This window comes from Tardiphaga sp. OK245 (assembly GCF_900108575.1).
Lineage (GTDB): Bacteria > Pseudomonadota > Alphaproteobacteria > Rhizobiales > Xanthobacteraceae > Tardiphaga > Tardiphaga robiniae.
Map to the genome: position 1 here is coordinate 1 of NZ_FNWZ01000002.1, position 229307 is coordinate 229307.

Here is a 229307-nt window from a genome sequence, read left to right on the forward strand (position 1 = left end):
GCCCGTTCGACTTGCATGTGTTAAGCCTGCCGCCAGCGTTCGCTCTGAGCCAGGATCAAACTCTCAAGTTGGACTTGAAACTTTAAACCGGCTGATCACAACGTATTGACGAGGTCCCACCATACTAAATCGACCAAACCGAAGTTCAGCCAATCTGCTGTCCGCGCTTCACAGCGCTAACAACGATGGTGTTAACCTTTGTTCAAAACGTGTACCGCCGAAGTCTTTCGTCCGGCCCCGCCTCAGGAAGCCGAAGCTTCCATCGAACGAGACCCGCAAGGACTCCGCCGTCCACGTTTCTCTTTCTTCAATTTAACTTGTCAAACAGCCCGACGCAGATGCGTCAATCTCCCCGAGAGGGAGAAAATCTTGTCACCCAATCACTCGACAACAGATCAGCAGCCGACACCTATCGGCTACTGAAACACTCTTCGCGGTGATGAGCTTCCGAGACACGAACAACCGCCCGGGCTGGTAGGCCCCGGCGCCGCTGCGCTCAGTGGCCGGGTTATAGGCCCCCTCACCCGAAACTGTCAACGCCATTCGTCAGAAAATCGTCACGTGCTGTGGAGGAGGCTCCAGGGCCCAAAAAGCGTAGGTTTTACAGGGGTGACGCCGTACAAGAGCCACATTCCTCCGACGTTCTGAGCATGCCTTGTGCAAAGATTCTGCGTCGCCTCTGAAACTTTTTGGGGGTGGCCGAACCGGATCTGGGCCCAACGGTCTCTCGAAAGAACGAGCTGCGTCATCGCAGTGCGCTTTTGGGCCAAAGAGAACACAGCGAAAGAGTTTGCAGCATTGACGTTCGTCCATTCGGCCAGCATTTTGGCGCGCACTGTTCGACCGTCGATGCGATGTGCTTGGGGAAGACTCTTCGCATGATGCTGGGAATTCGGGGGATGTCGGCTTGAATCACGGACTGTCACGCGGTGGCGCCTATAATCGTGAGACCGGGATGATTGATCTCGGCCACGAGCCGCCGCTATCCGTTGATGGCTCCGAAGCCGCAGTCATCGATCGTCGCCGCGTCTCGGTACAGTGGTTCAGTGGTACTATCCTCACAGGTCTCTGCGGCGCGGCTCTGATCGGCGGCGCCGTTTTTGCGTCGCTTGACGGCGAGATGACCTTTGCCAAGGTACCGGAGCGTGTCGAAGGCGCGCTACGCGGCGCCTTCAGTGCCACCGACAAACAAGCAAGCCTGCATAAGAGTGACCGCCTGCCGCCGCCGAGCGACTCTTCCGCCGCGCGCCAGGTACTCAAAGTCTCCACCGTCACCCGCGTCGGCAATCGCGACGTCATGCGCGTGCGGCCCTTCATCCGGATTTCCGGCAATCTGGCGATGGCGACCAGCGATCTCAGCGCCAAGATCCCGCCCTTCAATGCACAGCGCCTGCTGACCGATGTCGGCAGCCCCGCCCCGAACAGCGACGACGCCGCGGTCAATCCGAATGCCGTCGAACCTGATGCCGAAGTCTCCTTCGTCACCCGCGATCTCGGTCAGGTACTGCCGAAAGCCAAGATCGGCGCGAGTGTTGCCATCGATGAAGTCCTGATGCGCGTGCGTGACGCCTCCAACTGGCGCGGCAATACCGGCGTTCGCTACACGACCGTCGCCAGCGCCACCGGCGATATCGGCGGACAGCCCGACATGAAGATGGCCTATGCCGCCGAAGGTACCACAGCCGATCCTTATGCCGGCTTCGAAACCCGTATCGTGCCGGAAAACGTCACGCTGCTGGCCAAGACCAAGGATCAGGCGACCGGCGGCAACCCGAATGGCGAGCGTATCCATATCGTCAAGAAGGGCGACACCATCCTGACGATCCTGCGCGACCAGGGCGCGATGCCCGAGGAAGCCAAGGCCATTGCCACTACGCTGGGTGCCCGCGGCCGCGACGGCGGACTGAAGGAAGGCCAGAAAGTTCGCATCCTGATGTCGCCGGCCGGACCTGGCCAGCGCTTGCAGCCGTATCGCGTGATCGTCGCCAACGACTCCACCATCGAAGCTGTCGCCGCTCTCTCCGATCTCGGCAAATACGTCGCCGTCGACGTCTCCAGCATGAACACCGTCGCCGAAGCGCCAAGCGCATCGGATGATGACGAGGAGGATGACGGCACCGGCGTGCGGCTCTATCAGAGCATTTACGAGACGGCACTGCGCAACAAGGTCCCGGCCACCGTCATCGAGGACATGATCCGGATCTACTCCTACGACGTGGATTTCCAGCGCAAAGTACAGCCCGGCGACTCGTTCGACGTGTTCTTTGCCGGCGAAGACGAAGGCGCCACCATCACCGAAAAGACCGAAGTGTTGTTCGCTTCGCTTACGGTGGGCGGCGAAACCAAAAAATACTATCGTTTCCTGACCACCGACGACTCGGTCGTCGACTACTATGACGAGACCGGCAAGAGCGCGAAGAAGTTTCTGGTCCGCAAGCCCGTCAATAACGCCATCATGCGTTCGGGCTTCGGCGGACGCCGCCACCCGATCCTCGGCTACACCAAGATGCATACCGGCGTGGACTGGTCGACGCCCTACGGCACCCCGATTTTCGCATCCGGCAACGGCGTGATCGAAAAAGCCGCCTGGGAAGGCGGCTACGGCAAATATATCCGCATCAAGCACAACAACGGCTACGAGACCGCCTACGGTCATATGTCGGCCTTTGCCAAGGGCATGGAGCCCGGCAAGCGCGTGCGGCAGGGTCAGGTCATCGGTTTCGTCGGCTCCACAGGCATGTCCACAGGCGCCCACGTTCACTACGAAATTCTGGTCAACGGCCGCTTCGTCGATCCGATGCGCGTGAAACTGCCACGCGGCCGCTCGCTCGAAGGGCCGATCATGGCCGGCTTCGAGAAGGAACGTGACCGGATCGACGCCCAGATGACCATGCGAGGCCCCGGCGCCCGCGTTTCCGACGCAGGCGTGACCGGCGCGGTGCCACCAGCACGGCCGACGGCCAGCCGCTAAATTCGTGTTTTTCGCCTTGTTCTGCGCGTCAGCTGCGTGGGCTAGGAGACGCTCGGGACAATAGCAAAAGAGACGCTGAGGTCCGGCGATCAATCCGCGGCGAGCTCTGCAGACCCGATCAGGTGAACGCCAGGCGCGCCGGTCACGGCTGCCTCGATCAATGCATCGGCGATCTTGTCGGCGGGGCTGATCCGGTAGCTGCGCGGCAGAACCGGACCGAGGATACCGAGTATTGCTGCCGCGATGCGTTCGCCCAGCCGGAATTCGTCGCGGTCACCGCCGATCAAGCCCGGCCGCACAATCGTCAAAGACGGAAAGCCCATCGCCTTCAGCGCTTCCTCCACTTCGCCTTTGGTACGCGGATAGAGCAGCTTTGAGCGCGCATTGGCACCCACCGACGAATTGAGCGCGAAACGGCTAGCGCCGTGCCTGCGCGCCAGCCGGGCGACTTCAAGCGGGTAATCATAATCCACAACGCGAAATGCCTGATCCGAGCCGGCCTTGGCGTGCGTCGTGCCGAGTGCACAGATCACACCATCGACGTCCCACCAGTCGGCCTCGGCTGGTAACCGGTCGAAGTCGACCAGCGGGTTGTCGAGCTTCGCATGCGCCTCGAGCGGCCGCCGCGTCGACGCAACGATGCGCGTGATCCGACTGTCGGCGAGCGCTTTGGCGATGACATGGCGGCCGACAAGGCCGGTGGCGCCGACCACGAGAATGCGGGTCATGATCTTTCTCCAACGTGGAAACGGCCTGAACCGTGAGGTTCAGGCCGTTTCGTTGCGTTTAAACCCGTGCCGTCAGTTCAGCTGCCGCTTCGGCACCGGCGCCTCGAACTCGGCGATCTCCGCGGTCCGGGCCGGTTTGCCGTTGAAGGTCAGGACGTTGCCGGCGGCGCTTATGTCGACATGGTCACCGTCCTTGACGTCGCCGGCGAGGATCATCTCGGCCAGCGGATCCTGGACGTTGCGCTGGATCACGCGCTTGAGGGGACGGGCGCCGTAGGCGGGATCCCAGCCCTTGTCGGCGAGCCAGTCGCGGGCTTCGTCGTGCAGCACCAGCGTGATCTTGCGATCTTCGAGCAGCTTTGTAAGCCGCGCGAACTGGATCTCGACGATCCGGCCCATTTCGCTCTTCTGCAAGCGGTGGAACAGGATGATCTCATCGACGCGATTCAGAAATTCCGGCCGGAAATGGGCGCGGACATTGCCCATCACCAGGTCGCGCACCGCGGACGTATCCTCACCCTCGGGCTGGTTGACCAGGAATTCCGAACCGAGATTCGACGTCATGATGATCAGCGTGTTGCGGAAATCGACGGTGCGGCCCTGGCCATCGGTCAGACGGCCGTCGTCGAGCACCTGCAGCAGCACGTTGAACACGTCCGGATGCGCCTTCTCGACCTCGTCGAACAGCACAACCTGATAGGGCCGCCGCCGCACAGCTTCGGTCAGCGCGCCGCCCTCATCATAGCCGACATAGCCCGGAGGCGCACCGATCAGACGCGAGACCGAGTGCTTCTCCATGTATTCCGACATGTCGAGACGAACCATCGCGGTGTCATCGTCAAACAGATAGGACGCCAACGCCTTGGTCAGCTCGGTCTTGCCGACGCCGGTGGGGCCGAGGAACATGAACGAGCCGATCGGCCGGTTGGGATCCTGCAGGCCTGCCCGTGAACGACGGACGGCAGTTGCCACCGCACGCACAGCTTCGGCCTGGCCGACGACGCGCTCGCCGAGGCTCAGCTCCATCCGCAGCAGCTTGTCCTTCTCGCCTTCAAGCATCTTGTCGACCGGCACGCCGGTCCAGCGCGAAACAACCTGCGCGATGTGATTGGCGGTGACCGCCTCTTCCATCATCTCGGAATTCTCGTTGGCTTCGATATCGGCCAGACGCTTTTCAAGATCGGGAATCCGGCCATAGGCCAGTTCGCCGGCGCGCTGATATTCGCCGCGGCGTTGCGCTTCGGCGAGTTCAAGACGCAAGCCATCGAGCTCGCTCTTGAGCTTCTGCGCATTCGACAACTTGTTCTTCTCGGCCGACCAGCGCTGGGTGAGCGCTGCCGATTTCTCTTCGAGCTCGGCGAGTTCCTTCTTGAGCGTTTCGAGCCTGCTCTTCGAGCCTGCATCGGTTTCCTTGCCAAGCGCCTCCTGCTCGATCTTGAGCCGGATGATCTCGCGGTCCATCGAATCGAGTTCTTCGGGCTTGGAATCGACCTGCATCTTCAATCGCGCCGAAGCCTCGTCCATCAGGTCGATGGCTTTATCCGGCAAGAAGCGATCGGTGATGTAACGGTTCGACAGCGTTACGGCAGCGACCAGCGCGCTATCCGTGATGCGGACGCCGTGATGCTGTTCGTATTTGTCCTTGAGGCCGCGCAGGATCGAGACGGTGTCTTCCACCGTCGGCTCGGCCACGAAGATCGGCTGGAAGCGCCGCGCCAGCGCAGCGTCCTTCTCGACGTGCTTGCGATATTCGTCGAGCGTGGTGGCGCCGATGCAATGCAATTCGCCGCGGGCGAGCGCAGGCTTCAGCAGGTTGGACGCATCCATCGCGCCATCGCCCTTGCCGGCGCCGATCAGCTGATGCATTTCGTCGATGAACAGGATGATGCCGCCCTCGGCCGAGGTCACCTCGCCGAGCACCGCCTTCAGCCGCTCCTCGAACTCGCCGCGATATTTCGCGCCCGCGATGAGCGCACCGAGATCGAGCGACAGCAGGCTCTTGTCCTTCAGGCTCTCCGGCACGTCGCCATTGAGAATGCGCAGCGCGAGACCTTCGACGATGGCGGTCTTGCCGACGCCGGGTTCGCCGATCAGCACGGGATTGTTCTTGGTTCGCCGCGACAATACCTGAATCGTGCGGCGGATTTCCTCGTCGCGGCCGATCACCGGGTCGAGTTTGCCATCGCGCGCGGCCTGGGTCAGGTCACGGGCATATTTCTTCAACGCGTCATAGGCGTTTTCGGCCGTGGCGGAATCCGCCGTGCGGCCCTTGCGCAGCGCATTGATCGCCGCGTTGAGATTTTGCGGCGTGACACCGCCCTTGTTCAGCAGACTGCCGGCTTCGGAGTCCTTGTCGAGCGCCAGCGCAAGCAGCAGCCGCTCCACGGTGACGAAACTGTCGCCAGCCTTTTCGGCGGCCTTTTCGGCGGCATCGAAAGCGCGCGCGGTCGCCGGCGCCAGATAGACCTGCCCGGCCCCTGCGCCCGAGACCTTGGGCATCTTGCCCAGCTCGGTTTCCGTCGCCTTCAGGATGGCGCGGGAGTTGCCGCCGGCACGATCGATCAGGCCGCCGGCCAGCCCTTCGCTGTCGTCCAGCAGAACTTTCAGAATGTGCAGCGGCGAGAATTGCTGATGGCCCTCGCGCACGGCCAGTGACTGCGCCGACTGGATGAAGCCGCGCACCCGTTCGGTGTATTTCTCAATATTCATTGTGTGTTGTCCCTCGGCCTGCCCTGTCCGCCTCGAAAGCACGGATGGGGCATCTTCATTGGGTATCCGCAGGCCGCATTGATGGTGGTCAACCGGCTGCGGTCGTCGCTGGCGTCAAAACCAGCTTGATGCAAATGTGGGCAGCCAGTTCCCGAAACGGAAGGGGTCCGCATAAAATTCCAATCGGCCAGGCGATGGCGCCGCGGGCCCAAATCTCTTAAGACCGGAACCATGCCAGAACAGTCTTACGCCAGCGTTGCCAGCCTCTACCGCTATCCCGTGAAGGGCCTGACGCCCGAGTCTCTGGAAGAAGTCACGCTGAAGCCCGGCCAGACCCTGCCGGCCGACCGGCGCTTTGCCATCGAGAACGGCCCGATCGGGTTCGACCCGGCAGCACCGCAATATTTTCCCAAGACCCAGTTTCTGATGCTGATGCGCAACGAACGCCTGGCGGCGCTGCGCAGCCACTACGACGACGCCAGCCACACGCTGACGATCCGGCAGAACAATGTGGAGGCAGCGCGAGCCGATCTGCAGACGGCCGATGGACGTGCAGAGATCGAAGCGTTCTTCGCTGCAAATTTTGCCGATGAACTGCGCGGACCACCCAAGGTGCTGTTCGCGGACGGCCATAGCTTTTCGGACGTGCCGCGCAAGGTGGTGTCGATCATCAACCTAGCCAGCGTCAAAGATCTCGAAAAGGCCGTCGGGCAGACGGTGCATCCGCTCCGCTTTCGCGGCAACCTGCATGTGGCGGGCTGGCCGGCCTGGCATGAATTCGACTTGATCGACCGGACGCTCGCGATCGGCAGCACCCGGCTCAAGGTGGTGATGCGCATCGTCCGCTGTGCAGCGACCAATGTGGATCCGGATACGGCCGCGCGGGATCTGACGATTCCGAAAACGCTGCTGCAGACCTATGGTCATGCCGATTGCGGAATTTACGCTGAGGTCATCACCGGCGGCATGATCACCGCCGGCGACAAGATCGTCGTCGAAGAATAGACGAGCTCAGCTCGTCGGCATCACGTAGGCGTAAACGCGACCACGCGAATACACCGACTCGGCGACGCGGTTGCCGTGATTGCCGGAGACGATGATCGGGTTGCCCTTGGCATCGACGCCCGAGACGACGCCGACATGACCGCCGCGACGACCGCGCGACATCACGGCGATGGCGCCGACCTGCGGACCTGAGATGCGCTGGCCATAGCTCGAGAACGAGCGCGCCATATCAGACCCGGTGCCTTGATGGCCGGTGCGCTTCAATACGAGGTTCATGAACGCTGCGCACCACAAGCGACCGCGCGCCGTCGGATTGCCGCGGCCGATGAAGCTGCGCGCTGCGTCAACGATACCCGAACCGCCGAAGCCGCCGGATGGCTGGTTCATGCTTGCATTGGCGTTATTGAAATTTGTGGAGTCGCCGAACGAAGGCGCCTGCTGTTCGACTCGGGCACTGCGCCGTGCATACCGCGCGCGATGCCGGACGTGATGACGCGTGCTGTGTGTGTACTTGCCGACGTGGTGCGAATGACGCGAAGCGCCGTGATGAGGACGTGCCGACGCGGGAGAGACTGACGCGAGAACTGCCGCCGAACACACCGCAAGAGCCGAGATGCGAAGTGCACGGCGATACGCAAAGAACTGAACCATACCGAATTTTTCCTCTTAACACCCCCGAACCCCATCGACCCAAATACGCGGGCCAACAATCGGGACGGGCGTGGTAACGAAGTTGGTATGGCGATAACAAGACCTAGAACGGTTCAAGTGACGATTTTTTAACGGCGACATCGGAGTGAACCGCTTCAACTTCAACGGACGCCATACGTATAGACATAGCAGCCACCCATTCGATCGAATGCGCGCTTATATTACCTATTCAAATTAGCTTTTAAGCACATCTTTGGCGTGTATCGCAGGCCGACACACGGCGTGAAAAGCCGCATGGAATGCGGTATTTTTGCTTCCATCAGGCAGAAATTTACACGCGATCAGGGCTGCTGTGATTTGCTCGCACGGCTCAGCAGGAAAACGCCCTGCTCCCCGAACATGTTCCAGAACCACCACGGCGCATTGAGACGCAGCGGACGGCCATAGAGATCGAGCGCAACGGCGCGCTCCATCTTCACGTTGATCTCGTCGCACAGCTGCACGAAGTCCTTGATGGTACAGAAGTGAATGTTCGGCGTGTCGTACCACGTCGCCGGCAGATTCTCCGTACGTGGCATGCGGCCGCCGACAAGCAACTGCACGCGCATTTTCCAGAAGCCGAAATTCGGAAACGACACGATCGCGCTGCGGCCGATGCGCAGCAGATTTTCCAGCACCACCCGCGGCTGCCGCGTCGCCTGCAGCGTCTGCGACAGGATCACGTAGTCGAACGCATCGTCGGGATAGTTGATCAAGTCCGTATCGGCATCGCCCTGCACCACTGCGAGGCCTTTGCCGACACAGCGGTTGACGCCCTCGCGCGACAATTCGATGCCGCGGCCGTCGATGCCGCGGCTCTCCAGCAGCTGCAGCAGATCGCCATCGCCGCAGCCCACGTCGAGCACCTTCGAGCCCGGCTTGATCATCTCCGCGACCAGGAGGTGATCGCCGCGATAGTCCTGCGTACCGCGCGGCGCCGGCGTCGCCACCGCAGCATTCAGCGGCAAGGTCTGTTGTGGAAACGCCATCTCTATGTCCCCGTAACAGGCAGGCCGCGCACGGAGGCTGCGGAGTTCAGGAATGCATCGGCGATATCGAGAAACTCGGGCACGTCGAGCAGGAAGGCATCATGGCCCTTGTCGGTCTCGATCTCCGCAAAGGACACGCGGACGCCGCCGGCGTTCAGCGCATGCACGACGTCGCGCGATTCCGCCGTCGGGAACAGCCAGTCTGATGTGAACGACATCAGGCAGAAGCGCGTCTGCGTATCGCGAAACGCTTCCGCAAGCTTGCCGTTGTGGTCAGCTGCGATATCGAAATAGTCCATCGCACGCGTCAGATAGAGATAGGAGTTGGCATCGAAGCGCTCGACGAAGGACGAGCCCTGATAGCGCAGATAGCTCTCGACCTGAAAATCCGCATCGAAGGAGAATGTCGGCAACTCCCTGTCCTGCATGCGGCGGCCGAACTTGCGGTGCAGAGCGGCATCCGACAGATAGGTGATATGCGCGGCCATCCGCGCAACGCCGAGGCCGCGATGCGGATGCGTGCCTTCCTCGAAATAGCGCCCGCCGCGCCAATCGGGATCGGCCATCACGGCCTGACGCCCCAATTCGTGGAAGGCGATATTCTGCGCCGAGTGCCGCGTGCTGCAGGCGACCGCCAGCGCGGAGAACACGCGCTCCGGATAGGCCGCGGTCCATTGCAGCGTCTGCATGCCGCCCATGGAACCGCCGACCACGCAAAACAACTGACCGATACCGAGACTGTCGATCAGCATCGCCTGCGCACGCACCATGTCGGGAATGGTGATGACCGGAAAATCCAGTCCCCAGATCTTGCCGGTGGCGGGATTGGTCGAGGCCGGACCAGTCGAGCCCATGCAACCGCCGAGCACATTCGAACAGATGATGAAGTAGCGTTCGGTGTCGAGCGCCTTGCCGGGGCCGACCAGTGTCTGCCACCAGCCGGGCTTGCCGGTGATCGGATTGATATTGGCGACGTGCTGGTCACCGGTCAAAGCGTGGCAGACCAGGATCGCATTGGATTTGTCGGCGTTGAGCGTTCCGTAGGTCTGATAGGCGATCTGGAACGGGGCGAGGTCGACGCCGCAATCAAGCCGCAGCGGCTGATCCATGCCAAAACCCGCGACCAGCGAGGTCGGGTGATCGGCTTCATGTCCACGCTCATCGGGGCGGACAACCGGACTCTTCACCAGTTCGACATTTACCATCTTGATACCGGCCTCCTCAGGAGGTTCTCAAACCAAAACCGGAATCAGGCCATAAAAAACCCGGCCTGAACAAATAGCTCGGCCGGGATCAAACTGTCCCCGGCCTGTTTAGCGAGTTGTTTAACGTGGCTGCAAGCCGGCCGGCTCAAATGACCACGGAAGAGACCAGAAACTAGTCCCACACCCGCCTGCCGTCAATATGGGCATACCCCGGTCAAATTGCCCAACTGCCCTGCGGCCAAATCTTCCATGTTTTCTTTGCTTTCCGGCACCGTCTTACCTAATCAATGGCCGTGCCCGCCGGCTCCCCGGAGCCGGCCCGGCAAGCTCGACGGGACCTATCACGCCTCCCGTCCCGAAGGTTTTGAACATGTCGAAATTACCACCCGCCCCGCCCTCGCTGGATGAACTGCGCAAAGAGATCGACAGCATCGACGCGCAGGTTCACGCCCTGTTGATGCAGCGCGGCGACATCATCGACCGGCTGATTTCGGTGAAGCAGACCCAGGAGGTCGGCTCGGCCTTCCGGCCGGCGCGCGAGGCCGACATGATGCGCCGTCTGGTGCAGCGCCATCGCGGCATCCTGCCGATCGACACCGTCGAGAGCATCTGGCGGGTGATCATCTCGACTTTCACTTATGTTCAGGCGCCGTTCTCGGTGCATGCGGATCTGTCGCTCGGCGAGAGCGCGATGCGGGATTCCGCGCGCTTTCACTTCGGCTTCACGGTGCCTTACGTCGCGCATTTCAGCGCCGCCGCAGCGGTCGAGGCCGTGGCCAAGTCCAAGGGTGATCTCGCGCTGGTCTCGGCCACATCCAGCCGCACGCCATGGTGGATTCCACTGGAAGCCCAGGGCGCGCCGAAGATCATCGCACGCCTGCCGTTCATCGAACGCGCCGACCATCCGGCCGCATTGCCGGTGTTCGTGGTGTCGCGCGTTGCCGACAGCGCCATGGTGACCGAGGTCGAGATGTGGAGCGTGCGGGTGTCCGGCTGGAATGCCGAGACCGCGCGTGCGCTGTCGCCGCTGGCCGAAATCGTCGCCGTGCCGGATACCGCCTTTGACGGCGCGGCGCTGCTGATCTCGATCACGAGAGCCTCCAGCCTCGACAAGATCAAGTCGGCGCTGATCGAAGCCGGCGCCTCGGTGCGCTCCACGGCTCTCGTCGGCAGCCACGCAACCCGCTATACCGTGGCCGCCAGCGACGCACCGCGTTCGTAAGCCAATCTGACGTTCTGGAGTTGAAGATGTCCCGTCCTGTGCCGAAGCCCGGCATTCTCGATATCGCGCCCTACACCCCTGGCAAGAGCCCGGTGGTGGAGCCCGGCCGCAAGACCTACAAGCTGTCGGCCAACGAGACCCCGTTCGGTCCGTCGGCGCGCGCCAAGGACGCCTTCGCCACCGCTGTCGCGCATCTCGAGGATTATCCGGAAGGCACGTCGAAGGTGCTGCGCGAGGCGCTCGGCCACCGCTTCGGCCTCGATCCCGCGCAGATCATCTGCGGCGCCGGCTCCGACGAAATTCTCAACCTGATTGCGCATGTCTATCTCGGCCCCGGCGACGAGGCGATTTCGACCGCGCACGGCTTCCTGGTCTACCCGATCGCCACGCAGGCGAACGGCGCCACCAATGTGGTCGCTCCGGAAACCAACTTCACCTGCAACGTCGACGCGATCCTGAACTGCGTCACGCCGCGCACCAAGCTGGTGTGGCTGGCGAACCCGAACAACCCGACTGGCACTTATCTGCCGTCCTCCGAGATCAAGCGCCTGCGCGCCGGCCTGCCGGAGCACGTGCTGCTGGTGCTCGACGCCGCATACTGGGACTACGTGACCAAGGGCGACTACGACAACGGCCTGGAGCTGGCGAAGACCACCGAGAATACCGTCGCCACCTACACCTTCTCGAAGGTGCACGGCCTGGCCGCCTTGCGGATCGGCTGGATGTTCGGCCCTGCGCACATCGTCGATGCGATGAACCGGATTCGTGGGCCGTTCAACGTCTCGGCGCCGGCGATGATGGCCGCGGTGGGGGCGATCGAGGACACCGGCCATGTCGAGATGTCGCGCACATACACCGCCAAGTGGATCGGCATCCTGACCGAGGAAATTACCAAGCTCGGCATCGAGGTGACGCCAAGCGTGGCCAATTTCTTGCTGATGCATTTTCCGGCGACCGGCAAGACCGCAGCGGATGCCGATGCGTTCCTGACCAGGCGCGGGCTGGTGCTGCGCGCCGTGACCAATTACGGCCTGCCGAACTCGCTGCGCATGACCATCGGCACCGAGGAAGCCAACAGGCTGGTGATCGAGACGCTGCGTGAATTCATGGCATCGAATTCGGGGCAATGACGTGAGCGCCACGCCGCCCTTCAAACGTATCGCGCTGATCGGGCTTGGCCTGATCGGCTCGTCGCTGGCGCGCGGCATCCAGCAGCTCGGCCTTGCCGGTGAACTCGTTGCCACCGACAATTCGGCGGCCGTGCGTGCACGCGCCGTGGAAATCAAGCTCGCCGACCGCATCGCCGACGACAATGCCAGCGCCGTCAAGGTTGCCGATCTGGTCATCGCCTGCGTGCCCGTCGGCGTGGCGGGCGACGTGGCGAAAAGCATCGCGGCGCATCTCGCACCCGGCGCGATCGTGTCCGACGTCGGTTCGGTGAAAGCCTCCGTGCTGCGCGCGATGTCGGAATATCTGCCGGACAATATCCACTTCATTCCCGCGCATCCGGTCGCCGGCACGGAAAACTCCGGTCCGGATTCCGGCTTCGCCGAACTGTTCAGCAATCGCTGGTGCATTTTGACGCCGCCTGAGGGCGCGGATCCCGCGGCCGTCGAGAAGCTCACCGGCTTCTGGGCTGCGCTCGGCGCCAATGTCGAGATCATGCAGGCCGCGCATCACGATCTGGTGCTCGCGGTCACCAGCCATCTGCCGCATCTGATCGCTTATACAATCGTAGGCACGGCCGACGAGCTCGAAGACGTGACTCGTTCGGAAGTGCTGAAGTTCTCCGCGGGCGGTTTCCGCGATTTCACCCGTATCGCAGCATCAGACCCGACCATGTGGCGCGACGTGTTTCTCGCCAACAAGGACGCGGTGCTGGAAATGCTCGGCACCTTCCAGGAAGACCTGTCGAAACTGACCCGTGCGATCCGCCGCGATGACGGCGATGCGCTGTTCGAGCACTTCACCCGCACCCGCGCGATCCGCCGCGGCATCGTGAGTATCGGTCAGGATGAAGCGGCACCGGACTTCGGGCGCAAGCATCAGGCGCTGACGAAGAAGGATTGATCGCAGGACCAACAGCCGTCATTGCGAGCGAAGCGAAGCAATCCAGCCTTACTTGCTTTGCGGCTTCTGGATTGCCGCGTCGCTTCGCTCCTCGCAATGACGTGGAGAGGCCGGCGAACCTCACGCCTAAAACAGCGGCGGGATCTGCGCCACGCGCAGCGGCCCGAGGAACACCGCGCCATCGACAAATTTCAGCGGGAACGACCGCGCCGCTTTGCCTTCCAAGACAGCCGCAGTCCCGATCGAATTGACGCCGGCGGCAAGGCCGCTGCCGGCATTCTTGCGCACGACATTGCCGAGACCGGGGATCGCGCGATCCAGCGCACCGAGGATGTTGTTGACGTCCTGCGACTTCACGCCGGGCGCAATGCGGTCCAGCGCCTCCTGAGGCACGCCCATCTCCAGCAACTTGTCGATGCCGAGGGCGGCGATAGCCTTGTCCAGCCCCGCCACGGTCATCTGCAATTCGCCGTCGAGATTGCCCGCGGCGGTCAGACCGAGCGAGCCCGTCGCCAGCGAGATGATCTCCCCCTGCTGGACGCGCGACTGCACGATCTCGACGCGTCCACCTGCAGCCTGAAGCTCGCGGAAACGCTGCGGCCAGGGCTTGGGCGCGACATCCTTGAGTCCGCTGAGCAATGCGCGGATATCCGCATCGAAGGGCGCGGCGAGGATCGGATGAACATCGGCAATGCTGCCGCTCCTGATCTGCAGGGCCGTCTCGATCACCGGCTTGTCCGGCGTGGAGTTCGCTGCCGTGCGGCCATGCAATTCGACCTGTTTGGCACGTGCGGTCGGCGCCTGCACCGAGCCGGCGAAACGGTCGAGCGACACGTCGTCGAACACAATGTCGGCGCTGTCAGGCGTACCGGGCAGACCGGTGATGCTGCTGCGCGCGGAGCCCCAGTTCATCACCATTGCCGGCTGGCCGCGATCGGACAGGACGGCCGGCGCGGTGAATTCGGCGACCAGGAGCCGCGGCGTGTAGATCTGCGCAACCACGACGATCTCGCCGAGCTTCGCGGTGATCGGCACCTGCGTCGCATTCTGGGTGGCCGTTTGCGAGGTCAGCGAAACGCTGACACCGCTGCAGCGGACTTCGAGCCGGAACGGGAAGCCGGAGACCGAACGGTTGGCGCAATCATAGACGCGGCCAGCCGCGGCCTCGCGGGCGCGCCAGATATCGACGTTTTCGTCGACCTTGGACGCGGCATAGAACCAGAAGCCGCTCCACGCCGCCGCAAGGACGACGATGAGGACGGGCAGGATGAAAATCGGCCAGAGGCGGCGCTGGGTGGGCTGTGCATATTCGGACATGGCGGGACGTAGATCGCATGATTTTGTCAAATCGGCGATCCCTTTCATGGGGTTATCCTGTCGTCGCAGGGCCACATTGCAGGAAATCAAGATCGCCCGGGCCCAAGGTTTCTGCTAGGTCGGCAGGATGACCGCGAAAATCACCGCCGAGCCCGATTCCGACAGCGATCTCTGGGTGTTCGGCTATGGCTCGCTGATGTGGCGGCCAGGCTTCGAGTTCATCGAACAGGTCCCAGCCCGGCTGATCGGCGAACATCGGGCGCTCTGCGTCTATTCCTTCGACCACCGCGGCACGCCGGAAAAGCCCGGACTCGTGCTCGGCCTGGACCGCGGCGGCGCCTGCCGTGGCATTGCCTTTCGCGTGGCGGCCAAGCTGCGCCACGACACCATCGCCTATCTCAGGGAGCGCGAGCAGACCACCCATGTCTATCGCGAGGTCATGCGCTCCGTCTGGCTCGATGACGTCGAGCGTACCCGCGTCAGCGCGCTGGCCTATGTGGTCGACCGCGGTCATGTGCAATATGCAGGGCGCCTGAGCCTCAGCGAGCAATTGCACTTCGTGCGGCAGGGCCACGGTCGTTCCGGGCTGAACCGCGATTACGTGCTGTCGACCGTGAAGGCCATCGAGGCCGAAGGTTTTCGCGATGCACAGCTGCATCAGCTCGCAGCCATGCTGCACGAGTGATTTGCAGTCCGGATGTAACGAAGCATGATCTTGGGCCGGCCCTTTCACTGACCTCACGCTCAGCATTATGCTTCATGCCAGCTAACCGGAACGCGACCAATGCCTTTTACCTGCCCTGTTTGTGGCTACCCCGATTTAGAAGAAGAACCACATAACGCGGAGGGGGGTGGTTCTCACGAGATCTGCTGCTCATGCGGCACCCACTTCGGCTACGATGATGTAATGAGCGGAGATTGGATCAGGCGCCTCGAACGCCATAGAGAATTGCGCACTGCATGGATCGAGAAGGGAATGCAGTGGTGGTCATCTGGGACGGCTCGCCCCCTGCTATGGAATCCTTCGAACCAGCTCAGCGACCTCGAAGAAAAGGAGAAGCGCGCCATCACGAAAACTGAACACCAAGAATAGACGCCTTTACCCTTCCTTCACCGCCACATTCGGCACGCGCCCAAAAATTTGCGCCTGCTCCGCGCGCGCCTCGGCAACGATACGATCGGTGGCGGCCTCGATCGACGTGCTGATCGCCGCGATGAATTCCTTGCGTGGCAGGCCGGCCGGCAACGGATCGAGAAACTCCACCACCAGCGTGCCGGGATAGCGCAGGAAGGTGCGGCGCGGCCAGAAGAGGCCGGAATTCAGCGCCACCGGCAGACACGGCGCGCCGGATTTGGCGTAGATCTGCGCGACACCGGGTTTGTAATCCGGTGGTGCCTCGACAGGCCGACGCGTGCCTTCGGGAAAGATAATGAGCTGACGGCCGAGCTGGATTTCCTCGGTGGCGCGCTTGGCCATATCGATGAGCGAACGCGCACCGCCATCGCGATCGACGCCGATCATTTTCGACTTCTTCAGATACCAGCCAAAGAACGGAATCTGCCCGAGCTCGCGCTTGTAGATGAACAGCGGCCGGTCGAAGAACGGCATCAGCGCGAAGGTCTCCCACATCGATTGATGTTTCGAGGCCACCACCAGCGGCCCCGCCGGAATTTTCTCGAGTCCGCGATAATCGACCCTGGTGTTGCAGACGATACGCATCAGCCAGATGCTGCTGGTCGCCCACGCCTTCGCGATCGCCATGAAGGCGCGAGGCGGCATCACGAAGGTTGGAATCGCCACCAGTATCCAGAACACCAGCAGCACATAGAACAGCACGTTGTAGATCAACGAACGCACGAATATCGAAGTCATGGTGTTCCGATCAGCTCAATTGCAGTTCAATTCGCAGACGCCGTGGCCGGCCGGCGCTGCGGCGCGTCGCTCTGCTGGTCGCTGCCGGAATCCGGCATCAGATCAATACCGATATTCGCCAGCCGCACCCGCGCTTCGGCCGCGAGATATTTGACATATTCCGATAGCAGCAACCGCAGCGTCGGGCCACTGGTCCACCACGGCTCGTCACGCCATTTGTCGCCAATCACCGAGAACGGGATCAGCTCGATATCCGGCATCTCATGTGACATTTCGACGATCGCGCGCGGCATGTGATAATTCGAGGTCACCACGATCAGCGACTTGAAGCCGCGCTCATGGACCCAGCGTTTGGTCTCCACCGCGTTGCTGCGGGTGTTGACGGCGGAGCGATCGAGATCGACGCAGCAATCCAGCAGCCGCTGGCTGTCCGGCAGCGTGCGCGAGATATTGGCGGCGCCATTGGTCGGATGCACGCCGGAGATCAGCAACCGTTTGCCGAAACCGTTGGCGAGCAGTTCGAGCGCATCCGCGACGCGCGACGATCCGCCGGTCAGGACCACGATGCCGTCGGCATTCGCCGACGGCTTCAGCTCGCCGCTGCGCAGTTGCGCAAGAAACGCAACGAAACCGATGGCGCCGACCATGAAGGACAGTGCAAATGCGACCACGAGTGCCGCACGGATGACGCGCCGCCGCGGTGGCGCGGCAACGGGCATCTCCGTGGTGTTCTGGTCGTCGAGCAAGGTCATCGGTCTGGCGTTTGGTCCTTTGGCAGCAATCTTAGGTATTTTTCGGCGCCTTGGCGATGCCATCGCCTGTGCCTGGCGCGTTACTCGATGTCGTTCAGCGTCGAGAACAAAGTGCGGCGCGATGCCCAGGCGGTAATTCCTGCTATCAACAGCGCCTGCCCTGCCACCGCGAGATAGCCTGACGACCGCAGCGAGAACGTCCCCAGCAATGCGGCGAACTGGTCGCCCACCGGCGTGCCGGAAAACCAGCTCGCGATCGACTCCGAAAACCCGAACATCAGCATCGCGGCACCGCCGCCAATGATACCGCCCTGCAGGCCAAGCCGCAGAAAGTGGCGGAAGAAGCGATTGGCGATGTAGCGGTCGCCCGCGCCGACGAAATGCAGCACCTCGACGATCGGCCGGTTCGCCGCCATCGCGCCGCGCGTCGCAAAGGATACAGAGATAATGGTGGCGATAATAACGAGCGCAAGGATGCCGAGCCCGGCCAGCACCGTTGCCGATGTCATCGACCGCATCCGCTCGACCCAGGCGCGATGATCGTCAACGCTGGCCGAGGGCACGGCCTGCGTCACCCGCTTGCGCAAGCCAATGATATCGAGCGCCGTCCCCGGCGCGACACGTGCAATGATGACGCGCGGTACCGGCAGCTCGTCGAGCGACAGTCCCGTGCCGAGCCACGGCTCCAGCAACTGCGCCGATTGCTCCCTGCTATAGGGCTGCACCTCGACAATCCCCGGCTGCCCGCGAATGGCGTCGGTCACCGCCTGCGTATCGCGGTCGAGATCGCGGCCGCCCTGCGGCTTCACCTGGATGGTGATTTCGCTGGCGACTTCCGATTGCCACTCCGACGCCGAGGCGCTGATCAGCAGCACCGCGCCCGTCGTGATGGAGGCGAGGAACGTCATGATAGCGACGACGGCGACCAGCGCGCGGCCGGCGATCGAGCCGCGCGGCACGATCGGGGATGCATTGCGCGCCTTTGCCGGGACCTGCGGGCGATCGGTGCCGAGGTCCATCAGCGGGCCGTGTTCTTCGCCGATTCTACTCATAGATATGCAGCCGGCCTTGATGCAGCACCATGCGCCGCGCGTCGTATTGATCCATCAATGTAATATCGTGGGTCGCGATAATCACCGCGGTGCCGGACTTGTTGAGTTCGATGAACAGCCGCAGCAGACGCCGGCCCAGCGTCGGATCGACGTTACCCGTCGGCTCGTCCGCCAGCAGCAGCATGGGCCGTGCGATCACCGCGCGCGCAATGGCAGCGCGCTGCTTCTCGCCGCCCGACAGGATCGGCGGCAGCGCATCCATGCGATCGCCCAGACCCACCCATTTCAAGAGATCGATAACCTCGCGCCGATAGCTGGACTCCTCACGCCCCATCACCCGGAACGGCAGCGCGACATTCTCATAGGTCGTCATATGGTCGAGCAGACGGAAATCCTGCAGCACGATACCGATGCGCTTGCGCAGGTCGGCGATCTCGTCCTTGCCGAGCAGCGAGATATCCTGGCCGAACAGATTGACCAACCCGCGGGTCGGCCGCAGCGACAGGAACAGCAGGCGCAGCAGCGAGGTCTTGCCGGCGCCGGAGGGACCGGTCAGGAACTGGAACGAATGCGCAGGGATCTGGAAATTGAGGTCGCGCAGAATCTCCGGGCCAAGCCCGTAGCGCAAACCAACATTTTCGAACCGGACCACATTCAGCTCCGTTCGATGGGTTCAAAAAGCCTCAAAAAGACGGTCAATTGCTTGTGCGGCCGTTATGGTTTCCGATTCGTTAACGGTCGTCTTGTAGCCTGCCGGCCATGTCATCGGCTATCGGCTCCATGCATATCGTTTGCCCCAATTGCACGACGTCCTACGCCGTGAATCCGGCCACGTTCGGCGATGCCGGACGGACGGTGCGCTGCGCCCGCTGCAAGGAAGTCTGGCTGGCGCGGCCGGAGGACCTCTCCCGCGCCGAAGCCCGTGTTCCCGCCATGGCGGCGAAGGCCAGCGAGCCCGATCCGAACGAAGATATGAGCGCCTGGGGCGTGACCGAGGACGACGACGCCTCGGCGCCGAGCGTTCCGCTGGTCGAAAGCCCCTCGATTTCAGCCGACTGGCCGGTCGATGCCAATGATCGTACCGAGGAGGCCGACTGGGCCACGCTGGCGCAGCACGACGCGGTGGCCGCGATGCGGGCCACCCCGCCGTCGCGCTTCGCGGCGCTCCGCCGTTTCGTGCCGTCGCTGCCGCGCCTGTTCGTCATGCCGAGGCACAGCCTGCCGATCGCCACCGCGGCCATGGCGTCGCTGTTGCTCGCACTGGTGATCTGGCGCGTCGATCTGGTCAAGCTGATGCCGCAGACCGCGACTTTCTATCAGGCGGTCGGCCTCGACGTGAATGTGCGCGGCCTTGCCTTCAAGGACGTCAAGGTCACCACCGAGACCGTCGATGGCAAGTCGGTCTTGCTCATCGAAGGCCTGATCGTGTCAGAGACCCGCATCCCCACCGCATTGCCGCGCCTGCGTTTCGTGGTACGCGACGAGAAGGGGACTGAAATATATGGCTGGAACGCCGTGCTCGAGCAGCCCGGCCTCAATCCCGGCGACAAGACATGGTTTCGATCGCGGCTGGCCTCGCCGCCGGCCGAGGGCCGCAGTATCGATGTGCGCTTCTTCAACAAGCGCGACGTCGCCGGCGCGTAAGTCCAAGGAGTTGTCGTGGCGCGTATCCTGATTGCAGATGACGAAGAATCGATGCGGCTGCTGGTCGGCCGCGCCATCGCCATGGATGGCCACGAGATCGTCACGGCCGAAGACGGCGCCGAGGCGCTGGAGATCCTTACTGAGCAGGGCGGCGCATTCGACCTGCTGCTGACCGACATCAAGATGCCCATCATGGACGGCATCGCGCTGGCGCTCTCCGCTGCACGTGATTTCCCCGACCTCACGATCCTGCTGATGACCGGTTACGCCGACCAGCGCGAACGCGCGACGGGCCTGAATGCGATCGTGCACGATGTGGTGACGAAGCCGTTTTCGGTGGCGGATATCCGCACCGCGGTGGCGGACGCACTGGCGGTGAAGAACAAGGGATAGAGGGCTCTTTCTTATCCCTCCCCCAAGCGGCGGAGCCGCGCAGCGGGGAGGGTCGCTGGCCGAAGGCCAGACGGGTGGGGTCTCGCCCCACGTGAGAGCGCTGCTTGTGGCACCCCCACCCCGGCCTATCGGCCGACCCTCCCCGCAAGGGGGAGGGATATTACTGAGGTCGGCGCTTCAAAATTCCGCTCAATAATCCTTCAGCAGCCGCTCGATGTAATCGAGTTCGAGCTGCGGCCGCGTCGTGTCGCCGAGGCGACGACGCAGCTCTTCCAGGATTCTCCGCACGCGCTGCACGTCGATCTCGCCGGGAATCTTCACCGTGAGGTCGTCGCCAAGTTCGCGGCCACGCAGCGGACGCCCGAGCGGATCGCTTTGCCGGCCACCGCTCTGCTGGCGGCCAGGATTGTTGCCGGGGCCGTCGTTCTGGCCTTCACCCTCGCCCTGCTGCATGGCCTGTGCGAGCTTCTGGGCGCCCTTGCGGAGTGCATCGAGCGCCTTGCCCTGCGAACCCACCGCGCCGTCGGCATTGCCCTCGCCGAGCTGGCCGCCGGCATCGCCCATGGCGCTGTCGGCATCGCCAAGACCATCACCGTCGCCGTCACCATCGGCGTCCGCCTGATCGTCGCCGCCTTGACCTTGGCCCTGCCCTTGCTGGCCCTGCTGGCCTTTTTGCCCTTGCTGTCCTTTTTGACCCTTCTGACCCTGGCCCATGCCCTGCTTGGCGAGCTGGTCCTGTAGCTGCTTGAGGCGGTCGCGCAGGTTTTGCTGATCCTGCTGCAGATCGCCCATACCCTGCTCGCCCTGCTTGCCGCGGCGGCGCTCGTTGCGCTGGTCCTGGCCTTGCTTGAAGGTCTTGTCGCGCAACTGCTGCTGCTTGCGGATCATGTCCCCAAGCTCGTTCATCGCCTGATCCATCTCGCTGTCACCGGACTGGCCGGGCTGCGCCATCTGCAGGTTTTCCAGCATCTGCTGCATCTGTTCGAGCAACTGCTTGGCGGCATCCTTGTCGCCGGAGCGCGACAGCCGCTCCATGCGCTCGATCATGTTGTTGAGGTCCTGCTGCCGCATCACCTTGGTGTTCTTGTCGAGCGGACGCGCCAGCTGCTGCGGGTTCTGCTTCATCTGCTCGGCGAGCTGCTTCAGAAAGTTATCCAGCGCCGCACGCAGGTTCTCGGTGAGCTTCTTGATCTCCTCGTCACTGGCGCCGCGCTCCAGTGCCTGCTTCAGCGCGTCTTGTGCCGCCTTCAGCGCCTTGTCGACATCGGTGATGTCGCCGTCCTCGATGGTGACGGCGAGCGCCCACAGGCTGGCGACGACTTCCTTCAGGGCCGCGTCGGTGCGGGCGCGTTCGATCTGGGTGGCAACGCTGCGCAGCCCGAGATATTGACCGGCTTCCGGCGTGAAAGCTTCCGGAGCGATCATCAGGGCCTGCAGCGCGAAGGAGACCTGGCCGCGCTGATTGGCGTCGAGTGCCAGGATACGGCGCTGTTCGATCAGCGCGCGCGGCAGCGGCTTGGTGAACAGCCGCTCCGGCAGTCGCATGCTGAACGGCTCGCTCTTGCCCTCGTTGCCCGACTCATCCTTCGCGGTCAGCGTCAGCGTCACATCGGCGCCGGCATAGGGATCCTCGCTGAGATCCTTGACGGTCTGGCCGACGCCGTTGCGCGTGCGCGCATTTGGCAGCACCAGCGCAAATGACGGCGCATCGAACAGCGGCCGCGGCTTGGCGGCTTCCTTGATGCCATCCTTGGTCTCGGCAGGACGCGCCGCGAATAGCGCATGGGCTTCGGTAACGCCGTAGTCGTCCTCGAGCTTGTAGGACATCTGCAGCGAACCGCGCGCCTGACGCTCCGGGTCCTTGGCGAGCGCGATGGTCGGCGGGCGATCACCCGTTGCCGTGAACTTCCACTGCGGCTGGCCGGACGGCGCACGGACATGTGCCGTCCCGTCAGACGTGATGGTGAAATGCTTTTCGTTGGTGCCCTTCGGGGCTTCCGCCGTCGGCGCCACGTCAGCGACGCCGCCGGTGAGAACGACATCAAGCGCACCACCGCTGGAGCGCACGATCAGCGTCGAGCCCGACGGCACCGGCAATGCAGTGGCATCGGCCGTGGACGCATCCTTATTGGCGGCGGAAAGGATGATCGGCGGCTTGCCGGTGTAAGGCGGCGGCGTGATCCAGGCGTCGACGCGCACATTCGCCGGCGCCAGCACGCCGTGCCAGTCGAACGCCGCCATGATGCGTGCGCCGCGCTCGCCGCTGGCGGCAAACCAGGTGGCGAACAGCAGCACGATCACGATGGCGCGCAGCGCCCAGGGGTCATGGATCACGAGGCGCGGCGACGGCAGGCCAGCGCGGATTTTCTTGAGCGAGGCCAGCGTACGCTCGCGCTGAACCAGCCACAGCGCCCGGGCCATCGGGTCCTGCGACGACAGCGTGTCGGTCAGCGCCGTTGCGGGACGATGCGCAATGCCGGTGCCGCGATCGAGGCGCGACAAGCCCTCTTCACGCGACGGCCAGCGAAACTTCAGGAGAGGAACGAGCGTCGCCAGCGCAGCGATGACGAACAACGCAAGGCCGATGGCGCGCGCAGTGAAGGGAAGCGTCAGCCACAGACCAGCCCAGGACGCCACCAGAAACAAACCGACGACGCTGAGCAGCCGGGCCAGATGTGGCCACCCGCGCTCCCAGGCAATCGCCACCCGGGCACGCTGCAGCGCCTGCGCCAGCTGAAGCTGCGCCGCCGCCTGACGATCGGCATTTGGATCGTGTGGGGGTTGTGGTCGGTCGGGGGGCGCAGCGCTCAACGACGATCTCCGATGTTACCGCACGACACACTAGCACGGCGGCGGCAATGAGGCATGGCACGGGAGCCATCCGTGCACATGCAAAGCCTGAGCCTAAGTCGATTCGGAGCGATTGGGGTCACGAAGCCGTGAGGGGTCGTTGTAAGGGAACGCCGGCCGTGCGCTCCCTCGCCCCGCTCTTGCGGGGGGAGGGTGGGGTGAGGGGCTCTTCGAGATCCGCCTACCTGCGCTTGAGCTTGAAGCGAGTCCCGTGCCCCGCCCCTCACCCGCCGCGAAGGCGCGGCGACCTCTCCCCGCGCAGAGCGGGGAGAGGTAAAATCACCGCCTCACAACCAGGGCGCGGCCTTGTCCATGGCGATCAGCTGCTCGACCTCGATGCGCGGGCGAACCACCGCATACTGGTCGTCCTTCACCAGCACTTCCGGGACCAGCGCGCGGGTATTGTAGGTTCCCGCCTGCACGGCGCCATAGGCGCCGGCGGTCATGATCGCGAGCAGATCGCCGGACTTCAGCTCCGGCAGCTTGCGGTCGAGGGCGAGGTAATCGCCGGTCTCACAAACAGGGCCGACCACATCGACAGCCGCGAGCTTCGCACCGGGTGCGGGCGCCGCTACCGGCAGGATCTCGTGATAGGCCTCATACAGAGTCGGCCGGATCAGATCGTTCATGGCCGCATCGATGATGACGAAGGTCTTGCCGTCGCCATGCTTCACATGGATCACGCGCGCGACGAGAATGCCGGCATTGCCGACGATCATGCGGCCGGGCTCGAACATCAGCGTGCAGCCGAGATTGTGCGTCACACGCTTGACCATGGCCGCATAGGCCATCGGCTCCGGCGGTGCGGCGCGGTCCTCGTAATAGGGAATGCCGAGACCGCCGCCGAAATCGACATGCGAAATCGTGTGACCGTCGTTGCGCAGCACGGTGACGAAATCGGCCAGGATGCGAAATGCCTGTTCCATCGGGGCGAGATCGGTGATCTGGCTGCCGATATGCATGTCGACGCCGGTGACCTCAATCCCCGGCAGCTTCGCAGCACGGGCATAGACCTCGCGTGCCTTGCTGATGGGGATGCCGAACTTGTTTTCCGACTTGCCGGTGGAGATCTTGGCATGCGTGCCGGAGTCCACATCGGGATTCACGCGGATCGAGATCCGCGCCGTACGGCCGGTCTCGTTGGCGATCTCCGACAGCAATGCGAGTTCAGGCTCCGACTCGATATTGAGGCAGAGAATGTCCTCGTCGAGCGCCAACCGCAGTTCATCCGCCGTCTTGCCGACGCCGGAAAACACGATCTTCTTCGGCGGAATGCCGGCGGCGAGCGCGCGCTTCAATTCGCCGCCCGAGACAACATCGGCGCCCGCGCCGAGCTTCGCCAGCGTGCGCAGCACCGACTGGTTGGAATTCGCCTTCATGGCGTAGCAGACCAGCGCCTTGGTATCGGCAAAGGCCTCGGTAAAGACGCGGTAGTGCCGCTCCAGCGTCGCGGTCGAATAGCAATAGAATGGCGTGCCGACGGCATCCGCCATTTCGGCAATATCAACGCCTTCGGCGTGCAGCACGCCGTTGCGATAGTCGAAATGGCGCATGGCGAGTTAGTCCAGGATCGGATCGAGCAGGAACGGCTTCTTGCGACCACGGGTCGCCGCCGGCGGGCCCTCATCAACACCGTTCGAGGGCGCGAACACGTCCCTGCCCTTGTTGGCAGCCGACTGTGCATCGGGATCCGCCGCTGGAGCGCCGGTGCCCATCGGCTGCGCAGACGCCTGTGGCGGCAGATCGAGGCCGCCTTTACGGCCGCAGCCAGCCAGCGCCAAAGCAGAAGCGGTCAGAACGAGAATGGCCCATCGCGCGGACGCAGGGCGGGTCGGACGAGTCACAGCTAAATCCCCAAATGCGGGCGCACCATACAAAGATTGCCGCGCTCTGGCGAGACCCCGAAATCCATTGAATTTTCGCACGCCAAGCCCGATCAGCCCAATTTCCGCTCTTTTTCCAGTCGCTTGAGCCAGGCCTTCGCCTGCGACGTCACATTCTTCGGCGCCGTGCCGCCATAGCTGACCCGGCTCTTCACCGACGATTCCACCGACAGCACCTTCATCACTTCTGCCGTGATCTTCGGTTCCACCGCCTGCATCTCTTTCAGGTCGAGCTCGTGCAACGCCACGCCCTTCTTGGTGGCGATGCCGACGATCCGGCCGGTGACGTGATGCGCCTCGCGGAACGGCATTTTCAGCGTCCGTACCAGCCAGTCCGCCAGATCGGTGGCGGTGGCATAGCCCTCGCCGGCAGCAAGCTTCATGCGCTCCTCATTGGGCACGAGATCGCGGACCATGCCGGCAATCGCGCGGATCGCCAGCGATAGCGCCGAATAGGCCTCCATTGCGCCCGCTTTGTCCTCCTGCATGTCCTTCTGATAGGCCAGCGGCAGGCCCTTCATGACAATCAACAATCCGGTGAGCGAGCCGATCACGCGGCCGGTCTTGGCGCGGACCAGTTCGGCCGCATCCGGATTGCGCTTCTGCGGCATGATCGAGGAGCCGGTGGTGAACTTGTCGGAGAGCCTGACGAGACCGACCAGCGGCGAGGTCCAGATCACGATCTCCTCGGCGAAGCGCGACAGATGCACGGCCGCGATGGAAGCCGCCGACAGCGTCTCAAGCACAAAATCGCGGTCCGACACCGCATCGAGCGAATTCGCCATCGGGCGATCGAAGCCCAGCGCCTTGGCGGTGGCATGGCGGTCGATCGGGAATGAGGTGCCGGCCAGCGCGGCGGCGCCGAGCGGGCTTTCATTGAGGCGCTTGCGCGCATCGGCGAAGCGGCCGCGATCCCGCGACACCATTTCCACATAGGCCAGCAGATGATGACCGAAGGTCACCGGCTGCGCGGTCTGCAGATGGGTGAAGCCGGGCATGACCGTGTCGGCATGCTCCAGCGCACGATCGACCAGTGCCCGCTGCAGCGACGCAAAGGCCGCATCGATCTCGTCGATGGTATCGCGCACGAACAGACGGAAGTCGGTCGCGACCTGGTCGTTGCGCGAACGCGCGGTGTGCAAGCGGCCGGAGGCCGGGCCGATCAGCTCGCCCAGCCGGCTCTCCACATTCATGTGAATGTCTTCGAGCGCACGCTTGAATGTGAACGCCCCCTTGGTGATCTCTGACAGGATCGTGTCTAGACCGCCTGCGATATTTTTCGCATCTTTCGCGGTGATAATCCCTTGCCTGGCAAGCATCGCAGCATGGGCCTTGGACGCGGTAATGTCCTGGGCATAGAGGTGGCGATCGACGTCGATGGAGACATTGATTTCCTCCATGATGGCGTCGGGGCTTTCATCGAACAGCCCGCCCCACATCTTGTTGCTCACATTGGAGCCCTTACCGTCATTGCTGGACTTGCCGTTGCCCTTGCGCGAAGCCATGAATTGTCACTCATCTTTAACCGCAGCCGACGGATCGTCCGTCGCCAACCGTTGCATAGCCCTAACTGAGACCGAATGACAAACCCTATGCCCGACCAGCCTGCCCCCCGTCCGGCCAAACGCCGCCTGATCGTGCTTGGCGCGGTGCTCGTCGGCGCCGTGATCGGCTTTGCCGCGGTATCCAATATGGATCGGCTGCGGCAGCAGGCTGCGCCGGGCGATCCGACCTGCGCGCCGGCCATCGCACTGTCGAAGAAGATCGAGCCGCTGGCGCGCGGCGAAGTCGCCGGCCTGACCATGGCCAGGACGCCGCTGAAACTGCCGGACCTCGCTTTCAGGGATGCCGACGGCCAGGAGAAGAAGCTGTCCGACTGGCGCGGCCGGACGGTGCTGGTGAACCTGTGGGCCACCTGGTGCGTGCCCTGCCGCAAGGAAATGCCGGCGCTGAACAACCTCGAGACCAAGCTCGGCGGCCCGGATTTCCAGGTCGTTGCGATCAATATCGACACCCGCGACGCCGAGAAGCCGAAGGCCTTTCTGAAAGACGGCGGCCTCCACCGGCTGGATTATTTCACCGACACCTCGGCCAAGGTGTTCCAGGACCTCAAGGGCATCGGCCGTGCACTGGGTATGCCGACCTCGGTGCTGATCGACGGCAAGGGCTGCGAGATCGCGACCATCGCCGGCCCCGCCGAATGGGACAGCGAAGATGCCATCAAGCTGCTGAAGGCGGCGGTGAAGCCCGCCGCGGCAAGCTTCTGAGGTAGCGGCACAGACGACTGCGACATACGGCCGCCTGCGCGGATCGCAAAATTCTCCAGAATGCTGTCGGATGAACGCAATTGTGTTCGTCTTGAAAACAACCGGGCCACGCGCGCCCGGCGCCGACGCATGACAGCAGGGAGAAACGACCAATGGCCTATATCGACGGATTCCTCGTTCCGGTGCCGAAGAAGAAGCTGAAAGCCTATGCCGCCATCGCGCGAAAGGCCGGCAAAATCTGGCGCGAATACGGCGCACTCGACTATCAGGAATGTGTCGCCGATGACGTCAGCGTCGGCAAATGGACATCGTTCCCGCGCAGCGTGAAACTGAAACCCGACGAGACCGTTGTGTTTTCCTATATCATCTACAAGACGCGCAAAGATCGCGACCGCATCAACGCCAAAGTGATGAAGGATCCGCGCCTCGCCAAGATGATGGATCCGAAGGCGATGCCGTTCGATGCCAAGCGCATGATCTATGGTGGCTTCAAGACGCTGGTTTCAGTCTGACGCAACAACGGAGGACGCCATGACGCCGCACGGTCATTTCAACTGGAATGAATTCGTGACGCGCGATCCCGAGCGCGCGAAAGCCTTCTATCAGGAGACCATCGGCTGGACCTATCAGGCCAAGAAGCTGGCGGGCGGCGGCATCTACTGGATCGCAATGATGGACAATGTGCCGGTCGGCGGCATCTTCCACGCGGAAGGCCCGGGCTACGAGAATGTACCCGATGGCTGGATGCCGTATCTCGCGGTCGACGATGTCGATGCGCGTGTGAAGAAAGCCGTCGCGGCCGGCGCGACGCTGATGCGGCCGGTATTCGACATTCCCGATGTCGGCCGGCTCGCAATCCTGCTGCAGCCCGGCGGTGCCGGGATCGGCTGGATCACACCGGTCGCGTAAGAGAAGCCGGGAGGCAGCAGGCTGCTGCCTCCCTTCGCGCTTCAGGCCGGCACTTCGCCGCCGCTGCGCGACAGCAACACGAGCAGCGCGCCCGCCAGTGTCGCCGCTGCGAGATAACCAACGGCACCGAACGGGCCGAAACCGTCGACAAGAATGCCGCCAACGACAGCGCCGACCGTGATCGCGACCTGGAATGCTGAGACGAGCAGGCCGCCCGCAGATTCGGCTTCGTCAGATGCGACCCGCACCATCCATGTCTGGAAGCCAACCGGCAGCACGCCGAAGGCAAAACCCCAGAGACCAACCGCGATGCCCGCGACAAGGCCCGAAGCGCCAAAGACAAACAGCACCAGCGCGAGCACGGCGATCGCCGCAGATCCCGTGACGATCGCAAGTTTCGCACTGCGGGCGACAAGCACCCCGCCCGCGAAATTGCCGAAGAAACCACCAACGCCATAGGCCAGCAGGACGAGCGAGATCGCAGTGACCGGAAGCTGCGGCACTTGTTCGAGGAAATGCCGGACGTAAGTGAAGCCGGCGAAGTGGCCCGAGATGCTGACGGCAATCGCGATCATCACAAGCCGGACACTGGGCCGACGCATCAGCACGAACAGCGTGCGCACATCCGGTGATGTGAGCGGCGGCAAGCGCGGCAGCGTCAGCATCTGAAAGACGAGCACAACGGCGCCGACAGCGGCCGCCAGCAAAAACACGTTCCGCCAGCCCCAGAGATCGCCAAGATATGCACCGATCGGCGCGGCGCTGACGGTGGCGATCGAAACACCGCTGAAAATCAGCGAGATCGCGCGCGGCAGCGCCTCCGCCGGAACAAGCCGCATCGCTGTGGCAGTTGCCATTGCCCAAAAACCGCTGAGGCTGATGCCGAGCAGCACGCGGGCAAGCAACAGGATCGGCAGGTTGCTTGCGGTAGCTGACAGCAGATTGGACACGATCAGCAGCACCGTGAGCGACCACAGGACGACGCGGCGATCCATGGCGCGTGTCACAATGGCCGTCGCAAGCCCGGCGATGATCCCGACAAGGGAGGTTGCTGTCACCACCTGCCCGGCAGCGCCGACCGAGACGCCGAGATCGGTGGCGATCGGCGTGAGCAGGCTGGCCGGCAGGAATTCAGCCGTGACCTGGCTGAACGCGCCCAGCATCAGGGAGACAACAGCCGCCCAGGCTGCGTCCGTCCGCTCAGTGGTTACGGGAGAAACATCGGCATCAAGTGCAGCAGTGGCGGAATCAGTCATGGCAGTCTCCAGGAGGGACCCCGGAGATGGAGGTGACCTCTTGGAGTTTCCATGCTAGAAAACCCGCAATGCTTGATCATTCGTCCACAACTGTCGCCACTCACCCCCTGACCGAAATGCTCCGGGGCTTGAAGATTGAGGGCGTCGATTACGTCCGCTGCCGCATGACCGAACCGTGGGGGCTGGTATTCCCGGCACGGCCGAAGGCGCAATTCCACTTCGTCGCCGAGCGCGGCTGCTGGCTGCGAACTCTGGATAACGCGTGGGTCCGCCTTGAACCAGGCGATGCGGTCTTGCTGCCGCGCGGCGCGGAACATGCGCTGGCGAGTTCACCCGATGCCTTCCCGGCACCGGTCGAGAATTGCCAGTTCGAGCCGGTGTGCTGCGGCATCCTCGACACCTGCAGCGGCGGCAACAGAAATGGCGAAGAAACCGTGCTGTTCGGCGCCGGCATGACCTTCAACCTCGATAGCCAGCATCCGTTACTGCTGATGATGCCTGAGCTGATGCAGATGCACGAACTTGCCACCGACGAGCCCGCCATCCCGCATCTGCTTGAGGCCATGACGTCCGAACTGGCGCTGGATCGCGTCGGTGCCGGCGGCATGCTGACGCGGCTGGCCGATGTCGTCGCCGCTGCACTGATCCGCAACTGGGTGGAGAAGGGCTGCGGCTCTGCCGGTTGGGTCGCAGCAGCGCGCGATCCCGGTATCGGGCGGGTTCTCGCCGCGATCCATCGCGACCCGACCAGGGATTGGACCGTCGAGGCGCTGGCGAACGTCATGCATGCATCACGCTCGGCATTTGCGTTGCGCTTCGCCAATGTCGTCGGCCAAACACCGGCCCGTTACGTCGCGCAATTGCGGATGCAGGAAGCAAAGCAGTGGCTCGTTCGCGACCGCCTGAAGATCGCGGTCGTCGCACGCCGGCTTGGCTATGAATCGGAAGCAGCGTTCAGCCGTGCCTTCAAGCGCATCATTGGCGCGCCGCCCAGCCATTTTCGCGCGACACTGACTGCTGCCTCTAGCGGCGAGCGGCCAGCTTCGACAGCGCCTTAGGCGGCGATATCGACGTTGCCGCCGACGCCCGCGCCGAGATTGGCCTGCGATGCCTGCTGTGCGCCACCGAGCAGCGTGAGCACAGTGTTCTTTTCCATGTCGGCATTCGACTTCATGATCGAGGTCGAAATCTGCTGCTGCGTTCCCGCTGCCTTCATGGCAAGCGCGCTGGCAACCAAAGCCATATCCATCAGAAACACTCCGTAACGTCGTAGCGCCGGTATAGCGGTGCGGGGTTAACGAATGTTGACCTGGTGCAACAATCAGCCGGCATTCGCCCGAAATGCCGCACCCAGCGTGCGCAGCGCGCCGCGCGCCCGCGCATCGGTGAGGCTGGAATGCAGCATCGTCTCGGCATCCTGCAATTTCGGCAGACCGAGGCGCGGACCGAGATCGATGCTGCCGGCGGGAGCAACACGGCGGACTAGCGCACCAACAGCGAGACCGGCGGAGATCGCCGCGCCGATGGTCGCAACGCCGCCGCCAACGAAGGCTTCGGTCCACGGAATGCCAGCCCCATCGAGCGCCGCAATCGCCGCCGAACGGACCGTACATGGTGCGGACTGCGCCGCGAGTCGCAGCGGCTCACCGGGCGCGTGCCGAAAATCCAGTGTGCCCATCCAGCCAAATGGTTCTTCCATCAAGACCTCGCCGTCACCACGTCGCCTGTCGATCCGCAACACGATCGCCGCGTCGAGATCGCCAGCGTCATAGGCTGACAGCAGGACCCGCGATGACTCGATCCGCAATTCGATCACCAGGGACGGATCGGTCGCGCTCATGCGTTTCAATACGTCGGCAAGATCGGCGCCGACGAGATGATGGCTGATCCCCACCACGAGACGCCGCCGCTCCGCAGCGAATGAGCCAATGGCCGACTGATGCGCCGCGACGAGATTTCGCGCGGAGGCCAGAAAAGCCGCCCCCTCCGCCGACAGGCGCACCAACCGCGGCGTTCGCTCCAGCAGGCGCTTGCCCAGCCCGCTTTCCAGCCGCTTGATCTTCAGGCTGATCGCCGACTGCGTGCTTCCCATCGCCTCGGCGGCGCGGGTGAAGCTGGTGAGATCGGCCACCAGCACGAAGGCCTGCACGGCCTCGATATCGAGCGCTTTCATCGACCAATCATTTCAATATGACATCATTGAAATATTATTTCATACGATTTTCCAATGATCAATATGGGATTAGGTTTGCTGCATCGGATTTGAACGACAGGAGACCACCATGCCGCTGGTTCGCATTTCACTGAAGAAGGGCAAGCCCGCCGCCTATCGGGAGACAATCGCCGAAGGCGTCTATCAGGCGCTGCGCGAGACCTTCAACGTCCCGGAGGGCGACCGGTTCGTCACCATCTCGGAGCACGAGGATGGCACTTTCATCTATGATCCGAATTATCTCGGCATTCGCCGGACCGATGATCTGGTCATCATCCAGTTGACGGTGAGTAACACTCGTCCGCGTGAGCAGAAGCAGGCGCTCTACAAACGGATCGTCGAGAAGTTGACTGACAGACCGGGCCTGCGGCCCGAAGACGTCTTCATCAACCTCGTCGAAGTGCTGCCCGAGAACTGGTCGTTCGGCAACGGCGTGGCGCAGTACGTGACATGATTACGCAGCGCGAGACATTGATGGCGCATCTGTGCGGAGTCGGCATGGGCATGGCGATGATCGTCGGGATGCTGCCGGCGGTGACGAAGCTGATGCGGATGTTGATTTAACTTGGTCGCGAGGCCAACCACACACACCGTCGTCATCCTTCTTCCTTGCATGCGTAAAGGTGGATTGCCGGGTCAAGCCAGTCAATGACAGCGTTCTATCTTAAAAAAGACGAGCGCTTCGTCTTAGCGCGTCGGGATCGGCTTCTCGCCGCGATAGTCGTAGAAACCGCGCTGGGTCTTGCGACCGAGCCAGCCGGCTTCGACATATTTCACCAGCAGCGGGCACGGCCGATACTTGGAGTCGGCAAGGCCTTCATGCAGCACCTGCATGATCGACAGACACGTATCGAGGCCGATGAAATCGGCGAGTTCGAGCGGCCCCATCGGGTGATGCGCACCGAGCTTCATCGCCGCATCGATGGCTTCGACATTGCCGACGCCTTCATACAGCGTGTAGATCGCCTCGTTGATCATCGGCAAAAGAATACGATTGACGATGAAGGCCGGGAAATCTTCCGAGACGGCGATCTGCTTGCCGAGCCTCGTGACGAAGTCCTTGGACGCATCGAAGGTCGCGTCATCGGTGGCAATGCCGCGGATCAGTTCGACCAGCTCCATCAACGGCACCGGATTCATGAAGTGAATGCCGATGAATTTCTCGGGACGGTCGGTCGACGCGGCGAGGCGCGTGATCGAGATCGACGATGTGTTGGAGGCGATGATTGCCTCCGGCTTCAACACGGCGCAGAGATCGTGGAAGATCTTGCGTTTGATCTCTTCCTTCTCGACGGCAGATTCGATCACGAGATCGCAATCGGCAAGGCCGTCCATCGTGTCGGACGAGGTGATGCGATCCAGCGCGGCCTTGCGTGCATCCTCGGTGATGACCTTCTTCGACACCTGACGCGACAGGTTGCCGTTGATCGTCGCCATGGCGGACTTCAGGCGGTCGGCAGAGACATCGTTCAGCACAACTTCAAGGCCACCCAATGCAGCCACATGCGCAATGCCATTGCCCATCTGGCCCGAGCCGATCACGCCGACTTTCTTGATCATAACCGCCATCTTGCTTGTCATCTCTGGGAACACGCCGCCCGCGCATGCCGCGTTCGGAAAGCTATCTTTACATAAAATATCGGCCGGAGTCAGTCACTCCGGCCGATGTCGTTAATTGAGGCGCAAAGCCCTAATTCAGCAAGGCCTTATTTGCCAAATCCTTGCCTGCCGGGCCTCTACTTGCCGAGTGCTTCGGTCAGCTCCGGCACGGCCTGGTAGAGGTCGGCGACCAGGCCGTAATCGGCGACCTGGAAGATCGGCGCGTCTTCGTCCTTGTTGATCGCGACGATCACCTTGGAGTCCTTCATGCCGGCGAGATGCTGGATCGCGCCGGAAATGCCGATGGCGATATACAGCTCCGGAGCCACGACCTTGCCGGTCTGGCCGACCTGCCAGTCGTTCGGGGCATAACCGGCATCCACCGCGGCGCGCGAGGCGCCGACACCGGCGCCGAGCTTGTCGGCGAGCGGCTCGATGTATTTGGCAAAGTTCTCGCGGCTCTGCATGGCACGGCCACCGGACACGATGATCTTCGCCGAGGTCAGTTCCGGACGATCGCTCTTGGCCATGTCCTCGCCGACGAAGGTCGACAAACCCGGATTCTCGGCCGCCTTGACATCTTCCACCGCCGCGCTGCCGCCTTCACCGGCTGCACCGAAGGTCGAGGTACGCACCGTAATGACCTTCTTGGCGTCCTTGGACTTCACGGTCTGGATCGCGTTACCGGCGTAGATCGGACGCTCATAGGTGTCGGGCGCAATCACCTTGGTGATTTCCGACACCTGCATCACGTCGAGCAAGGCGGCGACGCGCGGCATCACGTTCTTCGAGCGCGTGGTCGCAGCGGCGATCAGCACGTCATAGGCAGGGGCCAGCGACACGATCAGCGCGGCCAGCGGCTCGGCGAGGTCGTGGGCATAGGACGCGTCGTCGGCGAGCAGTACCTTGGTGACGCCCTGCAGCTTGGCGGCAGCTTCCGCGGCCGGCTTCGCATTCTGGCCGGCAACGAGGATGTGCACCTCGCCGCCGATCTGGGTCGCAGCGGTGAGCGCCTTGTTGGTGGAATCCTTCAGGGTGGCGTTGTCGTGATCGGCAAGCAGCAATGTCGGCATTAGAGCACCCCGGCTTCAGTCTTGAGTTTCGATACCAGTTCGGCGACGTCCTTGACCTTGACGCCGGCCTTGCGGCCGCCCGGTTCGCTGGTCTTGATGATCTCGAGACGCGGAGAAATATCGACGCCGTAACCATCGGCGGTCTTCTCGTCGATCGGCTTCTTCTTCGCCTTCATGATGTTCGGCAGCGATGCGTAGCGCGGCTCGTTCAGACGAAGGTCGGTAGTCACGATCGCCGGTCCCTTGAGCTTGACGGTCTGCAGACCGCCATCGACTTCACGGGTCACGGTGACGTCGTCGCCCTCGATGACGAGCTTGTTGGCGAAGGTCGCCTGCGGCCAGCCGAGCAGCGCAGCCAGCATCTGGCCGGTCTGATTGGCGTCGTCGTCGATCGCCTGCTTGCCGAGGATCACCAGGCCGGGCTTTTCCTCATCGGCGACAGCCTTGAGGATCTTCGCCACGGCGAGCGGCTCGACGGTGCCGTCAACCTTGACGAGGATGCCACGGTCGGCGCCCATCGCGAGGCCGGTGCGGAGGGTTTCGGACGCCTGTGCGGGACCGATCGAGACCACGACCACCTCGGTTGCCTTGCCGGCCTCTTTCAGGCGCAGGGCTTCCTCGACGGCGATTTCGTCGAACGGATTCATCGACATCTTGACGTTGGACAGTTCGACGCCCGATCCGTCGCTCTTGACGCGAACCTTGACGTTGTAATCGACCACCCGTTTGACCGCGACCAGAACCTTCATCGATCCTCTTTCGTGTGAGTTTTATTGTTTCAGAGCTTGCTCGGAAGCTTGGGCGCGGAACCTAAAGCCCCTGCCACACGGGGTCAACGCGCCAGACCCTAAAATCGAATGTCTCTAGGCCAGCCGATTTAGCCGAAATTACCGGTTCTGGCCGGGCACCCAGAGCACATCGCCGGCACCATTGTCGTTCTGCGAGCGGCTGGCGACGAACAGGAAGTCCGACAGCCGGTTCATATACTGGATACCAGCATCCGAGACCGGCTCATCGGGCTGAGCGGCGAGTTCCACTATGATCCGTTCCGCACGGCGGCAGATCGTCCGGGCGACGTGAAGGTGAGCGGCGGCAGGAGTTCCGCCAGGCAAAACAAACGAGGTCAGATCGGCCAGCGGCGCGTTGAGCATGTCAATATCGTTCTCCAACCGCTCGACCTGACTCGCCAGCAGGCGCAGCCGCTCGGCCTTACCCTCGCGCTGCGGAACCGCGAGATCAGCCCCGAGATCGAACAGATCGTTCTGGATCAGCCCGAGCATCGCATCTAGGGACCGCGCATGGGCGAGATGCAGCCGCACCACGCCGATCGCCGCATTGGTCTCATCCACGGTTCCATAGGCGCTGACGCGGAGATCATATTTCGGCCGACGCTCGCCGGTGCCGAGAGCTGTCGTGCCGTCATCGCCGGTGCGGGTGTAGATGCGGTTGAGAACGACCATCGAATTGATCCAGCGCCAGTTAAGGAATTTGCGTCAGCGGCCCATCGCCCAGACGGTGGCCATGGTGAGGATAATGGCGACGAATTGTAGCACCACGCGCCACCGCATCAGCTTCTGTGAGCGATCCGGCGAGCCGCCGCGCATCATGTTGAACAGGCCAAGCAGCAGGACCAGCGCAACGGCGCCGACCGCGATGGGGAGGATAATGTTGCTGAGCGTTGACGTCATATCAGCTACATAACACTGCGCCACAGGCTGCGCTATCGCCGACCGTCAAAATGGCACAGCGGTTACGCGCGCGCCGCAATGCAACGATCTGGCTTTTTCGCGTTAGATATCAGAAGCTAACATGAGGGCCGGTGATTTGCCGGGCCGATCCCGAACCAGGTGGCACGTGGGGCAGATACGCACCGTCTACGATGTCGTGATGGACGCCTTCTATACGTTTCTTGCCGATGATGGCTGGGCGATCGCCAGCCATATCGCCCTCTCCACCCTGATGGCGCTGTTTCCGTTCCTGATCGTGCTGGCCTCGCTGGCCGGCTTTTTCGGCTCCAAGAACCTCGCCGATCAGGCCGTCGGCCTGCTGCTGGAGGTCTGGCCCGATCAGGTGGCCGGCGCCCTGTCCTCGCAGATCCACGACGTGCTGACCACCACCCGCGGTGATGCGCTGACCATCGGTCTCGTGCTCGCAGTGTATTTCGCCTCCAACGGCGTCGAGAGCCTGCGCGTTGCCCTGAACCGCGCATACTCGGTGATCGAGCTGCGGCGCTGGTACTGGCTGCGGCTGGAGTCGATCGGCTACACGCTGGTCGCTGCCGTCACCGCGCTCGCCATGGCGTTCCTGATCGTGCTCGGCCCGCTGATGCTGGAAATCGTGAGGCGCTATGTCCCGCTGATGGTCGAGAACAACGAGCGGCTGCTGACGGTGGCGCGTTACGGCATCACCATCGTCGCGATGGTGATCGCATTGTTCATCCTGCATGTGTGGCTGCCGGCAGGCCGCCGCACCTTCAGTCAGATCCTGCCGGGCATCATCTTCACGATGCTGGCGTCGCTGGCGTCGGGCATCGGCTTCGGCCTCTATCTCGCGCGCTTCGCCAACAACTATGTCACCATGTATGCCGGCCTGGCATCGGTGATCATCGCGCTGGTGTTTCTGTACTTCATTGCGGCGATCTTCGTGTTTGGCGGCGAACTGAATGCCGCCATCATCAAGTCGCGGCTGCCCCACGGCGTCTCGCTTCAAGCAGCGCAGTCGCTAGCGCCCGCGGAGACACCGGTTTGATCAGGAACGCGTCGGCGCCCGCCTGACGCGATGCGGCTTCGTCTTCACTGCGACCGGACACGCCAATGATCGCGACGCGGCCAGGCGGCGTCTTCAGCGCACGGATCTGCCGGATCGCCTCGACGCCATCGATACCCGGCAGCACCATGTCCATGAGCACCGCATCGAACGTGCCCTGCGCAACGCGCTCCGCCGCTGCTTCGCCACGACCGATGAACTCGGCCTGATGGCCGAGTTCGGTGAGAATGGCATTGAGCACGACACGACCGAACGGATTGTCCTCGACGCTCAAGACCCGCAGCGCTTCTCCCGGAGCAAAAGAAGCATCATCGGCGCTCGACATGATGGCGATCGGACCATTCGTCTTGTCGAGGCCGACCGTCAGCGTGAACACTGTCCCACCACCGCGGCTCTGCGCCACAGTGATGTCGCCACCCATGGCGCGAGCGAGTTGTTTGACTGACGACAGGCCAAGGCCCGCACCGCCAAAACGCGACGCGATCGAGACATTGGCCTGCGAGAACGGTTTGAACAGCCGCTTGATCTCGGCCAGCGTGAGGCCGATGCCACTATCGGAGACGGTGAAGGATACGCCGACCTTGCTCGCCATGCGCACAGGCGAGACCTTCAGCGCCACATTGCCCTGCTCGGTAAATTTCACCGCATTGTCGATCAGATTTTCCAGCGCCGCGCGCAGCCGCACGGGATCGCCGATCACGAACACCGGCAGTCTGTCGGAGATCACGACCCGCGACAGCAGTCCCTTGGCAGCCGCGCGGCCTGCGAGCGAGTCGCCAATGTTGCGGGCAAGCGCGCGCAGATCGAAGAAATCCTGCCGCAATTCGAATCTGGATTTGTTGCTGCGCGCCGCATCGACGAACAATGTCGCGAGACCCGCCAGATGTTCGGCGCCAGCCTTGATCGTCTCGACCCAGCGCCGCTCACGCTCGTCGAGATCGGAGGTGGCCAGCAGATCACTGACCGCAAGAATGCCGGTCAGCGGCGTGCGCACCTCATGGGCAAACACCGCCAGCGCGGTTTCCACCATCGTATCGGCACGCGGGGACCTGCGCTTGGCGCGCGGCTTCGATGCAGGCTTCTTCGCCGCACGCTTCTTTGCCACGCGCTTTTTCAGCGTTTGCTTGGTGCGCGTCCGCATCTTGCGCGGAGAGCGCGATGTCAGCGCCATATGTTGCCCACCTGTCCCGGCGGCACCATGCCACGGCGGGGCGCGCGGAGTCACGCCGCGGGCCTGGTCCGGCTTGCGAATTTCTTGCGGCTAACTTGCGGCAGACGGGTCAGGTAGCCCGACCATGCGGCGGATATCCGCTGGTGTAGTGCCCCCGGCTCGCAACTCACGCAGGCTGGTGGAGCCGGTCGACTTCGACAGTTTGGCACCGGTGCCATCGCGCACGAGCAAATGATGCCGATAGACCGGTTGCGACAGGCCGAGCAGTTGCTGCAGCAACCGGTGCACACTGGTCGACCAGAACAGATCCTGGCCGCGCACCACATGGGTCACGCCCTGCAACGCATCGTCGATGACGACCGAGAGATGATAGCTGGTCGGCGTTTCCTTGCGGGCCAGGATCACATCGCCCCACGCACCTGGCTGCGCGACAACGGCTCCGGTCTCGCCACTCGGGCCTGCGCCCTGCTCGGTCCACGTCAGCGAACCGCTGGCCGCAATGGCTTTGGTCATATCGAGCCGCAACGCCATCGGCGCATCCGCCTGTCTGAATTCGGCGACGACCTGCGGCGACAACGATCTGGCAATGCCTGGATAGAGAGGCGCACCGTCGGGATCGCGCGGCCATGAGCCTTTCGCTTCTTCGGCCGCGATCATGCGCGCGATCTCAGCGCGGCTCTCGAAGCTCGGATAGAGCAGTCCCATGGCGGCGAGCCGCTCGGTCGCGGCGCGGTAGTCGGCGAAATGCTGCGACTGTCGCCGTACCGGCATCTCCCAGGCGATGCCGAGCCAGGCAAGATCCTCGTAGATCGCCGCCTCGAATTCCGGCCGGCAGCGCGTGGCATCGATATCCTCGATCCGCAGCAACAACCGGCCACCGGCCTCGCGCGCCAGATCGAAATTCAGCAGCGCCGAAGCGGCGTGGCCGAGATGCAGATAACCATTGGGGCTGGGCGCGAAGCGAAAAACAGGAGCCATCGCAGGTTTCACTAAATGAGGTCGCGCGCAAAAGCACGCGTCAGCCAGTCCATGAACACGCGCACCCGCGGCGAGAGCTGGCGGTTGCGCGGATAGAGCAACGACACCGGCGACGGCGTCGGCGGATGTTGCGGCAATACCTCCACCAGCGTGCCACCGGCGAGTTCGCTCTTGACCCGATAACGCGGCACCTGCACCAGACCGAAGCCGAGTTTCGCCATCGCCGCGTAGTTATCGGCACTGTTCACCGTGATCGCAACCGGCAACGTGACATAACGCAACGCGCCGTCGTCCTGAAATTCAAGCGGCAGCACCGCGCCCGTCGCCGACGAGTGATAGCCGACCATGCGATGACCTTTGAGCGCATCAATGGACAAAGGCACGCCGGTGCGCGCGAGATAGGACGGCGCGGCGCAGGTGACTTCGTCCATCATGGTCAGCCGCCGCGCCACCATATCGCTGTCGCGAAGCTCGCCGACACGTACCACGCAGTCGATGCCTTCTCGGATCAGGTCGACCAACCGATCGCCCTCGCTGAGATAGAGCTGGATATCAGGATATTCGGCGAGAAAGTCCGGCAGATGCGGCAGCACGAAATTGCGCGCCAGCGTGCCATTCATATCCACCCGCAACGGCCCTTTCGGCTTGGCGCCGCAGAACGCGCTTTCGGCGTCTTCGAGATCGGCGATCAGCGTCAGGCAGCGCCGGTGATAGGCCTCGCCGTCCAGCGTCGGCCGCACCAGCCGCGTGGTGCGCTCAAGTAACCGCACGCCGAGCCGCGCCTCGATCTGCTTGACGGCATCGGTCACGGTCGAACGCGGCAGGCCGAGATCCGCCGCCGCCGCCGTAAAGCTGCGCCGCTCCACCACCCGGGTGAACACCCGCATCGTCTCGAAACGGTCCATCTATTTGTTCGTTAAATCCGAATTGTGATGCCAGATAATGCATCATTATCCGGAAAATGGAATGGCCTAGATTTCTCCTATCAGAGCGGCACCGCTGCTCACCACACCGAGGAGAACGAAAATGGCAAACGGAACCAATAAGGTAGCTATTATCACCGGCGCCTCACGCGGCATTGGCGCCGCCATCGCGGAGCGGCTGGGCCGCGACGGCTTCACGGTCATCGTCAATTATTCCGGCAATGCCGCGCCGGCCGAGGCGGTCGCGCAAAAGATCGAAGCCGCGGGCGGCCGCGCGCTGACCGCCAAGGCCGATGTCAGCGATCCCGCCGCTGTGCGCGGGATGTTCGATGCAGCGGAAGCAGCCTTCGGCGGCGTCGATGTACTGGTCAACAATGCCGGTATCATGAAGCTGGCGAAATTCGCCGATGCCGACGATGCGTCGTTCGACCAGCAGATCGCGGTCAATCTGAAAGGCACATTCAACACCATGCGCGAGGCGGCGAAGCGGCTGCGCGACGGGGGCAGGGTCGTGAACTTCTCCACGGGAGTCGTTGGCACCAAGCTCGAGAGCTACGGCATCTATGCCGCCACCAAGGCTGCGGTCGAAACCATGTCGGGTATCATGGCCAAGGAGATGCGGGGCCGCTCGATTACCGTGAACGCCATCGCACCCGGCCCGACCGCAACCGACCTGTTCCTCGATGGCAAGTCACCGGAACTGATCGAGCGTTTCGCCAAGGCGACACCAATGGAGCGTCTCGGCACCCCCGAAGACATCGCCAATGCCGTTGCTTTCCTGGTCGGCCCTGAAGGCGGCTGGATCAACGCCCAGGTGCTGCGCGCCAATGGCGGGCTTGTGTGAGATCGGAGCGGCTGCCGCGCGTCATTTCTTCTTCCAGGCGCGGTAGTCGCTCTCCACCAGTTCCAACATGGTCATGGCGGCTTTTCCGAGCCATCCCGGAGGGCGCTTCCTGAGATCGGCGCGCAGCGCTTTTGCGCCGATCTTGCTCGCGACATGAATGGCAGCGAGATCCTGCCCCATCGCGTTCAATAGCTGCGTGGTCAGTTTGGCCAGCTCGGCGCCCGGACTCTTGCCGAGTTCAATCTTGCGGGAATCCGGCGCCAGCCGGCGGATCACGAACTTGCCGTCAATGGCCAGAAACGGATCCGGCGCGCGATAGCGTCCAAATGCCAGAGCGTAAAGATGCGAGACTCTGGATTTTGACCCATGCGCCCACAGCCAAGCCGAAGGGACGAGCGCCTTTGCCTCCCTCAGGCAGAAACCCCCTTCCGCAGTGGCGACGGCCACGTATCGTGGCCGTCCGAGGCCGCCGGTGCCCGCGACACGGCTGCCAAATCTCTCGATCGTTGCGCCCTTCAGCGACTTTTTCAGTGCATGGACGACCTTTGCAGGCGGCTTGGCGGTCGGATACTTCTTCACCTCGTTCCAGAACTTCGCCGGCTTCTTGCGCACGCGAACGGCATAGGGCCGCATCCAGAATTCGCGTTGATCCAATAAAGCCGGATGGGGATCGGCCAGACCCTTGCGGTAGCCGGCGAGAATGGCACGCGAGATTGCCGCTCTCCCAAGTCTCATGCCCGGCGCAAGCAGCGCGCTGGTCGCAAGCCGAACGAGATCGAACAGATACGGCATCTTCGCCGCCTCATCGAAATCGTTGATGCCCCATACGAGACGCCCTTCGGCATCGCGCCAGGTCCCGTAATTCTCGAGATGCACGTCCCCGACGCAGAGGACATGCGGCGCGTCACATAAAGTCGGGCAGAGTTCTTCGATCTTCCTTGCCCACCGAAAATACGTGCCACGCAAAAAGACGAAGGAATCCTCCCGCATCAGCCTGTGTTTGAGCCTGAGGTCCTTTTCCACGACGTCGCACTGGCCACGCAGCCAACCCTCATACGCACTGTTATCTTCGCGGAAAGACATCTGGGCCTAGCGGTCGCTAAAAAAACAATCAAAAGATGTATTGAATTCAGGTTGCACCATAAGACGGTGCAACGAAACCGGCTACGGCAAAATTCGCAGCGCCGAACGCAAAACGCCGGGTATCAGAGACACCCGGCGTTTTGAATTCTCGGTCAAAGATGCGTCTCAGGACTCGGCGCGGCCGCTCTGGATCACCACCACGCGGCTGCCGATCTTCACGCGATTGTAGAGATCGACGACGTCCTGATTCATCAGCCGGATGCAGCCGCTGGAGACGGCATGGCCGATGGTCTCGGGCTCGGTGGTGCCGTGGATGCGGAACATGGTGTCGCGGTCGCCCTGATAGAGATACATCGCGCGCGGCCCGAGCGGATTATCGATGCCGCCCTCCATGCCGCCCGCCATCTTGCGATAGCGCGCGGGCTCGCGGTTCATCATGTTTTCCGTCGGGGTCCAATGCGGCCACTCGGCCTTGCGCTTGATCACGGCAGCGCCGGCGAAAGCGAGGCCGGCCTTGCCGACGCCGATGCCGTAGCGCATCGCCTTGCCATCGCCTTCCACGAGATAGAGATGCCGTGCGGCTGTATCGACCACGATGGTGCCGACGGGCTCCTTGGTGCGGTAAGCGACGCGCTGACGCAGCATCGCCGAATCGATTCCGGAGACGTCGATGGCCGGCAGCGTGTGCTCGCCGTCATTCAACTCGGCATAGCTGGCGGACGGACCGCCAAAGCCGGTGGACGACACCATCCCCCCGCTGCTTGCACACCCTGCCAGCACAGCGGGCAACATCAAAAGCGCCAGAAGGCGCAGCCCGCGTGATCCACCAAAACCTGTCATTCCCAACCCTTGCTGCAACGCGTCCAACGCGGACGACCCGCACCTCATACAGGGCTGAGCGATCAAATCAGGCTCAACAGCGTGTCATTTCGCTCATAGAACAGCTCTGCGCTGCACTTTGCGCCCCGCTGTGGTGATCGCGCCACAGCCGCGCAGGCTCACGAATAACCTCAGGTTGATCGATCGCCTTTGAGGGTCGGCCGGCGCGCAGCGCAAACCTGCCCATGGAACCGCCGCCGCCGCGATGCCCGCCGACGCGCGCCGAAGCGCTCCACCATGGTCCCTCCGGGCTTGTTGAGGCCGACGACATTGAGAACCGCGCCATGACGACACGATCCAGCACGATGTCGTCCCGCAACTATCAATGCGCGGACGACCGCTACAAATGCCACGCGCATGACGAGATCGATATCATGTCCATTGGGAGGACGACCTGCTCGACGAGTACACGCGCCTTATAATGCGAAGCACTTGCAGCTGGATTTCACGGCTTGCATCGTTGTGATCGGCATATTAGAGCACACAGCCGCGTGAGACTTCGCGTTACCCCAACGAGATTTTCAGATGACAAGCGTTCGCAGTCTTGCGCAAGGCAGCATTGCCGTTGGCCTGCTGGTCCTCGGTATGAAATACGCCGCCTATTATCTGACTGGCAGCGTCGCACTGCTGTCCGATGCGATTGAAAGCATCGTCAATGTCGTGACGGCCATCGTCGTTTTGCTTGCGACCACGCTGAGCGCGAAACCGGCAGACGACGATCATCCCTACGGGCACCACAAGGCTGAATATTTCTCGGCCGTGCTCGAAGGCGTGCTGATCGTGCTCGCCGCGATCCTGATCCTGCGCGAAGCCTATCAAAGCTATCTGACGCCGCGCCTCGTCGAAGCCCCCTGGTTCGGACTACTCGTCAACGCAGCGGCAAGCGTCATCAACGCAGGTTGGGCATGGGTGCTGATCAGGCAAGGTCGCATCCACCGCTCGCCTGCCCTGGCAGCAGACGGCCGCCATTTGCTGTCCGACGTGTATTCTTCAATCGGTGTTCTCGGCGGCGTCGGAGTAGCGGCACTGTCGGGCATCGCCATTCTCGATCCCATCCTTGCGGCGCTCGTCGCGCTCAACATCCTGTGGGCCGGCTGGGGCCTGATGAAGGAATCGCTCAGCGGATTGATGGACGAGGCAATTCCGCCAGCCATGCTCGCGAGTATCAAGCAGACCATATCGGCCCATGCCGACGGCGCGATCGAGGCGCATGACCTGCGCACCCGCCGCGCCGGCAGCATGACCTTTATCGATTTCCATCTGGTGGTGGCAGGATCGACCACCGTGAGCGCCGCGCACGACATTTGCGACAAGCTCGAGACCGCGATCCGTCAGGAGATCGGCGAAGCGCTGATCACCATCCATGTCGAACCCGACGACAAGGCCAAGCATTCCGGCATCGTCGTTCTCTAGATTTCGGGTAACTTCGCTCCACGAACGGCTTTGACAGGTTCCGCCCCCGTGTTAATCGGGAGGCGAGGATCGTTCCCGTGACACATGTTTCGCGCAAACGCTGGTTTGGGGCCGTGGCATCTTTAGCCGCTGCCTATGCGCTTGTGCTCAATGTCGTGCTGTCCAGCCTGTTGCTCGCTGCGATCTCGCCGACTGCGCAGGCCGCAGGCTTCGAGCTCTGCCTTACCCATCCCGACCTTGCCGCATCCCCTGATGACACCGGCAAGACGTCAGGCGCACCTGCGGTGCATTGCCCGGTCTGCGTCGGCACCCATGCGCCGGGTGCCCCGCCTGCCTCCGCCACTTTCCTCGTCTCGCGCATCGCCATCGCGATCGCTCCCGTGGCCGCCCTCGACGATCGCATCGTCGCGGAAGCCGCGACCTCCGACCACCGGGCCCGCGCGCCACCGCGCCTGAGCTGACGTTCCACGCCGTCAGACGCCGCGCATCAGCGCGCGCGTTGCTCAGTTCAATCCCGGTGGAGTTTTCCCCATGCTATCCGTTTCCATGCGGCTGCGCAGCGTCCTGCTCGCATCCGCGGCTGCGCTTGTTCCAGGCGCGGTGTCGGCCCAATCGGCCCTTTCAACATCGCTTCCGGCGGTCACCGTCGATGCGCCCGCGCAGCAGCGCGCCACTGCCGTGCGCAAGCCACGCAACGCGGCGCCAAACGCCCGTACGGCCCGCAACACCCCTGCGGCAACGCCAGCATCTGTCGGCGCGCAGGCCCCGACCGTCCCAGGGGCCCTTACGGTGCTCACCGCGCAGCAGGCACTCCGCGAGATCCAGCAGACGCCCGGCGGCGTCGCGCTGGTGACGGCGGATGCGTGGCGAACGTCGACGCCGTCGAACACCATCAAGGACATCCTCGATTATGTGCCGGGCGTGTTCGCGCAGCCGAAATGGGGCGACGACACCCGCCTGTCGATCCGCGGATCAAGCCTGTCGCGCAATTTCCATCTGCGCGGCGTGCAGCTCTATATGGACGGCATCCCGATCAACACCGCCGACGGCTATGGCGATTTCCAGGAGATCGACCCGACCGCCTATAAATATGTGGAGGTGTTCAAGGGCGGCAACGCATTGCGCTTCGGCGCCAATTCGCTCGGCGGCGCGATCAATTTCGTGACGCCCACTGGCCGCGATCCTTTTCCGAACGGCGCGTCGGTCGACATGGGCGCCTTCGGCTTCCGTCGCCTGCAGGCCAACACCGGCGGCGCCAATGGTCCGTGGGACGGTTTCATCACGGCCTCGACGCAATCCGCCGATGGCTTCCGCGATCACAGCAATGGCGAGGCCACGCGCGTCAGCGGCAATGTCGGCTACCAGTTCTCTCCGGATTTCGAGACCCGCTTCTATCTCAATGCCAACAGCGTGCGGCAGCGCATTCCCGGCTCGGTCAGCAAAGACAGCGCGCTGAATTCGCCAACCACCGCGGCGGCCAGCAACCTCACCGGTGATCAGCAGCGCAATATCGACACGGTGCGCCTCGCCAACAAAACCACCATCCGGCTCGACAATACCACGATCGACTTTGGCGTCTTCGGCGTCGACCGCCACCTGATGCATCCCATCTTCCAGTATCTGGATTACAGCTATCAGGACTATGGCGGCTTCGCGAAGGTCACCGACGACCGCAATATCGGCGGCTATCGGAACGTGTTCGTCGCCGGCGTGAATGTCATCAACGGCCGGATCGACAATAACCAGTATGTCAATGTCGCGGGCCAGAAGGGCGCGCTGACATTCTCGTCCATCGATCGATCGAAGAACACCTCGGTCTATGCTGAGAATTCGTTCTATTTCCTGCCGACTGTCGCTGTCATTGGTGGCACGCAATTCCTTTATGCGACGCGCGACAGACAGGATCGTTTGAAGCCCAATGGGGTCGACGGATCAGGCTCGACCGAATTCAACCTGTGGAGCCCTAAGGGCGGATTGCTCTGGAACATCGATCCGACATGGCAAGCCTATGCCAATGTCTCGCGCAGTGCCGAAGTCCCGAGCTTCGGCGAGAGCGTGTCTGGCAGGGACAGTTCGGGCGCGAACAATCCGATGATCCCCTTCACCAGCATCCGGCCACAGCGCGCAACGACCTATGAGATCGGCACCCGCGGTCGACGTCCTGACCTGACTTGGGAGTTAACTGGTTACCGGGCGGAAATCAGGGACGAGTTGCAGTGCATCTACAGCTCCAACGGCAGCTGCAACGTCTCGAATGCGGATCGTACCATCCATCAGGGCATAGAGGCCGGCCTTGGCATCGCCGTGTTCAAGGGCATGTTCGATGCGGGACCGCTGCCGGACAAGCTCTGGCTCAACATGGCCTACACCTTCAACGACTTCCGCTTCGACAATGACGCGACTTTCGGCAACAACCTGCTGCCGGGCGCGCCGCGGCACTATCTGCGCGCGGAATTGCTCTACAAACATGCCAACGGGTTCTATCTCGGCCCCAATCTCGAATGGGTGCCGGAAGCTTACTATGTCGACAGCGCCAATACGCTGAAGACCGAACCCTATGCGCTGCTCGGCCTGAAAGCCGGCGTCGACAATGGCGGCACATATTCGGGCTATATCGAAGCACGCAACGTACTCGACACCCGCTACATCGCCTCCGCCAGCATCCTCAATCAGGCCACGGCGACATCGCCGCTGTTCGAACCCGGCACCGGCCGCGCCATCTATGCCGGCGTCAAGGCGAGGTGGTGAAGATGACGAATTCCGCTATGCTTCAATCCACGAAAGGACGTTCCATGACCAACCGCTCCATGCTGTTGCTTCTCACTGCGCTGGGCGCAGTGGCATCGCCTGCTTATGCCCATGTCTTCGTGCAGAGCGGTCCGGCCACGGTCGGCGGCTCCTATCGCGCAGTGCTCGCCGTGCCGCATGGCTGCGGTGCCTCGCCGACGACGAAGATCACCGTGCAGATTCCAGAAGGGATGATCGCGGTGAAGCCGATGCCGAAGCCGGGCTGGACCGTCGCCGTGAAGAAAGGCGCCTATGCGCAGTCCTACGATTTCATGCACGGCATGAAGGCGTCGGAGGGCGTCAAGGAAATCACGTGGACCGGGAAGCTCGACAACGACTTCTATGACGAGTTCGTATTCTCGGCCTATCTGCCTGCCGCATTGAAGGCCGATGCACCGCTGTATGTGCCGACACTGCAGAGCTGCGAGCAGGGCTCGGAAGACTGGGCGCAGATCCCGGCCGCAGGACAGGATCCGCACAGCCTGAAATCACCGGCGCCAGCTATACGCCTTGCCGCGGCATCACCACATGATGCAATGGCGCAGATGGCCGGCATGGTCCATGCGGGCGACCTGATGATCATGACGCCCTGGACGCGTGCCACACCGCCCGCGGCCAAGGTGGCCGGCGGCTATCTCACCATCACCAACAACGGCAAGACCAGCGACAAGCTGCTCGGTGGCACATTCACCGGCGGCAGCCGCATCGAAGTGCATGAGATGAGCGTGACCGATGGCGTGATGAAGATGCGCCCACTCAATGACGGACTCGAGATCAAGCCCGGCGCCACCGTGAAGCTCGAGCCCGGCGGCTATCATCTGATGCTGATGGATCTCGCCAAGCCGTTCGCCAAGGGCGACAAGGTGAAAGTCCAGCTACAATTCGAGAAGGCCGGCAAGGTGGACATCGAACTCGACGTCAACGCCGTCGGCGCCTCGGCACCGGCCGGCGGCGGACACGCGCACTGATCACGTCGAGATACGGCGCACCGCACATGTTGCGGTGCGCCTGATGTCTACGACAAAGCCGCAATTACGTCGCGTGTATCCTGGCGTTAGTGCAGCCGGGGAGCTTTCAGCAGCTTGGAGCGGTCCGTCGATACCAATTCGACATCGAATGTATCGCCACCGCGATAGAGCGTCAGCGGCACGTCGACACCGGCCGGACCGAGCGCCCAGAGTGCGCGATAGAATTCGACGGAATCGGATACCTCCTCACCGTTGACGGCAAGAATCACGTCGCCGGTCTTGAGCTCGGCCCGAGCCGCGGGCCCCTTCCTGGCGATCCCGACCACGACGACCTTGTCCTCGACCTCGGCGGCATACAGCCCGAGCCACGGCCGCGGCGGCTTGTTGGCACGACCATAGGTCTTGAGATCGTCGAGGACCGGCTTCAGCAGGTCGATGGGCACGACCATGTTGAGATGTTCGTTCTTGCCGCCGTGCTCGCGCTCGATCTGCAGCGAGCCGATGCCGATCAACTCGCCCTTGGCGTTGATCAGGGCGGCACCGCCCCAGTTCGGATGCGCTGGATGCGTGAAAATCGCGTCGTCGAGCAGGTATTCCCAATAGCCGGCGAATTCCTGTGTCGCGGCGATCTTCCCGGCCACGGACCGCGTGCGTCCGCCGACGCCGCCGACCACCACGCGATCGCCAATCTTCGCGCTCGTCGACTCACCGAGCGGCAGCGGCGCAATGTCGATCTCGCCGAGCGCCTGCACGAGTCCGAAACCGCTTTCCTGATCGACGCCCAGCGCCGTGCCCTGCACCACGCGGCCGTCGCCGAGATGCACCCAGATCGTTTCGGCCTCGGTAATGAGATAGCCGATGGTGAGAATGAGGCCGTCACCGATCAGCACGCCATTGCCGGCGCGCTCGGTGCCGAGCGTATCTGCCGTGAAAGCATCTTCCGGGATGATGCAATGCAGCCCAACCACCGCCTCCAGCGCCTGTTCGAGGTCGAATCCGTAATCCTCAGCACGCGGCTGCACGCCCGGGGGCACTTTCCACTCGGTCAGTGAAGGCATGCAAAATCTCCTTTGTCCGGGATGGGTAGCCCCCGCCATATAAGAACCGATCGCGGACGTGGAAGTCCAGCCTGTGAACTTAGCGACCCTGCGGCGTTTGGTTACGCACCGGGACGTTGTGCGAGCCACGCCAGTAGCACCGCATTGACCTCGCGCGGATAGCAGTGGCTGAGATCGTCGATCTCGCGATAGGTGACGTCGGCGCCGGCGATCGTGAGCGCCTGCTGAGCCTCGCGCGCGGTCTGCACCGGAAACATCCAGTCGAGACGGCCATGGACGAGATGGATCGGCAGGCCGCGCAGGCGATCTGCATCGGCAAACTGCGCCATCAGTGGATGGAAGGTGGAGGCCACCGGCGCCAGATGGGTGAAGGGCGACTCGGCGCGGAGGCCGCTGACATAGCAGAAGGTGCCGCCATCGCTCATGCCGGTCAGCAGCAATTGCGCGGGATCGATATGCCAGCGCGACTGCACCAGATCGAGAATGCGCGAAAGATTCGGCGTATCGGCATCGTCGCCCATCAGCGCCCAGGTGCTGCCGATCGCCGTCGGCGCGATGAGTATCGCGCCAGAGCTGCGCGCATCGGCGAGCCAGCTCCACAAGAAAGCCCGGCCGTTGCCGCTGCCGCCATGCAGCGCCATCACCAGCGGCCAGACACGATCCGGCGTGTAGGTTTCCGGCACATACATCGAGAAACCGCCGCGACGTCCGGGCTCGCCATTATGAATGACGCCGGTGTTCTCTGCCGAAGGCAATGCCAGTCGTTCAAGCAGTGCCGTGTTCTCGCGCATGTCAGGCGGAAGAAAGAACGTACTCACAGGCGGCAGCCGCGCCACCGTGGCATAAAGCGATTCCTGCGCGCGCGTGGCGTGGCGCAATGCACGAAACACCATCGGCAGATCGCCGCCGGGCTGCTGGGCCGCGCGCAAGCCGGTAAAGGCTGTCAGCGCCGCGTCGCTCGCCGCATCGAGATGTGCCCGCAGATCGCTAAAATCATCCGGCCATGCGTTGAGCTCTGCGCGCACCGCCTTGAGCGCCTGATCAGGCTCGCCCACCGCTTCCATGACGGCACCGAAAGTCGGCGGATGCAGATTGCGCGCAACGAATTGCAGCGCCTCGAGCGACTGCAGCAGGGGCGGCAGCAGAACAACGATATCGTCGACGACTATGTCGCTCATCGGAAGCTCCGGGCAAATCGTTTGGCCCCATCAATCCAGGACCGAGCGAGAAGCCAGAGACCATACTGATACGACGGCAAAGCGGCCATCTCCGCGCCCGGCGAAAGATCTGTCAGCCCCAGTTACCGATCATCCAAGTCACTCACATTCGGTACAATCGCTGCGACGCAACATTGAAATACCGTGGACTTATCGATTTTGTATACATATACAAAATTCATGAGCATCAGCCCGATCGCCGCCAGGCCCTATCTGAGAGACGAAGTCTATACGGCCCTGAAAGTTCGACTGGGGGTGCGTGCGGCCGGCCTCACGGCCCCCTTGCGGCTTCGAGAAGAGGAGCTTGCGGCAGAGCTCGGGGTCAGCCGGACTCCCGTACGCGAGGCCATGCGCAGGCTCGAGCAGGAAGGGCTGATCACGTTTCGCCCGCGCCGCGGCGCACGGCTGATGCCGACATCGCTGCCGGAATATCTCGAATGGCTGTCGATCCGAGAAATGCTGGAAGGTCTGGCAGCACGCGAAGTGGCCCTCAACGGTGCGAATGATGTCGCGCCGCGCCTGCGGGCCGTGTTCGCCGATTTCGATGAAGCCGGCGCTCTGGCACGCCCCGCCGAATATGCCGCTGCCAACACCGCCTTTCATGCGCTGATGATCAAAGAAAGCGGCAACGCCCTGCTCGGCAAAACATGGGACTCATTCGGCCATCTGAAAATGGCGGGACTGCGCTTCATCGAGCGTCTCAATCGCGGCTCGCAATCGTTTCATGAGCACCACGACATCATCGACGCGATCGCACAGCGCGATCCCGACCGCGCGGAAACACTCGCGCGACGGCATGTCCGTTTGCTGCGCGATCAGGCAGCGGCATCGCTGAAAGAATTTGACCTCCCCGAACAGAATGAGACCACCACATGATCTTCCTGACTTTTGCAGCCGCAGACGGATCGCATCTCGGCCTCGTGATCGATGACAATGTTCTTGATCTGACGAAGGCGTGGCCGGATGGCCAGGCCTCCGCGCCGCGCCATGTCGGCGATCTCGCCGAAGCCGGCGAAGCGGGGCTCGCCATCGTGCGTGGTCTCGCATCGGCAGTGAATGCCGCGAACCTTGTTGCGCTGGCATCGCTGACGCTGATGGCGCCGATCCCGCGGCCGAAAAAGAACGTTTTCTGCGTCGGCCGCAATTACAAGGATCATATCGACGAAGGCATGCGCGCGCAGGGCAAGGCGCCCGCCCCGCTGCCAAGCGTGCCGGAGTTCTTCACCAAACCGCCGACCGCCGTGATCGCTTCAGGTGAAACCATTCCGCAGCATGCCAATGTCACCGAACAGCTCGATTACGAGGTCGAGCTCGCCGTCATCATCGGCAAGCCGGGCAGCAACATTTCCGCGCAGAACGCCTTCGATCATGTGTTCGGCTATTCGATCATCAACGATATCACCGGTCGCGACATGCAGCGCCGTTACGGCCAGTGGTTCAAAGGCAAGGGCCTCGATCGCTCCTGCCCGTTCGGGCCGGTTGTGGTCCATGCGTCCGCGCTGCCGAATGTTGCCGACATCAGGATCTTCAGCACGGTCAATGGCGAGGTCCGCCAGGACAGCCGCACCAGCCGCATGATCTTCGATATTCCAGCCATCATCGAACATCTGACGCGCGGTCTCACGCTGGAGCCCGGAGACGTGATCGCCACCGGAACTCCGTCCGGGGTCGGCTATGCGATGACGCCGCCGCGCTTCCTGCTCAAGGGGGATCGCGTCACAGCCGAGATCGAAGGCATCGGCATCCTGTCCAACAGCATCGTGACCTGACACGGCACCGCACGCGCCAAGAACAAGGAAAACAACATGAGCGACTCCCGGACATTCCGCGTGCAGCGTGCGACATCGGACTTTCGCTGGCCGAATGGTGCACGCATCGGCATCGTCTTCAACCTGGCCTACGAGGCCTGGTCGCCCGGCAAGGCACCGGGCATCGGGCCGATGGGCAACGTGTTGCAGCCCGGCTTTTTCGATACCAACGCACATTCCTGGGCAAGCTACGGCGCCGTGCGCGGCATCCAGCGCCTCACGCGCATCGCTGCCGCGAACGATGTGAAGACCAGCATCATGGTCAACGGCGTGCTGGCCGAAACCCACCCGACCGTGCTGAAGGAGCTTCATGCCGCTGGTCACGAGATCGTGGCGCATTCCTATGGCATGGATGTCATCCCGGTCTATTTCGACGAGGCCGGTGAGCGCGCCAATATCCGCCGCACCGGTGACCTCATCGCCGCCGTCACCGGCGAACGTCCGAAAGGATGGATCAGCCCACGTGGCACCGGAAGCCCGATTTCGCCAAAGCTGCTCGCTGAGGAAGGCTATGTCTGGTTCGGCGACTGCAATGACGACGACCTGCCCTCGATCATCACGCAGAAAGATGCGCCGGAACAACGCATCGTCGGCATTCCGCTGACGATGGACGTGAACGATCTGCCGCACAGCATCCGCTACGGCAATGCGCCGGCGACGCTGATCGATCAGTTCCGCGCCATCCTCGACAATGCAAACCAGGCCGACGCGGCACCGTTCATGCTCGATGTCACCGCGCATACCCATGTGTTCGGTCGGCCCGCAGGCGCGTGGGTTTACGACGCCATGATCAAGCTGGCGCGCAAGCGCGACGATGTCTGGATCGGCACGCGTATGGAGATAGCCGAATACGCGCTGGCGCAGGGCCGGTGGTTCAAGGACGAGGTGTTCTGAACCACACCCATTGAGGAGGCGCAAAAGCCTCCCGAAAAGACATCGAGGAGGAACATCATGACGCACTTCTTCAAGCGCGCATCCAGCGCGGTCGTCATCACCGCTGCGCTGCTGACGGCGATCGGTCCCGCCGTCGCCCAGCAGCCCTACCCGGCGCAGCCGGTGCGCCTGCTCGTCGCTTTCGCGCCGGGCGGCCCCGCCGATATCATCGCGCGCATTGTCGGACAGAAACTGAACGACCTGTGGCGCGAACCCGTCGTGATCGAGAATCGCGGTGGTGCCGGTGGCAATATCGCGGCTGCCGCGGCTGCAAGGGCTGAACCCAATGGCTATACCGTGCTGGTGACTACAAGCGCATTCGCCGTCAATCCGAGCCTGTCGGCAAAGGCCGGTTATTCGCCGGATGAATTCAAGACCGTGGTGGTCGCGGCGACCACGCCCAATCTGATCGTCGGCGCGCCTAGTCTCACAGCATCGACCCTGCGCGAGGTGATCGCCTCTGCCGCCAAGGAAAACTTCACCTATGGCACTGCCGGTGTCGGCACCACGCCGCATCTGTCGGCCGAAAAAATATTCAGGCTCAACGCCAAGGCCAACATCGTGCATGCGCCGTTCACGGGTGCAGGTCCCGCGCTAAATGCGGTGATGGGCGGTCACACGCCTCTGGCCAGTGTCGCCTTGCCCGCGGCGATGGAGCTGGTGAAGGGCAAACAGGTCAAGGCGCTGGCCGTGACGAGCCGCGAGCGCATGCCATCGCTTCCGGATGTCCCGACCGCGCGCGAGCTCGGACTGAGTGACGACGAGGATGCAACCTGGGTGGCATTCCTGGTGCCGGCCAAGACGCCGCAGGCAGTCATCGACAAGCTCAACGCCGACGTGAACAAGACGCTTGCAGATGCAAGTGTTCGCGAACAATTCGACCGCATCGGCTTCGCGGCCGTTGGCGGTTCGGTGACAGACTCTCAGACTTATGTGCGCGGAGAGATCGCCAAATGGGGCGATATCATCCGCAAGCTCGAGCTGAAGCAGGAATAGCGACCTAGGCGTAGCGCCAGACGCCCCTACGGATCCAGTTCCGTATCCCAGTAGAGATAGTCCAGCCAGCTGCCGTGCAGATAGTTCGGCGGAAACAGCCGGCCGTTGCGATGCAGCTGGTGCACCGTCGGCGCGAACGCCGTCTGGCGCGGGAACATGCGCGCCTGCTGAGTCGTCATATTGCCCTTGCGGAGATTGCAAGGAGAGCACGCCGCAACAACGTTCTCCCAAGTGGTCTGACCACCCTTGGAGCGTGGGATGATATGATCGAAGGTCAGATCGTCATGCGAGCCGCAATACTGACAGGAGAAGCGATCGCGCAGGAAAACGTTGAACCGGGTGAAGGCGGGATGCGTCGTCGGCTTCACGAACGACTTCAGCGACACCACGCTGGGCAGCTGAAATTCGAACGAAGGACTCCGCACCGCGTGATCGTAGTGCTCTACGATATTCACACGGTCGAGAAACACTGCCTTGATCGCGTCTTGCCACGACCACAGCGACAGTGGGTAGTAACTCAGCGGCCGGAAGTCCGCATTGAGAACCAGAACCGGCCAACCGCCTTGCGAGACATGTGCGTTCAAGTAACGCTCCTGACCCCCACATATGGCTGCGAAGCAACCTGTCTCCACATACTACAGGCAGCGTGACAGGGTTGTGAAGGGCATAGGGCAGACCTTATCCCCTCACAAAAGCGCCGCGTTGGGTCGCTTTTCTGGGAACTGCGGGTGGTCTGTCGCAGCGCCTGCCGCTAAACCCCGTGGCGCGCCCGGTTCGCGGCCGCAAATACCGGACGCTGCCCGATGGTCCCTTCCTCCCGCTATCTCGAGGCCCCGCAACGGCTGCGCGCCTTTGTCCGTGCGCATGAAACCAGCCTTGCGATTCTGGCAGCGCTGATCGGCGTGATCGGCGGTCTCGTGGTGGCCGCCATGAGCGCTGCGGTCAGTGTCCTTCACGCGGTGTTGTTCAATCTGGAATGGGGCCAGCGGCTCTCCAGCCAGTTCTGGATCGATCCGGTGCGCGCGATTCTGGTTCCCACCTTTGGCGGGCTGCTGCTGGGCGTCGCCTTCCTGTGGCTTTTGCGCTGGCGACCGGCCCGCGAGGTCGACCCCATCGAGGCCAACGCGCTCCATGGGGGGCGGATGTCGTTCCGCGGCAGCATCATCGTCGCGCTGCAAACCGTGTGGTCCAGCGGCGTCGGAGCCTCGGTCGGCCTCGAGGCCGGCTACACCCAGCTCGCCAGCGGGCTCGGTGCCTCGATCGGGCGCGCCTTCCACCTGCGTCGCGGCGACCAGCGCGTGATGGTCGGCTGCGGTGCGGCTGCCGCAATCGCCGGCGCATTCGGTGCGCCGCTGGCCGGCGCATTCTATGCCTTCGAACTGGTGATCGGCGGCTACACATCGGCGAGTCTGATGCCGGTCGGCATCGCCGCGGTGATTGGCTATTTCGTAGCCCATGCCTTCGATCCGTTGTCGCTTGGCGTCGTTGCCGGCCGGTTCGGCGACGTGCTCGGTCATGATCTCGCAGTGGCGGCCTTGCTCGGCGTGTTCGCCGCGACCTTCGGCATCGGCATCATGCGCGTCGTCGCCTGGACCGAAGCGCTGCTCACCAAAATCAAATTGTGGCCGCCGCTGCGTCCGGCGCTGGGCGGGCTGCTGGTCGGATTGATGGCGCTGCTGACGCCGCAAGTCATGGCATCCGGACACGGCGCGCTGCATTTCGGCGGCATGACGGCCTATCCGGTCGCATTGGTGGCCTTCGTGATGGCGCTGAAAACGCTCGCCTCGATTGTTTCGCTCGGCACCGGTTTTCGTGGCGGTCTGTTTTTTGCCACGCTGTTTCTCGGCGCGCTCGGCGGCCATCTGTTCGCGGTCGGCTTCAATGCGACCGGCATCGGCTTCACCATCGATCCCGCCGTCTACACCATCATCGGCATGAGCGCGCTGTCCGCCTCGGTGATCGGCGGCCCGCTCACCATGTCCTTCATCGCGCTCGAATCCACTGGCAATCTCTGGCTCACCACCGCGGTGCTGGTCGCCGTCATCATCTCCACCCAAATGACGCGCGAGCTGTTCGGCTACTCCTTCGCCACATGGCGTCTGCATCTGCGCGGCGAGACCATCCGCAGCGCCGCCGACGTGGGCTGGATCCGCGATCTCACCGTCAAGCGTCTACTGCGCCCGGACGTCCCGACCGTCGACTCCACCATGCCGCTCGACGAATTCCGCGAGAAGTTCCCGCTCGGCTCGAAGACCCAAGTCGTCGCCGTCGATCCCGAAGGCCGCTATGTCGGCCTCGCCATCGTCGCTGAAGCGCATTCGCCTGACGTGACAGCCTTTCGGCTCGACAGCCTGCTGCATTGTCGCGACGTCGTCCTGCATCCGGACATGAACATCCGCGACGCCATGGTGGTATTCGAGGGCGCCGAAGCGGAATCGCTGGCGGTGGTCGAGGCCGAAAGCCACCGCGTGCTCGGCACGCTCTCGGAGGCTCATGCGACACGGCGCTATGCCGAAGAGTCCGAGCAGCGCCGCCGCGAAGCCCTCGGCGAGATGTGATGGTTCGCCATTAGCCGTCCGCGAGCGACAGCATATGCCCCTGATCGGGCGGTACCCGGCCGGCCAGTGTAGCGCGATAGATATTCTCGACGGCGACAGGACCATGGCTCTCGGCAACCGTGAGCGACTGTTCCAGCAGCGGCAGGAATCCCGACCACGCCGCGTTGAAGCGTGTATCGATGCCGCCCGGTCCCCATTCCTTGGCGCGTTTGCGGATTTGGTCCGGCGCGAAGAACCATGCGGGCTTGGCGCCGGGAAGCTCTTCATCCACCGCTGCATCCTGATGGGTGAGCCCGACGCGCCCGCTATAAACGAGTTTGTGCTTGAGGTGCCGATGCAGCCGGCCGCGCAGGTCGGCATTCCCGGCCATATCGACGAAGGCCACCGGCTGATCGGCGGGCAGAGTATCGATATGATCGTAGAGCACGACATCGTCGTAGCAGCCGAGCGACCACACGAAATCGGCGTTGCCCGTTGATGTGAGTCCGATCACACGAACCGGCTTGCGCTTGCTGTGCAGCAGATGCGCGAGACCGAAGGCAGTCTTGCTGGAGGCACTGGAGAGAATGACAGTGCGTGCACCGAAGAATTCCTCCTCGGCGAGAAAATCATCGACCAGGAACGAGAGCATGAAGAGCGGCCGCAGCAGCGCTTGATAGTCGCCATTGCGTCCAGCAAAGGCCGGATCACCGGTCACCCGCGCATAGGCATTGTAGACCGGCGCCACGCCCTGCCGGTGCGCGGCGCCATCGCGCAAGCCACGCTTGCTGACATCCGCGGCCTCGATCACCAGATGCGAGGCCATCGGGAAATAGCCGAACAGCCGCTCGCCTTCGGCGATCTGCGGGTGCATCGACGCGATCACCCTGCCAAAACCCCAGACCGGAATGTTGCCGAAGCCGTCAGGCGCCTTGAACAACTGCCAGTATTTCATCCGATCACCCAGCATCGCATAAGTGATATTGTTGGCGGTGAAAGCGAAGCGTTCGACCTCAACCAGAAGGCAGTCGTCGGATAGTTCGTCGAGCCTCGGCAGCGACATCTGTCGAAGCGTCGTACTTTCAAAATCAGTTTTGGAAATATTGAATTGCGTATACGTGCTCATGTTCGAACTCCGCAGCGTTTTGCTGCTGCGATCATTCCTGCGCGCGATGTCTGTTTTGCGACAGCGCGGGTGTTTAAAACAACGTCCGTTTCAAACACTGTTCGACTACACCGTGGGAACCGTGCCGCCGTCGATCACGAATTCTGCACCGGTGATTGATGCCGCGCGCGGCGATGCCAGAAATGCCACGAGGTCCCCGACTTCGTGCGGCCTGGCCGGGCGTCCGAGCGGAATACCGCCGAGCGAATCCATCAGCATTCTCTGCGCGCCCTCATAATCGGTGCTGTTCTCGTCGGCGATCGTCTGCACCAGCCCGACGGCGGCCTCGGTTTCCACCCAGCCCGGCGAGACGCGCACCACGCGGATGCCTTTCGGGCTAACTTCCTTTGATAGCGCCTTGCTGTAATTTCCGAGCGCCGCTTTCGCTGCCGCGTAGGCCATCGTGGCATCGTGCAACGGCAGCACACGCTGGATCGAAGTGACATGAATGATCACGCCGGATTTCTGCTCCAGCATCGACGGCAACAGAGCGCGATCCAGTCGGACGGCAGCATAGAGATTCAGGTCCATTGCGCGCTGCCAAGCGGCGTCATCGAGCTTTGCGAAACCGCCCGCAGACGCGGACGACCCGCCAACGACGTGGACAATGATATCGATGCCGCCGAGGCGCTTCAGGACCGCGTCGGCGAGCGCCGTGCACCCGTCGGCGGTGGCAACGTCAGCAACGACGAAGCCTGCATGGTCCGGCATGCCGGCCGGCCTGTTGCGCGCTGTCGTGAGCACCACTGCACCCTGTGCCAGCAGGCACGCGACGACGGCAGCACCAATACCTTTGGTCCCACCGGTCACGAGCGCCCGCTTGCCAGCGAGTTCGCCGCCCGCCTGATGATTTGTCATCGTCCAGTTCCTCATTTTCACATCCGCACAGCGCGGCGCATTGTCTGCGAGGGAAATGCGGATATGTTTGCCGAATGACAAGAACGCACGAGAAAGTGGGGGGCTTACCTCCAGGTAAGGAGCCGTGGACTGCGACGACCGCATCGGACGGGATCGAGCAGTCGCTGAAGATGATCGGCGGACGCTGGAAGCTGGAAATCCTGTTTCGTCTGTTCGGCGGCCGAATTTTGCGCTTCTCCGAACTCGAACGCGCAATCCCTGCGGCCTCACAGAAGATGCTCGCGCAGCAATTGCGGCAGCTCGAGGCCGACGGCATCGTTCGACGCGTCGTGCATGCACAGGTGCCGCCGAAGGTTGAATATGCGCTAACGGATTGGGGCGAGTCTCTTTGCCCTTCGCTCGACGCACTGCTCACATGGTTCGTATGGAAGCCAGGGTCCGACGCCGCAGTATCTGCCATAGGGACATCCACCTCGCCTCCTGCCGAGGAATAGCCTGGCCCGCGCAGTCGATGCTGCGGCCCGCGACGTGTTCACTTCGCCGGTTTGCCGATCACGCCTTCGCGCTTCTTGATGGCGTGATAGTAAGCCCACCACAGATGCGCCGCCGCACCGCGCAGCGGACGCCATGGTTCTGCCAGCGGCGCCATCTGTTTCACGGTCGGACGCTCCTTGAGACCGAGCCCGACCTTGATGGATTCCTGAATGGCGACATCGCCCGCCGGCCATGCATCGCCATGGCCGAGACAAAACAGCAGATAGACGTCGGCCGTCCACGGACCGATGCCGTGCAATGCGACCAGCGTGTTATGCGCGGCGTCGGCGTCTTCCTCGGCAAGTACGTCGAGATTCAACCGCTCCTCGACGAGTTCACGCGCCAGCGCCTTCAACGTCTTGATTTTTGCCGCCGACAGGCCCAGCCGGCCCAGGCGATCGGTGCGCGCCTTGCGGATGGCATGATGATCGAATGGCGAGAAGGCGCCGGCGACGCGGCCCCAGATCGCCGAAGCCGATGCCACCGAGACCTGCTGCCCGCAGACGATCTGCGCAAGCCCTTCGAAGCCCGGCGCGCGTTGCCGCAGCGCCGGCATCCCGGCCATGGCCAGGATCGGTTTCAGACGCGGGTCGAGCTTCACCAGCTCCATAACGGCGTCGTCGAGCACGGATTGATCGGTAAGATGAACGGTCATGATTCCCAAGGATCACCACGGCGTGACCGCAAGATCAATGCTGCCAATGAATGCGCTGCGGCAATAGCGCACCATGCAACCGGGAACCAAAGCCCCGGACGTCGCGTTGTTTTGGTTCAATGGAGGCTACCGCTATGCGGACGTTTTTTGGAATGATCCTGGGTGCACTGATCCTGGGCATCGGCGTTTACATCTACGATTCGATGTCGACCTCGTCAGTGGCGAACGGCCAGACGGCGCAGGAGCGCCGGACGATCGTCAACTGGGATGTTGCTGCCAATGAGTGGGAAGCACTGAAGACGCGCACCAAGCAGGATTGGGCCAAGCTCACCTCGCAAGTGAAGTCGTAAGCACATCAGCAACGAGAAGACGGGTTCAGCCGATCAAAGATGCCCTCGCCGATGAGTGGGGGCATTTTTCTGTCTTGAACGTGCCGACTTTTACTTCTTCGCAGCCGCGGCCTTACGCGCATCGGCGATCGCGAGAACGAATTGTTCTTTGGTGATCGGGCCGGGAATGCGGAACTTGCCGACGATAAAGGATGGCGTGCCGTTGAAGCCGAAAGCCGTCGCCTGCTCATCGATCTGCTTCAGCTTGGCAACGATCGCATCCTGATTTTTCTGCAGATCGGCGACGGCGCGATCGACATCGATACCGGCTTTGGCGAGCCGATCACGCGCGATCGCCTCGGTCAGTTTGGTATCGAGGCTGATCAGCGCATCCTGCGCCTCGATGAACTTGTTCTGGTATCTTGCCGCCAGCACGAGGCGCGCCGCATAGACCGACACCGGCCCGAGGATCGGCCAATCCTTCGACACCAGGCGAACCTTGCCGTCTTCCTTCACCAAGGCGCGCAGGTCGGGGGCGATCTTGCGGCAATAGGGGCATTGGTAGTCGAAATATTCGACGATGGTGATGTCGCCCTTCGGGTTGCCGGCGGCCGGGATGTCCGGATCGCGGAGTACCGCGGCTTCGTTAAGGACGTCTTCGTCCTTGGCGGCACCAGATGCCGCGAGGACCTTGCCGGACGCGCCGAGCAGCATGGCGCCACCGAAAAGCCCGAGCGCAGCGCGGCGCGTCGTGGCGGTCTTCGAGGTCTCGCGGATTGCGGCGGTCATGATGTTCTCCGAAGACGCATCATGCGCCAGCGCTCAGGTGATGTAGATGTTGCGGGCCAACATATAGAGCGCCACGACGATAATGATAGACGCAAAAACGGTATTCAACGCGCCCCGCCGCAGCGACAGATGCCGCGCCAGGCTGGTTCCCAACAGTCCGCCGAGCAGACCACCCAGAATGAACACCAGCGCAAGTTTCCAGGAGATCAGCCCGGACCAGGCATAGCTCGATGCCGTGGTGAGACCGAATGCGGTGACCGCCACCAGCGATGACGAGATCGCACTCATGATCGACATGCCCGTGGCCGCCATCAGCGCCGGCACGATCAGAAAGCCGCCACCGATTCCGAAGAAGCCGGACAGCGCGCCGGTAACAAGACCCAGCGCAAGCAGCGAAGGCGTGTTCGACATGCTGATCTCGACGCGGTGCTCGCCGACTTGGGCGCGCGTCTTCAGCATCAGCACGGCGATCACCAGCATCAGGACCGCGAACAGCGCCAGCAAATTCTGCCCGTCCACCTGCTTGCCGAGAATCGAGCCTCCGAGCGCACCGGCGATTCCTGCAGCAGCAAACACTAGCGCGCAGGACCAGTGCACATTGCCGCCACGCGCATGATTGCCGAGATTGACCGCCGCATTGGCCGCGACCGCAATGGCGCTGGTGCCGATCGCGACATGGGGCTCGGGAACGCCGACAACATAGACCATCAGCGGCACAGCGAGGATCGAGCCGCCGCCACCGACCAGGCCGAGCGAGAAGCCGACCAGTGCGCCCGAAGCCAGGCCGAGCGCCCCCTGCATCACAGTCATCATGAACGGCTGATTCTCATCTTCTCATCTGAGCATGATCTTTCGAAAAAATCAGTGTCCACTTGTTCGGATCATGCGCGCAACGGCGTGACCATAGTGACCTTTCCGGCCCGGCTCCATGCAGCCGGCATCACAAATCCGCCTGCCGGGAAAACGCTGTCGTGAGCATCAGCGCACCAGCAGGGTGACGGCAAGCGGAACCAGTAGAGAGGTCACCAGCGCATTCAGGCTCATGGCAATGCCGGCGAAGACGCCGGCCACGGCATCCACCTGAAAGGCCCGTGCGGTGCCGATCCCATGCGACGCCAGCCCGACGGCAAAGCCACGGGCGCGATAGTCCGTGATGCCCATGCGGTTCATCATCGGCGTGACGATGATCGCCCCCATGATGCCCGTGAGCACCACGGCCACGGCGGTCAGCGATGCGTCGGCGCCGAGCGACTCGCTGATGCCCATGGCGACGCCGGCGGTGACCGACTTCGGCGCCAGCGACAGCACCACGTTGTTCGGCAGGCCGAAGGCCTTTGCCAGCAACACGACCGAGACGATCGCCGTGGCACAGCCGACCACCAGCGCGGCGAGCATCGGCACGATCGCTGCCGCCACGACCTTGCGATTCTCATAGAGTGGCACCGCGAGCGCCACCGTCGCCGGACCGAGCAGGAAGTGCACGAATTGCGCACCGCTGAAATAGGTCGTGTAGGACGTCCCGGTCAGCAGCAGGAACACGGCGATGATCCACATCGAGTGGAACACCGGATTGGCGAACGGATGCCGGCCGGTCGCCAGCGACAACGCATCCGCCGTCGCATAGACCAGCAGCGTCACGGTCAGCCAGAGCAGCGGCTGCTGCGAGAGATAAACCCAGAGCGAGAACGGATTGGCGGTCATCACGCGCTCCGCCCGCGTGTCATGACCCGGCTGATAATGAGGAACGTCGCCACCGTCACCAGTAGCGTGATCACGACCGAGATCGCCAGAACGCCGACGATGGCGGTGCCATGCTCGGCCAGCAGATCGAGCTTCTGCACCACGCCGACACCGGCGGGAATGAACATCAGCGACAGATGCGCGAGCAGGCCCTTCGCGGCATTCTCCACGCCGCCGCCCTGCAGCGGCCCTTGCGCGAACAGCATGGCGCGGTCACGCAGCAACAGCAGAACGAGTAGCAGCAACATGCCGAGCACCGGGCCGGGCACCGGCAATGCAAAAGCGCGCACGGCGATCTCGCCAGCGAGCTGGCACAGCAGGATCAGGGACAGACTGGCAATCATGGGGACTCCGCGGGTGACGGATCGTTATCGCCCGCGAAGCAAGTGATGTCGATCAACCCCAGCGCGCGGCTGATCCGATCAGGCGGCACCCTTCAGCTTCTTGGTGCATTCGCTGTAGTAGCCGCCGCCTTTTTCGATCCACTTCATGCCGCCATTGGCATTGGCGGCCTTGTTGGCATTGTACTGATCCACGCAGGTGTGCATCCGCGCCTTGCCAGCCGTCTCCTTGGCGTATTTCGGATCGACCGCCGACGGGAAGGTGGCAGGGCCTGCCGGAGCCGCGGCTGTCGTCGCTGCCGGCTTGGGGGCTGCTGCAGGTTTGGGAGCCGCTGCGGGCTTGGCTTCGGCAGGCTTGGCTTCGGCAGCCTTCGGCGCCGCGGTTGCAGCAGGCGCAGCGGCGGGCGTCGTCGCAGCGGCATCGGTCCCGCATTCGGCCTTGCGGAAGTCATTCCATTTCTGGCCGTTCAGCGTGCCGGCGGTCTTGGCCGCCTGATATTTTGCACTGCATTCAGTCGCGGTGAGTGCATGGGCCGGACTGAAGACGAGCAGAGCAAAACTGGACATTGCAATCGCGCAGGCGAATTTGACGGGCATCGTCATAACGTTCTCTCCCTTTGCTACACTAAGTAAAAGTAGACGGCGGCATCCTATCGCTACCACTGCATGTGGCAACGACATCGCAGCTCCCCGCGAAAAATTATCGTGATCGCAGCATCAGATATATTTCAACTCATTCACCTGCCGTTCAGCCCGGCGCGCCCACCCTGTCCTCCCTGTTCAATTCGAGGTGCTGCCATGATCCGATTCGCTTCCAGCCTAGCTACCGCTGCCGTCGCCTCCTTCCTCCTGGTCGGCGCGGCCACCGCTCAGACACCTGCGCCGGCGGCCACCAAGACTGCGCCCGCCAAGGCGGCCCCCGCCGAGAAGATGGCGCCTGCGGACAAGACAGCCGAGAAACCCCGCACCGCGGCGTCGCTTGAATGTTCGAAACAGGCCGATGCAAAGGGCCTGCATGGCACCGAGCGCCGCAAATTCCGCTCGGAATGCAAGAAGACCACGAAACCGAACTAAACTCTCGTCATCCGCCTGTCCCTCGCCCGGAAAGCGAGGGACAGGTAGACCACACTGCATTTGTCGACAGGTGCGGACTTTGCCATAAAGCGGGCTCCTTCAGCTTTCCGTGCAAATGGCCATCGCTCTTCCCAGCTCCCTTCAGATCCGCACCACCCTTGAGACCCTCGTCATCGGCACGACCGGCGGCGCGCTATTCTATTGGGCGGAATTGCCGGGCGGGCTGATCTCCGGCGCGATGATCGCGGTCGCGGCTTACGGCATCTTCGGCCGCCCGGTCGGCCTGCCGCAGCCGATGGCCCATGTCATCCTGATGACACTGGGCCTGTCGCTCGGCTCGATGGTGTCGCCGGAGATGGTGCACAATCTCAGCGCCTATCCGGTGACCATCGCCCTGCTGGCGCTGGCCACCTTCTGCGCCACCTTCGGCAGCAGTATCTATCTGCAGCGCGTCCATGGCTGGGACCGCACCTCCGCGCTGCTGGCCGGCAGCCCCGGTGCGCTGTCGCAGATCATCATGCTGGCCACCGAGCGCAATGCCGACGTGCCGGGCATCGCCGTGGTGCAGATCTTTCGCGTCATCATCCTCACCGCCATGGTCCCCTTGCTGCTCGCCGCCACCGGCCTGATGGGCCACGGCCCGCTGCCATCGCGCGGACCGGAAGCCTCGCCGCTCGCACTCGCCGAACTGGCAGCCGCGGCCGTTGCCGTCGCGCTGTTCATGCGCTGGATCAAGTTTCCGGCGAGCTGGATGTTCGGCGCGATGATGGCCTCGTCGGTCCTGCACGGCACCGGCTGGGTCCACGGCACGCTGCCGCAATGGGCCTACATCACCGCCCTCGTCGGCATCGGCAGCCTGATCGGCTCGCGCTTCGGCAAGATCAGCCCACGCACCATTCTCAGCCATGTCTGGGCCGCGCTCGGCTCATTCACGGTGGCCATCGCGATCTCGGCGGTGTTCGTGACGATCATTGCGCTCACCACGACTGTGAAGCTGAGCGATGTCGTCGTCGCCTTCGCGCCCGGCGCCATGGACGCCATGCTCGCACTGGCGCTGACGCTGCATATCGATCCGGTGTTCGTCGGCGCGCATCATCTGTCGCGCTTCATCTATGTCTCGATCGTCACGCCCGGCATCGTGCATCTGTTCGGCAAGGCGCAGGACGATATCGACGATTGATCTTCAGTCGTCGCAGACACCGATCGAAACAATGGAATAGATCTAACAAATATGAGCGCCTTGCAGTGATTGCAGACATTTGCGTCGCAAGGTCTAGACGTATTCTACCGCGCATCGTAGTGCGCCACGAAACCAATCAAGTTAGACGCTCGATCAAGCTGGCGTGACCAGCATCATCGAGGCGTTGAAATGAAATTGAGAACAAGAAAATCGACGAAGCAGACTGCACTGCTTTGCACCGTCAGTGTGATGGCATTGGCGACGGATCTTCCGCGTGACGCATTCGCGCAGGCCAGCCTGCCGCCAGTCACGGTGGATGCGCCGAAGCCCCAACAGCGCGCACGCAACACGACTGCAACGAGATCACAGACATCGGCACGCGCAACGCGACGCACACGCACGACGACGCCGCAGATTGCACCCGCGCAATCGCCCAATCAGCGCATCTATAGCGCCGACAACAACAGCTATGTCGCAGGTCAGGCCAGTTCGGCGTCGAAGACGAATACGCCGCTGATCGATACGCCGCGTTCGGTGAGCGTCATCGACCGCAAGGAACTCGATGATCGCGGCGTCACCAGCATTCCGGAGGCGGTTCGTTACACAGCCGGCGTCACCACCGGCGGCTTCGGCTACGATCCGCGTTTCGATCAGATCTATGTCCGCGGCTTCTCGACGACGACGCTCGGCGACTTCCGCGACGGACTGAAGCAGTTCCCCTCCGGCTTCACTACATTCCGGACCGAACCCTATCAGCTTAATAGCGTCGAGGTGATCAAGGGCCCGGCCGCCGTGCTCTATGGACAGTCCGTCCCCGGCGGCCTCGTCGATCGCCGGTCGAAATTCCCGGTCGAGAATCAGGTCAACGAGATTTCACTGGAAGGCGGCACCTATGGCCGCATGCAAACGGCGTTCGACATCGGCGGTGCCAGTTCCGACAAGTCGCTGCTGTACCGCCTGGTGGGCCTCGGCCGCGCCGGCGAGACCAATTACGATATCGCCGACGAGCGGCTGATGCTGGCGCCATCGATCACCTGGCGACCGACCATCGACACCACGCTGACCGCCTATGCCATCCTGCAGAAGGACGAAACTGACGCCAGCGTCGCCATGCTCAATCGCGACGGTCAGCTGGTGAACGTCAACGGCGCGACCATCAAGCTGCGATCGAGCGATCCGAAATACGACTATCTGCGGCAGCAGCAGGCGCAGGTTGGCTACAAGCTCGAGCACCGCTTCGACGACGTCTTCACGTTCCGCCAGCACACGCGGTTCGGCGTGCTGCATGCGGAATCGCGCTATGTCAGCGGCAGCTTCGCGACGCCAACATCGACCGTCTATGACCGCGGTGCCGTAGCCGTCGGCGATGACCAGACGAGCTGGCAAACCGACAATGCGCTGCAGGCCGACTTCGCCACCGGCCCGGTCGTCCACCGCACACTCTTCGGCGTGAATTACGATCACAATACCTGGGACTTCAAGCTCGGCCTGGGCGCGGTGAATCCCGGCTATGCGCTCAACATCCTCAATCCCGTCTACGGCATTACCGGCCCAACGCCGGGCTATACGTCCGGTTCGCGTTCGACGCAGGAGCAGGTCGGCGTCTATCTGCAGGACCAGATGCGACTCGGCAACTGGCACCTGTCGGTCAGCGGCCGTCAGGACTGGACCGATCGCACGCAAATCAATTCCTATACGGGCGCCGTCACAGGCGCGCGCAACGACAACGCGTTCTCCTACAGCGCCGGCCTGCTCTATCACTTCGAGAACGGCATCGCGCCCTATGTGAGCTATGCGACCTCATTCCAGCCGGAGACCTCACTCGGCCTCGACGGCATCGTGCTGGCGCCATCCGAAGGCGAACAAATCGAAGGCGGCGTGAAGTATCAGCCACGGCCCGATGTGCTGCTCACGGCGTCGATCTACGACCTCAAGGAGAAGAACGCCGCCAAGCTCGCCGGCTATGTCAACGGCATCGCCTATTACGCCTCGGTCGGCGAGATCCGCGTGCAGGGCTTCGAATTCGAGGCACGCGCCCGACTCACGCCGGAACTCGAAACGGTGACGGCCTACACTTATTCCGACGCGGAGATCACCAGGAGCTCGATCGCGTCGGAGCTCGGCAAGACCCCTGCGGTGACGCCGAAGCACACCGCGTCAAGCTGGATGAACTACACCTTCCTGAACGGTTCGCTTGAAGGCCTCGGTCTCGGTGCCGGTGTCCGCTATATCGACGCGACCTGGACGTCGAACGACAACACCTCACGCAACAACGGCTATACGCTGTTCGATCTGGCCGCGCGTTACGATTTCGCCAAGCTTGGACCGAAGTTTGCGGGCTATCAGGCCTCGATCAACGCCAACAACGTCGCCGACGAGCAGGTCGCGGTCTGCAATTCCGGCTACTGCTATTTGAGCCAGGGACGCACGGTGATCGGCACGCTGCGCTATCGCTGGTAGCGGTGCCCCAGCGGGCAGGACCGGCGGCGGATCAGCGCCGTGCGGTCTTGCCGGCGCCCCACAGTGCGATCGCCGCCATCAGCAGCGAGATCAGCACATTGTAGCCGGCCAGCGACAGGCCCAGGAAACGCCACTGCACCTCGTCGCAGCGAATCACCTTCACGGTGTCGAGGCGCTCCAGCAGGCTGCCGGCCTTGCCGAGATCGACCACCGGACCCGAACAGTCCGTTGGACCCTGCCAGAATGTCCATTCGACGCCGGCGTGATAACCGCCGAGCACCGCATTGGCGAGCGCCGCCAGCGCCAGCACAACGAGGCCGGTCACAACCAGGCCGCGCGGCGCGTCCCTGGCGGCCGCAATCGCCACCAGCACCGCCAGCGGAATCGCGAGATAATAGGCATAGCGCTGTTCGAGACAGAGCGGGCACGGCCGGATATCCAGCACCAGCTGGAAGAACCAGGCCCCCGCCAGCGTCGCCAATGCAATCAGACCGACCGCCAATGCAGCGACCAGCGCCGGGTTCGACGAGGCGGGCGTGGAGGTGTGTGCGGTCTGGGCAGTCACGATGCTCTCCGGAGTGGCTGCTGCGTCCTATCCCGGGGCACACACCCTGTCGAGGCGGCCCCGATCACACTGGAGTGTGCGCGGCGGCCAATCTGGCCAAACCGCAGGTTGACCCGCCCGGAGCGACCGCTATATTCCGCCCGCTTCGCGCCCCCGGTCTCCGGCCGGCGTCCGAAGGCCCCTGTGGCGGAATTGGTAGACGCGCTCGACTCAAAATCGAGTTCCGCAAGGAGTGCTGGTTCGATTCCGGCCAGGGGCACCAACAGTTCATCGGCGATGATCCGTTGACGACGGGCTATATTTCCGAGAAGCGCGTTACCCGCAAATGACGGCTGGAAGATTTGTCCTCACGCCGGCTGAGGGACGGGCTCGGCTTTCACGACCGGCATCGGCCTGAATGTCATTGCGATCAGGAAAGCGCCGAGCCCCATGATCCAGGAGCCGATATAGAGCCAAGCGTAGCTGGCGAACGCGTCGTAGATCAAACCTCCGGCGAGAGGTCCCGTCGCCATGCCAAGGCTGCCGGCCATGGCCGTTCCGCCGATCACTGTGCCCATCATCCGCAGCGGAAAGTTTTCACGTGCGAGAACGGCGTAGAGCGGCATGGTGCCGGCATAGATGAAGCCAAAGACCGCCGCCACGGTGTAGAACCCGCCGAGCTCACGCACGAAGACAAAGCCGAGCGCCCCGAACGCCTGGGCGAGCAAGCCAAGGACCAGCACACGCTTGGCGCCAAAACGGTCGCCGAACAGGCCGAAGGCGATACGGCCGCCCATCCCTGCCAGACCTTCGACGCTATAAATCGTGACCGCAGCGACAAGCGGTATGCCGCAGCTGATCGCGTAGCTCACAGTATGGATGATCGGCCCAGAATGCGTGGCGCAGCAGAAGAAATTCGTCAGCAGCAGGATGATGAACTGTGGCGAGCGTAGCGCCTGCGCGCGCGACATCTCTGCTTGCACCGGCTCGGCGGATGGAGCGGAAGGCGCGCCCTCCAGCGCCGGCGCGCGGCGCACCAGCAGCGAGACTGGAATCATGATCGCGGCCACGACGAGGGCCACGATCTGCATCGAGGTGCGCCAATCGTGGTTCGAAACGAGCCAGGCCGCCAGCGGCGACATGGTCATGGGCGCCATGCCCATCCCCGCCGAAACCAGCGACACGGCCAGGCTGCGATGCGTATCGAACCAGCCGGTGACCGTCGCCATCATCGGCGCAAAGATCGCAGCGGTGGCGCCGCCGACCATCAGCCCGAAGACAAATTGAAATGCGACCAGAGATGTCGCGAGGCTCGCCAGCACCAGGCTTGACGCGAGCACGACCGACCCGGTCAACACCACTGGGAGTGGCCCCAATCGGTCGGACAAGGTGCCCCAGATCATGCTGGTGACAGCCATCGCGAGGAAGCCAATTGTCATGGCGCTGGATATACCGGTAACCGACCAGCCGGTATCCCGCGCGATCGGCTGCAGGAACACCGGCAACGAAAACATGCCGCCGATCGCGACGCAGCCCAGAAGGCCGCCCGCGGCGACGATTACCCAGCGATAGTGAGAATTGGTCATTCCTGGTCTCCACGTTAGCGCTCTCTGAGTGGAAGACGCACGGGACGGGCCGGAGCCGACAGGCCGGGGGCCGTCGCAGCTCACGTTTTTGCGAGCGCGTACAGTGGTTCGTTGCCGCGATGACAGTGATCTTGCGGGCCAGCGGACCCCTTCGGTTGATCGCTGACGAGACATCTCTTGTCGATCGGCGGTTTATTAAGTCTAACAGGCTCAGACTGCCCCGAGGCGTCACTGGGGCTTCAAGCGTGCGAGATCGAAATGCCCGGCCTGAGCAGACGAGCCATCCTGATGGGAGGCGCGGCATCGATGATGCTGCGCTCCGATCCATTGGCTGCCCTGCCGCTTCCCGGCCCGTCGGACACCTTCACGGACAGTGTCGGCATCAACGTGCATATCAGCAGCGAGCCATATGCGAGTCATTTCGACCGCTTTCACGATCTGCTTGCGGCATCAGGCATTCGCCATCTGCGCGACGAGTTGCGACCTAGCAACGATCTCGATCGCTGGCGCGCGCTGAACAAACGCGCGAACATCCTGTTCAATGTTGTGGTGTCGCCGGCGACCAACACCGTGCCGGAGATGATGAGCTATCTCGCCGCACTGGGCATCGAGCGCGTCTCGGCGATGGAGGGCCAGAACGAGGGCAACAGCGACTGGTTTCTGTCGCTGCCGCTGGCGAAGCCGGGCTGGAGCAATGTCGTCGTGAACTATCAGCGCGAGGTGCACGCTGCGCTGCGCGCGCGATATGCGGCGGCGGAGTTGCCGCTGCTGTCGCCGAGCGTCATCAACTGGAAGCCCGCCGACGTGGCGCTGCTGCGCCCGGCCGCGCAGTTCAGCGATGCCGTCGCCATCCATTCCTATGTGCAGAAGGCGCAAGAGCCGGAAACAACCAACGACTATGCCGCCGTGTCCTGGTATCTGCACCATATGCGCGACGCGTTCAAACCCGGCGCACCCGCGCTGGCAACCGAATGCGGCTATTGCAATGTCGTGAAGCCCGGTACCTCCGGCGTCTCGGAAACGGCGGCGGCGCTCTATCTGCCGCGGCTGCTGCTCAACAACTTCCGCCTCGGCATTCTCCGAACATTCCTCTACGAATTCTTCGATGGCGGTACCGATCCCAACGACGGAGAGCATCATTGGGGTCTCGTCCGCAATGACGGCTCGCCGAAGCCCGGCTACCATGCGATCCGGAATCTCCTGTCAGCACTGCAAGGCGCACGCCGCGCCAAAAACGATCCGGCGCTACGCGTGGCATCCACGGCACCGGACCTGCGGCACATCGCGTTTCAGGATGCGCAGGGACAACCGCTGCTTGCGGTATGGCGCGCGGTGCGGTGCTGGAATGTGGAGAAGGCTGAAGACATCCCGGTGCCCACGGAGCCGATCGACATCGCCGTCGATGGCCCTGCCGCTTCGCTCTCCTTCAACCGTCCGAATGACGATGCCGAGTGGCGCCGCGTGCCGGTGACCGACGGGCACGCGACGATCCCGCTGGACGGGCGCGTGGCGATCGTCCGGCGTTCCAGCTGATCTGGTATGACCTGCTGTGGCTTGAACCGCCCCGCCGCGCTTTGTATCCTGAAACTGCGTACGAACTGACGGTGAGCAGCAAAGTCTTTCAGACAAGGTCTTTTAGACTCTGCGGTCCGGCCAAGCATGCGACAGCTTCGCCTTCTGCTCCAAAATATAACGGATTCTCCCCCATATGGACTATGCGCCTTCCGCTCCGGCTCTTGCGGCCGAGACGCACGCTTTTCAGGTTCTGCTCGAAGACGGCGCCACAGCCAGCATACGCGTTTATGGAACGGGTCCACGGATCATCTGCAGCCATGGCAATGGCCTCGCCATCGATGCTTTTCAAAGCTTCTGGCGCCTCTTCACGGATGACTATGAGACCGTGGTGTTCGACTTCCGTCATCACGGCCGGAGCAGTCCGTATCGCCAGCCCATCCCGCATGTCTGGCCGCAGCTCATCCGCGACTATGAGGCGATCATGCAAGGGATCACGCGCGAACTCGGTGCGGCGCCGAGCCTCGGCGCATTTCATTCGATGAGCGCCCTGACGACCCTGCTGCATGCCGCCGAATATGAGACGCCGTGGATCGGCATCGTTGGCTTCGAGCCACCGGCGACGCCGCCAGCAAGCTATCCGGAGTTCCAGAGTTTCCGCACGGAAAATGACAGGCTCGCCGGACGCGCAGCGCAGCGTCGCGCCACCTTTCCGAATGTGCAGGAGCTATTCGAGTCCTATCGCCGCAGCTCGGCATTTGCCGGCGTCGACGATGCCGGACTGCAGGCGCTCGCCGCATCCACGCTGCGCTGGAACGACGACAGGCAGCTCTATGAACTCGCCTGCGCCAGGGAATTCGAGGCCAGCATCTTCACCAGGCAGGATCTCCCGGGCGCTTGGGAGCGGATGTGCAGCGTCAGGCTGCCGGTGCAACTCGTCGCCGGTGAACCAAAGACGAGAACCAGCCCATTCGTCGACATGGAGCGTGCCTTCGCGCGCGATGGCGGCTTCGCCTTCACCACCGTGCCTGACGCTTCGCATTTCATGCAGATGGAAAAGCCGGCCGAATGCGCCGCAATCGTCCGCGCCTTCCACGCGGGCCTGACCTGACCGCTCGGGAGTAACGCCGGGCTGCCATGCCGGGCGCGCAACCGGCTGGCAATCCGCCCCAGCCATGCCCACATGGCAAGGGCAATGGGAGCCCCGTCATGACCGCACTTTCGATCCTCGACCTCGTCCGCGTTACCCAAGACACCGATGCGCGCGGCGCGCTCGACAATTCCCGCGATCTCGCAGGCCACGCCGAGAAATGGGGCTACCAGCGCTTCTGGGTCGCCGAACATCACAACATGATCGGCATCGCCAGCGCGGCCACATCGGTGGTGATCGGCCATATCGCGGCGGGGACCAAAACCATTCGCGTCGGTGCCGGCGGGATCATGCTCCCGAACCATGCCCCCATCGTCATCGCCGAACAGTTCGGCACACTGGCGCGGCTGTTTCCCGGCCGCATCGATCTCGGCCTCGGCCGCGCTCCCGGCACCGACCAGATGACCATGCGGGCGCTGCGCCGCTCGCTGCAGAATTCCGACAATTTCCCGCAGGACATCCAGGAGCTGCAGGCCTATTTCGCTCCGGCCGGCCCGAACCAGCGCCTGCAGGCGGTGCCTGCCGCGGGCACCGACGTGCCGCTATGGATCCTCGGCTCCTCGACCTATGGCGCGCAGCTCGCCGCGGCGCTCGGCCTGCCCTACGCTTTCGCCTCGCATTTTGCGCCCGACCAGTTGCTGCAGGCCCTGCAGATCTATCACCAGCACTTCGAACCATCCGAACAGTCGACGAAGCCGCATGCGATGGTCGGCGTCAACATCATCGCCGCCGACACCGATGCCGAGGCCAAGCGGTTGTGGACCACGCAGCAGATGTCGTTCACCAACATGTTCCGCGGCACCCGCGGGCTAAGCGCGCCGCCGATCGACGATATCGAGACCTACTGGGCGCCAGCCGAGAAGATGCAGGCCATGGGCATGCTGCGGCGCTCTATCATCGGCTCGAAGGAGACGGTTCGCGCTGGCATCGCCGCGCTGGTCGAGGAGACCGGCGCGGATGAGTTGATGATCGTCTCGGACGTCTACGACCACGCCACGCGGCTCAAGTCCTATGAGATGATCGCCGAGGCGGCTGCGGGTCTCACCAAGACACCGGCTGAAGCGACCGGCTGAAACGTTTCAGAAATTGATGGTGGTGCGGACGCCGAACACCGCGGCGTCCTTGATGCGCTTTGTCTGCGTGGCATCGTTGGGATCGACGGCGCCGCCGGCGGGATGCATCACATATTGAAACACCGGCTGCACCGCGACACCCGGCGCGACCGCAGCGAGATATGTCATTTCCAGCACGGCTTCGAAATCGCGGATGGGCGATTGAATTCCGGTGAACAGCTGCACATCACGATCGAGCCCGCGCGCGCCATCCGAAATGCGCGCATAAGTCATCGCGATTCCGAACCTGTCATCCGGCCGCTCTGCCGAGAAACCCGACACCTGAATGCCGCCATCGAGATAGAAGCTGATCAGATTACGATCGGACGGGCTGATCGATGTGCGCGCAAAGAAGCCGATGCCCTTGTCCGGGCCGAGTGCACTGAAAGCGAGCCGCTGTTCGTAAACGGCGAAAACGCCGCGATTGCCGCGCCGCATCAGCGGCTCGCCGGTGCCGGCCGGATCGGCCTGCGACAGGCCCTGTGCGGTCCAGCGCTCGTCATCGAATTCGGCCAGATGCACCCAGCCGCCGCCGGTGATTGACCCCGGCAGCTCAGACGGCCCGAGCTTGTAGCTGTATTTCAGCTGCCCGATGATCCACGGCGGATCGTTGACGCGAAATGCAAGACCATGCGCGTTGGCAATTTGCGGATCATTCGGACCGGGCGCTGCCGCACTGCCATTGAACACCGCCAGATAGGCCGTGAACGCATCCGACAGACTGGCCTTGAAACGAACGCCCGGCACGGCGAGTGGCGGCGAGGGTCCGCCCGCCGGCAGGATCACGCCGGTAATGCCGGGCCAGCCCAGCGCCGAATTGACGAAGATATCGTCATACTTGCTGTCGATGAACTCGATATCGGATGGCTGCTGACCGACCTTCACCAGCAGTCTGCCGCCGAACAGCGCCTGTTCGATCCAGAATTCATAGAGCCGCGTCGCCGGCAGCGCTTCGATGCCGCTGACCAGCATCAGATTGCCGATATAGTCGCGCGACAAGCCAGGTCCGTGGATCTGATAGACATTGGCGTGAAAGGTCGCGCCGCTCCAGCCAACCGCCTTGTCGAGATCGACATCCACGCCAAAATCGAACCGTCCCTCATAGACCGCGCCGCGCCGGATGCCGCCGGACGCATTGCCGAGCGCCTCGCCTATATAGGTCGCCGACAGTGCAACGCCCCATTCGGCGAGCCGGTCATTGATCGGCTTCAGGCCGCTATCGCGCCAATCGCCGGCATGAGCCGATGACAGCGAGACCGTGCCACAGGCGATAAGGCCGGCGAGCGCCATCATCGCACGGACCATCCAGCACGAAAACACACCAACCATGATAGCTACCTGATGATCTTGAGGCGCTTCATCACGGCATAGGCCGATGCTGACGAAATCAATATCAGCGCGCCCGCCCAGAGAAATCCGGTTTCGACATCGGTCAGCGGCAGTCCCTTGGTGTTCATACCGAAGATGCCGGTGACCAGCGTCGGCGGCAGTAGAAGCGCGGTAAGCACTGAAAGAACGCGAAGGCTTTCATTGCCGCGTTCCTCGATCTGCAGATGCAGCTCTTCCTGCAACAGCCGGCTGCGCTCGCGCATCTCGACGACGTTGTGATCCAGCCCGTCGAGGCGCTGCGCCAGCTTGCCGGCACGCAGTTGCAGCGACGGTTTCAACTCACGCTGACCTTTGGCCTCGAGCCGCTGGAACACGATCCGCAGCCCGGAGAGCTGCCGATGCAGCCGCACGCAGGTCCGGCGCAGACGACCGAGTTTCTGCAGCATGTCGCGCGAATCGCCGGAGACCACCTGTTCCTCGATCTCGTCGAGCGATATCGCCAGACTGTCGGCGACCCCGTCCATGGTGTCGGCAACATTCTCCACGATCGTCTCGAGCAGCGCGGCCATGCTGTCGACCCGCTGGCCCTGCTCAAGCGAACGGCGCGTCGCATCGACGGCACACAGCGCGTGATGCCGGCCGCTGATCAGCAAGCGCTCGGTCATCACGAAGCGCAGATAACCAGTGTCTTCGGTCGCCTCGTCGATATCGCGCAACAGGTCCGAAATCACGCCATAGATACTGTCATCGGTGGCATGGAGTTGCTGATATGTGTCCTTGGACAGCAACAAGGCACGGGCCTGCTCCGGCGCATGCAATGGGACCTGCGCTAGCCATTGCAGCGCGCGCGCGTCAGTCAGGTTGAAATGCAGCCACAGCAACCCGCCGTGGACGAGATCGATGCCGGCATCGACCGGCAATGGCTCCGGCTTGCCGTCGGAATGGATGCGGAAGGCCCAGACCAGACCCGGAATCAGATCAGGCACGCCTGGTATGGACGTCACCTCTGCAGATGTGACCGGCACTTCAAGCTGCATCGGACACCCACCGTTTTTCACGCCACGCAATACGCATGCGCCACCAAAAAAATAAAATATCTGCCTGCGGCTCTCCGACTGTGTCAGTCCGCCGCAGGCACTTAATGACACCCTTGTTACAGGGATATGTCAGCCGAGATGAGATGATGATCCGATTAGAAAAAATCGGATCATCATCTCATCTCTTCTTTTGAGCATGATCTTTCGGAAAACCGGTTTCCACTTTTCCGGATCACGCTCTATTCAGCGGCTTCGGCGAGTGTATCGCTCTGCTTGTTGTAATCATGGACGACACGGCCATAGGGCAAAGTCAGATCGGCCAGCAAATGATGCGCACCGATCACGCGGCGCACCGGAAAGTCGGCGACCGGCGCGTTGACATGCGGGATCAGATGCAGACGGCCCGGGCCGAACCATGAGCCCTTCACGGTGATATCAGTCAGGTTGATCGCCACCAGCTGACAGACTTCCGCGCTGCCATCGACTCCGGGGATCAGCTTGAGATTGATCTGGGTCTTGGACAGTGTGGCAAGCGTTGCCTCGCCGTTTCCAGCCATGGCGCCGTGCTTGTAGGCCATCGTGCCCATGGCAACCTGCTGCCCGGCATATTCCAGCGTGCCGGTCAGCGTGTCCTTGACCACTTCAAGTTTCGGATGGGCGTATTTCTTCGGGAAGCCCCAGATCTCGCGCCCGGCAGCGATCGGCGGATCATCGTCCAGATACATCTGCGAGACGAAGTTGACGTCCTCGCCTTTGAAGCGTGCGGGGATCACGAGGCCGGTCTCGGTGTAACTGCCGAAGCCTGAACTATCCGGCATCTTGATCCACTCATAATGCACGATCGGCTGCTCGATCGGCTCGAGCGGCTCGGGCAGACCCATCCTGATCAGGTCCGGATCGGTCTCGTAAGTGATGACGAGGAATTCGCGATTGATGAAGCGATAGGGACCGGCGGGATAGCTCGGGCCGGCCATCGGCATCGACGGCAAACGGAGGATGTCTTCCTGGCGCATCGGAAACTCCTTGGGTGTGAAATCGCTGGTTTAAACTCAGTGCGCGGTCCACCCGCCATCGACCGGCAGCGTGATGCCGGTGATCGAACGGGCGTGGTCGGTGCAGAGAAAATTGACGACCGAGGACAGCTCCTCGACGGTCACGAAACGTTTGGTGGGCTGGGCGGCGAGCAGCACGTCCGAGATCACCTGCTGTTCAGTGATGCCGCGCGCCTTGGCCTGCTCCGGGATCTGCTTCTCCACCAGCGGGGTCATCACGTAGCCCGGGCATACCGCATTCACGGTGATGCCGTGTTCGGCGACTTCCAGCGCCGCCGTCTTGGTCAGCCCGGCAATACCATGCTTGGCCGCGACATAGGCCGACTTGAATGGCGAGGCCACCAGCGCATGGGCCGAGGCGATGTTGACGATGCGGCCCCAGGACTTCGCTTTCATGTGGGGGATGGCGAGACGCGTGGTGTGAAACGCACTCGACAGGTTGATCGCCACGATCGCATCCCACTTCTCCACCGGGAATTCCTCGAGCGGCGCGACATATTGAATGCCGGCATTGTTGACCAGGATATCGACGCCGCCGAATTCCTGTTCCGCCTGCGCCATCATCGCCGCGATGTCATTGCCGTCGGCCATGTTGGCGCCGCTATAGAGCACCCGGACCTGATGGCTGTCGGCGATCTCGCTGCGGATCGCCTCGATCTCATTGGCGTCGCCGAAGCCGTTGAGCACGATATTGACGCCGCTGGCCGCGAGGCCGCGCGCGATGCCAAGGCCGATGCCGCTGGTGGAGCCGGTGATGATGGCGGACTTTCCAGACAGCATGCGCGCAACCCTTCGTAAGCAAACGTTAATATCTGCTTCTTTGCTAGCGATCCTGTTTGACGGCGGTATGAGGAATTTCCTTCAGCCGCGTGACGCGCTTCATGGACTGATGCGCAATGATCGAATTTGCTATTTGTCACAACGCCGTCACTGCTCATCTGAATTCTGCCGCCAACATCATGTGATCGTTGAGGAGAACACCCAGATGGATGCGCGGACACCCGATTCAGATACGACTGTCGAGACCGGCTGGCGCCCTGACCGCTGCGATCGTGTAGCACTGGTGCTGCAGGGCGGTGGCGCCCTCGGCGCCTATCAGGCCGGCGTGTATCAGGCGCTCCATGAGCAAGGCATGGAGCCGGACTGGGTGTGCGGCGTATCGATCGGCGCGATCAATTCGGCGATCATCGCCGGCAATCCGCCGGAAGACCGGCTGGAGAAGCTGCAGATCTTCTGGGACCGCATCACCGCCCGCAAGGTCTGGCACTACACACCGGACGGCGACGTCTATCGCAAGGCCCGCAATCTCGCGAGCTCGTTCATGACCACGACCCTGGGCCAGCCCGGCTTCTTCAAGCCGCACGAGGTCAATCCGTGGTTCAGCCCGGCCGGTGCGAAGACGGCGACAAGCTATTACGACACCTCGCCGCTGCGCGACACCCTGCTCGAACTGGTCGACTTCGATCTCATCAACTCGCGCAAGACCCACTTCGCCGTCGGCGCAGTGAACGTCATCACCGGCAACTTCCTGTATTTCGACAACAAGAAGGAAGTCATCGCGCCCGAACACGTGATGGCATCAGGCGCACTGCCGCCAGCTTTGCCGATGGTGAAGATCGGCACCGATCATTTCTGGGATGGCGGCATCGTCTCCAACACGCCGCTGCAGCACCTGCTCGACCAGGAAGACAGGATGAACTCGCTGGTGTTCCAGGTCGACCTGTTCAGCGCCCGTGGCGTGCTGCCCCGGGATATCCAGGAGGTGCTGGCCCGGCACAAGGACATCGTCTACTCGTCCCGCACACGCCACAACACCGACATCTACCGGCGCATGAACAATCTGAAGTCGGAGCTCTACAAGGTCTTGCAGCGCATTCCCGACGACCAGCTCAGCGACGAGGAGCGCGCGCGGCGTGACAGCCTGTCGGATCTGCCGGAGATCACCATCCTGCAAATGATCTATCAGCAGAAGGCCTATGAGGGCGATTCCAAGGACCACGAGTTCTCGGCAACCTCGATGCGCGAGCACTGGCAGAGCGGCCTCGACGACACCCGCCGCACATTAAAGCGTCGCGACTGGCTGGCGCTGCCGGAGCAAGGCAAGGGCATCGTGGTGCACGACGTGCACCGCGAGAGCAGTTCGTAGGACATATTATTCGTCATTCCGGGGCGCATGAAGGCGGCGAAGCCGCTGAAATGCGAACCCGGAATCCCTAAGTGTTTTGCAAAGCATTCTGGGATTCCGGGTTCGCGTGCGCGAAGATGCGCACACGCCCCGGAATGACAGCGTTGTTCGATAAAAAAGCCCGCGCAGATGATGCGCGGGCCTTTTCTTTTCGCGATGTGAAAAGAACGAGGCCGCTACGTTTCCGCAGCGGCCTCGTCCGTTCTCAGAACAACTGGCTGAACAGCACGTAGAGCGAGGCCGAGAGCATGATGGCGCAGGGCAGCGTCAGCACCCAGGCCATCAGCAGGTTGCGGATGGTGGCCATCTGCAGGCCCGAACCGTTCGCCGCCATGGTGCCGGCGACGCCGGACGACAGCACGTGGGTGGTCGAGACCGGCAGACCGAACACGTCGGCCGCGCCGATGGTGGCCGCAGCCACGAGTTCGGCCGAAGCGCCCTGCGCATAGGTCAGATGCGTCTTGCCGATCTTCTCACCGACGGTGACGACGATGCGCTTCCAGCCGACCATGGTGCCGAGGCCGAGTGCGATGGCCACAGCGATCTTCACCCAATCCGGGATGAACTTGGTCGCCGCATCGAGCGATCCCTTATAGGCGTTCAGGGTCGCGACATCTTCCTTGTTGAGGTCGTTTTCCTTGTCCTTCATCAGGAAGCGGATGGCTTCCGATGCGAGATACATGTCGTTACGGGTGTTGCCGACGGATTCCGCGGGCACCTTGTCGAGCGTGCCGTAGCTGCGAACCTGATCGCCGACCTGCTGCACGAGAACGGCGAGCGACGGATAGGTGCCTTCGCTGATCTTGCGCTGCGAAACATAGGTGGTCACCGCCGGACGGGGATCGCCGATGATGCTGTGGCCCGCCCCCTTGGCTGCGATCACCTTGGCGGCCGCGATGGAGTTGACCTGGAACTGCGCGACGCGGGATTCCGGCAATGCGCGGTTGAGCGCATAGGCGGTCGGCACGGTGCCGATCAGCACCAGCATGATCAGGCCCATGCCCTTCTGACCGTCATTCGAACCATGTGCGAAGGACACGCCGGTGCAGGTCGCGATCAGGATGCCGCGGATCCACAACGGCGGCGCCTTGTTGCCGTCCGGTGCTGCGTACAAAGCAGGGTTACGCACGACGAACTTCAGCACCAGCAGCAGGATGGCGGCGCAGGCAAAGCCGAACAGCGGCGACAGCAGCAGCGCATAGCCGATTTCGGTGGCCTTGCCCCAATCCACGCCCGAGGTACCGTCACGGCCGCGCATCAGCGCATTGGCAATACCGACGCCGATGATCGAGCCGATCAGCGTGTGCGACGAGGACGCCGGCAGGCCGAGATACCAGGTGCCGAGATTCCAGATGATCGCGGCGATCAACAGCGCGAACACCATGGCGAAGCCGGCGCCGCTGGAGACCTGAAGGATCAATTCCACCGGCAGCAGCGAAACGATGCCGAAAGCCACCGCGCCCGTGGAGAACAGCACGCCGAGGAAGTTGAAGAAGCCCGACCACATCACGGCGAATTCCGCCGGCAGCGAATGGGTGTAGATGACCGTGGCCACCGCATTGGCGGTGTCATGGAAGCCGTTGACGAATTCGAAGCCGAGCGCGATCAGCAGCGCCACGAACAACAGGAGGTAAGGCAGGTAGCTGGTAACGCGGGTGCCGGTGGCATTGACGTCCACATAGATGCTGTAGGCGACGAACAGGAGGCCGGCGGCCAGGATCCCGAAAAACAGGATCATCGTCAGCGGGTTAAAACCCTTGTCGAGATTGGGCCGCGACGCCGGCTCAACAGCCGCGCCTCCGGAAATGGATTGATTGGCAGTGAAATCGGTCATGAAACGCCCCCGTTACAGGTTAAGAGGCGTTAATCTCTGCACCACGGATGCGAAGCCCGGATGACAGGCGCGACAATTTGTCTGTTACGGGTTGTGACAGTCATGCGTCGCCGATAGGCCGGCATGTGACAGGGCTCAGATCGCCGACGCGACCTTTTCAAGTCCGATCATGCGCGCCAGTGCACGGACTTCGCGCTTCTGATCCTCACGCAACTGGAACAGCAACGGCATAGCAGCGGACTTGAGCTGCTGTACCTCGTCGCTGTCGGGATCGATCGGCGGCGCGCCGGCTGACGGACTGGCCTGTTTGGTCTCGTGGATCCTGCGCGCCACGTTGCGCAGCGCCGCTTCGACGCCGGGCCAGTAGGATTCCTGCGACGCGGTCAGATTGAGCCGGCTCTTGATCGCCGAAATCTGCGCATCGCTAAGCAGCGTATAGGTCTTCTGCACCGGCTTGGCAGCGGCCTTGGGCTTGGCGGTCGGCTGCGGCACCACGATCGGGGCAAGCACCGTCGAACCGGGCACTTCGATCGGACTGTCGGATGCAAAGGCCTGGCGCAACGGACTGACGTCAACGCTCGGGACCTGCTGCGGATCGAGCGACGCCATCATGGCGCCGGCCAATGGCAACTTGTCTTTCTTGCCTTGCGTATTGGAAACCGGTCCGCGCGACACCGCGACCGAATTTTGCGCGGCACTGTCGTCATATGACAGCGACAGCGATGGGATGCTATCGCGACCGAGGATGCTCGCAACAGCCACGCCGGTCAGCAACAGGCAGCCCAGCACAAGAAGGGTCAGCGCACGCGTCAAGCCAGTCTCCGAAATTCAGGACCACCAGAGGTACCTGTCCTCACAAATGGAGATTAATTATGGCCTAACCATACCAGAACGGTGCGATAATACTCACAGAGGCTCAGGCGGCGTTGGCGAGAACATAGGCTTCCTGGATATCGCTCACGATATCGGAAGCTTCCCACAGCGCATCCGGAGCGACCGATTGCATGCTGATGGTCCAGTTTGCGCCCTTTCCGGCGCGGGGCGTGCTGACGATGTCGAACTGCACCTCGCGGCACAGCGGATGACGGCCGAAAGCTGCGGCCACGCGTGCCTTGATCTCCTCGATCGTAGCCGGCGTCTTCGCGAAATAGGCTTCGATATCCATGATGGCCCCTGAATCGGTTGATTCCCGATCGGGGCATTGTTGGTTCCACAGGATTTAACGAATGGTTAATTTTGCTGCGCCGCTGGCAGATTGATACCACCCCGGCCGGAGTGGGCTCAGCCCAGCAGTTGATCGAGCCGGTCCCGGAGCTGATCCTGATGATAAGGCTTGGCAAGCCGCGGCAGATCGAGCTGAGCGCCTTCGGGCAAATCCGCGTAGCCAGTGGCGAGCAGGACCGGCAGCGACGGCCGCATTTCGCGGGAATAAGCCGCAAGCTCGATGCCCGTCATGCCGGGCATCATGTGATCGGTCATCATCAGATCGAGCGGCTCGTCGCTTTTCAGAATCTCCAGCGCATGCCGCCCCGAAGTCGCGGGGATCACGCGATGGCCGAGATCCTCCAGCATCTCCGTCGTCGACATCGCGATGAGGGGATCGTCATCGACAAACAGGATCACGGCAGAGCGCGCGGCATGGCGCATGACATGGGCCGTATCGACCGCCTCCGGCTTCCTGTCGGTGACCGGCAGCACGAGGGTCGCCGTCGTTCCCTTGCCGACGACGCTTGAGAGATCGAGCGTGCCGCCGAGCTGTACGGCCAGACCGTGCACCATGGACAGACCGAGACCAGTCCCCTTGCCAACCGGCTTGGTCGAGAAGAACGGTTCGATCGCCTTCTTCAACGTCTCCGGCGACATGCCGGCGCCATTGTCGATGATCGATACCTTGAGATAGTCGCCGGGCTTCAGAATCGGGTCGCCCTTGCCGACCCTATGCTTCTTCACCTTGATATCGATGGAGCCGCCGTCCTGCATGGCGTCGCGCGCATTGATCGCGAGATTGAGGATGGCGAGTTCGAGCTGATTGGGATCGATCTGCGCCCGCGGCAGATCGTCGGGAATATCGAGGCGCAGCGCCACGCGCGGCCCGAGCGAGCGCTCAAGCAGATCGCTCATGCCGCGGACCAGCGCGCCGAGATCGACGGCCACCGCTTTCAGATCCTGCTGCCGTGCAAAGGCCAGCAGCCGCTGCGTCAGTGAGGCGCCGCGTTCGGCGCCCTGCATGGCACCATCGACCAGTCGTTTCAGGCGCGGATCATCCGGCATGCGCTTGCGCAGCAGATCGAGATTGCCCATCACCGCCATCAGCAGATTGTTGAAGTCATGCGCGACGCCGCCAGTGAGCTGGCCGATGGTCTCCATCTTCTGCGCCTGGCGCAGTTGGTCCTGCGCCTTCTCGCGCGCCGCAACTTCCTTCATCAGGTCGTTGCTGCGTTCCTCGACGCGCTGTTCGAGCGTCGCCGTAAGCTCGGCAAGCGCAGACCGCTCCGCCGTCAACTGCTCCAGCAAGTTGTCGCGATCGATATCGGCGGACTTTCGCGCCGTGATATCGACGGAGACGCCGACGAGCGTTTTCGGCTTGCCGTCAGACCCACGGACCATGCGCGCACGCGTCTCGACCCAATGCACCGAGCCGTCCGGCCAGATATTGCGGTATTCGACATTGTAGTCCGCGCCGGCCATTAGCGTCGCATCGAGCGCCTGCTGGCGTTGCTCGCGATCATCGGGATGAACCGCGGCCTGCAACTCGCTGAACGTGAATGACTGATCCGGCCGGCGGCCGAAGCATGCCTTGGTCGTATCCGAGACCTCAAGCCGAAGTTCGGGCAGATGCAGTTCGAGCGTGCCGAGCCGTCCCGCATCGAGCGCCGTCTGCAGCAGCCCCTGACTGTCGCCGAGATCTTCGAGAATGGCACGCGTCTGATATTGACGCCGGCGCGCGCGGACGGCCGAACCGACGATCGAAATCAATGTGGTCGGGTGAAACGGGCGCTCGATGAACGTCACATTGCCGAGCAACTGTCCGAGCCGCGCGGCATCCGGGTTGCGCTCCGGTCCGCCGCCCTGACGTGTCAGCAGGATGATCGGGAAATCGGACCACGACGGCTGATCATGCAGCCAGCTGCCGAGGCCGCGCAGATCAACGGTCTTGATCGCCTCGTCAGCAATGACAGCCACGCCGGCGCCGCCCTTGATCTCGTCGAGCAGCGTCGGAAAATCCGCGCAGGGTTGCGCGTAAAAACCGGCCTCGCGGATTAATGCCGCAGCCACTGCAGAATCGCGCCCTGTGGGAGCAAGGATGACAGCGCGCTCGGAGGAACGCCCCGGTTTCACGCCGAGGATCCCTCAAGCAGAGAATTTTGACCGTTGTAAATGGGTACGCCACGCAACACGCCCTGGAATTCGCTCAGCGGCGCGCCGATCGTGAGGCCTCGCCCGTCGATCCGGTACTCGCGAATGGTCGACTCATGCGCACCGGTTCGCTTCTTGATCACGGACATCGCACGGCGAACGCTGCCGCTTGCTTCGAAGTAACGGAGCAGGATCACGGTATCGGCGAGATAGGTGACGTCCACCGGCGCCTTCATATCGCCGACGAGGCCGTGCTGCGCCACCGTCATGAAGGTCGCTGCGCCCCTGCGGTTGAGATATTGCAGCAGCTCATGCATGTGCAGGATCAGCGAGTTCTCTTCCGGCATCGAGGCCTGATAGCCATTGAGACTGTCGATCACGACGGTCTTGATGTTGTGCTCGTCAATCTGACGACGGACGCGATGCGCGAATTCACCGGGCGACAATTCGGCGGCATCGACCTGTTCGACAAACAGATGTCCGCTTTCCTGCATGGCAGGCAGATCGATTCCGATCCCCTTCATGCGATCGAACAGCAGTCCAAGCTCCTCGTCGAAGATAAACATTGCAGCCTTCTCGCCGCGCTTCACCGCTGCGACTACATTGACGATCGCAGTGAGTGATTTGCCCGTGCCCGCGGGCCCGAGAATCAATGTGCTCGAGCCTGTTTCGATGCCGCCGCCCAGCAATTGGTCGAGTTGCGCAATGCCGCTCGACTTGGTCTTGCGATCCATGCTGTTGCGGAATTCGGATGCGACCAGCCGAGGAAAAACGTTAAGGCCGCCTGTGGTGATGGTGGCATCGTGGTAGCCGCCGCGAAACTTGACACCGCGATATTTGATCACCCGCGCACGCCGACGCTCCGCGCCATAGGAGGGCGCCAGTTCTTCGAGCCGCAGCACGCCATGCGCGACGCTGTGCACCGTCTTGTCGGCCACTTCCGCCGTGAGGTCGTCGAGCAACATCACTGTCGTGCCGAATTTTGCGAAGTAATGCTTGATGGCCAGTATCTGGCGGCGATAACGCAACGAGCTCTGCGCCAGCAGCCGGATTTCCGACAGGCTGTCCAAGACGACCCTGCTCGGCTGGGTGCGTTCCACGGCCTCGAATATCTGCTTGGTGGTTTCGCCGAGTTCGAGGTCGGACGAATAAAGCAGGCTCTGTTGCTGATCCTCGTCAAGCAGGCTTTCCGGCGGCAGGAGCTCGAAAACTTCAATGCTCTTGTCGAGGGTCCAACCATGGGACGCTGCGCCATCGCGCAACTCACTATCCGTTTCGGATAGCGTGATGTAGAGACCCTTCTCTCCGATCCGCGCGCCCTCCAGCAAGAACTGCAAGGCGACCGTGGTCTTGCCTGTCCCCGGCGCGCCTTCGACGAGAAAAATGTGACCTCGGGAGAATCCGCCGGAGAGGATATTATCCAATCCCCAGATGCCGGTCCTGGCTTTGTCGTCCTGCACGTGCGTCGAACTCATACTGCCCCCTGACGCGCGATAACCGGGGCAATATCAATCGGTTCCCTGTCCAGGACAAAAATTCTAAAAAGCGCGGTCTTCAACGTTTCTCAATGACCAGGCTCTGCACCGCCCGGCCGAAATAACCATTGATATCGGCGAGCTTCGACGCAGCAAGACCGGCGCCATCCGGCCCGATCCAACTCTCCCCGTCCAGCAAGATCCAGTCGCCCACCGGCGGACGTGACAGGCTCACGGTGAGGTCGGCATTCAGGAAGGTCCAGTCGTCGAAACTCAGCACCGGTGACGAGCCGTTGCTGAAGTCGGCCGCGATCACCGCACGCATCACCTGCGAGAGGCCGGCGCCTTCGACGATCGGCCGGTTGGCCCGGTACCAGATCGCTCCCGGCCCCAGCGACAGGAAGCCGCCGCGCACCGCGCGAATGGTCATGCCTGTGACGAAGGGACTGCTGGCGTAACGTGGCTCCAGCAATCCACCCTGATCCGGCGGCGGCACCGTGACCGGCGGATCGGCGATCTCCGACGGAAGCGCCTGCGCCTCCGCCCTGATCTTCAGCACCGTCGCACGCACCACCACGGTGCCGTTCGCCATGAGACGAATGCCACACAGCTGAATCTTGCGACCCTCGCGCAGCACTTCCGTCTCGAAAGTGAGCGGCGCCACCGGCACCGGCCGTAACAAGTCGATGGTGACACGCGTCACATGCATCGGGCTTGCGGTGGGCATCTGCTCGGCCAACCACGTCACCAGCGCCGATGGCGCCGAGCCGTGCTGCATGGTCTCGTTCCACGGACCCGCAGCATGCGGGCTGGTGACGACATGGTTGCCGTCCACGCGATAGATGGCGTCCATCAGATCGGCCTTCTCAATGCAGGATCAGAGCGGCGGATCGATCGCTTCGTCATATTCCTTCTTGAAGCGCGCAACGAGCTCGGCCACCGGCACGACCTTCGACACGCTGCCGATGCCCTGGCCGCTGCCCCAGATCTCCTTCCAGGCCTTTGGCTTGGCACGCTCGCCACTGGCGTCGGTGCCGAAATTCATCTTGGTCGGATCGGACTCCGGCAGATTGTCCGGATCCATGCCGGCGGCGACGATGGACGGCTTCAGGTAGTTGCCGTGAACGCCGGTGAAGAGATTCGAATAGACGATGTCTTCCGAGCCGGAAGCCGCGATCATGTCCTTGTAGCCAGGCACCGCATTCGCTTCGGTAGTGGCGATGAAGGCCGAACCGATATAGGCGAAGTCGGCACCGAGGATACGCGCGGCGCGAATGGCGCGACCATTGGCGATGGCGCCCGACAGTGCGATCGGACCGTCGAACCACTGCCGGGTCTCGGCGACGAACGCGAGCGGCGAGATCTCGCCGGCATGACCGCCGGCGCCTGCCGCAACGAGGATCAGGCCGTCAGCGCCCTTCTCAATCGCCTTGTGCGCGAAACGCTGATTGATGACGTCGTGAAACACGATGCCGCCCCAGGCATGGGCCGCCTGATTGAGTTCTTCACGCGCGCCAAGCGAGGTGATCATCATCGGCACCTTATGCTTTTCGCAAAGTGCCATGTCCTGCTCGAGCCGGTTGTTGGACTTGTGCACGATCTGGTTGACCGCGAAGGGTGCGGAGAGCCGATCCGGATGCGCCTTGTCATGCGCGGCGAGTTCTTCCTTGATCCGGTGCAGCCATTCGTCGAGCAGCGCCGCCGGACGTGCATTCAGCGCGGGAAACGCGCCGACGATACCGGCCTTGCACTGCGCGATGACGAGATCCGGCACCGAAATGATGAACAGCGGCGAACCGATCACGGGCAGCGACAGGCGGTTCTTGAACAAAGCCGGCATCGACATGGGAAATTCCTCGACTTCTTTTCTTGATTTGTGCGCGATCCTGCGCGCCTGCCCCCGGTCGATCCGGGTGCGGGCGGACGATGCCAGAAGCGTGGGGCGGATGGCAATTGCGCTGCGGGAGAAAAAAGCCGGACCCCGAGCGGTGTTCGTCCGGTAGGCGGAATAATGGGGCACCACATTATCCAGGTGGCGCCCCATTATCAGGATGACTGATCGATTATCGGCAAGCGCCCGATCAAGCCGGATCTGACATCGTCACACGGTTCTTGACGCTGGGACGCTCGTTCATCCTTGCGTACCAGGCGTGGAGAGCCTCGTACTCCGCAGGCACCTCGAGCTTCACGAGACCGGCGAAGATCAAACCGCCAATTACCGTGATATCGGCCATCGAGAAAAAATTGCCGGCGATGAATGGCTGCTTTTTCAACACCCCGTCAAAGTACGCCATTCCCCTGAGCGCCTTGTCGCGCTGGCGGAAACCCCACTCGGCATTTTGATAGATCTCGACGTGGGGTCCGAGCCCCGGTGTTGCGTGATGGAAATAGACACTGATGGCGTCGAGCAGCTCCAGCTCGGCACGCTTGCTCATCATGTGGATCAAGCCCGTGTCGCGCGGCGTGCCGCCGGTGAGCGTGGGGGAGCCGTCAAGTCCGTCGAGATATTCGGTAATGGCGGTGCACTCGGCAATGAAAGTGCCGTCGTCGAGTTCGAGCACCGGCAGCGTGCCTGAGTAGTTCTTGGCGAGAAACGCCGGCTTCTTGTGCTCGCCTTTCGTGAGATCGACCGACACGAAATTGATGCGCGATCGGAGGTTCTTCTCGGCCACCGCGATCCGGACGCGCGCCGGGTAAGGCCCCGTACTCCAGTCGTGAATCGTCATCATCGGGAGCTTTATCGCGTCATCATTGGAGATCTGAGTATTCATTAGCTTATCCTACCTATCAGTTGGTAGAGTGATTTACGGCTTTGATTTACGGGCGTCAACGTCTATCTATCACTTGGTAGGCCGTAAACACGGGGTTGTGAGACCGGGATATGAGTTCAAATTCCAGAGAAGCCATCCTGGCGGCCGCGAAACTGACTGCGCAGGCCCATGGCTATAGCGGCCTGAATTTCCGCGATCTCGCGGCAGAGGTCGGCATCAAGGCCGCGAGCATCTACCACCACTTCCCGAGCAAGGCCGATCTCGGCGCCGCCGTCGCCAGGCGCTATTGGGAGGACTCGGCCGCCTATCTGGAGACGCTGCTGGCCGAGTCCACCGATCCGGCCGCGTGCCTGCGCCAATATCCCGGCACCTTCCGCAAGGCGCTGGAGAGCGGCAACCGCATGTGTCTGTGCAGCTTCATGGCCGCCGAATATGACGACCTGCCGGAGCCGGTGAAGAAAGAGGTCCGGACTTTCACCGATATCAACGTGGCATGGCTGAGCAAGGTTCTCGTCGCTGTAACCGCGCTGAGCCCTGAGAAGAGCGAACCGCGCGCGCGCGCCATCTTCGCCGCCATCACCGGCGCCCAGCTGATGGCAAGAAGCCGCGCTGATGTCTCGCTCTATGACACGCTCATCGAGAGCTATCGCGCAGCGGGTCTGTTGCCGGCATAGACCTACTGGCAGAGCGCCTGGGTGACGTAATTTTCCGTCTTGCAATCGCCCGGCTCCGGCGCACGGCCGGGGATCATGGCCCTGGGCGAGCAGCTTTGCGCGGCGTCGGTGTCGAGGCTCTTGCCGTCCTTGAAGCCCTTGCTCTGACACAGTTTGTCTGAGGCCGCCTTGCAGTCCGGTGCGCCATTGGCAGCGACCGGACAGACTACCCTTCCCTTCACCACCGTGTTTAGCTTGGTCAGGCTGTCGGTGCCGAGCGACGGCATCGCGGGCAGTGACGGTAGCAGCGAGGTGGAATTCTTGAACAGCTTGCCGATCTCGTTGAACAGGCCGGGATTCTCGGGCGCCGGGGGCGGTGACGGCGGCGGCGCCTGTTCAGCCATCGGAGCCGGCGCGAAAGCCGCGGCAGGCGGGGGTGCGGCCGAGGGAGCCGGGACAACCTGAATCGTGATCGACTTCTGCGGAGCCGGCTGCTGCTGCATCGCCTGCGACCAGGCGCACATCGTAGCTGCGCCCACGGTCAGCACCGCGATCGCAGCGACGACGCAGTTGCGGGTTACCGGAGCCAACAGACGGGTCAAATCGAACATGATGCGGAACGTATCCCGGCACCTGCGCCGGGGGAAGCATTCAGATCTAGAACAGCCGGAATGCGATGATGAAGCCGAGCACCAGAACGCCGACACCCAGCGCAACCCACAGACCCAGACGCTTCTCGATGGTCTCGCGAATCCATACGCCGTACCGGTTGAGCAGGATGGCGACGACATAGAAGCGCACGCCACGGGCAACCACCGACAGCGCGATGAACATCCAGATATTATAGTTGGCGAAACCTGACGTGATGGTGACAAGCTTGTAGGGGATCGGCGTCAGCCCCTTCAGCAGGATGATCCATGCGCCATATTCGGCATAGCCGGCGCGGAATGCCTCGACCTTGTCGCCATAGCCATAGAAATGAATGACCCATTGGCCGACGGAGTCATACAGCACCGCGCCGATGAGATATCCCACCACACCGCCAAGCACTGAGGTAATGGTGCAAATGCCCGCATAGAGCCAGGCCTTCTGTGGCCGGGCCAGCGCCATCGGAATCAGCATCACATCCGGCGGCACCGGAAAGAACGAACTTTCCGCGAAGGACACGATGCCCAAAATCCAGAGGGCATAAGGCTTGTGGGCGGCGTCGATACACCAGTCATACATTCGTCTGAGCATGGTTCGCGATGAACCATCCTGACGCCGATTTGTCTATGGCTGGGCTGACACGCGCGAGACGAAAAGCTTAACTCAACTTGCGAAGGCGACGACCTTCGAGCGCGACAATTGGCCGCCGCGCAGCGCTTTGCTCGATGGATTTGGGCCGTTTCGGCGGTTTCGGGAGCTTTTCGGCGATACCGAGCATGTCTTCACGCCGGCTCATCTCGGCCCAGACCTGCTCAGGACGCACGCCCGCAGCCGCCCACAATACAGTCAAATTGTAGAGAAGATCGGCGCTTTCGCGGATCACGGCGTCAGGTTTGCGGTTGATCGCATCGATGACGACCTCGATGGCTTCTTCGGCGAGCTTCTTCGCCATCTTTTCCGGCCCCTGCTGATAAAGCCGGGCCGTTCGCGAGACCGAGGGATCGAGATCCTTGGCCGCGATCACCGCCTGATAAAGCCGGTCGAGCGAATCACTCATGCAACTACACTATCCCAAAGCCGTGGCCAGCGCGTTAACGGCTGGCATTCAAGTGTCTGCAACGACGTCAAAACGCCGGCCGCAAGCGCGACCGGCGTTTGATAGTTAAGTGACAGTTGCATGACGGAATAAGTTGTGACCGATCGCGAACTACCAGGTCATACGACGCGAATTATCGTAACCATGACCACCGCCGTAGCCGCGGTACGGTACGCCACCGTAATAGGCAGGACCGCCGTCATAATAGGCTGGGCCACCGCCGTAGTAGCCGTAGCCCGGGCCATTATCGTAGTAATAGTCACGACGGCTCTGCGTTGCAGCGATCGCGCCAATGGTACCGACGATGGCGCCAAAGGCCGCAAGGCCGGCGGCATTGCCGCCACCGCGATAATGGCGACGACGGGCGCCGCTGAAATCGGTCGCATCGCTCGTGCCGTGAGTTGCAACAGCCTGGCCCGTGCTCTTGGCGACAGGCGCCGCGATTGCTCCGGTCGGCGCAATTGCCGAGATGGTCATGGCCGCAACACTCGCCACGATGGCGGCGCGACCAGTCTTATTAAACAATCCATTTCGTACGAACATCTCAATGTCCTCCGTGGTCGTCTGGCCCTGTGGGCCTCTGTATAGCCAACCACTTCGGCCACTATGAGTTCCCCAACCCCAACGGCAGCTGAACGATCGGTGTCCAAATCGGGGCAGTCATCTCCCGTTCAGCCTTTTACGGTTAGAAACGACGCGCAAGATGTCGCACCATGGCGCCATCAATCAGACATGCCCGGCGGGGTAACTGCCGGTCCGTCAGTCGTTAAGTATCTTGATGCCCAGAAACGCGACCAACATTTCCCGGCGGCATGTCCTCCTCTCGCTGAGTGCGCTGGGCTCCGTCGCTTTTTGCGCATCATCGGGACAGGCCGCCGACGACAACAAGGCAACTGACGACAAAGCACCGACCAATATCCAGTTTGCGCTCGATCGCGCAGTCGATGCGATTGCCGCACCTTTCGTGCTCGCCGATGCCCGCGGCCTGTACCGGGCCGAGAACTTGAATGTAACCACCACCGTGGCCGCGGGATCGAAGGAGGCCATCGCGCGGATCGCTTCCGGCGCCTGCGACATGGCGCTGGCCGATCTCAATGCGTTGATCCGCTATCGCGGCGATTCCGATGCCGCGACAGTGAAAGCCGTCTTCGTGCTGCTCAATGTAGCCCCCTACGCCATCGTCGCCCGCAAGAGCCGCGGCGTGATCTCGCTCGGTAGCCTTGAAGGAAAAGTGCTTGGGGTCGCTGATCGCGATCTCGCGATCCGGCTATGGCCGGCACTGGCCAAGCGCAACAACATCAAGCTTGCAGCCGTGAAGCTGGAGAGGATCAGCGCCGCGGTGCGCGAACCGATGCTCTCGGCCGGTCAGGTCGATGCGGTCACCGGCTTCTCCTATCTCTCGGCGGTCAACCTGCGCGACCGCGGCGTCCCCGCCGATGACTTGGCGGTGTTTCGTTTCGCCGAGTTCGGCTCCGCCGCCTATGGCCTCGCGCTGATCGTCAATCCGAAATTCGCTGCCGCCAGACCTGAGGCCGTGAAAGCATTCATTCGCGCCGTCACCGCCGGGACGCAGTTGGCGATCCAGGACCCGGCCAAGGCGATCACCGACGTCATGACCCAAATGGAGAATGGTTCGCGCGACCTTGAACTGACGCGGCTCCACATTGCCATTACCGACAATATCCTGACCGACGACGTCCGCCGCGACGGGCTGGGTGGCATCGACGCCGCGCGCTTTGAGGCGTCACTCAACGAGATCGCCGAAGATTTTACCTTCAAGAAGCGCCCCTCAGCCGCGGACATCTTCGACGACAGCTTCCTGCCGGGCTCGGTCGGCCGCAAGATGAACTGAAGAAGTTCAACTGAACAACTTTTCCCGAAGCTGTATTCGGCTGCCATCCCCGCCTAGACTGTGCGCAATCGGTTATCCCGTTCGCGCTGCGCTGAGTGACCTCCCATGATCCGTCTTTACACCCGTGTGCTGGAGCTGCTCGGCAAGGAGAAGCGCCTCGGCTGGATCCTTGCGGGCGCCAACCTGCTGCTCGCCGGCGCGCAATTCGCCGAACCGGTGCTGTTCGGCCGGATCATCGATGTGCTATCCGGCAATCTCTCGACGGCCGCAATGCAGACGGACAGCGCATCGCCCTGGCCGCTATTGGCGGCCTGGGTTGCGTTCGGCCTGTTCACCATCGTCTGCGGCGCGGTGGTGGCGCTTCATGCGGATCGCCTCGCGCATCGCCAGCGCCAGGCGGTGCTAACCGATTACTTCGAACACATCATGCAATTGCCGCTGACCTTCCACACCGGCACGCATTCAGGCCGCCTGATGAAAGTGATGCTGGCCGGCACCGATGCCCTGTGGCGCGTCTGGCTCGGCTTCTTCCGCGAACATTTCGCCTCCATCGTCTCGTTGTTCGTGCTGCTTCCGCTGTCGATCTATCTCAACTGGCGGCTGGCGATCCTGCTCGTGATCCTGTGCGTCGTGTTCACGGTGCTGACCACAATGGTCGTACGCAAGACGTCGGGCATGCAGAGCGACGTCGAGGAGCATTACGGCGACCTTTCCGCGCGTGCTTCCGATGCCCTGGGTAACGTCGCACTGGTGCAGAGCTTCACGCGCATCGATGCCGAGGTGCAGGGTCTGCGCGGCGTCTCCAGCCAGTTGCTTGAAAAGCAGATGCCGGTGCTGTCGTGGTGGGCCCTGGTCTCGGTGATGACCCGCGCCTCCACCACCATCACGGTGCTGGCGATCTTCACCGTCGGCATCGCGCTGCATCAGCAAGGTCTCACCACCGTCGGCGAGATCGTGATGTTCGTCAGTTTTGCGACGATGCTGATCCAGAAGCTCGAACAGGTGGTTTCCTTCATCAACACCATCTTCATGGAAGCGCCGCGGCTGCGCGATTTCATGAACGTCCTCGATGCCGTGCCTGCGGTGCGCGACCGTATCGACGCCATGGATCCCGGCCGGCTGCAGGGCATGGTCGAATTCAACGACGTGTCGTTCTCCTATGACGGCAAGCGGCCGGCCATCGCGGATCTGTCCTTCACGGCGCTGCCCGGCGAGACCATCGCCCTCGTCGGCGCCACCGGCGCCGGCAAATCCACCGCTATCGCACTGCTGCACCGGGCCTTCGACCCGCAATCCGGCATCATCTCGATCGACGGTATGGATGTCCGCGCACTCACCCTGTCGGGCCTGCGCCGAAACATCGGCGTCGTGTTTCAGGAGGCGCTGCTGTTCAATCGCTCCATCGCCGACAACCTGCGCGTCGGCAAGCCGGATGCGACGGACGAAGAGTTGCGCATTGCCGCTGCCCGCGCCCAGGCGCTCGATTTCATCGAACGCAGCGATAACGGTTTCAACACCAATGCCGGCGAGCGTGGTCGCATGCTGTCCGGCGGCGAGCGGCAACGGCTGTCGATCGCCCGTGCACTGCTGAAGGATCCGCCGATCCTGATCCTTGACGAGGCCACCAGCGCGCTCGATGCCGTGACCGAGGCCAAGCTCAACGTCGCTCTCGATGAAGTGATGAAGGGCCGCACCACCTTCGTGATCGCGCACAGGCTGTCCACCATCCGCAACGCCACGCGCATCCTCGTATTTGAGAACGGCCGCGTGATCGAAGCGGGAACTTTCGATGAACTCGTGATGCAGGGCGGCTATTTCGCCAGTCTGGCCGCCGCCCAATTCATGGTCCAGGAGGACGCACGCGCCAGCATGGCCCTGCCCGATGTCGCCGAACCCCTTTGATGTCTTTGGAGAACCGGTCGAAATTTGGCCCCTTTCATCACCGATTTAACCGGCTCGCCACTGTTCTGATGCTCTCGGCCGGTATAGGTTTGCAGCCGTCACCGCGTGACGGCAGACCGACATGAGAGCCCCGAACCTCAAATCCAAGAATTGCTGCGCGCGGTGCTGGAGCACTGCAGGCGGGCCGCAAAGGACCGGAATCGGATAGTGCAGTTTCACTTCGCATCGCGCCGCCTGCTATCACTCAACTGGTTCATTCTCGCCGCGGCACTTGCGCTCGGCGTGACTGCGCCGCGCACGGCCAGTGCTGAAGCGCTTCTGCTCGTCGAAGCCGATACCGGCAAGGTCCTGCAGGCCGAGAACGCGACCTATCCGTGGCACCCCGCCTCCGTCACCAAGCTGATGACGACCTATGTCACGCTGCAGGCGGTGAAGCAGGGACGCATCAACCTCGACACGGTGGTGACCGTGTCGCCGATCGCCTCCGCACAGTCGCCATCGAAGATGGGCTTCAAGGCCGGCACGCAGGTCACCATCGATAACGCGTTGAAGATGATGATGGTGAAGTCGGCCAACGACATGGCCGTCGTGCTCGCCGAAGGCGTCGGCGGCTCCGTCGACGGATTTTCCGCGATGATGAATGCCACGGCGCAGAAGCTCGGCATGACGCAAACCCACTATGTCAATCCGAACGGCCTGCCCGCGGACGAACAGGTGACCTCGGCGCGCGACCTCGCGATCCTTGCGCGTGCGATCATTCGCGACCTGCCGGAATACGAATATTTCGTCCATATTCCCGCGATCAAATTCGGCCGCCGCATCACGCCGAACTTCAACAAGCTGATCGGCCGCTATCCCGGCGCCGACGGCATGAAGACCGGTTTCATCTGCGCCTCCGGCTACAATCTTGTCGCCACCGCCACCCGTGGCAACAAGCGGCTGATCGCGGTGGTGCTCGGCGCCTCGTCCGGCCAGGCGCGCGCCGTCAAGGCCGCGCAGCTGCTGGAACGCGGCTTCAACACCGGCACAGGCGGCCTGACCTGGCTGCAGCCGGCGCTCGGCACCGTGGATGCCCTCGCACCGATCGACGCCGCACCGCCCAACCTGCGCGACGAGATGTGCGGACCGAAACGTAAGCGCCCGGCCAGCGACGCCGATGATGAAGTCGTCGCCAGCAACGAAGCCAGCAGCCAGGCCATGTCGTTCTTCACCGCCGGTCTGCAGCCGCCAACGCTGCGCCCGGTCGACATGATCGCCGCGGCCGCCGCACCGGTCGAGCCGGTGATCGTTTATATTGGGCCGAAGAAGACCGGCGCCGACCTGATCGCCGCCAATGCGGTGGAAGAAGCCCGGCAGACGCCGAAGCCCAAGGGCAAGAAGGGCACCAAGACCGCGGCCAAGAAGCCTGACGCGGCAGCCGACAGCAAGGACGCCAAAACCGCGGCATCGGCCGAGGCAAAAACGGCCGCGAAACCTGCGGCCAAACCGGCTGCAAAACAGGCAGCGGTGAAACCGGATGCAGCCGCGCCGAAACCGGCCGCTGCAGCTAAGCCAGCCGCCGCCAAGCCCGCGGCTGCCAAGCCTGCCACGGCAGCCACCGCCGCTCCGGCCACAACGCCGGCCAAGCCGAAGGCAGCGGCCAAACCCGCACCGAAGGCTACCACCGGCGAAGCCAAGCCGGCTGCGGCAGCTCCGCGCACTTAGACCTTCGTCGACAAGGCTCAACTATCATCGTTAACGCGGCCGGTTTCCGGCTGCGTCATGTTGCGCCGCGCCTTGCTATCAAGGGCAGCTTTGCTCAATACTTCGACGAAATAATCAAATCGAGGGGGAAGTGTCATGGAGCGTATCTGGCTCAAACAATATCCGGCAGGCGTGCCGGCCGATATCGACGTCAGCCTGTATCCGTCGCTGGTCGATCTGCTCGAAGAGAGCTTTGCCAAATTCCGCGATCGCAAAGCCTTCATCTGCATGGACAAGTCGATCACCTATCGTGAGCTCGACGAAATGTCCCTGGCGCTCGGCGCCTATCTGCAGAGCAAGGGCCTCGCCAAGGGCGCCCGTGTCGCGCTGATGATGCCGAACGTGCTGCAATATCCGATCGCCACCTCCGCGGTGCTGCGCGCCGGCTATGCTGTGGTCAACGTCAACCCGCTCTACACCCCGCGCGAGCTCGAGCATCAGCTCAAGGATTCCGGTGCCGAAGCCATCATCGTGCTGGAGAACTTCGCCTCCACGGTGCAGCAGGTGATCGCCAAAACCAATGTGAAGCACGTCATCCTTGGCAGCATGGGCGACATGCTCGGCTTCAAGGGCGTGATCGTCAATCTCGTGGTCCGCCGGGTAAAGAAGATGGTGCCGGCTTACGAATTGCCGGGCGCTGTCTGGTTCAACGATGCAGTCTCTGCCGGCCGCAGCATGAAGATGAAGAAGCCGGTGCTCGGGCCCGACGACGTCGCCTTCCTGCAATATACGGGCGGCACCACCGGCGTTTCCAAGGGCGCGACGCTGCGCCATCGCAACATCCTGGCCAATGTGCTGCAGAATGATGCCTGGCTGCAGCCGGCGCTGCGCAAGCCGCCGCATGTGGACCAGCTGTTCATCGTCTGTGCGCTGCCGCTCTATCATATCTTCGCGCTGACGGCCTGCTTCCTGCTGGCCGTGCGCGCCGGCGGCGTCAACCTCCTGATCCCGAACCCGCGCGATATGCCGGGCTTCGTGAAGGAGCTGATGAAGTATCAGGTCAACAGCTTCCCGGCCGTCAACACGCTCTATAACGGATTGCTGAATACGCCCGGTTTCGACCAGGTGGATTTCTCCAAGCTGAAGATTTCCAACGGCGGCGGCATGGCGGTGCAGAAGGCGGTGGCCGAGCGCTGGCTGAAGACGACCGGCTGCTTCGTCGCCGAAGGCTACGGCCTGTCGGAAACCTCGCCGACGCTGACCTGCAACCCGGCCGATGTCGATCAGTTCAACGGCTCCATCGGCGTGCCGGTGCCGTCGACCTGGATCTCGATCCGCGACGACGACGGCAACGAAGTCCCGCTCGGCGAGCCTGGCGAGATTTGCGCCAAGGGTCCGCAGATCATGTCGGGCTACTGGAACCGGCCGGACGAGACCGCCAAGGTGATGACCGCGGACGGCTTCTTCCGCACCGGCGATATCGGCATCATGAGCCCCGACGGCTTCACCAAGATCGTTGATCGCAAGAAGGACATGGTGCTGGTCTCGGGCTTCAACGTCTATCCGAACGAGGTCGAGGACGTCATCGCCAGCCATCCTGGCGTGCTGGAATGCGCCGTGATCGGCGTGCCCGATCCGAAGACCACCGAGGCGGTGAAGGCCTTCGTCGTCAAGAAGGACCCGAACGTCACCGCCGAGGACATCATCAAGTTCTGCGGCACCCAGCTCACCAACTACAAGGTGCCGAAACAGATCGAATTCCGCACCGCTTTGCCGAAGACCAATGTCGGCAAGATCCTGCGCCGCGAACTCCGCGACGAGAAGAAGCAGGCCTCAGCGGCCTGACACACTGCTATAGGGTGGGCCCGCTCTCGCATGGCCCACCCTATGGACTTCAGCATGGCTGCAACGACTCCCGCCGACATCATCGCCTTCTGGACAGACGCCGGCTGGGACCGCTGGTACGCCAAGAACGACGATTTCGATGCCGAGATCACCCGCCGCTTTCGCGCGCTGTGGGATGAGGCCGTCGCAGGCAACCTTGCGTCATGGGAGGCCAGTGACGAGGGCACGCTCGCGCTGATTCTCGTGCTCGACCAGTTTCCCCGCAACATGTTCCGCAACGACCCGCGTGCCTTTTCCAGCGATCGCCTCGCTTGCGACCTCACGATCAAGGCCGTCGCGCGCGGCGTCGATCAGCGCGTCGACCAGCAGATGCAGCAGTTCGTCTATATGCCGCTGATGCATTCGGAAGACATCGCCGATCAGGAGCGCTGCTGCGCGCTGTTTCGCGCCACCGGCGAGACCGACAATCTGAAATTCGCCGACGAGCACGCCGACATCATCCGGCGCTTCGGCCGTTTCCCCCACCGTAACCGGGTGCTGGGGCGCAGCACCACGCCCGAGGAACAGGCGTTTCTGGATGCCGGCGGCTTCGGCGGGTAGAATTGGCCTCCGACCCTCTTCGTCATTGCGAGGAGCGAAGCGACGCGGCAATCCAGTCTTCCCTTGTTGCTTTCTGGATTGCTTCGCTACGCTCGCAATGACGAAGATGAGAAGCCCCTGCCTTGCCTTTGAGCGCCCCTCAATATTGCCCGCGTCATGCAGCCGGTCTAAACACACTCACCCTTACTTTCAGGAGAGATCGACGATGACCATTCAAGTTGGCGACAAGCTGCCCGAGTCCAAGCTCCGTGTCATGACCTCCGAAGGTCCGGCCGTGAAGACCACCGACGACATCTTCAAGGGCAAGAAAGTGGCGCTGTTCGCCGTCCCCGGCGCCTATACCGGCACCTGCCACAAGATGCATCTGCCGAGCATCTTCCTCAACGCCTATGCCATCAAGGACAAGGGCGTCGACACCATCGCGATCATCTCCGTCAACGATGTGTTCGTGATGAACGCCTGGAAGAAAGATACCGATCTGCGCGACGAAGCGGTGTTCCTCGCCGACGGCAATGCCGACTTCACCAAGGCGATCGGCATGGAGCTCGACGCATCCGGCAACGGCCTCGGCATCCGCTCGCATCGCTATTCGATGCTGGTGGAAGACGGCAAGGTGACCAAGCTCAACCTCGAGCCGGCACCGGGCAAGGTCGAAGTCTCCGGCGGCGACACGCTGCTGGGTCAGCTCTGAGCTGATCTGGTTTCCCCTCCCCCCTTGCGGGGGAGGGTGCGTAGGCGGCCTTTGGCCGCCGTTCTTGAAAAGAGACGCCGATGCAAAGCATCGGCTATGGCGAAGCGAAGGCGGGAGAGGGGTAGCCACAAAGTACAGCGCTTGCGGCTACCCCTCTCCCGTCTTGAACGCACTCCGTGCGTTCAATCCACCCTCTCCCGCGGCGCGCAGCTCCGCTGCGCTGGGGGAGAGGGGAAGAAAAGAACTACCGGCCCCGGTTCTCCGCCAGCCCGTCCCGCGACAGCTGATCGGCACGCTCGTTCTCGGCATGGCCGGCATGGCCCTTGACCCAGTGCCAGCGCACGTCATGGGTCTTCAGCGCGGCGTCGAGGCGCTGCCACAGGTCGACATTCTTCACCGGCTTCTTGTCCGACGTCTTCCAGCCGTTTTTCTTCCAGCCGTGAATCCAGCTCATGATGCCGTTGCGCAGATACTGGCTGTCGGTGTGCAGATCCACCGAGCACGGCTTCTTCAGCGCTTCCAGCGCCGAGATCGCCGCCATCAGCTCCATGCGGTTGTTGGTGGTGTGCGCCTCACCGCCCTTCAGCTCCTTCTCGGCATCGCCGAAACGAAGGATCGCGCCCCAGCCGCCGGGGCCGGGATTTCCCGAGCAGGCGCCGTCGGTATAGATCGTCACAGGCGTCGCAGTGGTCACGCGGGCTGCCTCGCCGCTTCGACGCCGTAGTCGGCCATCGACGTCACCGACTGGTGGAAGCGCAGCTTGCGGACATACTCGACCGGATCCTTCGGCTTCACGAAGGCGCCTTCCGGCACATTGAGGAAATCCACGAGACGCGTGAGCAAGAAACGGATCGACGCACCCCGCGCCAGTAGCGGAAACGCCGCGCGCTCGGCACTGGTCAACGGACGCACCGCCTCATAGGCATTGAGGAAAGCGCGCGCCTTGGTGGCATTGAACGACAGATCCGGCTCGAAGCACCAGGCGTTCAGGCAGATCGCCACGTCATAGGCCAGCATGTCATTGCAGGCGAACGGGAAGTCGATCAGGCCGGAGAGCTTGTCGCCAAGAAAGAACACGTTGTCCGGAAACAGATCCGCATGGATCACGCCTTCCGGCAGACCGGTTGGCCAATGCGCGGCAAGATAGTCGAGTTCGGTCTGCAGGAAAGCGCGCAGCCCAGGCTGAACCGTATCGGCGCGCGGTGCCGCGAGTGCGAGCAAACCGCGCCAGCCATCGACCGACAGGTTGTTCTTGCGCACCAACGGGAAATCGCGCCCGGCGACATGCATCCTCGCCAGCGCTTCGCCGACACCGGCGCAATGCATCGCGTTGGGACGACGCGGCCACATGCCTTCGAGGAAGTTGATGATCGCGGCGGGCCGGCCGGCGAGCGATGCATAGACCGCACCGTCGCGATTCTTCTGCGGCTGCGGGCAATTCACGCCACGCGCGCAGAGATGCGCCATCAGACCGAGGAAGTAAGGCAGGTCATCCGCTTCGACGCGCTTCTCATAGAGCGTGAGGATATACGCGCCCTTGGAGGTGTGCATCAGGAAGTTGGAATTCTCGACGCCTTCGGCGATGCCCTTGTAGGAGAGCAATTCGCCGACATCGTAGCTCTTCAGGAAGTCCGCGAGATCATCGGCGGCAACATCGGTATAGACCGCCATCGCGGTTACGCCGCGGCCTCGGGACGCAGCGAACGCGGCAGCGGGAAGAATTCGTTTTCTTCAGCAGCCGACACCGTCTCCACATGCAGCTCATAACGCTGCGCGAAGGCGTCCATGATCTCTTCGACGATCACTTCCGGCGCCGAGGCGCCTGCCGTGATGCCGAGGCTGGTGATGCCCTCGAACATGCTCCAGTCGAGATCGCTGGCGCGCTGTGCCAACACCGAAACCCTGCAGCCCTCGCGCTCGGCCACTTCGCGCAGACGCTGCGAGTTCGACGAGTTCGGCGCGCCGACTACGATCAGCGCATCGACCACCGGCGCCACCTTCTTCACGGCAAGCTGGCGGTTGGTGGTGGCGTAGCAAATGTCTTCCTTGTGCGGCCCGTTGATCGTGGGGAAGCGGCTCTTCAGCACTTCAACGATCTCGGCGGTGTCGTCGATCGACAGCGTAGTCTGGGTCACGAAAGCGAGATTGTTCGGATCCTTCGGCTGGAAGGTCTGGGCGTCTCCAGCGGTCTCGATGAGCTGCACGGCGCCTGGCGGCAGCTGGCCGACGGTGCCGACAACTTCCGGGTGATGCGAATGCCCGATCAGCAGGATCTCACGGCCGCGCTTGAAGTGGATCGCCGCCTCGCGGTGCACCTTGGTCACCAGCGGGCAGGTCGCGTCCAGCGAGAAGAAATTGCGCTGACGGGCATCCTCGGGAACCGATTTCGGCACGCCGTGGGCGGAAAATACTACCGGCGCGGAGGTATTGTCCGGGATTTCGGCGAGTTCCTCGACGAAAATCGCGCCCTTGGTCTTGAGACTGTCCACCACATACTTGTTATGGACGATCTCATGCCGGACATAGACCGGTGCGCCATGGATCGCGAGTGCGCGTTCGACCGTATCGATCGCCCGGACCACGCCTGCGCAGAAGCCGCGCGGCGAACAAAGAACGATTTTCAGGGACGGTTTGGTCGTCATATCGGGGCGATCCAGGGGCCTGGGCACCAAAATGGCAGGTGCGATGGGTCAGATTGGCAAAATTCAGCCAAAGAGCTTGTCTGAATAAGGACTTGGGGCCGGTTTGCGGCGCTGTCAAGGCCGAACTGCCGGGCATTGCGCGGTTGCCCTCTGACAGATTATATAGAGCCTTAATTCCCGTCATCACCGATGACCAGACGGCTTCGCCTCCGAAAGAGGTGGGCGAAGCGCAAAGGAGATGTGCCATGAGCAATGCCCCGCTGATGCCAAAGGCGACGGCCGTGTGGCTGGTCGACAATACGGCGCTGACCTTCGATCAGGTCGCCGATTTCACCAAGATGCACCCGCTCGAGATCCGCGCCATTGCCGACGGCGACGCCGCCCAGGGCATCAAGGGCATGGACCCGATTTCCAACGGGCAGCTGACCCGCGATGAGATCGAAAAGGGCGAGAAGGACAAGAATTATCGGCTCAAGCTCGAAGAGAGCAAGGTGATCCTGCCGCCAGCCGCCAAGAAGAAGGGCCCGCGCTACACCCCGGTGTCGCGCCGTCATGAGCGCCCGAGCGCGATCCTGTGGCTGGTGCGTAACCATGCCGAGCTGAAAGACAGCCAGATCATGCGCTTGGTCGGCACCACCAAGACCACCATCGCCTCGATCCGCGACCGCACCCACTGGAATGCCTCGACCTTGACCCCGATGGATCCGGTGACCCTCGGCCTATGCTCGCAGATCGAACTCGATTTCGAAGTGCAGCGCGCGGCCAAGGAAAAGCCGACCGACCAGGCTTACGGCGGCGCGACCCTGCTGCCCGCGTCGGAAACCACCCGCAAGGACGAGCTGGAGACCGCCGAGAGCGGCAGCGGCGACCTCAATGTCGATGCCGTGTTCGCCAAGCTGAAGGGCATCGGCGGCGGCAAGAAGCAGGACGACGACGAATAAGCGGCTGCGCTGCGCACAGATGCGCGGCGGTAATAACAGAATTGAAAACGCGGCGGTTCATCCCGCCGCGTTTTTTTTGTTTCAGGTGATGCGCCGCCCACTTACGCCAGCGGGCGACGGATGCTGACATTGATGCTGCCGTCATCGTCATATGCCACCAGCTTGCCGATGAAATTCGAGAACGACGTGGCGACTTCGATGAAGCAGCCCTGTCTGTCGATCATGTAAGCGAGGACGTCGTCGGCATTCTCCAGGTTCACGCCTGCATCAGCCAGTTCGCTGATGTCCGGGATGACCTCGTGATCGACGAAGTAGATCTTGCCCTTCGCCTTACCCTTGTAGATTTCGACGATCGGATCGCCGCCGTGACTTTCCGCCACCGGATAGCAGAAGGCACGGAAGGCCTTGTCCCAGAGATCGGCGTCGGCGAGGAACACGCGCAGGTCGTTGTATTCGAAGCCGGTGTCGAGACCGCGGAGGTAGCGCACCGAATCGAATGTCTCGACGCCATCGGCCAGCGGGCTGGCTGTGTCGAGATCGAAATAGAAGCCGTTATGCGCTTTCAGAAACGCCGTATAATCGGACGAGAATTCGATGCCCTGCTCCGCGGCAAAGGCCGCTATGGCTTTGTCCATCACCGGCTTGAATGTCATCGCATCGGGATAGTCTTCGAACCTGAACTCGTTCGCCATCATGTACTCCGCTTATGCGTTAGGGATCCCGCCTGAGCGGTGCCTTCCTTGGTGCTGCAGAGGTAAGGCAAGGTTCATGGCCGCGCCCGACGCATAATCTTCACTTTCCAAACGCCATCGAATCCTGCGACATCGCGCATGGACGGCAACGCATGGAGTGGCGACGATGGCATCTCTCTGGCTTGGTCTGATGCGCTTGCTGGCCGGCTTCCGCCGCGGTCTGCGCGATCCCGAATTTCGCGCGATCCTGTTTCTGCTGGCCATCGCCATGACCGGCGGCGCCGTATTCTTTCACGCCGTGGAAGGCTGGCCGTGGATCGACGCCGCCTATTTCAGCGCGATGGCGCTCACCACGGTTGGCGACGCCACGCTGTCGCCGACCACCGCCATCGCGAAAATCTTCACGATGCTGTTCTCGATCTGCGGCATCGGACTGATGCTGGCATTCCTGTCGCGGCTATCGACGTTCCGCGAGCATGAGGAAGGCCGGGAGTGATATCGTAGCCGTCACGCCTTCTTCAGAAATTCCGTGCGCAGCACCAGGCCTTTCACCTTGTCAGTGCGGCCTTCGATCTCGTCTTCATTATCGGTGAGATGGATGTTCTTGATCACGGTGCCGCGCTTGAGCACGGTGGAGGAGCCTTTCAGCTTGAGGTCCTTGATCAGCGTGACGGTATCGCCTTCAGCGAGCAGCGCGCCGTTCGAATCCCTGACCTTGATGTCCATGATGTCTTCCTTCTTTTCCCTTCTCCCCTTGTGGGAGAAGGTGGCGCGGACGAAGTCCGTGCCGGATGAGGGGTGAGACGGAGCTCTGCTGCCCCCTCACCCGTCTCGAACCCGCTACGCGGGATTCGATCCACCCTCTCCCACAAGGGGAGAGGGGAAGCAAGGCGGCGACACGACAATGCGCGGCACCGGTTTGCACCGATGCCGCGCATTTCTTTCAGCCGGATCAGAACTTGTAGGTGATGCCGGTGCCGACCAGCCACGGGTCGAGCTTGACCTGACCGGTGATCGCCGCGCCGCCGGCCAGCGTGCCTTCCCAGTCCGGGCGCATCCACATCTTCTTCACGTCGAGGTTCCAGCCCCAATGCTTGTCGATCATGTAATCGAAGCCGAACTGCAGCACCGGCGCCGCGGTGTCTTTCAGACGGCTGTTGATCACGCCCACGCCGCTGGCACTCTGGCTGAAGAACCAGGTGTAGTTCACGCCGGCGCCGATATAGGGCTTGAAGGCGCCGAACTGCGTGAAGTGATATTGGAAGGTCAGCGTCGGCGGCAGCAGCCAAGCCTTGCCGACATCGAGGCCGGCAATGGCGCCGTCGCCGGTGACGTGATGCTTGGTCACGCCGAGAATGAGTTCGGCTGCGAGGTTCGGCGTGAAGAAATACGAGATGTCGAGTTCAGGCACGACCTGATCGGAGGTCTTCAAGCTGGAGCCCGGCACCTGATGAACCGTACCCCCATTCTCCGGAATGACGCCGAGCACGCGCAGGCGGATCATCCAGGGATTCCACGCCTCGACCACCGGCGCCTTGGTATACGGCGTTGCGGCCGGAAGATCGGCAGCACCTGCCGTCGTCGCCATGCTGGTCATCGCCGTTGCTGCCATCAGCAACGACACGGTCGTCAGAATTCTCTTCATCGCGAAGCGCCCTGTCTTTCGATTCGTTCGGGGTGAACGATCTCACCCGATCAAATCCGAAAGACCCTCGCCGCGGCGCTCACACGTTGATCTCAATCAAAAGCAAATGACCGCACAGCGTCTCGCTGCGCGGTCGTTGCCTTTGGGAGACACAGTGTTGCGGAATATCAATCCGCGGATGTTACGGCCGGCTTGGATTGTTCAGCATATACTCGCCGAGATTGCGCTGCGCACGATCGGCGCGCTGGATCGAATTGCTGCGCTGAACGTCGCGGTCCTTGCGGCAGGCCGCATATTCCGGCGAGCCGACAGCAACCCCATTGGCGCGGCAGATCGCGTCATCGTCATCGCCAAGGCTCGACATGGGAATGTCGGTGCGGCGCGCGCAGGCGCTGAGCAGCATTGCTGTCAGCGTCAGCGCGATGAGAGAGGTCGAGGTCAGTCGCATGCATGGTTCCGTTACTTGATCTTCCCTGTCATTGCCGGGCTTGACCCGGCAATCCAGCTTTGCCGTTTGAAAGGAAGATGGATGCCCGGGTCAAGCCGGGCATGACGTGAGAGTGTTTAGCGCGAAATGCGGGATTTGTAAGGTCTGCTCAGACCCTGCCCTTCAGCGCCGCGCCGATTTCGTCCAGCGACTTCGGATCCTCGATGGTCGCGGGCATGGTCCAGCTGTCACCGTCCGCGATCTTCTTGATGGTGCCGCGCAGGATTTTGCCCGAACGCGTCTTCGGCAGGCGCGACACGGCGATGGCGAGCTTGAAGGCCGCGACCGGCCCAAGTTTCTCGCGCACCAGCGCGACGACTTCTTTCTCGATCTCCGCAGTGGGGCGCGCGACGCCGGCCTTCAGCACCAGGAAGCCGCATGGCACCTCGCCCTTGATCGTGTCCTTGATGCCCAGCACGGCGCATTCGGCGACGTCCGGATGCGAGGCCAGAATCTCTTCCATGCCGCCGGTGGAGAGGCGATGGCCGGCGACATTGATGATGTCGTCGGTGCGGCCCATCACATAGACATAGCCATCGTCATCCAGATAGCCGGCATCGGAGGTTTTGTAGTAGCCGGGAAACTCGTTGAAATAGGCTTCCTTGCAGCGCTCGTCCTGCTCCCACAATGTCGGCAGACAGGCCGGCGGCATCGGCAGCTTGATGACGATGGAGCCCATGGTGCCCGCGGGCAGCGGCTTCGATGCTTCGTCGACGACCTCGATCTTGTAGCCGGGCATCGGCACCGTCGGCGAACCATGCTTCACCGGCAGTTGTCCTAGGCCCACCGGGTTGCCGGCGATGCACCAGCCAGTCTCGGTCTGCCACCAGTGATCGATCACCGGCACCTTCAACTGCTTCTCGGCCCAGTCCACCGTCGGTGGATCGGCGCGCTCACCGGCGAGGAACAGCGTGCGAAATTGCGAGAGATCATACTTGGGAATGAAGCTACCGTCCGGATCGTCCTTGCGGATGGCGCGGAAGGCGGTCGGGGCCGTGAAGAAAGCAACGGCCTTGTGTTCGGAGATGACGCGCCAGAACGCGCCGGCATCCGGCGTGCCGACCGGCTTGCCTTCATACATGATCGAGGTCGCGCCATGGAACAGCGGCGCATAGACGATGTAGCTATGGCCGACCACCCAGCCGATGTCGGAGCCGCACCACCAGACTTCGCCCGGCTTCACGCCGTAGAGATTCCACATCGACCATGCCAGCGCGACGGCGTGACCGCCATTGTCGCGCACCACGCCCTTCGGTTTGCCGGTCGTGCCGGACGTATAGAGGATATAGAGCGGATCCGTCGCCAGCACCGGCACGCAATCCGCGGACTTCTTCGCCGCCATCGCCTTGCTGCGCAATTCGGCCCAGTCGTGATCGCGGCCCGCCACCAGATCGCAGCCATGCTGCGGCCGCTGCAGGACAATGCAGCCATCGGGCTTCGCGCTGGCGAGCGCGATCGCTTCATCCAGCAGCGGCTTGTACTGCACGATACGGCCGGGCTCGATGCCGCAGCTCGCGGACAGGATCAGCCTCGGCCTCGCATCGTCGATGCGTGTCGCGAGTTCCTTCGCCGCGAAGCCACCAAACACCACCGAATGCACCGCGCCGATGCGCGCGCAGGCGAGCATGGCGACCACAGCCTCAGGTACCATCGGCATATAGAGGATGACGCGATCGCCCTTGCCGACGCCAAGGTCCTGCAGGATGGCGCCGAGCACCTGCACCTCATGCAGCATCTCTGCATAGGTGAATTTCCGGACCTCACCCGTCAGCGGCGAGTCGTGGATCAGCGCAACCTGATCGGCGCGGCCACCGGCGACATGGCGATCCAGCGCGTTGTAGCAGGTGTTCAGCACGCCGCCGACAAACCAGCGGCCGTAGAGACCCACGGACGGATCGAACACCTTCTTCGCTGGTGCAATCCAGTCGATCGCCTTCGCCGCCTCGCCCCAGAAGCCTTCCGGATCGGATAGCGACTGCGCGTGGACGTCGTGATAGCGGCTGGATGCGTTGGTCGTCATGGCGTCTCTCCCGCCCCGGCTTTACCGCCGGGGTTCATTATCTCGTCATTGTCACGGGATGACAGGCTATTTCAAGGGTGCCTTTGGTTGTGGCTTGACCGACATCTCGACGCCAATCCGCTCGATCTCCTGCGCCAGCGCCTTGTAATTGGCACGCGCCACGTCGAGTTGCGGATCGAGCTTGATCGCGGCGCCAAAATCGCGGACTGCGCGCGGCCGATCGCCTTTCTTGCGCCAGAGTTCGCCGCGCGCATTGAACAGAACGGCCTGCGTCGGATCGAGTCGCAGCGCCGCATCGTAATCGGCGATGGCACGGTCGGTCTCCTCCTTGCGCATGTAGACGCCGGCGCGCGCAATCAACGCTTTCAGCCGGTCGGCCCGCTCGGTCTTTTCGTTGTCGATCAGCGTGCTGCAAACCGCGAGAATCTTCTCGTCATCACCTGACGCAACAGCCGCCACGCACAGTGCGGAATCGACGGGCGCAGTGGCTGCGGGCTCGTTGACCGCCGGCCATGCCCTGTCGGGAGCCACGCAACATAATACGAGCAGGACGCCGATAACGCGCGGCACGCTGCCCATATATGAATTGCGAAAAGTCATTGTCTATCGCGTGCTCGCATCGGCGGATGGATGCAATCCGATCGCCGGCTTGCGCGCCGCCACCCGATATTTCTCAAGCTGCTTGCGATGTCGCAAAGCGATATCCAGCGTTGAATCGATCTGAACGGCTGCGTCGAAATCGGCCAGCGCCCGCGCAGGGTCGCCCTTGTCGCGCCAGGCGACGCCGCGATTGTTGTAGGCCATCGCCAGCTCCGGCTGAAGCTGCAGCGCCGTCGTGTAGTCGGTGATAGCACGGTCATACGCGCCGCTGAGACTGAAGGAATTTCCGCGATTCACGAAGTAGCTCGCCTTCGGCTCCAGCCTGATCGCCGCGTCGAAATCCGCGATCGCGCGGCCATAGGCATTGTTGCGCGCATAGGACTGACCGCGCGCATCGTAATGTTCGGCGGTCGGTTCCAGGCGAATGATGTCGCTCTGGTCGTCGATCACCAGATCGAAGCGTTTGACCTTGGCATAGGCGGCGGCCCGCTCAACGAGGCTTTGCACCCGATTGGGATCGAGGCGGACTGCCTCGGTGTAATCGCGAACGGCCAATCGATTTTCGTGCATCGATGCGAAGGTCGCGGCGCGGCTCGCAAATAATTGGGCCTCGTTCGGCCGCAGCCTGATCGCGCGGTCGAAATCGTCGAGCGCACGGTCGAACTTCTTGCCGGCCGCAAGCGCCTTGCCGCGGGCTCCGAGCGCTGCAGCCGAGAGGGGATCGAGCTGAACCGCCAGATCGCCATCCGCAACGGCGAGGTCGACCTGTTCCAGCCTGAGTTGCAGCCCGGCGCGCACGATCAGGGCATGAACGCGGTCCGGCAGTGCCGCCGTCGAGCCGATCACCAGGCCGCAGATGCCGAGCATCTGCTCAGGCGGCAAGGTGTCGTCATTCGTGCAGGTGGCAGCGGCCTCAGCCGCGCCCTGCGCCCGGACGACCGCATGGGGCAGCGATGCTGCCGCGAGAGCGGCGCACAGAACCAACGTCCGAAACGAATGACCCATGAAAGCCCCAGCAAGCCAGCCGGACCACTCTACCTGATCAGCCCCCGCTCCCGATAGTAGCGCAACGCGCCGGGATGCAGCGGCACCGGGCTTTTGCTCACGGCGCTCGCCAGCCGGATCTCGTGGCCAGCGCGGTGGGCAATGGCGAGTTCGTCGAGGCCGCCGAACAGGCGCTTCGTCATCTGATAGACGAGTTCATCCGGCACGGCATTGCTCGTCACCAGATAGTTCATCACCGATGCCGTCGGCACGGATTTGTCCTGGCTGACATAGGTCCGGGCTGGAATCCGGTCCGGCTTGAACGGCACGCCGATCTTTCTGACCAACGCGGGCGGCACCGGCACGACGACGATATCCGTGGCTTCGCTGAGTTCCTTGATCGACGTGACACCGAGACCCGCAGACTGCAGCGTGGCATCGAGCTTCTTCTCGATCATCAGCTGGGTGGATTCGGCAAAGGAGACATACCTGATCTCGCCGAGATTCTCGTAGCGCAGCCCCGCAGCGCCCAGAATGGCGCGGGCGTTCAACTCGGTGCCCGATCTCCGCTCGCCAACCGAGAGGCTTCGGCCCTTGAGATCGCTCAGCGTCCTGATCCCGCTCTCTTTGGTGGCAACGATCTGGATGTAATTCGGATAGAGCGCGCCGATCACCCGCAATCGGTCCTGCTTGCCGTCAAAGCCCGCCGTGGCATTGCCGGCCCAGGCGTCTTTCAGCGCGTCGCCGAGCGCAAAAGCCACCTGCCCGGTGCCTTGCTGCAGCCGCGAGAGGTTCTCGACCGAACCGTCGGTTGTCTGCACCTGAACTTTCGCGCCGGGAATATCCGCATAGATCATCGCGATCGAGACGCCGAGCGGAAAATAGATCCCGGATGTATTGCCGGTCAGCAGCGTGATCGACGGCTCGGCGCGTGCCGCTGCGCTGCACATGACGACCACACCCGTCATGGCGGCTATCAGACGCTTCCTCCTACTCATTTTATTCCTGTCATTCAGGCCGCGAAGGTGAACCGCAGCCCTCATGCGGTCAACGGCGTCGCAATAGCGAACGCCGTTGCCGCGACGAAAGTTTCACCCGTAAGCCCTTGCGCCAGCCGGGTAAAACGGCATGAATGCGCCGCACTCAGAATAATAAGGCCGGCAAAGCCGGCTGCGGGAAATATCCCGGGGGATGAAACATGGCTGACCAGAAATCAAACACGAGCGATGACACCGTTGCCATCTCCGACGAGGCATTGGCAAAGGCTGAAGCCTTCATCGAAGCCGATGAAGGTGCAACAAATCGCCTGCTGGGCTGGGCCGGAACGATCTCCACCGGCATCGCCGTCGTCATGAGCCTGTTTCATCTCTATGCCGCCTACGCGATCGTGCCGACGCAGGAGCTGCGTTACGTCCATGTCGCCTTCACGCTGATCCTGAGCTTCCTGCTGTTCCCGGTCGCCGCGCGCTTCCGCAATCGCGTGCGCTGGTGGGACATCGTGCCGGGCATTGTCGCCATCGGCACCATTGCCTATGCGCTGTGGGGCGGCGACGATTTCACCGACCGCGCCACGCTGCCGGATCATATGGACGTCATCGTCGGCATCGTCTTCATCGTGCTGCTGCTGGAAGCGACGCGCCGTACCACGGGCTTGATCATGCCCGTCGTCTCCGTGTTCTTCATTGCCTATGCGATGCTCGGCCCGCATCTGCCGGCGCCATGGACCCATCGCGGCTATGACCTGCCGCGCCTCGTCGGCCATCTCTTCATCACGCTGGAGGGCATCTTCGGCGTCGCGGTCGACGTGTCAGCCACACTGATCATCCTGTTCACGATCTATGGCGCGTTCCTGTCGATGTCCGGCGCCGGAAAGTTCTTCATCGATTTCTCGCTGTCCTTGATGGGGAACAAGTCGAACGCCGCGGGCCGCACCGTGGTGTTGTCCTCGTTCCTGCTCGGCGGGCCTTCCGGCTCCGGCGTCGCCACCACGGTGATGATCGGCACCGTCGCCGCCCCGATGCTGGCCAAGGCCGGTTTCGAGAAGAACGCTGCCGGCGGCCTGCTGGCCGCAGGCGGTCTCGGCGCGATCCTGTCGCCGCCGGTGCTCGGCGCCGCCGCGTTCCTGATCGCCGAATTCCTCAAGATCAGCTATCTCGACGTGATCTGGATGGCGACCATCCCGACCTGTCTCTACTACCTGTCGCTGCTGATCATGGTCGAGATCGATGCCAAGCGGTTCGGCGCCCACAATGTCAATGTCAGGCCGGAGCTCAGCCTCGGCGTGATGATGAAGCGTTACGGGTTCCACTTCATCTCCCTGCTCGCCGTCGTCGTCTTCATGATCATCGGCTACTCGCCGTCACTGTCGGTGTTCTACGCGACCCTCGTCACCTTCGTGCTCAGTTTCCTGCGCAAGGACACTGCGCTGGTGCCGAAGAAGCTGGTGAAGGCGCTGGCCGATGGCTCGATCGGCGCGCTCAACGCGGCCACGACCTGCGCCTGCGCCGGCATCGTGGTCGGCGTCGTCACGCTCACCGGTCTCGGCCTGAAATTCTCGTCGATCGTGATTTCCTATGCGGGCGGCAGCCTGCTGCTGACGGCGATCTATACGGCGCTGATCGTCTGGATCATCGGCCTCGCAGTGCCGGTGACCGCGTCCTACATCATCTGCGCGGTGATCGCGGCACCTGCGCTGATCAAGCTCGGCGTGCCCGATTACGCTGCACACATGTTCATCTTCTATTACGCGGTGCTGTCGGAAGTCTCACCGCCGACCGCGCTGTCGCCCTTCGCGGCGGCGGCCATTACCGGCGGCGATCCCTACAAGACCACGCTGCAGTCGTGGAAATACACACTGCCGGCGTTCCTGGTGCCATTCGTCTTCGTCTGCGACCCACAGGGCGTCGGCCTGCTGCTGAACATTCCGAAGGGCGGCTCGTGGGTGGACATCGTCGAGATTACCTTCAAGACCACGCTGGGACTGCTGGCACTCGCCGCCGTCGCGCAGAACTGGGCACTGCGACAAAATACACCGATCGAGCGCGGCCTGCTTCTGCTATCGGGATTACTGCTGGTGTTCCCGAGCCTGATCGAGGCGATCATCGAGTCGATCATCGGTCGCGACATCAGCTACACATTCGTGCCCGGCCTCATCATCGGCCTCGGCGTGCTGCTCTGGCAGGCAAGGACGAGGACGCAACCGGCGCCGGCATGACCAACGACAGAAACGAATAACGTCAAGTTATCGCATGACAGCGGACGCCGCAGATAAGCGGCGCCGCCGACTTCAGGGAGTGACGCGATGAGATGGACAGCTTTCAGACACAGGGCGTTCAGCCTTGCACTGCTCGGCTTCGCCTGCGCGGCGACCGGCGCTTCTGCGGAAGACAAGACCATCGCCATTGCGACCGGCGGGACCGGCGGCATCTTCTATCCGCTCGGCGGCGGTCTCGCGAACCTGCTGTCGAAGAAACTGCCGCATACCCAGGCCACCGGCGAAGTCACCGGCGGCAGCGTCGACAACATCAAGCTGCTGGAAACCGGCCAGGCCGATCTCGGTTTCATGACTGGCGACGTTGCATCCGACGCCGTGAAGGGCGAGAACAAGTTCAAGAAACCCGTTCCACTGCGCACCATCGTCGCCGTCTATTCCAGCCCGGTCCATGTCGTGACCATCGCCGGCACCGGCATCGAGAAATTCGCCGATCTTAAAGGCAAGCGCATCTCGGGCGGCGCGCCGGGCAGCGCCACCGAGGCGCAGACCTTCCGCCTGCTCGAAGCCGCGGGCCTCGACAAGGACAAGGACGTCAAGCGCGAACGTCTGTCGGTCGCGGAATCCGCGTCCGCGCTCAAGGATCGCAAGATCGATGCCTTCTTCTGGGGCGGCGGTGTGCCGACGGCTGCGGTGGTCGATCTCGCGGCTACGCCGGGCGTCACCATCAAGCTGATCGATATCGACTACCTGTTAGAGCCGATCGTGAAGAAATACGGCCAGATCTTCGCGCCCAGCGTGATCAAGGCCGGCAGTTATCCGGGCCAGACCACCGACAGCCGCGGCTTCGCCGCCTGGAACCAGATCATGGCCACCGACAGGATGTCGGATGAGACGGCCTATGCGATCACGAAGACGATCTTCGAGAACAAGGCCGATCTCGTCGCCGTCCATAAGGAGGCCGAGAACATCAATCTCGCCACGCAGACACCAGCGCAGTCGCCGGCGCCCTATCACCCCGGCACGCTGAAATATCTCAAGGAAGTCGGCGCGGTGAAATAGTCACCGCGACATCAATCAAAACTGGAGGAGAGGACAACCATGTTTAAGCGTTTCAGAAAGACATCGATTGCCGTGGCGCTGGTCGCCACGGCCGGCCTTGCAGGCGCGGCCATCGCGCAGCAGAAGACCATGGCGATCGGCACTGGCGGCACCGGCGGCGTGTATTATCCGCTCGGCGGCGCCATCGCCAATGTGCTGTCGAAGGCGCTGCCGAACACCCAGGCCACCGCGGAAGTCACCGGCGGCTCGGTCGATAACCTCAAGCTGATCGCCTCGGGCCAGAGCGAGCTCGGCTTCAGCATGGCCGACGCCGCGCTCGACGCGCTGAACGGCCAGGACAAGTTCAAGAGCGGCAAGGTCCCGCTGCAGACCTTGCTGGTGGTCTATCCGAACCGCATGCATATCGTGACCATCGAGGGCGCCGGCATCGAGAAGATGTCGGATCTCAAGGGCAAGCGCGTCTCCACGGGCTCGCCGGGCGGTGCCACCGAAGTGATGGCGTTCCGCGTCATCGAGGCCGCCGGTCTCGACAAGGACAAGGACATGAAGCGCGAGCGTCTCGGCGTGGCTGAGTCCGTCAACGCCATCAAGGACCGCAAGATCGACGCCTTCTTCTGGGTCGGCGGCGTCCCCACCGCCGCCGTCACCGATCTCGCCGCCACACCCGGCATGAAAATCAAGTTCGTCGACCATGCCGACCTCGCCGCCAAGATGAACGAGAAATACGGCAAGCTGTATTCGCCCTCGACCATCAGCAAGAGCATCTATCCCGGCATGGACAAGGACAACGCCAATACCGAAGTCTGGAACATCATCGTCACCGGCAACAAGATGAGTGACGACGACGCCTACAACATCGTCAAGACGCTGGTGGAGAAGAAGGCCGACATCGTCGCCGTGCACAAGGAGGCCGAGAGCTTCTCGCTCGACAACCAGGTGCAGGAGCGCTCGCCGGTGCCGTTCCATCCTGGCGCGCTGAAATACTTCAAGGAAAAGGGTATCGGGAAATAAGACCGGCCATCACGCGACCAGACTTTGAGCCGCGGCACGCAAGTGTCGCGGCTTCTGTTTGAGGGAGTAACAACCCACTCTCCTGTCATCCCCGCGTAGGCGGGGATCCATACACGCCGGAAGCATGATGACACCGAGGTCGCCGTGGCTCTGCCGCCGCTTTAACTTCTACCTCGGTGGTTATGGGTCCCCGCCCCGCGTGCGCCTTCGGCGCACTAGGCGGGGACGACAACTGATGGGATAGCGGCCACGACGAATACCGCGGAACCGGCGTGCTATCGCGCCGTTGCCTGCCGGGCACTGCCGTGCCGTGAGGGCCGCGCGTGCACGACGACGCCAACAGGATCAAACATCCGCTCGACGCGCTGAACTTTTTTCTCGCCGATGTCCGAGACGGACTCGGGCCCTATCTCGCGATCTATCTGCTGACAGTCCAGAAATGGGACGAGGCCTCCATCGGCATCGTGATGTCGGTCGCCGCCCTCGCTGGCATCGTCGCGCAGACCCCTGCCGGCGCCCTGATTGACAAGACCACGGCCAAGCGCGCCGCCGTTGTTGTGGCCGCCGTCATCGTCACGCTCGGTTCGATCGTGCTGCCGCTCTATCCGAGCTTCCTGTTCGTCGCCACCACGCAGGCGCTCACCGGCGTCGCGGCCGCCGTCTTCGCGCCGGCACTGGCGGCGATCACACTCGGCATTGTCGGCCCCAAAGCCTTTGCCCGCCGGATCGGCCGCAACGAGGCGTTCAACCATGCCGGCAATGCGACGGCGGCGATGCTGGCCGGCATCTTCGCCTATGCCTTCGGGCCCATCGTCGTGTTTTGGCTGATGGCCGCGATGGCTGCGGCGAGCATCCTCGCGACGCTGGCGATCCCCGCCGATGCCATCGATCATCAGATGGCCCGCGGTCTTGGCGATCTCGACGACACGCACGATCACGATGCCGCCGACCGGCCTTCTGGCTTTCAGGTGCTGCTGACCTGCAAGCCGCTGTTGATATTTGCCGCCGCCACCGTGCTGTTTCACTTCTCCAATGCGGCGATGCTGCCGCTGGTCGGCCAGAAACTCGCACTGGTGAACAGCGAGCTCGGCACCACGCTGATGTCGGTCTGCATCGTCGCGGCGCAAGTGGTGATGGTGCCGGTCGCGATGCTGGTCGGCCGCAAGGCCGATGTCTGGGGCCGCAAGCCGATCTTCGCCTGCGCGCTTGCCGTGCTGGCGCTGCGCGGCGCGCTGTATCCGCTCTCCGATAATCCCTATTGGCTGGTCGGCGTGCAGACCCTCGACGGCATCGGCGCCGGAATCTTCGGTGCGATCTTCCCGCTGGTGGTCGCAGACCTCACTTATGGCACCGGCCACTTCAATATCAGCCAGGGCGCAATCGCCACCGCCGCGGGATTGGGCGGCGCGCTCAGCACGGCCATTGCCGGCATGATCGTTGTGAAGGCCGGCTACAGCGCGGCATTCCTGGCGCTGGCCGCTTTGGCGGGGATCGGCCTCATCCTGTTCATTGTCGCCATGCCGGAGACGCGACCTTCCGACGCACGTCATCAGCCGTTAGTACCAAATGCTTAAGGATGGTATTGCATTGCGGTAGCAACTCGCAATGCAGGATAGTACCATCCACCCAGTACGTTCCCATGCATGTTGTCCATGGAAACGCCTGATCGGGAGAAGCTGGAAAGACCTGCCGGTTGCGCAGATGAGTCGCAGAAGCGGACCGTCGGGTTCGTTGCCCCAGCCGTGCCGGTTCCCACTTGATCCCGGCCTCCCGTCAATGTCTTAAACACCCTCAATCAGATCGCGCGTCGCAGCCGCGCGGCCTGTCCGACATGCAAAAGGACTCTTCGAGATGTCATCATCGATCCGCTTCCCGTCCCGCCGCTCCGTGATCCTCGGCGGCGCGGCTGCCCTCGGCACCCTGCCGATCCTGTCGCGCCGCGCCAGCGCAGCCGAGTGGCCCACCAAGCCGGTGAAGTTCATCGTTCCGTTCGCGGCCGGCGGCACCACCGACATTCTGGCGCGCGTCGTCGCGCAGAAGATGTCTGAAGAGATGGGCCAGCAGTTCATCGTCGAGAACAAGGCCGGTGCCGGTGGCAACATCGCCGCTGACTTCGTCGCCAAGGCCGAAGGCGACGGCTACACCTTCCTGGTCGGCACGCCCGGCACCCACGCCATCAACAAGTTCGTGTTCAAGAACATGACCTATGATCCGGTCAAGGATCTGGCATCGGTCATCGTGATCGCCAAGGTGCCGAACCTGTTCTCGGTCACCAACTCGCTGCCGGCCAAGAGCGTCAAGGAATTCATCGAACTCGCCAAGGCCAAGCCGGACGAATATTTCTACGGCACGCCGGGCCTCGGTTCGACCGCGCATCTGTCGACCGAACTGTTCAAGTCGATGACCGGCGTGAAGCTGACCCATGTGCCCTACAAGGGCAGCGCCCCGGCACTGACCGACCTGATCGGCGGCCGCGTCCATGTGATGATCGACAACCTGCCGGCGGCGCAGCCTTTCGCGGAGAGCAACCAGATCCGCGCACTCGCCGTCTCCACCAGCAAGCGCTGGGAGCCGATGAAGGACATTCCGACCATCGCGGAAGCCGGCGTTCCCGGCTACGACGCCGCCTCCTGGTTCACCATCGCAGCCCCGGCGAAGACGCCGAAGGAGATCATCGCCAAGCTCAACGCCTCGACCGACAAGTTCATCAAGTCGGCCGACGGCACTGCCCGCCTGATCAAGCTCGGCGCCGATCCGACCGGCGGTTCGCCGGCCGACATGGATGCCTATGTGCAGTCCGAAATCGAGAAGTGGGGCAAGGTCGCCCAGTTCGCAGGCATCAAGCCGGAGTAAGGGCAGCGCAGGGTTGGCAGGGCGTTAGACGCGCCTGCCTGTCTTGCTCTCTATCTTGAGCTCAACACATCGAAGGGGCACGCGCTGAACCGCGTGCCCCTTTTGCCTTTTTGAGTGGTTGGCACTGCTTCACACTCTGCATTCCCCGGCAAACCAATTGGTTTGCCTGAGGACGTGCGTAAGCCCGGATGCGCTGGGTCCTCAATTGTCATTCCGGGCTCGCGCAAGGGCACGCCCCGGAATGACAATTGAGGGAACGCACCCAAACATTTATTCCTATATCCCGTTGACAACATCCCTATCAGGTTTATATTCCCCAACGTCCTGCCCCACCGAGAGGGGCGATCGCGATCGTCACGTTCGCGGGGTGGGATGCGGTGGACGCCGGAGATGCGGCGTCACGCGGTTTGGGGGTGACGTCTGTCTTCGGGCAGGACGGATCTGCGCCAGCACTGCCACTGGCAAGGAGACGGCCGACCTTGAGATGGAAAGAGCCCTGGACAGTGTGACGGACGACCAACTCGAAACGCGTTCGGCCTAGTCGCTTGAGGCTCCCTTCCCATCGCCTTGGGACTTTAATTCGCGATCGGAGCGTTCGTTGAGGCAAAGTGCAAGCAACCGAAAAAACACCGCAGGCGGAACGTCGGGCACTTGCTCGGCGCCTCCGAAAGTCCTGATGCACTCTAGATTGCGGAAGACCGCATTCGCATCAGGCCCAAGGGTGCAACGGGCACCCGGCGTTCCGCACGCCCTCTCACACAAGAGGGTGGGAATGCAAAACACGACGGCGCCCCCGCGCCGCAAACAATGGGGGCGATGACGCATGTCTGAAGAGCAGTGGCTGTTTGACAGTTGAATCAGCGATAGCGCATAGGCGTTTGTAGGACCCCTCCCCCTTGCGGGGAGGGTCGGCCGAACGAGGCGATGCGTAGCATCGACGAAGTGGAGGCCGGGGTGGGGGTGCCCCACGTGAGAGCGCCGCTTGTGGCACCCCCGCCCGACCGGCCAAGCGGCCGGCCACCCTCCCCGCAAGGGGGAGGGAAAAGGAAGACCGTCTACTCGAACTTCATATCGATGCAGCGCGACACGTCCGAGCCGAGGCCTGACGGAATCGTGACACAGCCACGGATTTTCTGCTGGGTGTTGTCGCTGACCCACATGGCAAAACCACCATTGCCGAAGAACGAATTGGTGTTCGGCGGCTCGGTCTCCGTGGCATCGAAGGAATAGCTGGAGTCGGTATCGAACACGCGCGGCTTCTTCACGCAGGCGCCGTCGCTCTGGACGTTGATGACTTCCTTGGCATCACGCGTCATCGATAGCGACACCGAGCAACGGAAATATTCCGAGGTCTTCGCATTGAACAGATAGGCATAAGAGCGGCAGGTCGCCGTACTCAGCTTGCCTGCGGCAAGCCCACGCCCGCAGGAGATGCGCTGGTTGTTGCTGAGCTTGAAATCATCTGCCGCAGCAAGACCGGGCGCCAATACCACCGCGCCAACAACCAAAAGACTTTTCACGATCGCTCGCATTGTCGAATCATCCCCATCGCCGCATTCATCGTGGACCGGCTTAGCCCGAAAGCGAAAGATAGTCGTCAGACCGCGCTTGCGAAATAACAAACTCTGTCGCGACCGCATGTCGTATTGACGGGCTGTCACCGTTCGTGATTTGTTCAAGACAACCGCGCAGCCGCGATGTACTTTCAAAAACACGTTTCGGAGAATTTGGGATGACCGCTCGAGCCTTTACGATGCTGTGCGCCGCCGCACTGATGACATCAGCCCCTGCCGGCCCTGCTCTGGCTCAGGCGCCGACGCCCTGGGTGCTCTCGCCCGACATGGGCTATGGCTACGACGCGTCAGGCAAGACCTTCGCGTACAAGATGGGCACCAACAATGCCAAATTCCTGCTGAAGGGCGCCAAGAAAGTGCCGAAGAACACGCTCTTCTTCATCGGCGAGAACGGCCAGCTCTATATGCGCAGCGGTCCGTTCCTCGAAGATGATGGGAAGTTCAAGTTCGGCCCGGGCTAGTCCCGGTTTCGGACAGGATCATGCGCAACCGGACGGGTGCCATGACGGAGACATGACATTGCTCCCTTCGCCATGAAGCCCTCTCCCACCACGGTGGCAGAGGTGATACAGAGCGCTTCATCTTTTTACGAAAGCTGAAAGCACTCATGGCCAAGTCGCTGCCCGTCTCCCCCCTCGCCCCGACCGCTGTTCCCGAACTACCCGCCATTGCAGGCGTGCGCCTCGCCACGGCCGCTGCCGGCATCCGCTATACCGGCCGCACCGATGTGCTGCTCGCGGTGATGGACAAGGGCACGACGGCAGCCGGCGTGTTCACCACGTCGAAGTGCCCGTCGGCTCCCGTGGAGTGGTGCCGCGCGGTGTTGAAAAACGGCAAGGCGCAGGCGCTGGTGGTCAACTCCGGCAATGCCAATGCCTTCACCGGCAAGACCGGCAAGGCATCGACCAAGCTGACCGGCGACATCGCGTCCAAGGCCGTCGGCTGCAAGCCGAACGAGATCTTCCTCGCCTCGACCGGCGTGATCGGCGAGCCGCTCGACGCCACCAAGTTCGACGGTGTTCTCGCCACGCTGGCCGATAGCGCGACGCCCGAGGGCTGGATGGACGCCGCCAAGGCGATCATGACCACCGACACCTTCCCGAAGGTCGCGACGGCCACCGTGAAACTCGGCAAGGCTAAAGTCACCATCAACGGCATCGCCAAGGGCTCGGGCATGATCGCACCGGACATGGCGACCATGCTGTCCTTCGTCTTCACCGACGCGCCGATCAGCGCGCCGGCCTTGCAGGCGCTGCTCAAGGCGGGCGTCGATGACACGTTCAATGCCGTGACGGTCGATGGCGACACTTCGACCTCCGACACCCTTATGATGTTCGCCACCGGTGCCGCGGCGGCCCAGGGCGCACCGAAGATCACCAAGGCCAGCGACGTCAGGCTAAAGCCATTCGTGAAGGCGCTGCAGACGCTGCTCGCCGACCTCGCCGAACAGGTCGCCCGTGACGGCGAAGGCGCCCGCAAGCTGATCGAGATCATCGTTGAAGGCGCAACCACCAAGGCCTCAGCCCGCAAGATCGCCATGTCGATCGCCAATTCGCCGCTGGTGAAGACTGCCGTTGCCGGTGAAGACGCCAATTGGGGACGCGTGGTGATGGCCGTCGGCAAGGCCGGCCAGCCGGCCAATCGCGACAAGCTGTCGATCTCGTTCAACGGCATCCGCGTCGCCAAGTCCGGCGCGCGCGACCCGTCCTATAACGAGGCCGAGGTCTCGAAGACGATGAAAGAGCAGAAAATCCAGATCAAGGTGGCGCTCGGCCTCGGCAAAGCGCGCGACCGCGTGCTGACCTGCGACCTCACCAAGGAATATATCGCGATCAACGGCGATTATCGGTCGTGAAGAGGATCGCCGCGGGCATCGGTCTGGCGGCGATCGTCTTTTCGACGGAGGCCTTGGCCAAGGACCTGCCGGTCGGGCGCATGCGACGCGCGACCGAGAGCAACAAGGAAGTGGGCATCGGCATTGGCGCACGCTGGAACAATGCCTGCAAGAGCGTCGGCATTCCGCAGGTTCAGCTCGACACCGCACCCGCTCATGGTTTCGTCTGCCTGCGCAGCGGCCTGGTCAAACCAAGCAATGTGTTGTTCGGTGGCGCCAAGCACTGCATGCCGATGGAAATCGAAGGCGTGGAGGTCGTCTATCGATCCCGCCCGGGGTTCGACGGCACGGATACGCTCGGCTATACGCTGAGATTTCCGCGCGGTACGAAGCCATTGATTGTCGATATCCGCATCAAGCCCGCTGCAGGCATTGCGCGCAAGGACAATGACCCGACGTTCACGCGCCAGCCTCCGGGCGAGATTCCAAGCTGCGCAGCGCTAGTCTCTTGAAGTGAGATATATCCGATGAAAATGGTTCTCGTCGTCGCTTGCGCATTGATCGACCCCGACGGCCGCGTGCTGATTGCACAGCGGCCGGAAGGCAAGGCGCTGGCTGGCCTGTGGGAGTTTCCCGGCGGCAAGCTGGAGCCCGGCGAACGGCCGGAAGCCGCGCTGATCCGCGAGCTCGATGAAGAACTCGGGATCACCGTGAAGGAAGCCTGCCTCGCGCCGCTGACCTTCGCCAGCCATGCCTATGAGGACTTCCACCTGTTGATGCCGCTTTATATCTGCCGGCGCTGGGAAGGCCTCGCGATCTCCAAGGAAGGCCAGAACCTCGCCTGGGTGCGGCCGAACAAGCTGCGCGACTATCCGATGCCGGCTGCGGATATCCCGCTGATCCCGCATCTGATCGATCTGCTCTAGGGCTTCAGCCCCCTCACAGCATCCGCGAGACTTGCTTTCGCCGAGCCCGGCTTCAGCGGCTTCTGCTGGCTCTCATGCGGCGCCCAGCCGGAGAGCCAGATGATGTCGAAAGTCGCGCGGATGCGGCCATCTGGATCGGCGAAACGCTCACCATAGATCTGCGCCATCCGCAGCAGTGTCGCGCGGCGCAGCGGTGCGCGACGGCGCTCGACCAGCACATTGGTGGCGCCCATCCTGCGCAGATCCTGCATCAGACCGAAGGCGCTGTCGTAGCGCACCACGACGCGATCGACATCGGTCACCGGCAGCGCAAATCCCGCGCGCTGCAGCAAGGCGCCGACATCGCGCAGATCGGCCATGGGTGCGACGCGTGGCGAGATGCCGCCGTCGCGTTCGGCTTCCGCCGCGGCGAAGCTCTGCCGCAGCTCGGTCAGCGTGTCGCCGCCAAGCATTGCGGCCAGCAGCAAGCCGTCAGGCTTCAGCGCGCGGCGGATCTGCGCCATCACGCCTGGCAGATCGTTAACGAAGTGCAGCCCGAGCCCGGAGATAACGAGATCGAGCGACGCCGGTGCGAGATTGAGACCATCGCTTTCGACATCGGGCACGTCGGCATGTGTGAGACGGCCGACACGCCCGGCCACACCATCGCGCAGACGGTTGCCCGGCGTCGCGACGTCAGCGGCATTGTCGAACTGGCGCAACACCGCCTGCAATCGCTCATCCATGTCGGCGATGACACGATCCAGCAGGAAATTCTCGGCGCCCAGCCGCGATGCGCGCGCCTGCCGCGCCCGCAGCAGAGCGCGATCGAACAAGATAGGTGCGGCATTCGGGGTCTGAGCCATGCGGCTTGGTACGCCGAAGACCAGGGATCTGGCAATCGCGCTTGAGATCGGCGCAGGAGGGCTCTAGCCTTCAACCTATGGACGTCGAGGCGACAGTGTCATGGTCCCTCCCCGCGCAATTGCGCGGCGCGCTGAAGCTTTGCCGGTCTGCATGGACGCAAACTGCCCGTCTTGCGCTCGACATCGCACTGCCGACGCTCTGCGTCGCCTGCCGGGAGCCCGTCGCCGGCGAAGGCGTCTGCGCGGCCTGCTGGGGCCAGCTCTCCTTCATCGCGCCACCGTTCTGCAGCCGGCTCGGCATTCCGTTTGTCTATGATCCCGGCCCGGGCATCCTGTCGATGCAGGCGATTGCCGATCCGCCGGCCTATCACCGCGCCCGCGCCGCCGTGCGCTATGACGATGTCGCCCGCACGCTGGTGCATCAGTTGAAATATCATGACCGGACAGACCTCGCGCCAATCATGGGTCGCTGGATGGCGCGTGCGGGGAAGGATTTGCTCGCGGATGCTGATCTTCTGGTGCCGGTGCCGCTGCATTGGCGGCGCGGCTTCAGCCGGCGCTTCAACCAGTCCGGCGCGCTGGCGCGGGCCATCGGCCGGCAGAGCGGCGTTGCGATATCCCGCGACGCCTTGCGGCGAATACGCCCGACCGAACACCAGATCGGCCTGTCGCGCAGCGAGCGCACCAGCAATGTCCAGGGCGCCTTCAAGGTCCCACCTGAACGCCGGGCTGAAATCCAGGGCCGCCGCGTCATTTTGGTCGACGACGTGCTGACCTCGGGTGCCACGACGGACGCCTGCGCACGGGCGCTGCTGCGCGCCAAGGCGGCCCAGGTCGATGTGCTGGTCTTCGCGCGGGTTGTGGAGGCCCACAAGGTCCCCATATAATCAGGCACTTCCCTGCAACTGGAGCACCCGATGGCCGCCGCTATTGAAATCTACACCCGCCCGGGCTGCGGCTATTGCAGCGCCGCGATCTCGCTGCTCCAGCGCAAGAAAGCTGCATTCACCCATTTCGACACTGCGACCGATCCGAAGCTGCGCCAGGAAATGTTCGACCGCACCTATCCCGGCGCCACCTTCCCGCAGATCTTCATCGATGGCACCCTGATCGGCGGCTGTGACGATCTCTATGCATTGGACCGCGAAGGCAAATTTGACGCCATGATCGCAGGCGAGAAGGCCACCTCATGAGCCAGACATCTCCGACGTCCGAGCCCCAGACCTTCACCGCCGCAATGGTGCAGATGCGCACCGGCCTGCTGCCGGAGCCGAGCCTCGAACAGGGCCGGCATCTGATCCGCGAAGCCGCGCTCGCCGGCGCCGACTATGTGCTCACGCCGGAAGTGAGCAACATGATGCAGCTCAACCGCACAGCGCTGTTCGAACATCTGCGCCCGGAGGAAGACGACCTCTCGCTGAAGGCTTATCGCGCGCTCGCCGCGGAGCTGAAGATCTACCTGCATATCGGATCGCTGGCCGTGCTGGCCAACCCCGAACGCGCCGCCAATCGCTCGTTCCTGATCGGACCGGACGGCAATGTCCTGGCGAGCTACGACAAGATCCACATGTTCGACATCGACCTGCCGAACGGCGAGAGCTATCGCGAATCCGCGAATTATCAACCGGGCGAGACCGCCGTCATCTCGGATCTCCCCTGGGGCCGCATCGGTCTGACCATCTGCTACGACGTCCGCTTCCCGGCGCTTTATCGCGCATTGGCCGAAAGCGGCGCCTCGTTCCTCACCGTGCCCTCGGCCTTCACCCAGAAGACCGGCGAAGCCCATTGGCACACGCTGCTGCGCGCCCGCGCCATCGAGACCGGCTGCTTCGTCTTTGCGGCAGCCCAGGGCGGCGTGCATGAGAACAAGCGTGCGACATATGGACACTCGCTGATTATCGACCCGTGGGGCGTGGTTCTGGCCGAAGCGACGGGCATCGAGCCGGGCTTCATTCTGGCCAAGATCGATCCTGCGAAGGTGACGGAAGCGCGCAAGACCGTACCGTCCCTGCAGCACGGCCGCCGTTTCAGCGTCAGCGATCCCAAATCGGGCCCAGACTATCTGCACCTTGTCCGGCAAGCGACATGATCCGTTACGACCTGCGCTGCGAGAAGGGCCATGCTTTCGAAAGCTGGTTCCAGAGTTCCGGCGCCTATGACTCCCAGGTGAAGCGCAAGCTGGTGAATTGCCCGAATTGCGGATCGGTGAAGGTCGAAAAGGCCATTATGGCCCCGCGTATCGTGGGCAAGAGCAAGAATCGCCCGGCACCCGCCCCTGACGCCGGTTCCGAGACCACAGCCCCGCTGATGATGGCGCCGCAGGAGGCCGAACTGCGCGCCAAGCTGAAAGAACTGCGCGATCACGTTACCAAAAACGCAGACAATGTCGGTGAAAGCTTCCCGACCGAAGCCCGCAAGATGCATTATGGCGACATCGAACATCGTCCGATCTACGGCGAAGCGACGCCGGATGAAGCACGGTCGCTGATCGATGAAGGTATCGAGGTGACTCCGCTGCCTGTCCTGCCCAGCGATCGGAACTGAGCGCAACCTCCGCTCACCAGCATTCTTGTGCGCGTTTCGACTCATCCAAACTGCGCCGTCGGTACATGATTCCGAAAGCTTCCCACATACGGCAACTTTGTGGCGTTCGAGTCACAGGCGTGCACAATCGCTTTGTTAGCCCTTGAGACATGGCAAAACTCGCCTAACTTATAAGCAAGTGCCTGAATATGAGTCGCGCACTGCACTCAGATCGCATTGCGCGATTTCGGACCTGGATGTGTCCTGAAGGCTATAGTGCTGATGTTGAGTCGCGATCGGAAAGACGCGTTCCGTTACCACCTTAGGAGCATCGCGACCAACAGGACGGCCGACCAGCAAGGAGAGAGGGATCATGTACAACGATTCTCTGTTCAATGCGTTCGCTAGAAGTTACGAAGCCCGAAGTGAGACGGACATGTCGATGTCCGAGTATCTGGAATCCTGCAGAGGGGACCCGATGCGATATGCGAACGCGGCGGAACGCCTACTGGCGGCGATCGGCGAGCCTCAAATGATAGACACGGCCAAGGATCCACGCCTTGGCCGTATTTTTTTGAATCGTACCATCCGTAGCTATCCAGCCTTTGCCGGCTTTCACGGCATGGAAGATACGATCGAGCGCATCGTCGCCTTCTTCCGCCATGCGGCGCAGGGCCTCGAAGAGCGCAAGCAGATTCTCTATCTGCTCGGCCCGGTCGGCGGCGGCAAATCATCGCTTGCCGAGCGCCTCAAGGCCTTGATGGAAGTCCATCCCATCTATGTGCTGAAAGCTGGCGACGAACTCTCTCCCGTTTATGAAAGCCCGCTCAGCCTGTTCGATCCCGACACGCTCGGCCCGATGATCGAAGAGAAATATGGCATTCCGCGCCGGCGGCTTACGGGTCTCATGAGTCCGTGGTGCTACAAGCGGCTCGAAGCTTTCGGCGGCGACATCTCGCAATTCCGTGTCGCCCGCATCCAGCCGTCGCGATTGCGCCAGATCGCCATCGCCAAGACCGAACCCGGTGACGAGAACAACCAGGACATCTCCTCGCTGGTCGGCAAGGTGGATATCCGCAAGCTCGAAATCTTCGCCCAAAACGATCCCGACGCTTACAGCTATTCCGGTGGCCTCAACCGCGCCAATCAGGGCGTGCTTGAATTCGTCGAAATGTTCAAGGCGCCAATCAAGATGCTGCATCCGCTTCTGACGGCGACGCAGGAAGGCAACTATATCGGCACCGAAAACATCGGCGCCATCCCGTTCACTGGCGTGATTCTCGCCCACTCCAACGAGTCCGAGTGGCAGAGTTTCAAGGCCAACAAGAATAATGAAGCCTTCATCGATCGTATCTGCGTCATCAAGGTGCCGTACTGCCTGCGCGTCACCGAAGAACAGAAGATCTATGAGAAGCTCATTCAGGGTTCCGAACTCGCCACCGCACCTTGCGCACCGGCGACGCTGGAAACCCTGGCGCGCTTCTCCGTGATGTCGCGGCTGCGCAAGCACGAGAACTCGACCACCTTCGCCAAGATGCGGGTCTATGACGGCGAGAGCCTGAAAGAGTCGGATCCAAAGGCCCGCAGCGTTCAGGAATACAAGGACGCCGCCGGTGTTGATGAAGGCATGGACGGTGCCTCGACGCGCTTCGCGTTCAAAGTTCTGGCCGCGACCTACAATCACGACACGTCGGAGATTGGGGCGGATCCCGTGCACCTGATGTATACGCTGGAGCAAGCGATCCGCAGGGAGCAGATGCCTGATGAAGTCGAAAAACGCTATCTCGAATTCATCAAGGCCGAGCTGGTGCCGCGTTATGCGGAGTTCATCGGTCACGAAATCCAGAAAGCCTATCTGGAATCCTATTCGGACTACGGCCAGAACCTGTTCGATCGCTACGTCGACTATGCCGATGCCTGGATCGAGGATCAGGACTTCAAGGATCCTGACACCGGACAATTGCTCGATCGCGAATTGCTCAATCAGGAACTGAGCAAGATCGAAAAACCAGCCGGAATCGCCAACCCCAAGGACTTCCGCAACGAAGTCGTGAAGTTCTCGCTTCGCTCGCGAGCACAGAACGGTGGAAAGAATCCGACCTGGACGAGTTATGAGAAGATCAGGGAAGTCATCGAAAAGCGCATCTTCTCTCAAGTTGAAGATCTGCTTCCGGTGATCTCCTTCGGATCGAAGAAGGACGGCGAGACCGAGAAAAAGCATGACGACTTCGTCGCGCGGATGATCGTTCGCGGTTACACCGAGCGCCAGGTTCGCCGTCTCGTCGAATGGTATATGCGCGTGAAACAGGCCGGCTGACGCAAGGAGCCAACATAACGTGGCCATGCATATCGTCGATAGACGCCTGAACCCGAGCAGCAAGAGTCTTGAGAACCGCCAGCGGTTCTTGCGACGCGCGAAAGCTCTGGTTCAGGGAGCCGTCAAGAAAGCCTCCCAGGACCGCGACATCAAAGACGTCCTGGAAGGCGGCGAAGTGTCCATCCCGCTCGACGGGATGAACGAGCCCCGCTTTTATCGCGAAGGCGGCATTCGCGACCGGGTGTTGCCCGGCAACGTGAAATTCGTGGAAGGTGATTACCTTCAGCGGCCGCAATCGAAGAGCGGCAGATCGAACGATGCCGGTGAAGGCGACGGCGAGGATGCATTCCGGTTTGTGCTCAGCCGGGAGGAGTTCGTCGACATTTTCCTCGACGACCTGGAACTGCCGGATCTTTCCAAGCGCAAGCTGGCCGAAGTCGAAAACGAAGGCCTGCGCCGCGCTGGATATACGACGTCCGGTTCGCCTGCCAATATCTCGGTCAGCCGCACCGTACGCTTGGCCATGGCACGACGGGTTGCACTGCAGCGACCGCGACCCGAGGCCATTGCACAGTTGGAAGCTGAACTGGAGCATTGCAGTGACGAGCGCCGCCCCGAATTGCTGGCAGAGATCACGCGGTTGAAATCCAAGATGCGGCGGATTCCGTTCATCGATCCCATCGACATCCGCTATCGCCGCTTCGAGAACGTGCCGAAGCCGGTGGCGCAGGCGGTGATGTTCTGCCTGATGGACGTCTCCGGCTCGATGTCCGAGCACATGAAGGATCTCGCCAAGCGGTTCTACATGCTGCTCTACGTCTTCCTGACGCGTCGCTATCGCAAGGTCGAGATCGTCTTCATCCGTCACACCGACCGTGCCGAGGAAGTCGACGAGCAAACCTTCTTCCACGGCCCCGCGTCGGGCGGCACGCTGGTTTCCAGCGCACTGCAGGCCATGCATGAGATCGTGCAGTCACGCTATCGCCCCGCCGACTGGAATATCTATGCCGCACAGGCCTCGGACGGCGACAACTCTTATGCCGATGGCGATCTCTCCGGCCGCCTGCTCAAGGACATGATCCTGCCGGTGACGCAGTTCTTCGCCTATCTGGAAGTGGGCGAATCCGGCAGCCATCCGTTCGAAATGTCGGAATCCTCACTGTGGACGCTGTATCAGCGGCTGCGCGCGGAAGGTGCACCGCTGTCGATGCGCAAGGTCAACGACCGCAGCGAGATCTTTCCGGTGTTCCACGACCTGTTTCAACGTCGCCAGGCCAAGGAGAGGGTGGCTCCATGACAGACCGTCTCTACGAAGGCGCGGACTGGGACTTCACCACATTGCAGCGCATCCACGATGCCTGCGAGGAGATTGCCGAAAAGGAGCTCGGCCTCAACGTCTACCCGAACCAGATCGAGGTCATCACCGCCGAACAGATGCTGGACGCTTACTCGTCCGTAGGCATGCCGCTGTATTACAAGCACTGGTCGTTCGGCAAACAATTCGCCCATCAGGAAGCGTCCTATCGCAAGGGCCTGATGGGTTTGGCCTATGAGATCGTTATTAACTCGTCGCCATGCATTTCCTACCTGATGGAGGAAAACACGGCGACGATGCAGACGCTGGTAATTGCCCACGCCGCTTTCGGCCATAATCACTTCTTCAAGAACAATTATTTGTTCAAGCAGTGGACCGACGCCGACGGCATTCTCGACTATCTCGATTTTGCCAAGGGCTATGTGGCGCAGTGCGAGGAAAAGCATGGCCGCGCAGCGGTGGAGCAGACGCTCGACGCCGCGCACGCGCTGATGTCGCACGGCGTCGATCGCTATCCCGGCAAAAAATCGCTGGATTTGCGGGCCGAGGAAAAACGCGCCAAAGAGCGCCGCAATCACGAAGAAACCTCGTTCAACGATCTGTGGCGCACGGTGCCGACCGGGCGGGCGAAGAGTGCCTCACTGCTCAGCGCGGAGCGACGACGCGCCCTGCTCGGCCTGCCGCAGGAAAACCTGCTGTATTTTCTGGAGAAATCCGCACCGCGCCTGAAGACCTGGCAGCGCGAACTCATCCGCATCGTCCGGCACATCTCGCAATATTTCTACCCGCAAGGTCAGACCAAGGTGATGAACGAAGGCACGGCCACTTACGTGCACTATCGCATCATGAGCCGACTGCATCAGACCGGACAGATCTCGGACGGCAACTTCCTGGAATTCCTGCAGTCGCACACCAATGTCGTGTTCCAGCCGAATTACGATGACCGGCGCTTCTCGGGCTTCAACCCCTATGCGCTCGGCTTCGCAATGATGCAGGACATCGAAAAAATCGTCACCGATCCGACCGACGAAGACCGCGCGTGGTTTCCCGATATCGCCGGCAAAGGCGATGCAATGGCGGTCCTGCGCGATATCTGGGCGAACTACCGCGACGAGAGCTTCGTCAGCCAGTTCCTGAGCCCACGACTGATGCGCCACATGCGGATGTTCCACCTGCATGACGACCCGGCCGTGTCGGAAGGCATCCGCGTCGACGCCATCCATGACGAGCGTGGCTATCGCCGCGTCCGACGTGTGCTGGCGCGTCAGTACGACGTCGGCCTGATCGATGCGAATGTCGAAGTGGTGGACGTCGACCTCGCCGGCGATCGCCGGCTGATGCTGAAGCATTCGGTGCTCAATGGCGCCCTGTTGAATGAGGCCGACGCCAAGCGGGTGCTGCAGCATCTCGCCGATCTCTGGAGCTACGACGTCTCGCTTGCCGAGGTCGATGCTTCCGGCCTGGTGCTCAAGGAACACGTCGCCCATCCCCGCGTGATGGCTGCGGCCGCCTGATCGATCCCTCTCCGTTTCCTCCCGCAAACTCCCCTGCCCGGCTTGTCGCCGGGCGGGGACTTTCGCTCGGACGAAATATAGGGTAGGGGACTATCCTATGTCGCATCTCGCCGCTAACAAGACCAAGCTGCTCGCCCGGGTCCGTCGGCTCGCCGGCCAAATGGCCGCCATCGAGAAGGCCATCACCGAAGACGCCGGCTGCGCCACGATTCTGCATCAGGTTGCAGGCGTGCGCGGCGCCGTGAGCGGGCTGATGGATGAACTGATCGAGGACCATGTCCGCGAGCATGTCGCCCATCCCGGTCTCAGCACCGACGACCGTGCGGCGGGCGCCGAAGAACTCATCGCCGCCATCCGGCGCTACGCGAAATAAGGACGGGCAGCATGCGCACCCACTCCGACATCGACCACCTGTCCCACGAGCACATGTTTCTGGGCGACAATCATGACGAGAACACCCGCCGCACACTGTGGGTGGTCGTCCTTACGGCGCTGATGATGGTCGGCGAGATCATTGCCGGCACAGTCTTCAACTCGATGGCGCTGCTGGCTGACGGCTTCCACATGGCGACCCATGCCGTGGCGCTCGCCATTGCTGCGGGCGCCTATGCTTATGCACGCCGCAACGCACATAACCGCCGCTTTACTTTCGGCACAGGTAAGGTCGGCGATCTCGCCGGCTTTGCCTCCGCGTTGGTGCTGGCGATCATCGCCCTCGGCATCGCCGTCGAATCCGTGCAGCGGCTATTCAATCCGTCCGCAGTCGCCTTCGGCGAAGCCACGGTGATCGCCGTCATCGGCTTGATCGTGAATATCGCCAGTGCGTTTCTGCTGAGCGGCGGCCATCATCACGACGGTCATGACCACGACCATCACCACGGCGCGCATCATCACGACAACAACATGCGCTCCGCCTTCATGCATGTGCTGGCCGATGCGCTGACCTCGGTGCTCGCCATCGCCGCGCTGCTAGCCGGCCGCTATCTGAACTGGGTTTGGCTCGATCCCGTGATGGGCATCGTCGGCGGCATCGTCATCGCCGCCTGGGCGTGGAATCTGCTGCGCGACACGGCGGCCGTGTTGCTCGACACGTCAGATCCGCATCTGGAACAGGAAATCCGCGATGAGGTCGAGCGCCCCGGCGACGCCCGCATCTTCGACCTCCACGTGTGGCGCGTCGGCCCCGGTGCGCATGCCGCGATCGTCGGCTTTGCCGGCGGAGCCAGCACAGAGACGGTGCGGCAGCGCCTCGCCGCCGTGCATGAATTGCAGCACGTGACTGTGGAAGCGCGCTAGCGTCGGACGCACATCTCCCGCGTTACGAGCCATGCAGCGAAGCGGGTTGGCATTCACGGCTTGGCTGATTAACCTGACGTCATCATCGCCAGCCAAATGGCGGGACGTGCCGATTGCGACGCGCAAAAAAACGTCTGGGACGGACATGCAAGGACAGATCGCGCCGGACACCTCAACGCCGACCACCCGCCATGAAGTTCTCTACGGCGAACGCTTTGTCGCCTGTTTCTCCGATCGTTCGCCGAACCTCGATGCGATGCTCCGTGCTGCTGCGGCCCGGAAGCCCGATGGCGTTGCGCTGGTGCTCGGCGAAAAACGAGTCACCTATGCGGAGCTCGACCGCGTCGCGGAGAATGTCGCCCGCAATCTGATCGCCTCCGGTTTCCAGAAAGGTGAGCGCATCGCGATGCTGCTCGGCAACTGCCTGGAATTCATCTTCTGCGCGCTCGGCGCCGTCCGCGCCGGCATGATTATCGTCCCGCTCAATACGCGGCAACGCGCACCCGAGATCGACTATGTGTTGCAGCAGTGTGGGGCTTCAGCGCTCGTCTATGACGCCGACTGCGAGGCCAACCTGCCCGCACCACATGCGGGCTTGCGCAATCAGTGGGTGGTCGGCAGCGGCCGTGCGCCGTCGTTTACGGAATTGATGAAAGATGCGCCTGTCGCTGCTCTGCCTGAGCTGACTCAAGAGGACACCGCGTTTCTGCTCTATACGTCGGGCACCACTGGCAACCCGAAAGGCGCGATGCTTACCCATGCAAGCATCATCCATTCGCTGCTGAACTTCCAGCACGGCTATGGTCTGCACGACGGTGACGTCACGATACTGGCGGTGCCCGCGTCGCATGTCACCGGCCTCGTGGCATTGATCCTTGCGACCATCAATGTCGCCGGCACCACCGTAATCCTGCCAGCATTCAAGGCGCCGGAGTTTCTGGCCGTCGCCGCGCGCGAGCGCATGACCTACACGCTGATGGTCCCGGCAATGTATAATCTCTGCCTGCTGCAGCCGGACTTCGAGACCCACGACCTCACGGCCTGGCGCATCGCCGGCTTCGGCGGGGCGCCGATGCCGGAAGCGACGATCAAGCGCCTCGCCGAGGTGCTGCCGAAGCTCAATCTCTGCAATGCCTATGGCTCGACCGAGACTTCATCACCCGCAACGATGTTTCCGCCCGGCTCGCCGGTCGGAAAGATCAATTCGGTCGGGCGCCCCGTCATCGGCGCGCATATCGTGGTCGCCGATGACGACGGCCGCGAGATGCCGGCCGGTCAGGACGGCGAATTGCTGATTGCCGGCGCAATGGTCGTGCCGGGCTATTGGGACAATCCGGATGCCACGCGCACCGGCTTCGTCGGCGGCTACTGGCGGTCCGGCGATATCGGCCACATGGATGCGGACGGCTATGTCTATGTGGTCGACCGCAAGAAGGACATGATCAATCGCGCCGGCTTCAAGATCTACTGCACCGAGGTCGAAAACGTGATGTCACATCATCCCGCCATCGTCGAAAGCGCTGTGGTGGGCAAGCCGGATCCAGTGCTGGGCGAACGCGTACACGCCTTCGTCTATAGCCCCGATGGCGGCAACGAGGCCGACATCCGCAAATACTGTGCGGAGCGGCTGTCCGATTACAAGGTGCCGGACACCATCACCTTCCTGAAGGAGCCGCTGCCGCGCAACGCCAACGGCAAGATCCTCAAGACCGAGCTACGCAAGATGATGGCGAGCTGATCACCAAGCGGCGACAGCGCCATCCGAGCGCGGGTCCGTCGCGCCTTCGAGCACGCCGTTAGCGTGCAGCACGATGGCGCCGGCATGGCCCATGGTACCGGTATAGCTACCGAGCACCTCGACCACGTGACCGGCAGCCCGAAGCTGCTCGATCAACGCGGGATCGAAGCGATCCTCGACCTTCAACGTGACGCTCTCGTCGCCCCAGGTCTTGCCGAGCAGCCAGCGCGGCGCGGTCACCGCCTGCTGCAGCGGCATGCCGAACATACCGTAGCGCGAGAACACCGCCGACTGCGTCTGCGGCTGCCCCTCGCCGCCCATGTTTCCGTAAACCATACGACGGCCGTCATCGAAGATCGCCATCGCGGGATTGAGCGTGTGGAACGGCTTGCGGCCCGGCTTCAGCGCATTCCAGCCACTCTCGGCAAGCCGGAACGAGGCGCCGCGATTTTGCCAGCAGATGCCGGTTTCCGGCAGCACGACGCCGGAGCCGAACTCGAAATAGACCGACTGGATGAACGACACCGATCGGCCCTGTCCGTCGATGACGCCGAGCCAGATGGTATCGCCGGGCTTGCGCACATGCGGCCACGGCAGCGCAATCTTGCGATCGATATGGCGCGCCAGTTCGTCAAGCTTCGCATCGTCGAGGAATGACGCCGGATCCACCGTCATGTGATCGGGATCGCCGACATGTTCGTCGCGCACGATGAACGCCTGCTTGGTGGCTTCGATCAGACCGTGGATGTGATCGAAACCTTCGGCCTGGGTGACACCAAGGCGATCGAACATCGCGAGGATCATCAGCGACGACAGGCCCTGCGTCGGCGGCGCCATGTTGAACAGGTGCGCGCCGCGCACGGTGGTCGATAGCGGCGGACGTTCGCTGGCTTGATGGTTCTGCAGATCGGCCGCGGTGACGGGCGATGCGACCCTGGCGAGGTCAGCGGCGATCGTGTCGGCCAGCTTGCCGTTGTAGAAACTCTCGAAGCCCTCGACGGCCAGACGCTTCAGCGTCGCGCCGAGCGCCGGCAGTTTCATGATATCGCCTTCGTCCGGCGCCTGCCCGTTCGGCATGAAAGTCCCGGCGAAATTCGGCTGGTCCTTCAGCTCCGCGAATTTCTCAGACGTCAGTTCGGATTGGCTGCGCGTGACGACGATGCCGTTCTCGGCATAATAGATTGCGCTGTCGAGCAGGCGTTCGCGCGACAGCGGCTTCTGCCAATGCTTCGAAACATCCAGCGCCTTCTGCCAGCCGGACACGGTCCCGGCGACGGTGTTGGCAGCGAGCGGTCCGCGGAACGGAATCGCCGAAGCGCCCTTCGACGCATAGTAAGCAAGGTCCACCGCTGCGCCGGCGCGACCGCAGGCATCCACCGTGATCGGCGCCTTACCGGGCTCGGCGATCAGCCAGAAGCCGTCGCCCCCGATGCCGGTCATGTGCGGATAGACCACTGCGAGCGCCGCCGCTACGGCGATCGCCGCTTCCACAGCGGTCCCGCCGTCCTTGAGCACATCGAGACCGGCCTGCGACGCCAAGTGATGCGGCGAGGTAACCATGCCCCGTCGCGCGCGCGGTGTTTCAAGCATTCGTCGTCTCCAGAACTCGTGGCATGCCAGCTTTGTTTGGCGCAGTCGTAACGCGTCCAGCCGATGATTCAAGCCTTTCGGGCGACGATCTCGCCGTCCCGCGCAACCAGCCGGCCGTTCTTGTAGACCGCGCGGCGCTTTGGCAGATCGACCACGGCCTGCGGCACGTGCGGTGCATCGATGGCGACGAAGTCGGCCTTGGCGCCGACGCGGAGGCCGTGATCTTCCAGCCGCAGCGCTTTCGCACCACCGGCCGTGACGATGCCGAAGGCCAGCATCAGGTCTTCGTCGGTATTGAAGCCCGAGCGGTAGCCGATCATCATCGCACGGCCGAGCATGTCGCCGTCGCCATAGGGCCACCACGAGTCGCGGATATTGTCGCAGCCGCCGAACACCGTGACGCCGGCAGTGCGCAACAGCTTCACCGGCGGAAACGGCCGCGCGCCCGGCGCATTGGTCATGATGGCCACGCCGCTCGAAGCCAGCGCCGCCGCCGTGCGCTGAACCACGTCAGCCGCGACATCGCCGAGCGAATAAGCGTGGCTGACGGCGACATGGCCCTGCATGCCCAGCGCCTGCGTGCGCGCGCAGATCTGTTCTATCTCGAAAATGCCGAGCATCGAGGGATCGTGCAGATGGATATCGACATCAACGCCGCGGCGCTCGGCGATGCCGAACACCACATCGAGATGTTTCTCGACATCGCGGTCGAAGCCACCGGGATCGAGACCGCCGATCACGTTCGCGCCGAGATCGAAAGCGGCATCGAGCAGATCCGGCGTGCCCGGACTGCGCAGGATGCCGCTTTGCGGGAAGGCGACAAGCTGGATATCGATGAGGTCGCGATGCGCCTCGCGCACGGCGAGGATGGTCTCAAGCGATTTGAGACCGACCGAACCGTCCACCATCACATGGCTGCGCATCCGCGTGCTGCCGTGCCCGAGGCAAAGCTCAAGCTGGCTCCGCGCGCGCTCGGCCATCGGCGCGGCCTTGGCCATGTTGTCGGCCTGGATAGCGACACGCTCCTGCACGTTGAAGCCGTTCGAATAGGGCACATGCGGCCGCCAGATATCGCCGTAGAAACTGGTGTCGACATGGATGTGACCTTCGACGAAGGACGGGATCACAAGCGTGCCGCCGAGATCGACGGTCTCTGCGGTTGTCGGTGCGGGATTACTACCGGATGTGACCGAGGTGATATGGCCGCCGCTGACGGCAATCGCGTTGAGGCTACCGTCTGCGAATTTCGCCTGCGTAAAAATCGTGTCGATGTCGCTCACGCCAACCTCTCGGACTGATCTGCTGCCGCGAGGTTACAGGAGGACGACACAGCATGCACCCGCATGCCGGCCGCTGCATGGCCAATGCGTCGGTCAGCTCTCGCGCGCAGCCTTGATGAGGTTGTCGCGCAGCGTGGCGACGCCCTGCTGCATTTTCTTGAATTCGTCGGGCTCAAGACCGGATGCCTTGACCAGATTCATGGTCAGCCCCTTCTCGCGCAACCGCCGTCCTTCGTCGGTCAGGCTGACCACCACCTGCCGCTCGTCCTCGGGATCGCGCTGCCGTCGCAGATAGCCCATGGTTTCCAGCTTCTTCAGGATCGGCGTCAGCGTGTTGGACTCCAGAAACAGCTTTTCGCCGAGGCTGCCGACAGTTTGCCGGTCCTGCTCCCACAGCGCGACGATGGCGATGTACTGGGTATAGGTCAGGCCGAGCTTTTCGAGGATCGGCTTGTAGGCCCGGCCATAGGCCAGATTGGCTGAATAGATCGAAAAACAGAGGAAATCAGACAGTTTCGGGCCGGCCCGCGCGGAATCGGCGGAGGCTTGTTCAATCGATTTGGGCTTGGTGGATGGCATGTTTGCACTCCGTCAGGGACACGAGAACGTGACCTATCGGACCCATATATATCGGATGCGATTAAATCGGAAGAGTTGACAAGGGCGCCTACCCCGCTATTTATATCGCACTCGATTACATCGCACACGATATAAAAGGAGACGATCATGACCTCGGCCACCATCGAAAAGGTTCTCTACACCGCCCAGACCCACACCACCGGTGGCCGCGATGGCGCGTCGCGAAGCTCGGACGGCCGGCTCGACGTCAAGCTGTCGCCTCCCGGCTCGGCTGGCGCCGGCACCAATCCCGAGCAGATGTTCGCGGCCGGCTGGTCGGCCTGTTTCATCGGCGCCATGGGGCGCGCCGCCAGCAATCTGAAGGTAACGCTGCCGGCCGACGTCGCCGTCGACACCGAAGTCGATCTCGGCACCACCGGCGGCGACTTCTTCCTGCAGGCTCGCCTCAATGTCAGCCTGCCCGGCCTCGCGCCGGACATCGCGCGCCAGGTGGTCGATGCCGCGCATCAGATCTGCCCTTACTCGAAGGCAACGCGCGGCAACATCAATGTCGCGATCAACCTGATCTGACCCTCACCTTCTTCCGCGGACCGTCAACCGGTCCGCGGATCGCGGCGCTCCCCCGAATGGTTGCCGGCTTCACTCGTGTATTTTGGAGATCACCGTGACGCTCTTCATCCTCGCTTATGCGGCCGGCCTGCTCACCATCGCATCGCCCTGCATCTTCCCGATCCTGCCGATCATTCTCGCCCGCGCGGACGAACCGTTTCGCCGCAGCGGATTGCCCTTGCTGATTGGCCTCACACTGACTTTCGCGGTGGCCGCCAGCCTCGCCTCTGTCGCCGGCAACTGGGCGATCGAGGCAAATCGTTATGGCAGAACCATCGCCCTCATCGCGATGACGCTGTTCGGCCTGGCACTGCTGTTGCCGACTCTCGCCACGCGACTGATGGCGCCGCTGGTGCTACTCGGCGTGAAGCTGTCCGGCTGGGCCGGCCAGAATGATGCAAACGCGCATCGCGCGCCGCTGTCGTCACTGCTACTCGGCATCGCGACGGGCCTCGTCTGGGCACCCTGTGCCGGACCGGTGCTGGGCCTGATCCTCACCGGCGCGGCACTGCACGGGCCGGGAATCGATACCGTGTTGCTGTTGCTCGCCTATGGTCTTGGTGCGGCAACGTCACTCGCCGCCGGCATGCTACTGGGCGGACGTTTGCTCGCCAAATCGCGCGAGCTGATGCCATGGAGCGACGGCGTGCGTCGCGCGCTGGGTGGCGCAGTGGTGCTCGGCGCCATCGCGATCTGGGCCGGGCTGGATACGCGCCTGCTAACGCAACTATCTCTGCCGTCGACGACCGCGTTTGAGAGCAAGTTGATCGACACGCTGCAGCCCGCGCCATCTGCGCAGGCCGGAACGTCCATCGGCAATGCCACACCCCATGCATCACTGTCTGGTCCGCTCGCATCGATCGTGGGCAGCAGGCAATGGCTCAACACGTCGCCGCTGAAGGCTGAAGACCTGCAGGGCAAGGTCGTGCTGGTGAATTTCTGGACCTATTCCTGCATCAACTGCCTGCGCGTGCTGCCGCATGTGCGTGCCTGGGCCGAGAAGTATCGCGATCAGGGCCTCGTCGTGATCGGCGTGCACACGCCGGAATTCGCCTTCGAGAAGAACGTCGGCAATGTCAGCACCGCAACGACGAAGCTCGGCGTCGGCTATCCCGTCGCGATCGACAACGACTTCCGTATCTGGCGCGCCTTCAGCAACAATGCATGGCCGGCGCTCTATTTCGTCGGTGACGATGGTCGCATCCGTCATCAGGCAATCGGCGAGGGCAACTATGCGACGTCGGAAAAGGTGATCCAGCAATTGCTTGCCGAGGCCGGCCACAAGCCAACCGACGACGCAGCAACCGTGACAGCCGAAGGCACGCAGGTTGCGGCGGACGAAGTCCAACTCCGGTCGTCGGAAACCTATCTCGGCTATGGACAGGCCAGCGGCTTCACCTCGCCCGGCGGCGCACGCGAAGACGTGCCGAGCCTCTATCGCGGCATCGACATGCTACCGCTGAACCGCTGGACGCTGGGCGGCACATGGACCATCGGTCGCGAATATGCGCAGCTCGACGATACGTCAGGTCGCATCGCCTATCGTTTCCACGCCCGCGACCTGCATCTGGTTCTCGGCCCATCGCCGGACGGCAAGCCGGTGCGCTTCCGCGTGACCATCGATGGTGCGGCGCCCGGCGCCAGCCACGGCACCGATACCGATGCCGAGGGATATGGCACCGTCACGGATGCAAAACTGTATCAACTGGTGCGGCAAGTTGGCGACGTGACCGACCGCACATTCGGAATCGAATTCCTCGATCCGAGCGTGCGGGCCTATGCCTTCACCTTCGGCTGATGACGACGGCTATTGATAGGTCGCCACGATATCCGCGACGGCGCGCTCGAGTTGCTGCGCCGTCGCGCATTGGCGCACGACATTGCAGAAGGTCGCATAGCGCGGCATTTCGGAATCGCCGAAGCCCCAGCCCATGCGGCCCTCGGGATTGAGCCAGACCAGCCGCTTCGAGCGCTCGCCGATGCGGCGCAGAATGTCGGCGCGCGGATCGAGATTGTTGCTGCGGGCATCGCCGAGCACAATGACCGTGGTCTGCGCCGTGATCGCACTCATGAAACCCTTCTCGAAATCGACGAAGGAGCGACCATAATCTGATGAGCCATAACCGACTGAAGACATGATCTGCTTCATCGCCTCTTCAGGCTTGTTCTTCTCCAGGACTTCACTGACTTCGATCAGGTTGCCGGAAAAAGCGAAGGAGCGCACATCGGATACAACTTCATGCAGGCTGTGGATCAGCAGCAGGAAGAAGTCGGAGACCTGCGCGACCGAGCCCGAGACGTCGCAGATCGCGACGATCTTCGGCTTGTCGCGATGGCGGCGCTTCCATGCCGTCATGAAGGGCACGCCGCCCCATGCGGCATTGCGACGAATGGTGCGGCGGACATCGAGATGGCCACGGCGCTGGCGTTTGCGCGGCTTGCTGAAGCGCTCGCGCAGCCGCCGCGCGATCTGCCGGATCAGAACGCGCATCTGCGCGATCTGCCGCTGTTCTAGCCGCGCCATCGGCGCATTGCGCAGGATCTCATTGCGCAACGCCTCTTTCTCCTCGCGGCCATAGAGCAGCAGCGCCTGCGCGACCATTTCGCTGACGGTCTCGCGCAGGCTGCCGAGCGCCGTTGCAAGCCGTTCTGCATCTGCCGGATTGCGGGTCGTGAGCGCGTCGATGTCGTCGCGCAATTGCGCGATCCCGAGCTGCTCGAGCACCCGGCTGGCAAACAGCCCCCGCTGGGTGAAGACACGGATGTCGGTCAGGCCGGCGGCATTCGATGCGTTTGAAAGCGCAGCGGCAATGGCGGCGCGGTCCTGCGCCAGCAGCATTTGCGCGAGCAAACCGAGTTCGGTCGAAGCCTGTGCCGACGCGGTACCTGCCGCGGCGTCGGTCCAGCTCTCGCTTGCCCCCTCGCCAGTCTCGTCGTCGTCATTTGCCGCAGACGGCGCGTCGAAATCAGGATGGGTGAAGAACGTATCGAAACAGGCAGCAAGCGCCGCTTTCTCTTCGCCGGACTTCGCCATGGTCAGCAGCAGCGCATCGCGCAGGATCGCGCGATCGGCGGGGCCCACTTCAGCGGCGGCACGCATCGCATCGATACTTTCGGCAGGCGAAATCCTGACACCGGCGCCGCGCGCCGCCCGAAAGAAACGATGCAGGGTGTCACGCATCGGCTAACCGAACACGCCCTGCCGGCCGGACTTGGCAACGAAGCCCGAGACCTGCGGCAGTGTCGCTTCGATATCGCCCTCGTATTTCAGCAGCACGTTGAGCGTGTCCTTCACCATCTCGTGGCCGAGTTCGGATGCGCCGAGCAGCACGAGCACCTTGGCCCAGTCGATGGTCTCGCTGACCGACGGTAGTTTCTTCAGGTCCAGCGTGCGGACCTGATTGACGAAACCAACAAGCTGCTTGCGCAAGGTGGTGGACACGCCAGGCACGCGAGTCTCGACGATGCGCTCTTCGAGCTTGGGCTCGGGAAAGCCGATATGCAGATGCAGACAGCGGCGCTTCAAGGCATCGCCAAGATCACGTTCGCCGTTCGAGGTCAGGATCACGGTCGGCGGTACGATGGCTACGACGGTGCCGAGCTCGGGGATCGTGACCTGGAAGTCGGACAGGATTTCGAGCAGCAGCGACTCGAATTCGGCGTCGGACTTGTCGATCTCGTCGATCAGGAGCACGCAGCCCATCGGCTGTTCCAGCGCACGCAGCAACGGACGCGGCTCGACGAATTCCTTGGAGAAGAACACGTCGCCGAAATCATGCAGCTGCTCCAGCGCCTTGTCGAGCGTATCGGCGCCGCCCAGCACTTCGCCGAGTTTGTCCTTCAGTATCTGTGTGTAGAGCAGCTGCTTGGCGTATTTCCACTCATACAGTGCCTTGGCCTCGTCGAGGCCCTCATAGCACTGCATGCGGATCATCTCGAGGCCGCGCGAGGCAGCGATCGCCTTGGCAAGTTCGGTCTTGCCCACACCGGCCGGACCTTCGACCAGAATCGGCTTCTCGATCTTCTCTGCGAGATAGACGGCGGTGGCGATCTGCCGGCTGGCGATATAGCCGGCGGAGGCCAGACTGCGCTCAACGGCTTCGATCGATGCTGACGAACTGGTGTTCTCGGCCACGCGCTTCACTCCGGATTTCGCATACTGGAATAAGCCCCTTAAACAGGTTTTGGGCGCACGCGCCCGGCTCATTTCGGCGTCCTGATTTGCTACGTGGTTCAGCCGGCGGCGTCCAGCGCCACCGGCTCATCGCTCAGTTGCGGCGGCTGGGGGCCTGACAGTTGAGCGCCTTGCGGTACCCCGCGGCGCGGGCGTCGTCCTCGCTGCAAAACCAGCGATCCGGCTTCGGCTGGGTCGCGTAATTCTGGCATTGGGGAATGAGATAGACGCCAAGATGGCCGGTAAACTTGGCCCGGCGGACCTGTTTCGCCCGGATATTGCAGCCCACCGGCATCGCGAGATCGGTGGGAAACAGCGCCGCGCGCAGCTCCTTGTCCTTGTCGCTCCGACAGGCCGAGCCGAGCAATAGGCTGTCGCTCGCCTTGCGGCGGAACTCCGCGGGCGTCACGAAGCACCCGCGCCACAGCCCTTGGCGCTTGTCCTTGGCCGCCGTCTCATCGGGCTTGAAGCTGGTCTTGGCGCTTGCCTTGTCCGACGGTTCGATGCTCACCGCATAGCCCGATTGGATCACCGCCTGATTGAGGCTACCCGTCTCGCCAACGACACTGCAGAGACCGGCGCGACGGTTCTTGTAGATCTTGTCCTCGCCAAGGTCCTCACAGCGAACCTCGCGCTTGTCGATCAGCTTCACCAGCTGGTCCCTTGCTTCGACGCCGCAGGCCCAGTTGTCGGCATGTTCGTCGACACAGGGCTGATCCACCTCCGGCGCGTCCAGGCCGGCAAGCTTGTAGGCGACATTGCCGATCTGGATGGTGTCGCCGTCCTTGACGATGGCTTCGACCGCCGAGGCCGGGTTGGCGACAAGCAGCAGGACGAACAGGGACAGGATGCGCATCAATCTGGTCTCGGGATCGGCACGGGGAGGGCTGCGATCAGTCCTATCGCAGCAGACGCGCCCACGAAAGAGACATCACGCGCACTGCGCCGTCACACCGCAACCAGCATCGCCACGCCGACGACAATCAGCGCGATCCCCGACAATTCGCGTGCCGAAAGGGGCTGCTTGAACGAATAATAGGCGACAGCCTGCGCGAACAGCACCTCGACCAGCGCCAGCGTCCGGACATTGGCGGCGGCCGTAAGTGCAAATGCCAGGAACCAGAATTGCGAGGCGGCTGCGCCCATGAAGCCGGCCAGCATCGATGGCTTCCACAGGCCGAGGATGTCGCTCAGCACCTTTGGCGCGCGAGCCAGCAGATAGATCGTCAGGATCAGCGTCTGCACGAACAGCGCCCAGACCAGTGCATAGGAGGCCGCCGTCACGAAACTCACACCGGGCACGGTGATGATCGCGCCGCGGAAACCCACTGCCGACAGTGCGAAAGCCGCTGCCGCAACCAACCCAAGGACCGTCGGCCGGATGCTGGCGATATCTCTGGTCGCGCCGGGCCGAAGCGCGGTGACGACGACACCGACGGTAGCAATCAGGATCGCTGCGACCTTCAGCACCGTCAGATGATCGCCGAGAAAGACGAAACCGAAAATCGCGGTCTGGATCGCCTCGGTCTTGAGATAGGCGATGGTCACCACAAAGGAGCGGTCATTCATCGCTGCCAGCATGAGCCCTGTGGCAAAGATCTGGCTCAGCGCGCCGAGTAGCAGCCACGGCCAGAATTCGGCTGATGGCCACGGCACCTTGTCGCCCGTCGCCAGGATGATCACCACAAAAAAGACGATCGAAAACGGGAAGCCGAACAGGAAACGGATGTTGGTCGCGCCCCAGGTCCCGAGCGGCCCAGTGAGCGAACGCTGCATGGCATTGCGCGTCACCTGCCCCAGCGAGGCGATGATAGTGAAGGGGATCCAGAGCGAGGCGATGGTGAACATGAGGCAGGACGGGTCCGCGAGCGATGGCGCGGAACCTGACTGCGTCACGCCGCAGGGTCAAGCGGCCTGCGCCCATGCCTGCGATGCGATCGCGACCGCCTCGGACGTGGCTTACCAGACGAAGCGCACGACGCCCTTGCCAGCATGGCTGCGGGTGAGGTTGGAGAACTCGCCCTCATACGTCGCTGTGACCGATAGCCCGCTGCCGAGCATGACCTCCGCACTCGCGCTGGTCAGTGCCGCATCGGGCGCCATCGCCGCGCCGTTCACGACGAAGCTCGCGCCAGGCAGCGACTGGAACGAGGCCTGCGCGACGCGATCGCGATTGAAGTCATGCGCCCATGCGGCGCGCCCACGCAGCGTGAGCAACGCCTGATCTAAAGCGAAGGACTTGTCGGTACGGAGGCCAAGTTCGCTACGCATGGCAGTGACGTTGCGTCCGGTGTAACTGAGCGCGAAATCATTGCCGCCGGAGACAAGCGCCTCTGCATAGGCCGGCAGGTCAATATTCGTGACCTGCCCCGCGGCATAGGGCGTCAAACCTACGCCGCCAAGCCACGGCAGCACGCTCCGATGGCCAGCTTCGGCGCGCGCCGAGAAAGCGTGCGCGGTGAAGTTCGCGCGCAGCCGGTCGGCATCGACGATGGTCACCAGCCGTTCCGTAGTGACGTTCTGCCATCCGTAAGCGAGCGCAGCTGTGATATAAGCGGGGCCTTGGTGATGGCGGATGAAACCACCTATCTGGAACAGGTCCGAATGTCCTGAACCGAGATTATCCGACAAGCCGAAGCTGGTGCCGCCGCCAGCCACGGCGAAGCCGGCAAGCGTCTGTGGCGACAGCCAGGTATCGGCACCGACGGCAATGCCGCCGATCCGGCTACTGCTATTGTGCGAACCAACGACCGTATTGCCGTCGGTCGCCTGACCACCACCGAAGCCCGCAGCCCAGACGTTCCAGCGCGCTTCGAAGCTCACCGCCACAGGTGGCACTTTGGTGATCGCACCGTGGGCGTCGCGCCAGGGCGTCGGTGAACGATCGGCCGCCGCGAAGGCATTCGAAGCTGTGTTCACGGTTGCGAGGCCGCGATTGGCAGCGAAGGGATCGGTCAGCACGCCCATGAACTGCGTCATGGCCTGAACGGTGTTTTGTTGCACGCCGGTCGAGAGTTCGCCCGACGACTGCGTCAGATCTTCCGGCGTCATCGCCCCGAGCGCATAGGGGATGCCGCCATGGCTGCCGAAATAGGCATTCAGCGACGAAGCGATGTTGTTCTGATTGATGTTGAGACCGGTCAGCTTCAGATCGACATTGAGATAGACGTTTTGAGCATCGTAGCTCAGCGTCGTGATGAACGAGGGCGGCTCGTCGCTGACGATATTTGGGCTGAACCTGCCTGTGATGCCGCCAGCGGCGTTCAAAATGGTGTAGCGTTCACGCACATAGGCCGCGGGATCGAAGCTGATGCGAACGCCTGCATTATTGAGCGACGCGGCGCCTGCGATATTGGTCCGGTCCGCCGCCAAGCCAGATACTTCGACCATGTAGCTCGAAGCTGCGGCAAACGTCAGATTACCTTGTACTGACAGCAGCCCGACCGAATTTCCGGGCGACAGCATGCCGCCATCCTGGATCTGTGTGGTGCTGACGATGCCGTTGCCGCCGAGCGTCGCGCCGCGTTCGACGCTCACCAGCGACGACGCGGCGATCGAGCCGTTGACGCTGAGCGTTCCGGCCTTGACGTCGGTGGCGCCCGTGTAGCTATTGAGTCCGTCGAGGCGCGTGATACCCAAACCGCTCTGCGTGAATGAACCACTGCCCGAGATGGCACCCGCCAATGTCAGCAGCCCGTCGCGCTTCGCGACAAGTTCGCCATTGTTGATGACATTGCCGATGATCGATCCTGTGAAACCACCATCACCGATCTGCAGAATGCCCTGCGTGATCTCCGTGCCACCGCTGTAAGTATTGTCTGCCGTCAGGACCGTCGTGCCGGTGCCGACATGCCGGAACATGCCGTTTCCCGTGATCGTGCCACCGAATGTGTAGACATCGGAACGGAAAATCTGGAACGTGCCGTTGTTGATGACATCGCCAATGATAGAGCCCGCCGTGCTGCCAGTGCCGAGCTGCAGCGTACCGGCAGAGATCAACGTGCCGCCGCTATAGGTGTTGTCATTGCCAAACGCCGTAAGGCCCGCCCCGACCTGGACGAAAGCGCCGGGACCGGAGATGACGTCATTATAGGAGAAATTATCGGATCGGTTGAATGCCAGAATACCATTGTTCGTTACGTTGCCGGACAGTGTGCCGGTGATGCCGCCATTGCCGATCTGCAGCGTGCCGGCATTGATCGTCGTGCCGCCGTTAAAAGAGTTGGTGCCTCCCAGAACGAGCGTGCCCCAGCCATCCTTGGTCAATGCGCCGGCGCCCGAGACATCTCCCATAGCCGAGAATGTCGTTCCGAACAGCGTCTCGATTGTGCCGCTGCCGGAAAGCACAATACTTCGCACGGACGTGACATCGGCCAGCGTCAGCAGCGTGCCACCCGAGAGCGTCAGCGTGCCCGTGCCGAGACTGGCGTCCGCGAGAACCGCAACGGCGCCGCCGGAAACTGTCGTGCCGCCCGTATATGTATTCGTGCCGGATAGCAGCAACGTGCCGTTGCCGGATTTCACGAGGCTGCCGCCCACGCCCGTGATTGTACTTGCGATGACCGTATCGCTCGCCTGATCGAGCGTCAGTTGCGCACTGGCGAGCGCAATCTCGCCACCGAAGCCGATCAGCGAATGCGTCGAAGTGTTGTAGCTGTTGAGATCGAGCTTGCCGCCATAGACGATCACGTCACTGCCGTTGGGCAGCGCACCGGAAGCGCCAAGCTGCAGCGTGCCAGCTTCGAGTAGCATGCCGCCAGTCCAGCTGTTGGTATTGGCCAACATCAGAGTGCCGTCGCCGGCCTTGATCAAGCTGCCGGTGCCGGACACCGTACCGGTGAGCACCAGCGCCGTTGCGGCGTCGGCATCGATCTCGCCTATGCCGAGTAACGATACGTTCCGCGCCGAGGCGATGTTTGCAGTCGTATGCAAGATGCCGTTGTCGAAGGTGAGACCGCCGGTTGCAGCGCCGAGATTTGCATTCGACGAAATCTGCAGCGTGCCGCCGCTGATGGTCGTGCCGCCAGCATAGGTGCTGGCGCCAGCGAGTACGAGCGTGCCGCCACCCGTCTTGTTCACACCACCGGCGCCTACAATCGGAGCCGAAATCGTCGCCGTCTCGCCGGACAGAACACGCAGCTCACCAATACCGTCCGAACCGCCCAGCGCGGTTGGCCGCAGTTCGCCAGTGCCTTGAACAAGGTTGTAGAGACCGCCGACGAATTGCAGCCCATAGAATTTCTGCGATCCATCTATCGTGACCGTGCCGCCCGGGCCGTTGAAGACGCCATAAATGAATCCCCACTGGGTATTGGCAACGCCGGCCAAATCAAACCAATTGTTGTTGAGCGCATTCCAGGTTCCGCTGCCACCCGCGGTGCCGCTCGACGCATCATCCCAACGTTGAAGGATGTCGGTGCCGTTGGGCGAAGCAATGAGATCGACCACATGGAGCCGCGAGCTGTCGATCGAATAGGTGACGGGAAACAGCCCCGAGATCGGGGGCATCGTGCCGATGGTCAGTCCGGAGATTGACGAACCGCCGGTGTAGTTGATCATACGATAGTAACCGACCGCAGGTTCGCCCGTACCACTGATATTAAAAGTTACATCGTGGAGCGAAACATCGCCATTGACGAAGACACTCGCTGATGTTGTCGAGGCTGCTCCGTTCGAGAAATGACCGAGATTGAAATCAAAGGCGCTGCCGGCGAGCATCGACAGGTTGCCGTTCACCGTCAGACGGCCCGTGCCATCAGGCACGAGCGTGCCACCATAGAGCACCGTGGTAGCTCCGACGGAGCCATTGCCGGTGAGGCGTCCGCCCGCATCGACATTAACCGTGCCGCCGAGTTGTCCGGTCACGCCAAGCGTTGCGCTCAGGATTTCCGTGGTGCCCGTGAAAGCAGCACTGCGGCCGGACAGGATCGTGGTGCCTGACAGCACATTGATCGCGCCATTGCCGGTGATGAGATTATTGAAGAGATAGTCGCCGCTCGTATGGTTGAAATTGAGCGTGCCGCTTTGTGCGAGTTCAACCGGGCCTGTCACAACACCAGGCGCCAGAGCCGCTGCCCCGGGCTCGGATCCGATACTCAACGCACCGCTGACACCAGAGGCGCCTACTTGAATCGTACGCGCTTTCGCAACGCCCCCATTACTCACCGTCAGCGCGCCGACGGACGCTGCGCCGATCTTCAGGGTCTGGGCATCGAGCGCCGACCCGATGCCATCGACCTTCACCGTGCCATGCGCGACATAAGACGCATCGTTGCCAATTGAAGCGGTGGCTGCAGTCACATGCATGCCATCAGCAATCAGCAACGAGCCGGTGCCGCGATAGCCGACGAACAGATTGGCATTGAGCCACGATGCGCCTGGGCCAGAGACGGTGACATTGGCATCGGTGCCGCTGTCATAGCCGACATAGCCATTGGCCGTCGTCAGTCTGGCGCCACCAGCAAAGGCCAGGCTGCCGGCATTGGCGCGCAAATCGCCGGCGAAGGATGCCGATATCCCCGAAAGCGTCCAGACGGCGTCGCCATTTTTTTCCAGCACCGAAAAGCCCCGATACTTCGTGCCCAATCCGGAGAGATCGAACGTCGCGTTCTGATTGCCACCCAACGCAAAGATATTGAGATTGCTCGCATCCAGGCCGACGACGACATCGCCTGTAATGTTCGCGCCGGACCATAGCTCCAGCCTGTTGCCACCGCCGGTGAACAGAATCGCCGCAGCGCGCGATCCGTCGACGTTTCGCCCGCCCTCGATCGTCCCGGCCGCGACGACCGTTATGCCGGCGTTCTGCCCAAGGATGGCGACTCCCGCCGCTCCATTCGCACCGGCGTGACCGTTGCTTCCATTGCCGAGCTCCCAGCCGCCGCCGCCCGGGCCGGCTGTCCCGCCCGCTCCGGCATCGCCGCCCTGCACCAGTCCACCATTGTCAACGCGCACAGTGCCGGGGCTCGCCAGCACGACGCCGGTGCCGCCAGCACCGCCGGCGCCGCCATTGCCACCATTGCCGCCGGAAACGCCTTGGCCGCCCGATCCACCCGCCCCGCCGGTCCCGCCGGTCCCGCCGAACACCGAGGCGCCACTTCCAATGACGGTCATGCGCGCGTTCTCGACGACGATGCCGGCGCCGCCATTGCCGCCATTGCCCCCACTGCCGCCATCGCCGCCGACGCCGCCGTCGGTCGCGGTGGTGATGCAGGGCGGCTGTCCGCCCGGGCAATAGTTACCGATACTATCCGGCGCGCCCGTGCCTCCATTGCCGCCGGCGCCACCCCAACCGCCCGAACCGCCTTTGATAGCGGGCGCGAGCGTTTCCAGGGTTTGTCCGGATGCGTAGAGTCCTATTCCACCGCCGCCTCCTCCTCCTCCTCCGCCACCGCCTCCGCCGTAGCCGGGGGCCATGAAGGTTCCGTAGTACGCCACAACACCATCGCCACCATCGGCGGCGGCGGCGCCACTGCCACCTGCACCGCCCGCAATGAACTGGTTGCCCGGAACGAACGACCCGCTGAATATCGCGCCGGTACCGCCACCGCCGCCACCACCGCCGCTGCCACCGTCATGGCCCATTCCGTGAAACCAGTTGCTGCCATCTCCACCTTTGAGCCGCTGGGGACGCTTCCCGGGCGATCCCGCGCCTCCCTGGATTTGGCCGCCCGGGAGTTGCGAGCCGTTGAAGCCCAGGTTTCCACCCTGGCCGCCGTCTCCCCCTCCACTGGCATGTGCACCACTGCCACCCTTGCCGCCATTGCCGATATAAGCGTTCTTCAGCGACTCGTTCTTGGCATTCCTGCCGCCACCGCCGCCGCCTCCGCCTCCATTGGCGGGGTCGATCACACCGCCTATTCCGCCCGCTTTCGGATTGCTGGATGCATGCGCTCCACCATTTCCGCCGACGCCCGAAGCCTGCGCATGAACCGGTTGCGACGAGGCAATCGCCGCAACCACCAGCGCCAGACCGGCAAGCGACAGCATTATGGCTGTCGACGACATCAATGTGTTAGCACGGCGCGCGCCGGTGCCGCTGCTCGTACTCGAGCCGCTGCGGCACGCTGCGCTGACGACTGAAAATACCGGGAGCTTCACGATCCAACTCCAGCTCGCAGATCCACGCGAGCGAAGTTCCATGAGACACGCGATCGCATGACGAGTCGCAATCAAAGATCGACGAATCGACCTATAGGTTCGACGAACGCCCTGCAGGTTTTTCGCGTGTTGAAACGTAGCAACACACAACGCGAAAAATACTCAACACACTGACGCCGCTAACGATTTTTTAAGTTGTGATCAGCACGCGACTGATAGCAATCGGCACGCGGAATGTGATTTGCCAACATGCTCGCATTCGTCTCGCTTGGTGTCGTTCAAACGCCAAGGTGCGCACGTAACTCAGCTCGGCCGGCGCGCGACACCGGCCAATGGTCTTCATAATCATGCAAGCGCAATTGCCATGCCCCGCTCGACCGGCGCACGACCTCGCGCACGAACTGATGATTGACGACGGCCGTGCGATGAATGCGCACAAACCAGCCCGGCGGGATGAGGCCCAGCCACTGTGTCAGCGGCCTTGGATCGAGTACCATCGCGCCATCCACCAGCCACACCTCGGTATAGTCTTTGGACGAGCGCAGGCCGACGATTTCGGTTAATGGCGTGCCGAGAATGCCATGCGCGCGACGTAGGTAGATCAGTGCGGGATACGCAGCCTGCGAATCTTCCACACCAGAGGTGATCGGCGACCGGCCATAGCGCGCCGCCGCGATGAGATCGGCACAACGAAACAGATCAGCGATTTCATCCGACCATCGGCGCGGCGCCTCGACGGCATCGAAACCGATGCAGGCGACGAGCCTACCGTTATGAAACACCGGCACGCTGAGTACGCTTTTGTTGTTCTGCCTGATAAACTCAGCGCGCAACGCACCGGCGCTGCGCGGCAGTGCCTCGATGTCATTGACCATCACAGCCTGCCCCAGGATTAGCCGTTGATGCAGCCAGCCGATCATTGTGACCGGCACGTGCTGTAGATCCTGCACAAAGGATCCGACTCCGCCGCGACTCCACTCATGGGTGTTGCGAAAGCGCAGATGGTCGGCATCGTATTCGAACATCCATGCGCGATCTGCTTCGGCCTCCACGCCTATGACTTGGAGTATCTCGGCAATCGCCGCATCAAGTGGCCGCGTCAGCAGCAGCATCGCAGTGTCAAACACCCAGCCCGATTGCGACGCCGCAACACGATCATCGCGGCTGACGAATTCCCAGGGCGGGGCTGAATCGGATGACAACTGCAATGCTCGCGGTAGTGATCACAAGACCTACCCAACCATCTTACCTTCGGCAGCGTGTCAATCCCTGCAGAATGGCGACTATTCCATCGCGGCACCCGGGCATCCACACCGTGCGATGCGCCGCGATCTTGGGCAGTCTCCGGCGCCACAACCAGCATTGCAGCGTCCGCTTTTGGCGATACATTGAAGCAAAGCGCATTCGGAGACTGCCGGATCATGCTGCGATTTCTGCCTGTTGTCCTCGGCACCCTGACTTGTTGGGCAATGAGTTGGGTTGTTACCCCAGCACTCGCGCAAAATGCCCCGCGCGGCAGTGAGTGTCTGGCAATGGCCACACGGCCACCACTCGCAATTCCAGTCAGTTTGCGTCGGACTGCTGCGAAGGCCGATGAAGTCTCCATCACCTATGCCGGGCACTCCACCTATTACATCGACACACCCGGCGGCGTGACTATCGCCACCGACTATAACGGCATCTACAAGCTCGATCGCATCCCGGATGTGGTGACGATGAACCGGGCCCACAGCACCCATTACACGCTGTATCCCGACCCGCGCATCAAGACGGTATTGCATGGGTGGGGCGAGAGTGGACAGCCGGCGCAGATCCATGAGCGCATCGGCGATGTGCTGATCCGCAACGTCACGACGGACATCCGCCGCTACTATGGCGATGACGCCGGCGGCGAGATGGTGAAGGACGGCAATTCCATCTTCATCCTCGAGGTTGCCGGCCTGTGCATCGGCCATCTCGGCCATCTGCATCACAAGCTCGACGAGAGCCACTTCGCCGCGATCGGCCGGCTCGACATCGTGATGGTGCCGATCGATGGCAGCTACACAATGTCCCTCGACGGCGTATCCGAGATCACCAAGCGGCTGCGCGCCTCGGTGGTGCTGCCCATGCATCGCTTCATGACACCGCTCAGCGACTTCATGACAAAGATCGGAAAAGATTTCGAAATCGACCAGCGCAGCGCCCAAACGCTGACAATATCACTCAATGCGCTGCCCAAGGCACCGACAGTGATTATTCTCAACGGGGTCTGACGCGCCGGCGAGGCTGAAGCAGGCAGAAGCTGAAACGCTACACCTCTTCCGCGACCACCATATAGTTCACATCCATATCGGACGACAGCGTCCAGCGGTCACCAAGCGGATTGTAGACCACGCCTGATTGTTCGGTGATTTCCAGCCTGTTGCGCGACAGATGATGCGCGAGTTCGTCCGGCGTGACGAATTTGTCCCACTGATGGGTGCCCCGCGGCAGCCAGCGAAGCACATATTCAGCGGCAACAATACCGAGCGCAAAGCTCTTCCAGTTTCGGTTCAGCGTCGAGACCACCATCAGGCCACCGGGCTTCAGCATCGACGCGCAGCGATCGAGGAATGCGCCGACATCGACGACGTGTTCGACGACTTCCATCGCCAGCACGATATCGAAGCGCTCACGCACGTCCATCTCCTCGACGGTGGTGCAACGATAATCGATCGACAAATGCCCTTTGTCGGCGTGCAACTTGGCCGCGGCAATATTGGTGGCGGAGGGATCGATGCCGATCACCTGTGCGCCGAGTCGCGTGAACGGCTCACACAGCAGACCAGCCCCGCAACCGATATCGAGCATACGCAAGCCACTCAGGCAATTCAGGCTGCGAACATTGCGATCGAACTTGCGGCAGGCGGCGTCGCGAATATAAGTCAGGCGCAGCGGGTTGATCTTGTGCAGCGGCGCCATCTTGCCGCGCGGATCCCACCATTCCTCCGACAGCTTCGAGAATTTTGCGACTTCGCTGGCATCGACGGAGGATGCGGAAGCGTCGGAGAAGTTTGCTTGGATGGCCATTGTGGAGCCGTTGTCCTATCGGGCGGTAATATTGCTGCGAAATGCGAGTGGCGACGCGATGGTCTCAATCGACTGTGCATCATTGCCCATGTTCTCAATAAGTACGTCGCCGTAGTTCAGAATGCGACCCATGATGCTCTGATTGACGCTCACGCTGGCAACCTTATCGAGGCTGATCTCGAACGTTTCTCGCGTTATGAAACCAGTCTTGTGGACCACCCGCAGATTGGTGACATCGGTTTCCGTGGTCCAGCGCCGAAACCAGGCGATCACGAACCAATACAGCCCCGCCAGGGCGACGATGGCCGCGCTCGCTAGCAGGAACAAGACTAGGTTCTCATTGAGCGTGGTCCGGGTCAGAACCAGCAGGACGACGGCGGCGATCCAGGCGGCGATCGCCCGGGCATAGATCACCCAATGCAGATTGCTGGAATACAGCACCTTCTCGCCCGGCTGCAGGATATCGTCGATATAGCGCCCCATAAACCGTCCAAAATGCCCTGTCTCGGTGCGTTCTAAGGGACCAGGAGCCCGGGTTGCTTGCCCCCACCCTCGCCGCTATGTATACGCGCGTTTTCGCCCGCGTGCGTAGTGCGCGGTATCTTTACCCACTGTCGTCAGGGAATGCACCACTCGTCATGGGCCGGCTCGTTATGAAATTCGGCGGTACGTCCGTCGCCAACATCGACCGCATCCGCAACGTCGCGCAGCACGTCAAACGCGAGGTCGATGCCGGTCATGAGGTCGCGGTCGTGGTGTCGGCGATGTCGGGCAAAACCAACGAACTGGTGGCCTGGTGCACCGAAGTGTCACCGATGCATGACGCCCGGGAATACGACGCCATCGTCGCGTCCGGTGAGCTCGTGACCGCCGGCCTGCTGGCGATCGCGCTGCAGACCATCGGCATCCAGGCGCGTTCCTGGCAGGGCTGGCAAATCCCGATCAAGACGTCGGACGCCCATGCCTCGGCCCGAATCGACGAGATCGACGGCGACAAGCTCATCAAGCGCTTCAAGGAGCGCAAGGAAGTGGCCGTCATCGCCGGATTCCAGGGCATCCATGCCGAAACCGGCCGCGTCACCACACTCGGCCGCGGCGGGTCCGATACCTCGGCAGTGGCAATTGCCGCCGCCGTCAAAGCCGACCGCTGCGACATCTATACCGACGTGGACGGCGTCTACACCACCGATCCGCGCGTCGTGCCGAAGGCACAACGCATGAACAAGGTGGCGTTTGAGGAAATGCTGGAACTGGCGTCGCAGGGCGCCAAGGTCCTGCAGGTCCGCTCCGTGGAACTCGGCATGACCCACAATATGCCGATTTTCGTGCGCTCAAGTTTCGACAAACCCGAAGACATCGACCCGCACGGCACCCCGCCGGGCACGCTGATCTGCAGCGAGGAGGAAATCATGGAAAGCCACGTCGTTACCGGAATCGCCTTTTCCAAGGACGAGGCCCAGATTTCCGTCCGCCAGATCGAGGACAAGCCGGGCGTCGCCGCCTCGATCTTCGTGCCGCTGGCCGAAGCCAACATCAATGTGGACATGATCGTCCAGAACGTCTCCGAAGACGGCAAGACCACGGACCTGACCTTCACCGTCCCGGCCACCGACTATGCCCGTGCCAAAGAGACTATCACGGCGGCCAAGGCCAAAATCGGCTATGCCCGCATCGACAGCGCGACCGATGTCGCCAAGGTCTCGGTGATCGGATCTGGCATGCGCAGCCATGCCGGCGTCGCCGCGCAAGCCTTTGCCGCCCTTTCCGAGCGCCAGATCAATATCCGGGCAATCACCACGTCCGAGATCAAGTTCTCGGTCCTGATCGATACAGCCTATACGGAACTGGCGGTTCGCACCCTGCACACGCTGTATGGTCTCGACAAAGCGTAGAAAATTTTTCCTGAAACATCCGTTATTTTGATGTGAACGGTGTGTTTCTTGTCTGGCAGGTGTTTTGCTTGGCAAAACAAGCCTCAATTCGCTATACGGCCTGCATGGGCAGCCGTTGCGGCTGAGGGCGCCGTTTCGGACAATCTGATACGGTTCTGTCACTGCGCCTCTTGTTGCGCGGCGGTGCAAATTCTATTGTTTTCTGAGGCTTAGCGTCGGCGCACGGCTTTTGTCAGGTGTCGGCCTCGTGGGGAGGGTGTCGGCACATGCGGAGCGCGTCGGGTGGCCCCCGAGTCTTGCTGAGACGGCTCCGCGAAGTGATGGCGGAGCAGGTCAGCGCTCAGGAACGCCTCGACAAGATCGTGGTGCTGATCGCCGCCAATATGGTGGCGGAAGTCTGCTCGACATACGTGCTGCGCGTCGACAATACACTTGAGCTCTACGCCACCGAAGGCCTCAACCGCGACGCCGTCCACCAGACCGTGCTGAGCTCCCATGAGGGCCTGGTCGGCTTGGTCGCCTCCGAAGCCACACCGCTCAATCTCAACGACGCGCAGAGCCATCCGGCGTTCTCGTTCCGCCCGGAGACCGGCGAAGAAATCTATCACTCGTTCCTCGGCGTGCCGATCCTGCGCGCCGGCAATACGCTCGGCGTGCTGGTAGTGCAGAACCGCGCCAAGCGCACTTATGTCGAGGAAGAAGTCGAGGCACTGCAAACCACCGCCATGGTGCTGGCCGAGATGATCGCCTCCGGCGAGCTATCGGCACTGGCGCAGCCGGGCGCCGAGCCCGCTGCGCGGCATTCCCTGCACAAGACCGGCGCCATCCTTTCCGATGGTATCGCGCTCGGACATGTAGTGCTGCACGAGCCGCGCGTCGTCATCACCAATTACATCGCCGAAGACCTGCCGAAGGAAATCAAACGGCTGGACACCGCGCTGACCAAGCTGCGGTCGGACCTCGACCGCATGCTGGAACGCGGCGACGTCGCCGACGGCGGCGAGCATCGCGATGTCCTCGAAGCCTATCGCATGTTCGCCAATGACCACGGCTGGTCGCACAAGCTGCACGAAGCCGTCGCCACCGGCCTCACCGCCGAAGCCGCCGTCGAACGCGTGCAGTCGGATACCCGTGCGCGCATGCTGCGTTCCACCGATCCCTATCTGCGCGACCGCCTGCACGATCTTGAAGATCTCGGCCACCGCCTGATGCGGCAGCTGGTCGGCCAGGATCACGCGCCGTCGCGCGAACAGATGCCGGACAATGCGATCCTGATCGCACGCGCGATGGGCCCGGCCGCCCTCCTCGACTACGATCGCAAGAAGCTGCGTGGCCTGGTGCTGGAGGAAGGCACGGCTAATTCGCATGTCTCGATCGTGGCACGCGCGCTCGGCATTCCTGCGATCGGCGAAGTCGCAAATGCGCCGGGCATTGCTGATCCAGGCGACGCCGTCATCGTCGATGGCACCTCGGGCTCGATCTATATTCGGCCCTCCGCCGAGATCGAATCCGCTTATGCCGAACGCGTGCGTTTCCGCGCGCGGAGACAGGCGCAGTATTCAGCGTTGCGCGACCTTCCCTGCGTAACCAAGGACGGCCAGAAGGTTGACCTGCTGATCAATGCCGGCCTGATCATCGACCTACCGCATATCGACGATACCGGCTCGGCGGGCATCGGCCTGTTCCGCACCGAACTGCAATTCATGGTCGGGGAAAGCCTGCCCCGCTCCAGCGATCAGCTGGCGCTGTATCGTGCGGTGCTCGATGCTGCCGGCCCCAAGCCGGTGACGTTCCGCACCCTCGATATCGGCGGCGACAAGGCGCTTCCCTACATGGAGACCATCGTCGAGGAGAACCCGGCGCTAGGCTGGCGCGCGATCCGTCTTGGCCTCGATCGACCCGGCCTGCTGCGCGGCCAGATCCGCGCATTGCTGCGCGCCGGCGGCGGGCGGGCGCTGCGCATCATGTTCCCGATGATTTCTGAAGTCGCCGAATTCGATCAGGCCAAGGCGATCATCGAACGCGAGCTGACTTATCTGCGCCAGCATGGCCATGCGCTGCCAGAGCGGATCGATGTTGGCACCATGATCGAGGTGCCTGCGCTAGTCTATCAGCTCGACGAACTCCTGAAGAAGGTCGACTTCGTCTCGGTCGGCTCCAACGACCTGTTCCAGTTCCTGTTCGCTGTCGACCGCGGCAATGCCAAGGTGTCGGAACGCTTCGATACGCTGTCGGCGCCGATCCTGCGCGTACTGCGTGAGATCGTGCAAAAGGGCGACGCCGCCAAACGTCACGTCTCGCTGTGCGGCGAGATGGCCTCGCAGCCGATCGGCGCGCTGGCGCTGATTGGCATGGGCTATCGCTCGCTGTCGCTGTCGGCCACCGCGCACGGCCCCGTGAAGGCAATGATTCTCGACCTCGATGCCAAAAAGGCCGAGGCGCTGATGACACAACTGCTCGACGCTCCCTCGGGCAGCGTTTCGATCCGGCAGAAGCTCACCGAATTCGCTGAGGCCGAGGGACTGTCGTTGTAGCGAGGCTCTGCCCGTACGACGCGCTTCCCCTTTCCGCGATCTCCGAGATTCCACGATGTCCCTGCTGCCCGAAACCAAACTCGACGTACTCCTCGCACATCACGCCTCGCTCGAGGCACAACTGATGGGTCAGGTCAGCGCCGAGAATTATGTGAAGATGACGCGCGAGCTGTCCGAGCTCAATCCGCTGATCGACGCGGTGAAGACCTATCGCGGTGCGCTTGCAGAGATCAAAGATATCGATGCGATGATCGCCGATACTTCGACCGATGCGGAGATGCGCGAGATGGCGCAGGCCGAGCGCCCGGCGCTGGAAGAACGCATCGAGGCGCTGGCGCAGGAAATCCGCGTGGCGCTGTTGCCGAAGGATGCGATGGACGAGCGCAACGTGGTGCTGGAAATCCGTGCCGGCACCGGCGGCGACGAGGCTTCACTCTTCGCCGGCGACCTGTACCGGATGTATGAGCGTTTTGCGGCACTGGCCGGCTGGAAGGTCGAGGTGATTTCGGCGTCCGAAGGCACCATGGGTGGCTACAAGGAAATCATCGCCGAGGTGAAGGGCCGCGGTGCTTTCGCCAAGTTGAAATTCGAATCCGGTGTACACCGCGTGCAGCGCGTGCCCGATACGGAAACTCAGGGGCGCATTCACACGTCGGCGGCAACGGTCGCTGTCATGCCCGAAGTCGAAGAAGTGGATATCGACATCAAGCAGGACGACCTGCGCATCGACACGATGCGCGCCCAGGGCGCCGGCGGCCAGCACGTCAACAAGACCGAATCAGCGATCCGCATCACGCATATCCCGACCGGCATCGTGGTGATGATGCAGGACAGCCGCTCGCAACATAAGAACCGCGCTTCGGCGATGAACATCCTGCGCTCGCGCATCTATGACGCCGAGCAGCAGCGTATCGATTCCGCCCGCTCGGCCGAGCGCAAGGAGAAGGTCGGCTCCGGTGACCGCTCGGAGCGCATCCGCACCTATAATTTCCCGCAGGGCCGCGTCACCGACCACCGCATCAATCTCACGCTCTACAAGCTGCCGCAGGTGATTGCCGGCGAAGCGTTGGGCGAACTGGTCGATGCGCTGACGACAGAGCATCAGGCTGCACAACTCGCTGCCCAGGGCGACGCGGCGTGAGCGCCGGCGACATGTTCGCCGGACAGAGCGTCGAGAACGCACGACGCTCATTGACCAATCTGCTCCGCACCCACAGCATCGATTCCGCTGAACTCGACGCGCGCTTGCTGACAGGCGACGCGCTCGGACTCGATCTGACCGGGTTGATCTCGGCTGCGAATCGCATCTTGACGTCCAATGAAGCGGCCCAACTTGCCCGCTTCGCACAGCGCCGCATCGATGGCGAACCCGTGGCCCGTGTCCTAGGCATGAAAGAATTCTGGGGTCTGCCGCTGCAGCTATCGCCCGACACGCTGGTGCCCCGTCCCGATACCGAAACCCTCGTCGAGGCGGCGCTCGAACTTCTCGATGCGACAGGTCCGCGTGACCGTCCGCTTGTGATCGCCGATCTCGGCACAGGCTCCGGCGCAATCCTGCTGGCGCTGCTTTCGGAGTTAACCAACGCCACCGGCATTGCGACCGATATCAATCTCGACGCCCTGCGAACGGCTCGCTCCAACGCTGCGCAACTCGGCTTGATCGAGCGCGCCCATTTCGCTGTCTGCGACTATGCCTCAGCCCTGGCCGGCGGCTTCGACCTGATCGTCTCCAATCCGCCCTATATTCCCTCGGCCGACATTGCCGGCCTCGACATCGAGGTGCGCGACCACGACCCGCTCCGCGCCTTGGATGGTGGAAAAGACGGACTAAATGCCTATCGAACCATCGCCCCCGAAGCCGCCCGGTTGCTGGTGCCCGGCGGCCTCCTGGTGGTCGAGGTGGGCCACGACCAAAGCGACGATGTCGCCGGTCTGATGACGGTGTCCGGGTTAACCCTGCCGGGGCCAGCCAAAGCCGATCTGGGCGGCATTCGCAGGGCGGTATCGGGACAAAAAAAGCCCCGATAAAGCCTTCTTGCGACAGAAAAAACCACTTGGAATATCCCCGGGGAGCGACTACCTTCCTGTCACAACATCGGTTCAGGGTTGGCTCGCCCCGTAGATTTACGGCAGGAAGCCAGAATTCTCGCTAGAGAGCCCGTCCGGGTGAAAGGTTCCAACAGGCAGGTTTGGTTGAGCGCGATGGCTGAGAGAGCTGCGCTGCTCGCGACCGCAAAGCGAACGAAAGCCTGATATTGCGCTTTAAACTTCACGCACAGAAGCCTGACCTTGTTTCGGCAGGTGGGTGATTTGGTCCGGCTGGCACGGTCAGCGGGCGGTTGGGGAACGCGTCTTTGTTGAACGCGAATGACGGCAAGATCGATGCAGCAAAGGTCTGCACGACGATTCGGGTGCTTCGCGCGTCCGCATCCCGCAATGTGCTGCGGCAATCATCTCTTTGAAACATAGCTCTGTGACACTCTGGATCGATAACTGAAGGCGACACATGCGAAACGGTCAGAACAACAACAACAAGCGGATGCGGAACAACAACAACCGCAACAACAATAATAATAATAACAACAATAACAATCGGCGCGGCCAGAACCCGATGACCCGGGTCTTCGAATCGAATGGCCCCGACATCAAGATCCGCGGTACCGCCTCCCACGTCGCAGAGAAGTACGTCCAGCTCGCCCGCGATGCACGCAGCTCCGGCGATCCCGTTGCTGCCGAGAACTACTATCAGCACGCCGAGCACTATTTCCGCCTGATCGCCGCCGCGCAGGAGCAGTTCCGGCAGAATCAGCCGCAACCGCGCACCGAAAACGAGATGCCGCCTGAGGACAACGATGACGAGAGCGAGAGCTACTCGAACTTCGGTGCCGAGCCCGGTTTCGTGCCGGTACAACAGCAGCCCTTTGCGCAGCGCGAGCAGCCTCCGCAGCGTGAGGGTGGTCAGCCCTATCAGCAGCGCGGCGAACAGCCCTATCAGCCCCGCGAGAACAATAATCGCGAACACCGTCAGCAGAATCAGCCGCAGGGCCAGCCGCAATATCAGCCGCAACCGCAGCCGATGATGCCGGTCGGCGATGGTGTCGATCGTCTGCCTTCTTTCATCACGGGTGGTGCGCAGCCTCAGCCGGGTGCTGCTCCAGGCGGCTTCGAACAGAATGCTGGTGGGGAGCGCTTCCCGCCGCGTCGTCGCCGCCGTCCGCACGGTCCTCGCCCCGACGTTGCTGCAGCTGGCGCGCCGGCAGAAGCACCAAGCGACGATTTCAATCCGGGCAACTCATAAGCCCAGCCGCTCTCCGGCGAGAGAGCGCACATCACGAGGCTTAGATTGGCCGTGGCTCAAAAAGCCGCGGCCAATTCTTTTGCGCCTGGCAGATTGCTGTTGCTGTCCATTCGCGCATTGGTAACTGCGAGTAGCTTGGCCACGGTATTGTGGCGGATCGCCACCGGATTGCGCTCATACCCGCCACGCTGGAAGAAGTTCGCCGTCGGCACCTGTTCACGCATCGCCAGCGGCATGGTCACCATATCGAAGCCGTTGCCATCGCCAGTGAGATTCATCATCTCAAGCTCGGCTGCGCTGAGCGGGCGATCAAACCCGCGGGCGCGGGCAAAATTCACTGACGTCAGTAGTTTGTGGACCTGCAATTGCGGGCCGATATCCATGTCTAGCACCAGCGCGTGCATGGCCCAGCCCTGCGGGGTCGTGCCAAGCTTCTCAAGAGCGCTCCAGTTTTGCGGAACAGTGCGCACAGTCGCCTGCATGCGCTTGAAGACCGCAATCTTGTGATCCATCGCCTTACGCTGCGGTCCCGAGAGCGTCGATGCCTTCTCGGTCAGAACTTTCAAAATCTGAGGCCCCTTTTCGGCAACGAGCGTCGTCGTATTGGCTGTGAGCAGCTGATTGTAGCCGATAGCGGTGGAGATCGCGCGAGACCCCGGACGCGACGGGTTCAGGCCCGACTGCATGTCATGGCCGCCATTGCCACCGGTCTCGAAGGAATAGACGCGTACCGCAATGTCGCGTGTCAGCCCGGCCTGCAGGGCGGCACGAGCATAAGCGCGCTTGAACTCCATCTCATTGGCAGGCCGCTGCGGCACGAACTGGAATTGCTCCCTCGCCGCCGCGAGGAAATCCGCCACCACCGGAAGATCCTTGCGGACGCGCGGATCGCTATCCTCGGGCTCCGGATTCACCGGACGTTTTGGTCCTTCATAAAGCGGCGCCTGTTCCAGCACGTAGTCATTAAGCGTGATCTGCTGGCGGTCGCGGCGCTTGGCATTGCGGATTTTTCGCTTCTCAGAGATTGCATCCCAATAGGCACCGGCCTCCTGATCGAAGGCCGCGCGCGCTTCCTGATATTCCGCAAGCTTGCGTCGGTATTCTGCGACGGCCTGCGGCGAGGCGCCCTGCGCCATCGCATTGGCAACGCCTGCCGGTAATTGGGCGGAATCCAGCGCATGACCGACCGGCATGAACAAAAATACCGCGAGCGGGACAGTGGCAGTAAAGGTGCGAATCAAATGAAACATGGGACCTGTCGAGATGGCAGCCGGCATAGCCGGCCATGCAGAGGAATGAGGCGGGACGCCGCCCCGCGCCCGTCCCAAGCGGGTCAAACATACCCCGCTTTAAAATGACGTTGGATGAGTTTGGTGAACAATGTCTTTCCAAGGCCGGACGCTGCCTGCGCTGACACGTCGCGCCGGGGAGCAGAATCACTTCCAGGCGAAGACCGGCTGCTCCAGCTCGGCCACACGGGTGGTGCGCCCCGCGAGAACTTCGCTGAACTGATAGATCAGCGCGGCGGTCGGCGCGTGAATAAAGTGGCCGAAATGGCTGTAGCGGATCAGACGCCGGTCGCTCTCGGGAATGGCAACGAAATCGAACGCCTGCGGCCGCGCGATCTGCGACAGCGCAATGCGATGAACCGAGGCGACCTCATCGGGGTTCGGCATCAATTGAACGCTGTCGTGCGCCCACATGACGACAGGCGTGATCAGATAGCCGGAGCGGGTCGGGTAATCGTCGAGGACGCCGATGACATCGTCCTGCGTGAGCTGCAGACCGAGCTCCTCACGCAACTCGCGGATTGCCGCCTGCACGGGTGTCTCACCAGGATCGCAGCGACCGCCAGGGGGCGCCCATTGATTACTGTGAGCGCGCAGACCGGACGCGCGTAACGTCAGCAACAGCGAGGTCTCCAATTCGGTCGCCGCTTTAACCATCACGAGGGCCACCGCCGCATGCTTCAGCCCCGAAGCGTACTGGCCCTTGTCGATCCGCGTGAATGCGGCCAGGCGCGTCTCGATCATTGTTCGGGTGGCGGCATTGAACGGCAGGATCATCCGCAATTGATAGCACAATCGCGGATGATCCAACAAAGCCGTACAAATTCAGCGCATCAGGCCAGTTCAGATGCCGCGCGCTGCATGTTGTCCGACATATCACTGGTCACAGTGCTCTGCTCCTCGACGGCCGCCGCCGTCGAGGTCACGAACTCGTTAACATGTTCGATCGCCTGCTTGATCGAGACCAGTGCGCCAACCACGTCACCGGAGATACCGTTCAGGGCCTCGATTTCGCTGCTTATCTTGTCGGTCGCCTGCTTGGCCTGGTTGGCCAAATTCTTGACCTCCGCGGCCACCACCGCAAAGCCCCGCCCCGCCTCACCGGCGCGAGCCGATTCGATGGTCGCATTGAGGGCGAGCAGATTGATCTGGCCGGTGATGTCGCCGATGAGCCCAACGATGCCTCCCATGGCATGTGCAGCCGAGGTGAGCCGCTGCGCCTGGATGTCCGCCGTCTCCACCTGTTGCACCGCGGATTCTGCCGTCTGCCGGGACTTCACCATCGTCTCGGAGATTTCGCGGATCGATGCATTCATCTCTTCGCTGCCGGCAGCGACCGACTCGATCAAGGAACGAGCGCGCTCAGCTTTCAGGCGGGCCATGGCCTGCGCCGTAATATCGGCAGCGTATTTGACCACCTTAAACGGCTTGCCATTCAGATCGAAAATCGGATTGTAGGATGCCTGGATCCAGATCTCCCGCCCCCCCTTTCCGATGCGCCTGTATTCTGCGGCCTGATAGGTCCCGCGATTGAGGCTCGCCCAGAATTCCACATAGGCCGCGCCAGATCGCTCTATCGGATCGACAAACATGCTGTGATGCCGGTCCCGGATTTCGTCGATCGTGTAACCGACCGTATCAAGGAAATTCTGGTTTGCCGTCAGGATGGTGCCATCCATGCGGAACTCGATGACCGCCTGCGACTTGCGAATAGCCGCCATCTGGCCGTTGCTATCAGCGGCAAGCAACTTTTGTTGGGTCACGTCGGTCGCGAATTTCACAACCTTGAACGGCTTGCCGGCATCATTGAGAATCGGATTATAGGTCGCGAGAATCCAGATTTCCTTGCCACCCTTGCCGACGCGCTTGTATTCGGCCGCCTGATACTCACCCCGGCCGAGCCGCGCCCAGAAGTCCCGGTAGGCTGCGCCATCGCGTTCACCGGCTTCCACGAACATGCTGTGATGCCGCCCCTGTATTTCGGACAGCGCGTAACCAAGCGTGTTCAGGAAATTCTCGTTTGCGGTAATGATAGTTCCGTCAAGATTGAATTCGATGACCGCCTGCGCACGGCTGATCGCGATCACTTTTCCGGAGGCTTCGAGGCTTTCGAGTTTCTGCGCCGTGATATCTGTAGCGAATTTGATGACTTTGAACGGCTTACCACTCTTGTCCATGATCGGGTTATAGGAGGCCTCGATCCAGATCTCCCTGCCGCCTTTGGCGACCCGCTTGAACTGCCCTGCCTGAAATTCACCCCTGTTAAGGTTACCCCAGAACTCCCGATAAGCGACACTCTCGTGTACGGCAGGCTCCACAAATATACTGTGGTGCTTGCCCTTGATCTCATCGAGCGTGTAGCCGAGCGCCTTGAGAAAATTCTCATTCGCTTTGATGATCGTGCCATCGAGATTGAATTCTATGATGGCCTGGGAGCGACTGATGGCGGTCGCTTGCGCCAACGCATTCTGCAAATCGGTCTTGCTCTGTCGGTTAAACATCTGTCGCTCCGTGGCCAAAACGGCCGTTGTCGTAAAATAGTCGACGAACGACGTCGCGCGGCACTGCGCGTCGTTTCCTCAAATCAAATAAACTGGAAGGTTCGAGCAGCTGACCTAGTCGACCAGCTGCTGATTCTGTGATCCCTCACGCCCCCAATAGGCCGCTACCTTTTCAGCCAGCTGGTTGTGGTTGTCATGCAGCTTGGCATTGCTGCTCGCCGCCGGTTGATCGGCCGTACCGGCTGTCAAGCTGCGTGCAGCAATCTGCTGAAAATACTCGAGCACAGCGATACGCAGGTTAGATGATAAATTTGGTGTTTCGCGCTTGCGCTCAATCTTCTCGATATAGTGCTCGATAGTGGTATTCTCCATGCGAACGATCGCTTGCAGGCTGGCCCAGAAGCTATCTTCCAGGCTGACGCTAGTGCGTTTTTTCGAGACGACAACCGAGCGCTTGCGGTTAACGTTGGGGCGGTTCATTGCGGCTTCGTATCCCATTTTATCAGTCCTCTTCTGTTAAAGCTGGCATTGAAGTTCACGCGTTACTGATTCAGTTCACCAACACTGCACCGTCACAGCGAATGCCGGATACCCACACATCGGCCTGTCCAATTCCGACGCCGAGACTTGCCAACGTTGCCGCCAGCAATTGATCGATTGAACTGGTTGCCCCGCTGATGATGCTGGTGACGAGTCCACCAAGACCCGGGATCGCCAAACCCAGTCCAAGAACACTGATGTTGAGGTCGCCAAGCAGACTGCCCGTCAGGGACGACGTGAAGTTTGTCGTGTTTACGGTCTTCTTCGTCTGCGACGTGATATCCGAATAGCTGAAATTGACGCTGACCGGCGTGGTGTTACCCATGCCCGCATGGGCCTTTGCCGTCACAATTGGAATACCCAGGAGATTCACAAGCGGTGCCGGCCCTGGATTCGGCTTGGTCGCAGCATTGTTGAGGTCGGCTACAGTGACGTTACCTATCCATGCATCGACAATGCCCGGCGTAACGCCAAGCGTGACGCTCGATGTATTGACGTTGGGATAGCCGCAACTGACCTTGTTCAGCGTCGCTGTGCCCGACGCGACCTCTACATAAACCGGTAGATTGACCAACGACGCCGAACCACTTCCGATCAACTGGATGGATAGCAGCACACGTGTCTGAGCTGTATGAACACTGACGCCCTGCGTGCCCACGGCAATCCAGCCGGATCCCTGTGGCCGTGTGCCAATAGTCGCCGTCAGTGACGCGCTGGCAATGCCCGGCAGACCTAAATTGACGGATGTGGCGATCTGGTTGGTGCCGTTAGCGATTCCAGCTGTTGCCTGTAGCAAATCGTAAAGCGAGATGCTCACACCGTCTTTCGGCTTGACGCCCACAATCAGGTTCGCGTAGGGGCCCGCATCGATCAGCTTGCCAGGCGCAATCTTGGTCGTCACGGATGCCGAAGCCTGCGATATCGTCGAGAGTGCGGTGGTCGCGGTGCCGCTGCCATTGGTAGTCTGCTGCGCGCTCAGCGCTGCGGCAAGAACGTCCCCGATCTTGATGTTCGAATTCAGCAGCGTGTCATAAGTCACACCGGTCAGACCGACGCGCGTCGCCAGCGCTGAGAGGAAGGTGAAAGCATCGATGCGCGCGCCAAGAAGCGCATTGTAGTCCATGACTGACAGCGACAGGGTCGTTCCCAGCATTGATCCGAGAACACTATTCAACAAGCCGCCATTTAACGATGCCAATCGCGAACCGATCGAGAACGACGCGATGGCCGTCGTTGTTGCGGTCGCCGTTGTCTTGATGGTGAAATTGTTGCTGCCGGTAAAGAAATGGCTGAAGTAGAGCGGCGTCGCCGTCTGAAGACTGACCCGCGCCGCATTGGCTGTTCCAGTCGCTGGCGTGACAAAGCGGCTTTGCGCAGCGACGGCGGAATTGGTTGTGTAAGTTCCGAGTTCTACACCGACCAGAGCGCTTGCTGGATAGTTATTGCTGGTGACCGCCGCCTTTGCTGCGTTTGTCGCATTGCTTAAGTTGCTGGCCGCAACGATCGCGGCGAGATCCGTGGCAGCCTGCGTCTTGCGACGATCGGCGGCAATGGTCCCGATATCGACACCCAGTGCAGCACAACAAACGGCCAGGATCATGCCGCCCGCAGACATGATGGCAATATTTCCGCGCTGGTCGGCGCGAAACCTCTTGAGAAGTGCGCGCATCGGTTCCATCGCTCAGAACCCTCCGTAGGGAATGGCGGCAGATCGCGAGACTTGCGATGGAGGCATCGGCACCAAAGGAAGTGAATAGATGAACATGGTCGACGCGTCGTAGTTGACCGTGACCACGAAGACGTTTGCGTTCGACGACGATGTCGCTGCATTGACGCTCAGCTTTGACGCATTGATCAGCGGATAAGTCGCGGCATTCGACGTGACATAGGTCGATGCAATCGAGCCACGTTCGGTCTCGGTCAGCCCGGCGACAGAGGAACGTACTGCCTCGGCAGCAAGCTGCTGAACACCGTGAACGACTGCAAAATATGACCCAAAGACGACGATGCCGAAAACGATCGACAGAAAGACGGGAAGCAGCATCGCGAATTCGACTGCGGAAGAACCGCGTCGACACGATAGGAGTTTTTTCATGCTGGCATCGAATCTCAACATGCGCTGAGCTTCGCAAGACCGCGTGAAAACTACCTATACAACTTCTGCTACCACTTGGTGGGATCGATCATCTCCAATGCCTGCATTGTGTTGGATGATGGCATTAGATTTGATGAGGTGATCATGTTTTCTGATACGCGCGCTGATGAGAGAACTATATACCGAAGAATTTAACGTGTAGTTCCTCTATTAGAATGCTGTGTTTCTTGCGAATACCCTCGCGCGCGCATAGCACGAGTTTGGGTATCGCCAGCTTTGGAAGATAATACTCATTGGCCGCCAAGAGCGACGCCGGGATCAGAGCCGTTGGCAGCAGGGTCAAACCGATGCCCGCCTTCGCAGCCTCGATCCGTGCATGATAGTCCGGGCTGGAAAATGCGATACGATAGATCATTCCCTTGCGCTCAAGCGCCTGAATCATGACGTTATGCACGATCTGCCCCGGCCAGGTCAGCAACGGAATGGGCGCGCCAGGACTTAACGTAAAATCCCTGGATCGAACCCAAGTCAATTCATCGTCGCGTTGCGCGATGACATCGATGGCCGCATCCCCGGGCATATCGGAGATACTGAGGAACACGCCGACATCGACGTAGCCGTCGAGCATGCTTTTCGCGATCTCGGCCGAATTATCTGAATAGATGCAGACATTGCTCATCGCCGCCTTGCTCATCCCTTCCATTGCGCGTTGCGAATAGAAATTGGTCAGACCAAGCCGGATGGTCTGATCTTCGGGCGAAGCGCCACGCAGCAAGAGCAACTGGTCGTTCGCCTCCAAAATCTTCCTGGCCTGGATCAGAACGAGCTTTCCGAGTTCTGTCGTCGATGAGCCGTTGGCAGACTTCTGGAAGATACTGCCGCCGACCGCGTGCTCAATGCGCTTGATCTGCGAGCTGATGGCCGGCTGGCTCAAGCCGAGCAGCTTCGCGGCCTTGGTGATGCTGCCGGCTTCGGAGATACCGACAACCGATCGCATGATTTCGGTCGGGATGCTCGAATGCTGGTACCGCCGATGCATAATACGTTGTCCTTTGAGATCGACGTCTTCTCCACGCAACGGAATTGTCCGCTTCGAGACGTCACACCAAAGTCATCGGCCATCTACATCAATCTGGCCGAAACGTTTCTTAGGCTCGTCAAAATTGTAGACGCCACGGCATACACCTTCCTTCAAGTTGTATCGGTGTCTTTTTACACATGCCAAGTACTTTCATGTGGAGACATGTGTGATTTCTGCCATTAGCAGTCTCAAAGAGGGGACGCGGGTAGAGCGCTACCGTGATCACACGTATTTTTTTTGAGCCGCGAGATGTAAAGCATCGGGATAGCGCTTCACAGCGCTAGAACTCACCAAACGCGATTCGCGGAAAAAACTGACGTACCTCAGTGAGGTAGTTCAGCTGATTCTCAACCTAAGGTGATAAATCGCTTTAAGGTCTGATGGAGCGCGAGCGATATCCCGATGCCGGTGACGCCACCTGCAAGTTTGACCAGCGCATCCCGCACCTCGCCGTGCCGGTCCGGCGTCAGATGTTGCAGCACCTCCAGCCCGACTGCCGCCCCCCCAACGAGCGTCAGAACAAGCCAGAGATGGCGGGGATAAGCGAGACCGAACAAAAGGCCCACGAGTGCGAATGCGCCGAAGCGCTCAAGGCTGACGCCGCCAAAATGCGGCCGCAGCCCGATCGGTGATAGAGTCGCAAAAGCAATCAATGCAAGTGTAGTCCACGCGACAACAATGACGGTTTTCCGATACATCCAGCAGTCATATCCCATGCAACCGCAGGAGCGGCAATTTCTCACCTCTGACGGTTAATCGAACGCGCAGAGAACTACCACCGGCATTCCGACGCACTCCGCGGACAAAACCTCCCTCAGCGGGGGTTGCGGAGTTGCCAAGTGTCTAAACTGTCAGGTTTGATCTCGAACCGATCTTGCATCCGTGCATACATGGTTCCCGCGATGCGTGCGACCGGAAGATAGTGATCATAGTCCGTACGCAAGGTGACGGGGTCGACAACACCATCGCGAACCTGAATGCCCAGGACCTCTCCGACCAGTAGGTCGCGTTCTGCGCCAAAGTTCATCATTGTCACTTTTCGGCATTCCAGTGCCGCAGGCGCCTTCGCCAAATGCGGCACCGGCACATTGATGCCAGCCGTCATTGGGAGCTGCAGGGCATCCAGTTCACCGATGTCAGATGGAAAGCTGATCGAACAATCGACCATATCGTTGGCAAGGGCCTCATCCACCATATTGATAACAAACAACCCATTGGCGCGCACATTGCGGGTCGTGTCCTTGACCGACAGGTCGGGCCTGGCCTGCAGGCCGACCACCACCAGCGGCGGTTTCTCGGAGAACACATTGAAGAACGAAAACGGCGCGGCATTGACCACGCCGGCATCTGAGATGGTGGTAATCAACGCAATCGGTCGCGGGACAACGAGACCACAAAGCAACTTGTAGCGCTCCGGCGCGCTAAGATTGGCGAAATCAAAGTGGATCGTCATCGCAGGTTTTGCCTCTTGTGCCGCACCTTGCCGCAACGAGGCAGGAGCTTATCCGATCTTGAACAGCCGGCTCGCATTACCGAACAGGACTTTCTGACGATCAGTGTCCGATAGCTTGGCCTTGTTGACCAGCCCTACCGGATCGGGGTCCCCCATGTCGAACGGGTAGTCCGAGCCCATCATGACGCGATCGAGGCCCACCGTCTTGATCAGGTTGTCGATCAGCTCCGCAGAGAACACGCAGGTGTCAAACCAGAGCCGCTTAAGATAGGTCGACGGCGCATCTGCCGTGAGCCGGCGTACTTCCGGACGCACCTTCCAGGCGTGATCCAGTCGGGCTGCGTAGAATGGGTAGAAACCACCGCCATGAGCGATAACCACGTCGAGATCCGGATGCCGGTCTAAAATGCCGCCCATGATGAAGTGGGCGATCGCAATGGTCTCCTCGATGGGCTGGCCGACGCTGTTGACCATGAAGAAATCGCCGAGCCGCTGGCCGTGGGAGAAACCCAGGGGATGCACGAACAGCGGTATGCGCAGATTGGCAAGCCGCGCATAGAGTGGATCGAAGGCGGCATGGGACAATTCGAAGTTTTCGACGCGGGTATCGATCTGGAAGCCACGCAGGCCGAGTTGCTCGACTGCATGAACCGCCTCCTCCACCGCACGCCCGGGAAACCGCATCGGCAGCGTACCCATCCCGGCGAAATGTGCAGGATCCTGCGCCACGAGCGCGGCAATGTCTTCGTTCTGCACGCGCGACAGCGCACATTGTAAATCTTCGTCGGCCCAGTAGTTCTGTTGCGCCGGTGCCGGCGCGATCACCTGAAAGTCGACGCCCATCTTCGCCATCATCTCGCGGCGCTTGGCGATGTCGAGCATCAGGCCCGGCAGCAGCCGGCCCTGCTCCGCATCGGTCTCGCGACTCGCCGGCGACATGTCGCGGCGATAGGGATTGTCCATCGGATCGTAGTGCCCGGCCACCAGCGGCTCGACGCGCTTGCTGAGGGCATGGGTGTGCATATCGATGATGGGCATTCGGAATCTCTTTTTCCTAGTTCAGTTCGGCACTGGCGGGGACGCAATGATGCCAGTCGGTCACACCTTGATAAGCATGAGCCGCGCGCAGGATATCGGCTTCGGCATAGGGACGGCCGATCAGCTGGAAGGCGACCGGCAGGCCAGCATTGTCGAAGCCGCAGGGAACCGAGGCCCCGGGGAGACCGAGATAGTTGATGCCGCGACTGCAGTGGGCAAGTTGACCTATGATACGGGCGACCGCCTCGGGGCCGCCTTCGGTTGTCGCCTCGATCGTCGGCACCGGAATTGCGATCGCCGGCAGCAATGCCAGGTCGGCCGCTCCCATGCAGCAGGCAATCCATTGCTGCGTGATCTGCGTGCGCAGCGAGAGCGCCTCGACGTAACGTGTCGCGGGAAAGAACAGGCCGGGCTCAATCCGAGCGCGGATCTGGTCGGCATAATCCTGCGGCCGTTCGATCAGCCAACGGCGGTGAATCGTCGCCGCCTCGACGGTCATGACGAGGAGCATCAATGCGTTGACAACGGCCATATCCGGCGGTGTGGTCTCGATGATGCGGGCGCCGAGACCGCGCAACTCCGCCACCGCCTGGTCCAGTCGCACGACGATGACGGGATCCAGCAAATCGCGATAGTAGCCGCCGGGAACGGCGATGGTCATGCCGCCGATACTGGCACCGATTGCTGCCTCGTAATCGCGGTCGGCAATCACCGACAGCAACCGCGCCGCGTCGCGCGCGGTGCGCGTCAGCGGGCCGGCGCAATCCAGCGACATTGCCAACGGCATCACGCCATCGGTCGGCACCAGACCCCAGGTTGGTTTCAAACCAACCAGCCCGCACATCGCACCGGGATTGCGCAGCGAGCCGCCTGTATCGGTACCGAGAGAGCCGGTCACGAGGCGCGCGGCAACGGCGACACCGGAGCCCGACGAGGACCCGCCGGGCACATAGGCTGGGTTCCACGGATTGAGCGCATGGCCGTAATGTTCGTTGTAGCCGGTCGGGCTCAAGGCGAATTCAGCAAGTTGCAGCCGGCCGAGATCGAGCGCACCGGCAGCGTCGAGCCGATTGATGACCGTCGCAGTGACATCGGGACGAAAGTCGGCGCGAATTTTCGATCCACCGCTGGAGAGATCACCGGCGCGATAGAACAGATCCTTGTGCGCCAGCGGCACGCCATGCAGAATTGGGAGAGCCGCACCCGCAGCGCGTGACTTGTCGGCGGCTTCTGCTGCATCCAGCACGCGTTCGTCGTCGAGCCGCACCACGGCATTAAGCTTGCGGCCAATGAGATCGAGACGCTCCAGCGCGATCGTCGTCGCTTTCACCGACGAAATCTCCCCGTTGGCGATGGCGTCCGAGAGTTCGCAGAGATCGAGGGCAGCGATGGCGTTTTGCATCAGCGCTTGTCCACGGCACCAAGCCAGGCCCGATAGGCGTAAGGCGAGGAATCGAACGGCATCACGCGGATGGCTTCCGCAGCGATGCGGGCATTGATATCCGCAACCATTCCCACCATCCGCGGCGTGCGCTCGGCGGCCCCAGGCGTATTGTTCAACTCCGTAGCAATTTGGCGCAGCAGGTCTTCGCTCATGATCACCTCAATGCACGCCGAGGCGCTGGAACAGCACATCAGTCTGCTGGTTCATTTCCTGCGACGTGCCGTGATGCACGATCTGCCCGGTTTCCATAATGTAGACGCGATCGGCGACGGCCAGCGCGCTATAGAGATTCTGCTCGACCAGCAGGATCGACAACCCTTCCTTTTTAAGATCGAGAATGATGCTTTCGAGGTGCTGCACCATCACCGGCGCGAGACCTTCGGACGGCTCATCCATCAGGATCAATTCGGGATCGATCATCAGCGCACGGCCCACAGCCAGCATGCCGCGCTCACCACCAGACAACTGGCCGCCGCGGTGATAGCGGCGCTCAGCAAGCCGCGGAAAAATGCCGAATACGCGATCGAGCGTCCAGCCGTCCTTGGCGCGGGCGCTCTTCAGCATGGTCAGATGTTCGGTGACCGTCAGCGACGGAAACAGCCGGCGACCCTGCGGCACAATGGCGATCTTGCGATTGGCGATATCATGAGGACGCAGACCAACAAGGCTCTCGTCGCGCCAGGTGATCGTGCCCGAGCGCACCTGTGGCGGCGTCAGACCCATTATGGAACGAATGAAAGTGGTCTTGCCCATACCATTGCGGCCGAGCAGCGCGACGATCTCACCGGGACGCACCTCGAGCGAGGCGCCGCGCACCACGACGGCGTCGCCGTAACCGCTGTGCAGATTCTTGACCTCAAGCATGACGCGGCTTCCCGAGATAGACTTCCTGAACCTGCTTGTTGCGGCGGATGCCTTCCGGCGGCTCCTCCACCAGCACGCGGCCTTCGAACATGCAGGTGACGTAGTCGACCAGACCGAGCGCCAGATCCATGTCGTGTTCGATCAGGATCACGGTGATTGCCGGGTCGAGCGAGCGGATCACCTCGGCAATCATCGAGCGCTCCGACGGCGACAGGCCGGCCGCGGGCTCATCCAGTAGCAACATGGTCGGCGTCGTCACCAGCGCAATCGCGATTTCGAGCTGACGCTGCTCGCCATAGGACATTTCCTTGACGATGATGTCGGCGCGTTCGGCGATCCGTGCGGCATTCAGCGCGGCCGCGATACGTGTAGCCTCGCTATCGTCCGGATCGGGCGAACCGAACAGCGAAAACTTCTTCGGCTTCAATCCGCGCAGCGCCAGCATCATGTTGTCTTGCACGCTCAGCGTGGGGAACAGATTGGTGATCTGGAAGGTGCGCGAGATACCGAGCTGGGCACGCCGGTGCGGCGGCAGCCTGGACACGTCATGTCCATTGAATGTGATCTTGCCGGATGTCGGCGGATGCGCGCCGGCGATGGCATTGAACAATGTGGTCTTGCCGGCGCCATTGGGGCCGATGATGGCGCGGCGCTGGCCTCGCGGCACAATCAGGCTGACGCCATCGACCGCCCGCAAGGCATCGAAGGCCACGACCACATCTGTCAGCGTCAGGATCGGTTCGGACACGAATAATTCCCAGTGAACGAGACGCGGCGACACGGCCGCGCCTCGATGTCAGCAATATTGAATCAGGTCTTCTTGATGCCCTGGAAGGTCCGCGAGTAAGGCGGCTGCTTCAGATAGGTCGCCGGATCGTATTTCCAGAATTGCGAGACATTCGGATAGGTCTCGATCGGCACGTTCCAGTATTTGCCATCGGCGCGCTTGACGACCTTGCGAATGTAGACGTCGTAGATCGGGTTGCCGTAGTCGTCGAACTTCACGGTCTTGCCGAGCGGCGAATTGTCGAGCTCGGTCTTCAGTACCGTATCGATAAAGGTTTCGCGGTCCTCGACCTTGCCGCCCATCTTCTTCAGCGCAGCATCGATCCACATCATGCCGGAATACATCGAGAAACCGTAGAGCGACGGGATCTTGCCGTACTTCGCCTCATAATCCTTCTCGAACTTCGCCGTGGTCGGAACGTCCGAACCTTCGGCGAAATGCGCCGCTGCGATGATGCCTTCGCATTCTGGGCCCATGGTGCGGATCACCGACTGGTCGGTGCCGTTCATCGCCATCAACAGCGGCGTCTTTTCCTTCAGGCCGAATGACGCGTATTGCTGGATCAGACGAGTCGAATCAGCACCGGTTTCCATCGCGAAGATGGCATCGACCTTGAGATCGGCGAGCTGGCCGAGATAGGGGCTGAAGTCGGCGGTGTTCAGCGGATGCCAGAACTGCTGCACGATCTGCCCGCCCCCTTCGGTGAACACCTGGGCGAGACCGCCGCACTGTTCGTGGCCGAAGGTGTAATCCTGGCTGATGGTGGCGATCTTCTTGTAACCCTGCTTCAGGGCCCAATCACCGAACGGATGGGTGAAGGCGCTGGCTGAATAGCCGGCGACGCGGATTACGTTCTTGATGCGGGCGCGCTGGGTGAGATCGTCAGCCGCGATAATCGGAATGAAGTAGGGCGTTCCGGTGCCCTTGACGTAGTTGGCGACAGCAAGGCCGGTATTGGCGAGCAGGTTGCCGATCAGCATATGGCAATTGCCCTGCTCGACCAGGCGGCGCGCTTTCTGCAGAGCAGTGTCGGGATTCGACGCATCGTCCTCGATCACCAGCTCGACCTTGCGGCCGCCCATCTCGTTCTTTACCTGATCGAGATAGAACTGCACGCCCTCGACCATTTCCTTGCCGCCCGAAGCGACAACGCCGGTCAGCGGCGCCAGCAGACCGATCTTGATCGGGCCGGCCTGAGCCTGTGCGGAGCGCCACGGAGCGACGCCGACGCTCGCGGCAGCGACAGCCGCCGTCGTGTTCTTGAGAAATTGCCTGCGATCCATCTCGAAGTCCTTTCGTGAGCAACCCGATTGAAACGTAAAACCGACTTATCGCACCTTGCGCGAAGTGATCGCGCGCAGCTTGCCTATGATGCCCTCGGGGGCGAAGATCATGATGAGAACGAATGTGATGCCGAGAACCATCAGCCAGCGTTCGGTGTAGGAACTGACGATGTTCTCCAGCACGATGATCGCAGCTGCGCCGACAAAGGCGCCGAACAGTGTGCCGACACCGCCCGCGATCATCATCAACACACCCTCCACCGATTGCGCGAGCGCGACGGTCGAAGGGCTGACGAAATTGTTGAACATCGCATAGAGCCCACCGGCGATGCCGGCGAAGATGCCTGACACCGTGAAACCGATGAACAGATGCAGCGGCACATTGTAGCCGAGGCTACGCATGCGGCTTTCGCTGTCTCGGATGCCGCGCAGCGTCAGGCCGAAGGGCGAACGCACGAACCGCCACATGGCAAAAGATACAATGACGGCGCCAGCGAGCACCGCCCAATAGAACGCGCTGTGGCTCATCAGGGCCGCCGGCCGCACATCGGCGCGCATGCCGTTCTCGCCCCCGGTGACCTGCGTCCAGCGCAAGCAGACGCCCCACACGATCATGCCGAGCGCCAGCGTCAGCAGCAGGAAGTAGACGCCGGAGGTGCGCACCGCGAGCAGCGCAAATACTGAGGCCACCGCGGTGGCCGCCAGCACACCGAGCGCGAAGCCCGTCCAGGGTGACAGACCGGCCTGGCCCGTCGCGTAGACGACGACATAGGTCGAGACGCCGAAGATGGCGCCATGGCCGAGGGAAGTCCGACCGGCAAAGCCGGCGAGAATATCGATCGACATGGCGAGGACCCCGAAGATCAACACTTCGGTGGCGAGGCCGACCTGATAACTCGACAGCACCATCGGCAGGCAGGCCGCGACGATCACCACCAGCCCGGCGATGACGAACGCACGGCTGGTCATGCCGGCGAGAACTGACGTTTTGGACACGGGCTGCGTCATGTGGCACGTCCGAACAGGCCGAGCGGGCGGAATGCGAGCAACACCGCCATCGGGCCGAAGATCACGAAATAAGCGAGCTCGGGGAACATCACCTGGCCGAGCGTATTCAGAAGCCCGACCAGCAGGCTACCGACACCGACGCCGACGAGGCTGCCACGCCCACCGATGATGACGACGGCGAGACTAAAGGTGAGGATTTCCGCGTCCGCTGAGGGATAGAGCGACAGGAACGCGCCTCCCATCAGGCCGCCAAGGCCGGCCAGTGCCGAGCCGAACAGGAAGGTGAAGAGGAAGACACGGCGGATATTCACGCCGGACGCTTCGACCATCTCGGCATCGTCCACGCCGGCGCGGATCAGCGCGCCGAGCCTAGTATGATTGAGCAGCACCCACAGGCCGATGAAGACGAAGATGCCCATCCCCAGCACAAACAACCGGTAGATCGGATAGAAGGTGCCGAACACCCGCGTGCCGCCGCGCAGCATCTCCGGAATCGGCACCGTGAAACTGTCGCCGCCCCAGATCACCAGCGCGAGGTCGTTGAGGAAAAAGGCGACGCCAAGCGTCAGCAGCACCTGCCGCAGCTCGTTGCCGCGCACGAAGCGCAGCAATCCCTGATCAAGCACAAAGCCGATGGCCGCGATCGCCGCCATGGCGCCGATACCGCCGAGCACAAAGCTGCCGGTCTTCACCGCAACGCTATAGCCGATATAGCCGCCAAACAGATACAGCGCGCCATGCGCGAGATTGACGATGCGCAGCAGACCGAAGATCAGCGTGAAGCCGCTTGCCACCACGAACAGCAGCGCGGCGAAAGTCAGGCCGTTGAGGAGTTGAAAGAGACTCATGCCCTGCTGCTTGCCTGATCTATGCTTCTGGCGCTTTCGGTCCGACCGAAAGATACCAATCGAGAATCTGTTCGCCGGTCATGAAAGCCACGTCGGATTTCTTCTGGATGGTCTCGAAGATCCGGCGGAAGTGCTTCAGGCGATGCGGCGCGCCCATGATGTAGGGATGCACAACCAATGCCATGACCCGGGCCGAATTCTCGGAATCCTCGTAAATCTGCTCGAACTGGTCGATGGCCCGGTCGTAATATTCCGACGCTTTGTGATGCTGGATCAGCATCATCGCGACGTCATTGCATTCTTGCGTATAGGGCACGTTGACGATCGGTGTCGTCGTGGTCTTGAGCCATACCGGCTGATCGTCGAGTACCCAGTCGGCGACGTAGTCATAGCCTTCCTGTTTCAGTAGGTCCGGCGTTTCCCAGGTCTCGGTCAGACCCGGCCCGAGCCAACCGCGCGGCCGCTTGCCAGTGGCCTTCTCGATCACCTCGGCAGTCTTGCGGATATCCTCGCGTTCGTTCTCAACCTTCTGCATATTGCGCTGGGTGAAACCATGACCCATGAACTCCCAGTTACGCGCCTTGGCTGCCTCGACGATGGGCGGGTAAGCAGCGATCGCCGAACCATTGATCGCCAGCGCGGCCGGGAGCTTGTAGTCGTCGAACACTTTCAGCATGCGCCAGAAGCCGACGCGATTGCCGTATTCGTGCCAGGCCCAGTTCGGAACGTCTGGCGACGGCGAGCCGCCGGCCGGCGGTGTCAGCACCGTACGCGGCATCGGCTGCTTGGCGTCCCATTCCTCGACATTGACGATGATCCACACTGCCATGCGCTTGCCATTCGGCAGCTTCAGCGGTGGACGAGCGTCAATCGGCGAGTAGGAAATGCGTTCGGTCGGCAACATGATCAGGTCTCCGGCTCAACGATGGTAATGCCGAGCGACGGCAGGCCTTCGATCCGCGCGTCGATAACGTCGCCCGGAACGACGGGACCCACGCCGGCAGGCGTGCCCGTATAGATGAGATCGCCCGGCTCGAGCTTCATCTGCTTCGACAGCTGCGCCACGATCTCCGGCACGCTCCAGATCATCTGGCCGATATCGCCGCGCTGCTTCTCGACGCCGTTCACCGACAGCGTGATCGCGCAATTGTTGAAATGCCGGGCATCGCGTGCCGGCGCAATTTCGCCGCAAGGCGCGGACGCGTCGAAGCTTTTGCCCATTTCCCAAGGCAGTCGCATATCGCGGGCATCGCGCTGGCGGTCGCGACGGGTGAGGTCGATGCCAACGGCATAACCCCAGATGTGATCGAGCGCATCCTCCACCGCGATATCGCGGCCGCCGCGTCCGATCGCCAGCACCAGCTCAACCTCGAACTGGAAGTCCTCGGTGAAAGCCGGATAAGGCACGCGCGCGCCGTCCGGCACTACGCTGTCGCGCGGCTTCTGGAAGAAGAACGGCGGATCGCGCTCGTCGGCTTCCTTCATCTCGCGGATGTGGTCGAGATAGTTGCGCCCTACGCAATAGACGCGGCGTACAGGGAAAAAACCGCCCCCCACGACCGGCACGCCGGTGACGGGAATTGCTGGCAGCATCTGCTGGGACGTCACACTCACTTCGCCACCTGGGTATTGTGCCAATCGAGGATCTGGGCGCCATTCCAATGCACCACGCCTTCGAACTGGTTCACGTAGTCATAGATCGCTTCGAGATATTTGATGCGGAACGGCTGACCCGAAATATACGGATGGATCGCGATCGACATGATCTTCGGCCGCTCGGCGCTTTCAGCATAGAGGCGATCAAACTGATCCTTGGCACGGTTCAGGAGCTGCGTGCTCTCATGATGTTGCACCATCATCATCGGGATGTCGTTCATCTCCACCGTGTAAGGCAGCGTTGTAAGCGGCCCCTTCTCGGTACGAATCACCGTCGGTTCGTCGTCATAGACCCAGTCACCGATATATTTCACGCCGGCTTCGGCGAGGAATTCCGGGGTCTCCAGCGTCTGCGTAAGACCGGGCCCCAGCCAACCCACCGGGCGCTTGCCGGTGAAGTTCTCAATCACATCCATCGAGCGGTTGATCATCGCTTTCTGGTCGGCCTCCTTGTGGATGGGCCCCTGCTCATAGGCATGGCCCATGAACTCCCAGCCGGCGTCCTTCGCCTGCTGGGCCACGCGCGGATAATCCTCGCAGACACGCGCATTGATCGACAGCGTCGGCTTGATGCCGAGCTTCTTGTAGAGATCGAAGAAACGCCAGACACCGACACGCATCCCGTATTCGTGCCAGCCCCAATTGGCGACATCGGGCAGCAGCGGAATGCCGGTCGGCGCCGGCAGCACCTGGCGCGCCATCGGCTTGGCAATATCCCAGACCTCGAGATTGACGATGGTCCAGACGATCATGCGGGCGTTGCCCGGCAGTTTCAGCTTGGGACGATCGACGATGGCGGAGTAGTCGCAACGCTCGCGCGGCTGCATGGGACCGGTCATGGCTGGATGCCCTTCGAAAGTGAGAGATTGTAGGGGATCATGCGACGCGTCCTGCGCCCTTGAGGCGATCGAGCTGCATCACCGCTTCGGTATCCATCACGAAACCGAAGGCGGTGCGGATGCAGGCAAGGCCGGCGGCATGCAACTCTGGCCCGTCCATGCTGTCGACACAGTCCTCGACGACGATCACCGAATAGTCCCGCACGTTGGCAGCCGTCGTCGTCGCCAGCACGCAGGAGTTGGTATTCACGCCGGTGATCAGCAGCGTGTTGATGCCGTGCGAACGCAACACGAAATCGAGATCGGTGCCTAAGAAGCAATCGTAGCGCTTCTTGGTGTTGACGATGAAGTCGCTGGGGTCCAGCAGCTCCGGCATCACGGTGCAGCCGGGGCCGCCCATGATATTGTGCCGCATCACATTCTTGCGCGTTGCTTTTGGATCCTCGGCGCGGGTCCGCCAGAACGGATTGGCGCGGATCTCGGCCTCGTCGCGATAGGACGTGACCTGGTGGATCACGGGAATGCCGACACTACGGCACCAGTCGAACAGCCGCTTATTGGCAGCGATCACCGTCTTCGCGACATCCGGCGTGGTCGGCATGGTCGCCACCGACATGTCCAGATGACCGCGATGCAGGTCGATCGCGACAACGGCAGCCTTGATCTGATCGACACCAAAATTCATGATCACACCAGCGGGTTGAACGAAGTTTTCAGCAGAGTGCGCTGATCGATCTTGAATTTGTCGGCGAGCCAGTCGGCCAACACTTCCTGTCCAATGGTGGGATTGTCGTGCTGGCAATGTTCGGCGCCGGTCTCGTCCGGCTCAAGCACGCGCAATGTCGCATCAACACCATTGGCAATCGCATGGTCATAGGTCGAGCGCGCCGCGGTCACCGTGAGCACGTCGTGGCCGCCATGCAGCACGAGATACGGACACTTCATGTGTTCGAGATGGCCCTTCAGCGTAAAGGGCTTCATCAGCTCATGAGCTTCCTTCATGGTCTTGGCGCCAAATACCCAGCGGATATGCATCGCCAGACCGAAGTCGTCGCCCTTCTGGCCCCACATGTCATGCACCGACCAGACAGCCCCGTGCGAGATCACCGCCGCGAGGCGATGCTCGTAACAGCCGGCGCGCGCGGCGTAGTAACCGCCCATGCTGGAGCCGCAGACCGCGATGCGCGAGCTATCGACATCGGCGCGCTTTTCGAGCCAGTCGACACATTTGCCGACCGGCACTTCCGTATCGGCGCGGGTTGCAAGTCCGTGGCGGCGCAAGGTACCGCCCTGCCCGGGCAGATCGACCATCAGCACCGAGATGCCGCGCTGCAGGCAACCATGGGCCTGCATGAACCACATCTCGTCCTTGATGGAGTCGAGACCGCCCATGCAGATCAGCACCGGCAGCTTGTCTCCCGGAAATGGCGCACGGATGAAGTAGCCGCAGATCGGCTTGCCCGGCTCATAAGGGATTTCGACCACTTCGCCGGGCGGATTGAGATAGGAAATGAACTTATGCGAGCAGGCTTCCATCTTCTCGAAGGTCGGCAGCCGTCGCGGATCGGTCGGCTCGAGATGAAATTCGGCTTGGCGGTAATAATCGGCAGCCCGCAGGAAACAGTTCATCGCCGTGCGGATGTGGCCGAGCTTTTCTTCGGAAAGGCCGCGCTGCCAGTTGGCATCCGCGATCACCATCCACTCTTTATGCCAGCTTTCGAGGTCGCCCGGGATCATCCGCGAACCGGCCAGCATCACCTCGGACACGCTGCCGCCGCCCTCCTGGGTCTCACCGAGACCGCGGCGGAATTGATAGGCAAGCCAGGGATGCTCCGGCCAGTGATGCCAGCCAAACGGCTCATAGTGCGGGGTGCGATCCGCCGTGATCTCCTCGATGGCGTTTTCGCCGATCGACTTCCCTGCCGCCATGAGACGCGTACCGCCTGCTTCTTGTGAACGTGACCGCATCATTGCGGGTTCGGGTCACGAGTCAATCGGAATTACATACACTTTTTCAGATGCTCATCATTTCCGCGAATTGCCTCCCCTTTATGCGCGATATTTATGCAGTAAAATTGCGCTTTCCTGTATGCTGAGTAGCAAAGACGGATCACACTCGGATTGAATTGTATTCACTTCGCTGCGGAGCACCACCGATGCCCGACTCATCCCCCTTGCCGCCGCCTGAAGCTGGCGGCCCCGGCCGCGCCGCTAACCGGTCGCTATCGGTGACGGATCAGATCCGCGACGCCATTCTGGATGGCACGGTCAGCGCAGGCGAACGGATCAACGAAGTTCGTTTCAGCAAGACGCTGGAGGTCTCGCGGACCCCCGTCCGGGCCGCCTTGCAGGCACTGGCCGGCGAAGGGCTGCTCGACTACGCCCCCAATCGCGGCTTCACCGTCCGTGAATTCCCGCTCTCGGCCATCGTCGATGCTTATGAAATTCGCGCATCGCTGGAAGGCGTGGCCGCACGCTTCGCCGCCGAACGTGGACTGAGCGCCGAGGAGCGCGCCATCATCGAGGAAAGCCTTGTCGCCGGCGATAAACTGCTGGCGCGCGGTGAGTTTGCCGAAGGCGATCTCACCATCTATCGCGGCATCAATGGCGACTTCCACGACACCCTGCTGGGCGCCGCCCGTAACCGCATGCTGGCGGAGATGATCCGGATCTGCCACCACGTGCCGATGTCATCGAGCCGCAACATCGTCGCCTTCGAGCATCGCGACGTGCGCCGGCGTCATGATGATCACCACCGGATCTACGACGCCATTATGGCCCGCGAGCCCTGGCGCGCGGAGGTACTGATGCGCGAACACGTCTCCGGCGTGAAATCCTCACTGGTCAAATCGCTGATCGAGCGCGGCGAGCAGGCCGATATCGTCAATGGTTCGGCGGCGGGATAGGCCACCGGCGGCGTATCGACATCGTCGCGATGGCGCAGCGTCTTAACCTATCATTCACCGAAGTTCGTAACGGCGCGTTGGCGGTCCCCCCGGTACAAAACTACGCATGGGGCAAAACGACGCAAAGTCGGGGGAACGGTCTGATGGCGCTGGCGGCCTTGCTGGCTTCGCCGCGCTGCGCCGTTTCCGATTTCAAGGCGGGCCGATCCAAGGCCTCATCCTGTGCGGCTGCCTGCTGATTACCGCCATCGCCATCGGCACGGCCTACATCACCGTCCATTTCAGAGACCGCGCCATCGAGAGCAAGAAGCGCGAACTGGACAACACGGTTCTGCTGGTCGCACGACACTTCGACCAGCAGTTCGGAGACCTGCAGGGCATCCAGAACGACGTCATCACCTATATGAAGTCGGCCAACATCCAGAACAGCGCCGCCTATCAGCATCTGATGTCGGGGATCGACGTCCACCGCATGCTACGCACCAAGCTCAGCAGCCTGCCCTATGTCGGCGGCATCAACCTGTTCGATTCCGAAGGCAAGCTGCTCAACTCGTCGGAAACCTGGCCGGTGCCTGCCATCGACATTGCCGACCGTCAGCATTTCCAGACGCTGCAGGCCGACAACGGGCCCGCGGTCGTATTGGCCGAACCCGTCATCAGCAGGGTGACTGGTGCATGGACCGCCGTGTTTTCGCGCAAGCTGATCGGACGCCATGGCGAATTCATGGGCATCATCAGCCGCGGCGTCGAGCCGGTTCACTTCGAGAGCTTCTTCGCATCCCTCGCGCTCGAAAAAGACGCCAAGATCTTGATGATCCACCGCAACGGCACCGTGCTTGCTCGCTATCCGCAGAACGAGACCGTTATCGGCCAGAACCTCAGCAACAGCTCAGTCTTCAAGGACCTCTGGTCGACGGGCGGAACCTCGACGGGGCACTATATCAGCCCCATCGACGGGGAAGACGAATTGGGCTCCGCAAGGCGCCTCGCGGCGGCTCCCGTGATGATCGTCGCGACCACCAGCATGCCCGCGGCCCTGCATGACTGGCGCGAGCAGACCAAATATCAAATCATCGGCGCGACACTTGCCGCATTGGTGATCCTGGCGACGCTGTTCCTGATCGTCCGGCAGCTGAACCGCCAGCACCGCTCGGCCGAACGGATGCTGGCGCAAAAATCGACACATCTCGATACTGCAATCAACAATATGACGCAGGGACTGCTGTTGTTCGATGCCTATGGCCGGCTGGTCGTCTGCAATCAGCGCTTCATCGACATGTTCGGACTATCCGACAAGATCGTGAAGCCAGGCTGCTATTTCCGCGACCTCATCCAGCATCGCAAGGACAACGGAACCTTCATCGGCGATGTCGACGAATACTGCACGTCGTTCTTGCGAAGCGTTGCTGAAGGCCCTGTCCACGATACGCTACTGACCACGCCGGATGGTCGTTCGATCCAGATCCTCGTTCAGAGATCGGGGGACGGCGGCTGGGCCTCGACGCTCGAGGACATCACCGATCGCAAACGTTCGGAAGAGCGCATTGCCCATCTTGCGCATTACGACGCTCTGACAGATCTTCCCAATCGGGTGATGTTCCGTGAGCGCGTCGAAGCGGAAATCGCAACGCTCCACGACGGCGCGCGATTTGCGATTCTCTATATCGATATCGATGAGTTCAAGAGCGTCAATGACACGCTCGGTCATGCGATCGGCGACGAACTGCTAAAAATCGTGGCCACGCGGCTGCGCAGCTGTGTCGGTAATGCGGGCTTTGTCGCACGACTTGGCGGCGACGAATTCGCCATCGTGCATACGGGAATTGCTCGCCGCAGCGATGTCACCCATCTAGTGGTGCCGCTCTATGACGCCATCCGGCAGCCCTATGAATGCCTTGGTCACCAGATCACGACCGATGCCAGCATCGGAATCGCTGTAGCCCCCGATGACGGCTCCGATCTCGACGAATTGCTGAGACATGCCGACCTTGCAATGTATAGCGCCAAGGCCGCCGGACGGCGCACCTTTCGCTTCTTCGAGCCTGCCATGGATGAAGGCGCAAGGGCGCGGCGCGCGCTGGAGCAGGATCTGCGGAAGGCGCTCGCGGAAGACGGACTTGAGGTTCACTATCAACCCGTCGTCGATATCGCCAGCAACGAGATTACTGGTTGCGAAGCGTTGCTCCGCTGGCGGCATCCGGTTCGCGGCATGGTTTCACCGGCAGAGTTCATTCCGATCGCCGAAGAAACCGGCCTGATTACCGAACTCGGCAATTGGGTATTGCGAACGGCATGCGCTGAGGCGGCCTCCTGGCCGGCGCCGATCAAGCTCGCTGTCAATGTATCGCCGATTCAATTCACGACGCAGACCCTGGCCTTAAATGTCACTCGAGCCCTCGTGGCAGCCAACTTGCCAGCTCACCGACTCGAGCTTGAGGTCACCGAAACAGTGCTGATCCGCGATGATGAGATGGCGCTCGCGATCCTCCATCAGCTCCGCGGCATTGGTGTCGGGATTGCGCTGGACGATTTCGGGACCGGCTATTCGTCGCTCAGCTATCTGCAGCGATTCCCGTTCGACAAGGTCAAGATCGACCGCAGTTTCATCCGGGACATCGTGGCGCCCGGCGGATCGTCATCGATCGTACAGGCGGTTGTAACCATCGCGGCCGCCCGCAACATGATCACCACGGCGGAGGGCGTTGAGACAGCCGATCAACTCGACGCACTGCGTATGCTCGGCTGTACCCAGATGCAGGGTTTTCTTTTCAGTGCCGCCAAGCCGTCACGAGAGATTCGCGCCATGCTCCAGAAGCGCGAGATCGCCGTCGCCTGACATTAGCAGGCCCGAAATCATCGCGAAAATGGCCTGTTTTGGATTAAACAGAAGGAAAGCTGGCGATCCCGGCATGACTCGAACATGCGACCTACGGTTTAGGAAACCGTCGCTCTATCCGGCTGAGCTACGGGACCGCGATCCCGGTCAGGAACACCGGGCATGGACAGTTCCATACCAGAGCCGTTCGATCATCGCTACCCGTTGGCAGTTCAAATAGGACGGGGCCGGAACCGGCGTCACATGCCCTTAAAAGATCGGGACATCTATCGGAACGTCTCGGACCGCCCATCGTTGGCTGGTTGTCATAATAACGATGGAGAATCCCGCATGACAAAGATGAAACTTCTTGCTGCTGCTGCCGTGGTCTCTGGCTTGATCGCTACGCCAGTGATGGCAAAGGACCCGATGAATCGCCGGGCGCAGGCCACGCAGGACTATCGCGCCAGTACGGTCGATAGCGGCTATCGTGATTCGGGCTTCTGGCCGGGTGACGTTGCAGCAGGCGTGGTTGGCGGCGCGGTCGGTGTAGCGGGTGCGGCTGTGGGCACCGCCGGGGCCATCGCAACTGCGCCGTTCCGGAACAGCTACAATTCCTATGATGGCTACAATGGCGTCCCGCGCGATTCCTACGCACAGCGCATGGGCTTCGTGTGTCAGCCGGGAACTTGGTTCCGCGGCGAGGACGGCCGACGACACATCTGCCAGTAATACAACTGACATCTGAGAAAAAGGGCGGCCCAAAGGACCGCCCTTTTTCGTGTCTGCTATCGGATAGAGTCCCAGGCGCACGAAACGAAACGACAACACCGCTCCATCGGACGTGAGCCCGTCGCCTCGCAAACTACGTGTGGTCCCGTGTAGGTGATTGCGCGTCGTAGCAGCGCGATCCAAAACTACTGTCAAGAATGACTCAAAATTCTGAGGTGATCAATTTCAGTGATATGAGAGCAGCAACAGATCTCTGCCTGAAAACACTTCTACATCAGCGTTGTATCGCGAAATAACGCCGGTCTGCCTACCACATGACCGCACTGATGCAGTCATGCTGCACTTGCTCCAAAAGCGGGGAGAAGTAACACATCCGAGGTTGAAAAATGGCCCACAAATGGCGAGAATTGGGTTTGTTATCTACATCGGAACCTACGTGGCTCATTTGTCCGCATACAAGTCACTCATATTTGCGCTACTGACGACCGCATCACTCTCCGGTCTCGCGTTGATGTCTTCGCCTGCCCGTGCGCAATGGTGGACTGCCGCGCCTGCGGACTATGAAGATTGCGCCGAGCGCATCGAAAAATCGACGGCTTCGAAAGACGCCAAGGCTGTGGCGCTGTCGGATTGCGAAAGCAAGTTCGCGGGACGGCGCAAGCGCGGTGGCGGCTATACGTATCACGACTTCATGCAGAACCGCAGCTTTGATATCGCTGGCCCGAACCCAACCACGGCTGAACAGAAGGCGATCGACGAGCAGTACAAGATCTATCTGGACAATCAGCGTCGCAGCGTCATCGTCGCGGCCTTCGCTGAAAAGCAGCGCGAAGCGCAAACCCAGGCTGCGCTCGAAACGGACTTTCGGCAGACCGCGGAAACCCCAAGCGATGCGAAGCCTGTCGTGCTACCTAGGCCTCGGCCCAAAGTGCGCGCCAAGGAGCCGGATTGCGCGATCGAGCCGCTTACCTGTGGGTGGTCCAAATTGTCATCGGGTCTGAAAGACATCAAGGACGCGCTGTTCGGCACGCCCGCGCCGGCCAAGACCAAGCGCACTTGAGCCATAGCAACCTGTCAGGTATCAATCCGTGATGACCATCGCCCAGAACATCCGGTAGGGCGACTTGGGATTGGCGACGTAAGCGACGCCGACCTTGCGTGCGCCGGACATGAGCAGGTTCTCGCGATGACCTGGGCTCTCTTCCCATTGCCTCAACGTTTCGGGAAATGTCAGGAAGCCCGCCGCGATATTCTCTGCTGCTTTGGATTTGCGGAGCTTCCCCACACGCGCGGAGAAAACACCGCCGACCTCGTGGCTGACCTTGCCACTGGATGACATCGCCTGCGCCTGAGCAAGCGCGACCGCGTTCAATTTACTGTCCAGCGTGACAGAGGAGAGCTTGTGCGCCCGGCGAAAGGCACTGATCTGGCTCGCATAATCAGCCGCTCTGCTTTCGACAATGGTTGCCACGATCAACGCACCACAGAGCACAAACAACCTCAGGGGGCGGTAGGTCATGACAATCGCTTCACGGATCAGATCCAATGACTATACCGACGACGTTGCGCAGACGATCGCGGCAGCGGGCTTGCGAGCATGCGCAGGCGCCTGCACTTCAGTCGCGCGTCGTTGCTCGGCAAGCCGGGCATCATAACCCGGCGACGGGGTGACCGTCGGAGGAACCACAAATGCAGGTGCGATGGCACCAATGCTTAGTATCGCCGCAACCACAGCGATAGCGGCGCAGGATTTCCGCTTCAAGACCTTCAAAAACAGGGTTCGCATCGATCGCTCCACCCAAGAAAACGGCCTGAAGCGCTAACGAACTTCAGGCCGGCTTCGTTCAGTACGAAAGCTTACTTCTTGGCCTTCTTGGCCTTTGCAGTCTTAGTCACCTTGGTAGCCTTCGTGGCAACCTTCTTCGCCTTGCGGCGACGATGACCGAGCGGAATGCCAAGCTTGATGGCTTTCTGACGCAGCGAACCACCGGTGCGCTTCATCTCCTTGGAAATCTTCTCGAGCGGGGTCTGGGCCTTCGAATGCGCCTTCAGGATCTTCACGTCTTCCTTGGTGTACTCGCGACGGACGAGTTTCTTTTTCGCTTTCTTGGCCATTGTAGCTCCGATTGTTAGTTGAATAATTCGACCGGCACACGCTTTGCCGATGATATGAAAGGATCAAACGCCCAGCCCGGCGCGCGAAGCGCGAACCACCGTCAAATCACGCGGCCTTCTATACTAAAGATGTCGCGAATGACATAGCCCCTGATGTCACATCATGATGTCTAGTATTGAACCAGCCGTACTCCTGCGAGCCTTCTTCACGACGCGAACTGCTACTCGTCTGCGAATAACGGGCTAAAAGACGCTTTACATCTCATTTACTGAGAATTCACCGACGCGTATCCGCAATTGATATTTAACGGATAATCATCGGCTTGATGCGAATGCAACGGATAATGGTACCATCGCATTGACCGGCAGACGCAATTGGAGCATTCGGATAGTTGAGTCCACCGATAGTAGCCGAAATGATTAGTAACATTCTCGTAATGATAGCGCCGAAGCCGGTCCAACACTCCCTTCAGCTCAATCAATTTCACGCTAACTGCGAATCTGATCTGGCGTGAGTGCGGGCGATCCCCTGCCTGACGTCTCTGCGTGCTTGATCAGTGTCATCACGCGCAGCGATAGCGGAGCCGTGATCTGATATTTCGCCGCCAGCTCAACGACGACACCCTGCAAATAGTCAATCTCGGTGCGTCGATCGCGCTGCAGATCCTCCCACATGGACGAGCGCGCATTTGCGTCGATCTTCATCGTCCGCCCGAGCAGCATATTGAACAGGCCGTCAGGTAGCCGCAGCAAATGCGGCGTTAGTCGCGCAGGGATCGGCGTCGCCGAGATGGGCTTGATACCGGCGACTTTCAGAACGGCCAGGCCTTCCGCCATTTGATCGGCAAATAACGAGCGCCACGCGCGCTGTGCAAGCTGCGACCGCAGCGGTATATCCGACAGCGCATTGAGCGCGTTGTTCAAATTGACCAGCAGCTTACCCCACTGGACACCGACGATATCGTCGCTCGCAAGGACGGCAAGATGCGGCACGGATAGCTGCGAAGCGGTATCGGCCCCATCGCGTTCGACGACGATGTTTCCGGACGTTGCGCGGTGAACATGACCATCGTCCTTTGCGATGACATTAAATGGCACCATTCCGCCGAGGATGCGGCGCCCGGGCAGAGCTGCGCGGAGGACCGCAACATTGCCGACGCCGTTCTGCAGGCTGACGACGATCGCGTCTTGCGCTGCATGATCCGCGATCAGCCCCGCCATCTCCGCCGTATCGCCGCTCTTGACCGCGACCAGAATGATCTTCGCCTCGCTCATGATGGCGGGGTCATCCGACAGCCGCAGCTGGCCGGGGGCGAGACGTTGATCAAGTCCCTCGAAGCTCGTCAGCCTCAGACCGTGCCCCTCGATGCTGTCCACGATGCGCCGCCGCGCCAGTATGGCGACGTCGCGGCCGGCTGCCGCCAGGATGCCACCCACGAAACAGCCGATACTGCCGGCACCGGCGATACAAATGGGCCGCGTTTCGATCACGTCATCTCCCGTTCATCCAGCATCCGTTACTAGCAAAATGCCGCAGCGCTGCCTATCGGCGGAACCGACGCGCCTTGTAGGCGTCATACCGCGCAGCTATGCTTTCGCCGGGCTGGCAGAACAGGAGATGATCATGGGTTTGCTCGACATTCTGAATGGCATGGCCAACGGGCCGCGTGGCCCCAGCGATCCCGACGACAAGAGCGGCGGCATGTCGCCGATGACGATGGCGATCCTCGCGCTGCTCGCCTACAAAGGATACAAGCACTTCACTGGTAGCCAACCGGCGGCACAGGGGCACTCGCAAGAAATCCCGCCGCCGAATACGACGCAGGCCAGCGCGCAAGATAGCGGCCTTGGTGGTATGCTTGGCGGCCTCCTCGGCGGAAATTCTGGCACTGCAGCAGGCGGCCTCGGCGACCTTCTGAAGGGCCCGCTCGGCGGTCTGTTGGCGGGCGGAGCCGCCGGCAGCGTGCTCAGCGGTGGCCTCGGCGACCTGCTTAAGCAGTTCCAGCAGAACGGCCATGGCGACGCCGCGGATTCCTGGGTCAGCTCCGGCCCGAACAAGCAGATCTCGCCTAATGATCTCGGCGCCGCACTTGGCGCGGATCAGATCGCGCAACTGACGTCGCGCACCGGCATGTCCCGCGAGCAGCTTCTCGCGGAGCTGAGCAACGAACTACCCGATGCCGTTAATCAGTTCACACCGCATGGCCGGCTACCCACGGAAGACGAAGTTAAGTCCAGCTGGGTTTAACGCGCACTTGAAAGAGGGGATATTGCTATGATCTGGATTCTCGTTGTGGGCTTTGTCGCAGGCATTATCGCCCGCCTTCTGTCACCGGGGCCAAACAACCCCAGCGGCTTCATTCTGACCACTATCCTGGGTATTGCCGGCGCATTCCTGGCGACGTTCATCGGCCAGCAGATCGGCCATTACGGCCCGAACCAGGGTGCCGGCTTCATCACCGCCACGATCGGCGCGCTGGTGGTGCTGTTCATCTGGAACAGGCTGGTTGCCCGCCGGATGATTTCCGATCCGGGCAATCGCTGATCTGCCAGCAATCGAGAATGAAAAAGCCTCGGGCATTACCCGAGGCTTTTTGCTGTTTGACGCAGGTTTCCGATCAGGCCAGCAGATGCATGCCGGCATCCATCCGCACCAATTCGCCCGTCATATTGCTCGATGGCGACGTGGCGAGGAAGCAGATCAGGGCGGCGACGTCCTCCGCGGTCGAGGCCACCTTCAGCGGAACCCGCGCGATCACGGCATCGCGAACTTTGGCAGCGCCGTCCGCACCGCGTCCCTTGGTGAACCACGGCGTATCGATATAGCCAGGGCAGACCGTATTGACGCGGATCAGCGGAGCTAGTGCTCGGCCGAGCGACAGCGTCATCGAATTCAGCGCGCCCTTGCTGGCGGCATAGGCGACTGACGAACCGCCGCCTGTGATACCGGCCATCGACGAGACATTGACGACGGCCGAAGCACGACCCGACGCCTTGGCGCCGGCTTCGAGCAAGGCACGCGCCGCACGCACCATCTGATAGGGCCCGATCGTGTTGACCGCGTAGATGCGCTGGAAATCTTCTGCGGACAGGCCATCGAGATCGTGATGCGGCACATGCTTGGTCATGCCGGCATTGTTGATCAGCGCATCGATCCGCCCCCAGTGCTGGGCAGCCGCGACGATGTTCTTGCAATCGTCGTCCTTCGATACATCGCCTTGAACCACGATGACTTCGGTTGCACCAGCATCGCGGCACAGCTCGGCAGTGGCTTCGGCTTCCTTCTGACTCGACGAATAGTTGATGACAATACGGGCGCCGTCCTTGGCGAGAATGGCGGCGGTCGCAGCACCAAGCCCCGATGCCGCCCCTGTAATCACGACGCACAAACCGTCACTTGCCATCTGCATTTCCTCTGCTTGTTCTGACGCTGATGCGATCTACCATAATGCGGTCGCGCTGGTATACAACGCGGCACAAGTTCGCTTTGCGGAATTAAATTGCGCTGCACCAACACATCATGCCGCCACCGCAGGCCCCTCTGCGGCCAGCCCGCTTGTCTTCCTTCCACCTTTTCCGCATCATGAATGCAAGAAAAGTGGCAGCGCCCATGCCCGGCATTCCCTGCCGAATGAGATGCGCTAGCACACGGGGAACGCCTTGACGGACGCAGACAATATCGTTGCGGAAACCGCGGAACGTATTTTCGCCGATCTCGCTGACGCACAAACCATCAATCACGACAAGAACGGTAGCTGGAAAGCGCCGCTCTGGCAGGCACTGACCGATGCCGGACTGCCGCTCTCATGGGTGCCTGAAGAGTGCGACGGCTCCGGCACCAGCATGGCCGAAGGTTTCAGCGTCCTCAGCGTCGCCGGCCGCGCCGGCGTTGCGGTGCCCCTCGCCGAGACCATGCTGGCAGGCTGGCTGCTCACCCAGGCCCAGATCAAATCGCCGGCAGGAATGATGACCGTCGCGCCGGCAAACCCGCGCGATCGCCTCACGCTCAACGCGGATGGTACAATCACAGGCCGCGCACGTGGCGTGCCGTTCGCGAAGGATGCGAAATTCATCGCCGTCGTCGCCTCCGGCATTGGCGGCGCCTCTATTGCGCTGGTGGACGCCAGCACCTGCCGCATCGAAGCCGGGCTCGGTCTGGCCGATGACCCCTCCGACACGGTGCATTTCGACACTGTGAAACCGGTCACCCTTCAATCTGCACCATCGGGCTTCGATCAGAACGCGCTGTTGCTGATGGGCGCACTCGTGCGCAGCCAGCAGATTGCCGGGGCACTGGAAACCATGCTCGGCATCGGCGTGAACTATTCCGGCGAGCGCGTGGCGTTCGAGAAGAAGATCTCGAAATTCCAGGCGGTGCAGCACAATCTGGCGAAGCTCGCAGGCGAGACCTCGGCAGCCCTCGCCGCTGCCAGTTCCGCGGCTGACGCCTTCTCCAGCGGGGCACCGCTTGACGACGCGCTCTTCCTCGAGGCCGCCGCTGCAAAGATCCGTTGCTCCGAGGCCGCCGAAAAGGGCGCCGCCATCGCGCATCAGGTTCTTGGGGCCATCGGCTTCACGCAGGAGCACATCCTGCATCGCTACACGCTGCGCGCATTGGCATGGCGCGATGATTTCGGCAGCGAGAGCTACTGGGCGGTCGAGCTCGGCAAACTGGTCGCTGCGCGCGGTGCCGACGAGCTGTGGCCTCTGGTCGCTTCGCGCTGATCGAACACAAGAAACGAGATCCTTTCACATGACTGCTGCCCTTCGTTTCGATCCGATCCGCCTGCCGCCCGAATGCGAGCAGTTGCGCAAGGAAGTCCGCGCGTTCCTCGCCGAGGAAATCGCCGCTGGCACTTTCGATCCGCACAAGCCCCAGCGCGAGGACTCGGACAATCCCGAATTCAGCAAGCGCGTTGGTGAGCGCGGCTGGCTCGGCATGACCTGGCCCAAGAAATATGGCGGCCACGAGCGTTCGTTCCTTGAACGCTACGTCGTTACCGAGGAGATGCGCGTGGCCAACGCGCCGGTGCGCCGCTTTTTCGTTGCCGACCGCCAAAGCGGCCCGGTGCTGCTGAAATATGCGCCCGAACACATCAAGATGGACATCCTGCCGCGCATCTGCCGCGGCGAGGTCTGTTTCTCCATCGGCATGAGCGAACCGAATTCCGGCTCCGACCTGTTCGCCGCCAAGACCAAGGCCACCAAGACCGACGGCGGCTGGCTCATCAACGGCAGCAAGATCTGGACGACCTCGGCCCATATGGCCGACTACATGATCGCGATCTTCCGCACATCGACCCCGACCAAGGAAAACCGCCGCCACGGGTTGACGCAGTTTCTGGTCAATATGAAGAAGCCGGGTATCACGGTGAACCCGATCGCGCAGATCACCGGCCAGTACGAATTCAACGAAGTCGTGTTCACCGATCACTTCGTGCCGGACGACCACATGCTAGGCGAGATCGACAGCGCCTGGAAACAAGCCACCAGTGAGCTCGCTTATGAGCGATCCGGCCCCGAACGTTTCCTTGAGACCTATTACGTGCTGACCGAACTGGTCCGCGCTGTCGGCCCGGAGCCGGACACCCGCAGCGCCGAAGGCATCGGCCGCCTTGTCGCGCAACTGCACACGATGCGGCGCATGTCGGTGTCGGTGGCCGGCATGCTGCAGGCTGGCAAGGAGCCGGTGGTGGAAGCGTCCATCGTCAAGGATATCGGCACGATCTGGGAGCAGCAGTTGCCTCATCGCGTACGCGAACTCGCGGCCTTCGTCGACGACAACGCCTCCAATCACGCCACGCTGGACGAGATGCTGGGCTTCGCGATCAAGACCGCGCCGAAACTGACCATTCAGGGCGGCACCACCGAAGTCCTGCGCGGCATCATCGCGCGCGGACTTGGTCTGCGCTGAAATAACTCGTCGTTCCGGGTTCATACCCGCATCTTGCGCGTGTGAACCCGGAACCTCGACATGATTGAACACATCCAGATTCCGGGTCCACACCCGGCAAGCGCCGGGCGCGCCCCGGAATGACGAGGAAACAAATGACCACCTACAAAGACATCGGCGTCGAGACCCGCGGCCACATTGCGATTATCGAGATTCGCAAGCCGCCTCTGAACTTCTTCGACATCCTGCTGATCCAGCAGATCGCCAACGCGCTGGACGAGATCGATGCCAATCCCGAAATCCGGGCGACGGTTCTGTGCGCGCAAGGCAAGGCGTTCTGCGCCGGCGCCGATTTCAGCGATCCCAACCGCAAGGAAACCGAAGCGGCCGCCAAAAGCGGCGACCCCGCTGACAATCTCGGTTCCATCGGCCATCTCTATATGGAAGCCGTGCGTATCTTCCGCGCTAAGAAGCCGATCGTCGCCGCCGTCCAGGGCGCAGCCATCGGCGGTGGCCTCGGCCTCGCGGTGTCGGCCGATTTCCGCGTAGCTTGCCCGGAAACCCGCTTCGCCGCCAACTTCACCAAGCTCGGCTTCCATCCCGGCTTCGGCCTGACGGTCGCGCTCACCGAAGTGGTCGGCAAGAACAATGCGGAGTTGATGTTCTACACCAGCCGCCGTGTGGGCGGAGAGGAAGCCCTGAAGATGGGCCTCGCCAATGTGCTGGTGCCGCAGGCCGAGGTCCGCAACGCCGCCATCAAGCTCGCCGAGGAGATCGCCGAATGCTCGCCGCTCGGCCTGCTCTCTACCCGCGCCACCATGCGCAACAACCTCGCCGACCGCGTCGCCAAGGCGACGGAGCACGAACTCGCCGAACAGACGCGCCTGCGTAAGACAGAAGATTTCAAGGAAGGCGTTGCGGCGACTGCCGAACGCCGGGTGCCGAACTTCAAGGGGCGCTAAGTCCCCGTCGGGTTTGTTTTTCAAACCTCACTTGGAAATGGCCGGGCAGCGCGAAGCGAGCTTCGCTAGACGCCCCGGCCATTTTTATGTCATGGGCACTCTAGTCTTTCCGCACCACCAACGCATCGACGATGGTGGTGCCCTCGCCCGCCGGATGCACCAGTACCGGATTGAGTTCGATCTCGGCAATCTCGCCCTTGAACTGAGCTGCGAGCTGCGAGAGCTGCGCAATCAGCTCCGCCGCCGCCGACACGTCGGCCTTCAGCGCGCCGCGAAAGCCGTTCAGCAACGGCGCGGCCTTGAGTGCGCCTAGCATGGAAGCAGCCTCAGCGGCACTCACGGGCGCCGGACGATAGACCACGTCCTTGAACAATTCCGCCGTCACTCCACCAAGGCCGACCATCACCATCGGCCCAAAGGTCTCATCCAGTAGTGTGCCCACGATGATCTCGACACCCTTGCTAGCCATCGGCGAAACGAGCACGCCCTGCAGCGCGGCCTGCGGTCGGTGCTGCCGGGCGCTGGCGGTCAGCGCGTCATAGGCAGCTGAGGCTTCATTCTTCGTGGTGATGTTGACCCTGACGCCGCCAACCTCGCTCTTGTGCGGAATGTCGCGCGACTGGATTTTCATCACCAGCGGGAAGCCGATCTTGGCAATCGCTGCATCCAGCGATGATCTGTCGGTGACAAGAACCTCGCCTGGCAGCGCGACACCGGCAATCTGCAACAGCGCCTTGCTGTCATACTCGGAGAGCGTTGGTGCGGTCAGATGCTCAGCCAGATCATTCTGCGCAGGTGCCGCTGTAGCAACCGGCTCTACAAGCTTGAATCTTGCGTGATCAACGAGTCGCCGCAACGCTACACTGACATGGGTGAGGCCGGACAAAACGACGACGCCGGACTCGGCGAGACCCATGCGCGCAAAGTTCGACGGCAGCGTATAGGACCAGAACACAATCGGTTTGTTCTGCGCGGCAATGACGGGCTTCAGCTCCGGTGTCTTGAACGGCATCCGCGTCTCACTCGACAGCGAGATGACCACCAGGATCGCATCGACCTCGTCAGACCTGTCGAGCAGTTCAATGGTCTTTTGCAGCCCGCCGCTATGCACCGCCTGGGCCGTGATATCGATCGGATTGCACGGCGACCCGTAGGACGGGATCAGCCCGCGAATCGTCGCCTGAACGCCGTCCGACAATTCGGGCACCTGCAGCCCCTGCACCGACACCGCATCAGCGCCCCAGATACCTGCGCCACCCGAGACGGTGACGACAGCGACGCGGTCGCCCTTCGGCAGCGGCGACGTGGTCAGCACGGCGGCGATGGTCACCGCTTCGTCGAGATCGTTGGAGACGATGAATCCATAGCGCGCGAACACCGCATCATAGGCGGCCGTCCAGCCCGCCATACTGGCGGTATGCGAGGCTGCTGCGCGCTCGCCAGCACCGGAGCGGCCGACCTTTACAACGATGACCGGCTTGCCGAGCTCCGCCGCCTTGCGAGCCGCGGCGAGAAATTTGTCGACGTCGCGAATGCCCTCGATGAACAGCAGGATCACGTCGGTTGCCGTATCCTGCACCATGTAGTCGAAGAATTCGCCGGCACCGAGATCGGACTCGTTACCGGTCGAGATCACGGTGCTGAGGGCAATGCCGAGCGACTTGGCGCGGTTATAGATCGCAAAGCCGATGCCGCCGGATTGCGCGACGATTCCGATCCGCTTCGTGGTAGCGACCACCGGCAGCTGGTCCGGCCTTACATCGACGGTTGGGCTGAAGGTCGCGGCGATGCCGGCAATCTGGTTGTAATACCCCTCCGCATTCGGTCCGGAGATCCGCATTCCCGTGCGCTTGGCCAGCGCCGCGATGGCGTCCTGCATCGCGATGGAATCGCCGCCTTCCTCGGCAAAGCCGGAGGAGATGATGATGGCGTGTTTGACGCCGAGCGTCGCGCACTCCTCAAGCGCGCCGAGCACGACACGCGCAGGAATGATCACGATGGCGAGATCTATCGGCTGCCCGATGGCTGCGATGCTCGGGTGGCACGTCAGCCCATCGATATCCGGATAGTTCGGATTGACCGGATAAATCGCGCCGGAGAACTGATTCTTGCGCAAAAAGGAAAGAAGCAGGCCCGGGATCTTCGTGACATCGCGGGAAGCGCCAATGATGGCGATGCTGGATGGATTGAAGAACGAGTCCAGCGGATGCGGACGTGTCACTGTCATGGCGTTTCCGGTTTATTGTTGTTGCCGTAGCGTTTCCGAGCGAAGTGGATACCGGTTCGCATGAAGGAAACGCGTCAGAAAAGAGGGGATCGTGCGGCGATTGCCGCGATCACGCAACGACGCGAAACGTGACCCCGGCCAGCAGAAATGCATCCCCGGCGCAGGGACATCCGCGTGCCCGTGCGCTGCCGAGCACCTGTGCGACGTCGTTGACGCGAAAAGTGATCCCGGTCATCGCTTCGCTCTTACCCTTGGCGAAGCGCAAACAGCCGTTCGTGAACGCGATCTGCGGATCGTCGTTGCGGGCCGAGGTCAGCGGCACGCCGATGATATTGCTCCAGTGCTGCGCCAGATCGTAATGGTCCGGACTCTGCAGCTCGACCTCGGTGAGCGCGCGCGTGATGTCGTGGCGGATCGCCTCCTGCCAGTCCGGACCGGCCGGCGGATACGGCCCGAAATCGTCGTCGCTGTCTTTGGTGTGATTGAACTCGATGAAGGCGGCCCGGCAATCGCGTGGATGCAATTGCACGCCGTGATAGGGCGGATGATCGATCACATTGGCGGTGCGCACGCCGATGTTGGCGGCGAAGCGCCCACGCTCGTCGGGATCCTCGCAGGACAGGATCACCATATAGCCGCCGCGCCCGCCGGATTTCTCCATGAACCGCCCAGCCGCCGTGCCCGGCTGCGTCGGCGCGACCACTTCGAGCAACGTCGCCTCAACGGGCATCAGTGCATTTTCAAGCCCGTATTTGCCGACATGAGGATCGCGGTAGCAGACATTGAGGCCAAGAATGGCCGCGATATCGCTCACCACTGGCTCCAGATGCGGAGCGACCAGACAAACTTGCCGCAACCGCATCTGGCTCATGATCATTGCCCCTTGAAGACCGGCTTGCGCTTCTCGACGAAGGCCTTGGCGGCCTCTTTGTGATCGTCGGTATCGCTGCAGCGGGTGTGATGGATCGCCTCGCCGTCGAAACAGGCTTCGAGCGTCATCGTCTCGGCATTGTTGATGTTGGTCTTGATATAGCCGTAGGTGATGCTCGGGCCCTGGGCGAGTGACATTGCTAAGTCGCGTGCCGCTGTCTCCACCTCGGCGTCATCGACGACCTTCGTCACCATGCCGAGCGCCAGCGCTTCCTGTGCGGAGAGCACCGGCGACATCAGATAGAGCTCGCGTGCCTTGGCGCTGCCGAGCATCTTGGTCAGGAAATAGGTGCCGCCATAATCACCGGAGAAGCCGACCTTGGCGAAAGCCGTGGTGATCTTCACCGATTTGCTGGCGACACGGAGATCGCAGGACAGCGCGATCGAAAGACCGGCGCCTGCGGCCGCACCGTCGAGCTGCGCCACCACCGGCTTCGGCATCTGGTGCAGAATGCGCGACACTTCCATGCCGCGGCGCAGATTGGCGCGCTTGGCCTCGAACGGCAGCGGCGCGCGGCCGGCCGCCATCGACTTGACGTCGCCACCGACACAGAACGTGCCGCCGGCGCCCTTGATGAGCACGGCGCGGACGTCGTGATCTTCCTGCGCACGGCGTGCTGCCGCGACCAGCCCCTGTGTCATCTCCGGATTGAGCGCATTGCGCCGATCCGGACGATTCATGGTGATGGTCAGAAGACCGTTGTCGAGGTCCTGCAGGACGATGTCGCTCATGATTGCGCTCCTTGTTGTTGTTCTTGATCGTCCGGCAAGCTTCAAGCCCCGACGATTACTTTTTCACCAGCGGACAGCGCGAGGCTTCCAGCGGCTGAAATGCCTGCTCTGCGGGAACGGTCGCGAGCAGCTTGTAGTCGTCCCAGCGGCCCTTGGATTCCGATGGCTTCTTCACCTCGAACAGGTACATGTCATGCACCATGCGGCCATCCTCGCGAATCCGGCCATTCTTGGCGAACATGTCGTTAATCGGCGTCTCCTTCATGAGCTTCATGACCGGAGCCGGGTCCGTGGTGCCGGCGGCCTTCACGGCCTTGAGATAATGCAGCACCGATGAATACACGCCTGCCTGGGCCGATGTCGGCACGCGCTTGGTGCGCTCCTGAAAGCGCTTGGTGAACGCGCGCGTCTCGTCATTGAGATCCCAATAGAACGCTTCCGCCAAGATCAGGCCTTGGGCGGTATCGAGACCGACGCTGTCGATGTCGGAGATGAAGGCCAGCAGCGGCGACAGTTTCTGTCCGCCGCTCCGCGTCAGGCCGAACTCGGCCGCCTGCTTGATCGCGGTGATCGTATCACCGCCAGCATTGGCGAGGCCGACGACCTTGGCTTTGGAGCTCTGCGCCTGCAGCAGGAAGGACGAGAAATCCGACGTATTCAGCGGATGCTTGACCGAGCCCAGCACCTTGCCACCGGCCTTGGTGACGACAGCCGTGGTGTCTTTCTCGAGATCCGCACCGAATGCATAATCCGCGGACAGGAAGAACCAGGTGTCGAGACCATTTTTCACGGTGGCGAGACCGGTCACATTTGCCTGCGCGTAAGTGTCGAACACATAATGCACCGTATAGGGGCCGCAGGCCTCGTTGCTGAGGCGGATTGAGCCTGGACCGTTGAAGATGATGATCTTGTTGCGCGCGCGCGCGATTTCACTCGCAGCCAGCGCGGTCGCCGATGCCGCAACGTCGATGATCGCCTCGACGCCCTGATTATCAAGCATGTCGCGTGCGATGTTGGCGGACAGATCAGCCTTGTTGAGATGGTCAGCAGCAATGATCTCGATCTTGCGGCCCAGCACTTCACCGCCGAAATCTTCCGCGGCCATCTTGGCTGCGGTCTCGCTGCCGACGCCGGTGATATCGGCATACAGACCCGACATATCGAGAATGGCGCCGAGCTTCAGCGGCTTGGTCTGCGCTATGGCACTTGTTGCCGCGAACGCCATTGCTGACGCCAGCAGACCTGAAATGATCTTCTTCAAAAATCCCTCCCTCGGACGCGCCGTTATTGTTCGTGCGCGGTGTTGTTGTTATCGCGATCATGCCGCAACGGAACAACAGCGGCAAGCGGCGGCGCTGCCAAGAATAGCTGCAAAGACATCAAGGTTTTCCGCAAAGCGGAATGGATTGCTGGCTATGATAGACGAGAGGTTGACCGGAGCTCGCAAGGTGGCGTGATGCGTGCCGCATCTGCAAAGTGTGACTTGTCGCATGCCGCAGCGCTGTGGCTGGCAATCGGCATTTCAACGTCCGCGCAATCTGCGTCGGCGGCCTGCATGTTCGCCGCGCAGGGCGAAGGTCGTGTCGCCGACGTGATCGATGTCAGAACATTGCGTTTGAGCGACGGCAACGTGATCCGTCTGGCGGGGATCGAGCCGATCGCGAACTCATCAGGGCCGACGAATGATCTCTTCGCACTGGCCTCCGGCCGTGATGTCACCTTGTACGGCGAAAGCGACATGCCGGATCGCTACGGCCGGCAACCGGCTTTTGTCTTCGTCGATCCCGCTGCGCCGTCGCTCCAGGCGCAGCTTCTGGCACAGGGCGCCGCCCTCGCCTCCGGCACGATTTCCGACAAGGCCTGTGCGGCGGAACTCGCCGCTGCAGAAGGCTTGGCCCGCCGGCTGAAGCGCGGAATCTGGGCTCAAACCAACGTCATAAAAAACGCGGAAAGTCCCGGCGATATCTTGGCCGATGTGGGGCGTTTCGGGGTGGTCGAGGGGCGGGTTCTGTCGGTTCGCCAGGCCGGGACGGTGACCTACGTCAATTTCGGGCGTCGCTGGACTGAGGACTTTGCGGTGACCGTTTCAAGGCGCATGATAGCCGCCTTCGAGACGGCAGGAATTATGCTTAAGTCCCTGGAAAGACGACATATTCGCGTTCGGGGATGGATCGAGAGGCGCGGCGGGCCGCGGATCGAGGCGCTCGGGGTGTGGCAGATCGAAGTGGTCGGCGCCAAGTAGGCCACTTGGGCAGCAAGATCGCTTGAGCGAAGATGATTTGGGCGAATGGGCTGTTTGGGCAGAGAGTGGACGACGTGACGGGTGTGGGACGGCAAACCAGCTTGAGCCGCCGCCTTTGGGCTGCGCCTACCCTGCTGTGCGCCGCGCTCGCTCTATCGGCCTGTGGCGATGCCAGCCGGTTCGAGGCCGCCTCGTCGGTCAAGCCGACGGTGCCGGCCAAGCCGCCGAAGCCTGCCGTGGTGCAGACCCCGGCCGCCGAGAAAGAACACGAGCGCATCCTCGCATCCTATGGCGGCGCCTATGACGACCCGCGGCTGGAATCACTGATCACCAAGACCGTCGATCGGCTGGTCGCTGCCTCTGAGCGACCGGACCTCGCCTACAAGGTCACGATCCTCAATTCCGGCGCCGTCAACGCCTTCGCCCTGCCGACCGGACAACTCTATGTCACGCGCGGCCTGATCGCGCTGGCCAGCGATACATCCGAGATTTCGTCGGTACTGTCGCACGAGATGGCGCATGTACTTGCCAAGCACGCCTCGATCCGCGAAGAGCAGGCACGGCAGGCCTCGATCGTCACGCGTGTCGTGACGGATATGGGCAGCGATCCCGATCTCACCGCACTCGCGCTCGCCAAATCCAAACTGACGATGGCGAGCTTCTCGCGCGCGCAGGAGTTCGAAGCCGACGGCATCGGCGTAGGCATCTCGGCCCGCGCAAAGTTCGATCCCTATGGCGCGTCGCGCTTTCTCGCTGCGATGGAGCGCAACGCGGCGCTGAAGGCCAGCCGCACGCCGCTCGATCCCCGCGCGCAGGACTTCCTGTCGTCCCATCCGGCGACGCCAGAGCGCGTGCAGAATGCGCAAGCCAATGCGCGGCAATATTCCTCGCCCGACGGCGGCGAGCGCGATCGCGAGACCTATCTCTCGGCCATCGACGGCATCGTCTATGGCGAGGATCCGAGCGAGGGTTTCGTGCGCGGCCGCCGCTTCCTGCATCCCAAGCTCGGCTTCACCTTCCAGGCGCCGGAGGCCTTCACTCTCGACAATACGGCGCAGGCGGTGATCGGCGTGCGCGAAGGCGGCAATCAGGCCATGCGCTTCGACGTGGTCCGCGTACCATCCGAACAGACGCTGAGCGACTACCTCAATTCCGGATGGATGGAGAATGTCGACAAAGCCACCACGGAAGAGCTGACCATCAACGGCTTCCCGGCAGCGTCCGCCATCGCGCGCGGCGACCAGTGGCAATTCCGCGTTTACGCGTTGCGCTTCGGCAGCGACGTCTACCGCTTCATCTTCGCTGCCAAGCAGAAGAGCACCGAGAGCGAACGCAACGCCCGCGACACCGTCAACTCGTTCCGCCGCCTGACGCTCGCCGAGATTCAGGCCGCCCGTCCGCTGCGCATCAAGGTGATCACCGTGCAGCCCGGAGACACCGTGGAGTCACTGTCGCATCGCATGAGCGGCGTCGATCGTCCACTGGAGCGCTTCCGCGTATTGAACGGGCTCGAGAACAATGCCAGCGTGAAAGCCCGCGACCGCGTCAAGGTCGTGGTGGATTGAGATCCACCCAAGTACTTTCTCATAGACAACAAAAAAGCCCGGCCTCTCGGCCGGGCTTTTCGTATTCAACTTGCGAGACGCTGCTTATGCAGCCTCGTCCGCGGCGGCGACATCATCGTCACCATCGCTGTCGGCCTCGTCAGCACCGGCTTCGGCGCCTGCCTCGGCCTTGGCGCCACGGCGCGGACTCTTGGCGAGCTGGCCTTCGATCTCCTTGACCGCTTCGGTCTCGGTGACGTGCTGAACCACAGCGATTTCGCGCGACAGACGATCGAGAGCTGCTTCATACAGCTGACGTTCGCTGTAGGACTGCTCGGGCTGCGAGTCGGAGCGGAACAGATCGCGGACCACTTCGGCGATGGCAACGATATCGCCCGAGTTGATCTTCGCTTCGTATTCCTGTGCGCGGCGCGACCACATGGTGCGCTTGATGCGGGCACGGCCCTTCAGTGTCTCCAGCGCGCGCTTGACCAGCGCCGGCTCGGACAGCTTGCGCATGCCGACATTCGCGACCTTCGCGGTCGGAACGCGCAGGGTCATCTTGTCCTTCATGAAATTGATCACGAAGAGTTCAAGCCTGGCGCCTGCAATTTCCTGCTCTTCGATGGCGAGGATCTGGCCAACACCATGCGCCGGATAGACAACGAATTCGTTGGTCTTGAAGCCCTGACGCTGGGTCAGTGGCTTCTTCGGCTCTTCGACGCGCGGAGCCGCAGCGGGCGCCGGCTTGGCGGCCACGGGCTTTGCAGCAACCTTGGCAGCTTCCTTCGGCGCAGCAGCCTTCACAGCGGGCGCAGCAACCGGAGCCTTGGCCACAGGAGCCTTCGCAGCCGTCTTCGGCGCAGCAGGCTTAGCGGCAGTGGTCTTCGAAGCAGCAGCCTTCGGGGCAGGTTTGGCAGTCTTGTTGGGCATTGCACTTCTTTTATTTTTGGAGGACTTTTCAGCCGCAGCCTTCGCGGCGGTCCGGGTGTCCTTGACAGGAGCCCGGGCACGGCCTTTGGTGACAGAATTCTTCGCAGCAGGACCCTTCACAACGCGGCTCGCCGCAGTTGTTTTCTTGGAAGCCTTCGGATCCAAAACCTTCGAAGCAGTAGCCTTCTTCGAAACAGCAGCCTTGGAAACACTCTTTTTACGCGTTTTCTGTGACACAGCCTGCGCGTGGAAACCGCCACGCCCCTGTTTGATGTTTAAACGGGAACCCGGCAGGGCCAAATCGAGCGGCACCACATGGTCCAGCTTCTTGAATTGTGCCTATTATAGCACATTTCCCGCAAAAATCAATGATTTATGCCCTGTCGCGGCCGCTCGGCGGCCGCTTCCGGGGCATAATCGGGGCTAGGGTAAATTTCGTGTGGCTGGGGGTATCGGGGTCACCCAATCAATTGCTTGATCGTTGTGACCGGGGAACTCAGTCGCCCTTGCCAGGCGCCGCCGAGAAATACTTCTCGTACTTGCCTTCCTGACCATCGAATTCCTTGGCTTCGGGCAGTTCGTCGATCTTCTGGGTGATGTTCGGCCACGTCTTGGCGTGTTCCAGATTGATCTGCAGCCACTTCTCGATATTGCCTTCGGTATCAGGCTTGATCGCGTCCGCCGGGCATTCGGGCTCGCAGACACCGCAATCAATGCATTCGTCCGGATGGATGACCAGCATGTTTTCACCCTCGTAGAAGCAGTCCACGGGACACACTTCGACGCAGTCGGTGTATTTACATTTGATGCAATTGTCGGTGACGACGTAAGTCATCCAGAACTCCGGAAACGATCGATATTCAATGTTTGCGTAGCGCACCAACCCCGCTGCCGCAAGGGACGCGGCCGGCATAGGTCAGGGCATTTCGACCAAGGAAAAAGCCTGCCACGAAACCATCGTTGGACGCGGCATCTAGCCTAGATAGTTACTCCGGAAGGTGTTGCAAATCGGTATAGAGCACGCGCGCCGCAGTGGCATCGCCGCGCCGTTCCGAGAAGCCCTCGACCTTCATCACCCGCACGGTGCGATCCAGCGCCACCGTGAGGACGTCGCCAATCTTCACACCGTGGCCCGGCGATTTCTCGCGCTCGCCATTGATGCGGACCTTGCCGCCTTCCACCAACGCAACGGCACTGGTGCGGGCCTTTACCACCCGCGCGTGCCACAGCCATTTATCAAGACGCTGGCGCTCCAATCAGCACACCACCAAATGGCGGCTCGGTGCCGCCTTACATGACCTGCATCAATCCTTGCGGCCGCTGAGCTGTTCCTTGAGCGCGGCGAGTTTCGCGAAGGGGGAGTTCGGATCGATCGGACGGTCCCGTTCGCGCGGTGCGGCCGATGTGGCGAATGGACGGGTCGCCCCGCCGCGGTCGTTGCCACGGCCCTCACGGCCCTTGTCGCCGCCCTTGAAGGGGCCTTTGCCCTTGCCCTGGAAGCGTTCGCGCTCACGCGGCGGACGGCCACCCTCGCCCGGCTTGCTGTCGCGGTTACCGCGATTGCCACGGTTGTCGCGGTTCGGCGCACCTTCGGCGGAGACCACGGCGGCCGGTGCATCACTGCGCGGACGGCGGAACTCGTTGTTATTGTTGCGATCGCGGCGCCCTTGGCCTCCGCGGTCATGCCGCTCGCGCTGCGCGCCATCGGCCACGGCGCCTTCGGCGGGAGCCGACTGCGCAGCGCCCTGCGGGGCGTTGGTATTGCGATGGTGGCGGTTGCGGTCATGGCGCGGCGGACGGCGTTCTTCCGAACGGCCACCCGGGCGCCAGACTTCGACCAGTTCGGGCTCGGCAGCGACGGCAGGAACCGCAGCGGCGTCGCCCTCGGCAGGCGCAGCAGCATCGGCCACGGCAGCAGGTGCGGTCTCGGCAACAGTCCCGGTTTCGGCAACAGCCGCAGCGGGCTCTGGCTGCGCTTCGACGGAAGCCGTCTCTTCAACAGGCGCGGCTTCGGGCGCGGCGCTGGGCACCAGCGCGACTTCGGGCAACAGCGATGCCGACGGCACGCCTGCAGCTTCCTCGGCCGGGGCCGCTTCGGTCGCAACCTCGGCAGGTGCCACATCCGTAGTCGCGATCTCAGCCGTCTCGGCCGCCTCAGCGGCAGCCTCGACTGCAATGACATTGTCCTCACCGGGCTTGTCGGACTCGGCAAGTCCCACCAGGGCGTCGGGCTGATCGCCGGTGTTGTCGTCTGCCTTGGCCTCAATCGGCGTCGTCGCAGCGACCGGCTTCGGCGGTGCCGGCGGCAGCGGCGCCTTCTTTTCCATGCGATAGCCCAGGGCACGCAGGATCGAGGCGAAATCCTCGCCGGCCGAACCGGTGAGCGAGGTCATCGCCTGCGTCACCACGAAGTGGCGGCCATCGAAGGCGCCCGCGGGCTTCTCACCGGGCGACGCTTCACGCCACGCCAATGCAGGACGGATCAGATCGGCCAGACGCTCCAGAATATCGACGCGCACGGCGCGCTCGCCGCACTGGCGATAGCCGAGCACGCGATAGGCATCGCGATCGAGCAGCTTGTCGACCGGGAAGGATGTACGGCCCGACCCTGCAAGATGCTGTGCGCTCGACAGCGCCGACATATCGACATTGTCCTGCTTCAACGCCCAGAGCAACGCCGCGAGCGAACGCCCCGCAGGCTTCAGCAGGCCGGGAATATAGATGTGATAGGCGCCGAACCGGACGCCGTATTTGCGCAAGGTCGCGCGCGACGGCTGATCGAGATCCTTCATCTCGGTCGCGATCTTCTGCCGCTCCAGCACGCCCAGCGCTTCGGTGAGCTGGAACGCGATGCCGCGTGCGATACCGGTGATGTCTTCGGCCTTGGTGAGATCGAACAGCGGCCCGAGCAGCTTCTCGATATGCGTCTTCAGCCAGAGATCGAGGCGAGCCTGAACCGCATCGCGCGGCGCGCCGGAAAGGCGCTCATCGGCGATGATGCGGAGACGGGGATGCAGCACATCGTCGGCTGCGACCAGACGGGCTACAGCATCGCCGGTCCAGCGCATGGTGCCGTCGGAGGCGAGCACGAACTGATCGTCCGGCGCATTGCCGAGTTTCTCGGCGCGCGCGTCGATCTCGCCGGCCAGCGCCTTCAGCGCCGTGGCCTGCAAGGCCTTCGCATCCGAGCCAGCCTCGGCCGCATCGGGCAAAAATGTAAATCCGTCGAGACGGCCAATCACATGGCCCTCTACGATCACTTCGCCCGTCTTACCAATTTCAGTATTCAGCATCGTGTTTTCCCGCAAGCGGCGCATCAATACACTGGTACGACGATCAACGAAACGCTCAGTGAGCCTCTTATGAAGGGCATCTGACAGTTTATTTTCCAATTCGCGCGAAATTCCCTGCCAATGATCAGGATCTGAGAGCCAATCGGGACGATTTGCCACGAATGTCCAGGTCCGGATTTGCGCGATTCGGCCCGATAATGTGTCGATATCGCCGTCGGTTCGGTCCGCTTGCGCGATTTGAGCGCCAAACCAGGCATCGGGGATGCGCCCACGCTGCATCAGGAAGTTGAAGATAGTGACTACCAGCTCTGCGTGTGCAGCGGGCGCGATGCGGCGGTAATCTGGAATCTGGCACGCATCCCACAGTTTCTCGACGGCGACCTTGCCCTGCGCCATTTCGCGCACGTCGACGTCACGGACGGCATGATCGAGCACGCGCAGATCCTCGGCGATCGGCGCACGGGTCAGCGCCTCGTGGCGCGGCACCTCCGCCAGCGAGACCTGCAGCGACGCGATGGAGGAGAAATCCAGCTTCGAATTGCGCCATTGCAGCACCTTCACCGGCTCGAAGATGTGGTTCTGCAACTGATTGACGAGCTCGGGCTCGAACGGCTCGCAGCGGCCTGTGGTGCCGAAGGTACCGTTGCGCGTGGCGCGGCCGGCGCGGCCGGCGATCTGGGCGAATTCCGACGGCGTGAGGCGGCGGAATTGGTAGCCGTCATATTTGCGATCGCTGGCGAAGGCGACGTGATCGACGTCGAGATTGAGGCCCATTCCGACCGCGTCGGTTGCCACTAAGTAGTCAACGTCGCCGTTCTGGAACATCGCGACCTGCGCGTTGCGGGTGCGCGGCGACAGCGAGCCCAATACGACTGCAGCGCCGCCGTGCTGGCGCTTGATGAGTTCGGCGATGGCGTAAACTTCGTCGGCGGAAAACGCGACAATCGCTGTCCTGCGCGGCTGCCGCGTGATCTTGCGATCGCCGGCGAATTCCAGATGCGACAGCCGCGGCCGCGTCACGATGCTGGCGCCGGGCAGCAGCCGCTCGATGATCGGGCGCATGGTGGCGGCGCCGAGCAGCAGCGTCTCGTCGCGGCCGCGGCGATGCAGGATGCGATCGGTGAAGACGTGGCCGCGTTCGAGATCTGCCGCGATCTGGATTTCATCGACGGCCAGAAACGACACGTCGAGATCCCGCGGCATCGCCTCGACGGTGGACACCCAGTAGCGCGGCTTGGCGGGCTTGATCTTCTCCTCGCCGGTGATCAGCGCCACGGCTTCGGGGCCGACGCGGTCCAAAATTTTATTATAGACCTCGCGCGCCAGCAGGCGCAGCGGCAGGCCGATGATGCCCGACGAATGCGCGAGCATGCGCTCGATGGCGAGATGGGTCTTGCCGGTATTGGTGGGGCCGAGCACCGCGGTGACGCCGGCGCCGGGGGCCCTGCCGTTGGACAGCGTGGGCGGAGAAGACAAAAAGGCCATGTTTTTCAGATATTTCCGCGTCGCCGACTGTCAAGACCGAGACAGGTTACGACGCTTCAGAGCCGCGCTTTTTGATGGTTTGGAACGAGTCCGGAACGAAAGCGGCCCGAATCGGTGACTCGGCACCTCCATGGCCGCATCACCCCAACATCTCGCGCTGACATTCTCCGAGACTGACTAGATCAAGTTTGTGACAGCGCAACAAGGGCCGACAAATCCCCGAAGTTATGAACAGCGCACGGACTCCGAACCGGCTTTGAGTCAAGCCGGGATCCTGCGCAAATCCTGCGGCGCGTTTGCGACGATGCTGCGATGGCGCACTTTGTCTTGCGGCCATGTTGCGGCAGCGTCCCGTCTCGGTCCCTCATGGTGAGGAGCGCGGCTTCGCGTGTCTCGAACCATGAGCTGGCGGGGCCAAGACCTGTCACCATCCTTCGAGACGCCGCGCAAGGGCGCGGCTCCTCAGGATGAGGCCGGTGTGTGGAGCCGCCTCCTTTAGAACTTGCCTCGTTCTCTCAGTTCGTCTTGGCCACGGCCTTGGCCGGCGCGGGGGTGGTGACGAATTCGGTGGCTTCCAGCATGGCGACGCCAAGCGGGGTCGGCACCACCATGCGATACGGCACCAGCACGCGGGTTCCGGCGATCGGCACCAGGGTCACTTCGATATTGCGCTGGGCGGCAAGATATTTGATGGCGGCGCGGTCGGGCACATAGCCGGCGATCGGCGTGAAATAGACGGCGCAGACGATGGCAGGCCCGCGATAGCCCTTCTCGGCCTTCACGCTTTCCATGCGCTTGTAGTCGAGCTTGAGATCGTAGCGCATGCGGCCGTCGAAGATCGACGCGCCGGTGCGGCACGAATCCGGCGTCAGCAATTCACCGGTGCCGGCGACGCGCATCAGCGAGCCGGTCATCGGATCGATCACGTTGCGGCGATGCGCATCGGTGATCGGAATCTTCTCGGGATCGAGCGGCGGCTCCGGCTCGATGGAGAACTCCTTCACATAGCCCGGCGTGATCAGCATCTTGATCGTCTCGGACTTCTTCGCGGAGGTGGTGACGGCCTGATAATTCGACGGCACCAGCGCGCCCGCGACCACGCGGCCGGTGGACTGGCCGGAGCCCGAGCCGCCGGCAAATGCTTTCAGCAAACCTGCGGTGCCGCCACTGGCCGTCGCGGAATACTGGTCTTCATTGATGTCAATGGCCCATTGGCCCTTGCCCACCGCGATGCCGGCGAGGCTGGCTTCATATTTGGCTTCCAGCTTGCCGCCGGCCAACACCGCCTGGGCGGGGGCCTGAACCGGCACGGCGGCCGGGCTCTGGCCTTGAGCTTGGCCTTGCGTCTGGCTTTGGATCTGGCCTTGCACCTGCGCCGAGGCCTCCACCGGCAAAACCGGCAGCATCAGGCCCGCGGCGACGGCGAAACGCGCGCCAAAACCCGCAAATCGTACTCTTGCGGGCACGGCAGTCCGCGGGGTCGTCACCGGTCGGGTCACAAAGCGGGGCGTGCGAAGGCTCACTTGCTGATATCACCTGGTCGGCGATCCCCGGCTCAAGGCGCAGGGCCGCATCGCTAAATTCGGCTGGAGCGACCTGTTTCCGGCCCGAATACGTCGTTTATATGATGGGAACCGCGCCAGATTCCATGTGGTTTCCGCTCGTAGGACGGGCTATACAGCCCCCGAAAGCGCAGGCTTTTGCCGGTTTTGCCGCGACTTTCGCTGGCCGGATATCTTGACGATCGCGGCCAAGCCCCCTATACGTCCGCCACTCCTGAAATGGACGTGATTTTTGACCCCCTGCCCGGCTTTGGGCTCTTCGCCTTTTAGCTGCGGGGATGACAGAGGATTTTCGCCATGTCTCGGCGCTGTGAACTGACACTGAAGGGCCCCCAGGTGGGCCACAAGGTGAGCCACTCGAACATCAAGACCAAGCGCCGGTTTCTGCCGAACCTGGTCAATGTGACCTTCCTGTCCGACGTGCTCGGCCGCGGCGTGCGCCTGCGCGTGTCGGCGAATGCCGTGAAGTCGGTCGACCACCGCGGTGGCTTCGACGCCTATCTGATCAAGGCCCGCGAGAGCGAGCTCTCCCAGAAGGCCGTGCTGCTCAAGCGCGCCATCGAGAAGAAGAAGGCCGAGACCGCAGCAGTCGCGGCCTGATCGCTTCGATCAGACTTTAGGTTTTAGAATACAGAACGGCCGGATCGCGAGATCCGGCCGTTTTTGCGTTTGGGATTAAACGACGCCAACTTGAGCCGACCTCGCACTTGCCTGTGGATGCGCAAGTAAGCATCCTGCGGTTGAACCGAGCTGGAGTATCGGACTGAATGGACATAGCGTCGGAATTTCATACGAAACTCCTGAGCCGTAAGAGAAGCGCTGAGGAATACCGCGTCTATCGAGCAGGTCTCGAATGGGATTTGACTGATCCGATTGTAATAGACGGCCCCGAAGATTTTAAATCCACACAAGGCTGGCGCGACAGGCTTACGCCATATCGCCATCAGGTCAGCAACCTCGTCACCTTTTGTCGACGTCTGCCGGTCACTCTGCTTGCTGACGACGTCGGCTTAGGAAAAACAATTAGCGCCGGACTGATCGTCAGCGAACTGAAGGCGAGGTCTCGTCTATCAAGAATCTTGATCGTTTGCCCCAAGATACTGGCACAGCAATGGAAGGAGGAACTTGAGGCAAAATTTGATATCTTGGCGCAGATTGCAATTGGGAAAGAGCTTCTAGAAGAGCCTGCCGAAGAGACTGTTGCGATCATTACTACCTACAACTCTGCGAGATTGTACCTCGAAAGAATTCCCGAGGATCGCTTTCAGATGCTGATCCTCGATGAAGCACACAAACTTCGCAATTTATATGGCACCAAGAAGCCGCCCGAAGTTGCCAAGCAATTCAGGAAGGCCCTAGACGCTCGGCGCTTTCGCTTTGTTCTGATGCTGACTGCTACGCCCATTCAAAATCGCCTGTGGGATCTTTACTCACTAGTGGACTTGCTGACCGTGGCCAGGGGGCACGACAACCCCTTCGGAAGCCCGGGCATGTTTGCCCGGCGCTTCATCGCGGATGATAGAGAAGATGCCCGCGAGCTAAAGCACGAGGCGCGTGAGGAATTTCGTTCGATCGTCTACGGCTATATGTCTCGGGTACGACGAGGAGACGCTCAACTCTATTTCCCGGACCGTAAAGTCTTGATGCATAAAGTTGATCCGACGTCAGCAGAACTTGAGCTCATCAAGACAATCGCCAAACCAATACAAAAGCTCAACAAGCTAACTCAGATCTCAATTTTACAGGCGCTTACAAGCAGCCCCGAAGCCTTGATGGCGCAATTACTAAATATGGCGCGCAAAGGCACTGTGCCGGCCGATTTGGCCGCCGCAGTGAAAAGCATTGTCACAACAATGCCTCCAACTGCCAAACTTCTAGGTCTCGGTGGCCTCATAGAAAAACTTAAAAAAGAAAGTCCAGCAGACTGGCGACTGGTGATCTTTACGATCCGCCGCGAGACGCAAACAACTATTCAGAATTTCCTTGAACAGAAGGGACTGACGGTCGGGATAATTAACGGAGACTCTGGAGAACGCAATCAAGAGACGATCAATCGGTTTCGCGCCGACCCACCGAGCTGCAGAGTCATCGTTTCAACCGAAGCGGGCTCTGAGGGCGTGAATCTTCAGGTCGCAAATGTACTCGTCAACTACGACTTGCCTTGGAATCCAATGATTGTGGAGCAACGAATAGGCCGTGTTCAGCGCCTAGCTTCCAATCATGCTTATGTGAGCATCTATAATGTTACGCTACGCGGCACCTTTGAAGAATATATCGTTGGACGCCTCATGGAAAAGCTCCAGATGGCCGCTCACGCAATTGGCGACGTCGAGGCACTACTTCACGGATCTGATATCGGAGAAGGCGATGACGACAATGGAGAAGGCTTTGAGGAGCAAATACTTAAATTGGTCCTCGCCGCGCTAGCAGGAAAAGACACCGATAAGGCAACGCGCCTTGCAGAAAAGAGCATTGAGGACGCCAAAGCCGAATTAGAACGCGAGGAGGCCGCGATCAGTGAAATGCTCGGCAGCATGGATGGTAGCGAGTACGTAGGGCCTCGATCTCCCAGCCTGCCTCCAACTCCCCACACAATGGGCGCTGAAGAGTTTACTCTAAAAGCACTCGATGTAGTCGGAGTTCGACTTACACCCCATCCAGCAGGATTGTTTCTCGCTGAGGAGAATGCGGGCCGCGAGTACATACGTTTTCAGGAACAGACAACGGCAAACCTGAAAAGCACATTTTATGGCCCAGGAGCGCCAGCGTTCCAACGCCTCGTTAGCAGGCTTGTAGCGTCGGGGGTGCATGACGTTGAAGATCTAGACATAGACCCGGCTAAAGCTTGCGACGACACCGCCTCCGCTTGGGCTGAAACATTCGGCGGAACAAAGACTTCTACCGAGATTGGAAAAATCACGCGCGTATTTAATGGAACCGCAGTGATCCGCGTTAGAGCGACTGTTGCTCACGATAGTTATGAACGATTGGTCGACGTCGCCTGCTTACACGAAGACGCATATACTTCGAGGGGCCGCACTGCGCTGGCGCCCTTGCCCCGATCTTTCGAGAATCCCAATGAACTCGGGCTATTGATAGAAAAATTAGAAACCGCTGCTAGCGGCGACGAGCACATCTCAGAATTCTGTCGCTTTTACCTAGAGCGCCGCGAGCAAGAAACAAAATCGTCGAAAGACGAGCGCAAACGAAAGAAGCTGCAAGACGAATTTACCCCGCGACTAGAAATGATGCTGGTTGGCTTAGAGGGTAAGCTCCATAGAAAAATTGAGGTTAAGACAAGCTACAGATTTAACTCCGGACCGGATTACGAGAGTGAGATCACGATCACCCCACACAACAAGGTTGTGGCAGGAGCCCCTCAACTAGCTCTGTGTTCAAAATCAGGAAAAACCGTTCCGAATTCTTGCATATCGAAATGCGACGTAACCGGTGCTGAGGTCTTGAGCCACCTACTCGAACGATCCGAGGTCAGCGGTCGTATGGCGCTTCCAGAATTCATGGTGACATGCGGCGTAACAAATAAACGCATTTTAGCCGACGAGGCTGAAAAGTCGGCCATCTCCGGACAGTTCGTTCGCTCTGACCTCCTCAAGGTTTCCGCGCTCAGCGGGGTCAAAGCCGAACCAGAGCATTTTGAGGTATGCAACTTCACGAAGGACAATGTGTTGCGCGATGAGATCGCAAAGAGCGAGATATCGGGCCAAAACTACCGTGTCGATCAGAAGAAAATATCGGCCGTTTCAGGGAGAAGTGGGCACAGCACTGAGTTCGTTGTTTGCCATGAGACCCGACAGCCAATCACGCATGATGAATCTGAGAAATGCGAAGTAACCGGGTATGCTGTTAGACTAGGCGTGCTGGAACGATGCGAGGTTACAGGAAAGAAGGTTTTACCCATTGGCCTCGGCCGTTGTGACATTACCAGCAAACGAGCATTGAAACGCTTCTTAGTGAATAGCAGCATCTCGCAATGTCGGGTTCTAGAAGAAATTGCAGTCAGATCGGCCGCATCTAAATTTTGCGCGCCCAGCGAGGCAAAGATCTGCGTGTGGAGCGAACGAAAGACGCACCCCGACGATATTCGTGACTGCCAGCTAACCGGCTTACCAATCCATGTTGAGTATATTGACGAAGCTGGCCAGCCCCGCTTGAGACCCCTCGCGGAAATTCTGGATGGTGTGCGGCGAAACGCCGAGGAAGCTCATGTATGGAGCAACGTTTCTGAGCGCGTTGCCAATGCCATTGGCGGCGGAAAGTGTATCATTGAGGCTGCAGTTCGTTCACCCAGCGGTCGACATCTAGCTGCTTGTTCGCAGGTCAAGACGATGATGGGGCTGCGCGTTCATCACGTGGGTGCCATCTTTGAGCTATCCACCAATTCTATCGTTGGACGCGTAAGTTCTGGAAAACGGAATCGAAATAAGTGGATCGAAGTAGAACGCTAGATCCATCAAGGGTAACTCCGCTTCCCCCACAACATCGTCTCATTTCCACCGGAAATGCGGCGACGCGAGCATCGTTCTTAACCCGGTTGCGCCGCACGGGGCGCGCACAACTCACGGCTCTTTTCGCAATCAAAGAATCGCCTCAAAGCCCTTGCGGCGGATGACATCGAGCAGGACGAGCGTCGGTCCTTTCGGACTTTCCGTGCCGCGCTCGAGCCTGCAAACATAGCCGACTGTCAGCTTGAGGTAGCTTGCAAACACTGCCTGGCTGAGATTGGCCTGCTCACGAAGCGCCTTGATGTCCTCGTCCGTCAATTCGACCGGATCTGCAATCGTGGCGGCACCGCCGAGGTGACGCATCGTGATCTTCGCGGACAACGTCCGTCAGAAGACCGCTGGCGTGCATGTCACGCGCCGTTTCCAGCAGCTCCAGGGTCAGGCGGGTGTTGCGCTTTGTCGCGCGTGTTGTCCCGGCCTTTTTGCCGGCCGTCATCGCCAGCTTTTTCGCGCCCTTTGTTAGTCGGGTCTTTTAGCTGTCGAGGTCCATCCCGAACCTCTCGTCTGATCGAGATATCACGGGATTGGTAACATTGAGCAGATGGATCGCCCGTCTGTCATGAGCCCCCTCACCGCCGCGACCTCTCCCCGGCGGGGAGAGGTACGGCACCGCCCTGATGTGCACGCGAAGCCCTTTCGAAAATGAAAGACGCGGCGATATCGGTACGAGGTGCCGGTCAACGAAGCGAGCGAGCGGTTTCGGTCCGGGTTGGTGCCGTCGCGGTCGTCATTTCCGTCCGCGGTGCCAGAACTCTCAGCTGATGCAGAGACGCCGTGGAGGTTGGCGCCGCCGACTGTTCCTGGACGTTCGCAGCTCCCAGCACGCGAACCTGCACCGCCGATATCGGCAAACCCGCCGATCCATAGGTCGGCAACTCCGCAGCGAAGCCGGCGCAGCCACCCGCAATCGAGATCACGGCCGCGACGGCGATCGATAAGGTCATCTTCACTATTAGTCTCCTCGTAGGATTGAACGAAGGAGCCTAGACTTCTTTTGCTGCATTGCAACAGTTCAATACCGCAATGCAACATTGCAGTTTCCGCACATCGCGCCAGCCAGCCCCGGCCTCCCGAGGCTGCCCCGGCGCGACCTGAGGTGCTTTACGAATATTCCGATCACAGACTGCGACGAAACGCTCATCATCGATCTGGTGGTCTCGGCACTCCCCTCCGCCAAACGGACCATCGGTTCCTCATGTCGTGGAGCGCGCCGTTACCGAACGCCTTCGGCAGTTCGACGACATGGCATTTTGGGATCGGTTTCTGGCGCCGTTTCTCATAGCGGTTTGTGCTTTCGAGCGAATGTCATGTGTGCGACCCCGCCCGGAGAGGATGTCGTCTCGATCTCGTAGTCCTTCTCAAGACCCTCCACGCCATCCCACAGGCGCACGCCGCGGCCGAGCAGGATCGGAACCACCACGATGTGCATGTGATCGACGAGCCCGGCGGCAAGGAAGTCGCGGATCGTGGTGGGACCTCCGCCGATGCGCACGTCCTTGCCGGCCGCAGCCTCGCGGGCCGTCTCAAGGGCCTCGGCAGGCGAAGCGTCGATGAAGTGGAACACCGTGCCACCCTCCATGTCGATCGATGCGCGCGGATGATGGGTGAGGACGAAGACCGGCGTATGGAACGGCGGGTTGGGACCCCACCAGCCTTTCCAGTCCGGATCCTCATGCCATGTGGGAGGACCGAACTTCCTGGCGCCCATGATCTCGGCGCCGATCCCGGGCGCGAACAGCCGCAGGAACGCGTCGTCGATGCCCGCCGTGCCGCCGGGCTGGCCGAGCATCTGGCGACCCCATCGGGTCGCGAACATCCATTGGTGCAGCCGCTCGCCGGCGTGACCGAACGGCGCGTCAAGGCTCTGGCCTTCGCCGGTGGCGAAACCGTCGAGCGAGACGGAGACATGTTGGACACGGGCGAGTGACATGGCTGGCGCTCCTTCCTGCTGTTGATTGAATTTCTCCAAGCCGTTCCGGAAGCGACGGCGCTACTGGTTGATCTCGGGCTCGACGAGTTTCGTGAGCTTGCGCAGGGATTCCTGCCAGCCGAGATAGCAGGCCTCGGCCGGGATCACGTCGGGCACGCCCTGCTGCTCGATGTTCACCTCCGTGCCGACAGACACGGCCTTCAACGTCACCGTGACCTTCATCTCGCCCGGCAGGTTGGGATCATCGAAGCGGTCGGTGTAGACGAGACGCTCACCGGGAACGAGCTCCAGATAGGTCCCGCCAAAGGCGTGACTGCCGCCCGTGGTGAAGTTCCGGAATGACATCCTGTGATGGCCACCGACCTTCGCATCCAGCTCATGGACGGTGCAGGTGAACCCGAAGGGCGGAAGCCAGCTCGCAATCGCGTCAGGCTCGAGGAACGCGCGATAGAGCTTCTGCGGCCTGGCGGCAATGACGCGATGCAGACGGATCGTGCTGGGCATGGGCTTCTTCCTGTGGCTCGGTTACTTCGGTTGTCGTCCGGCGGGCAGCTTCCGCCGCCCGATACATCCATGACGAACGGGCCCGCCAGGCCCCGACATCTCAGCGGAATAAAAATCCTGACAGTCTCTCTATCGCGCTGAAGGATGCGCCCGGCGCCGGGAGCCGGGAAATCGTCGCAGGGCTGGTGGTCGATCTCGACGCCAACGGCGATGTGGTGGGCTTCGCTATCGATCAGGCATCCGGCAAGCTCGACCTCACGCGAATCGAGACGTTCGCGCTGCCAGCGGTGAGCACAGCAGAGTAAGCGCAAGGCCCCTCACCCGCGGACGTTGCGGTTTTTCACCAACGCTTTGCCAGCTTTCTTTGTCATCACTGACCTCGACCAAAAATCTCATTCGTGAGAGTGCTGATGTGCTGCTGCCAGTATAGCGCATCACCGCTTTTCCCGCACCAAATCGCCTCATTTCCTCCGGGAACGCAGTGCAGCGTGCACCGTTCTTAACCCGGTTGCGCCGCATGCGGCGCGTGGGACAGATGAGGAGATTTCGATGCAACAGATTTTGAAGAAGGCCGTGTTTTCGAAGGCCTTGCTTCCGCTGGCACTGGCGGGCGCGCTCGGTTCGGCTGCGCCGGCGTTCGCCGCCGACGTCTATATGCGGCAGCCCGCGCCGCGCGCGGCCATGGTGCCGGTGCCATCCGGCCCGCTGACGCTGCAGGACGCACTGGCGATCGCTTCGGGAATCGGCGTGGTGACGGTGCAGAACACCCATTTCGACGACAACGAATGGGAGATCGAGGGCCGCGATCAATACGGCAAGTGGATTCAGGTCGACATCGATGCGCGCACCGGCGAAGTGCGCCATGTGGATCGTTCGATTATCTGATCGGGTGGGAAGTGAGCAAGCGGCGCGCGATGAGCGCGCCGTTTGTTTTTGTGTGAGTGCTGGTGAGTGAGACGCGCCGCGGCTGGTAGACTCCCTCCCCCTTGCGGGGAGGGTCGGCCGATAGGCCGGGGTGGGGGTGCCACACGTGACATCAGAGCTTGGGGCACCCCCACCCTGACCCTCCCCCGCCTAGCGAAGCTTCGCTTCGCCTGGGGGGGGAGGGAGCATTGCTGTCCGCGCGTCGCTTCGCAGAAGTTACGTCAGCTTCAATCCCGTCGCGGCTTCGAGCTCTGCGATCGCCTGCGCGGCGGATGTCACCTTGATGGTGGTCATGCCGAGTTCGCGCGCGGGCTTGAGGTTGACGCCGAGGTCGTCGAGATAGACGCAATTCTTCGGATCGACTGCGAGTTTGTCGGTCATCATCGTGTAGATGCGCGGATCGGGTTTGCGCAGGCCGATCTTGGCGCTTTCGATGACGTGATCGAACAGCACCATCACCTCGGCCACATAGAGCGCGCGGCCGTCGGTGGAGCCCATGGCATTGGCCGGCAGGTTGTTGGTGATGCAGCCGGTCTTGAATGTTTGCTTGATGCGGCGGAGCGCCTCGACCATGTCGGGGCGGATCTCGCCTTTCAGCAGCTTGACCACATCGCGGCCGGGCACTTCGGCGCCGAGCGCCCTGGACTCGGCGGCGAACAGCGCATCGAAAGTGGCGAGATCGATTTCGGCGCGCTCGAATTTCGCCCAGGCATTCTCGAAATGGTTGTCCGCATTGGTGCGGCGGATGATGTCCTTCGGCAGGCCATGGCTCTGCTCGTAATGCGCAAAGGCCTCGAAGGGCGAGGAGGTGATCACCCCGCCGAAATCAAAGATCACCGCAGAGATCATGGATGTTCCTCGGTCATGCGCCCTGTTTTGCACGGACGATGTGCCCCCTCTCCCCCGCGCGAAGCGAATCTTCGCTAGGCGGGAGAGGGCCGGGGAGAGGGGTTACGCGAACTCCGAGCGTGCGGCTACCCCTCTCCCGGCGCTACGCGCCACCCTCTCCCGCCTAGCGAAGCTTCGCTTCGCCTGGGGGAGAGGGAAGAAAGAGCTACCCGGCGACGCGGGCCTCGCCTCCGAGCACCGGGCCGCGCGCGGAGCCGACATCGCGGATCGGGGGCTGGCCGTAGAGCCGGGCATATTCGCGCGAGAATTGCGACGGGCTCTGATAGCCCACCGCATAGCCGGCGCTGCCGACATCGAGCCGCTCCACCAGCATCAGGCGGCGCGCCTCGTGCAAACGAAGCTGCTTCTGATACTGCATCGGCGTCATCGCGGTGACGGTCTTGAAATTGTGATGCAGCGACGATTCGCTCATGCCGACGCGGTCGGCGAGATCCTCGATGCGGAGCGGGCTGGCATAGTTGCTGCGCAGCCAGGAAATAGCCTTGGCGACCTTGTTGCTCGGGCTTTCGGCCAGCGCGATCTGCCGCAGGCGCGCGCCGTAAGGGCCGACCAGCAGGCGATACAGCACCTCCTGTTCCAGCAGCGGCGCCATCACCGGAATGTCCTGCGGCCGGTCGAGCAGGCGCAGCAGCCGCAGCGTGGCGTCGAGCAGATCGGCGGAGGCCTTGGCGACGACGACGCCGCGCTCGGGGAGCTGCGGATGCGCGGGCGCATCGGCATGGCCGTTGCCGAACCGGCCGAGCACCTCCTTCAACAGTTGCGGATCGATCGCAAAGCCCATGCCGAGATGCGGCTGCGCTTCCGAAGCCTCGACGATACAGGACGACATCGGCAGATCGAGCGACACCAGCACATAATCGCCGGCGGCATAGGTGTAGGTCTCGGTGCCCAGTTGCAGCCGCTTGGCGCCCTGCGCCACGAGGCCGAAACACGGCCACTGCGCGGTATGCACGAGCTGCGTCGGCTCGGTCTGCCGCTTCAGATAGAGGCTGGCGAGGCCGGTCGGATGGTCGCTGCCATTGGCGGCGTAACGGGCAATGATGTCGGCAATCTCACGAATCGTCTCGGTCACACGCAAACCCCTCAAGCGGCAGGCCTTTTATGCCGAGGTCTATCTAGGTGCAGTGCCGTGGCAGGGAAATGGCTGCGGGATCACTTTTGCAGGATCGTGCAAAACAGATGCAGGATCGCGCTAACGCCGACGCGGCTGCGTTTGCGATAACAGCATCAGCCACAGAGCAGATCGGCGAGCCGCCCGCGGGCCTCGGATCTGCCAGGCCATACGGGTATCGGGTCGAACTCCCCGCATTGCGCGTCCAGACTGTTGTCGGGGCGCGATCACGCCCGGATCGATTCCGCCACACAATCTACATACACGACTGACGATCAAGACAGACATCATCCAGATCCAAGGACATGCCATGACAAGACTGGCAGGAAAAGTTGCGCTCGTGACCGGCGCCGCGGACGGCATCGGCGCGGGCATTGCACGGCGCTTCGGCGCAGAAGGCGCGGCGGTGATCGTGCATCACGCGGACGATCCCCGCGGCGCGGCGCGCGTCGTCGCCGAAATCGTGTGGCGTGGCGGCCGCGCCATCGCCGTCCAGGGCGATATCGCGCGCTGGCCGGACGTGCGGCGGCTCTATGAGGAAATCGCGGCGACCTTCGGCCGGCTCGATATTCTCGTCAACAACGGCGCCTTCGCGCGCAGCGAAATAGAGGACGTGGTGTCCGAGGACGAGTTGCACCGGCAGCGCGAGCTGAAAGTGTTCGGCGCCATGCTGCTATGCCAGGAGGCGGTGCGGATGTTCGGCGTCGCCGGCGGCAGTATCGTCAATCTCACCGCGCTCGACGGGATTCCGACAGCGCCCGCATCGCTGCCGGACCCCGGCGCGGACGCCGCCATCGATGCCATGACCCGCGGGTTGTCGCGGGCCTATGGCACGCGCAATGTCCGCGTCAGCACCATCGCGCCCGGAATGCTCGGTCCGGAGGAACCCGCCGCCATCGACGTGCTCGACGGCAGCGTGCGCAACCGGCAGTTCATCGCTTTGCCCGCTGCGCGCAACCATACAACCGAAGGCATCGCCGACATCGCCGTGGCGCTGACCTGCGACGACAACACTGATCGTTCCGGCCGCGACATCATGGTGGCCGGCGCCATGCGGTGATACGGGAACCCGCTTTCCAGGTTCCTCCCGACGTTTGTGGGCGTGCCTGCGCGGCACGCCCACATTTCTTTTTGCGCACTCGCCGACCAAAGCGTCTCGATTTCTTTCACATCCTATTAACCGCCCGTCACAAAACGGCGAAACGAAACTGTTGATCACCGCGTAGCTGTCAAAGAATTACCGGTTCTGATGCTATGCGTCGGTGATTGTAACGCAGTCCTTTTTGATCGACGAAAGCCAATGCTGGCCCGTAATACATCCGAGACGACCCGCCGGATCTCCCCGCGCTGGCTGCTGGCCGCTGCGGCGATCGTCGTTGTCGGATTCACAGTCATCTGCGGCAGCGTACTGCTCAGCATGCGGCGCGGCGACGAGAAGCTGGCGCACCAGACGCTCGGCAACCTCGCCTCCAGCATCGATGCCGATGTCGCCCGCAATGTGGAACTCTACGACCTCTCGCTGCGCAACGTGGTCAGCAACATGACCTCGCCGGAACTGGTCGAGATTTCGCGGCCGATGCGGCAGTTGATCCTGTTCGACCACGCCGCCACCGCGCGTCACTTCGGCGCCATCCAGGTCACGGACGTCGCCGGCAACGTGACGCTGGATTCGTCGACGCTGGATCCGAAGCCGCAGAATTTCGCCGATGAGGAATTCTTCAAGGTCCACAAGCGCGATCCGCTGTTCGGCCTCTATATCTCCAAGCCGATGCTGCATCAGGGCAGTTACGGCATCGTGCTGAGCCGCCGCATCGCCGCGCGCGACGGAACTTTTCTGGGCATCGTCGCCGGCTTCATCCGCTACAGCTATTTCCACGAGATCGCCGATCGCCTGCAGCTTGAGCCGAACGACGTCATTTCCGTCATCCGGCAGGACGGCGTGCTGATCATGCGCGCACCGTTCGACATGGAGATCATCGGCCGCGATCTCAGTCGGGTCCCGGGCGTACAGAAAGCGCTGGCCTATTTCTCCGGCTTCCATATCGGCGATTCCGCGACTGACGGCGTGCGGCGTCTTTTTGTCTGGCGCGAAGGCTCGCATCCGCTGATCGTGATGGTGGGGCGGTCCACCGACGTGATCTTCGGCCAGTGGCGCAAGGAAGCGCTGCAGATCGGCGGCGCCATGGCCGCGCTCGGCCTGATCGCCTGCGCACTGATGCTGATCCTGGCGCGCGAGATGGGCAAGCGCGGCGAGATGGAAGACAGGATGGCGCGCCTCGCCATGACCGACGGCCTCACCGGCCTCGCCAACCGACGTCATTTCGACGTGGTCATGGATAAGGAATGGCAGCGCGCCCAGCGCGCCCGCGCGCCGATCTCGCTGCTGATGATCGACGCCGACCACTTCAAGGTGTTCAACGACAATTTCGGCCATCAGGCCGGTGACCTCGTTCTGTGCGGGATCGCCTGGAGCATCGCCCGGCATGCCAAACGCGCCAGCGATTGCGCCGCGCGCTATGGCGGCGAGGAATTCGCGCTGATCCTGCCGGGCCTCTCTCTGGCCGACGCCATCGAACTCGGCGAACGGATCCGCGTCGAGGTCGGCCATCTCGAGCGCGACGGCATGACCACCACGACAATCAGCGTCGGTGCAGCGTGTCTCGTGCCGTCATCGCTGACCACGTCGAACGACCTGATCAGCAATGCCGACAGTGCGCTCTATGCCGCAAAAGCGCACGGTCGCAACCAGACATGGCCGGTCGCACCGCAGCAGAAAAGCCTTGCGGCGTAAGCAGATACCATTTGTACGGTTGTAATTAACCCGCGGTTCACCTGACTTCCTAACGCGTCTTCCACCCTTGCCCGGGTATTCCTATGCACGAGGGGTAGGAATTCATGCGGCTGCTGGGGAGGCGAATGACGAACGACGTGCGCGTTTCAGCGCCGGGCTCCGCCGAACATGGCGACGGGCGCTCGACGACGCGCCGCGCGCCGGTGCGCTGGCTCGTGCTCGTTGGCGCCGTGCTGATCGTCACCATTGCCGCCGGCACGGCGATGACCGTGAACAATTTCCGTCAGCGCACGATCGACAATTCCAACCGCGAACTTGAAAACACCGTGCTGCTGCTGAGCCGGCATTTCGATCAGCAGTTCCAGGATCTGCAGCGCATCCAGAAGAGCCTCACGGCTCATCTTCTCGCCAATGGCGTGATGTCGGTCCACAGCTTTGCCAGCAGCATGTCGAGCTACGAGTCCCACATGATGCTGAAGTCGAAGGTGGATGATGAATTCGCCAACGACATCACCGTGCTCGATGCCGAAGGCCGCCTGGTCAACTGGACAGGAGCCTGGCCCGGACCGGATCTGGTGCTGGCCGACCGCGAATATTTCAAGAAACTCAAATCGCAGGGCTTCAGCCAGGACGACGAGATCGTGCAGCCGGTCCTGAGCCGTATCACCGGCCGGTGGAAGACGCTGTTCGCACGTCGCATTACAGGGCCCAAGGGTGAATTCTTCGGCATCGTGACGCGCAGCGTCGAACCGCAGCAATTCGAAAAATTCTTTGCCTCCGTCTCGCTCGGCGAGAACGCGACCATTGCGATGTTCCACCGCGATGGTACCTTGCTGGCGCGCTATCCGCAGATGAACGCATCGATCGGCAAGGTCATCAATAGCGGCCCGCTGTTGCAGCACCTGCGCTTCAGCGATGCGCCCGCGACCATCCGCACCGTCAGCCCCATCGATAATGTCGATCGGCTCGGCTCCATACGCCTGCTGCAAAACTTCCCGGTCGCGCTGATCGCCACCACATCCGTGGACGGCGCGCTGGCCGACTGGCGCGACCAGACCAAATTTCTCGTGACCCTCGCGACGCTGTCGGCCCTGATCCTAGCAGGTCTGCTGTATCTGATGATCCGTCACATCCAGCGGCAGAGCCGTGCAGCGCAGTTGCAGATGACCCTGGAGAAGAACCGCCTCGACACCGCCATCAACAACATGACGCAAGGCCTGCTGCTGTTCGATGCGCAGGCGCGCGTGGTGGTGTGCAACCAGCGTTATCTCGACATGTACGGGCTATCGCGCGAGGTCATCACACCCGGCCGTCCGTTCCGTGACGTGATCGCGCATCGCAAGGAGACCGGCTCGTTTGAGGGAGACGTCGACGCCTATGTCGCGGAGGTGATGCGCGACGTGGGACGTTCGAGCATCAATGTCATGCACACCGCGGACGGTCGGGCGATCCAGATTTCGTCGCGACCGGTGGCCGATGGCGGCTGGGTCGCGACCCATGAAGACATCACCGAGCGGCGCAATGCCGAGGAGAAGATCGCGCATCTGGCGCATTACGATGCGCTGACCGACCTGCCGAACCGCACGCTGTTCCGCAACGAACTCGAACACGAATTGAAGCGCGTCGCGCGCGGCGCGCAATGCGCGGTGCTCTATATCGACATCGACGAATTCAAGGGTATCAACGACTCGCTCGGCCATCCCGTCGGCGACGAACTGCTCAAGGGCATCGCGCTGCGGCTGCGCGGCTGCGTGCGCGGCTCCGACGTGGTGGCGCGGCTCGGCGGTGACGAATTCGCCATCGTGCAGACTGGCGTCGAGAGCCATGCCGACATCACCGATCTTGTCGGCCGCATCTATGATGCGATCCGCCAGCCATTCGATTGTCTCGGCCATAGCCTGCTTACCGACGCGTCGATCGGCATCGCGCTGGCGCCGCGCGACGGCGCAGACCTCGATACGCTGCTGAAGAACGCCGACCTTGCGATGTATGGCGCCAAGGCCGACGGCCGCCGCACGTTCCGTTTCTTCGAGCCCGAAATGGATGCGCGGGTGCAGGCCCGTCGCTCGCTGGAGCTTGAACTGCGTCACGCCGCCGGTGATGGCGGCTTCGCCAAAGGCGGTTTCGAAGTCTATTATCAACCGCTGCTGACGCTGCGCGACGACACCATCGTGGGCTGCGAAGCTTTGTTGCGCTGGCGCCATCCCGAACGCGGCATGATCTCGCCGGCCGAATTCATTCCGGTCGCCGAAGATATCGGCATCATCAATGAACTTGGCGAATGGGTGATGAACACCGCCTGCGCCGAGGCTGCCAGCTGGCCCGACGACGTCCGGGTGGCGGTCAATGTCTCGCCGGTCCAGTTCCGCTGCGCGTCGCTCGCCCTGAAGGTGACCTCCGCCCTCGCCGCATCCGGATTGCCCGCGCGGCGACTGGAGCTCGAAATCACCGAAGCCGTGCTGATCCGCGACGACGAGATCGCACTGGAAATCCTGCACGGGCTGCGCGAGATCGGCGTGCGGATTGCGCTGGACGATTTCGGCACCGGCTATTCCAGCCTGAGCTATCTGCAGCGTTTCCCGTTCGACAAGATCAAGATCGACCGTTGTTTCGTGACCGATATCGCCGATGCACAGGGCTCGTCCTCGATCGTGCAGGCCGTGGTCAATATCGCGAGTTCGCGCAACATGACGACGACGGCCGAAGGCGTCGAAACGCCCCGGCAGAAAGAGCTGCTGCGCGCGCTCGGCTGCACCGAGATGCAGGGCTATCTGTTCAGCCCCGCCAGACCCGCAGCAGAATTGCGGGATCTGTTGATCGCGCATCAGGCCAAGCAGTCCGAGGCTGCGGCCTGATCGCCCATAGCGTTTTCGAGCGAAGTGGATGCCGGTTCGCAATAAGAAAACGCGTCAGAACCAAGACTCTATTCCAGCAGCGTGAACTGCATCAGCAGGGTTCGCTGCAGCATCGAGAAATTGTCGTCCGAGATCAGCGTCAGCACCGTGTCGCCCTCCGGCGTGACATGGACATCGAGCCCCTCGAAATTGTCGATCTCGTAGCCGAGATCCGCATCGAAGATGGTGGGACCGTCGATGGCGGCGTCCGGCACGATCGATGCGAGGGGGATGCGGCGGATGCGGACGCCGGTGTCGCCGAACAGCGAGAACTTGCGTTCCAGCAGCAACAGATCGCCGGAGGGCAGCAGCGCCGCATCGCTGATGTCATAATTTTTGGTGCGGCGGACCGAGAAATTCGCTGGCGCCTTGCCGCCAATGATCCAGGCCGCAATATTGCCGGCGCTGTCTAGCCCGCGCTCCGAAATCGCCAGCAGCATGCCGGCCAGCGGCGAAGACTTGAACCTGTCCTTGCGCACCATCACCAGCGCTTCGAGACTGCCGTTGCTGGGCAGCTTGCGCATGCCCGGCGGCTGCGAGATCGGCTCGCCCCGGGCGCGCACGCCATCGCGGCCGAAGTCGAATTTCAGGATCTGATGCACGCGTTCGAGGCCGATATAGACCGTCGGCCCGTCCACCGCGATGGACTCGGTATCGTACCAGCCGCGCGCCGTGATCTGCCTGCCGTCGGCGCCCAGCATCGGCGCCGCCTCGACATCGACAATGCCGACCATGGTATCGCCGCTATAGGCGATCTTGCCGGTGAACCAGTTGCCCTTGTCGCTGATGGCGATGAAACCCTCACCCTTGTCATCCAGGCGAAGACCGGAGATGCCACCGAAGTCCTTGTAGCGCGACGTCAGGACCAATCCGCTGCGATATTGCAGCGACCCGAACCTTGTATGCGTGCGATCACGCGTATCGAAAGCCGGGATCGGCCGCGCTTCGATCTCGATCGACACCGGCGCACGGGCCGATGGCGTTGCCGGCACTGGCACGGGCTGCGCACGGGCAAGCGACGGCAGCGCGGCTGCTGAAGCCGCGACTGCAAGAAAATGACGACGGGTGAGATCAGTGGTCAAGCGATGGCCCTGAAGGATGGGTAGAGCAAAGCAAAACCCATCCTGTAAGCCTAATGCGTTCTGCGTCGCCGACCATGGGTCGGTGCCGGCCCTGCCGTTTCGCTGAACAATTCCGCCAGCTTCTCGGTGATGGCGCCGCCGAGTTCTTCGGCGTCGACGATGGTCACGGCGCGGCGGTAGTAGCGCGTCACGTCATGGCCGATGCCGATGGCGATCAGTTCAACCGGCGAGCGGGTCTCGATCTCTTCGATGATGTGGCGCAGGTGGCGTTCCAGATAGTTGCCGGGATTGACCGACAACGTGCTGTCATCCACCGGCGCGCCGTCGGAGATCATCATCAGGATCTTGCGCTGCTCGGGACGACCGAGCAGGCGCTTGTGCGCCCAATCGAGCGCCTCGCCGTCAATATTCTCCTTGAGCAGACCTTCGCGCATCATCAGGCCGAGATTCTTGCGCGCGCGGCGCCACGGCGCGTCCGCCGACTTGTAGATGATGTGACGGAGATCGTTGAGGCGGCCGGGATTGGCCGGCTTGCCGGCGCCGAGCCACGCTTCACGCGACTGCCCGCCCTTCCAGGCGCGCGTCGTGAAGCCGAGGATTTCCACCTTGACGCCGCAACGCTCCAGCGTGCGCGCGAGAATGTCGGCGCAGGTCGCAGCCACGGTGATCGGGCGCCCGCGCATCGAGCCGGAATTGTCCAACAGCAGCGTCACCACCGTATCGCGGAACGTCGCTTCCTTCTCATGCATGAAGGACAGCGGATGATGCGGGTCGGTCACCACGCGCGACAGGCGCGCGGGATCGAGGATGCCCTCTTCGAGGTCGAAGTCCCAGGCGCGGTTCTGCTGCGCCATGAGCTTGCGTTGAAGCCGATTGGCCAGACGCGCGACGACGCCCTGCAGGTGCGCGAGCTGCTTGTCGAGATAGGAGCGCAGCCGCTCGAGCTCGTCGTGATCGCAGAGGTCTTCGGCTGCGATGACCTCGTCGAATTTCGGCGCGAAGGCGTGATATTCGGGACCGCGCGGCTCGTTCGCGCCGCGCGAATTCGGACGCGTGGCTTCGCCGGGCGTTTCGTCGTCGCCCATCTCGCCGTCTTCGTCGAATGTGTCCGATGCGGAGGCCTGCGCGCTCTCCATCGAACTGTCCGACATTTCGTCGGAAGACTGCTGCGCCTGATCGGCGCTCATTTCCTGCGACGCGTCACTCTCCGGCGAGCCTTCGGCACCGGCCTGATCGTTCTCACCCTGGCGCTCGTCGTCCTCGCTCTCCTCGTCATCCGGCTCGGCATTGCGATCGTCGCCGAGCTCCAGCGCCGACAGCAGGTCATGCACGGCATCGCCGAACTTGGCCTGGTTCTCCGCGAACCGATCGAGCTGGTCGAGGCGATCGCTGATCTTGTCTTCGAGGACCGGCCGCCAGAGGTCGACCATCTTCTTCGCGGCGGCCGGCGGCGCCATGCCGGTCAGGCGCTCGCGCACCAGCATCGCCAGCGCATCGGCCAGCGGCGCATCGGCGCGGTCGGTGATTTCGTCGAACTTGCCGCGATGGAAATGATCGTCGAGCATCGCCGTGAGGTTCTTGGCCACGCCGGCCATGCGGCGCGACCCGAGCGCTTCCACGCGGGCCTGCTCGACGGCTTCGAACACGCCGCGCGCCTGCGGATTCCCCGGCATCAGCTTGCGATGAACCTTGGGATCGTGACAGGCGAGTTTGAGCGCGATCGAATCCGCGTGGCCGCGCACGATGGCGGCGTCGCGCTTGCTCATTTTTCGCGCGGGTTCAGGAAGACGGGCTTTGCCCGGTGAGAGACCCGGCCGCTCGGCCGCGAAGGTCACTTCAAGCTCCGGCGCTTTGGCGATGGCGCGCAAACACGACGTCACCGCGCGCTTGAACGGCTCGGTCGGCGCTTCCTTGGAGCCGGGGCGGAATTTGTTGGTGGTCGTCGTGCTCATCGCAGCCTTTGCGCGGGTCGTCACCGCGCATGCGGGAGCAACCGATTGAATGCGGAGGTGCATTCCCCTCTCTTGGAAGAGAGGGGAAGAAGACGTCTTAGCTCAGCGCCACATTCACCGAGCTTTCCGCCAGCTCTGCATTGAAGCAGCGCTGATAGAATTCGGCGACCAGCGGACGCTCGAGTTCGTCGCACTTGTTCAGGAAGGTCACGCGGAACGCGAAGCCGATATCGTTGAAGATGTCGGCATTCTCGGCCCAGGTGATCACCGTACGCGGGCTCATCACCGTCGACAGGTCGCCATTGGCGAAGGCGTTACGCGTGAGATCCGCGAGGCGCACCATCTTGTTGACGATGTCGCGGCCCTCGGGGTTCTGATAGTGCT

The 229307-nt window shown here is 62.1% G+C and carries 212 protein-coding genes, 2 tRNA genes, 1 rRNA gene and 1 riboswitch (1 of these 216 running past the window's edge); of the genes, 88 read left to right on the forward strand and 127 right to left on the reverse strand.

Going from position 1 to position 229307, the window contains the following annotated elements; translation table 11 throughout:
- A 16S ribosomal RNA gene (locus BLW80_RS06665) occupies positions 1 to 71 on the reverse strand; the annotation flags it as partial.
- Between the two features lie 836 nt (positions 72 to 907).
- Between BLW80_RS06665 and BLW80_RS06675 the strand changes: the two genes are divergently transcribed.
- The gene (locus tag BLW80_RS06675) at positions 908 to 2971 is read left to right on the forward strand and encodes a M23 family metallopeptidase (protein ID WP_244528022.1); all 2064 of its coding nucleotides are present in this window, start codon (positions 908 to 910) and stop codon (positions 2969 to 2971) included.
- Positions 2972 to 3060: 89 nt separating this feature from the next.
- Here the strand turns inward: BLW80_RS06675 and BLW80_RS06680 are convergent, their stop codons facing one another.
- Both BLW80_RS06680 and clpB read right to left on the reverse strand, forming a co-directional pair.
- Complete coding sequence (locus BLW80_RS06680; RefSeq protein ID WP_093757384.1) at positions 3061 to 3699, reverse strand: NAD(P)H-binding protein; 639 nt, start codon at positions 3697 to 3699, stop codon at positions 3061 to 3063.
- Positions 3700 to 3771: 72 nt separating this feature from the next.
- Positions 3772 to 6408, reverse strand: a complete 2637-nt coding sequence (gene clpB, locus BLW80_RS06685; RefSeq protein ID WP_093757385.1) for an ATP-dependent chaperone ClpB — start codon at positions 6406 to 6408, stop codon at positions 3772 to 3774.
- Between the two features lie 231 nt (positions 6409 to 6639).
- On the opposite strand from clpB, the gene BLW80_RS06690 reads away from it, so the two are divergent.
- Positions 6640 to 7413: an MOSC domain-containing protein gene (locus tag BLW80_RS06690; RefSeq protein WP_093757386.1), complete on the forward strand. Its 774-nt coding sequence runs from the start codon at positions 6640 to 6642 to the stop codon at positions 7411 to 7413.
- Between the two features lie 6 nt (positions 7414 to 7419).
- Here the strand turns inward: BLW80_RS06690 and BLW80_RS06695 are convergent, their stop codons facing one another.
- From BLW80_RS06695 to metX, 3 genes are all read right to left on the reverse strand, one after another.
- Positions 7420 to 8064, reverse strand: a complete 645-nt coding sequence (locus BLW80_RS06695) for a TIGR02594 family protein (protein WP_068729161.1) — start codon at positions 8062 to 8064, stop codon at positions 7420 to 7422.
- A gap of 341 nt (positions 8065 to 8405) precedes the next feature.
- A complete protein-coding gene (gene metW / locus BLW80_RS06700) occupies positions 8406 to 9092 on the reverse strand; it encodes a methionine biosynthesis protein MetW (protein WP_244528023.1) in 687 nt (228 codons plus the stop codon).
- A gap of 2 nt (positions 9093 to 9094) precedes the next feature.
- Positions 9095 to 10297, reverse strand: coding sequence for a homoserine O-acetyltransferase MetX (gene metX, locus BLW80_RS06705; protein WP_093757387.1), 1203 nt, complete (start codon positions 10295 to 10297; stop codon positions 9095 to 9097).
- 87 nt (positions 10298 to 10384) lie between these two features.
- A riboswitch (SAM riboswitch) is annotated at positions 10385 to 10464 on the reverse strand.
- 203 nt (positions 10465 to 10667) lie between these two features.
- Here metX and BLW80_RS06710 point away from each other — a divergent pair.
- The 3 genes from BLW80_RS06710 to BLW80_RS06720 are packed head-to-tail and all read left to right on the forward strand — an operon-like array spanning position 10668 to position 13589.
- On the forward strand, positions 10668 to 11519 hold the full coding sequence (locus tag BLW80_RS06710; RefSeq protein WP_093757388.1) for a chorismate mutase: 852 nt from the start codon (positions 10668 to 10670) through the stop codon (positions 11517 to 11519).
- Positions 11520 to 11545: 26 nt separating this feature from the next.
- The gene (gene hisC, locus BLW80_RS06715; RefSeq protein WP_093757389.1) at positions 11546 to 12649 is read left to right on the forward strand and encodes a histidinol-phosphate transaminase; all 1104 of its coding nucleotides are present in this window, start codon (positions 11546 to 11548) and stop codon (positions 12647 to 12649) included.
- A 1-nt stretch (position 12650) separates the two neighbouring features.
- Positions 12651 to 13589: a prephenate/arogenate dehydrogenase family protein gene (locus tag BLW80_RS06720; protein WP_093757390.1), complete on the forward strand. Its 939-nt coding sequence runs from the start codon at positions 12651 to 12653 to the stop codon at positions 13587 to 13589.
- Between the two features lie 126 nt (positions 13590 to 13715).
- Here the strand turns inward: BLW80_RS06720 and BLW80_RS06725 are convergent, their stop codons facing one another.
- Entirely contained in the window at positions 13716 to 14906 is a 1191-nt protein-coding gene (locus tag BLW80_RS06725; protein WP_093757391.1) for a DUF2125 domain-containing protein, read from the reverse strand.
- Positions 14907 to 15033: 127 nt separating this feature from the next.
- Here BLW80_RS06725 and BLW80_RS06730 point away from each other — a divergent pair, with 127 nt between their 5' ends.
- Positions 15034 to 15591 carry a gamma-glutamylcyclotransferase gene (locus tag BLW80_RS06730; RefSeq protein WP_089267609.1) on the forward strand — a complete coding sequence of 186 codons (558 nt, stop codon included), beginning with the start codon at positions 15034 to 15036 and terminating at the stop codon, positions 15589 to 15591.
- Between the two features lie 414 nt (positions 15592 to 16005).
- Here BLW80_RS06730 and BLW80_RS06740 read toward each other — a convergent pair whose 3' ends face one another.
- The 4 genes from BLW80_RS06740 to ftsE all read right to left on the reverse strand — a co-directional run bounded on the left by BLW80_RS06740 (position 16006) and on the right by ftsE (position 19235).
- Positions 16006 to 16779: a lysophospholipid acyltransferase family protein gene (locus BLW80_RS06740; RefSeq protein WP_093757393.1), complete on the reverse strand. Its 774-nt coding sequence runs from the start codon at positions 16777 to 16779 to the stop codon at positions 16006 to 16008.
- Between the two features lie 26 nt (positions 16780 to 16805).
- A complete protein-coding gene (locus BLW80_RS06745) occupies positions 16806 to 17531 on the reverse strand; it encodes a YdcF family protein (protein WP_093757394.1) in 726 nt (241 codons plus the stop codon).
- Positions 17532 to 17611: 80 nt separating this feature from the next.
- On the reverse strand, positions 17612 to 18583 hold the full coding sequence (locus BLW80_RS06750) for a cell division protein FtsX (protein WP_068729178.1): 972 nt from the start codon (positions 18581 to 18583) through the stop codon (positions 17612 to 17614).
- On the reverse strand, positions 18576 to 19235 hold the full coding sequence (gene ftsE / locus BLW80_RS06755) for a cell division ATP-binding protein FtsE (protein ID WP_068729180.1): 660 nt from the start codon (positions 19233 to 19235) through the stop codon (positions 18576 to 18578). Before ftsE ends, BLW80_RS06750 begins: the two co-directional genes overlap by 8 nt.
- A 128-nt stretch (positions 19236 to 19363) precedes the next feature.
- Here ftsE and BLW80_RS06760 point away from each other — a divergent pair, with 128 nt between their 5' ends.
- Together BLW80_RS06760 and BLW80_RS06765 are read left to right on the forward strand one after the other, a co-directional pair.
- Entirely contained in the window at positions 19364 to 20227 is an 864-nt protein-coding gene (locus BLW80_RS06760) for an MJ0042-type zinc finger domain-containing protein (protein ID WP_093758145.1), read from the forward strand.
- 15 nt (positions 20228 to 20242) lie between these two features.
- The gene (locus BLW80_RS06765) at positions 20243 to 20620 is read left to right on the forward strand and encodes a response regulator (protein WP_093757395.1); all 378 of its coding nucleotides are present in this window, start codon (positions 20243 to 20245) and stop codon (positions 20618 to 20620) included.
- A 189-nt stretch (positions 20621 to 20809) separates the two neighbouring features.
- Here BLW80_RS06765 and BLW80_RS06770 read toward each other — a convergent pair whose 3' ends face one another.
- The 4 genes from BLW80_RS06770 to argH all read right to left on the reverse strand — a co-directional run bounded on the left by BLW80_RS06770 (position 20810) and on the right by argH (position 26804).
- Positions 20810 to 23431 carry a TIGR02302 family protein gene (locus tag BLW80_RS06770; protein ID WP_093757396.1) on the reverse strand — a complete coding sequence of 874 codons (2622 nt, stop codon included), beginning with the start codon at positions 23429 to 23431 and terminating at the stop codon, positions 20810 to 20812.
- A 326-nt stretch (positions 23432 to 23757) separates the two neighbouring features.
- Complete coding sequence (gene lysA / locus BLW80_RS06775; RefSeq protein WP_093757397.1) at positions 23758 to 25023, reverse strand: diaminopimelate decarboxylase; 1266 nt, start codon at positions 25021 to 25023, stop codon at positions 23758 to 23760.
- Positions 25024 to 25029: 6 nt separating this feature from the next.
- The gene (gene lptM / locus BLW80_RS06780; RefSeq protein ID WP_093757398.1) at positions 25030 to 25314 is read right to left on the reverse strand and encodes an LPS translocon maturation chaperone LptM; all 285 of its coding nucleotides are present in this window, start codon (positions 25312 to 25314) and stop codon (positions 25030 to 25032) included.
- A gap of 92 nt (positions 25315 to 25406) precedes the next feature.
- On the reverse strand, positions 25407 to 26804 hold the full coding sequence (argH, locus tag BLW80_RS06785; RefSeq protein ID WP_093758146.1) for an argininosuccinate lyase: 1398 nt from the start codon (positions 26802 to 26804) through the stop codon (positions 25407 to 25409).
- 129 nt (positions 26805 to 26933) lie between these two features.
- Between argH and tlpA the strand changes: the two genes are divergently transcribed.
- The 3 genes from tlpA to BLW80_RS06800 all read left to right on the forward strand — a co-directional run bounded on the left by tlpA (position 26934) and on the right by BLW80_RS06800 (position 28529).
- The gene (gene tlpA / locus BLW80_RS06790; RefSeq protein WP_093757399.1) at positions 26934 to 27620 is read left to right on the forward strand and encodes a thiol:disulfide interchange protein TlpA; all 687 of its coding nucleotides are present in this window, start codon (positions 26934 to 26936) and stop codon (positions 27618 to 27620) included.
- A gap of 152 nt (positions 27621 to 27772) precedes the next feature.
- Entirely contained in the window at positions 27773 to 28132 is a 360-nt protein-coding gene (locus BLW80_RS06795; RefSeq protein WP_089267616.1) for a DUF1428 domain-containing protein, read from the forward strand.
- 19 nt (positions 28133 to 28151) lie between these two features.
- Complete coding sequence (locus BLW80_RS06800; protein WP_089267617.1) at positions 28152 to 28529, forward strand: VOC family protein; 378 nt, start codon at positions 28152 to 28154, stop codon at positions 28527 to 28529.
- Positions 28530 to 28570: 41 nt separating this feature from the next.
- On the opposite strand, the gene BLW80_RS06805 is transcribed toward BLW80_RS06800, so the two are convergent.
- Positions 28571 to 29785: an MFS transporter gene (locus BLW80_RS06805; protein WP_093757400.1), complete on the reverse strand. Its 1215-nt coding sequence runs from the start codon at positions 29783 to 29785 to the stop codon at positions 28571 to 28573.
- 68 nt (positions 29786 to 29853) lie between these two features.
- Here BLW80_RS06805 and BLW80_RS06810 point away from each other — a divergent pair, with 68 nt between their 5' ends.
- Positions 29854 to 30843, forward strand: coding sequence for an AraC family transcriptional regulator (locus tag BLW80_RS06810; protein ID WP_093757401.1), 990 nt, complete (start codon positions 29854 to 29856; stop codon positions 30841 to 30843).
- Here BLW80_RS06810 and BLW80_RS06815 read toward each other — a convergent pair.
- Positions 30840 to 31034: a putative motility protein gene (locus BLW80_RS06815; protein ID WP_093757402.1), complete on the reverse strand. Its 195-nt coding sequence runs from the start codon at positions 31032 to 31034 to the stop codon at positions 30840 to 30842. The genes BLW80_RS06810 and BLW80_RS06815 overlap by 4 nt on opposite strands.
- A 72-nt stretch (positions 31035 to 31106) precedes the next feature.
- Entirely contained in the window at positions 31107 to 31958 is an 852-nt protein-coding gene (locus BLW80_RS06820; protein ID WP_089267621.1) for a LysR family transcriptional regulator, read from the reverse strand.
- 109 nt (positions 31959 to 32067) lie between these two features.
- On the opposite strand from BLW80_RS06820, the gene BLW80_RS06825 reads away from it, so the two are divergent.
- On the forward strand, positions 32068 to 32451 hold the full coding sequence (locus tag BLW80_RS06825; RefSeq protein ID WP_093757403.1) for a tautomerase family protein: 384 nt from the start codon (positions 32068 to 32070) through the stop codon (positions 32449 to 32451).
- Between the two features lie 233 nt (positions 32452 to 32684).
- On the opposite strand, the gene BLW80_RS06830 is transcribed toward BLW80_RS06825, so the two are convergent.
- The 5 genes from BLW80_RS06830 to BLW80_RS06850 all read right to left on the reverse strand — a co-directional run bounded on the left by BLW80_RS06830 (position 32685) and on the right by BLW80_RS06850 (position 36357).
- On the reverse strand, positions 32685 to 33566 hold the full coding sequence (locus BLW80_RS06830; protein ID WP_089267834.1) for a 3-hydroxybutyryl-CoA dehydrogenase: 882 nt from the start codon (positions 33564 to 33566) through the stop codon (positions 32685 to 32687).
- A gap of 167 nt (positions 33567 to 33733) precedes the next feature.
- Positions 33734 to 34669 (reverse strand): electron transfer flavoprotein subunit alpha/FixB family protein, encoded by a 936-nt coding sequence (locus BLW80_RS06835; protein ID WP_093757404.1) that lies wholly within the window; start codon positions 34667 to 34669, stop codon positions 33734 to 33736.
- Entirely contained in the window at positions 34669 to 35418 is a 750-nt protein-coding gene (locus BLW80_RS06840) for an electron transfer flavoprotein subunit beta/FixA family protein (protein ID WP_093757405.1), read from the reverse strand. Before BLW80_RS06840 ends, BLW80_RS06835 begins: the two co-directional genes overlap by 1 nt.
- A 138-nt stretch (positions 35419 to 35556) precedes the next feature.
- Positions 35557 to 36129, reverse strand: coding sequence for a cob(I)yrinic acid a,c-diamide adenosyltransferase (locus BLW80_RS06845; protein ID WP_089267625.1), 573 nt, complete (start codon positions 36127 to 36129; stop codon positions 35557 to 35559).
- Positions 36130 to 36162: 33 nt separating this feature from the next.
- Entirely contained in the window at positions 36163 to 36357 is a 195-nt protein-coding gene (locus BLW80_RS06850; RefSeq protein WP_068730376.1) for a twin transmembrane helix small protein, read from the reverse strand.
- A 199-nt stretch (positions 36358 to 36556) separates the two neighbouring features.
- On the opposite strand from BLW80_RS06850, the gene BLW80_RS06855 reads away from it, so the two are divergent.
- Positions 36557 to 37417, forward strand: coding sequence for a YihY/virulence factor BrkB family protein (locus BLW80_RS06855; protein WP_210269064.1), 861 nt, complete (start codon positions 36557 to 36559; stop codon positions 37415 to 37417).
- Here BLW80_RS06855 and BLW80_RS06860 read toward each other — a convergent pair.
- From BLW80_RS06860 to BLW80_RS06870, 3 genes are all read right to left on the reverse strand, one after another.
- Positions 37344 to 38606 (reverse strand): ATP-binding protein, encoded by a 1263-nt coding sequence (locus BLW80_RS06860; protein WP_093757406.1) that lies wholly within the window; start codon positions 38604 to 38606, stop codon positions 37344 to 37346. The two genes, BLW80_RS06855 and BLW80_RS06860, sit on opposite strands and share 74 nt — an antisense overlap.
- A 90-nt stretch (positions 38607 to 38696) precedes the next feature.
- On the reverse strand, positions 38697 to 39584 hold the full coding sequence (gluQRS, locus tag BLW80_RS06865) for a tRNA glutamyl-Q(34) synthetase GluQRS (protein ID WP_093757407.1): 888 nt from the start codon (positions 39582 to 39584) through the stop codon (positions 38697 to 38699).
- Between the two features lie 11 nt (positions 39585 to 39595).
- Complete coding sequence (locus BLW80_RS06870; protein ID WP_093757408.1) at positions 39596 to 40489, reverse strand: LysR family transcriptional regulator; 894 nt, start codon at positions 40487 to 40489, stop codon at positions 39596 to 39598.
- A 121-nt stretch (positions 40490 to 40610) separates the two neighbouring features.
- Between BLW80_RS06870 and BLW80_RS06875 the strand changes: the two genes are divergently transcribed.
- On the forward strand, positions 40611 to 41351 hold the full coding sequence (locus BLW80_RS06875; protein ID WP_093757409.1) for an SDR family oxidoreductase: 741 nt from the start codon (positions 40611 to 40613) through the stop codon (positions 41349 to 41351).
- Between the two features lie 21 nt (positions 41352 to 41372).
- Here BLW80_RS06875 and BLW80_RS06880 read toward each other — a convergent pair whose 3' ends face one another.
- Positions 41373 to 42434, reverse strand: a complete 1062-nt coding sequence (locus tag BLW80_RS06880) for a DUF2252 family protein (protein ID WP_093757410.1) — start codon at positions 42432 to 42434, stop codon at positions 41373 to 41375.
- 165 nt (positions 42435 to 42599) lie between these two features.
- Positions 42600 to 43184: a L,D-transpeptidase gene (locus tag BLW80_RS06885; protein ID WP_244528025.1), complete on the reverse strand. Its 585-nt coding sequence runs from the start codon at positions 43182 to 43184 to the stop codon at positions 42600 to 42602.
- A gap of 654 nt (positions 43185 to 43838) precedes the next feature.
- Here BLW80_RS06885 and BLW80_RS06890 point away from each other — a divergent pair.
- The 4 genes from BLW80_RS06890 (at position 43839) to BLW80_RS06905 (ending at position 48481) form a co-directional block, all read left to right on the forward strand.
- On the forward strand, positions 43839 to 44726 hold the full coding sequence (locus tag BLW80_RS06890) for a cation diffusion facilitator family transporter (RefSeq protein ID WP_093757412.1): 888 nt from the start codon (positions 43839 to 43841) through the stop codon (positions 44724 to 44726).
- A 113-nt stretch (positions 44727 to 44839) separates the two neighbouring features.
- Positions 44840 to 45187: a DUF2946 family protein gene (locus tag BLW80_RS06895; protein WP_139285788.1), complete on the forward strand. Its 348-nt coding sequence runs from the start codon at positions 44840 to 44842 to the stop codon at positions 45185 to 45187.
- A 70-nt stretch (positions 45188 to 45257) separates the two neighbouring features.
- The gene (locus BLW80_RS06900) at positions 45258 to 47474 is read left to right on the forward strand and encodes a TonB-dependent receptor family protein (RefSeq protein ID WP_093757414.1); all 2217 of its coding nucleotides are present in this window, start codon (positions 45258 to 45260) and stop codon (positions 47472 to 47474) included.
- Positions 47475 to 47518: 44 nt separating this feature from the next.
- A complete protein-coding gene (locus BLW80_RS06905; protein ID WP_244528026.1) occupies positions 47519 to 48481 on the forward strand; it encodes a DUF1775 domain-containing protein in 963 nt (320 codons plus the stop codon).
- An 86-nt stretch (positions 48482 to 48567) separates the two neighbouring features.
- Here BLW80_RS06905 and BLW80_RS06910 read toward each other — a convergent pair whose 3' ends face one another.
- Both BLW80_RS06910 and BLW80_RS06915 read right to left on the reverse strand, forming a co-directional pair.
- Positions 48568 to 49539 (reverse strand): S1C family serine protease, encoded by a 972-nt coding sequence (locus BLW80_RS06910; protein WP_093757415.1) that lies wholly within the window; start codon positions 49537 to 49539, stop codon positions 48568 to 48570.
- A gap of 101 nt (positions 49540 to 49640) precedes the next feature.
- Positions 49641 to 50717 (reverse strand): alpha/beta hydrolase, encoded by a 1077-nt coding sequence (locus tag BLW80_RS06915; RefSeq protein ID WP_093757416.1) that lies wholly within the window; start codon positions 50715 to 50717, stop codon positions 49641 to 49643.
- Positions 50718 to 50936: 219 nt separating this feature from the next.
- Between BLW80_RS06915 and BLW80_RS06920 the strand changes: the two genes are divergently transcribed.
- Genes BLW80_RS06920 through BLW80_RS06935 form a run of 4 tightly spaced genes read left to right on the forward strand, consistent with a single transcriptional unit; the run spans position 50937 to position 54493 of the window.
- Positions 50937 to 51632, forward strand: a complete 696-nt coding sequence (locus BLW80_RS06920) for a GntR family transcriptional regulator (RefSeq protein WP_093757417.1) — start codon at positions 50937 to 50939, stop codon at positions 51630 to 51632.
- Complete coding sequence (locus BLW80_RS06925) at positions 51629 to 52525, forward strand: fumarylacetoacetate hydrolase family protein (RefSeq protein WP_093757418.1); 897 nt, start codon at positions 51629 to 51631, stop codon at positions 52523 to 52525. The genes BLW80_RS06920 and BLW80_RS06925 overlap by 4 nt, the downstream gene beginning before the upstream one ends.
- Before the next feature lie 36 nt (positions 52526 to 52561).
- On the forward strand, positions 52562 to 53458 hold the full coding sequence (locus BLW80_RS06930) for a polysaccharide deacetylase family protein (RefSeq protein ID WP_093757419.1): 897 nt from the start codon (positions 52562 to 52564) through the stop codon (positions 53456 to 53458).
- Between the two features lie 57 nt (positions 53459 to 53515).
- A complete protein-coding gene (locus BLW80_RS06935) occupies positions 53516 to 54493 on the forward strand; it encodes a Bug family tripartite tricarboxylate transporter substrate binding protein (RefSeq protein ID WP_093757420.1) in 978 nt (325 codons plus the stop codon).
- 26 nt (positions 54494 to 54519) lie between these two features.
- Here BLW80_RS06935 and BLW80_RS06940 read toward each other — a convergent pair whose 3' ends face one another.
- On the reverse strand, positions 54520 to 55077 hold the full coding sequence (locus BLW80_RS06940; RefSeq protein ID WP_089267641.1) for an HNH endonuclease: 558 nt from the start codon (positions 55075 to 55077) through the stop codon (positions 54520 to 54522).
- 219 nt (positions 55078 to 55296) lie between these two features.
- Here BLW80_RS06940 and BLW80_RS06945 point away from each other — a divergent pair, with 219 nt between their 5' ends.
- Positions 55297 to 57051, forward strand: coding sequence for a chloride channel protein (locus BLW80_RS06945; protein WP_093757421.1), 1755 nt, complete (start codon positions 55297 to 55299; stop codon positions 57049 to 57051).
- A gap of 10 nt (positions 57052 to 57061) precedes the next feature.
- Here the strand turns inward: BLW80_RS06945 and BLW80_RS06950 are convergent, their stop codons facing one another.
- Positions 57062 to 58093 carry a DUF2855 family protein gene (locus BLW80_RS06950; protein WP_502688595.1) on the reverse strand — a complete coding sequence of 344 codons (1032 nt, stop codon included), beginning with the start codon at positions 58091 to 58093 and terminating at the stop codon, positions 57062 to 57064.
- 168 nt (positions 58094 to 58261) lie between these two features.
- Entirely contained in the window at positions 58262 to 59053 is a 792-nt protein-coding gene (locus BLW80_RS06955; RefSeq protein WP_093758148.1) for an SDR family oxidoreductase, read from the reverse strand.
- Between the two features lie 74 nt (positions 59054 to 59127).
- Here BLW80_RS06955 and BLW80_RS06960 point away from each other — a divergent pair, with 74 nt between their 5' ends.
- Positions 59128 to 59547, forward strand: coding sequence for a winged helix-turn-helix transcriptional regulator (locus tag BLW80_RS06960; RefSeq protein WP_093757423.1), 420 nt, complete (start codon positions 59128 to 59130; stop codon positions 59545 to 59547).
- 38 nt (positions 59548 to 59585) lie between these two features.
- On the opposite strand, the gene BLW80_RS06965 is transcribed toward BLW80_RS06960, so the two are convergent.
- Positions 59586 to 60242, reverse strand: coding sequence for a DNA-3-methyladenine glycosylase family protein (locus tag BLW80_RS06965; protein ID WP_093757424.1), 657 nt, complete (start codon positions 60240 to 60242; stop codon positions 59586 to 59588).
- A gap of 134 nt (positions 60243 to 60376) precedes the next feature.
- On the opposite strand from BLW80_RS06965, the gene BLW80_RS06970 reads away from it, so the two are divergent.
- A complete protein-coding gene (locus BLW80_RS06970) occupies positions 60377 to 60592 on the forward strand; it encodes a hypothetical protein (RefSeq protein WP_068730379.1) in 216 nt (71 codons plus the stop codon).
- A gap of 90 nt (positions 60593 to 60682) precedes the next feature.
- On the opposite strand, the gene BLW80_RS06975 is transcribed toward BLW80_RS06970, so the two are convergent.
- The 5 genes from BLW80_RS06975 to BLW80_RS06995 all read right to left on the reverse strand — a co-directional run bounded on the left by BLW80_RS06975 (position 60683) and on the right by BLW80_RS06995 (position 64044).
- A complete protein-coding gene (locus BLW80_RS06975; RefSeq protein ID WP_093757425.1) occupies positions 60683 to 61360 on the reverse strand; it encodes a DsbA family protein in 678 nt (225 codons plus the stop codon).
- 33 nt (positions 61361 to 61393) lie between these two features.
- Entirely contained in the window at positions 61394 to 62173 is a 780-nt protein-coding gene (locus BLW80_RS06980; RefSeq protein WP_068729255.1) for a sulfite exporter TauE/SafE family protein, read from the reverse strand.
- A 165-nt stretch (positions 62174 to 62338) separates the two neighbouring features.
- Positions 62339 to 63061 (reverse strand): LrgB family protein, encoded by a 723-nt coding sequence (locus BLW80_RS06985; RefSeq protein ID WP_093757426.1) that lies wholly within the window; start codon positions 63059 to 63061, stop codon positions 62339 to 62341.
- Positions 63061 to 63444 (reverse strand): CidA/LrgA family protein, encoded by a 384-nt coding sequence (locus BLW80_RS06990; RefSeq protein WP_093757427.1) that lies wholly within the window; start codon positions 63442 to 63444, stop codon positions 63061 to 63063. The genes BLW80_RS06985 and BLW80_RS06990 overlap by 1 nt, the downstream gene beginning before the upstream one ends.
- Positions 63445 to 63522: 78 nt before the next feature.
- A complete protein-coding gene (locus tag BLW80_RS06995; RefSeq protein WP_093757428.1) occupies positions 63523 to 64044 on the reverse strand; it encodes a hypothetical protein in 522 nt (173 codons plus the stop codon).
- A 195-nt stretch (positions 64045 to 64239) separates the two neighbouring features.
- Here BLW80_RS06995 and BLW80_RS07000 point away from each other — a divergent pair, with 195 nt between their 5' ends.
- From BLW80_RS07000 to BLW80_RS07010, 3 genes are all read left to right on the forward strand, one after another.
- Complete coding sequence (locus BLW80_RS07000; RefSeq protein ID WP_089267649.1) at positions 64240 to 64515, forward strand: PsiF family protein; 276 nt, start codon at positions 64240 to 64242, stop codon at positions 64513 to 64515.
- A gap of 115 nt (positions 64516 to 64630) precedes the next feature.
- Positions 64631 to 65695 carry an AbrB family transcriptional regulator gene (locus BLW80_RS07005; RefSeq protein WP_093757429.1) on the forward strand — a complete coding sequence of 355 codons (1065 nt, stop codon included), beginning with the start codon at positions 64631 to 64633 and terminating at the stop codon, positions 65693 to 65695.
- A 189-nt stretch (positions 65696 to 65884) separates the two neighbouring features.
- A complete protein-coding gene (locus BLW80_RS07010) occupies positions 65885 to 68155 on the forward strand; it encodes a TonB-dependent siderophore receptor (RefSeq protein ID WP_093757430.1) in 2271 nt (756 codons plus the stop codon).
- Positions 68156 to 68186: 31 nt separating this feature from the next.
- On the opposite strand, the gene BLW80_RS07015 is transcribed toward BLW80_RS07010, so the two are convergent.
- The gene (locus tag BLW80_RS07015; protein WP_420882309.1) at positions 68187 to 68720 is read right to left on the reverse strand and encodes a disulfide bond formation protein B; all 534 of its coding nucleotides are present in this window, start codon (positions 68718 to 68720) and stop codon (positions 68187 to 68189) included.
- A 177-nt stretch (positions 68721 to 68897) separates the two neighbouring features.
- Between BLW80_RS07015 and BLW80_RS07020 the strand changes: the two genes are divergently transcribed.
- Positions 68898 to 68982: transfer RNA gene (locus tag BLW80_RS07020), tRNA-Leu, on the forward strand.
- 85 nt (positions 68983 to 69067) lie between these two features.
- Here the strand turns inward: BLW80_RS07020 and BLW80_RS07025 are convergent.
- Positions 69068 to 70285, reverse strand: a complete 1218-nt coding sequence (locus tag BLW80_RS07025; RefSeq protein ID WP_093757432.1) for an MFS transporter — start codon at positions 70283 to 70285, stop codon at positions 69068 to 69070.
- Positions 70286 to 70543: 258 nt separating this feature from the next.
- On the opposite strand from BLW80_RS07025, the gene BLW80_RS07030 reads away from it, so the two are divergent.
- The 3 genes from BLW80_RS07030 to BLW80_RS07040 all read left to right on the forward strand — a co-directional run bounded on the left by BLW80_RS07030 (position 70544) and on the right by BLW80_RS07040 (position 74020).
- Positions 70544 to 71818, forward strand: coding sequence for a hypothetical protein (locus tag BLW80_RS07030; RefSeq protein ID WP_244528027.1), 1275 nt, complete (start codon positions 70544 to 70546; stop codon positions 71816 to 71818).
- Between the two features lie 175 nt (positions 71819 to 71993).
- Positions 71994 to 72908 carry an alpha/beta fold hydrolase gene (locus tag BLW80_RS07035; protein WP_093757433.1) on the forward strand — a complete coding sequence of 305 codons (915 nt, stop codon included), beginning with the start codon at positions 71994 to 71996 and terminating at the stop codon, positions 72906 to 72908.
- A gap of 98 nt (positions 72909 to 73006) precedes the next feature.
- Complete coding sequence (locus BLW80_RS07040; RefSeq protein WP_093757434.1) at positions 73007 to 74020, forward strand: LLM class flavin-dependent oxidoreductase; 1014 nt, start codon at positions 73007 to 73009, stop codon at positions 74018 to 74020.
- Between the two features lie 6 nt (positions 74021 to 74026).
- Here the strand turns inward: BLW80_RS07040 and BLW80_RS07045 are convergent, their stop codons facing one another.
- The 4 genes from BLW80_RS07045 to BLW80_RS07060 all read right to left on the reverse strand — a co-directional run bounded on the left by BLW80_RS07045 (position 74027) and on the right by BLW80_RS07060 (position 78257).
- Positions 74027 to 75388, reverse strand: coding sequence for a carbohydrate porin (locus BLW80_RS07045; protein ID WP_093757435.1), 1362 nt, complete (start codon positions 75386 to 75388; stop codon positions 74027 to 74029).
- A gap of 5 nt (positions 75389 to 75393) precedes the next feature.
- Positions 75394 to 76425: a transporter gene (locus tag BLW80_RS07050; RefSeq protein WP_093757436.1), complete on the reverse strand. Its 1032-nt coding sequence runs from the start codon at positions 76423 to 76425 to the stop codon at positions 75394 to 75396.
- Between the two features lie 239 nt (positions 76426 to 76664).
- The gene (locus BLW80_RS07055) at positions 76665 to 77438 is read right to left on the reverse strand and encodes an acetoacetate decarboxylase (protein WP_093757437.1); all 774 of its coding nucleotides are present in this window, start codon (positions 77436 to 77438) and stop codon (positions 76665 to 76667) included.
- Positions 77439 to 77474: 36 nt separating this feature from the next.
- Positions 77475 to 78257, reverse strand: coding sequence for a 3-hydroxybutyrate dehydrogenase (locus BLW80_RS07060; protein ID WP_093757438.1), 783 nt, complete (start codon positions 78255 to 78257; stop codon positions 77475 to 77477).
- Between the two features lie 205 nt (positions 78258 to 78462).
- On the opposite strand from BLW80_RS07060, the gene BLW80_RS07065 reads away from it, so the two are divergent.
- A complete protein-coding gene (locus tag BLW80_RS07065; protein WP_093758150.1) occupies positions 78463 to 79623 on the forward strand; it encodes a patatin-like phospholipase family protein in 1161 nt (386 codons plus the stop codon).
- A gap of 244 nt (positions 79624 to 79867) precedes the next feature.
- Here the strand turns inward: BLW80_RS07065 and BLW80_RS07070 are convergent, their stop codons facing one another.
- The 8 genes from BLW80_RS07070 to BLW80_RS07105 all read right to left on the reverse strand — a co-directional run bounded on the left by BLW80_RS07070 (position 79868) and on the right by BLW80_RS07105 (position 89054).
- The gene (locus BLW80_RS07070; protein ID WP_093757439.1) at positions 79868 to 81496 is read right to left on the reverse strand and encodes an inorganic phosphate transporter; all 1629 of its coding nucleotides are present in this window, start codon (positions 81494 to 81496) and stop codon (positions 79868 to 79870) included.
- A 135-nt stretch (positions 81497 to 81631) separates the two neighbouring features.
- Positions 81632 to 82309: a hypothetical protein gene (locus BLW80_RS07075; protein ID WP_093757440.1), complete on the reverse strand. Its 678-nt coding sequence runs from the start codon at positions 82307 to 82309 to the stop codon at positions 81632 to 81634.
- 103 nt (positions 82310 to 82412) lie between these two features.
- Positions 82413 to 82661 carry a hypothetical protein gene (locus BLW80_RS07080; protein ID WP_068729285.1) on the reverse strand — a complete coding sequence of 83 codons (249 nt, stop codon included), beginning with the start codon at positions 82659 to 82661 and terminating at the stop codon, positions 82413 to 82415.
- A gap of 116 nt (positions 82662 to 82777) precedes the next feature.
- Positions 82778 to 84772 carry a hybrid sensor histidine kinase/response regulator gene (locus BLW80_RS07085; protein WP_244528028.1) on the reverse strand — a complete coding sequence of 665 codons (1995 nt, stop codon included), beginning with the start codon at positions 84770 to 84772 and terminating at the stop codon, positions 82778 to 82780.
- A 59-nt stretch (positions 84773 to 84831) separates the two neighbouring features.
- Complete coding sequence (locus BLW80_RS07090; RefSeq protein WP_089267662.1) at positions 84832 to 86328, reverse strand: ATPase domain-containing protein; 1497 nt, start codon at positions 86326 to 86328, stop codon at positions 84832 to 84834.
- 79 nt (positions 86329 to 86407) lie between these two features.
- Positions 86408 to 87181 (reverse strand): thioesterase family protein, encoded by a 774-nt coding sequence (locus tag BLW80_RS07095; protein ID WP_093757442.1) that lies wholly within the window; start codon positions 87179 to 87181, stop codon positions 86408 to 86410.
- Between the two features lie 24 nt (positions 87182 to 87205).
- Positions 87206 to 88174 (reverse strand): NAD(P)H-dependent flavin oxidoreductase, encoded by a 969-nt coding sequence (locus BLW80_RS07100; RefSeq protein ID WP_068729293.1) that lies wholly within the window; start codon positions 88172 to 88174, stop codon positions 87206 to 87208.
- A gap of 235 nt (positions 88175 to 88409) precedes the next feature.
- Entirely contained in the window at positions 88410 to 89054 is a 645-nt protein-coding gene (locus BLW80_RS07105; RefSeq protein WP_093758151.1) for a glutathione S-transferase, read from the reverse strand.
- Positions 89055 to 89209: 155 nt separating this feature from the next.
- Between BLW80_RS07105 and BLW80_RS07110 the strand changes: the two genes are divergently transcribed.
- Positions 89210 to 89773 carry a TetR/AcrR family transcriptional regulator gene (locus BLW80_RS07110; protein ID WP_093757443.1) on the forward strand — a complete coding sequence of 188 codons (564 nt, stop codon included), beginning with the start codon at positions 89210 to 89212 and terminating at the stop codon, positions 89771 to 89773.
- A 2-nt stretch (positions 89774 to 89775) separates the two neighbouring features.
- Here BLW80_RS07110 and BLW80_RS07115 read toward each other — a convergent pair whose 3' ends face one another.
- From BLW80_RS07115 to BLW80_RS07130, 4 genes are all read right to left on the reverse strand, one after another.
- Entirely contained in the window at positions 89776 to 90363 is a 588-nt protein-coding gene (locus BLW80_RS07115) for a hypothetical protein (RefSeq protein ID WP_068729297.1), read from the reverse strand.
- Between the two features lie 46 nt (positions 90364 to 90409).
- On the reverse strand, positions 90410 to 90991 hold the full coding sequence (locus BLW80_RS07120) for a YqaA family protein (protein WP_089267665.1): 582 nt from the start codon (positions 90989 to 90991) through the stop codon (positions 90410 to 90412).
- Between the two features lie 67 nt (positions 90992 to 91058).
- Positions 91059 to 91457: a phosphoribosyl-ATP diphosphatase gene (hisE, locus tag BLW80_RS07125; protein WP_089267666.1), complete on the reverse strand. Its 399-nt coding sequence runs from the start codon at positions 91455 to 91457 to the stop codon at positions 91059 to 91061.
- 150 nt (positions 91458 to 91607) lie between these two features.
- Positions 91608 to 92039, reverse strand: coding sequence for a hypothetical protein (locus BLW80_RS07130; protein WP_093757444.1), 432 nt, complete (start codon positions 92037 to 92039; stop codon positions 91608 to 91610).
- Positions 92040 to 92274: 235 nt separating this feature from the next.
- Between BLW80_RS07130 and BLW80_RS07135 the strand changes: the two genes are divergently transcribed.
- The 6 genes from BLW80_RS07135 (at position 92275) to BLW80_RS07160 (ending at position 100069) form a co-directional block, all read left to right on the forward strand.
- Positions 92275 to 93348 carry an ABC transporter substrate-binding protein gene (locus BLW80_RS07135; protein WP_093757445.1) on the forward strand — a complete coding sequence of 358 codons (1074 nt, stop codon included), beginning with the start codon at positions 92275 to 92277 and terminating at the stop codon, positions 93346 to 93348.
- A gap of 105 nt (positions 93349 to 93453) precedes the next feature.
- Positions 93454 to 95250 carry a glucan ABC transporter ATP-binding protein/ permease gene (locus BLW80_RS07140; RefSeq protein ID WP_093757446.1) on the forward strand — a complete coding sequence of 599 codons (1797 nt, stop codon included), beginning with the start codon at positions 93454 to 93456 and terminating at the stop codon, positions 95248 to 95250.
- Between the two features lie 207 nt (positions 95251 to 95457).
- A complete protein-coding gene (locus BLW80_RS07145; protein WP_093757447.1) occupies positions 95458 to 96954 on the forward strand; it encodes a D-alanyl-D-alanine carboxypeptidase family protein in 1497 nt (498 codons plus the stop codon).
- A gap of 135 nt (positions 96955 to 97089) precedes the next feature.
- Positions 97090 to 98778: a long-chain fatty acid--CoA ligase gene (locus BLW80_RS07150; protein WP_089267671.1), complete on the forward strand. Its 1689-nt coding sequence runs from the start codon at positions 97090 to 97092 to the stop codon at positions 98776 to 98778.
- Between the two features lie 54 nt (positions 98779 to 98832).
- The gene (locus tag BLW80_RS07155; protein ID WP_244528030.1) at positions 98833 to 99378 is read left to right on the forward strand and encodes a DUF924 family protein; all 546 of its coding nucleotides are present in this window, start codon (positions 98833 to 98835) and stop codon (positions 99376 to 99378) included.
- A 205-nt stretch (positions 99379 to 99583) separates the two neighbouring features.
- Positions 99584 to 100069, forward strand: a complete 486-nt coding sequence (locus tag BLW80_RS07160; RefSeq protein WP_089267673.1) for a peroxiredoxin — start codon at positions 99584 to 99586, stop codon at positions 100067 to 100069.
- A 244-nt stretch (positions 100070 to 100313) separates the two neighbouring features.
- Here BLW80_RS07160 and rnhA read toward each other — a convergent pair whose 3' ends face one another.
- The 3 genes from rnhA to ispH are packed head-to-tail and all read right to left on the reverse strand — an operon-like array spanning position 100314 to position 102711.
- A complete protein-coding gene (gene rnhA / locus BLW80_RS07165; RefSeq protein ID WP_089267674.1) occupies positions 100314 to 100763 on the reverse strand; it encodes a ribonuclease HI in 450 nt (149 codons plus the stop codon).
- On the reverse strand, positions 100760 to 101740 hold the full coding sequence (locus BLW80_RS07170) for a homoserine kinase (protein ID WP_093757449.1): 981 nt from the start codon (positions 101738 to 101740) through the stop codon (positions 100760 to 100762). The genes rnhA and BLW80_RS07170 overlap by 4 nt, the downstream gene beginning before the upstream one ends.
- Positions 101741 to 101745: 5 nt before the next feature.
- Complete coding sequence (gene ispH / locus BLW80_RS07175) at positions 101746 to 102711, reverse strand: 4-hydroxy-3-methylbut-2-enyl diphosphate reductase (protein WP_089267676.1); 966 nt, start codon at positions 102709 to 102711, stop codon at positions 101746 to 101748.
- Between the two features lie 245 nt (positions 102712 to 102956).
- Here ispH and BLW80_RS07180 point away from each other — a divergent pair, with 245 nt between their 5' ends.
- Positions 102957 to 103652, forward strand: coding sequence for a DUF1013 domain-containing protein (locus tag BLW80_RS07180; protein ID WP_093757450.1), 696 nt, complete (start codon positions 102957 to 102959; stop codon positions 103650 to 103652).
- A gap of 101 nt (positions 103653 to 103753) precedes the next feature.
- Here BLW80_RS07180 and BLW80_RS07185 read toward each other — a convergent pair whose 3' ends face one another.
- Positions 103754 to 104344: an SMI1/KNR4 family protein gene (locus BLW80_RS07185; protein ID WP_170849602.1), complete on the reverse strand. Its 591-nt coding sequence runs from the start codon at positions 104342 to 104344 to the stop codon at positions 103754 to 103756.
- Positions 104345 to 104510: 166 nt separating this feature from the next.
- Between BLW80_RS07185 and BLW80_RS07190 the strand changes: the two genes are divergently transcribed.
- Positions 104511 to 104840 (forward strand): potassium channel family protein, encoded by a 330-nt coding sequence (locus tag BLW80_RS07190; RefSeq protein WP_093757451.1) that lies wholly within the window; start codon positions 104511 to 104513, stop codon positions 104838 to 104840.
- A gap of 11 nt (positions 104841 to 104851) precedes the next feature.
- Here BLW80_RS07190 and BLW80_RS07195 read toward each other — a convergent pair whose 3' ends face one another.
- The 7 genes from BLW80_RS07195 to BLW80_RS07225 form a co-directional block, all read right to left on the reverse strand.
- A complete protein-coding gene (locus tag BLW80_RS07195) occupies positions 104852 to 105070 on the reverse strand; it encodes an alkylphosphonate utilization protein (protein WP_011665834.1) in 219 nt (72 codons plus the stop codon).
- 226 nt (positions 105071 to 105296) lie between these two features.
- Complete coding sequence (locus tag BLW80_RS07200; RefSeq protein ID WP_093757452.1) at positions 105297 to 105989, reverse strand: OmpW/AlkL family protein; 693 nt, start codon at positions 105987 to 105989, stop codon at positions 105297 to 105299.
- A 181-nt stretch (positions 105990 to 106170) separates the two neighbouring features.
- The gene (locus BLW80_RS07205; protein WP_093757453.1) at positions 106171 to 106437 is read right to left on the reverse strand and encodes a hypothetical protein; all 267 of its coding nucleotides are present in this window, start codon (positions 106435 to 106437) and stop codon (positions 106171 to 106173) included.
- Between the two features lie 148 nt (positions 106438 to 106585).
- On the reverse strand, positions 106586 to 108496 hold the full coding sequence (locus tag BLW80_RS07210) for a propionyl-CoA synthetase (protein ID WP_093757454.1): 1911 nt from the start codon (positions 108494 to 108496) through the stop codon (positions 106586 to 106588).
- A 66-nt stretch (positions 108497 to 108562) separates the two neighbouring features.
- The gene (locus BLW80_RS07215) at positions 108563 to 109096 is read right to left on the reverse strand and encodes a tetratricopeptide repeat protein (RefSeq protein WP_244528031.1); all 534 of its coding nucleotides are present in this window, start codon (positions 109094 to 109096) and stop codon (positions 108563 to 108565) included.
- 3 nt (positions 109097 to 109099) lie between these two features.
- Positions 109100 to 110101 (reverse strand): tetratricopeptide repeat protein, encoded by a 1002-nt coding sequence (locus tag BLW80_RS07220; protein WP_093757456.1) that lies wholly within the window; start codon positions 110099 to 110101, stop codon positions 109100 to 109102.
- A 29-nt stretch (positions 110102 to 110130) separates the two neighbouring features.
- Positions 110131 to 111078, reverse strand: coding sequence for a TAXI family TRAP transporter solute-binding subunit (locus BLW80_RS07225; RefSeq protein WP_093757457.1), 948 nt, complete (start codon positions 111076 to 111078; stop codon positions 110131 to 110133).
- A gap of 200 nt (positions 111079 to 111278) precedes the next feature.
- On the opposite strand from BLW80_RS07225, the gene BLW80_RS07230 reads away from it, so the two are divergent.
- The 5 genes from BLW80_RS07230 to BLW80_RS07250 all read left to right on the forward strand — a co-directional run bounded on the left by BLW80_RS07230 (position 111279) and on the right by BLW80_RS07250 (position 118217).
- Positions 111279 to 113294, forward strand: coding sequence for a TRAP transporter permease (locus BLW80_RS07230; protein ID WP_093757458.1), 2016 nt, complete (start codon positions 111279 to 111281; stop codon positions 113292 to 113294).
- An 87-nt stretch (positions 113295 to 113381) separates the two neighbouring features.
- Complete coding sequence (locus BLW80_RS07235) at positions 113382 to 114353, forward strand: TAXI family TRAP transporter solute-binding subunit (protein ID WP_093757459.1); 972 nt, start codon at positions 113382 to 113384, stop codon at positions 114351 to 114353.
- Between the two features lie 39 nt (positions 114354 to 114392).
- Positions 114393 to 115364, forward strand: coding sequence for a TAXI family TRAP transporter solute-binding subunit (locus BLW80_RS07240; protein WP_068729346.1), 972 nt, complete (start codon positions 114393 to 114395; stop codon positions 115362 to 115364).
- Between the two features lie 323 nt (positions 115365 to 115687).
- Positions 115688 to 116938: an MFS transporter gene (locus tag BLW80_RS07245; RefSeq protein ID WP_093757460.1), complete on the forward strand. Its 1251-nt coding sequence runs from the start codon at positions 115688 to 115690 to the stop codon at positions 116936 to 116938.
- A gap of 277 nt (positions 116939 to 117215) precedes the next feature.
- The gene (locus BLW80_RS07250; protein WP_093757461.1) at positions 117216 to 118217 is read left to right on the forward strand and encodes a Bug family tripartite tricarboxylate transporter substrate binding protein; all 1002 of its coding nucleotides are present in this window, start codon (positions 117216 to 117218) and stop codon (positions 118215 to 118217) included.
- Positions 118218 to 119272: 1055 nt separating this feature from the next.
- On the opposite strand, the gene BLW80_RS07255 is transcribed toward BLW80_RS07250, so the two are convergent.
- The gene (locus BLW80_RS07255) at positions 119273 to 119749 is read right to left on the reverse strand and encodes a hypothetical protein (protein WP_089267692.1); all 477 of its coding nucleotides are present in this window, start codon (positions 119747 to 119749) and stop codon (positions 119273 to 119275) included.
- 200 nt (positions 119750 to 119949) lie between these two features.
- On the opposite strand from BLW80_RS07255, the gene BLW80_RS07260 reads away from it, so the two are divergent.
- The 4 genes from BLW80_RS07260 to BLW80_RS07275 all read left to right on the forward strand — a co-directional run bounded on the left by BLW80_RS07260 (position 119950) and on the right by BLW80_RS07275 (position 122551).
- Positions 119950 to 120252 (forward strand): hypothetical protein, encoded by a 303-nt coding sequence (locus tag BLW80_RS07260; RefSeq protein ID WP_170849603.1) that lies wholly within the window; start codon positions 119950 to 119952, stop codon positions 120250 to 120252.
- A 146-nt stretch (positions 120253 to 120398) separates the two neighbouring features.
- Complete coding sequence (gene argJ / locus BLW80_RS07265; protein ID WP_093757463.1) at positions 120399 to 121646, forward strand: bifunctional glutamate N-acetyltransferase/amino-acid acetyltransferase ArgJ; 1248 nt, start codon at positions 120399 to 120401, stop codon at positions 121644 to 121646.
- Positions 121643 to 122137: a hypothetical protein gene (locus tag BLW80_RS07270; RefSeq protein ID WP_089267695.1), complete on the forward strand. Its 495-nt coding sequence runs from the start codon at positions 121643 to 121645 to the stop codon at positions 122135 to 122137. The genes argJ and BLW80_RS07270 overlap by 4 nt, the downstream gene beginning before the upstream one ends.
- 15 nt (positions 122138 to 122152) lie before the next feature.
- Positions 122153 to 122551 carry a (deoxy)nucleoside triphosphate pyrophosphohydrolase gene (locus BLW80_RS07275; protein WP_244528033.1) on the forward strand — a complete coding sequence of 133 codons (399 nt, stop codon included), beginning with the start codon at positions 122153 to 122155 and terminating at the stop codon, positions 122549 to 122551.
- On the opposite strand, the gene BLW80_RS07280 is transcribed toward BLW80_RS07275, so the two are convergent.
- Positions 122548 to 123396 (reverse strand): methyltransferase domain-containing protein, encoded by an 849-nt coding sequence (locus BLW80_RS07280; RefSeq protein WP_093757465.1) that lies wholly within the window; start codon positions 123394 to 123396, stop codon positions 122548 to 122550. The two genes, BLW80_RS07275 and BLW80_RS07280, sit on opposite strands and share 4 nt — an antisense overlap.
- A gap of 77 nt (positions 123397 to 123473) precedes the next feature.
- Between BLW80_RS07280 and BLW80_RS07285 the strand changes: the two genes are divergently transcribed.
- From BLW80_RS07285 to BLW80_RS07330, 10 genes are all read left to right on the forward strand, one after another.
- The gene (locus tag BLW80_RS07285) at positions 123474 to 124283 is read left to right on the forward strand and encodes a ComF family protein (protein ID WP_093757466.1); all 810 of its coding nucleotides are present in this window, start codon (positions 123474 to 123476) and stop codon (positions 124281 to 124283) included.
- A gap of 30 nt (positions 124284 to 124313) precedes the next feature.
- Positions 124314 to 124589, forward strand: coding sequence for a glutaredoxin 3 (gene grxC / locus BLW80_RS07290; protein ID WP_068729362.1), 276 nt, complete (start codon positions 124314 to 124316; stop codon positions 124587 to 124589).
- Entirely contained in the window at positions 124586 to 125485 is a 900-nt protein-coding gene (locus BLW80_RS07295) for a carbon-nitrogen hydrolase family protein (RefSeq protein WP_093757467.1), read from the forward strand. The genes grxC and BLW80_RS07295 overlap by 4 nt, the downstream gene beginning before the upstream one ends.
- A complete protein-coding gene (locus BLW80_RS07300; RefSeq protein ID WP_089267700.1) occupies positions 125482 to 125940 on the forward strand; it encodes a DUF1178 family protein in 459 nt (152 codons plus the stop codon). The genes BLW80_RS07295 and BLW80_RS07300 overlap by 4 nt, the downstream gene beginning before the upstream one ends.
- Positions 125941 to 126292: 352 nt before the next feature.
- Positions 126293 to 128236: a PrkA family serine protein kinase gene (locus BLW80_RS07305; RefSeq protein WP_089267701.1), complete on the forward strand. Its 1944-nt coding sequence runs from the start codon at positions 126293 to 126295 to the stop codon at positions 128234 to 128236.
- A 25-nt stretch (positions 128237 to 128261) separates the two neighbouring features.
- A complete protein-coding gene (locus BLW80_RS07310) occupies positions 128262 to 129533 on the forward strand; it encodes a YeaH/YhbH family protein (RefSeq protein WP_170849644.1) in 1272 nt (423 codons plus the stop codon).
- Positions 129530 to 131065, forward strand: coding sequence for a SpoVR family protein (locus tag BLW80_RS07315; RefSeq protein WP_093757468.1), 1536 nt, complete (start codon positions 129530 to 129532; stop codon positions 131063 to 131065). Before BLW80_RS07310 ends, BLW80_RS07315 begins: the two co-directional genes overlap by 4 nt.
- Before the next feature lie 97 nt (positions 131066 to 131162).
- On the forward strand, positions 131163 to 131438 hold the full coding sequence (locus BLW80_RS07320) for a metal/formaldehyde-sensitive transcriptional repressor (RefSeq protein ID WP_093757469.1): 276 nt from the start codon (positions 131163 to 131165) through the stop codon (positions 131436 to 131438).
- 11 nt (positions 131439 to 131449) lie between these two features.
- Positions 131450 to 132361, forward strand: coding sequence for a CDF family Co(II)/Ni(II) efflux transporter DmeF (dmeF, locus tag BLW80_RS07325; protein WP_093757470.1), 912 nt, complete (start codon positions 131450 to 131452; stop codon positions 132359 to 132361).
- A 145-nt stretch (positions 132362 to 132506) separates the two neighbouring features.
- Positions 132507 to 134099: a class I adenylate-forming enzyme family protein gene (locus tag BLW80_RS07330; RefSeq protein ID WP_093757471.1), complete on the forward strand. Its 1593-nt coding sequence runs from the start codon at positions 132507 to 132509 to the stop codon at positions 134097 to 134099.
- Here BLW80_RS07330 and BLW80_RS07335 read toward each other — a convergent pair whose 3' ends face one another.
- From BLW80_RS07335 to BLW80_RS07345, 3 genes are all read right to left on the reverse strand, one after another.
- Positions 134100 to 135689 carry a gamma-glutamyltransferase family protein gene (locus BLW80_RS07335; protein ID WP_093757472.1) on the reverse strand — a complete coding sequence of 530 codons (1590 nt, stop codon included), beginning with the start codon at positions 135687 to 135689 and terminating at the stop codon, positions 134100 to 134102.
- Positions 135690 to 135757: 68 nt separating this feature from the next.
- Complete coding sequence (locus BLW80_RS07340) at positions 135758 to 136969, reverse strand: amidohydrolase family protein (protein ID WP_093757473.1); 1212 nt, start codon at positions 136967 to 136969, stop codon at positions 135758 to 135760.
- Between the two features lie 93 nt (positions 136970 to 137062).
- The gene (locus BLW80_RS07345) at positions 137063 to 137548 is read right to left on the reverse strand and encodes a MarR family winged helix-turn-helix transcriptional regulator (protein ID WP_093757474.1); all 486 of its coding nucleotides are present in this window, start codon (positions 137546 to 137548) and stop codon (positions 137063 to 137065) included.
- 147 nt (positions 137549 to 137695) lie between these two features.
- On the opposite strand from BLW80_RS07345, the gene BLW80_RS07350 reads away from it, so the two are divergent.
- A complete protein-coding gene (locus BLW80_RS07350; RefSeq protein WP_093757475.1) occupies positions 137696 to 138118 on the forward strand; it encodes an organic hydroperoxide resistance protein in 423 nt (140 codons plus the stop codon).
- A gap of 94 nt (positions 138119 to 138212) precedes the next feature.
- Positions 138213 to 139955 carry a cytochrome c biogenesis protein DipZ gene (locus BLW80_RS07355; RefSeq protein WP_093758152.1) on the forward strand — a complete coding sequence of 581 codons (1743 nt, stop codon included), beginning with the start codon at positions 138213 to 138215 and terminating at the stop codon, positions 139953 to 139955.
- 9 nt (positions 139956 to 139964) lie between these two features.
- On the opposite strand, the gene BLW80_RS07360 is transcribed toward BLW80_RS07355, so the two are convergent.
- From BLW80_RS07360 to BLW80_RS07390, 6 genes are all read right to left on the reverse strand, one after another.
- Positions 139965 to 141338, reverse strand: coding sequence for a VWA domain-containing protein (locus tag BLW80_RS07360; protein ID WP_093757476.1), 1374 nt, complete (start codon positions 141336 to 141338; stop codon positions 139965 to 139967).
- Between the two features lie 3 nt (positions 141339 to 141341).
- Entirely contained in the window at positions 141342 to 142292 is a 951-nt protein-coding gene (locus BLW80_RS07365) for an AAA family ATPase (protein ID WP_244528034.1), read from the reverse strand.
- Positions 142293 to 142425: 133 nt separating this feature from the next.
- Complete coding sequence (locus tag BLW80_RS07370; protein WP_093757478.1) at positions 142426 to 143187, reverse strand: thermonuclease family protein; 762 nt, start codon at positions 143185 to 143187, stop codon at positions 142426 to 142428.
- A gap of 92 nt (positions 143188 to 143279) precedes the next feature.
- On the reverse strand, positions 143280 to 144179 hold the full coding sequence (locus BLW80_RS07375; protein WP_093757479.1) for an EamA family transporter: 900 nt from the start codon (positions 144177 to 144179) through the stop codon (positions 143280 to 143282).
- 111 nt (positions 144180 to 144290) lie between these two features.
- Complete coding sequence (locus BLW80_RS30905; protein WP_170849604.1) at positions 144291 to 150320, reverse strand: autotransporter-associated beta strand repeat-containing protein; 6030 nt, start codon at positions 150318 to 150320, stop codon at positions 144291 to 144293.
- A gap of 389 nt (positions 150321 to 150709) precedes the next feature.
- On the reverse strand, positions 150710 to 151543 hold the full coding sequence (locus BLW80_RS07390) for a LytTR family transcriptional regulator DNA-binding domain-containing protein (RefSeq protein WP_170849605.1): 834 nt from the start codon (positions 151541 to 151543) through the stop codon (positions 150710 to 150712).
- 309 nt (positions 151544 to 151852) lie between these two features.
- On the opposite strand from BLW80_RS07390, the gene BLW80_RS07395 reads away from it, so the two are divergent.
- Positions 151853 to 152686, forward strand: coding sequence for an MBL fold metallo-hydrolase (locus BLW80_RS07395; RefSeq protein WP_093757482.1), 834 nt, complete (start codon positions 151853 to 151855; stop codon positions 152684 to 152686).
- A gap of 37 nt (positions 152687 to 152723) precedes the next feature.
- Here BLW80_RS07395 and ubiG read toward each other — a convergent pair whose 3' ends face one another.
- Positions 152724 to 153482 (reverse strand): bifunctional 2-polyprenyl-6-hydroxyphenol methylase/3-demethylubiquinol 3-O-methyltransferase UbiG, encoded by a 759-nt coding sequence (ubiG, locus tag BLW80_RS07400; RefSeq protein WP_093757483.1) that lies wholly within the window; start codon positions 153480 to 153482, stop codon positions 152724 to 152726.
- A 15-nt stretch (positions 153483 to 153497) separates the two neighbouring features.
- Positions 153498 to 153965: a PH domain-containing protein gene (locus BLW80_RS07405; protein ID WP_093757484.1), complete on the reverse strand. Its 468-nt coding sequence runs from the start codon at positions 153963 to 153965 to the stop codon at positions 153498 to 153500.
- Positions 153966 to 154120: 155 nt separating this feature from the next.
- On the opposite strand from BLW80_RS07405, the gene BLW80_RS07410 reads away from it, so the two are divergent.
- From BLW80_RS07410 to BLW80_RS07430, 5 genes are all read left to right on the forward strand, one after another.
- A complete protein-coding gene (locus tag BLW80_RS07410) occupies positions 154121 to 155374 on the forward strand; it encodes an aspartate kinase (RefSeq protein ID WP_089267720.1) in 1254 nt (417 codons plus the stop codon).
- 266 nt (positions 155375 to 155640) lie between these two features.
- Complete coding sequence (ptsP, locus tag BLW80_RS07415) at positions 155641 to 157908, forward strand: phosphoenolpyruvate--protein phosphotransferase (protein WP_089267721.1); 2268 nt, start codon at positions 155641 to 155643, stop codon at positions 157906 to 157908.
- A gap of 55 nt (positions 157909 to 157963) precedes the next feature.
- Positions 157964 to 159049 (forward strand): peptide chain release factor 1, encoded by a 1086-nt coding sequence (gene prfA / locus BLW80_RS07420; protein WP_068729404.1) that lies wholly within the window; start codon positions 157964 to 157966, stop codon positions 159047 to 159049.
- Complete coding sequence (prmC, locus tag BLW80_RS07425; protein ID WP_093757485.1) at positions 159046 to 159936, forward strand: peptide chain release factor N(5)-glutamine methyltransferase; 891 nt, start codon at positions 159046 to 159048, stop codon at positions 159934 to 159936. The genes prfA and prmC overlap by 4 nt, the downstream gene beginning before the upstream one ends.
- A gap of 478 nt (positions 159937 to 160414) precedes the next feature.
- Positions 160415 to 161206, forward strand: coding sequence for a DUF4167 domain-containing protein (locus BLW80_RS07430; RefSeq protein ID WP_093757486.1), 792 nt, complete (start codon positions 160415 to 160417; stop codon positions 161204 to 161206).
- A 56-nt stretch (positions 161207 to 161262) separates the two neighbouring features.
- Here the strand turns inward: BLW80_RS07430 and BLW80_RS07435 are convergent, their stop codons facing one another.
- From BLW80_RS07435 to BLW80_RS07540, 22 genes are all read right to left on the reverse strand, one after another.
- Positions 161263 to 162399, reverse strand: a complete 1137-nt coding sequence (locus BLW80_RS07435) for a D-(-)-3-hydroxybutyrate oligomer hydrolase (RefSeq protein ID WP_244528139.1) — start codon at positions 162397 to 162399, stop codon at positions 161263 to 161265.
- 243 nt (positions 162400 to 162642) lie between these two features.
- Positions 162643 to 163272 carry an NUDIX hydrolase gene (locus BLW80_RS07440; RefSeq protein ID WP_093757488.1) on the reverse strand — a complete coding sequence of 210 codons (630 nt, stop codon included), beginning with the start codon at positions 163270 to 163272 and terminating at the stop codon, positions 162643 to 162645.
- 56 nt (positions 163273 to 163328) lie between these two features.
- Positions 163329 to 164996: a methyl-accepting chemotaxis protein gene (locus BLW80_RS07445; RefSeq protein WP_093757489.1), complete on the reverse strand. Its 1668-nt coding sequence runs from the start codon at positions 164994 to 164996 to the stop codon at positions 163329 to 163331.
- Positions 164997 to 165110: 114 nt separating this feature from the next.
- Positions 165111 to 165494, reverse strand: a complete 384-nt coding sequence (locus tag BLW80_RS07450; protein ID WP_093757490.1) for a ribbon-helix-helix domain-containing protein — start codon at positions 165492 to 165494, stop codon at positions 165111 to 165113.
- A gap of 52 nt (positions 165495 to 165546) precedes the next feature.
- Complete coding sequence (locus tag BLW80_RS07455; RefSeq protein ID WP_093758153.1) at positions 165547 to 167205, reverse strand: TadG family pilus assembly protein; 1659 nt, start codon at positions 167203 to 167205, stop codon at positions 165547 to 165549.
- 12 nt (positions 167206 to 167217) lie between these two features.
- Positions 167218 to 167631, reverse strand: coding sequence for a TadE/TadG family type IV pilus assembly protein (locus tag BLW80_RS07460; RefSeq protein ID WP_093757491.1), 414 nt, complete (start codon positions 167629 to 167631; stop codon positions 167218 to 167220).
- Positions 167632 to 167806: 175 nt separating this feature from the next.
- Positions 167807 to 168709, reverse strand: coding sequence for a LysR family transcriptional regulator (locus BLW80_RS07465; protein WP_139285789.1), 903 nt, complete (start codon positions 168707 to 168709; stop codon positions 167807 to 167809).
- A gap of 350 nt (positions 168710 to 169059) precedes the next feature.
- On the reverse strand, positions 169060 to 169410 hold the full coding sequence (locus tag BLW80_RS07470; RefSeq protein ID WP_093758154.1) for a VanZ family protein: 351 nt from the start codon (positions 169408 to 169410) through the stop codon (positions 169060 to 169062).
- 116 nt (positions 169411 to 169526) lie between these two features.
- On the reverse strand, positions 169527 to 170165 hold the full coding sequence (locus BLW80_RS07475; protein ID WP_093757493.1) for a flavin reductase family protein: 639 nt from the start codon (positions 170163 to 170165) through the stop codon (positions 169527 to 169529).
- A 48-nt stretch (positions 170166 to 170213) separates the two neighbouring features.
- Positions 170214 to 171203 (reverse strand): amidohydrolase family protein, encoded by a 990-nt coding sequence (locus tag BLW80_RS07480; protein WP_093757494.1) that lies wholly within the window; start codon positions 171201 to 171203, stop codon positions 170214 to 170216.
- Positions 171204 to 171219: 16 nt separating this feature from the next.
- Entirely contained in the window at positions 171220 to 172605 is a 1386-nt protein-coding gene (locus BLW80_RS07485; protein ID WP_093757495.1) for an amidase, read from the reverse strand.
- Positions 172605 to 172799 carry a hypothetical protein gene (locus BLW80_RS07490; RefSeq protein ID WP_139285790.1) on the reverse strand — a complete coding sequence of 65 codons (195 nt, stop codon included), beginning with the start codon at positions 172797 to 172799 and terminating at the stop codon, positions 172605 to 172607. Before BLW80_RS07490 ends, BLW80_RS07485 begins: the two co-directional genes overlap by 1 nt.
- 7 nt (positions 172800 to 172806) lie before the next feature.
- Positions 172807 to 173511, reverse strand: a complete 705-nt coding sequence (locus BLW80_RS07495; protein ID WP_093757497.1) for an ABC transporter ATP-binding protein — start codon at positions 173509 to 173511, stop codon at positions 172807 to 172809.
- Positions 173504 to 174259, reverse strand: coding sequence for an ABC transporter ATP-binding protein (locus BLW80_RS07500; RefSeq protein WP_170849606.1), 756 nt, complete (start codon positions 174257 to 174259; stop codon positions 173504 to 173506). The genes BLW80_RS07495 and BLW80_RS07500 overlap by 8 nt, the downstream gene beginning before the upstream one ends.
- 62 nt (positions 174260 to 174321) lie before the next feature.
- Complete coding sequence (locus tag BLW80_RS07505) at positions 174322 to 175581, reverse strand: ABC transporter substrate-binding protein (RefSeq protein ID WP_093757499.1); 1260 nt, start codon at positions 175579 to 175581, stop codon at positions 174322 to 174324.
- A 45-nt stretch (positions 175582 to 175626) separates the two neighbouring features.
- Positions 175627 to 176589: a branched-chain amino acid ABC transporter permease gene (locus BLW80_RS07510; protein ID WP_093757500.1), complete on the reverse strand. Its 963-nt coding sequence runs from the start codon at positions 176587 to 176589 to the stop codon at positions 175627 to 175629.
- Positions 176586 to 177437, reverse strand: a complete 852-nt coding sequence (locus tag BLW80_RS07515) for a branched-chain amino acid ABC transporter permease (protein WP_068729440.1) — start codon at positions 177435 to 177437, stop codon at positions 176586 to 176588. Before BLW80_RS07515 ends, BLW80_RS07510 begins: the two co-directional genes overlap by 4 nt.
- A gap of 19 nt (positions 177438 to 177456) precedes the next feature.
- Positions 177457 to 178341: a polysaccharide deacetylase family protein gene (locus tag BLW80_RS07520; RefSeq protein WP_093757501.1), complete on the reverse strand. Its 885-nt coding sequence runs from the start codon at positions 178339 to 178341 to the stop codon at positions 177457 to 177459.
- A 2-nt stretch (positions 178342 to 178343) separates the two neighbouring features.
- Positions 178344 to 179051: a fumarylacetoacetate hydrolase family protein gene (locus BLW80_RS07525; RefSeq protein WP_309942401.1), complete on the reverse strand. Its 708-nt coding sequence runs from the start codon at positions 179049 to 179051 to the stop codon at positions 178344 to 178346.
- Positions 179048 to 179932: a polysaccharide deacetylase family protein gene (locus BLW80_RS07530; RefSeq protein ID WP_244499631.1), complete on the reverse strand. Its 885-nt coding sequence runs from the start codon at positions 179930 to 179932 to the stop codon at positions 179048 to 179050. Before BLW80_RS07530 ends, BLW80_RS07525 begins: the two co-directional genes overlap by 4 nt.
- 37 nt (positions 179933 to 179969) lie before the next feature.
- Positions 179970 to 180617, reverse strand: a complete 648-nt coding sequence (locus BLW80_RS07535) for a cysteine hydrolase family protein (RefSeq protein ID WP_093757502.1) — start codon at positions 180615 to 180617, stop codon at positions 179970 to 179972.
- A gap of 2 nt (positions 180618 to 180619) precedes the next feature.
- Positions 180620 to 181861: an alpha/beta hydrolase family protein gene (locus BLW80_RS07540; protein ID WP_170849607.1), complete on the reverse strand. Its 1242-nt coding sequence runs from the start codon at positions 181859 to 181861 to the stop codon at positions 180620 to 180622.
- A gap of 227 nt (positions 181862 to 182088) precedes the next feature.
- Here BLW80_RS07540 and BLW80_RS07545 point away from each other — a divergent pair, with 227 nt between their 5' ends.
- Together BLW80_RS07545 and BLW80_RS07550 are read left to right on the forward strand one after the other, a co-directional pair.
- Positions 182089 to 182838, forward strand: a complete 750-nt coding sequence (locus tag BLW80_RS07545; protein ID WP_092150091.1) for a GntR family transcriptional regulator — start codon at positions 182089 to 182091, stop codon at positions 182836 to 182838.
- Positions 182839 to 182944: 106 nt separating this feature from the next.
- Positions 182945 to 185674, forward strand: coding sequence for a bifunctional diguanylate cyclase/phosphodiesterase (locus BLW80_RS07550; RefSeq protein ID WP_093757504.1), 2730 nt, complete (start codon positions 182945 to 182947; stop codon positions 185672 to 185674).
- A gap of 60 nt (positions 185675 to 185734) precedes the next feature.
- On the opposite strand, the gene BLW80_RS07555 is transcribed toward BLW80_RS07550, so the two are convergent.
- Positions 185735 to 185811: transfer RNA gene (locus BLW80_RS07555), tRNA-Arg, on the reverse strand.
- 193 nt (positions 185812 to 186004) lie between these two features.
- Between BLW80_RS07555 and BLW80_RS07560 the strand changes: the two genes are divergently transcribed.
- Both BLW80_RS07560 and BLW80_RS07565 read left to right on the forward strand, forming a co-directional pair.
- The gene (locus tag BLW80_RS07560; RefSeq protein ID WP_089267744.1) at positions 186005 to 186385 is read left to right on the forward strand and encodes a hypothetical protein; all 381 of its coding nucleotides are present in this window, start codon (positions 186005 to 186007) and stop codon (positions 186383 to 186385) included.
- 334 nt (positions 186386 to 186719) lie between these two features.
- On the forward strand, positions 186720 to 187445 hold the full coding sequence (locus BLW80_RS07565) for a hypothetical protein (RefSeq protein WP_244528035.1): 726 nt from the start codon (positions 186720 to 186722) through the stop codon (positions 187443 to 187445).
- A 21-nt stretch (positions 187446 to 187466) separates the two neighbouring features.
- Here the strand turns inward: BLW80_RS07565 and BLW80_RS07570 are convergent, their stop codons facing one another.
- From BLW80_RS07570 to BLW80_RS07580, 4 genes are all read right to left on the reverse strand, one after another.
- Positions 187467 to 187931: a CAP domain-containing protein gene (locus BLW80_RS07570; RefSeq protein ID WP_244528036.1), complete on the reverse strand. Its 465-nt coding sequence runs from the start codon at positions 187929 to 187931 to the stop codon at positions 187467 to 187469.
- Between the two features lie 3 nt (positions 187932 to 187934).
- Positions 187935 to 188171: a hypothetical protein gene (locus BLW80_RS29835; RefSeq protein ID WP_139285791.1), complete on the reverse strand. Its 237-nt coding sequence runs from the start codon at positions 188169 to 188171 to the stop codon at positions 187935 to 187937.
- Positions 188172 to 188242: 71 nt separating this feature from the next.
- Entirely contained in the window at positions 188243 to 188500 is a 258-nt protein-coding gene (locus BLW80_RS07575; RefSeq protein WP_231078919.1) for a hypothetical protein, read from the reverse strand.
- 489 nt (positions 188501 to 188989) lie between these two features.
- Positions 188990 to 189991 (reverse strand): 2-dehydropantoate 2-reductase, encoded by a 1002-nt coding sequence (locus BLW80_RS07580; RefSeq protein ID WP_093757505.1) that lies wholly within the window; start codon positions 189989 to 189991, stop codon positions 188990 to 188992.
- A 133-nt stretch (positions 189992 to 190124) separates the two neighbouring features.
- On the opposite strand from BLW80_RS07580, the gene BLW80_RS07585 reads away from it, so the two are divergent.
- Both BLW80_RS07585 and BLW80_RS07590 read left to right on the forward strand, forming a co-directional pair.
- Positions 190125 to 190748: a YidB family protein gene (locus BLW80_RS07585; RefSeq protein WP_093758157.1), complete on the forward strand. Its 624-nt coding sequence runs from the start codon at positions 190125 to 190127 to the stop codon at positions 190746 to 190748.
- Between the two features lie 27 nt (positions 190749 to 190775).
- Entirely contained in the window at positions 190776 to 191045 is a 270-nt protein-coding gene (locus BLW80_RS07590; RefSeq protein WP_089267746.1) for a GlsB/YeaQ/YmgE family stress response membrane protein, read from the forward strand.
- Between the two features lie 73 nt (positions 191046 to 191118).
- Here BLW80_RS07590 and BLW80_RS07595 read toward each other — a convergent pair whose 3' ends face one another.
- Positions 191119 to 191904, reverse strand: coding sequence for an SDR family NAD(P)-dependent oxidoreductase (locus tag BLW80_RS07595; RefSeq protein ID WP_093758158.1), 786 nt, complete (start codon positions 191902 to 191904; stop codon positions 191119 to 191121).
- Positions 191905 to 192160: 256 nt separating this feature from the next.
- On the opposite strand from BLW80_RS07595, the gene BLW80_RS07600 reads away from it, so the two are divergent.
- From BLW80_RS07600 to BLW80_RS07610, 3 genes are all read left to right on the forward strand, one after another.
- Positions 192161 to 193225 (forward strand): acyl-CoA dehydrogenase family protein, encoded by a 1065-nt coding sequence (locus BLW80_RS07600; RefSeq protein WP_093757506.1) that lies wholly within the window; start codon positions 192161 to 192163, stop codon positions 193223 to 193225.
- A 28-nt stretch (positions 193226 to 193253) separates the two neighbouring features.
- A complete protein-coding gene (locus BLW80_RS07605) occupies positions 193254 to 194414 on the forward strand; it encodes an acyl-CoA dehydrogenase family protein (protein WP_093757507.1) in 1161 nt (386 codons plus the stop codon).
- A gap of 134 nt (positions 194415 to 194548) precedes the next feature.
- Entirely contained in the window at positions 194549 to 195355 is an 807-nt protein-coding gene (locus BLW80_RS07610; protein ID WP_093757508.1) for an enoyl-CoA hydratase/isomerase family protein, read from the forward strand.
- Positions 195356 to 195455: 100 nt separating this feature from the next.
- Here the strand turns inward: BLW80_RS07610 and BLW80_RS07615 are convergent, their stop codons facing one another.
- The 4 genes from BLW80_RS07615 to BLW80_RS07630 form a co-directional block, all read right to left on the reverse strand.
- Positions 195456 to 197582 carry an acetate--CoA ligase family protein gene (locus tag BLW80_RS07615; protein ID WP_093757509.1) on the reverse strand — a complete coding sequence of 709 codons (2127 nt, stop codon included), beginning with the start codon at positions 197580 to 197582 and terminating at the stop codon, positions 195456 to 195458.
- A gap of 109 nt (positions 197583 to 197691) precedes the next feature.
- The gene (locus tag BLW80_RS07620) at positions 197692 to 198453 is read right to left on the reverse strand and encodes a VOC family protein (protein WP_439065200.1); all 762 of its coding nucleotides are present in this window, start codon (positions 198451 to 198453) and stop codon (positions 197692 to 197694) included.
- Between the two features lie 2 nt (positions 198454 to 198455).
- Positions 198456 to 199244, reverse strand: coding sequence for an enoyl-CoA hydratase (locus BLW80_RS07625; protein ID WP_170849608.1), 789 nt, complete (start codon positions 199242 to 199244; stop codon positions 198456 to 198458).
- Between the two features lie 55 nt (positions 199245 to 199299).
- Positions 199300 to 200469 carry an ABC transporter substrate-binding protein gene (locus tag BLW80_RS07630; protein WP_502688596.1) on the reverse strand — a complete coding sequence of 390 codons (1170 nt, stop codon included), beginning with the start codon at positions 200467 to 200469 and terminating at the stop codon, positions 199300 to 199302.
- Positions 200470 to 200700: 231 nt separating this feature from the next.
- On the opposite strand from BLW80_RS07630, the gene BLW80_RS07635 reads away from it, so the two are divergent.
- Entirely contained in the window at positions 200701 to 201486 is a 786-nt protein-coding gene (locus BLW80_RS07635) for a thermonuclease family protein (protein ID WP_093757512.1), read from the forward strand.
- 101 nt (positions 201487 to 201587) lie between these two features.
- Positions 201588 to 203051, forward strand: a complete 1464-nt coding sequence (locus BLW80_RS07640) for a M48 family metalloprotease (RefSeq protein ID WP_244528038.1) — start codon at positions 201588 to 201590, stop codon at positions 203049 to 203051.
- 84 nt (positions 203052 to 203135) lie between these two features.
- Here BLW80_RS07640 and BLW80_RS07645 read toward each other — a convergent pair whose 3' ends face one another.
- The 5 genes from BLW80_RS07645 to BLW80_RS07665 all read right to left on the reverse strand — a co-directional run bounded on the left by BLW80_RS07645 (position 203136) and on the right by BLW80_RS07665 (position 210207).
- Entirely contained in the window at positions 203136 to 204200 is a 1065-nt protein-coding gene (locus BLW80_RS07645) for a CarD family transcriptional regulator (RefSeq protein ID WP_414717033.1), read from the reverse strand.
- 259 nt (positions 204201 to 204459) lie between these two features.
- Positions 204460 to 204798 (reverse strand): ferredoxin FdxA, encoded by a 339-nt coding sequence (gene fdxA / locus BLW80_RS07650; RefSeq protein WP_068730400.1) that lies wholly within the window; start codon positions 204796 to 204798, stop codon positions 204460 to 204462.
- Between the two features lie 151 nt (positions 204799 to 204949).
- A complete protein-coding gene (locus BLW80_RS07655; RefSeq protein WP_093757514.1) occupies positions 204950 to 205219 on the reverse strand; it encodes an RNA-binding S4 domain-containing protein in 270 nt (89 codons plus the stop codon).
- A 48-nt stretch (positions 205220 to 205267) separates the two neighbouring features.
- On the reverse strand, positions 205268 to 208741 hold the full coding sequence (locus tag BLW80_RS07660) for a helicase-related protein (RefSeq protein WP_093757515.1): 3474 nt from the start codon (positions 208739 to 208741) through the stop codon (positions 205268 to 205270).
- A 515-nt stretch (positions 208742 to 209256) separates the two neighbouring features.
- Positions 209257 to 210207: a DUF3108 domain-containing protein gene (locus tag BLW80_RS07665; protein ID WP_244528039.1), complete on the reverse strand. Its 951-nt coding sequence runs from the start codon at positions 210205 to 210207 to the stop codon at positions 209257 to 209259.
- A 393-nt stretch (positions 210208 to 210600) separates the two neighbouring features.
- Between BLW80_RS07665 and rpmB the strand changes: the two genes are divergently transcribed.
- Together rpmB and BLW80_RS07675 are read left to right on the forward strand one after the other, a co-directional pair.
- Positions 210601 to 210903: a 50S ribosomal protein L28 gene (rpmB, locus tag BLW80_RS07670; protein WP_089267758.1), complete on the forward strand. Its 303-nt coding sequence runs from the start codon at positions 210601 to 210603 to the stop codon at positions 210901 to 210903.
- A gap of 167 nt (positions 210904 to 211070) precedes the next feature.
- The gene (locus BLW80_RS07675) at positions 211071 to 214769 is read left to right on the forward strand and encodes a DEAD/DEAH box helicase (protein ID WP_093757517.1); all 3699 of its coding nucleotides are present in this window, start codon (positions 211071 to 211073) and stop codon (positions 214767 to 214769) included.
- Positions 214770 to 214898: 129 nt separating this feature from the next.
- On the opposite strand, the gene BLW80_RS07680 is transcribed toward BLW80_RS07675, so the two are convergent.
- From BLW80_RS07680 to BLW80_RS07695, 4 genes are all read right to left on the reverse strand, one after another.
- Positions 214899 to 215129, reverse strand: a complete 231-nt coding sequence (locus BLW80_RS07680) for a helix-turn-helix domain-containing protein (protein ID WP_244528040.1) — start codon at positions 215127 to 215129, stop codon at positions 214899 to 214901.
- A gap of 374 nt (positions 215130 to 215503) precedes the next feature.
- Positions 215504 to 215770 carry a hypothetical protein gene (locus BLW80_RS07685; protein WP_231081272.1) on the reverse strand — a complete coding sequence of 89 codons (267 nt, stop codon included), beginning with the start codon at positions 215768 to 215770 and terminating at the stop codon, positions 215504 to 215506.
- Between the two features lie 332 nt (positions 215771 to 216102).
- A complete protein-coding gene (locus BLW80_RS07690) occupies positions 216103 to 216756 on the reverse strand; it encodes a dihydrofolate reductase family protein (protein ID WP_089267763.1) in 654 nt (217 codons plus the stop codon).
- A gap of 60 nt (positions 216757 to 216816) precedes the next feature.
- On the reverse strand, positions 216817 to 217260 hold the full coding sequence (locus BLW80_RS07695) for an SRPBCC family protein (protein WP_093757519.1): 444 nt from the start codon (positions 217258 to 217260) through the stop codon (positions 216817 to 216819).
- Positions 217261 to 217391: 131 nt separating this feature from the next.
- Between BLW80_RS07695 and BLW80_RS30910 the strand changes: the two genes are divergently transcribed.
- Positions 217392 to 217565, forward strand: coding sequence for a DUF2283 domain-containing protein (locus tag BLW80_RS30910; RefSeq protein WP_283805490.1), 174 nt, complete (start codon positions 217392 to 217394; stop codon positions 217563 to 217565).
- Positions 217566 to 217809: 244 nt separating this feature from the next.
- On the forward strand, positions 217810 to 218145 hold the full coding sequence (locus BLW80_RS07705; protein WP_093757521.1) for a PepSY domain-containing protein: 336 nt from the start codon (positions 217810 to 217812) through the stop codon (positions 218143 to 218145).
- A gap of 255 nt (positions 218146 to 218400) precedes the next feature.
- On the opposite strand, the gene BLW80_RS07710 is transcribed toward BLW80_RS07705, so the two are convergent.
- A complete protein-coding gene (locus BLW80_RS07710) occupies positions 218401 to 219033 on the reverse strand; it encodes an HAD-IA family hydrolase (RefSeq protein WP_170849609.1) in 633 nt (210 codons plus the stop codon).
- A 205-nt stretch (positions 219034 to 219238) separates the two neighbouring features.
- Positions 219239 to 220165 (reverse strand): AraC family transcriptional regulator, encoded by a 927-nt coding sequence (locus tag BLW80_RS07715; protein WP_231078897.1) that lies wholly within the window; start codon positions 220163 to 220165, stop codon positions 219239 to 219241.
- Between the two features lie 349 nt (positions 220166 to 220514).
- On the opposite strand from BLW80_RS07715, the gene BLW80_RS07720 reads away from it, so the two are divergent.
- From BLW80_RS07720 to BLW80_RS07730, 3 genes are all read left to right on the forward strand, one after another.
- On the forward strand, positions 220515 to 221264 hold the full coding sequence (locus BLW80_RS07720; protein WP_093757522.1) for an SDR family NAD(P)-dependent oxidoreductase: 750 nt from the start codon (positions 220515 to 220517) through the stop codon (positions 221262 to 221264).
- Positions 221265 to 221504: 240 nt separating this feature from the next.
- A complete protein-coding gene (locus tag BLW80_RS07725) occupies positions 221505 to 222995 on the forward strand; it encodes a sensor domain-containing diguanylate cyclase (protein WP_093757523.1) in 1491 nt (496 codons plus the stop codon).
- A gap of 125 nt (positions 222996 to 223120) precedes the next feature.
- Positions 223121 to 225850, forward strand: coding sequence for a bifunctional diguanylate cyclase/phosphodiesterase (locus BLW80_RS07730; RefSeq protein WP_093757524.1), 2730 nt, complete (start codon positions 223121 to 223123; stop codon positions 225848 to 225850).
- 68 nt (positions 225851 to 225918) lie between these two features.
- Here BLW80_RS07730 and BLW80_RS07735 read toward each other — a convergent pair whose 3' ends face one another.
- From BLW80_RS07735 to cobS, 3 genes are all read right to left on the reverse strand, one after another.
- Positions 225919 to 226971 (reverse strand): esterase-like activity of phytase family protein, encoded by a 1053-nt coding sequence (locus BLW80_RS07735; RefSeq protein ID WP_093757525.1) that lies wholly within the window; start codon positions 226969 to 226971, stop codon positions 225919 to 225921.
- A gap of 50 nt (positions 226972 to 227021) precedes the next feature.
- Complete coding sequence (gene cobT / locus BLW80_RS07740) at positions 227022 to 228923, reverse strand: cobaltochelatase subunit CobT (RefSeq protein ID WP_093758161.1); 1902 nt, start codon at positions 228921 to 228923, stop codon at positions 227022 to 227024.
- Between the two features lie 97 nt (positions 228924 to 229020).
- Positions 229021 to 229307, reverse strand: partial view of a cobaltochelatase subunit CobS gene (gene cobS, locus BLW80_RS07745; RefSeq protein ID WP_068729504.1) — the 3' portion only. The gene runs 721 nt beyond the window's last position; 287 of the gene's 1008 nt are visible here — the last part of the coding sequence; its start codon lies off the right edge, out of view — the gene reads right to left on this strand; its stop codon occupies positions 229021 to 229023.

What these genes read in the sequence shown, in the direction of transcription:
- BLW80_RS06680 (WP_093757384.1), bottom strand. Translation starts at nt 3,699, where the DNA reads ATGACCCGCATTCTCGTGGTCGGCGCCACCGGCCTTGTCGGCCGCCAT.
- clpB (WP_093757385.1), bottom strand. Translation starts at nt 6,408, where the DNA reads ATGAATATTGAGAAATACACCGAACGGGTGCGCGGCTTCATCCAGTCG.
- BLW80_RS06690 (WP_093757386.1), top strand. Translation starts at nt 6,640, where the DNA reads ATGCCAGAACAGTCTTACGCCAGCGTTGCCAGCCTCTACCGCTATCCC.
- BLW80_RS06695 (WP_068729161.1), bottom strand. Translation starts at nt 8,064, where the DNA reads ATGGTTCAGTTCTTTGCGTATCGCCGTGCACTTCGCATCTCGGCTCTT.
- metW (WP_244528023.1), bottom strand. Translation starts at nt 9,092, where the DNA reads ATGGCGTTTCCACAACAGACCTTGCCGCTGAATGCTGCGGTGGCGACG.
- metX (WP_093757387.1), bottom strand. Translation starts at nt 10,297, where the DNA reads ATGGTAAATGTCGAACTGGTGAAGAGTCCGGTTGTCCGCCCCGATGAG.
- BLW80_RS06710 (WP_093757388.1), top strand. Translation starts at nt 10,668, where the DNA reads ATGTCGAAATTACCACCCGCCCCGCCCTCGCTGGATGAACTGCGCAAA.
- hisC (WP_093757389.1), top strand. Translation starts at nt 11,546, where the DNA reads ATGTCCCGTCCTGTGCCGAAGCCCGGCATTCTCGATATCGCGCCCTAC.
- BLW80_RS06725 (WP_093757391.1), bottom strand. Translation starts at nt 14,906, where the DNA reads ATGTCCGAATATGCACAGCCCACCCAGCGCCGCCTCTGGCCGATTTTC.
- BLW80_RS06730 (WP_089267609.1), top strand. Translation starts at nt 15,034, where the DNA reads ATGACCGCGAAAATCACCGCCGAGCCCGATTCCGACAGCGATCTCTGG.
- BLW80_RS06740 (WP_093757393.1), bottom strand. Translation starts at nt 16,779, where the DNA reads ATGACTTCGATATTCGTGCGTTCGTTGATCTACAACGTGCTGTTCTAT.
- BLW80_RS06745 (WP_093757394.1), bottom strand. Translation starts at nt 17,531, where the DNA reads ATGACCTTGCTCGACGACCAGAACACCACGGAGATGCCCGTTGCCGCG.
- BLW80_RS06750 (WP_068729178.1), bottom strand. Translation starts at nt 18,583, where the DNA reads ATGAGTAGAATCGGCGAAGAACACGGCCCGCTGATGGACCTCGGCACC.
- BLW80_RS06760 (WP_093758145.1), top strand. Translation starts at nt 19,364, where the DNA reads ATGCATATCGTTTGCCCCAATTGCACGACGTCCTACGCCGTGAATCCG.
- lysA (WP_093757397.1), bottom strand. Translation starts at nt 25,023, where the DNA reads ATGCGCCATTTCGACTATCGCAACGGCGTGCTGCACGCCGAAGGCGTT.
- tlpA (WP_093757399.1), top strand. Translation starts at nt 26,934, where the DNA reads ATGACAAACCCTATGCCCGACCAGCCTGCCCCCCGTCCGGCCAAACGC.
- BLW80_RS06795 (WP_089267616.1), top strand. Translation starts at nt 27,773, where the DNA reads ATGGCCTATATCGACGGATTCCTCGTTCCGGTGCCGAAGAAGAAGCTG.
- BLW80_RS06800 (WP_089267617.1), top strand. Translation starts at nt 28,152, where the DNA reads ATGACGCCGCACGGTCATTTCAACTGGAATGAATTCGTGACGCGCGAT.
- BLW80_RS06805 (WP_093757400.1), bottom strand. Translation starts at nt 29,785, where the DNA reads ATGACTGATTCCGCCACTGCTGCACTTGATGCCGATGTTTCTCCCGTA.
- BLW80_RS06810 (WP_093757401.1), top strand. Translation starts at nt 29,854, where the DNA reads ATGCTTGATCATTCGTCCACAACTGTCGCCACTCACCCCCTGACCGAA.
- BLW80_RS06815 (WP_093757402.1), bottom strand. Translation starts at nt 31,034, where the DNA reads ATGGATATGGCTTTGGTTGCCAGCGCGCTTGCCATGAAGGCAGCGGGA.
- BLW80_RS06820 (WP_089267621.1), bottom strand. Translation starts at nt 31,958, where the DNA reads ATGAAAGCGCTCGATATCGAGGCCGTGCAGGCCTTCGTGCTGGTGGCC.
- BLW80_RS06825 (WP_093757403.1), top strand. Translation starts at nt 32,068, where the DNA reads ATGCCGCTGGTTCGCATTTCACTGAAGAAGGGCAAGCCCGCCGCCTAT.
- BLW80_RS06830 (WP_089267834.1), bottom strand. Translation starts at nt 33,566, where the DNA reads ATGGCGGTTATGATCAAGAAAGTCGGCGTGATCGGCTCGGGCCAGATG.
- BLW80_RS06835 (WP_093757404.1), bottom strand. Translation starts at nt 34,669, where the DNA reads ATGCCGACATTGCTGCTTGCCGATCACGACAACGCCACCCTGAAGGAT.
- BLW80_RS06840 (WP_093757405.1), bottom strand. Translation starts at nt 35,418, where the DNA reads ATGAAGGTTCTGGTCGCGGTCAAACGGGTGGTCGATTACAACGTCAAG.
- BLW80_RS06845 (WP_089267625.1), bottom strand. Translation starts at nt 36,129, where the DNA reads ATGGTCGTTCTCAACCGCATCTACACCCGCACCGGCGATGACGGCACG.
- BLW80_RS06850 (WP_068730376.1), bottom strand. Translation starts at nt 36,357, where the DNA reads ATGACGTCAACGCTCAGCAACATTATCCTCCCCATCGCGGTCGGCGCC.
- BLW80_RS06855 (WP_210269064.1), top strand. Translation starts at nt 36,557, where the DNA reads ATGGACGCCTTCTATACGTTTCTTGCCGATGATGGCTGGGCGATCGCC.
- BLW80_RS06860 (WP_093757406.1), bottom strand. Translation starts at nt 38,606, where the DNA reads ATGGCGCTGACATCGCGCTCTCCGCGCAAGATGCGGACGCGCACCAAG.
- gluQRS (WP_093757407.1), bottom strand. Translation starts at nt 39,584, where the DNA reads ATGGCTCCTGTTTTTCGCTTCGCGCCCAGCCCCAATGGTTATCTGCAT.
- BLW80_RS06870 (WP_093757408.1), bottom strand. Translation starts at nt 40,489, where the DNA reads ATGGACCGTTTCGAGACGATGCGGGTGTTCACCCGGGTGGTGGAGCGG.
- BLW80_RS06875 (WP_093757409.1), top strand. Translation starts at nt 40,611, where the DNA reads ATGGCAAACGGAACCAATAAGGTAGCTATTATCACCGGCGCCTCACGC.
- BLW80_RS06880 (WP_093757410.1), bottom strand. Translation starts at nt 42,434, where the DNA reads ATGTCTTTCCGCGAAGATAACAGTGCGTATGAGGGTTGGCTGCGTGGC.
- BLW80_RS06885 (WP_244528025.1), bottom strand. Translation starts at nt 43,184, where the DNA reads ATGGTGTCGTCCACCGGCTTTGGCGGTCCGTCCGCCAGCTATGCCGAG.
- BLW80_RS06890 (WP_093757412.1), top strand. Translation starts at nt 43,839, where the DNA reads ATGACAAGCGTTCGCAGTCTTGCGCAAGGCAGCATTGCCGTTGGCCTG.
- BLW80_RS06900 (WP_093757414.1), top strand. Translation starts at nt 45,258, where the DNA reads ATGCTATCCGTTTCCATGCGGCTGCGCAGCGTCCTGCTCGCATCCGCG.
- BLW80_RS06905 (WP_244528026.1), top strand. Translation starts at nt 47,519, where the DNA reads ATGACCAACCGCTCCATGCTGTTGCTTCTCACTGCGCTGGGCGCAGTG.
- BLW80_RS06910 (WP_093757415.1), bottom strand. Translation starts at nt 49,539, where the DNA reads ATGCCTTCACTGACCGAGTGGAAAGTGCCCCCGGGCGTGCAGCCGCGT.
- BLW80_RS06915 (WP_093757416.1), bottom strand. Translation starts at nt 50,717, where the DNA reads ATGAGCGACATAGTCGTCGACGATATCGTTGTTCTGCTGCCGCCCCTG.
- BLW80_RS06920 (WP_093757417.1), top strand. Translation starts at nt 50,937, where the DNA reads ATGAGCATCAGCCCGATCGCCGCCAGGCCCTATCTGAGAGACGAAGTC.
- BLW80_RS06925 (WP_093757418.1), top strand. Translation starts at nt 51,629, where the DNA reads ATGATCTTCCTGACTTTTGCAGCCGCAGACGGATCGCATCTCGGCCTC.
- BLW80_RS06930 (WP_093757419.1), top strand. Translation starts at nt 52,562, where the DNA reads ATGAGCGACTCCCGGACATTCCGCGTGCAGCGTGCGACATCGGACTTT.
- BLW80_RS06935 (WP_093757420.1), top strand. Translation starts at nt 53,516, where the DNA reads ATGACGCACTTCTTCAAGCGCGCATCCAGCGCGGTCGTCATCACCGCT.
- BLW80_RS06945 (WP_093757421.1), top strand. Translation starts at nt 55,297, where the DNA reads ATGGTCCCTTCCTCCCGCTATCTCGAGGCCCCGCAACGGCTGCGCGCC.
- BLW80_RS06950 (WP_502688595.1), bottom strand. Translation starts at nt 58,093, where the DNA reads ATGTCGCTGCCGAGGCTCGACGAACTATCCGACGACTGCCTTCTGGTT.
- BLW80_RS06955 (WP_093758148.1), bottom strand. Translation starts at nt 59,053, where the DNA reads ATGACAAATCATCAGGCGGGCGGCGAACTCGCTGGCAAGCGGGCGCTC.
- BLW80_RS06960 (WP_093757423.1), top strand. Translation starts at nt 59,128, where the DNA reads ATGACAAGAACGCACGAGAAAGTGGGGGGCTTACCTCCAGGTAAGGAG.
- BLW80_RS06965 (WP_093757424.1), bottom strand. Translation starts at nt 60,242, where the DNA reads ATGACCGTTCATCTTACCGATCAATCCGTGCTCGACGACGCCGTTATG.
- BLW80_RS06970 (WP_068730379.1), top strand. Translation starts at nt 60,377, where the DNA reads ATGCGGACGTTTTTTGGAATGATCCTGGGTGCACTGATCCTGGGCATC.
- BLW80_RS06975 (WP_093757425.1), bottom strand. Translation starts at nt 61,360, where the DNA reads ATGACCGCCGCAATCCGCGAGACCTCGAAGACCGCCACGACGCGCCGC.
- BLW80_RS06980 (WP_068729255.1), bottom strand. Translation starts at nt 62,173, where the DNA reads ATGATGACTGTGATGCAGGGGGCGCTCGGCCTGGCTTCGGGCGCACTG.
- BLW80_RS06985 (WP_093757426.1), bottom strand. Translation starts at nt 63,061, where the DNA reads ATGACCGCCAATCCGTTCTCGCTCTGGGTTTATCTCTCGCAGCAGCCG.
- BLW80_RS06990 (WP_093757427.1), bottom strand. Translation starts at nt 63,444, where the DNA reads ATGATTGCCAGTCTGTCCCTGATCCTGCTGTGCCAGCTCGCTGGCGAG.
- BLW80_RS06995 (WP_093757428.1), bottom strand. Translation starts at nt 64,044, where the DNA reads ATGACGATGCCCGTCAAATTCGCCTGCGCGATTGCAATGTCCAGTTTT.
- BLW80_RS07000 (WP_089267649.1), top strand. Translation starts at nt 64,240, where the DNA reads ATGATCCGATTCGCTTCCAGCCTAGCTACCGCTGCCGTCGCCTCCTTC.
- BLW80_RS07005 (WP_093757429.1), top strand. Translation starts at nt 64,631, where the DNA reads ATGGCCATCGCTCTTCCCAGCTCCCTTCAGATCCGCACCACCCTTGAG.
- BLW80_RS07010 (WP_093757430.1), top strand. Translation starts at nt 65,885, where the DNA reads ATGAAATTGAGAACAAGAAAATCGACGAAGCAGACTGCACTGCTTTGC.
- BLW80_RS07025 (WP_093757432.1), bottom strand. Translation starts at nt 70,285, where the DNA reads ATGACCAATTCTCACTATCGCTGGGTAATCGTCGCCGCGGGCGGCCTT.
- BLW80_RS07030 (WP_244528027.1), top strand. Translation starts at nt 70,544, where the DNA reads ATGCCCGGCCTGAGCAGACGAGCCATCCTGATGGGAGGCGCGGCATCG.
- BLW80_RS07035 (WP_093757433.1), top strand. Translation starts at nt 71,994, where the DNA reads ATGGACTATGCGCCTTCCGCTCCGGCTCTTGCGGCCGAGACGCACGCT.
- BLW80_RS07040 (WP_093757434.1), top strand. Translation starts at nt 73,007, where the DNA reads ATGACCGCACTTTCGATCCTCGACCTCGTCCGCGTTACCCAAGACACC.
- BLW80_RS07045 (WP_093757435.1), bottom strand. Translation starts at nt 75,388, where the DNA reads ATGGTTGGTGTGTTTTCGTGCTGGATGGTCCGTGCGATGATGGCGCTC.
- BLW80_RS07050 (WP_093757436.1), bottom strand. Translation starts at nt 76,425, where the DNA reads ATGCAGCTTGAAGTGCCGGTCACATCTGCAGAGGTGACGTCCATACCA.
- BLW80_RS07055 (WP_093757437.1), bottom strand. Translation starts at nt 77,438, where the DNA reads ATGCGCCAGGAAGACATCCTCCGTTTGCCGTCGATGCCGATGGCCGGC.
- BLW80_RS07060 (WP_093757438.1), bottom strand. Translation starts at nt 78,257, where the DNA reads ATGCTGTCTGGAAAGTCCGCCATCATCACCGGCTCCACCAGCGGCATC.
- BLW80_RS07065 (WP_093758150.1), top strand. Translation starts at nt 78,463, where the DNA reads ATGGATGCGCGGACACCCGATTCAGATACGACTGTCGAGACCGGCTGG.
- BLW80_RS07070 (WP_093757439.1), bottom strand. Translation starts at nt 81,496, where the DNA reads ATGACCGATTTCACTGCCAATCAATCCATTTCCGGAGGCGCGGCTGTT.
- BLW80_RS07080 (WP_068729285.1), bottom strand. Translation starts at nt 82,661, where the DNA reads ATGGATATCGAAGCCTATTTCGCGAAGACGCCGGCTACGATCGAGGAG.
- BLW80_RS07090 (WP_089267662.1), bottom strand. Translation starts at nt 86,328, where the DNA reads ATGAGTTCGACGCACGTGCAGGACGACAAAGCCAGGACCGGCATCTGG.
- BLW80_RS07095 (WP_093757442.1), bottom strand. Translation starts at nt 87,181, where the DNA reads ATGGACGCCATCTATCGCGTGGACGGCAACCATGTCGTCACCAGCCCG.
- BLW80_RS07100 (WP_068729293.1), bottom strand. Translation starts at nt 88,174, where the DNA reads ATGTCGATGCCGGCTTTGTTCAAGAACCGCCTGTCGCTGCCCGTGATC.
- BLW80_RS07105 (WP_093758151.1), bottom strand. Translation starts at nt 89,054, where the DNA reads ATGACGATTCACGACTGGAGTACGGGGCCTTACCCGGCGCGCGTCCGG.
- BLW80_RS07110 (WP_093757443.1), top strand. Translation starts at nt 89,210, where the DNA reads ATGAGTTCAAATTCCAGAGAAGCCATCCTGGCGGCCGCGAAACTGACT.
- BLW80_RS07115 (WP_068729297.1), bottom strand. Translation starts at nt 90,363, where the DNA reads ATGTTCGATTTGACCCGTCTGTTGGCTCCGGTAACCCGCAACTGCGTC.
- BLW80_RS07120 (WP_089267665.1), bottom strand. Translation starts at nt 90,991, where the DNA reads ATGCTCAGACGAATGTATGACTGGTGTATCGACGCCGCCCACAAGCCT.
- hisE (WP_089267666.1), bottom strand. Translation starts at nt 91,457, where the DNA reads ATGAGTGATTCGCTCGACCGGCTTTATCAGGCGGTGATCGCGGCCAAG.
- BLW80_RS07130 (WP_093757444.1), bottom strand. Translation starts at nt 92,039, where the DNA reads ATGTTCGTACGAAATGGATTGTTTAATAAGACTGGTCGCGCCGCCATC.
- BLW80_RS07135 (WP_093757445.1), top strand. Translation starts at nt 92,275, where the DNA reads ATGCCCAGAAACGCGACCAACATTTCCCGGCGGCATGTCCTCCTCTCG.
- BLW80_RS07140 (WP_093757446.1), top strand. Translation starts at nt 93,454, where the DNA reads ATGATCCGTCTTTACACCCGTGTGCTGGAGCTGCTCGGCAAGGAGAAG.
- BLW80_RS07150 (WP_089267671.1), top strand. Translation starts at nt 97,090, where the DNA reads ATGGAGCGTATCTGGCTCAAACAATATCCGGCAGGCGTGCCGGCCGAT.
- BLW80_RS07155 (WP_244528030.1), top strand. Translation starts at nt 98,833, where the DNA reads ATGGCTGCAACGACTCCCGCCGACATCATCGCCTTCTGGACAGACGCC.
- BLW80_RS07160 (WP_089267673.1), top strand. Translation starts at nt 99,584, where the DNA reads ATGACCATTCAAGTTGGCGACAAGCTGCCCGAGTCCAAGCTCCGTGTC.
- BLW80_RS07170 (WP_093757449.1), bottom strand. Translation starts at nt 101,740, where the DNA reads ATGGCGGTCTATACCGATGTTGCCGCCGATGATCTCGCGGACTTCCTG.
- ispH (WP_089267676.1), bottom strand. Translation starts at nt 102,711, where the DNA reads ATGACGACCAAACCGTCCCTGAAAATCGTTCTTTGTTCGCCGCGCGGC.
- BLW80_RS07180 (WP_093757450.1), top strand. Translation starts at nt 102,957, where the DNA reads ATGAGCAATGCCCCGCTGATGCCAAAGGCGACGGCCGTGTGGCTGGTC.
- BLW80_RS07185 (WP_170849602.1), bottom strand. Translation starts at nt 104,344, where the DNA reads ATGGCGAACGAGTTCAGGTTCGAAGACTATCCCGATGCGATGACATTC.
- BLW80_RS07190 (WP_093757451.1), top strand. Translation starts at nt 104,511, where the DNA reads ATGGCATCTCTCTGGCTTGGTCTGATGCGCTTGCTGGCCGGCTTCCGC.
- BLW80_RS07195 (WP_011665834.1), bottom strand. Translation starts at nt 105,070, where the DNA reads ATGGACATCAAGGTCAGGGATTCGAACGGCGCGCTGCTCGCTGAAGGC.
- BLW80_RS07200 (WP_093757452.1), bottom strand. Translation starts at nt 105,989, where the DNA reads ATGAAGAGAATTCTGACGACCGTGTCGTTGCTGATGGCAGCAACGGCG.
- BLW80_RS07205 (WP_093757453.1), bottom strand. Translation starts at nt 106,437, where the DNA reads ATGCGACTGACCTCGACCTCTCTCATCGCGCTGACGCTGACAGCAATG.
- BLW80_RS07210 (WP_093757454.1), bottom strand. Translation starts at nt 108,496, where the DNA reads ATGACGACCAACGCATCCAGCCGCTATCACGACGTCCACGCGCAGTCG.
- BLW80_RS07215 (WP_244528031.1), bottom strand. Translation starts at nt 109,096, where the DNA reads ATGACTTTTCGCAATTCATATATGGGCAGCGTGCCGCGCGTTATCGGC.
- BLW80_RS07220 (WP_093757456.1), bottom strand. Translation starts at nt 110,101, where the DNA reads ATGGGTCATTCGTTTCGGACGTTGGTTCTGTGCGCCGCTCTCGCGGCA.
- BLW80_RS07225 (WP_093757457.1), bottom strand. Translation starts at nt 111,078, where the DNA reads ATGAGTAGGAGGAAGCGTCTGATAGCCGCCATGACGGGTGTGGTCGTC.
- BLW80_RS07230 (WP_093757458.1), top strand. Translation starts at nt 111,279, where the DNA reads ATGGCTGACCAGAAATCAAACACGAGCGATGACACCGTTGCCATCTCC.
- BLW80_RS07235 (WP_093757459.1), top strand. Translation starts at nt 113,382, where the DNA reads ATGAGATGGACAGCTTTCAGACACAGGGCGTTCAGCCTTGCACTGCTC.
- BLW80_RS07240 (WP_068729346.1), top strand. Translation starts at nt 114,393, where the DNA reads ATGTTTAAGCGTTTCAGAAAGACATCGATTGCCGTGGCGCTGGTCGCC.
- BLW80_RS07250 (WP_093757461.1), top strand. Translation starts at nt 117,216, where the DNA reads ATGTCATCATCGATCCGCTTCCCGTCCCGCCGCTCCGTGATCCTCGGC.
- BLW80_RS07255 (WP_089267692.1), bottom strand. Translation starts at nt 119,749, where the DNA reads ATGCGAGCGATCGTGAAAAGTCTTTTGGTTGTTGGCGCGGTGGTATTG.
- BLW80_RS07260 (WP_170849603.1), top strand. Translation starts at nt 119,950, where the DNA reads ATGACCGCTCGAGCCTTTACGATGCTGTGCGCCGCCGCACTGATGACA.
- argJ (WP_093757463.1), top strand. Translation starts at nt 120,399, where the DNA reads ATGGCCAAGTCGCTGCCCGTCTCCCCCCTCGCCCCGACCGCTGTTCCC.
- BLW80_RS07275 (WP_244528033.1), top strand. Translation starts at nt 122,153, where the DNA reads ATGAAAATGGTTCTCGTCGTCGCTTGCGCATTGATCGACCCCGACGGC.
- BLW80_RS07280 (WP_093757465.1), bottom strand. Translation starts at nt 123,396, where the DNA reads ATGGCTCAGACCCCGAATGCCGCACCTATCTTGTTCGATCGCGCTCTG.
- BLW80_RS07285 (WP_093757466.1), top strand. Translation starts at nt 123,474, where the DNA reads ATGGACGTCGAGGCGACAGTGTCATGGTCCCTCCCCGCGCAATTGCGC.
- grxC (WP_068729362.1), top strand. Translation starts at nt 124,314, where the DNA reads ATGGCCGCCGCTATTGAAATCTACACCCGCCCGGGCTGCGGCTATTGC.
- BLW80_RS07295 (WP_093757467.1), top strand. Translation starts at nt 124,586, where the DNA reads ATGAGCCAGACATCTCCGACGTCCGAGCCCCAGACCTTCACCGCCGCA.
- BLW80_RS07300 (WP_089267700.1), top strand. Translation starts at nt 125,482, where the DNA reads ATGATCCGTTACGACCTGCGCTGCGAGAAGGGCCATGCTTTCGAAAGC.
- BLW80_RS07305 (WP_089267701.1), top strand. Translation starts at nt 126,293, where the DNA reads ATGTACAACGATTCTCTGTTCAATGCGTTCGCTAGAAGTTACGAAGCC.
- BLW80_RS07310 (WP_170849644.1), top strand. Translation starts at nt 128,262, where the DNA reads ATGCATATCGTCGATAGACGCCTGAACCCGAGCAGCAAGAGTCTTGAG.
- BLW80_RS07315 (WP_093757468.1), top strand. Translation starts at nt 129,530, where the DNA reads ATGACAGACCGTCTCTACGAAGGCGCGGACTGGGACTTCACCACATTG.
- BLW80_RS07320 (WP_093757469.1), top strand. Translation starts at nt 131,163, where the DNA reads ATGTCGCATCTCGCCGCTAACAAGACCAAGCTGCTCGCCCGGGTCCGT.
- dmeF (WP_093757470.1), top strand. Translation starts at nt 131,450, where the DNA reads ATGCGCACCCACTCCGACATCGACCACCTGTCCCACGAGCACATGTTT.
- BLW80_RS07330 (WP_093757471.1), top strand. Translation starts at nt 132,507, where the DNA reads ATGCAAGGACAGATCGCGCCGGACACCTCAACGCCGACCACCCGCCAT.
- BLW80_RS07335 (WP_093757472.1), bottom strand. Translation starts at nt 135,689, where the DNA reads ATGCTTGAAACACCGCGCGCGCGACGGGGCATGGTTACCTCGCCGCAT.
- BLW80_RS07345 (WP_093757474.1), bottom strand. Translation starts at nt 137,548, where the DNA reads ATGCCATCCACCAAGCCCAAATCGATTGAACAAGCCTCCGCCGATTCC.
- BLW80_RS07350 (WP_093757475.1), top strand. Translation starts at nt 137,696, where the DNA reads ATGACCTCGGCCACCATCGAAAAGGTTCTCTACACCGCCCAGACCCAC.
- BLW80_RS07360 (WP_093757476.1), bottom strand. Translation starts at nt 141,338, where the DNA reads ATGCGTGACACCCTGCATCGTTTCTTTCGGGCGGCGCGCGGCGCCGGT.
- BLW80_RS07370 (WP_093757478.1), bottom strand. Translation starts at nt 143,187, where the DNA reads ATGCGCATCCTGTCCCTGTTCGTCCTGCTGCTTGTCGCCAACCCGGCC.
- BLW80_RS07375 (WP_093757479.1), bottom strand. Translation starts at nt 144,179, where the DNA reads ATGTTCACCATCGCCTCGCTCTGGATCCCCTTCACTATCATCGCCTCG.
- BLW80_RS30905 (WP_170849604.1), bottom strand. Translation starts at nt 150,320, where the DNA reads ATGCTGTCGCTTGCCGGTCTGGCGCTGGTGGTTGCGGCGATTGCCTCG.
- BLW80_RS07390 (WP_170849605.1), bottom strand. Translation starts at nt 151,543, where the DNA reads ATGCTGCTGCTGACGCGGCCACTTGATGCGGCGATTGCCGAGATACTC.
- BLW80_RS07395 (WP_093757482.1), top strand. Translation starts at nt 151,853, where the DNA reads ATGCTGCGATTTCTGCCTGTTGTCCTCGGCACCCTGACTTGTTGGGCA.
- ubiG (WP_093757483.1), bottom strand. Translation starts at nt 153,482, where the DNA reads ATGGCCATCCAAGCAAACTTCTCCGACGCTTCCGCATCCTCCGTCGAT.
- BLW80_RS07405 (WP_093757484.1), bottom strand. Translation starts at nt 153,965, where the DNA reads ATGGGGCGCTATATCGACGATATCCTGCAGCCGGGCGAGAAGGTGCTG.
- BLW80_RS07410 (WP_089267720.1), top strand. Translation starts at nt 154,121, where the DNA reads ATGGGCCGGCTCGTTATGAAATTCGGCGGTACGTCCGTCGCCAACATC.
- ptsP (WP_089267721.1), top strand. Translation starts at nt 155,641, where the DNA reads ATGCGGAGCGCGTCGGGTGGCCCCCGAGTCTTGCTGAGACGGCTCCGC.
- prfA (WP_068729404.1), top strand. Translation starts at nt 157,964, where the DNA reads ATGTCCCTGCTGCCCGAAACCAAACTCGACGTACTCCTCGCACATCAC.
- BLW80_RS07430 (WP_093757486.1), top strand. Translation starts at nt 160,415, where the DNA reads ATGCGAAACGGTCAGAACAACAACAACAAGCGGATGCGGAACAACAAC.
- BLW80_RS07435 (WP_244528139.1), bottom strand. Translation starts at nt 162,399, where the DNA reads ATGCCGGTCGGTCATGCGCTGGATTCCGCCCAATTACCGGCAGGCGTT.
- BLW80_RS07440 (WP_093757488.1), bottom strand. Translation starts at nt 163,272, where the DNA reads ATGATCCTGCCGTTCAATGCCGCCACCCGAACAATGATCGAGACGCGC.
- BLW80_RS07445 (WP_093757489.1), bottom strand. Translation starts at nt 164,996, where the DNA reads ATGTTTAACCGACAGAGCAAGACCGATTTGCAGAATGCGTTGGCGCAA.
- BLW80_RS07450 (WP_093757490.1), bottom strand. Translation starts at nt 165,494, where the DNA reads ATGGGATACGAAGCCGCAATGAACCGCCCCAACGTTAACCGCAAGCGC.
- BLW80_RS07455 (WP_093758153.1), bottom strand. Translation starts at nt 167,205, where the DNA reads ATGCGCGCACTTCTCAAGAGGTTTCGCGCCGACCAGCGCGGAAATATT.
- BLW80_RS07460 (WP_093757491.1), bottom strand. Translation starts at nt 167,631, where the DNA reads ATGAAAAAACTCCTATCGTGTCGACGCGGTTCTTCCGCAGTCGAATTC.
- BLW80_RS07470 (WP_093758154.1), bottom strand. Translation starts at nt 169,410, where the DNA reads ATGTATCGGAAAACCGTCATTGTTGTCGCGTGGACTACACTTGCATTG.
- BLW80_RS07475 (WP_093757493.1), bottom strand. Translation starts at nt 170,165, where the DNA reads ATGACGATCCACTTTGATTTCGCCAATCTTAGCGCGCCGGAGCGCTAC.
- BLW80_RS07480 (WP_093757494.1), bottom strand. Translation starts at nt 171,203, where the DNA reads ATGCCCATCATCGATATGCACACCCATGCCCTCAGCAAGCGCGTCGAG.
- BLW80_RS07485 (WP_093757495.1), bottom strand. Translation starts at nt 172,605, where the DNA reads ATGCAAAACGCCATCGCTGCCCTCGATCTCTGCGAACTCTCGGACGCC.
- BLW80_RS07490 (WP_139285790.1), bottom strand. Translation starts at nt 172,799, where the DNA reads ATGAGCGAAGACCTGCTGCGCCAAATTGCTACGGAGTTGAACAATACG.
- BLW80_RS07495 (WP_093757497.1), bottom strand. Translation starts at nt 173,511, where the DNA reads ATGCTTGAGGTCAAGAATCTGCACAGCGGTTACGGCGACGCCGTCGTG.
- BLW80_RS07505 (WP_093757499.1), bottom strand. Translation starts at nt 175,581, where the DNA reads ATGGATCGCAGGCAATTTCTCAAGAACACGACGGCGGCTGTCGCTGCC.
- BLW80_RS07510 (WP_093757500.1), bottom strand. Translation starts at nt 176,589, where the DNA reads ATGACGCAGCCCGTGTCCAAAACGTCAGTTCTCGCCGGCATGACCAGC.
- BLW80_RS07515 (WP_068729440.1), bottom strand. Translation starts at nt 177,437, where the DNA reads ATGAGTCTCTTTCAACTCCTCAACGGCCTGACTTTCGCCGCGCTGCTG.
- BLW80_RS07520 (WP_093757501.1), bottom strand. Translation starts at nt 178,341, where the DNA reads ATGTTGCCGACCGAACGCATTTCCTACTCGCCGATTGACGCTCGTCCA.
- BLW80_RS07530 (WP_244499631.1), bottom strand. Translation starts at nt 179,932, where the DNA reads ATGACCGGTCCCATGCAGCCGCGCGAGCGTTGCGACTACTCCGCCATC.
- BLW80_RS07535 (WP_093757502.1), bottom strand. Translation starts at nt 180,617, where the DNA reads ATGAATTTTGGTGTCGATCAGATCAAGGCTGCCGTTGTCGCGATCGAC.
- BLW80_RS07540 (WP_170849607.1), bottom strand. Translation starts at nt 181,861, where the DNA reads ATGGCGGCAGGGAAGTCGATCGGCGAAAACGCCATCGAGGAGATCACG.
- BLW80_RS07545 (WP_092150091.1), top strand. Translation starts at nt 182,089, where the DNA reads ATGCCCGACTCATCCCCCTTGCCGCCGCCTGAAGCTGGCGGCCCCGGC.
- BLW80_RS07550 (WP_093757504.1), top strand. Translation starts at nt 182,945, where the DNA reads ATGGGGCAAAACGACGCAAAGTCGGGGGAACGGTCTGATGGCGCTGGC.
- BLW80_RS07560 (WP_089267744.1), top strand. Translation starts at nt 186,005, where the DNA reads ATGACAAAGATGAAACTTCTTGCTGCTGCTGCCGTGGTCTCTGGCTTG.
- BLW80_RS07565 (WP_244528035.1), top strand. Translation starts at nt 186,720, where the DNA reads ATGCTGCACTTGCTCCAAAAGCGGGGAGAAGTAACACATCCGAGGTTG.
- BLW80_RS29835 (WP_139285791.1), bottom strand. Translation starts at nt 188,171, where the DNA reads ATGCGAACCCTGTTTTTGAAGGTCTTGAAGCGGAAATCCTGCGCCGCT.
- BLW80_RS07575 (WP_231078919.1), bottom strand. Translation starts at nt 188,500, where the DNA reads ATGGCCAAGAAAGCGAAAAAGAAACTCGTCCGTCGCGAGTACACCAAG.
- BLW80_RS07585 (WP_093758157.1), top strand. Translation starts at nt 190,125, where the DNA reads ATGGGTTTGCTCGACATTCTGAATGGCATGGCCAACGGGCCGCGTGGC.
- BLW80_RS07590 (WP_089267746.1), top strand. Translation starts at nt 190,776, where the DNA reads ATGATCTGGATTCTCGTTGTGGGCTTTGTCGCAGGCATTATCGCCCGC.
- BLW80_RS07595 (WP_093758158.1), bottom strand. Translation starts at nt 191,904, where the DNA reads ATGGCAAGTGACGGTTTGTGCGTCGTGATTACAGGGGCGGCATCGGGG.
- BLW80_RS07605 (WP_093757507.1), top strand. Translation starts at nt 193,254, where the DNA reads ATGACTGCTGCCCTTCGTTTCGATCCGATCCGCCTGCCGCCCGAATGC.
- BLW80_RS07610 (WP_093757508.1), top strand. Translation starts at nt 194,549, where the DNA reads ATGACCACCTACAAAGACATCGGCGTCGAGACCCGCGGCCACATTGCG.
- BLW80_RS07615 (WP_093757509.1), bottom strand. Translation starts at nt 197,582, where the DNA reads ATGACAGTGACACGTCCGCATCCGCTGGACTCGTTCTTCAATCCATCC.
- BLW80_RS07620 (WP_439065200.1), bottom strand. Translation starts at nt 198,453, where the DNA reads ATGAGCCAGATGCGGTTGCGGCAAGTTTGTCTGGTCGCTCCGCATCTG.
- BLW80_RS07625 (WP_170849608.1), bottom strand. Translation starts at nt 199,244, where the DNA reads ATGAGCGACATCGTCCTGCAGGACCTCGACAACGGTCTTCTGACCATC.
- BLW80_RS07630 (WP_502688596.1), bottom strand. Translation starts at nt 200,469, where the DNA reads ATGGCGTTCGCGGCAACAAGTGCCATAGCGCAGACCAAGCCGCTGAAG.
- BLW80_RS07635 (WP_093757512.1), top strand. Translation starts at nt 200,701, where the DNA reads ATGCGTGCCGCATCTGCAAAGTGTGACTTGTCGCATGCCGCAGCGCTG.
- fdxA (WP_068730400.1), bottom strand. Translation starts at nt 204,798, where the DNA reads ATGACTTACGTCGTCACCGACAATTGCATCAAATGTAAATACACCGAC.
- BLW80_RS07660 (WP_093757515.1), bottom strand. Translation starts at nt 208,741, where the DNA reads ATGGCCTTTTTGTCTTCTCCGCCCACGCTGTCCAACGGCAGGGCCCCC.
- rpmB (WP_089267758.1), top strand. Translation starts at nt 210,601, where the DNA reads ATGTCTCGGCGCTGTGAACTGACACTGAAGGGCCCCCAGGTGGGCCAC.
- BLW80_RS07675 (WP_093757517.1), top strand. Translation starts at nt 211,071, where the DNA reads ATGGACATAGCGTCGGAATTTCATACGAAACTCCTGAGCCGTAAGAGA.
- BLW80_RS07680 (WP_244528040.1), bottom strand. Translation starts at nt 215,129, where the DNA reads ATGCGTCACCTCGGCGGTGCCGCCACGATTGCAGATCCGGTCGAATTG.
- BLW80_RS07685 (WP_231081272.1), bottom strand. Translation starts at nt 215,770, where the DNA reads ATGACCTTATCGATCGCCGTCGCGGCCGTGATCTCGATTGCGGGTGGC.
- BLW80_RS07690 (WP_089267763.1), bottom strand. Translation starts at nt 216,756, where the DNA reads ATGTCACTCGCCCGTGTCCAACATGTCTCCGTCTCGCTCGACGGTTTC.
- BLW80_RS07695 (WP_093757519.1), bottom strand. Translation starts at nt 217,260, where the DNA reads ATGCCCAGCACGATCCGTCTGCATCGCGTCATTGCCGCCAGGCCGCAG.
- BLW80_RS07705 (WP_093757521.1), top strand. Translation starts at nt 217,810, where the DNA reads ATGCAACAGATTTTGAAGAAGGCCGTGTTTTCGAAGGCCTTGCTTCCG.
- BLW80_RS07710 (WP_170849609.1), bottom strand. Translation starts at nt 219,033, where the DNA reads ATGATCTCTGCGGTGATCTTTGATTTCGGCGGGGTGATCACCTCCTCG.
- BLW80_RS07720 (WP_093757522.1), top strand. Translation starts at nt 220,515, where the DNA reads ATGACAAGACTGGCAGGAAAAGTTGCGCTCGTGACCGGCGCCGCGGAC.
- BLW80_RS07725 (WP_093757523.1), top strand. Translation starts at nt 221,505, where the DNA reads ATGCTGGCCCGTAATACATCCGAGACGACCCGCCGGATCTCCCCGCGC.
- BLW80_RS07730 (WP_093757524.1), top strand. Translation starts at nt 223,121, where the DNA reads ATGACGAACGACGTGCGCGTTTCAGCGCCGGGCTCCGCCGAACATGGC.
- cobT (WP_093758161.1), bottom strand. Translation starts at nt 228,923, where the DNA reads ATGAGCACGACGACCACCAACAAATTCCGCCCCGGCTCCAAGGAAGCG.